Here is a 226,084-nt window from a genome sequence, read left to right on the forward strand (position 1 = left end):
AGCACGAAACCGATCGAGTTGAGGCAGCGATAGCCGAGCTGCACCCACCAGATACCGACGAGGCCGTGGTCGAGTACGACCCCCACCCACCAGGCGAGTGGCAGGAAGACCAGCCACTGTAGGAGCAGGGTCATGGCCATCACCGTACGATGGGCGCCGGCCCCCAGCAGGGCCTGCGCGAAGACCAGCGCGGCGGCATCCAGCACGATCATCAGCGCGGTGAGCTGGAGCGGCAACCGGCCGATGGCAACAAGGTCCGGGTCGTGAAGGAAGAGGGCCAACACGGTTTCGGGAAACAGCGCCATCGGCAGGGCCAGCAGCGCCAGGCAGGGCCAGGCCAGATGCACCACCTCCCAGCCCCAGCGGTGTGCCTCGTCACGTGCCTGACGCCCCAGGGCCTCACCGACCAGGCTCATGGCTGCCATGCCAAGGCCCACGCCGGGCAGGATCAGCAGTAGCGAGAGGTTGACCAGCACGTGGCCCACGGCAACGCTGGCGGTGCCGATCTGACCGAGAATCCAGAACAGCACGGCATAGCCGGTGGCAAACCAGATCTGCTGGAAGGAGTGAGGCGTGGCGAGGCGCAAGGTGGTGACCAGTGTCTCATGTCGCGGCCAGCCGACGAGAAAGCCGCTGGTGGTCGCATGGCGCACGCTCAACGTGGCCCAAATGACGAGCCCGACGAACAGCGACAGGCTGGTGCCGGCACCCGCGCCGGCCGCCCCCATGTGCGGCAGGCCCCAGAGACCGAAGATCAGGCCGAGACTCGCGATTACATTCACGGCGTGCATCACCAGGATAATGCGCAGGTAGAGGCCGGTCTGCTGGATGCCGTTCCAGTAGCCACGGAAGCAGAAGATCATTGCCACCGGGATCAGCGAGAGGATTCGCCAGCGAAAGTAGGCCACCGCCTCGCCCGTGACCGCCGGGTCCTGATTGATCAGCGCGAGCAGACGTGGCGCCTGCCAGAGGCAGAGCAGGGTCAGAGGCACGGCCACCGCAAATGCAATCATCAGCCCCGCGTTGAGCGCCATGGCGCGCTGTGTCCAGTCCTGTTCGCCGTGGCGTCGTGCCGTCTGAGCCTGGACGCCGGAAGAGAGCCCGAAGACCACGGCGGTGATCAGGAAGGCGGCATAGCCGCCGATGCCCACGCCGGCCAGCGGCACCTCGCCGAGCGAACCCACCAGGGCCGCGTCGATCAGGTTGAGCAGGCTCTGAGTGAGCATGCCGGCGATGATCGGCAGGGCGAGGCGCAGGATCGTCTGGCGGCGAGTGGGCTCGGGCAGCATCGTCTTCCGGGCACATGAGGAGAGGCGGCCCGCCGCAGTGGGCCGCAGGAATCAGGCAGCGTCGTAGGAGAGCACCGGCGCGAGCCAACGCTCGAGCTCCTCCAGCGTCATGCCCTTGCGAGTGGCCAGCACCTCGACCTGGTCCCGGCTAATCTTGCCGGTGGAGAAGTACTTCGAGCGCGGATGGGAGAAGTACCAGCCGGCGACCGCGGCAGCAGGCCACATGGCGAAGTTCTCGGTGAGCGCAAGGCCGGCATTGTCGGTGGCCTGGAGCAGGCGGAACAGGGTCGCCTTCTCGGTGTGATCGGGGCAGGCCGGATAGCCGGGCGCTGGGCGGATCCCCTGGTACTTCTCGGCGATCAGCGCGTCGTTGTCCAGCGTCTCCTCGGGCACGTAGCCCCAGAACTCCTTGCGCACCCGCTCGTGCAGGCGCTCGGCGAACGCCTCGGCGAGTCGGTCGGTGAGCGACTGGACGAGAATGGCATTGTAGTCGTCGCCGGCGGCCTTGTAGCGCTCGGCCAGAGCCTCCACGCCATGCCCGGTGGTCACCGCGAAGCCGCCGATCCAATCGGGCTTGCCGCTCTCCCTGGGCGCGATGAAATCTGCCAGGCTATGGCAGACGCCGTCGCGGTTCTTGGTGGTCTGCTGGCGGATATGGTGAAGCCGCTCGATCACCTCTCGGCGCGACTCGTCGGCATAGACCTCGATGACGTCGTCATCGACGCTATTCGCCGGCCACAGGCCGATCACGCCGCGGGCCTGGATGCGCTTCTCGTCGATCAGCTTGCGCAGCATTGCCTGGGCATCATCGAAGAGGTGGCGAGCCGCCTCTCCGACCTTGGCATCCTCGAGAATCCTCGGATACTTGCCGGCCAGCTGCCAGCTCATGAAGAAGGGGGTCCAGTCGATGCGCTCGACCAGCTCCTCGATGTCATAGTTGTCGAACACCTCGAGTCCAGTGATGGCCGGACGAGGCGGGGTGTAGCCCTCCCAGTCCATGGCCGGCTTGCGCTGACGAGCCTCGGCGTAGGAGAGGTCGGCGGCCTTGGGGCGACGCTTGGCGTTGCGCTCGCGCACCGTCTCGTACTCGCTGCGGATCTCGTCGACATAGGCCGGCTTGAGGGTCGGAGAGAGCAGCTTGCCGGCCACGCCCACCGCTCGCGAGGCATCGGTGACGTAGATCACCGGATGCTCATAGCCGGGCTCGATCTTGACCGCCGTATGGGCCTTGGAGGTGGTGGCGCCACCGATCAGCAGAGGCAGCTCGAACCCCTGGCGTTGCATCTCCTTGGCCACGTGAACCATCTCGTCCAGCGACGGCGTGATCAGGCCGGAGAGACCGATGATGTCGGCGTTCTCGTCGCGGGCGGTCTGCAGGATCTTCTCGGCGGGCACCATCACGCCGAGGTCGATGACCTCGTAGTTATTGCACTGGAGCACCACGCCGACGATATTCTTGCCGATGTCATGGACGTCACCCTTGACCGTGGCCATGACGATCTTGCCCTTGGCCTGGCTATCTTCCTCAGAGAGGGCGCTTTTCTCGGCCTCGATGTAGGGAATCAGGTAGGCCACCGCCTGCTTCATGACCCGGGCCGACTTCACCACCTGGGGCAGGAACATCTTGCCGGCGCCGAACAGATCGCCGACCACGTTCATGCCGTCCATCAGCGGCCCCTCGATGACCTCGATGGGGCGCCCGGCGCGCTGGCGGGCCTGCTCGGTGTCCTCCTCGATATACGCCGTGATGCCCTTGACCAGCGAGTGGGAGATACGCTTCTCGACCTCCCAGCTGCGCCACTCCAGGTCCTCCTTCTTGGCCGGGCCGCTGCCGTCCCCCTTGTACTTGTCAGCCAGTTCCAGCAGCCGCTCGGTGCTGTCGCTGCGCCGATTGAGCACCACGTCTTCTACGGCCTCGCGCAGCTCCGCCGGCAGGTCGTCGTAGACCGCCAGCTGACCGGCGTTGACGATGCCCATGGTCAGTCCGGCGCGGATGGCATGGTAGAGAAACACCGAGTGGATCGCCTCGCGCACCGGGTTGTTGCCGCGGAAGGAGAACGACACGTTGGAGACCCCGCCGGAGACCAGCGCATGGGGCAGATGTTCGCGGATCCAGCGGGTGGCTTCGATGAAGTCCACGGCGTAGTTGTCGTGCTCCTCGATGCCGGTGGCGATGGCGAAGATGTTGGGGTCAAAGATGATGTCTTCCGGCGGGAAGTCCAGTTCCTCGACCAGGATCCGGTAGGCGCGCTGGCAGATCTCGGTCTTGCGCGCGAAGGTGTCGGCCTGGCCAGCCTCGTCGAAGGCCATCACCACCACGGCCGCGCCATGGCGACGGCAGGTGGTGGCCTGCTCGCGGAAGGCGTCTTCGCCTTCCTTCATCGAGATGGAGTTGACGATCGCCTTGCCCTGTACGCACTTGAGGCCTGCCTCGATGATCTCCCACTTGGAGGAGTCGATCATGATCGGCACGCGGGCGATATCCGGCTCGCCGGCGATCAGGTTGAGGAAGCGCACCATCGCCTCCTCGGACTCCAGCATCCCCTCGTCCATGTTGACGTCGATGATCTGGGCGCCGTTTTCCACCTGCTCCAGGGCCACCTCGAGGGCGGTGGTGTAGTCCTCCTCGACGATCAACCGCTTGAAGCGCGCCGAGCCGGTGACGTTGGTGCGCTCGCCGACGTTGACGAACAGTGAATCGGTCTCGATGTTGAAGGGCTCGAGCCCGGCGAGACGACAGGCGCGCAGCCTCTCGGGCACCCGACGCGGGGAGAGTCCCTGAATGGCCTCGTGGATTGCCGCGATGTGCTCCGGCGTGGAGCCACAGCAGCCGCCGATAATGTTGACCAGCCCGCTCTCGGCGAACTCGGCGACGATGGCCGCCATCTCCTCCGGCGTCTGGTCATACTCGCCGAATTCGTTGGGCAGGCCGGCATTGGGGTGAGCCGAGACGAAGGTGTCGGCCTTGGTCGACAGCTCCTCGACATAGGGCCGAAGCTCTGCTGCCCCCAGGGCACAGTTGAGGCCGATGGAGAGCGGGCGGGCATGGCGGACCGAGTTCCAAAACGCCTCGGTGGTCTGGCCCGAGAGGGTGCGCCCCGAGGCGTCGGTGATGGTTCCGGAGATCATCACCGGGTGTCGCTCGCCGCGTGCCTCGAACAGCGCCTCCAGGGCATAGATCGCCGCCTTGGCGTTGAGGGTATCGAAGATGGTCTCGATCAGGATCAGATCACTGCCGCCTTCGATCAACGCCTCGGCCGCCTCTAGGTAGTTCTCGCGAAGCTCATCGAAGGTGACGTTGCGCTTGGCCGGGTCATTGACGTCCGGCGACAGCGACGCCGTCCGCGAGGTGGGCCCCAGCACGCCCGCCACGAAGCGCGGCACGCCGGTCTCTTCGGCCACGGCGTCACAGACGGCGCGGGCCAGGCGCGCCGACTCCCGGTTGAGTTCTGGCACCAGCGCTTGCATGCCGTAGTCGGCCTGGGAAAGGCGCGTGCTGTTGAAGGTGTTGGTCTCGACGATGTCGGCGCCGGCTTCCAGATACTGACGGTGGATGCGCGTCACCAGGTCGGGGCAGGTCAGGGCCAGCAGATCGTTATTGCCCTTGAGGTCGCTCGGCCAGTCGGTAAAGCGCTCACCACGGAACTCCTGCTCGGAGAGCCCGGCATTCTGCAGCATGGTCCCCATGCCACCGTCGAGCATCAGGATGCGTCGCGACAGGCTGTCATGGAGCGTGGCGGTCAGGGCGGTGGGAACGGCGGCCATGGGTCGAGGCAATCTCCAGCGTGAATACGAGTCGGGGTCGAACCGGCAGCGGGGCGCCTGAGGCGTCTTGTCGGGGGGATACGCTGCGGGCGCAGGGCGGTGCTGCTCAACCTCGGGATGTCGGGCAGGCCGCCGGGTAAGGCGCCCATCGTAACAAAAGCCTCGACGCCGGGGCAGGGGGCAGGCTAAAACCCAGCATTTCACTCGGGATTGTGTCGATCGCGCTGGTCGCTTACCATTGAGACATCACACTTTGCGTACCTGTCGCGCCTCAGCCCTTGGCGCGGCGCGTCACGATAGCGAGAGCACCATGAGCGACAGCATCCAGATCACCGACAGTGCCCAGGACTACCTTGCCGAACTGCTCGAGAAGCAGAATGTCGAGGGTATCGCGGTCCGTATCTTCATCACCCAGCCGGGCACCCCCTACGCCGAGACCTGCCTGGCCTACTGCCGGCCCGGCGAGGAAGAACCCAGCGACGAGCTGCTGGAGCTGGAGAAGATCCGTGTCTACCTGGACAAGAACAGCCTGCCGTTCCTCGAGGAGGCGGTGGTCGACTTCAATGCCGACCGCATGGGCGGCCAGCTGACCATCAAGGCCCCCAATGCCAAGATGCCCAAGGTCAATGCCGACAGCCCGCTGGAGGATCGCGTCAACTATATCCTCTACAGCGAGATCAACCCGGGGCTGGCCTCTCACGGTGGCGAAATCAAGCTGATCGAGCTCACCGATGACCAGGTTGCGGTGCTGGCCTTCGGTGGCGGCTGCCAGGGCTGTGCCGCGGTCGACCTGACACTCAAGGACGGCGTGGAGAGGACTCTGCTGGAGCGTATCCCGGAACTCGCCGGCATCCGCGACGTCACCGACCACACGGACACCACCAACGCCTACTATCGCTAGACGCTCAGGCTCCCCGGCGGGGTGAGAAACTCCCGCCGAGTCGCGTCGACAGGTTTTCTACCCTCACTTCGCGTCCGTTGACGAAGGCTCCGCACCCGCGGGGCCTTCGTCGTTTTCACCGGCCTCGTCTTCGCTCTGCGCCGCCACCGGTGCCTGCCAGAGGCAGCGGTGAAGCTGGGTCTCCAGATCCCGCAGCCGGCGCGTCTGCTCCTCCAGCAGCTGCTTCTGTTCATCGATGCGCGCCTGCATCAATGCCTGCTCGTGCCGCAGCGTCCGGGTTCGCTCCTCGGCCTGATGGCGCGCCCATTCGGTCTCGCGATGGCGTTTCTCCTCGTCGGCCAGGGCGCCACGCGCCTCCTGAACCAACTGCTGCGCGCGCTCCAGACGCGCCTCTAGCTGCTGCAACCGCTGGGCATGGCGTTTCTCGGCAGCCTGCCGCTCCTGTCGCGCTTCGTCCACCAGCCCCATCAGGCGCGCCTCGCTGGTCTCGTGACGCTTCTCCTCGCGGGCCAGGCGCTGCCGATGGCGGTCGGCCTGTTCCGTCAAGGCGTCCTGTTGCTCGCGCGTCTGGCGTTCATGTGCCTGCTGCAGGCTCGCCAGCTGCGATTCCAGGCGCGCCTGCCGCGCGGCGAGCTTCGCCTCGCGTTCGGCCAGGACGTCACGCTCCGATGCACGGCGCGCCAGCTCGCCGCTCTGCTCCTCCAAGCGCTGTTCGGTCCGCGCCAAGTGCGCCGCCAGTGCCGACTCTCGCTGCTCGGCATCCTCGGCCCGCCGCATGGCGTCGCCGGCATCCTCTCGCGCCGACGCCACCCGGCTCTCGGCCTCCTCGCGGTAATGGGCAAGCCCCTCGTTGGCTGACGACTGGGCCTTTTCCCATAGCGACTCCGCGAGCTCCTGCAGGGCCTCGGGCATGCCCCGGGGCGGGGGCAGGTCGCGATTCTCCTCACGCCGTGCGCGCCACTCCCTCAGGTGCTCGCTGATGGTCGTGAAGCTGCCGGTGCCCAGCACCTCGCGCACCTTGTGCACGCTGGGCGCCTCTCCTTTCTCCAGCAGGGCATCGATGGCCCGCTGGACATCCTCATACCGCACGCCGCTGCGCGCCATGGTCGTGTCCTCGTGGTTGTCTGCCGGGGCTGCCCTGGGTTTTCGAGAGCAGTGTACCCGTGGGTGGCCTGATATTGAAGATAATTACGTAATACGTTATATGTAATTTTATTTACGGCATTTGGAAAAAATCAAGATTACGCGGCTTATCTTGATTATTGCGCGCGTAAGGCCGGATACTGTCCCGCAAGGCGCAAGGAGAGAGGCGAGCATGGGCAGCGAGACTGGGCAGACAGCGCACGGTGAAGTGCTGAGCGTAACGTCGACGGCCCTCGAACGATTTTTGCTGCCTCCGGTCGAGGAGGGTCAGCCGGAAGGCCTTCATATCGCCGCCAGCACGGACGCCGAGGCCGTGGCCCGATGGCTCGAGGAATACCGGGCCAGCCCTCGGACGCAGAACGCCTACCGCCGGGAGGCCCAGCGCCTGCTGCTGTGGCTGGCGGAGCAGGGCAGGGGGCTCGATGCGCTGCGCCGGGAGGACCTGGACACCTTCGAGGCCTTCCTGGGCGACCCGCGTCCTGCCGAGCGCTGGATCGGACCGGTACGCCCTCGCCACGACGCGCGATGGCGCCCCTTCCGTGGCCCGCTGTCGCCCGCCAGCCGTCGGCAAAGCCTGGTGATCCTACAGGGCATGTTTGCCTGGCTGGTGGAGGCGGGCTGGGTCCGCCACAACCCGTTTCGCCTGATGCGCGACAAGCGCCGGCGCCTGGACAACCGTCAGGGCGGGATCGAGCGCTACCTGGAGCGTCCGCTATGGGACTGGCTATGGGGATGGCTGAACCGGCCGGCGGAGGAGGGCGCCTCGCACCGAGATCGCTACGAGCTGGCCCGGCGTCGGCTGGTGTTCGGCTTTGCCTACCTGCTGGCTCCGCGGATCAGCGAGATGAGCGCGACGCGTATGAACGACTTCCGGCGCCGCGAGGGGCGCTGGTGGTGGCACGTGGTGGGGAAGGGGGCCAAGGCAGGGCGCGTCCCGGTGCCGCCGGACATGATGGCGCTGCTCGGCGAGTGGCGCAGGACACTGGGCCTGGCAGAACACCCATCGCCGGATGATGCCTCACCCCTGCTGCGTGCCCTGGATGGTCGCCGAGGCCTGGGCGACAACCGCCTCTACCGCCTGATTCGCGACACTTTCGGCGAGGCCGCCGAAGCGCTCGAGCACGAAGCGGGCGAGGGGGCTCAGGCCGAGGTGCATCGCCTGCGTCAGGCCACGCCGCACTGGCTGCGTCATACCGCCCTGACCCATCAGGCGCAGGCGGGGGTGGAGCTGCGCTATCTGGCGGCAACGGCTCGCCACTCGCGTCTCGATACCACGGCGCACTACCTGCACAGCGAAGACGAGGAGTGGCACCGCCAGCAGGCACGGCACGGCCTGGCCGTCGAAGACAGAAGCCCGAACGACATCGACGATCGAGATGACGGCCGTGAGTCGTTATACTGATGGGAAGCGTTTTCAGGAGAGACCATGAGCACCGAGACCACCGCCGAACAGGCCCAGCAGGAGCTTCTCGACGAGTTCGAGATGTTCGACAACTGGATGGATCGCTACCAGTACATCATCGACATGGGCAAGCAGCTGCCGGCTTACCCCGACGAGTGGAAGGTCGACGAGCTGAAGATTCAGGGCTGTCAATCCAATGTCTGGATGCATCACCGTCGCGACGGCGAGACCCTGCATTTCGAAGCGGTCTCCGACGCGGCCATCGTCTCCGGGCTGATCGCCGTGCTGATGCGCATCTACAACGACCGTCGGCCGGCGGATATCCGCGCCACCAGCCCGCATTTCCTCAAGGACCTGGGCCTCGACAAGCACCTGTCGCCGACCCGCAGCAACGGTCTCAACGCCATGCTCGAGCGGATCTATCGGGTTGCCGAGGAGGAAGTCGCGGCCTGATCAACGCTCATCCGGTGCTGGCTCATCCGTCCGGCAGCGGAATTGCTCGTCGAGCTCCGGATCCTCCCGGCAGAGCTGCTCGCTGGGTCCGCCGGGAACCGGATCGATGCCTCCCTCGCAGCCCGGGTGGCAGCGCGAAATTCGCCGCAACGCCATGAGCCCACCCTTGAGCGGGCCATGCACCTGCAGCGCCTCGAGCGTATAGCTCGAGCAGCTCGGCCAGTAGCGACAACGCGGCCCGAGTAGCGGGCTGAGCGTCAGCTGATAGAGCCTTACCGCGGCGATCATCAGCGTGCCGAGGGCACGGCTCAGCAGACGCAACAGCCGCTGGATTCCGGCGGCCAGGCAGGGCACGTCTCAGCCCCTGCCGTAGAGCGTGTCGGGGTCGATCAGCGGCTCGCTGGCAATACGCGCCTCGTCACCCTCCAGCGCCACATAGAAGCAGCTGCGCCGCCCGCTGTGGCAGGCCGGCCCGGTCTGGTCCACCTGCAACAGCAGTGTGTCGCCATCGCAGTCCAGTGCCGCGCCCTTCAGGTGCTGTTGCTGGCCGGAGCTCTCGCCCTTGCGCCACGGCTTACCCCGCGAGCGCGACCAATAGCAGACCCGCCCGGTGCGCAACGTCTCCTCCAGGGTCTCGCGGTTCATCCAGGCCATCATCAGCACCTCGCCGCTGTCGTGCTGCTGGGCGATGGCCGGGATCAGACCGTCGGTGTTGAAACGGATGGCATCGAGAATCTCGGCAAGGGGGAAGCGGCTGTCTCGGGGGGCCCGTTCGAGGGCCTTGAAGGTGTCGGTCATGGAAGCTCCGCAGGGGCGGCAGGGCGCTCGGACGCCTGTCGGCAGACATCACAGACGCCCAGCAGCTCGATGGTCTGACGCTGGACCGCGAAGCCCAGCTCCCTGGCACGACTTGCCAATTGGTCGTTGATCTCGTCCAGATGCAGCTCCTCGACCCGCCCACAGAGGCGACAGATCAGCAGCTGAAAGCCATGGGCATGCTCGGGACAGGGGCAGGCCACATAGGCATTGAGCGACTCGATGCGGTGCACCAGCCCCTGGTCGATAAGAAATTCCAGCGCGCGATAGATGGTGGGCGGACGCGCTGCAGCGTGCTCCGTTGCCAGACGATCGAGCAGGTCGTAAGCCTTCAGGCTGCCCGGCGCATCGGCAATCATCTCCAGCACCCGTCGACGGATCGGCGTGAAGCGTGCACCACGCTGCTGGCACTGCCGTTCGGCCTGGCGAATCATGTCGTGGGGATCGGTCATGGCACCCGCGGGATGGCTGGAAGGAAGCGTTATTCTACGCGCCGGGCCGCCGAGGGGCCAGCCGCCGCCGGCGTCAGGCCGTTTCGCGAAGCTCGCTGGAGCGGGCGAAATAGTGCTGGGCAAAGGCGACTCGTTGCTCGGGTGAAACGCCCTCGGGCTGGCGTTCGATCAGGTCGAGTCGGGGGCGCAGCCCCTCGCCATTGGCCATCTGGATCGCCAGCCCCGGACGCGCGTTGAGCTCAAGCAGCATGGGGCCGTGATCACGGTCGAGCACCATGTCGGTGCCGAGATACCCAAGCCCGGTCATCTCGAAGCAGCCGGCCGCCAGGCGCAGCAGGGTGTCCCAGTCGCTGATGTGCAGACTGGCGAGCTCATGTCCGGTATCGGGGTGGTCGTGGCGGGTGCGATCGAACTGCACGCCGCGGATCGCCGCACCGCTGGCGATATCGATGCCCACCCCCACGGCGCCCTGATGCAGGTTCGCCTTGCCGTCCGACGCCGCGGTCGAGAGGCGCATCATGGCCATCACCGGATAGCCCTTGAAGACGATGACCCGGATATCCGGAACGCCCTCGTAGGTATACTCGGAGAAAGACGCGTCGAAGTTGATCAGGGCCTCGATCAGCGCCACGTCGGGGGAGCCGCCCAGGGAGTAGAGCCCGGAGAGGATATTGGAGACATGGCGTTCGACGTCGCCAAGGGTCAGTTGCACCCCACTGGGCTTGATGTAGCGGCCGCCTTCGATACGCTCGATGACCAGGATCCCCTTGCCGCCACTGCCCTTGGCGGGCTTGATCACGAACCCCTGATGGCCGATGAGCATGGTGCACAGCTGCTTGATGCCGAACTGCGTGGTCACCGTGCCAATCAACGCCGGGGTGGTGATGCCATACTGCTGTGCCAGCAGCTTGGTCTTGAGCTTGTCATCCACCAGCGGGTAGAGGCGGCGGCTATTGTAGCGGCCAATGTAGCGGATATTGCGCCGGTTCATGCCGACGATGCCTTTGGCATGCAGGCGGGAAGGGGTCGTCCACATGGTGTCAGTCCTCCGTGACCGGCTTGAAGCGGCGAAGTTCGAGCAGGCGATAGCCGGTGTAGTTGCCGAGCAGCAGAATCAGCGCCATCAATATCAGCTGGATGCCGAGGAAGTTGAAGGTGAGGTGGCGAATCAAGGGATTGTTCATCGCCAGGTAGGCGAGTACCGCGGTCAGCAGACTGCCACCGCCCTGGATCAGCACCTGTTTGGGGCCTTCTTCCTCCCAGAGGATCGACATCCGCTCGATGGTCCAGGAGAGGATGATCATCGGGAAGAAGGTGATGGTCAGACCCGCATTGAGCCCGAAGCGATAGGACAGCACCGAAAAGACCGAGATGATGGCGATGACCGTGATGATCACCGCCGTCACTCGCGCCACCAGCAGCAGGTTCAGATACGACAAGTAGTTGCGGATCACCAGGCCCACGGCCACCACCAGCAGAAAGCCGATCAACCCGGTGATCAGCGTGGTCTGGATAAAGGCCAGCGCGATCAGCACGGGCATGAAGGTGCCCGAGGTCTTGATGCCGACCAGCACGCGAAGGATCACCACCATCAGCGCGCCGATGGGGATCAGCAGGATGGTCTGGAAGAGCGCCTGATCCTCCAGCGGCAGGCTATGGATCGAGAAGTTGAGCAGGGTGTCATCGGCCAGCTCGCTGCGTACGGCTGCCGCGGCAGGCTGATTGCGAGAGAGCATCGAGAAGCCGACGCGCGAGTTACTGCCGCCCTCGACCTCGAGCACCGCATGGCCGGCGGATTCCCACAGCAGCAGGTTATCCGGCCGGCCGCGCTCCCCGGTGCGCGGGTCGAACAGCATCCACTCCGGATCGTCGAAGACCTGGATCCAGGGCGTCAGGCTCTGACGGCGGCGACCATGCTCGAGCAGCAGACCGCTGACCTCGCGGGCCGGCACGCCGGCCTGGTTGAGCAGGCGGACGAGCAGCGGAGACCTGTCGAACTGGGTCAGCAGCAGGCGGGCATTCTCGCCCTGGCGCGCCTCGGTGAAGTCAGTAATCAGCTCGCGTGCGAAGCTGAAGGGGTCGGCGCTGCGTGACCAGGCCCGCTCGATCACCTGACGGGCCGCGGTGTCATAGGGGCTTTCCCAGACGATGTCACGCCGCAGGGGAGGAGGCTCGATCAGCGGCTGGCGGGACGACGGGGCGACCAGCGCCTGCACGCTGTAATAGAGCTGCTGGTCGCCCGTGGCCTGGCGAGTGGTCCATTCGGCACGGCGGCCGCCGTTTTCCTCCAGGAAGGCCAATCCGTAACCGGGGGATGCCGTATGTTCGGTAAGGATTCGATAGCCCTGCTGGGTCGAGGGCAGCGCCAGGTTGACCTTGGCCGGCCCGCCATCGGCAATGAAATTGACCTGGGCCTCGATCTCCCAGACCTGGCGTTGCTCACCCGGTGTCCAGGGCACCTCGAACTGCACGTGGCGGTGGATGCTCATGGCAACCCCGGCCACCAGCAGCAAGCCGACGATCAGGTAGAAGGGCAGTCGTGACATGGGTCTTCCTTGAAAGGGCAAAAATCAGGCGACAAGGCGTGTTTCACGTCGACGCAGGCAAGCATCACTCGGCGGCGAGTTCATCGCGATCAGCGGCCTCATCGGCGCCGGCTTCGTCTGCCGGACGTCCGCCGGGATATTCGGGACGCTCATGCAGATACTGCTCGGCCACATCGATGACGGTGATATCCATCAGGAAACGACGCCCCAGAAGCACCGGATGGTCGAGGTGGGTGCGGTCATTGAGCGTGAACTGCACCGTCTCGCGTAGCGGCCCCAGCGTCATCAGCAGACTGATCACCGGACGCGACTCCTCGCCGGACGCCTGGATGATACGCACTCGTCGCTCCACCGGTGCCTCGATCCAATTGTCGCGGACGCTGTCGACCACGGCATCGTCGTCATTCAGCCCCAGCTTGAAGCGCAACCAGTTCTCGCCATCACGCTCGAAGCGGGTGATCTCGGTGGCCGACAGCGATGAGGTCGTGGCACCAGAATCGATACGCGCCTTGAGGTAGGTGCCGACCTCGGGTAAGCCGATCCACTCACTGCGCCCCAGGATCTCCTTGTTACCCAAGCGGGTCTGGCTGTCGCTGCATTGACGCGTCCCTTGCGGTTCGGCGTCATCGCGGTCACGTTGCGCCACCTCGCCACGCAATTGCCGCAACAGGCTGCCGACTTCACGGACGTCCGCCGACAGTGCCTGGTGCTGATGCAACTGCTGATCGAGGCGGGTCTGTAGACCAGTCACACAGCGCGACGTGACGGCATCCTCGAGCCGATCGATACGCGCCTGGAACGCCGCGCTGGTGACGGGCGGAGGCAGGGGCTCACGGTCGGGCAACAGGGTGCATCCGCTCAGCAGAGAGGCAACGATCAGGGTGCCGACAAGCGGCAAACATTGGCGCATGAAAAGGGCTCGAGCCTACTAGGTGGCAGATGATCATAAGGAGTTGGTTCCTGCCTTGTCCAACGTCGGCAGAAGACGACAACACGACTTAAGGGGGCAAGCCAAACTCATTGCCACCCCCGATTTAACATAATATACATTATGCGAACTTGTGTGATCTACCAATTGACCTTGGTCAAGGTGTCACCCGAATGCCCGCCTGGGGCTTCTGATGTGTCTTTAACACACTTGGGTATGCGCTACTCTGTTCTCGGGTCCGTCGTCCGCGCGATGACCGCCGCCGACGCATCGATATAACAAGCAAGGGGATCTTCATGCAGACAAGGAACCGGCCACCGGGATTCGTCCTGCTGCCACTGGTGCTTGCGGTGTCCGCGGCCAGCAACGCCCAGGCCCAGGCGATCGAAGGTAGCGGCAGCTGGACGCACAACGTCGGCGTGACGGTGGGCAACGAGTACGACGACAACATCTTCGCCGAACGCGAGAATCGCCAGGATGACACTATCACCGTGGTCTCGCCCTTCGCCGAACTCGTCGGCCAGGGGGAGCGCCACAAGGTGCGCCTCTACGGCAACGCCGAGCGTGGCAAGTATCACGCTTTCGAGAGCGAGAACTACACCGACTGGCGCGTGGGCACCGAGGGTCGGTTCGCCTACAGCGAGGCCGGCAGCGTCTTCGGCGGGCTCAACACCGGACACGGCCACGAGTCCCGCACCTCGCCCGATGCCGTCAACGGCAAGGAACCCACGGTCTATGACCGCATCGGCGCCTTTGCCGGCGTCAACCACCGCCTCGGCCGCGTGACCAGCCGCGTTGGCGGTACCTTCGAGTCCCTGGACTTCGAGGACGTGGACGCCCTGGATGGCCTGACCATCGAGAACGACGATCGCGACCGCGACCAGGTCACCTTCGGCGGGCGTTTCGGCTACCGACTCGACGCCTCCCTGGAACCCTTCGTTCAGCTATCAGCGGACCTGCGCGACTACGACCAGGCCGTGGATATCGACGGCTTCGATCGCGACTCCGAGGGGGGCAACGCCGCTGTGGGTCTCCTCCTAAAGCCGTCTCCGACGCTCGACGTCGAGCTGCTTGCCGGCTGGCTGGAGCAGGACTACGACGACCCGGCCCTGGAGGACGTCGCCACCTGGGACCTGGGGGGCGAGCTCTCCTGGCATCCCGCCGGTTCGCCGACGCGCGTCATTGCCAGGCTCGACCGCAGCGTGGAAGAGACCACCGTGCGCGGGGCCTCGGCCAACCTGCGCACCGGCGCAGGGGCCGAGCTGACCACCGCGATCCGCCCCGACCTGACGTTCAACGCCCGGGCCAGCTATAGCGACCATGACTATCAGGGCGTGGCGCGCAACGACAACCTGCTGGGCCTAGGTCTCGGACTACGCCATTACCTTAATCCTCACCTCTTCGTCGGCATGGACTACGACTTCCTCCAGCGCGACTCCAGCCTACCCGCCGAGGACTTCGACAATAACCGCCTGATGGTCAGCCTCGGCACCCAGCTCGCCAGGGGCTACGAGGATGCCGAACTGCTGGCCGCGGCCGGCGATGCCGACCTGCTCGTTGATGGCTACCTGGGCCTCCAGGCCGGCTACGGCGAGATCGGCACGGCCCAGGCCGGTTCGCGCGGCTCCGGCGGCACCCTGCGTGCCGACTTCCGCGACGGGGGCGGCAGCCTGGGGCTTTTCGGCGGCCCTGCCCTCACGCTCGGCGATTGGCGCCTGGCCCTCGAGCTCGAGGCCGAGGAGGCCGATGCCGAGTGGTCCCATGAGCGGTCCGGGGGGCGCGTCTTCTCGGTGGAAAAGCAGCGTGAGTATGGCGCCGGGCTGCGCGTCGGTCGCCTGCTGGCCGGCGACAACGAGGTGTACGCTCGCCTGGCGCTGGTGCGCGGCCGCTTCGACCTGACCTTCGCCGAGGGGGGCGAGAACGACGACCAGCGGGAGTGGTTGGATGGACGCCGCCTGGGCGGTGGCCTGGAGGTGCCGCTCTCCACCGCCCTGGGCCTGCGCATGGACTACAGCTATACCGGCTACGAGGACCTCGACATCGGGGTCGGCGGCGAGCGCGACGACTTCGCCCAGGAGGAGAGCCGGATGCGCCTGGGGCTGGCCTGGCACCCCGGCCGCCAGGGCAGCCAGCGGACCCCAGCCGCCCCCGAGGCGTATGACGGCCTCTATCTCGGCGGCCAGCTCGGCTACGGCAGCCTGATCACCGACCTCGAGGGGCCGCGCAGAGAACCCTCCGAGCTCGAGGCACCCTTCGGTGACTCCGGCGCCCTGGCGGGCCTGCATGTCGGCTATGGCCAGACCTTCCAGCGGTTCTATCTGGGGGGCGAGCTCGCCGCCGAGGTCAGCGACGTGACCTGGAACCACGAACGCCAGCCCACCGGCCGCACCTATTCGGTGGACCGCGAGTCAAGCCTGGGCCTGGCCCTGCGCGCCGGCTACGTGATCGACAGCGGTGCCCTGCTCTACCTGCGTGGCGGCCCGGCCTGGACGGCCTTCAAGATCCGCTACGCGCGTGGCGATCAGCGTGTCCACCTGGACGAGACCGAGCAGGGCTGGCAGTTCGGTGGCGGGATCGAGATACCCCTGCGCGAGCGCCTGCGCCTTCGCATGGACGTCAGCCATACCCGCTATGACGACATCGAGGTCGACTACGGCTCCGGCATCGACACCCTGGACAGCGAGGAGACCCTGACCCGCCTGGGCCTCAGCTACCGCTGGTAAGCCCTGCGGCAGGTTGTCGCAGCGTGAGGGTAAACCGCGCAGTTTGACGTACATCAAATATGCTTATAGCTGATGGGGCTAACTTGAAGTTACTGGTACCCGTCGAGGCGGCCCTGCCAGTCACATCCGACATGGCAGTATCTTTCTCCCGGAGGAGAAATTCCATGAGCACTCAATACAAGACAATCACCCGCCGTCGCCTCGCCACCCTGGCCGGCACCGCGCTGCTGCCCCTGGCGGCAGTCATCGGCCTGGCGCCGGTCTCGGCCGACGCCAGCTTCCTGATCGACAAGGCCGAGGCCCAGCAGGGCCAGGGCCATGGTGGCGGTCGCGACGACCTGCTCAACATTGGCCGCGGCAAGGGCAACGGCTTCGGCGCCGGCGGCCAGGGACGCTCGGCCGAATCCGACATCTTCCGCGATGACGCCGCCGGCGGCCCGCCCGAGGGCAAGGGCCAAAGCCAGGGCGGCAGTGGCAGCGACCGCGGCGGTCAGCCGGATGGTGCCGGCGGTGGCGGCGGCCCGGACAGCGGTAAGGGCGGCGATTACGGCGACATCGTCATCATCCTGCGCAACGACGACGGCACGCCCGTGCTCGACGACAACGGCAATGTCCAGCCCTGCCTGGATGCGGCCTGCGAGGAGGTCATCCAGCTGGTCCAGGCAGAGGACGGCAAGTACGAGATCCCGGCAGAGTATGCCGACCAGGTGATCCCGGTCGAGTTCGGCCGTCTCAACGTCGCCCGCTCCCCGTCGAGCGTCACTGACCACTCCCTGGCCGAACTGCTCAGCAAGATGGATGGCGTGGAAATCACCGCCGAGACCCTGGCCGAGATGACCGATACCTCCGGTCGCCTGATCACCCCGGACGGTGCCACCATCGACTCGCCGCTGGAGAACCTGGCCTTCTACATTGCCCTGCTCGAGGCGACCAACGAGGATCCCGTCGACGGGCTCTATACCCTCAGCATCTCCACCAATCCCCACGGTGACGAGCCGGCCGAGTCCTACTCGATGACTGTCGACGCGGATATCGTGCTGACCCTGGCTGCCTCGGCCCTTGCCGCCGGTTCCGACAAGTATGGTGACCTGACCATCGACGAGGTGATGGGCATCAGCAGCTTCCTGGGGGTCGCCGACGAGCTCGCCGCCCTGGTGTCGTCGGAGACCTACTCCTACAGCCCCGATGACCTCTATGGCGGGGTCACCGTCACGGTGCTCGAGGAGGTCGTGATCGACGGCACCACCTACTACCAGCAGACCGAGGTGAACCTGCTCGACGAGGTGGTGTTCAACACCGTCCCGACCATCGAGGACAACGGCTACGGCATCGATACCTTCACCCAGCAGGCCGACGATTCCGTCCAGGTGCTGGAGTATGTCCACGACTTCGGCCTGGAGTCCGAGTGACCCCGGCCGCGACATCACTACAGGAGTTGAAGCGGCCCCTCACGGGGCCGCTCCTGTCTCGACAGGAGGCACCCATGAAAGAATCGCACTCCCCTGCCCTGCGTCGGCGCCTGATGGCTGGCCTGCTGCCGCTGGTCCTGGCCTTCGGCCTGGCCCAGGCCGACACCTATGCCCAGGTGCCGAGCGAGACGCTGCTGCTGGCCCAGCACACCGACCATACCGATAGCCACGCCGATGGCGATGACCACGGCTCGGGCGGCAAGCAGGGTGGCGGCCAGGGCAACCGCGGCCAGCGCCAGGGCAAGGGCGCCGGCACCGGCGAGGGGCGCGGCGAGCAAGAGGACGGCGACGATCACGACCACGAGGATGGCGAGGAAGGCGGCGGCCCGCCCGAGGGACGTGGCGAGCATGAGGATGGCGAGGAGCACGACCACGAGGCCTGACGGATTGCCCCTCACCCGATGCCACGACACCGCCCGGAAGGCCTCGGCCCGCCGGGCGGCGTCGTTTGATGATGCCGCTTGCGGTTACGCCTCCGTCGGCGATGGCGTCGGCGTCGCTAATCCGCTAGTCTTCCTGTACAGACCCTTTTTACGGAAATTTTAATGTACAGGAAATGGCTTCTTCGCCTAGCCATGCTGGTGCTTCCCCTGGCGCTGCTGGCCGGGTGTGGCAGCGTCGACATTGAGCGCTATGCAGAAACGACACCGCGCCTTGACATCGGTGACTACTTCGATGGCCAGACCCGTGCCTGGGGCATGGTGCAGGACTACCGTGGCGAGGTGCAGCGCCGCTTCACGGTAGACATCGACGGTACCCTCGAGGGCGATACCCTGACCCTGGATGAGCGCTTCACCTACCAGAATGGTGAGACGGACCGCCGCGTCTGGACCTTCGAGCGACAGGGCGAGAATCGCTGGCTCGGCAGCGCCAATGATGTGGAGGGCCCCGTGGAGGCGCGCCAGGCCGGTCACGCCTTCACCATGCGCTACCGGCTGCCCGTCGAGGTCTCAGGACGCGAGATCACCTTCACCCTGGACGACTGGATGTACCTGCAGCCCGACGGGCGGCTGATCAACCGCACCGCCATGAGCAAGTTCGGGGTGACGCTGGCCGAGATCACCATCGTCTTCAGTCGTGTCTCACCCTGACGGCGGCCATCAACGACACGGCCCCGGGCCATAAGCCCGGGGCCGTGTCGTCGGAACGGCGTGACGTCCGATCAGATCGGGGTCTTGTCGTCGGGTTCGTTGGCCGGCGCATAGGAGCCATCTTCGCGATGGACTTCCTTGCCGGTCAGCCCTGGCGTGAACACGCACGCCAGGTGCATGGTCTTGCTGGCCCGCAGCAGGTGCTCGTCGTGCTGGTCGAGGATGTAGATATCACCCGGCTTGATCGGCCAGATCTTGCCGTCGGCCAGCGTCTCCACCTCGCCCTCGCCTTCCATGCAGAAGACGGCCTCGAAGTGATGCTTATAGTGGATATGGGTCTCGGTACCCTCGTAGATGCGCGTGATGTGGAACGAGCAGTTGCCGCCATCATCAGCCAGGCTCAGGCGAGTGCTGTCCCAGTTGCCATTCTCAGCACCGACCAGGCGGTCGCTGTTGCGGGCTTCCTCGAGATTGCGAACGATCATGGATGCTCTCCAGTATTGTCAGTGACAGACCGGCCCGGCTCCTGCCGACCGGTCGACGACCGCGCCGCCCGGTGGGCGACACTCCCAGACTATCAGCTAAGCGCCTGTTTGGTGCTGGTCTCGAGAATATCCAGGCCCTTTTTTAACTCCTCGTCGGTGATGGTCAGCGGACAGAGACACTTGACCACCTCGCCATCCTGGCCGCTGGTCTCGATGACCAAGCCGTTCTCGAACGCCTGGTGGGTAATCTTGTCGGCGATCTCGCCGCTGCCGACGTCGATGCCCCGCATCAGGCCGCGGCCGCGTTCCGAGGCCTCGATACCCAGTTCGCGAAGCATGCGGGCGATCTTCTGGAAGCGCTCGGCAACGACCTCACCTTTGCGCGCCACGTCCTGCGCCAGGCCGTCGTCGCTCCAGTACTGGCGCAGCGCGGCTGCCGCGGTGGTAAAAGCCAGCGCAAAGCCGCGGAAAGTGCCGTTGTACTGGCCCGGCTTCCAGACATCGAGCTCGGGACGTACCAGCACCTGAGAAAACGGCAGGCCCAGGCCGGAGAGCGACTTGGAGTTGGTGACGATGTCGGGAACGACGTCGGCATGCTCGAAGCTGAAGAACTTGCCGGTGCGGCCGCAGCCGGCCTGGATGTCATCGACGATCAGCAGGATGTCGTGGGCATGACAGATACCTTCGAGGCGCTTGAGCCAGTCGAGGCCGGCGACGTTGATACCGCCCTCGCCCTGCACGGTCTCGACGATCACCGCCGCCGGGATGTCCAGACCGCCAGACTTGTCACCGAGCAACTTCTCGAAGTAGTCCAGGGTATCGGCGCCCTCGCCCAGGTAGCCATCGAAGGGCATGAAGCTGCCGCCAACCGTGGGTACCCCGCCGGTGGCTTCGCGGAACTTGCGGTTGCCGGTGGTCGCCAGCGCGCCCATGGTCACGCCGTGAAAGCCATTGGTAAAGGTGACGATGTTGTGGCGGCCCTTGGCGTTGCGGGCCAGGCGAATGGCGGCCTCGACGGCATTGGTGCCGGTCGGCCCCGGGAACTGGACCTTGTAGTCCAGGCCACGCGGCTTAAGAATCACCTCCTCGAGGGCCTCGAGGTAGTCCCGCTTGGCGGCGGTCCAGAAGTCCAGGCCGTGAATGATGTTGTCCTCGGCCAGATAGTCGAGCAGCGCCTGCTTGATGTGTGGATTGTTGTGCCCGTAATTCAGGGTGCCGGCACCGGCCAGAAAATCGATGTACTCACGATCCGCTTCATCGGTCAGCCGGGCATTCTGGGCCTTGGTGAAGACCACCGGAAAGGAGCGGGAATAGGTCCGGACTTCGGACTCCATGCGTTCGAGTAGCTGGGTCTGCATGTGCGACCTCCTGTTAGGCAATAGCAAGGGGCAGCGCGCTAATGCGGCTGAAGTGACGTGGGGTTGCCTGCCACCCGAGAACGGCAGGCCAATGAAGCGGGGAGCTCAGATACGGTCGGTCTGGAAGGGGCCGATGCGCACGAGGTTTTCCGGGTCGTGCTCGCCACCGAGCTGGTCGGTGGAGAAATACTCGCGGCTGTTGAGCGGTGCCTGCCAGCGGGCGGCAAGCCGACGGAACAGGCCCCAGGAGGCCTGGTTATCCGGCGTAATGGTGGTCTCCAGATGATGAACGTCGGCCATCTCGGGACGCGTCATGACGGCTTCCACCAGGCGCCGGGCCAGCCCGGTGCCCCGTGCCTTTTCGCCGACCGCCACCTGCCACAGGAAGTAGGTGTCCGGCGCGTTGCTTTTCACGTAACCGGAAACGAAGCCGACGATTTCACCTTCCTCGTTGGTCGCCACGGCACAGCTGTCACGGAACTGGGTCGCCAGCAGCAGATAGGCATAGGCGGAGTTGACGTCCAGCGGGGGGCAGGATTTGACCAGCTCATAGACGCCCCAGCCATCGTCGGGATTGGGCTTGCGGATGAACAGCGGGTAGCTGTCGTGACCGACAACGGCGTCCGCCACGGTGGGACGGGCCAGGTCGGCAGAGGGCGTAAAAGGCTCGGTAGTTGCGTTCATTGTCATGGTTCGCTGTAGCGAATTTGGAAAGAAGTATAACAGCGGCTTATCGCCAGTTCAAAGCCATGGTTATTCTGCCGAGCTGGAACCATAATGGAAAATTATGCTGCAAGGGCCATTATTTCCAGTGGAGCCATTGCTTTGGATAATAGCTCACTCCCCTTGCGACGCTATGACAATCTGCAGCGGGTCTCCCCCTGGGCATGACCCGCTGCGCCCCCGACGTCGTGGATTTTTCAGCGCCGAGTCGGCACCCGCATGGTGACGAACTCCTCGGCGCCGGTGGGATGAATGCCCACGGTGGCGTCGAAGTCCGCCTTGGTGAGGCCGGCACGCACGGCCACGGCGATCCCCTGGATCACCTCGCCGGCCTCCTCACCCACCATGTGGGCCCCCACCACCACATCACTCACATCATCGACGATCAGCTTCATCAGGCAGCGTTCAGTGCTGCCGGACAGGGTGTGCTTCATCGGCCGGAAGTCGGCTGCATAGACGCGAATCTCGCCGCATGCCTCGCGCGCCTGCTCCTCGGAGAGCCCCACGGTGCCGATGTTGGGATGGCAGAACACCGCGGTGGGGATGTTGCGGTAGTCCAGCGGGGCCGGCTCGACCTCGTCGAAGTGGTGCCTGACCATCTGCATGGCTTCGGCCAGCGCCACCGGGGTCAGCTCGGGGCCACCGGAGACATCACCCAGCGCGAGGATCGACGGCTCGGAAGTCTCGAAGCGCTCGTTGACGCGCAGATGGCCGCTGTCGGTCAACGCGATGTCGAGGCGATCCAGGCCCAGGCCCTCGAGGTGGGGGCGGCGGCCGGTGGCGGCCAGGACCGCATCCACCTCCAACTGCTCACCATTGGTGAGGTTCACCCGCAGGCCCGAGGGGACCTTCTCGATGGAGGCAATATTGGCCTTGAAGTGCAGCTGGACACCCTTCTTGGCCATCTCGTCACGGGTGAACTCGCGCACCTGCTGATCGAAGCCGCGCAGGAACAGCTCGCCGCGGTAGACCAGGTGGGCCTCACTGCCCAGGCCATTGAAGATGCTGGCAAATTCCACGGCGATATAGCCGCCGCCGAGGACCAGAAAGCGCTCGGGAAAGCGCTCCAGGTCAAAGACCCGGTTGGAATCGACGACATGCTCGTTGCCCGGGAAATCGGGGACCCAGGGCCAGCCGCCCACCGCCACCAGGATCTTTTCCGCGCTGAATGTCTCGTCGTTGACGCTGACATGGTGCGCGTCCAGCACCTGGGCGCGGCCATTGATCAGGCGCACGCCAGCCGAATCGAGCAGGCGTCCGTAGATGCCGTTGAGCCGCTTGATCTCGCCGATCTTGTTGTCGCGCAGCGTGGTCCATTCGAAGCGCGGTGCCTCGGCCAGTTGCCAGCCGAACCCCCCGGCATCCTCGAAGGCCTCGTGGAAATGGGCGGCGTAGGAGTAGAGCTTCTTGGGCACACAGCCCACGTTGACGCAGGTGCCACCCAGGTAGCGGTCCTCCGCCACGGCGACCCGCGCGCCGGTGGCAGCCGCGGTGCGGGCGGCGCGTACCCCGCCGGATCCCGCCCCGATCACGAACAGGTCATAGTCGAAGTCTGACACGCATCTCTCCTGTCGAAGGGTCGAGCCACGTCGGCCCGTCTGTAAATCTCGGGGGGATCATACCAGCCGAGGCGAGGCCCCGGGAGAGCGGTTGACCGCCTCAGCGGGTGACGATACAAGGGTCCCCCCTTTAACCGCCGAGCGAGCCATCCGGAGCCTGACATGAGACACGAGATCGATAGACTGCTGGCCAACAACCGCAGCTGGGCGGAGAAGATGTGCCGGGACGATCCCGACTATTTCGCGCGTCTTGCCCGCCAGCAGAGCCCCGAGTACCTGTGGATCGGCTGTTCCGATTCTCGCGTGCCGGCCAACCAGATCATCGACCTGCCACCGGGCGAGGTCTTCGTCCATCGCAACGTCGCCAACCTGCTCCACCACAACGACATGAATGCTCTCTCGGTGGTGCAGTATGCCGTGGACGTGCTCAAGGTACGCCATATCATGGTGGTCGGCCACTACGGCTGCGGCGGTGTGCGGTCAGCCGTCGCCGGCGGCGAATGCGGCATGGTCGACTACTGGCTGCACTCGGTCCGCGAGCTCTACAGTGGTCATCGTGGCGCCCTGGAAGACCTGCCCCTCGAGGAACAGGTCGACCGCATGTGCGAGTTAAACGTCGAGGCTCAGGTCAACAATCTCTGCCGAACCAAGATCATCCAGCGGGCCTGGCAGCGCGGCCAGGCGCTCTCCGTTCACGGCTGGATCTACGGACTGAGCGATGGTCGGGTCAACGACCTCGACTGCAGCGCCCACGGCCTCGACCAGGTCGCCACCCTCTACCGCATCGATCGCCTCACCGCCAGCGGGGACTGAACAGGCCCGGCAAGCACGCTCATTCGCCGCGCGCATGGCCCCTCTCACAATTTCGATTGTGCGCCGGTGCCTGGGCTGACTATGTTGTTGCCTGGACCTTCGCGGTCATCACACCAACAACAAGTCACCCGGCACGGAACAACCTATGACTCTCAAGAAGACCCTGCTGGCAAGCGTGATCGGCGCTGCCATGACCACCGCGGTACTGCCCTCCATGGCCAGCGCCGAAACCACCCTGCGCATGGCCTATGACGCCGACCCGGTCTCGCTGGACATCCACGAGCAGCTCTCCGGCGGTATCCTCCAGCTCTCCCACATGACCTTCGACCCGCTGGTGCGCTGGAACAAGGACCTGAGCTTCGAGCCGCGCCTGGCCACCAGCTGGGAGCAGGTCGACGACACCACCATGCGCATGACCCTGCGTGACGACGTGGCATTTCACAGCGGCAACGCCTTCAGCGCCGAGGACGTGGTGTGGACCGTCGAGCGCCTCAAGCGCAGTCCGGACTTCAAGGCGATCTTCGAGCCCATCGAGACGGTGACCGCGCTCGACGAGACCACGGTGGAGTTCAAGACCGGCGAGCCCTACCCGCTGCTGCTCAATCTCGCCACTTATATCTTCCCGCTGGACAGCGAGTTCTACAGCGGTACCGCCGAGGACGGTGACCCCAAGGACGAGATCGTCAAGAACGGTAATTCCTTTGCGTCGGCCAACCTCTCCGGCACCGGCCCCTTCACCGTGGTCGAGCACCAGAAGGGCACCCGCATGGAGTTCGATCGCTTCGAGGGCTACTGGGACGAGGCGTCCCCCGGCAACGTCGATCAGATCGTGCTCACGCCGATCAGCGAGAACGCCACCCGGGTCGCCGCCCTGCTCTCCGGCGACGTGGACTTCATCGCGCCGGTGCCGCCCAATGATCTGGACCGCATTCGCGAGGACGAGGACGTCAAGCTGGTCACCATGTCCGGCACGCGGATCATCTTCTTCCATATGAACCAGGAGCGCGTCGAGGCCTTCCAGGACCCGCGTGTTCGTCAGGCCTTTGCCTATGCGGTCAATCAGGAAGGCATCGCCGATCGACTGATGAAGGGCTTCGCCACGCCGGCGGCGCAGTTCTCGCCGGAGGGCTATGCGGGTCATGTGGCCGACCTGGAGCCGCGCTACGACCTGGAAAAGGCCAAGCAGCTGATGGCGGATGCCGGCTACGCTGACGGCTTCGAGATCTCCATGATGGCGCCCAACAATCGCTACGTGAACGATGCCAAGATCGCCCAGGCGGTGGCCGCCATGCTGGCGCGCATCAATGTCACGGTGGACCTCAAGACGCTGCCCAAGGCCCAGTACTGGGGCGAGTATGACGACCGCGCGGCCGACATGATGCTGATCGGCTGGCACGCCGACACTGAGGACAGCGCCAACTTCCACGAGTACCTGACGGCTTGTCCGGACGCCGACACCGGTGCCGGCCAGTACAACGCCGGCAACTACTGCAATCCCGAGCTCGACAAGCTGGTGGCCGAGGCCAACCTGGAGGTCGACCTCGAGAAGCGGGCCGAGATGCTGCAGCAGGTCGAGCAGACCCTCCACGACGAGGCGGCCGTGGTGCCCCTGCACTGGCAGGACCTGGCCTGGGCCTCGGCGGACAACGTCATGATCGAACCGATCCTCAACGTGATGAACTTCCCCTACCTCGGGGACCTGGTCATCGAGGGCAAGTAAGCCTCCCTCGCCGGCCCTTGCGGGCCGGCCATCCAAAACCCTGACCTCTGCGACGCGCTCGCCCAGCGAGTGCGTCGCCGCGTGTTGCACACGGGACGCCAGCCATGATCGCTTTCCTGATCAAGCGCCTCTTCCATGCGTTGCTGGTGATGTTCATCATCAGCATCATCGCCTTCGCCATCCAGGACAACCTGGGCGACCCCATCCAGCAGATGGTCGGCCAGTCGGTCCCGGAGAGCGAGCGCGAGGCCCTGCGCGAGCAGCTGGGCCTCAACGACCCCTTCCTGGTCCAGTATCTGCGCTTTGCGGGCAATGCCCTGCAGCTGGACTTCGGCTACTCCTACATCTTCAACCAGCCGACCACCGAGGTTATCGCCCGCCACCTGCCGGCGACCCTCGAGCTGGTCTTCGCCACCACCCTGCTGATCGTGCTGCTCTCGGTGCCGATCGGCGTCTACAGCGCCATCCGACCGCGCGCCTGGCTGTCGCGGTTCTTCATGGGGGTGTCGATCATCGGCATCTCGATCCCCGTCTTCCTCACCGCCATCATGCTGATCCAGCTGTTCGCCATCGGCGTCAGCTGGTCGCCCTTCCCCGCCGATACCGGCTGGGGGGCCTGGCTCAACGACCTGGTGAGCACCGAGGGTGGCATGCCGGCCTACGGCCGCGGCAACCCGGTGCCGGTATTTGGCACCTGGGCGACCAACTTCGCCTCCCTGGAAGGCCTCACCTACCTGGTGCTGCCGGCCATCTCGCTGGCCTCGATCATGCTGCCGCTGTTCATCCGGCTAATCCGCGCTGAGATGCTCGAGGTGCTGCAGTCGGAGTACGTGAAGTTCGCCCGCGCCAAGGGCATCTCGTTGCGCCGCATCTATTTCGTGCACGCCCTGAAGAACACCATGTTGCCGGTGATCACCATGGGCGGGGTGCAGATCGGCACGCTGGTGGCCTACACCATCCTCACCGAGACGGTCTTCCAGTGGCCGGGCATGGGGCTGATGTTCCTCAACGCCATTCAGCGCTCCGACGTGCCGCTGATCATCACCTACCTGATGATCGTGGGGCTGATCTTCGTGATCACCAACACCCTGGTCGACCTGATCTATGGCCTGGTCAATCCCACCGTCAAGCTGACAGGTAAACCCGCATGACAACCACGACACCCCAGGTGGCGAGCCGCTGGTCACGCTTTCGCGGCTCCTACCTGCTCTACAGTTTCAAGCGTGACCTGATCGCACAGGTCAGCCTGGTGGTCTTCATCGCCCTGGTTGCCGTGGCCGTGCTGGCCCCGTGGCTGGCGCCCATGGACCCCTATGATCTGGCGCAGATCGATATCATGGCCTCGGAGCTGCCGCCCTTCTGGGTCGACGGCAGCGACCCGGCCTATCTGATGGGCACCGACTCCCAGGGCCGCGACCTGCTCTCCACCATTCTCTATGGTGCCCGAGTGTCGCTGATCATCGGCTTCGGCGCCGTGGCGCTCCAGGCCATGCTGGGGGTCAGCTTCGGGCTGCTGGCCGGCTACCTGGGTGGGCGCGTGGATGCCTTCCTGATGCGCCTGGCCGACATCCAGCTGTCGTTCTCCACCCTAATGGTGGCCATCGTGGTGGGCGCCCTGGTCAAGGCGGCGTTCGGCGGTGCCACCTTCAGCGCCTATGCGGTTCCGCTGCTGGTGCTGATCATCGGCCTGGCCGAATGGCCCCAGTATGCAAGAACGGTGCGCGCCTCGGTGCTGGCCGAACGCCACAAGGAGTATGTCGATGCCGCCCGGGTGATGGGCTTCACCAGCCGGCGCATCATGTTTCGCCATATCCTGCCCAACACCCTGTCGCCGATCTTCGTCATCTCCACGGTGCAGGTGGCCAACGCCATCATCTCCGAGGCCGCGCTCTCCTTCCTCGGCCTGGGCATGCCCGAGACACAGCCGTCGCTGGGGTCACTGATCAAGTCGGGCTTCGACTACCTGCAGTCAGGCTCGTGGTGGATCACCCTGGTCCCCGGCCTGGTGCTGGTGGTGCTGGTGCTGGTGATCAACCTGCTCGGCGACTGGCTGCGTGACGTTCTCAACCCGCGACTCTACAAGGGCTGACTCCATGGCACTTCTCGACGTAAACCAACTCGACGTGCGCTTCGCCCTTCGCCGCGGCGATGTCAAGGCGCTGCGCGATGTCAGCTTCAGCCTGGAGCGTGGCGAGCGCCTGGGGATCGTGGGCGAATCCGGCGCCGGCAAGTCGGTGGCGGCCTTCAGCCTGCTCAACCTGATCGCCAAGCCGGGCTATATCGCCGGTGGCAGCATCCATTTCGACGGCCGCGACCTGACCCAGATGAGCGACCGGGCACTGCGCCATGTGCGCGGCCACCGCATGTCGATGATCTTCCAGGATCCGATGATGACCCTGAACCCGGTGCTCTCGATCGGCGATCAGATGGTCGAATGCCTCAAGGCCCACCGGCGCATCTCGACTCGCGAGGCCAGGGCCATCGCGCTGCGCAAGCTGGAGCAGGTGCAGATCCCCTCTCCCTCGGCACGCCTGGACCAGTATCCCCACGAGCTCTCCGGCGGCATGCGCCAACGGGTGATCATCGCCATCGCGCTGCTGCTCGACCCCGACATCATCATCGCCGACGAGCCCACCACCGCGCTGGACGTGACCATCCAGGCCGAGATCATGGCGCTGCTGCTGGAGCTCTGCGAGAAGCACAACGTCGGCCTGATCCTGATCACCCACGACCTCGGCGTGGTCAGTCAGGTCACTCAGCGGATGCTGGTCATGTACGCCGGCCGGGTGATCGAACAGGGGCCGACCCGCGAGATCATCAACGACCCTCAGCACCCCTACACCCAGGGGCTGATCAACGCCTTGCCGCAGATGGCCACGCCGGGCAGTCGGCTGAACCAGATCCCCGGCAGCATGCCGTCGCTGGACAACCTGCCGAGCGGCTGCGCCTTCCACCCGCGCTGCGGCTTCGTCGAGCGTGCCGACGGCTCGACCCGCCGCGCCTGCATCGACGAGGTGCCCGACTTCGTCACCTCCGGCAACTGCCAGGCCGCCTGCCACATGGTCGCGGAGATGCTCGAACGTGAACGCATCCCGGCCGAGGAGATTCGCTGATGAGTGCCACCGCTCAAGCCTATAGCCAAGCCCAAGCCCCCGCTCCCGGCCAGGCCAGCGAGACGGCCAGTCCGTTGCTGGAGATCCGCGGCGTGGAGAAGCACTTCTCGCTCTCCGGGGATTTCCTCGAGCAGCTGAAGTTCAAGCGGGGGAAGATCGTCCGCGAACAGAAGTACGTGCACGCCATCAACGGCGTCGATCTGGATATTCAGCGCGGCGAAGCGCTCTGCGTGGTCGGTGAGTCCGGCTGTGGCAAGTCCACCGTGGCCCGCACCGTGATGGGCCTGCTGCATCCCAGTTCGGGTGAGATTCGCTACGACGGTCAACGTATCGACGATCTCTCGCACAAGGCGCTGATGCCCTATCGTCGCCGCATGCAGATGATCTTCCAGAACCCCTATGCCTCGCTCAATCCGCGCATGACCATCCAGCAGACGCTGGAGGAACCGATCCGCCTGCACCATCCGGACTGGTCGGCTCAGCGCGTCAAGCAGCAGGTCGCCGAGGTGATGGCCTCGGTGGGTATCGCCGCCGACTGGGGTGGCCGCTATGGCCACGAGTTCTCCGGTGGCCAGCGACAGCGTATTGCCATTGCGCGCGCGCTCGCCGTCGACCCGGAGTTCATCGTCGCCGACGAGCCGATCTCGGCGCTGGACGTGTCGATCCAGGCACAGGTGCTCAACCTGCTGATGGAGGCTCAGCAGCAGCGCAACCTGACCTACCTGTTCATCACCCACGACCTGGCGGTGGTCGAGCATTTCGGCACCCGGGTGGCGGTCATGTACCTGGGCCGGGTCTGCGAGGTGGCGCCGACGGCGACCCTCTTCGCCCGGCCGCGACACCCCTACACCCAGGCCCTGATGTCGGCAATCCCGCGCCTCGAGGACGACCGGCCGCAACACATCCGCCTGGAGGGCGAAGTGCCCACGCCGGTCAACCTGCCGTCGGGCTGCGTCTTCCACGGGCGCTGCCCGTATGCCAACGAGCGCTGTCGGCGAGAGATCCCGACGCTGATCGCCACCGATGACGGCGGGCAGGTGGCCTGCCACGCCGTCGAGGAAGGGCGCATCGCCTGAGGCCCGTCGCGGTATGGCACAATGCCGTGGCAACAAACGGACGCGGCACCCACGAGGATCGACATGGAACTGCGCTGGCTGGAAGACTTCATTGCCCTGTCCCGCACGCAGCATTTCTCGCGGGCGGCGGACGAGCAGAACGTCACCCAGCCGACCTTCTCGCGCCGCATCAAGCTGCTTGAGGAGGAGATGGGCACCACCCTGGTCAACCGCCAGACCCTGCCGCTCTCGCTGACGCCGGCCGGGGAGGAGTTCCTCGGCCTGTGCCAGGAAGTCACTCGTCGGGTGGCGGCCACCCGGCAGCGGCTGGCGCACCTGGCCGAGGAGCAGGCCGGTCAGCTGCGCCTGGCCGCGCCCCAGAGCCTGCTGGCGCATTTCCTGCCTGACTGGCTGGCCGACTGGCCTTCGCCGCCGCCGCTGACGCCCTACCTGCGCGCTACCGGCTGGCTTGCCAGCGATTTCTTCGAGGCGCTGGCCCGCGACGAATGCGACCTGGTGCTCTGCTACTGGCCGCAGGGTGCCGATCCCTTCATGCCGGAAACCGAGGGGCTCGTCCATCACTGTCTGGGCCACGAACGGATGATCCCCACCTCGCTGCCCGAGGCCGACGGTCGCCCTCGCTTCGCCTTGAAGGCCGGGGCGCGCTTCACCCTGCCGCTGATCGCCTATCATCCCCGCGGGCTGATCGACCTGGCCCTGCGCAGCCACCTGGAAGAAGTGCCCGGGACGCCAGGCTTTCGGGTGCTCCACGAGAGCATCCAGAGCGGCAACATCCGCGAGCTGGTCAGCCTCGGCTACGGCCTGGGCTGGCTGCCCGAACGCAGCATACGCGATGAGCTGGCCGCCGGTCGCCTGGTGCGAGCCGGCGATGCACGCTGGGAGGTCCCGCTGGAAATTCGCCTCTACCGCCGCCGCGACCCGGGCCCGGCTGCCCTGGAGGCGCTCTGGGCCTCCCTGCCCCGCCAGGCCGGCTCTCCCGCCCCCACGCCGACCCCTTCACCGGAGCCCCCATGACCCTGACCGACGCGCCCGCGACCCTCGACGCCCTGCAACAGCGCCACCTGGAGCGCCTGCAGCAGGCCTACGGCGACACACTCACACGCCTCGGCTTCGACGGCGTGCTGCTCTACAGCGGCCACCCCCGACGTCACTTCGCCGACGATCAGGAGGCGAGCTTTGCGGCCTTTGGCCACTTCATGCACTGGACCGGCCAGGCCGACCTGGCGCGCAGCTGGCTACTGATCCGCCCCGACCAGCGCCCGCGACTCAAGATCCACGCGCCGGACGACTTCTGGCACCTGCCGGCCCGGCTGCCCGACGAGGCCTGGGTGCAGGCCTTCGATATCGAGATGAGTCGCGACGACTCGCCGCCCGTGCTGCCGGCCGGGCGTTTCGCCGTGCTCGGCGAGGTGTCGGCGTCACTCGCCGACTCGCTGGGGGCGGCGTGCAACCCGGCGTCCCTGACGAGCGCCCTGGACGAGGGCCGCGTTCGCAAGAGTGACTACGAGATCACCTGCCTGCGCGGCGCCAACCGCCAGGCGATGGCCGGCCATGACGCGGCCCGACAGGCGTTCCTCGACGGAGGGGCCGAGCTCGATATCCAGCTCGCCTACCTGGGTGCCTCCCGTCAGCGCGAGACGGCCCTCCCGTACGCCAACATCGTCGGGCTCAATGCTCATGGCGGTATCTTGCACTACCAGCACTATGCCACCCGCCCGCCTGCCAGGCGGTGCAGCCTGCTGCTCGATGCCGGCCATCGCCACCGGGGCTACTGCGCCGATATCACCCGGACCTGGGCCGGCCCCGATGCCGACCCCGCCTTTGCGCCGCTGATCGAGGGGGTTAGCGCCCTGCAGCACGAGCTGATCGATGCCCTGGCGCCCGGCGTTGCCTATCCGACGCTCCATCGGCGCATGCATCAGGCCCTGGGAGAACTGCTCGTCGATCAGGGGCTACTTCACTGCTCGCCCGAGGCGGCCGTCGAGCAGGGCATGACCCGCGCCTTCTGTCCCCATGGCCTGGGCCACTCGCTGGGCCTGCAGGTGCATGACGTCGCCGGACGCGTGGACGGCCAGGGTCGGCCGCTGCCGCCGCCAGAGACGGACCCCGCCCTGCGCCTGACGCGAGAACTCGAGGCCGGCATGGTGGTCACCATGGAGCCGGGGCTCTATGTGATCCCCATGCTGCTGGCACCGCTCAAGGAGCGCGCGGCGGGCCGCGATATCGACTGGCCACGCGTCGAGCGACTCGCCGACCACGGCGGCATCCGCATCGAGGACAACGTGGCGATCACCGCCACCGGCCATGACAACCTGACGCCGCCGGAGTGACCGCCGATGGACGCGACCTGGCAAGTGGCCGATTTCCGCCCGCCCCCCGGGCTTTCCAACCGGCATGTCCAGACGCTGCTGCCCCGCTGCTTGCCGCGCCCTTCGGTCGCGGCCGACACCGAGATCCTCGAGCTGCCGGACGGCGATTTCGTCGAACTGGCCTGGTCGCACCCGTGTCCCGAGCGGGCCGATGCGCCCATCCTGGTGCTTTTCCACGGGCTCGAGGGCTCACTTGATTCGCCCTATGCGCGCCATCTGCTGCATACCGCTGGGGGTCTCGGCTGGCGCGCACTGCTGATGCACTTTCGGGGTTGCGGGGCCTCCCCCAATCGCCTGCCGCGGGCCTACCACAGCGGCGATACGGCGGATGCCTACTGGCTGATCGGCCAACTCGCCCACCGCTATCCGCGCGCCCTCAGGGTCGCCGCCGGCATCTCGCTGGGCGGCAACATGCTGGTCAAGCTGGTGGCGGAACAGGGTGGCGAGGGGCTCGCTCTCGACGCTGCCATCGTGGTCAGCGCGCCGCTGGACCTGTCGGCCTGCGCCGATACCCTTCGCCACGGCTTTGCCCGTGTCTACGAGCGCCACCTGCTCGGCTCGCTAAAGCGCAAGATGATCCCTCGCCTGGCCAGCGGCGAACTGCCCCTTTCTCTCACACCGCGAGACCTCGAGGCCCTGAGCAGCCTGCGGGATTACGACGAGGCCGTCACAGCGCCGCTGCACGGCTTCGCCGATGCGGAAGACTATTACCGTCGTGCCTCAGCCGGCCCGCTGCTGGGGCAGATCGAGCTGCCGATGCTCATCCTGCATGCCGATGACGACCCTTTCATGCCACCCGCCCTCTTCCAGCACTTCCCGGCTCCGCCGCCGTCCGTGCGCGTGGAAGTCGCTCGGCACGGCGGCCACGTCGGTTTCGTGGAGTGGCGGCAGGGGCGGCTCGGCAGTTGGCTGGCGCGGCGCGTCGGCCAACAACTGCAGGCGTGGCAAGCGACGATGTCGGCCCTGCACTCCACGCCAGGCTCGGTGAGCCATAAAAAAAGCGCGGGAGGTTAACCCAGGTTGGCAGACGCCGATGGCACCCTTGCCTAATATGCTTTTCAAACAGGGAGAGTCGGCTGTTATTCGGGACAATAACAATATCCTGCGCCATAAGAGGTGAAACCATCGTGAACACGCCAAGCGTCACCTATCTCAACAACCACTTCCTCCGGCAGACAGAGCGCCCGACCAGCGTCGTGACCATGATCGAGGACCTGCTGGCCTTGGCCGGTGGGCATGAACATAACGAATATCAGCGCTATTACTGGCTCTCCCTGCGCTTCTTGACCTACCACATCGGCATCAGCAAGCTTCTGCAAGCCTTGGCCGAGGAGAGCCAGCAGCGCATCCAGGCCCTGACCAAGGTTGCCGCCACGCTTCCGATCGCTCTGCCTCGGCTTGGTGAGCCAGTCGTGGGCCCATGGCCCGACCTGCATGGACAGGGCCATTTCTTCATCTATGACGATGCGATGGCCGCCCAGGAACTTAGTCGCGCCGAACTCGAGGAGTGGCGCTCGCGCCGCTTCTACGAGCGTCTGCAGGACTACAATGCCATCCCCGCTCTGGATGCCTGGCTGAATGAGTGCATTGGCCAGTGTCGGGCGCAGTTTCAGATTCTTCACGAAGCGCGATATCAATGTCCCGGCCTCACCCGGGTGAATGCGCATACGGCGTGATCGGCTTGTCACCCGGCCAACACGCAGGCAGCGCCATCAGGCCAGATACGCCTTGCTCAAACCAAGCGGCAAGGCGCCTGCCTGATGGCACCTCGTCATGGCAGGATGGATCTGCAACCTATACAGTGAAAAGACAGGATGCCTTGCTACCGCTCGGGTCCGATCTCAAGGAGTTTCATTATCACTACATCCCCCCCTTCTGCTAGCCAACACCTGCTTGCGCCCGCCAAGTGGGCATCTTGAGCCCCTTCCAGGCCTCTCTGGGCCGATACCTCGACCTGAGTGACCACGACCGCGCGCTGATGGCCAGTTTCGAGCAAGAGGCCAGACCGGCCGAGCGAAACCAACGGCTCTGGCGCCCACGCGACAAGGTGGGTGACCTTTATGTCCTGCACAGCGGCTGGGCCTGTACGACACGCAGCTCCAAGGATGGCGATCGGCAGATCATCGACCTGCTCCTGCCCGGTGAAATCATCGGCATCCAGGAGTTCACCTTCCTGCAACACAATACCGAAGCCAGCATGGTGACCCGGGGGCTGATTCAGCCATTTCCTCACGAAAACATCGTCGATATCGTTGCCGCCTCGACGCCTCTGGCGATTGCCCTGTTTGCCAAGATCAGCCGCCAGGAAGCCCTGCTGACCGAGCGGTTGCTCGTCACCCTTCACCGCAGCGCACGGTCGCAGGTGCTGCACTTCGTCATCGAAACCTTCCTGCGACTCCAGAAGGTGAAGAACGTCGATCTGGCATCCTTCGAGTTTCCCGTATCCCAGCGCCTGCTGGGAGACATTCTGGGGCTGTCACCGGTGCACATCAATCGAACGCTCAAGACGCTCGAGCAGGATAGCTTGCTGAAAAAATACCGCGACCATATCGAGGTCCATGACCCGGAGCGACTGTTCGAGGAAGCGGATTTCGATGATCAGTATCTGAGCGATGAAATGAATGGGTTGAGGACCCGACTGGCAAACATCTCGTCACCCTGATTCCAGCATGGCGACAGGGCCCTATCGGTAGGCCCTCTCCCCGCCCCAGGCAAGACGGCTCGCCTGGGCACTCACCCGACCGGGCAGCTGACGCCGGTGCCCTTCAACCCACAGTAGCCGCCGGGGTTCTTGGCCAGGTACTGCTGGTGGTACTCCTCCGCATAATAGAAGGCCTCGAGGGGCTCGATCTCGGTGGTCACGGGGCCCTTGCCGCTGCGCGACAGCGCCTCGCCGTAGGCCTCGCGACTGCGCTCGGCCACCTCGCGCTGGTGCGACGTGGTGGTAAGGATGATCGAGCGATACTGGCTGCCGATGTCATTGCCCTGACGGTTGCCCTGGGTCGGATCGTGCGACTCCCAGAACACCCGCAGCAGGGTTTCAAGGTCGATCTGGCCGGGGTCGAAGACCACCCGCACCACCTCGGCGTGGCCGGTTCGACCGCTGCAGGTTTCTTGGTAGGTGGGATTCGGCGTCACGCCGCCAGCGTAACCCACTGCGGTGACGTGCACCCCCGGCAGCTCCCAGAAGAGCCGCTCGGCCCCCCAGAAGCATCCCAGCCCGAACACGATCTCTTCCATGCCCTCGGGCCAGGGAGGCTGCATGGCGTGGCCGTTGACCAGGTGAGTCCCGCTGATCGAGATCGGGGTGTCGCGCCCCTCGGGCGCATGGTCTGGATGCAGTGGCATGTGACGTACTCCATTGGCTGCAAGAAAATTCGAGGTGCCACGCTTGGGCGTGCGCGTCACGGGTCCGGCGGATCACCCGGCAGGCTGAAACGATAGACCAGATCGACGGCCTGTGACGCCCCCGAGACCGCCTCGAGATAAAGGTTGCGCCACAGCTGATAGCGCAGGGTGAGTTCGGCGATCGGCGAGAAGACCCCGACCCCGTAACCGATACTCAGGCGATCGGTGAGGTTGCCGGAGACCACCACCTGGCTCTCCTCGCCGGCGCCTGCCGTCTCGACGCTCAGGTCGTCGATGCCGAAGGCCTCGCCGATGGCGCCCACGGCGCCGCCGGTCTGGCCCAGCGTCACGCCGATCAGCGCCGATGTCAGGGCCCCATCCGCGCCACCGCTGCTGTCCGGGGCACGGCCGCGCAGCAGGTAGGAGAGCGCACTGGCCTCCTCCATGGCAGGCTCGGAGAAGATCTCCAGGCTTGGCGAATCGGCCGAGCCGCTGACGCGCAGGCCGGCGACCACGTCGTCCTGCGTCACTCGAGGGTTGCGTATCGCCTCGAAGTCGAGCAGCGGCTGCCCCGGGGGACCACTGAAGAAGATGATCCCCTCACGGATCAGCAGGTCCTGACCGAACGCCTTGAAGCGGCCGTCGACCAGGCTGACGTCGCCGAACAGCTGAAGTGGCCCGTTCTGCTGGCGGACCTCGAGATTGCCAGCAAGGCCCGACTCCAGCCCGTAGGCCGCCAGCTGCATGTCCGGCCCTAGCGAGAGGGTGATCAGGATATCGATGGCCATGCCGGCCTCGGCCATGGCCTCGGCGGTCGATTCGCCGGGCCTGTCACCCGTCTCGGCGGCGGCCTGCGCGTCAGCTTCCGCGGCCGCGGCCCGACGGTCCTGCTCCTCGGTGATGATCATCTCATCCGGGCTCGGGGCCATGGCCGATTCGGGCACCTCCCCCACCTCGAGGCGGGCCCAGGGGATTTCGACCCTGCCGCGGACCCGCAGCCGTTCCGGCGTGGCGCGGATCCGTAGATCTGGCGCCAGGCGCAGGCGCCCGAACTCGGGCAGCACCGCCAGCAGGGGATCATTGACCGCCTGCAGGTCGAGGGCGGCTTGCCAGCTGTCGCCTTCTGGCCAGCGCGCATTGCCGCCGATCTCCAGTCGGCCCTCGTCGACGGCCAGGAAGCCGTCGATATCGGCCCGGTCGCCGGCCAGTTCCACGACCAGCTCGCCGTCGCGAACCTCCAGGGGCAGGTCCAGGCCACCGGCCTTGAGCCCCGCCAGGGCAAGCCGGCCGTCCAGTCGAGGCGTCTCGCGGGTGCCGCCGATGCGAATATCACCCTCGAGCCCTCCGGCCAGGGTCTCCAGCCCTGCGGCCAGCGGGCGATAAGGCGCCAGGCGCAGATCGTCGATGCGCAATCGGCCATCGAGCCTGCCCTGCCCCAGCGGCTCGTCGATGCCCAGGGCGAGACGCACCTCGCCGCTCTCGGCCAATCCCAGCACCACGGCGAGGTCCGCTCGCGCCTGCGTGGCATTCACCTCGAGGCCCAGGCGAGTGCCGGGGACCGACCAGGGACGGCCATAGGCGTCTTCGCCGGTGACCTCGGCGCGACTGTCGAGGTCGGCGTCCAATTGCCAGCGCGCCCCGCCGGCGGACCAGCCTGCCTCGAGGGTACCGCCGCTCTCGCCGCTGATGCGCCATCCCGGCGGCATGGCGGCATCGGCCAGGTCCATGGGCAGGCTGCGGATCTCGAGTGCCGCCCGGCCGGCCTCGGCCGAGGCGTCCAACGTCTCGGTCAGACACACCTCGCCGCCCTGTCGGCGGGCCAGGCAGAACGGCGACACCCGCGCCGACCCGGCGGGCAGGTTGGCCTCGAAGGTCAGCGCCTCGGCGAGGCGGATATCGCCGAACTCGGTGTCGACCTCCAGCGGTGACAGGGCGCCGCGATAGCGTTCACGGGCACCGTCAAGACCGCCCTCCAGCGCCAGGACCAGCCGCGACAGCGGCAGCTGGTCGCCGCCCTCGGCGGCCAGGCGCAGGACGTGTTCCGACAGGCGCCCGTCAAGGTCCAGGGTCAGGGACTCGAGGCGCTGCCCGCCGGCATCGAGACGGCTGACCTCCAGGGCCAGCGCCAGGTCGGGGTCCTCCAGGCCGGCGACCCGTGCCGTCAGATCGAGGGCTTCCACGCCATTATCGGCAAAGGCCAGGGAGCGGCCGGTCAGCGCGAGATCGAGCGCTGGTGCCTCCAGGCTGCCGCTCGTGCTGAAGCGCCCTGCCAGGGTGCCGTCGAGATCGGGATAGAGCGTGTTCAGTGCCGGCATGTCCAACTCGCCGGCCAGGTCCAGGGTCTCGGGCGTGACTCGCCCGGCCATGCTGACCCGGTTGGCGCCCTGCCGGAAGTCGAGCGTATCGATCGCCCAGCGCATCTCGCTGTTGCCGGCGAGAGCGGCCTCTAGGCTCAGCGGCCGGTCATCCAGCACGCCCTGAATGTCCAGCCCCGGCACCTCGAGCCGCCAGCCCGCATCGTCCTGGATGAAGGCCAGCTCGGCGCCGCCGCCCAGGCGCCCGTCGAGTCCCTCGACGAAACGACCGGGATTCAGGTTGTCCAGTGACAGCGTGGCCTCGACCTCGAGGCCATCGCGCCAGGCGGCCTGGCCGCGGCTGACCAGCACGGCCTGCTGATGGTTGACCGTCAGTGGCGCCCAGCGGAAGTGCTCCAGGTCACCGCTACCGTTGATCAGCAGGTCGGTGGTTGGCAGATCGGGGCCGCGGGCCGTGAGCGACACCCGGCTGCGATAGTCGACCAGACTGCCCTCCAGGTGCACGGCCAGGGCCTCGACCTGCCATGGCTCGGCGGGCGTATCGTTCGCCTCACCTCCGCCCTCGGCTTCCGCCGCGCTCCTCGTTTCGTCCGCCTGTGCGCTTTCTCGCCCTGTCTCGGCCAGCGCGTCTGCCGCCTCGTTGGCCGGTGTCTGTTCGGCCCCGGGCAACGGCCACTGGAGCGCATCGCTCTGGAGTGAGGCCGTGAAGGGCAGGGTCGGGTCGAGCGCGTCGAGTCGCGCCACCAGATGAGCCTCGACCGGGCCCTGAGTGAGCAGGTCGACCTCGAGATCGGCCAGGCTGCCGGCAAGCGCGAGCTCGATGCGCTCCCCCGCCAACGCCGGCATTCGCTCCGGCAGGTAGAGATCGGCAGCCAGCCGGGCCTCGAGAGGATAGTCGTCACGCAGCGTCACTCGCGCCATCAGCTCGGCATCCGCATCGCGGCTGGCGACTGACAGAGTCTCGATCTCGACCGTCTGCTGCCGAGCGCTGAGCCGCAGCAGCAGCTGCGCCACGCCGTACTCGACCGCGCCATCGATCGCGAAATCCTCGATGACCAGTTCCGGCACTTCCACGGACACGGGCAGCGTCACCTCGGGGAGCTCACGACGCGGCTGTTCGTCGAGCGGCAGGTCGGCAAGCCCTTCCGGCTCGGCGGCAGGCGGGGTCGGCAGCGGCGAGCGCACGGCGATGGCCGCATCGATGGCCGAAGCCGACAGCTGAACACCTGGTTGATCGGCGTCGCTCAGCGCCAGGCGCGCACCCGCCGTCAGCGGCAGGGTCAACCGCGTACCGGCCAGCCGGGTGGGCAGCAAGGTGATCGTACTCTCCTCGGCCCGAACACCGGTGGTGAAGGACGCCCAGCTGAGCCGTGTCCCGTCGGCGAGCTGCAGGTTGACGTCGGTCAGCGACAGCTCGCGCAGCTCCACCGGGAACGGCAGGCGGATCTCCTCGAGGGGCGCGCCGTCTTCCTGCTCCGCTGCTGCCTGCGGCGCGGGGTCGGCGTCTGCCAAGCGGATATCGGCCCCTTCAACGGCCAAGCGGTCGAGACACAGCCGACCCTGGAGGACACACTCCTCGGACCAGGCCAGTTCGAAACGGGTCAAGGCGATGCGCGCCGGGCCGGCGTCCAGGCGAAGGTCATGCAGTACCAGGCGATCCAGGGGCGCTCCCTCCACGGCGCCCAGCTCGTAGAACCCCCGCTTGGCCCCCTGCTCAAGCAGTACGCCGGTGCCCCAGGGCGAGAGCGCCAGGCCCAGTACCAGCAATACCAGGCCCAGTAGCCACAGCGGCAGGACGATCAGCAGTCGGGCCAGGGCCCAGGTCAATGCACGGGTTCTCAATAGGGGACTCTCAGAATTCGGGACCGATGGCGAAGTGGATGCGGAAGGCATCCTCCACGTCGAAGGGGTGGGCAATATCGAGGCGAATCGGGCCGACGGGAGAGATCCAGCGCACGCCGAGGCCGGCGCCGGTATTCAGGTCGCCCGGGCTCCAGTCGCTGAAGGCATCGCCGGTGTCGACGAAGCTTGCCAGCCACCACTTGCCGGTGATGCGGCGCTGGGCCTCCAGACTGGCGGTAAACAGCTGCTCGCCGCCCACCAGCCGGCCCTCGTCGTTCTCGGGGGCAAGGCTCTCGAAGGCGTAGCCGCGCACGCTGCGATCGCCGCCGGTGAAGAAACGCAGCGAGGGCGGCACATCCGCGAAGTCGCTGGTCGTGATGCTGCCGATACCGACCCGGCCGACGAAACGGTTATCGTCGCCAAGCATGCGAATCCATTCGCTGTCGCCGGTCAGACGCAGGAACTCGGCAGCCGAGCCCCACCAGTCGCTGGAATACTCCACGGAAAAGCGCTGGCGGTCGCCCCAGGTGGGAAAGGTAGGATTGCGGGTGCGGGTGCGCGACCAGCTGATACCCGGATAGAGCAGCACGACCTGGTTGGAGACGCCGGCCTGGGTAAAGTCCTCGTAGGTGCCGCGCAGATAGAGGGTCTGTTGCCAGTCATTGTCGAACGTCCAGCGACGGGCCGCCTCCACCGTGCTCTCGAGCGTCCGGGTGTCCTCGTTATCCTTGTTGCGCAGGCCGTACTGGAAGCGATAGCTATCACGCAAGGGGTCCGCCAGCGGCACGGTATAGACACCGGTAATCCGCTGTTCCGGCCCCGAGAGGTAGAGGTCGTGATTCAGGCCGTGGCCATAGCGGTTGATCCACGGCTGGTGCCAGGCGAGATGCAGCCGCGGCCCGACGTCGGTGGCATAGCCGACCCCGACCTCGAACTGGTGGCGGTCGGCGGGGGTCACGGTCACGTCGATCGGCACGTCGGGAGCCACGGGGCGCTGCAGGTCGGCGGCGGCTACCAGCGCCTCGGCGGCGATGCGCGGTTCGCGCTCGACGGGCGTCAGGCCCTCGACATCCAGTGACTGCCACCAGCCCGACGCGGCGTCCGGCAAGGCGAGTCGGGCCAGCTCGCGATTGAGGCGCGGGCGCACGTTCACCGAGGCAAACCACTCGGTCTGTCCCAGGCGCTGGTTGAAGCGGGCGACCTCACTCGCCAGATACGGTTCTCCGCTGGCGAAGGGCGCCAGGGCCTCCAGCCGCGAGGCCTCGATATGCTCGCCCTGGAAGGTCACGTCACCGAAACGGTGACGCCTGCCGCTGTCCATTGCCAGGTAGAGCCGCGCGCTGTTGGCGTAGGGCCTGACCTCCATGCGGCGATCGGCAAAGCGCCAATCGAAATAGCCACGCTCCAGGGCGAGGTTCGCCAGCCGACTGCGCAGGCTGTCGAAGGGCGCGTGCCGCAGGCGATCCCCTTCGGACAGCGGAAAGTCCTCGATGGCCTCGCGAAAGGGGGCGTCGTCGGCGGCGTCGCCGGTCACGGAAAGCGACAGGACCTCGATGCGCACCGGCTCGCCGGGGCTGATCGACAGCGTGACACTGGACGGCGCCTCGGGATCATCGAAGCGCGGCTCGATCGTCGGCGAGTAGTAGCCGAAGACCCGCAACGCTTCACTGCTGCGGCGCAGCACCTCGCTTTCCAGACGCGCCGGGCTGTACTGCTCGGCTTCCAGCCCATCGAGATAGAGGCGAACATTGTTCGCCAGCGGGTCCTCGATGCCCTCGATAGTGGCTTCCAGGGCCAGGGCATTGGGCACCAGGCCCAGGCAGAATGCCGCCGTACCCAGGCGTGTGAACACACGATTATCCATCGATAGCGTTTCCTGACTGGCGACATGTCACTGGCGCAGGACCTCGAGCTGGGCACTCATGGCGAGCTGCGCCTGGCGCAGCTCACGCAGCCCGGACTCGACCTCTCGCAGCCGATTGCCCAGCGACTCTATTCGTTGCTGCTCATCATCGCGTGATACCTCCAGGGCTTCAACGTCCGCCTGCAACGCCGACAGCTGCTCTTCCAGCGCGGTCCCTTGCGACTGCAGCGCCTCACCTTGGTCATCAAGGCGCTGTTCCAGTTCCGTCAGCGCCGTGTCCAGGATTTCGCGACGTTGGCTCTCTGCCTCGCGGGCCGCCTCAAGGGCCGCCAGGCGTTCGCGCAGCGCGGCGCGCCCTTGCTGACCTGCCCGCTCCAGTGAATCCAGCGAGTTGCGGGTCGCATCGACAATCGCCGCCAGATTGTCGTCCTCATCCGCCAGGCTGGCCAGGCGGGACTCCAGGGCTTCAATCGCCTCCTCCAGTGGGGCCAGCCGCTGCTCACGCTGTGTCTCGAGCGTGGCCAGACGCTGGTCGATGACCGCGTCGAGCTCGGCCTCCAGATTGGCCAGTTCATCCAGACGCGACTGCAAGGTGGCGAAGGCCTCCCCCTGGCCCTCATTCGCATCGAAGCGGGCATGCACGTTGGAAAGCTCACCGCTGACTCGGGCGAGCTCGGCCTGCAATCGTGCACGCTCTTGCCAACCGGCCCAGGCGAGCGCGGCGCCGGCCGCAAGGAGCAGCACCACCAGCAGCCACAGCGGCCATAACCGCGGCGGTGGAGGCTGACGCCAGCGGGGCGCCGACAGGCTGGCATCCGGGTCCGGTACGATCGGCCGGCTATACCGGGGGGCATCCGGGCGCTCTGCCATGATGGGCTCCTTACTCAGTAAAACGGGGGTGGCCGGTGGTGCCGGCCGTGGCGCGCTCGATTGGCGCCCCTCAAGCCGACTGCTATGATGCCGCCACAGCACCGGCACATCATCCTGATAGTGTAAGGTTTTTTGTCATCGGAAAGCACGGGGCGCGTCAACCTCAGGCGACGGGCCGGGTAACCGTACGTTCCGATGGCATACCGTGGTTTGCTGTATGGACACCGTTGACGACCAGGGAGAGACTGGATGGCATTCGAACTGCCCGCACTGCCTTACGAGAAGAACGCGCTGGAACCGCATATCTCCGCCGAGACCCTCGAGTATCATTACGGCAAGCACCACCAGACCTATGTGAACAAGCTCAACGAGCTGATCGACGGCACCGCTGACGCCGACAAGTCCCTCGAGGAGATCATCGAATCCTCCTCAGGCGGCCTGTTCAATCAGGCCGCCCAGGTCTGGAATCACACCTTCTACTGGCACTGCCTGTCACCCCAGGGTGGCGGTGAGCCGAGCGGCGCGCTGGCCGAGGCCATCAATGCCAAGTTTGGCTCCTTCGACAAATTCAAGGAGACCTTCAACGCCCAGGCCGCAGGCAACTTCGGTTCCGGCTGGACCTGGCTAATCAAGACCGATGACGGCGTCGACATCGTCAACACCAGCAACGCCGATACGCCCATCGCTCATGGCCAGACCCCGTTGCTGACCATCGATGTGTGGGAACACGCCTACTACATCGATTACCGCAATGCGCGTCCCAAGTACCTCGAGAACGTCTGGAACGTGCTCAACTGGGATTTTGTCGCCCAGAACTTCAGCTGATCGCCCGGCGCCTGGCGCCGGCCCGCTGAACGCAAGCGTCCCCGCCCATCGGCGGGGACGCTTGTGTGAGCTAGGGGTCGGCACGGCGCCCGATGCCCCGGTAGTGCATCCCGCAGGCAGCGACATGGGCGGGGTCATAGATATTGCGCCCGTCGAGCAGCAGCTTCTCGCCGAGCCGCTCGGCCAGCCGCGGCCAGTCGGGGTTCCAGTACGCCTTCCACTCGGTGACCAGCATCAGTGCCTCGGCGCCCTGGCAGGCCTCCAGGGGATCGTCGCGAAACACCTCGAGCAGGGGGTGTTCTCCCACCTCGGCCAGCACGGCCGGAATCGCCGCGGGATCATGCAGCCGAACCCGCACGCCCTGGGCCCATAGCGCCCGCAGCAGCGTGAGCACCGGGGCCTGGTCGATACGCGCCGTTCCAGGCTTGAAGGCCGCCCCCCAGATCGCCACGCAACGACCTTCCAGGCGACCGTGGAAATGCGCCCAGAGCTTGCGGAAAAGCGTCTCCTTCTTGTGCTCGTTGATATCGAGTACCTGGTCGAGCAGCGCCGAGTGGCGCCCGCTCGCCGACTGCACGTCGGCCAGCCGCATCAGGTCGCGGGAGAAGTTGGGGCCGCCGAAGCCACAGCCGGGGTAGAGATACTCGTAGCCAATCCGCGAGTCGGCGCCCATCCCCTGGCGAACATGCTCCACGTCGACGCCCAGGCTGTCGGCCAGGCCGGCGATATCGTTCATGTAGCTGATGCGCGTGGCGAGCATGCCGTTGATAGCCAGTTTGGTGAGCTCCGCGGCACGCCGTGGCATGCGCTGGAACACCTCGCGACGACGATTGAAGGCGCGCAGCAGTTCGCGCACCTGCCGCTCCGCCGCATCGTCGTCGCAGCCCAGCAGCCAGCGCGAGGGTCGGGTGAAGGTATCCCAGGCGCGTCCCTCCTCGAGCAGGTCGGCCAGGGCCACTGCCTGGCAGCCGTCGAGGCGCGACTCCAACTGCTCGGTCTCCCCCACCGGGAAAGTGGAATTGTTGACCAATACCGCCCCGGGGCAGAGGCCTGCCATCAGACGCTCGGCGCTGTCGGCCGCGCTCTGTCGCTGGTCCGGGGAAACGGCAAGCCAGAGCACGTCGAAGAGTCCACCATCGACAGCGTCCCGCTCATCGGCCACGACGTGCAGGCTGCCCTGGCCCAGCCCCTCTTCAAGCCGTTCCATCAATGCAGGCTCGCTGGTCAACCAGCCGCTGGTGGAAAGCGCCGACCAGCCGGCCGAGGCGTGGGGCAGCCAGGTCACCCGGTGGCCGACCCAGGAGAGTGCTGCCGCGGCGGTGGCAGCGGCCAGTTCGCTGCCGTGGATCAGGACCCGCATGGGCATCACTCCTCTCCGGCGTAGCGCGTCAGCAGCTCGCGGAACCCTTCGCCGTAACGCGCGTGGCGGCGTCCATAGGCGAGGATCGCCTCCAAGTAGCCCAGCTGATGGCCGCAGTCGTAGGTCTTGCCCCGCATCCGCCAGGCGTCCACGCCCTCCTCGCGACGCAGGGTCTCGATGGCGTCGGTGAGCTGGATCTCATTGCCGGCTCCCGGCGGGGTATTGGCGAGCAGCGCAAAGATCCGGCCCGGCAACACATAGCGGCCGATCACCGCCAGGTTGGAGGGCGCCTCATCGACGGGCGGCTTCTCCACCACGCCGGCGATCGGGCGCGATTCGCCAGGTCCGGGGAGCTCACCGCCGGTGTCGACGATGCCGTACTTGTGGACCATGTCATGGGGCACCTCCTCGACCATCAGCTGGCTGTGATGGCTGGCCTCGAAGGAGGCAATCATGCCGGCCAGATCGTTGCGCGCGAGACCCTCGTCGTCGACCAGCACGTCGGGCAGCAACACCGCGAAGGGCGCGTCGTCGCCCACCACCGGACGCGCGCAGAGCACAGCATGGCCCAGGCCCAGCGGCTCGGGCTGGCGCACGCTGATGATATTGACGTCGGCGGGCACGATGGAGCGAAGCTCCTCCAGCAGCTGCGTCTTGCCCTTGGCCTCAAGACTCGCCTCGAGCTCGAAATGCTTGTCGAAGTGGTTCTCGATGGCACTCTTGGTGCCATGGGTGACCAGCACGATGTCGCGAATACCGGCGGCCACGGCCTCCTGGACCACATACTGGATCACCGGTCGGTCGACGATGGTGATCATCTCCTTGGGAATGGCCTTGGAGGCCGGGAGACAGCGGGTGCCGAAGCCGGCGACGGGAAGAACGGCCTTGTTGATCATGGTGCGGTCCCTGTCACTGTTGACGAGATAGCGCCGGGGAAAGCGTGGGAATGCCATCCCGGGAGCGGGTACAATGCGCCATGATACCGGACCTAGCCTGACCTGCCAGACATGGAGAAAGCCGATGAGTGCAAGCCAACCGGAAGCGGGGAACGTCGACCAGGCGGAGATCGCCAAGTTCGAGGCCCTGGCCGAGCGCTGGTGGGATCCGCAGGGCGAATTCAAGCCGCTCCACGACATCAACCCGTTGCGCCTTGACTTCATCGATGCGCGAGCGGGATTGGCCGCGCGGCGGGTGCTGGACGTGGGCTGCGGCGGGGGCATCCTGGCCGAGGCGATGGCCCACCGCGGCGCCGAGGTCACCGGCATCGACCTGGGTGAGGCTCCGCTGGCGGTGGCCCGGCAGCACGCCAAGGAGAACGGCGTGGCGATCAGCTACCGCCACCTCAGCGTCGAGGAGATGGCCACGACGCACCCCGGCGAGTTCGACGTGGTGACCTGCCTCGAGATGCTCGAGCATGTGCCGAATCCCGCCTCGGTGGTGCATGCCTGTGCCACCCTGGTCAAGCCCGGTGGCCAGGTGTTCTTCTCGACGCTGAACCGAAACCCCAAGGCCTATGCCCTGGCAGTGGTGGGTGCCGAATACGTGTTAGGCATGTTGCCCCGTGGCACCCACGACTACCGCCGCTTCATTCGTCCGTCGGAGCTGGCCAGCTGGTGCCGTGACGCGGGCCTCGAGGTGCGCGAGCAGAACGGCCTGGTCTTCCATCCGCTGAGCCGTCGCTATGCCCTGTCGGCACATGACGTCTCGGTCAACTATCTGATGCACTGTCGCCGCGAGGCGGCCTGATGCCCGTACCACACCCCCGAGCTCTGCTCTTCGACCTGGATGGCACCCTGGTGGATACCGCGCCTGACCTGGCGCGCGCCACCAATGCCCTGCGTCACCACCATGGACTTCCCGCCCTGCCCTATGCGGTGATCCGTGCCCAGGTCTCCAACGGCGGCAGCGCCCTGGTGACCCTGGCACTGGGGCTCGCCAAGGAAGCCGACGGCCATGGCGAAGCGCGCACCTTCCTCCTCGAAGCCTATGGGCGGGCAGTGGCCGAAGAGAGCCGAGTCTTTACCCCGCTAGAGCACTTGCTGGCCGAGTGGGAGGCCAGCCATCGCCCCTGGGGCATCGTCACCAACAAGCCCCGCGCCTATGCCGCGCCGCTGGTCGAGGCACTGGGGCTGGCCCCCGATGCCCTGCTCTGCGCCGACGACCTGCCGGTCAAGAAACCCGATCCCGAGCCTCTGCGGGAGGCCGCGCGCCGCTTGAGGGCGACGCCTGACGACTGCTGGTATATCGGCGATCATCGGCGCGACATGCAGGCAGCACGCGCCGCCGGCATGGCCGCGGTGGCGGTCGGCTATGGCTATATCGAGGAAGGCGATGATTATCGAGGATGGCCGGCCGATCTGTGGTTCGATACCGCAGAGGCACTGACGGCCGCCTTGTGCGGACCGCATCAGCACAACTGAGCGATGATGCCCCGGGCGTTACCGGGGCACCGTCCTCAGCCGCGTTTCGGAGGCTGGGCGTCGAACTTCTCGCCGTTGTGGCTGCCGCTGTCGGGCCCCATCAGCCATAGGTAAGTGGGCATGATCTCTTCCGGCGTGCGCAGCGCCATCTCGTTCTCGCCGGGATAGGCGGCCTTGCGCATGGCCGTGCGCGTTGCCCCGGGGTTCAGGCTGTTGACGCGCAGGGTGCCCAGGTGCTCGACCTCGTCGGCCAGCACCTCGACGAAGCCTTCGGTGGCAAACTTGGACACCGCATAGGCGCCCCAGTAGGCCCGGCCCCGGCGCCCCACGCTCGACGAGGTGAACACCACCGACGCATCGGGTGAGCGCTTCAACAGCGGCAACAGCGCCTGAGTCATCCAGATCGGCCCGTTGATGTTGACCTGCATGACCTGATCCCAGAGTTCGGGATTGTACTGCTCGAAGGGCGTGATACGGCCCAGCAGGCCGGCATTATGCAGGATGCCGTCGAGGCGACCGAACTCCTTGTCCAGGGTCTCGGCCATGTCGTGGTAGTCCTTGAGCGTGGCGCCCTCGAAGTTGAGCGGGAAGATGGCCGGCTGGGGCCCCCCGGCAGCCTCTATCTCGTCGTAGACCGTCTCCAGCTTGGCAATGGTGCGTCCCAGCAGGATCACGGTGGCCCCATGGCCGGCGAAGGCCAGCGCCGCCGCCCGACCGATGCCATCGCCGGCACCGGTCACCAGGATGATGCGGCCATCAAGCAGGTCGGCCGCAGGCTGGTAGTCGATCTTGCAGGTCATCACGTCTCCTTTGTCCCTTAATTACCTGCCTGGCGCAGGAAGTCGTCGGCAAGTCCGGCGGCGCTGCTGTCGGGATGCGCCTCGCGGACGCGTTCGAGCAACACACGGCTCTCCTCGGGACGCCCCCGGCGTGCCTCCAGCAGTCCCAACTTATAGAGCGCATCGGGCACCTTGCTGCTCTCGGGGAAGTCTTCCAGTACCCGTCGAAAGGACGCGTCGGCGGCATCCAGGTCACCCTCGGCCGAGTAGAGTTCGCCGAGCCAGTAGTGGGCGTTGGCGGCCAGGCGGCTATCGGGATGCTGGGTAATGAAAGACTCGAAGGCCGAGATGGCCTGGCCGAACTCGCGAGCCTGAACGTGCGAGAAGGCAGCCTGATAGGCCGACTGCGCGGCAGGGTCGTCGGGTGCTGCCGCGGGGGGCTCGGCGACCTGGCGGGGGCTTTCCTCGTCCTCGTTCGAGGGACTCTGGTCGATACCGCTGTCCGCCGCCATCAGGCGATCCTCGATATCCAGATACTGCTGCCGGGTCTGGCGGCGTAGCTGCTCCAGCTGGTGGCGCAGCTCCTCGACCTGTCCGCGCAGTTGACGAATCTCTTCCTGATGCTTTTGCACCTGATTGAACATGACCAGGCTGCCCCCGGCTTCCTCGCGGGTGGCCGCCTGATCATAGAAACTCCCGCTGCCGGTTCGCCCGGTGAGGTCTTCGACGACCGGCTGCTGGGCCATCAGCGGTGTCGCGACGGCCAGCGAGAGCACGAAGACTCCCGTGCCGCACAGCTTCTTCAGACCGTCTCTCATCGTTGTCTCCCTCGTCGTGTCGGCCCGGCTCAGTAGGCGAAGACCACTCGACGGTTCTGGGCATAGGCTTGCTCGTTCTGGCCGCGTGCCGCCGGCCGCTCCTCGCCGTAGCTGACCACCTCGACCTGGGAGGGGGAGACCCCCTGCACGTTGAGATAGCGCTCAACGGCACCGGCGCGGCGTTCGCCGAGCGCAAGATTGTACTCACGGGTGCCGCGCTCGTCGGTGTGGCCTTGCAGGACCACGCTGGCCCCAGGGTTGGCACGCAGGAAACGCACATGGGCGGTCAGCATCGGCTCGAACTCGCTGCGGATGGTGTCGCTGTCGTACTCGAAGTAGATCGTGCGGGTCTCCGGAATGCGATCCTCGGCAGCGGCCATCTGACCGGCGCGCTGGCCGCTGACGCCACGGCCATCGGTGCCGCCCGTGGAGACGCCGCCGCGATCAGTTCCAGTGCCGGTGCCGGCACCTCGCGACAGGTCGCCATCCTGGCCACCTCCCGTGCTGGAACAGCCGGCCACGAAGGCCAGGGAAAGGGCAATGACCAGGGTTCTGGCAAGGGGCTTGAGCTGCATCGTGAGACTCCTTGAGGAATACATCAGTTAAGAAACGGTGACCACGCAGGCTCGCGGACATCACCCTGCGCTGCCGGCAGCCGGAAGGAGGCACGGCCATCGGCGGAAACCCCACCCAGCACGCCGTTGCCGCCCTGCTGGGTGGCGAAGATTACCATGGTGCCATTGGGCGCGACACTGGGGGATTCGGCATGCCCCGTATCGCTTAGCGTCACCAGGCGGCCACTTTCCAGGTCCTGGCGAGCCACCTGATAGCCGTTGCCGCCGCGGTGAATCAGGAAGATGGCCTCGCCGTCCGGCGCGAAGCGTGCTCGGGCATTGTAGTTGCCGGTGAAGGTGAGGCGTTCCTGCTCGCCGCTGCGCAGGTCATGGCGATAGATCTGTGGGCCACCGCTGCGATCCGAGGTGAACAGCAGGCTGCGACCCTCCGGCGACCAGGCCGGTTCGGTATCGATGCTGGAGTTGTTGGTGATGCGGCGGATGTCCCGCGAGCCGATGTCCATCACATAGATCTCTGGCTGGCCATCCTTGGACAGCGCCATTGCCAGGCGGCGGCCATCCGGTGACCAGGTCGGGGCGCTGTTCAGTCCCTCGAAGGAGGTGGCGCGCACACGCCGACCGGAGGCAATCTCCTGGATATAGATCGCCGGGCGCTCGGTCTCGAAGGAGACATAGGCCAGCTTGTCGCCATCCGGCGACCAGGCCGGCGACATGATCGGCTCGTCGGACGAGAGGATCTGCTGGCTGTTGCGGCCGTCGGCATCGGCGACGTGGAGCGCATACTGGGTGTTGTTACCCACACCGCTGGACGTCACGTAGGCGATTCGGGTCGAGAAGGCCCCGCGAATGTCGGTGATCTCCTCGAAGACCTGGTCGCTGATGTAGTGCGCGGCGTCACGCAGGCCCTGACGACCGGCGGTCACTGTCTCGCCGAGCAGGCGACGCTCACCGCTGATATCCATCAGCTCGTAACGGATGCGATACCCCTCGCCCTCGCGGCTGACCCGCCCCGCCACCAGGTAGCGCACGTCGAGGGCACGCCAGTCACCGTAGCGGACGTCATCGCTGGAGGTGGGACGCTCGAACATGGCGCTCCGCTCCAGCGGTTCAAAGTAGCCGCTGCGTTCCAGATCATCGGAGACAATCCGGGCAATGTCCTGTGGCAGCTCATCGCCGTCGGCGAAAGGCACGATCGCGATGGGCGTGGCACGATCGCTGCCACGGGTGATCTCGATGGTCAGGTCGGCGGCCTGCACCATGCTGGTCACGAGCATCAGTATTGCGGCCAGCCAGGTGGTCTTGAGTAGGTTCATCAGCGGATATCCCCCGGTCGGAATCGCAGGTTGAATTGACGGTAGTCGCGCTGGACCGACGCTGGCAACTGGCGCAGTTCGGCGAAGGGCGCGGCAGCCTCCACGGCCTGGACCGCCGAGCGGTCGAAGGCACTGTTGCCACTGCTCTGATCAATGGTAGCCGCGAACAGCTCCCCCGAGGGCCCCAAGCGTACCGAGATCATGGCGCTGGCCCCGTCGGGCACGTTGGGCGGAATCACCCAGGCCTGCTCCACCGCCCGGCGCACCAGGCTGATGAAGCTGTTGGCCGCCTCGCTGGCCTGTCGGGCGTTGGCGGCACGTTCTTCGGCCCCCTCGATCAGCCGCTGCATCTCGGCCTCGGCCTCCTCTCTTGCGCGTCGGGCTTCTGCCTCGGCCTGACGCTGGCGTTCGGCTTCTGCTTCGGCCTGACGCTGACGCTCGGCTTCCGCCTCGGCCTGACGCTGACGTTCGGCTTCCGCTTCGGCCTGGCGTTGGCGTTCGGCTTCTGCTTCGGCCTGACGTTGGCGTTCGGCTTCTGCTTCGGCCTGGCGACGACGTTCGGCCTCTGCTTCGGCCTGGCGTTGGCGTTCGGCTTCTGCTTCGGCCTGGCGACGACGCTCAGCCTCTGCTTCGGCCTGGCGTTGGCGTTCGGCTTCTGCTTCGGCCTGGCGACGGCGTTCGGCCTCTGCGTCGGCCTGCTCGGCGCGCCGGGCGGCCTCCTCCTCGGCGGCGCGGCGGGCCGCCTCGCGGGCCTCGGCGTCTTCCTGGCGCTGGCGTTCTGCCTGCTCGGCCCGGCGGACGGCCTCCTCCGCGGCCTCGCGAGCCGCCTGCTCCTCGGCACGCGCCGCGGCCTCCTCCTCGGCCTGGCGGGCCGCCGCCCGGCCGCGGGCTTCCTCGGCGCGCTGGGCCTGGTCGGTGGTGGTCTCGGTACTGACGAGCGTCGCCTGGACGATGCTGGTGCTCGGCGGTTCGACCTGCCGCTCGGGAAAGCGAATCACGCTGCCCACCAGCACCGCCAGATGCAGGGCAACGGCAAGCACCAGCGGCACGCCATAGCCCACGCGTCGGTCATGTCTGGCCATGTGGGCTCCTCAACGTTCCTCGGGGGGCGGTTCCGAGATCAGCCCGACATTGCTCACTCCCGCGGTCTGCAGGGTGCTCATAAGAGAAACCACCGCGCCATAGCCCACCTCTCGATGCCCCTTTACCAGCACTTGAGTCCCTGGGCGACGCTCCAGCAGGATGATCACACGATCAGCTATCTGCTCGAGCGATATCGGGTCCTGATCTTCGCCGCCGATAGAGAGATAGAAACGTCCCTCTTTATCGACAGTGGCGATGATGGGCTCCTGATTTTCAATGTCCTCGATGGGTTCGGAACTGACCTGCGGCAGGTCAACCTGCACCCCCTGGGTGAGCATGGGCGCAGTAATCATGAAGATCACCAGCAGCACCAACATGACGTCGATGAAGGGCACGACGTTGATCTCGCCCATGGGCTTGCGACGCCCGCCACGATTGAAGGGTCCTAGCATGACGGCCTCTCGCTCAGTCGCTACCGCGGTCGGTACGACCCTGCAGGTTGCGGTGCAGGATGGAGTGGAACTCCTCGGCGAAATCTTCGTACTTGCCCAGCATCCGTCCGGACTCGGCGGATAGTCGGTTGTAGAAGATCACCGCCGGAATCGCCGCGAACAGCCCCATGGCGGTGGCGATCAGCGCTTCAGCGATCCAGGGGGCCACCGTGGCCAGGGTCGCCTGTTGCGCCATGGAAAGCGACTGGAAGGAGCCCATGATGCCCCAGACCGTGCCGAACAGCCCGATGTAGGGGCTCGCCGAGGCGACGGTGGCCAGAAACACCAGGTGCAGGTTGAGACGGTCCTCCTCGCGGGACCAGGCCACGCGCATGCTGCGCTGAACGCCCTCGAGAATGGCCTGGGGGCTGCGGGTCTTGGCCAGCAGGCGGTTGAACTCGCGAAACCCGGCACGGAAGACGTGCTCGGCCCCCTGGGTCTCCTGCTCCGGGGGTGTTTCCCGATAGAGCTCATTGAGGTCGACGCCGGACCAGAAGCGGTCCTCGAAAGCGCGATGCGCCTTGCGCGCCCGGCGCATCACGAAGGTGCGTTGGAAGATCACCACCCAGGAGAGCAGGGAGCCGATCACCAGGATCAGCATCACCATCTGCACCACGCCGCTGGCGTTCATGATCAGGTGGGGTATGGACAGGGTGTCGTTCACGGGCATCCTCGTCGGTCTTGGTCAGTCGTCACGGGAGTGGAAGATTGCCTAGTCGGGGGCCCGCTCATGGGGCGCCAGGTCGAAGTGTTGCCAGGCCTGTCGGGTCACTATCCGGCCACGTGCAGTGCGCATCATCAGACCCTGCTGGATCAGGTAGGGTTCGATGACGTCCTCGATGGTGTCACGCTCCTCGCTGATCGCCGCGGCCAGCGAGTCGATGCCCACCGGGCCGCCGTCGAACTTCTCGATCATCGCCAGCAGCAGGCGCCGGTCCATGTGATCAAGACCGTGATGGTCAACGTGGAGCATGTTCAGGGCCAGGTCGGCGATTTCGGCATCCACACGACCCTGGGCGCGTACCTCGGCGAAGTCGCGGACCCGCCGCAGCAGCCGGTTGGCGATACGCGGCGTACCGCGGGAACGGCGCGCCACTTCCCGGGCGCCGTCCCGGTCGCTCTCGACGCCCAGCAGCCGGGCCGAACGGACGACGATCTCGGTGAGCTCGTCGATGCTGTAGAACTCCAGACGCTGGACGATCCCGAAGCGGTCGCGCAGCGGCGAGGTCAAAAGACCCGCCCGGGTGGTGGCGCCGACCAGCGTGAACGGGGGAAGGTCGAGCTTGATCGAGCGTGCCGCCGGCCCTTCGCCGATCACGATGTCGAGCTGGAAATCCTCCATGGCGGGATAGAGGATCTCTTCCACCACCGGCGACAGGCGGTGAATCTCGTCGATGAACAGCACGTCGCCGGGTTGCAGGTTGGTGAGCATGGCGGCGAGATCGCCGGCCCGCTCGAGCACCGGCCCCGAGGTCGACTTGAGTCCCACGCCCATCTCGGTGGCGACGATATTGGCAAGCGTGGTCTTGCCAAGCCCCGGCGGGCCGAACACCAGGGTATGGTCGAGGCTCTCATCGCGGCCGCGGGCGGCGCTGATGAAGATGTCGAGCTGCTCGCGAACCCGCGGCTGACCGATGTAATCGACAAGCCGTTTGGGCCGGATGGCATGGTCGGCGCCGCCCTCCCCGTCGCGGGGGTCGGCGGCGATCAGGCGATCAGTCTCGAGCATGGCGGTCATCCGGCATCGGAGAACGGCAGAGAGAGGTCATGGCGTCACCCCGCCAGGCGGCGCGTCAGCGCCGCCTTGATCATCGCCTCGGTGGACCCGGCCTCCTCGAGGCCGACCAGCATACGAGCCGCCTCGGCGGGCTTGTAGCCCAGGCTAACGAGCGCTGCCTCGGCATCGGCGACGGGGTCCGTGGCGCTGGACGAGGCGCCGCCCGCGAGATCCTGCGCACCGACCGCCAGTTCGCCCGGCTGCTCCCAGTGAGGAAAGCGGTCGCGCATCTCGATGATCAGCCGCTCGGCCGTCTTCTTGCCCACCCCCGGAAGCCGCGTCAGTGCCTTGACATCGTCGTCCATCACGCAGCGCACGAAGGCCTCCTCATCCATGCCGGAGAGAATCCCCAGGGCCAGCTTGGGGCCGATGCCATTGACCTTGATCAGCGCCCGAAAGAGCGAACGCTCCTGCTCTCGGGCAAAGCCGTAAAGCAGGTGGGCATCATCACGGATGGTCAGGTGGGTGAAGAGCGATACCGGCTCACCGCTGCCGGGCATGGCCACCAGGGTGGTCATGGAGGCTTCCAGCTCGTAGCCGACACCGGCCACGTCCACCACCATCCAGGGGGGGCGCTTCTCGAGCAGCGTGCCGGTCAGGCGTCCTATCATGGAAATTCACTGTCCCTTGGGTTGGAGTCCATTACGGCCCGCAGGACCGTTATCAGGCCACTATACTGCTCGCCCGTGCCGCATGCCAGCCCGCGAGAACAGCGTTCGACAATGTCGCCACCGTCGCTATTCGGCAACGGGATCACGGTCGGAAATCGCGCCACGAGGTTCCCTTGCGACGGCTGCGATGCCCGCCATAGCTGCCCTCGCGCAACAGCCCCAGGCGCGCATGAGCATGGGTCAGTGCGATGGCCAGCGCGTCGGCGGCGTCCGCCTGGGGGATGGCCGAAAGACCGAGGATCGCCGTGACCATATGCTGCACCTGGGCCTTGTCGGCGCTGCCGCTGCCGGCCACCGCCTGCTTGATCTGGCGAGGGCCGTACTCGCTGACCGGCAGGCCATGGTTGGCGGCACACACGATCGCCGTCCCGCGCGCCTGGCCAAGCTTGAGGGCGGAGTCGGCATTCTTCGACATGAACACCTGCTCGATGGCGAATTCGCCGGGGGCGTGAACCGCAATCAGTTCGCTGACCCCGGCATAGACCTGGGCCAGCCGCTGGGCCAGCTCATCGGCCTGGATACGGATACAGCCGCTGGCCACGTAGCGCGGCGTAAGCGCGGTGACGTCGAGCACGCCGTAGCCGGTGATACGCGAGCCGGGGTCGATGCCGAGAATCAGCATCGCCGCGGGTCACTCGAGCTGGTCGAGGACATCGTCGGCGAACTCCGCATTGGTGGTGACGTTCTGGACATCGTCCAGGTCCTCGAGCATGTCGAGCAGCCTGAGAATCCGCTGGGCGAGTTCCGGCTCGGCGATCGGCGTGGTGGATGCCGGATAGAGCCCCACGTCGCTATACTCGGGCTCGATGCCTGCCGCCGCCAGCGCATCCTTCACTCGGCCGTAGGCGTCGGGCGTGGTGACCACCTCGAGGCGGCCATCGTCACGCACCTCGATCTCCTCGGGTTCCGCCTCCAGGGTGGCCTCGATGGCGGTCTCTTCGCTCACGCCCTCGGGCAGCAGCAGGCGGCCCTGGCGGTGGAACATGAAGGCCACCGAGCCGGTCGTGCCGAGGTTGCCGCCATGCTTGTTGAACGCATGTCGCACCTCGGAGACCGTTCGATTGCGGTTATCGGTCAAACACTCGACCATTATCGCCACGCCCTCGGGCCCATAGCCCTCGTAAACGCACTCCTCCATGGCATCGCCGTCGGCGTTGCCGGCGCCCCGATCCACCGCCCGCTGGATGGTGTCCTTGGTCATGTTGTTTGCCAGGGCCTTGTCGATGGCGGTGCGCAGCCGAGGATTGTCGGCCGGCTCGCCGCCACCCTGGCGGGCGGCCACGCTCAGTTCGCGGATCAGCTTGTTGAAGATCTTGCCTCGCCGGGCGTCCTGGGCCGCCTTGCGGTGCTTGATATTGGCCCACTTGCTATGGCCTGCCATTCACCTCTCCTTGCCTTGAACATGACACCGGCGCCCTGGGGCGCCGGTGGGATGACATCGGGTCGGGGTCGCCGTCACTCGCCGGCGGTTTCCGCCTTGGCCTTCTGCCGCAGGCGAATGTTGAGCTCCTTGAGCTGTTCGGCATCGACCTCGCTGGGCGCATCGGTCATCAGGCAAGCCGCGCTCTGGGTCTTCGGGAAGGCGATCACCTCGCGGATGCTGCGCGCGCCGGTCATCAGCATCACCAGGCGGTCGAGGCCGAAGGCCAGGCCGCCATGGGGCGGAGCACCATACTGCAGGGCGTCGAGCAGGAAGCCGAACTTTTCCCGCGCTTCCTGCTCGCCGATGCCGAGAAGTTCCAGCACCGCACTCTGCATGCCGCGGTCGTGAATACGAATCGAACCACCACCCAGCTCGGTGCCGTTGAGCACCATGTCGTAGGCCCGGGACAGCGCCGCCACCGGATTGGCCTTGAGGGTTTCCACGTCGCAGGCGGGCGCGGTGAAGGGGTGGTGCAGGGCCTGCATGCGGGCGCTGCCGTCATCCTCGAACATCGGGAAGTCGACCACCCACAGCGGGGCCCAGTCGCGCGTGTACAGGTTGAGATCCTCGCCGAGCTTGACGCGCAAGGCACCGAGCGCCTCGTTGACGATGCGCGCATTGTCGGCCCCGAAGAACACCAGGTCGCCATCCTCGGCACCGATGCGGTCAAGCAGCTCCTCGACCACGTTCTCCATGAACTTGACGATCGGCGACTGCAGGCCCTCGAGCCCCTTGCTGCGATCGTTGACCTTAATCCAGGCCAGGCCCTTGGCGCCATAGATGCCGACGAAGCGGGTGTATTCATCGATCTCCTTGCGCGACAGGCCGGCCCCGTTGGGGACCTTGAGCGCGGCCACACGGCCATCCTCGGCATTGGCGGGGCCGGAGAACACCTTGAAGTCGACCTGCTTCATCAGGTCGTCGACATCGGTCAGCATCAGCGGAATGCGCAGGTCCGGCTTGTCGGAGCCGTAGCGGGTCATCGCCTCGTCCCAGCTCATGCGCGGGAAGACCGGCAGCTCGACGTCGAGCACGTCCTGGAACAGCTGGCGCACCATCGACTCGGTGATCGCCATGATGTCGTCCTCGTTGACGAAGGACGCCTCGAGGTCGATCTGGGTGAATTCCGGCTGTCGATCGGCGCGCAGGTCCTCGTCGCGGAAGCACTTGGCGATCTGGTAGTAGCGATCGAAACCGGACACCATCAACAGCTGCTTGAACAGCTGCGGCGACTGCGGCAGGGCAAAGAAACTGCCCGGGTGAGTGCGGCTGGGGACGAGATAGTCACGCGCCCCTTCGGGCGTGGCGCGGGTGAGAACCGGGGTCTCGATATCCAGGAAGCCCTGCCCCTCGAGAAACGCCCGTACGCTATGCGTGATGCGCGAACGCAGGCGCAGCTTGTCGACCATCTCGGGACGGCGCAGGTCGATATAGCGGTGCTTGAGGCGAACCTCCTCGCCCACCTTGCCATGCTCATCGAGCTGGAAGGGTGGCGTGACGGCGCTGTTCAGCACCTCGACCTCGCTGGCCAGCACCTCGATCAGCCCGGTAGGCATCTTGGCATTCTGCGTGCCTTCTGGACGCAGCCGGACGCGGCCGACGATGCGCAGCACGTACTCGTTACGGGCACTGTCCGCGTTGGCAAAGGCCTCGGCGGTATCGGGATCGACCACGACCTGGGCGATGCCATCGCGATCGCGCATGTCGAGGAAGATCACGCCCCCGTGGTCCCGGCGGCGGTGGACCCAGCCACAGAGGGTGACCGTCTGATCCACCTGGCTCTCGTTCAGCTGGCCGCAATAATGGCTGCGCATGTCAAATCCTGTTCCGTTACATGAAATGGTGAAAGGCAACGTCGAGCGGCTCAGGCCGCCGCCCCGTCCTTGCTCGGCGTCTTGTCGGGCTTGCCGCCCTCGCCGCCGGCCAGGTTCTTCTTGCCGCCGGTCTTGAAATCCGTCTCGTACCAGCCGCCGCCGGCCAGTCGGAAGCCGGCCGCGGAGACCAGGCGCTTGAGCGCTGCCGCCTCGCAGGTCGGGCAGTCTTTGAGCGGCTCTGCACTGATCTTCTGAAGCTTTTCCAGGCGATGGCCGCAGGCCTTGCACTCATATTCGTAGATGGGCATGGTTTGATCACTCCCGATGTAATGACATTCCCATGGGTCAAGCACAGGCGGTAGCCACCGCTTCGCGCTTCCGTGGTGCGATATAGGGCCGGGCTGCGGATAATCCAAGCCTGCCTTGAAAGCCGGTGATTATAGCCTGTCGCGCCGGGCAAGGCCCACCCCTGCAGCGGCCTGTTGCCTGGCCCGCCTGCGTCAAAAAGGAAAAAGCGCATGAAAGCCGTCATTCTCGATGCCGCCAGCCTGGGGCCCGACGTCGACCTGGACCCGATCCGCCAGCACCTCGACACCCTCGATGTGCATGACCATACTCCCCGCGATCGGGCCGCCGAACGCCTTGCCGGTGCCGAGGTGGCCATCGTCAACAAGGTGGTGCTCGATGCCCACACCCTGGAGGCACTGCCCGCACTGAAACTGATCTGCGTGCTGGCGACCGGTACCAACAACATCGACATGAGCGCGGCCGATCGCCTGGGCATCAGCGTGAAGAACGTCACGGCCTACGGCACGGCCAGCGTGGCCCAGCACACCCTGATGCTGATACTCGCCCTGGCCACCCGCTTGCCCCTCTATCAGCGCGACGTGGCGCGTGGACGCTGGAAGGAAAGTCCCTTCTTCTGTCTGATGGACCATACGACGCTGCAGCTCGAGGGCAAGCGGCTGGTCATCGTCGGTCAGGGCGAGCTGGGCTCGAAGGTGGCGCGTCTGGCCCAGGCCTTCGGCATGCACGTTGACTTCGCCGCACGCCCCGGCAACGAGGCCCATGACAGTCGTCCCGGCCTTCGCGACCTGGCGCCTGAGGCGGACGTGATCAGCCTGCACTGCCCGCTCACCGAGGCCACTCGCCATCTGGTCGACGCTGCCCTGCTGGCCAGCCTCAAGCCCGACGCCCTGCTGGTCAACTGCGCCCGGGGCGGGATCATCGACGAGCAGGCGGCGCTCGACGCCCTGCGTAAGGGACGCCTGGGTGGGCTCGGCGTCGACGTGCTGCCGGTGGAGCCACCCCGCGATGGACACCCGCTGCTCGACGCCCTGGATGAGTCGCTCAACCTGGTCGTGACGCCCCACAACGCCTGGATCACGCCCGAGGCCCGCCAGCGCATCGTGGCCCTTACCGCCGATAACCTGCGCGGCTGGCAGGAAGGCTAAGCGCGGAGGCTCGCATGCTGCACAACTTCGGATCCATCAACCTCGATCATTTCTATCGCGTTCCCCACCTGGTGCGTCCCGGCGAGACCCTGGCCAGCCACGACTACCGGGTCGGCCTGGGCGGCAAGGGGGCCAATCAGTCGCTTGCCATGGCGCGCGCCGGCGGCCGGGTGCGTCACTGGGGCCGTCTTTGCCAGCGGGACGCCTGGGCCCGCGAGCTGCTCGGCCATGCCGGGGTGGAGGTGGAGGCCATCAGCCTGGTCGATGAGCCCAGCGGTCACGCCATCATCCAGGTCGACGACCGGGGCGAGAACGCCATCCTGCTCTTTCCGGGCGCCAACCACGGCACCACGCAGCAGGCTCTGGACGCCTATTTTGCCTCGGCCTCAGCCGGCGACTGGCTGCTGATCCAGAACGAGTGTGACGCTCTGCCGCAGGTCATGGCGCGTGCCGCCGACGCCGGTCTGAACATCGCCTTCAACCCGGCCCCCATGAGCGATGCGGTGCAGGAACTGCCCCTGGAGCACTGCCGGCTGCTGTTCGTCAATCGCGGCGAGGCCGCCTGGCTGGCTGGCCTGGAGGAGGACTCACGGCCCGAGTCGCTGCTCGACGGCCTTGCCCGCCGCCTGCCCGGCTGCGAGGTCGTGCTGACCCTGGGCGGCGACGGTGCCTGGTATCAGTCCGGCGCCGAACGCCATTTCCAGCCTGCCTTGCCGGTCACGCCGAGGGACACCACCGCCGCCGGCGACACCTTCATCGGCTACTACCTGGCCGCCCTGCAGCACGGGCAGCCGGTGCGAGACTGCCTGAGGCGCGCCGCCACCGCGGCCGCCCTGGGCGTGCAGATCGCCGGCGCGGCCGACAGCATTCCCGAGGCGGCGGCCGTCGAGCGCGCCCTGCGCAACGGCATTTCCACTCTCCATCCCCACGACGAGGAGGCACCGTGAGCCATCCGATCATTTTCGATACCGATCCGGGCGTCGACGATGCCCAGGCCATCGCCATTGCCCTGCGCCACCCCGAGCTCGATCTGCTGGGTCTGACGACCACCTACGGCAATGTGGACGTCGAGACCGCCACCCATAACGCCCTGCTGCTCTCGGAGCTCGCCGGGAAAGACATCCCCGTCGCCCAGGGCGCCGCGGCACCCATGGTCAAGACGCGTCATCCGCCACCCGCCCACATCCATGGCGCCAACGGCCTGGGGGATATCGACCTGCCCCCGGTCGCGGGAAAGGCCGACCCCCGCAGTGCAGCGCAATTCATCGTCGACACGCTGAGCGCTCGTCCCGGCGAGGTTACTCTGGTCGCGGTGGGACCGGTGGGCAACCTGGCCGCCGCCCTGCAGCTCGACCCGACCATCACCGAGAAGGTCAAACGGGTGGTCATCATGGGCGGCTCGATCCGCGAGGGCGGTAACGTCACCCCGGTGGCCGAGGCCAACATGTTCAACGACCCGGACGCCGCGTCCCGGGTGCTTACCGCCGGTTGGCCATTGACCCTGGTGGGTCTCGACGTCACCCATCGGTGCGTGCTTACCGGCGAGCACATGACACGCATCGAGGCCGGCCAGGGCGAGCTAGGCAAGATACTGGCGGGGAGCTATGGCTTCTATCGGGACTTCTACCGGGAATTTCTGGGCATCGATGGCTGCTGTCCTCACGACAGCTGTGCGCTGGCCTGGCTGCTGCGTCCAGAGCTCTTTACCACCGCCCACGGCCACCTGACCGTGGCGACGTCCGGCGATGCTGAAGGCCAGACGATCTTCGCCCCCCAGGGGCGCGGCTTCATCGAGACGCGCTGGTCACGCACCCCGCTGGTGGAGGTCTGCCTCGGCGTCGACGGCCAGGCCGTCAGCGACTGGATTGCCGACACCCTGGACTGAGCACGACACGCCCGGTACGGCCCAGGCCTTGGGTCGTACCGATTCCGCCCCGGCACTAGCCGACGTGGAACTCGTCCGGTTCATGGGCCTCGATCACCTCGAATTCCACATGGGTGACCCGGGCCCCGTCGGGTCCCTTCCACAGCCATTCAGCGAGTTGCTTGACCGCCTCGCGCTCACCGCACATCAGCACCTCGACGCGCCCGTCCGGCAGGTTGACCGCATGCCCGGTGATACCGGCCTTGAGGGCCTGCTCCTGCGTCGCCCGGCGAAACCAGACACCCTGTACCTTGCCTGTAACCAGCGCTCTCGCGCAGCACTTGTCCATGGCTATCTCCTTTCGTCGTTGCGATCGATTCCGTGATCCTTTCTACCAGCCAGGCCGGCGGCTCGACCAGTCCTCGGGCCTTCCCGTCGCAGCGGCGATGTCCTAGTCTTGTCACTATCCTCCGACCCCACACGGCCACAAGCCCTCCGCGGCCGAGGATCGCCCTATCCGGGCCGACACAAGCACAATGATCATCCTCACGAGGGAGTTTCACCATGCCGGTCTTTGACCACCCCGAGTTCGACCACCACCAGCAGATCGTCTATGGCAGCGATGACGCCAGCGGCCTGCGCGCCATTATCGCCATTCACGACACTCACCTGGGCCCGGCCCTGGGCGGCCTGCGTATCTTCCCCTATGCCAGCGAGGAGGAAGCGCTGACCGATGTGCTGCGCCTCTCCCGCGGCATGACCTACAAGTCGGCGCTTGCCGACCTGCCGCTGGGCGGCGGCAAGGCGGTGATCATCGCCGATCCCCGCCGCGACAAGACACCCGAGCTGCTTCGCGCCATGGGCCGACTGGTCGACGGCCTGGGCGGCGCCTACATCACCGCCGAGGATTCGGGCAGCAGCGAAGCCGACATGCGGCTCATCGCCGAGGCGACCGAGCATGTCGGTGGCCTGCCGCGTCATGGCGCAGCCTCGGGCGACCCCTCGCCGTTTACCGCCTGGGGGGTGTTCAGCGCCCTGAAGAGCGCCGTCCGCCACGGCCTGGGGCGCGATGACCTCACAGGCGTCGGGGTAGCGGTACAAGGGGTCGGCAACGTCGGCGCCCATCTGGCGCGATATCTCCATGCGGCCGGCGCCCGACTGGTGCTGACCGACGTCGATGCCACTGCCTTGGCTCAGCTTGCCGATGAACTCGGAGCCGAGACGCTGACACCGGCGGCGATCGCCGATGCCGAGGTCGATGTCTTCGCCCCCTGCGCCATGGGGGCCGCCCTCTCCGAGGCCGTGGTCGACCGCCTCAAGGCCAAGGTGGTCTGCGGCGCCGCCAACAATCAACTGGCCTCCCCGGCGATCGCCGAGCGCCTGATGGCGCGCGGCATCCTCTACACACCGGACTATGTCGCCAACGCGGGCGGCGTGATCGAGATCGCCTGGCAGCGTCGCGATGACTATCGCCGCGAGGCCGTGATGGAACATATTGAGGGGATCGGCGCCACCATGGACGAGATCTTCTCGCGCGCCGGCCGTGAGGGCACAAGTCCCGCCACGGTGGCCGACCAACTGGCCCGGGAACGTTTCCGCCCTGCCGGTTGAGCCCCTTTCGCGGCGTCACTCCCCGTCGAAGGCCGGCCCTCGCCGGCCTTCGGCGCATCCTGCGCTCAGGACCTCGCTCACTCCTCCAGGAGTTCGTGGCGCACCAATACCGCGGAGTTGCGTGGCGTCACCGACTTGCCGGCGGCCAGCAGGTGGCATTTGGTAAAGGCGGCGCCGAACAGCAGGATAAGCGAGCTGTAGTAGACCCACAGCAGAATCATCACCACCGATCCCGCCGCACCGTAGGTGGAGGCGGTGGCCGTGTAGGCCAGATAGGTGGAAATGCCCGAACGGCCAACGGCGAACAGCACGGCGGTGACCAAGGCGCCAACCATAACGTCCTGCCAGCGCAGCACCACATCCGGCAGTACCTTGAAGATGGTGGCAAAGAGCGCGGCGATGAGGGCCAACGAGACCAGGAACTCGGCCCCGGTGGTCAGCAGCCCGACATAGGGCAGCAGGTCGTCGGCCGCCTGCAGCATGGCCCGAATCGCCACCCCAAGCACCAGAGATACCAGCAGGATGAAGCCGATGGCGAGCACCACGGTCAATGACAGCAGGCGGCTCTTGAGGAAGGTGAGAGCACTATTGCTGCTGGGTTTGGCCGTTACGCCCCAGAGCGTATTCAGCGAGAACTGCATCTGTGCGAAGACGGTAGTGGCACCGATCACCAGCGCGCCCACCCCGAGCAGGGTCGGCAGCAGGCCGGACTCCTGGATGCGCGACTGGGCGACGGCCTGCTCGATGGCGGCAGCAGCGTCGTGGCCCATGGTGCCCTGCAACTGGGCAACGATCTGGCCCTGGGCGGCGTCTTCACCGAGTACCACGCCGATCACGGTGACGGCGATGATCATGGTGGGCGCCAGGGAGAACAGGGTATAGAAAGCCAAGGAGCCGGCATAACTGAAGGCGTTGCGCTCCAGCCAGAGCTTCATTGCATCCCGGACGACGCGCCACCAGAACCGTACCGCGTCGCTGAGGGTCGTCATGGTCGATTTGATCATTGCGCTTTCCGCATCCCTGCCGTTTCGTTCAGCATACCCGAATGCAGCAGACCCCACGAGGTCAGCCCGAATTGCAGCAGTTCGCGGGCCTGACCATAATGGGCCCGCCCTTCACTGCCCCTCTTTGCCTGGAGCCCCCATGACCGCATTCCCGGACGGCGACACCCCTGCCGAGTTCGATTGTCTGGTGTTCATCGGCCGCTTCCAGCCCCCTCACCTGGGTCACCTGGCCGTGATACGCGAGGCCTTGCGCCACGCGGGACAGGTCATCGTGCTGGTGGGCTCCGCCTGGCAAGCCCGCTCGCTGCGCAATCCCTGGCGTTACGAGGAGCGCCTGCGCATGCTGCGCAGCGCCTTCGAGGAGGAAGAGAATGCCCGCCTTAAGGTCGTGCCGCTGCTCGATGCCTTGTACAACAACGACGTCTGGGTGCGTGACGTACAGCGCAAGGTGCGTGACATCGCCAGCCCCGCGCACGCTCGGTTGCCGCGCATCGGCCTGATCGGCGCCAGTCGCGGCCAGTCCAGCTACTACCTCGCCCTCTTCCCGCAGTGGGAGTCGGTCAGCGTGCCCCTGGTGGAAGGCATTTCGGCCAGCCGCATCCGCGAACGGCTGTTCCGCTCCGCCGCCTCGGCTGAGGACTACCTGAGCACCCACGCGGCCCATGACCTGCCGCCGGGAGTGGTGGCGCGCATTCGCGACTTCCTGGAGGAGGCCCCCTATGACCAGCTGGTCGAGGAGCAGCAGCTGCTGGATCAGTACCGTCAGGCCTGGTCCCAGGCCCCCTATCCGCCGATCTTCGTCACCGTGAATGCGGTGGTGGTGCAATCCGGCCACGTGCTGCTGGTCCGGCGCACGGCCGCCCCCGGCAAGGGGCTCTACGCCCTGCCGGGCGGCTTCATCAGCCCCCATGAACGACTGATGGACGCCTGCCTGAGAGAGCTTCGCGAGCGGGTTCGACTCAAGGTACCCGAGGCCGTCCTCAAGGGCTCGCTGCGCGGCCAGCGATTATTCGACGAACCCCATCGCAGCTGGCGGGGGCGCACCCTGGCCGAGGCGTTCTACTTTGCCCTGCGTCCCGAACAGCAGCTGCCCCAACTCAAGCCGGTGCGCGGCGGAGACCATGCGCGCTGGGTCCCCCTGGCCGACCTCGACCCCGAAGGCCTGTTCGAGGACCACTTCTTCATCATCCAGGACTTCCTGGGACTGCCTGCCGACTTCGACCGCGCCTGATGTGCCATGGCCACGCGCAAGAAGACGGCGCCATCAGGCCTGGAGGAAATCGCGGGGCAACTTCATCATCTGCCGCCACAGCTTCTCGACGCCCGGCTTGTGCACCAGCGAACAGCGATAGAGGCGGATCTCCAGCGGCACGTCCCACTGCTCGCCACCGGCGCGCACCAGCCGCCCCTCCTTGAGTTCCTGGCGGATGCAGAAGTCGGGGATCCAGGCCATGCCCATGCCCTGCATCACCATGCCTTTGAGCCCCTCGGCCATGGCCGTCTCATAGACGGTTCTCAGGCGCATGCGCAAGGGGTCGTTCTTGAGCAGCATGCGCACGCTGCGCCCCAGGAAGGCGCCCTGGGTGTAGGCCAGGTAGGGGATCGATGCCTGGCTGTCGAGCGGGAAGCGTGGCTCTCCCTGGGCATCGGGCAGACAGACCGGCAGCATATTGACCTGGCCGATGGAGAAGGAGGGAAAGACCTCGGCATCGAGCTGCATGCTGGCGTAGGGGTCGTAGTAGGCCAGCATCAGGTCGCAGTTGCCCTCGCGCAGCACGTGGATCGCGTCGCCCACGTTCATGGCCACCAGCCGGGTCGGCAGTTCGCCCAGGCCCTGCTGCAGCCGGGAAATCCACTGGGGGTAAAAACTCAGTGCCAGGGAGTGGGCGGCGACAATATCCAGCGCCTCATTGGCCATGGCCAGGCCGCGCAGGTGGCCGAGACTCTCGTTGAGCTGCTCGACGATATTGCGGGCGGTGACCAGAAACAGCTGCCCTTCGGGCGTCAGGTCCACCGGCGTGGTCGAGCGGTCGACCAGGGTCACGCCGACCGCCTGCTCCAGGGAGCGGATGCGCCGACTGAAGGCGGGCTGCGTCACATGCCGCTGACGGGCCGAGGCGGAAAAGCTGCGCGTACTGGCCAGCGTGACGAAGTCTTCCAGCCACTTGGTCTCGAGGTTCACGGGACTCCCCAGGATATCTGCATACAAGACTCCCCGACGGGGGGTCTTCGAAACCCGCTAATGTACCCCAGCGCAGGGCGCGACCCAAGCCGCCTTACTGGATCGGCGAGAGCAGATAGGCCGCCCGAGAGAGCAGCTTGCGCCACAGCGGGCGACGCGTCAGCGCCTCCAGGTCTTCACGACGGCACTGGCTAAAGTCATTCTCGAGCATCAGGCGCACTTCGGCGGCGAACTGCCGGTCAGGCACCACAGCGGTGATCTCGAAGTTGAGGCGAAAGGAGCGGTTGTCCAGGTTGATCGTGCCGACACTGGCGGCGACATCGTCGATCAGCATCACCTTCTGGTGCAGGAACCCCGGCTGGTAACGATAGACCCGAACCCCGGCCCGCAGCATGTCGGGCAGAAAGGAGAAGGCCGAGAGGAAGACCAGCAGGTGATCGGGGCGTTCGGGCATCATGATGCGCACGTCCACGCCGCGCATCGCCGCCAGGCGCAGGGCGTCCTGAACGCCCTGGTCGGGCACGAAGTAGGGGCTGGTGACCCAGAAGCGTTCATGGGCACTGTGGATCGCATGTTGCACCAGCAGACTCGCCGTCTCCTGCGGATCCGCTGGTCCGGAGGGCACGATCACCACGTGCTGGTTGGCCTCTTCGCTTGGCCGGGGCGTCCAGGTCAGCGAGATCATCTCCCCGGTCGCCCAGTGCCAATCCTCCCAGAAGGCTTCCTGCAGACCCAGCGCGCTGGGGCCGGTGAGCTTGAGATGGGTGTCACGCCAGTGGCCATGGCGCGGGTGCTGGCCAAGGTATTCGGTGCCGACGTTGAACCCCCCCAACCACCCTACCCGGCCATCGACGACCAGCACCTTGCGGTGGTTGCGGAAGTTGAGCTGAAAACGATGCTTGACCCCCCGCGAGGAGCGAAAAGCGCTGACTTCCACGCCCGTCTCGGCGAGGTCACGCAGGAAGCGGTCGCTCAGTCCTCGACTGCCGATCTCGTCATACAGGAAATAGATACGCACATCGCGCTCGGCGGCTCGCTGCAGACGATGCTTGAGTTCGATGCCCAGGGCATCATCGCGGACGATGAAGAACTGGATGAGCACGTACTCCTCGGCTGCCTCGATGCCGGCGAAGAGACTGTCGAAGGTTGCCTCACCGTCGATCAGCAGATCGGCACGATTACCGCGCGTCAATGGCATCATCGCCAGCTGTTCGACCGCGCGGATATCCGCGTTGCCGACCTCGGGTAGATAGGGGGTGAAGCGGTCTCGGTAGCGTTCGAGGAGGCGACGCAGCACGGTATCGCGCTCGCCGCGAGCCGAGACGTAGCCGTAGAAGCGAGGACGCCCGAAGATCCAGTAGGCCGGGACGGCCACGTAGGGCATGGTGATCAGCGAGATGATCCAGGCAATCGCCCCTTGGGAAGTGCGGCTGGACATCAGGGCCAGCACCGCCGAGATGAAGCCCAGCAGATAGATCAGGAAGATCGCCAGGCCGATCAGCCAGGAGGTCATGGTCGAATCCCTGTTCCGTGGAAGGACGGCGGCACCGTCCAGGAAAGCGGCCCTGCAGCATACCCCTGACGGCGACGACCCCGCCAGATAGCGGGGCCGTCGTCATCCAGGACGATCAGGCGCGCTCGGCGATGATCTCCTTCCACTTGGCGGGACCGGTCTGGTGCACCGAAGTGCCCTGGCTGTCCACGGCCACCGTGACCGGCATATCCTCCACCTCGAACTCGTAGATGGCTTCCATGCCCAGGTCCTCGAAACCCACCACGCGGGCTTTCTTGATCGCCTGGGCGACCAGGTAGGCGGAACCGCCCACGGCCATCAGATAGACCGCCTGGTTGTCGCGGATCGCCTCGATGGCGGCCTCGCCCCGCTCGGCCTTGCCGACCATGCCCAGCAAGCCGGTCTGCTCGAGCATGGTGCGGGTGAACTTGTCCATGCGGGTCGCCGTGGTGGGACCGGCCGGTCCGACGACCTCGTCACGCACCGGATCCACCGGGCCAACGTAGTAGATGAAGCGCCCCTTCATGTCCACCGGCAACGGCTCGCCCTTGGCGATCAAGTCGACCATCCGCTTGTGCGCCGCGTCACGACCGGTCAGCAGCTTGCCGTTGAGCAGCAGGGTGTCACCGGGTTGCCAGGTCCGCACCTCGTCCGGGGTCACGCTGTCGAGGTCGACGCGCTTGACGTTATCGCCGGCCTCGCGGGTGACCTCCGGCCAGTCCTCGAGTTTCGGCGCGGGCAATACTGCGGGACCGGAACCGTCGAGGGTGAAGTGGGCGTGACGGGTGGCAGCACAGTTGGGGATGATGGCCACCGGCTTGTTGGCGGCGTGGGTCGGGAAATCCTTGACCTTGATATCCAGCACCGTGGTCAGGCCGCCCAGCCCCTGGGCGCCGATGCCACTCCGGTTGACCTTGTCGAACAGCTCAAGGCGCAGCTCCTCGGCGCGATTGGCGGGGCCGCGGGCCTGGAGCTCCTGAATATCGATCGGATCGAGCAGCGCCTCCTTGGCGATCTCCATGGCCTTTTCGGCGGTACCGCCGATACCGATGCCAAGCATGCCCGGCGGGCACCAGCCAGCCCCCATCTTGGGTAGCTGCTCCATCACCCAGTCGACCACGCTGTCGGAGGGATTGAGCATGGCGAACTTTGACTTGGCCTCGCTGCCGCCGCCCTTGGCCGCCACATGCACCTCGACGGTGTCGCCGGGCACCAGCTTGTGGTGGATGACCGCCGGGGTGTTGTCGCCGGTGTTCTTGCGCGCGCCGTCCGGGTCGGCCAGCACCGAGGCGCGCAGCACGTTGTCGGGCAGCTGGTAGGCGCGCCGCACGCCCTCGTTGATCATGTCATCGAGGCTCATGTCGGCCTCGAAGCGCACGTTCATGCCAACGTGCACGAAGACGGTGACGATACCGGTGTCCTGGCAGATCGGCCGCTTGCCGAAGGCGCACATCCGTGAATTGATCAGGATCTGGGCGATGGCGTCCTTGGCCGCCGGGTTCTCCTCGCGCTCGTAGGCCGCCGCCATGGCGTCGATAAAATCCTTCGGGTGATAGTAGGAAATGTACTGCAGGGCATCGGCGACGCTCTGGATCAGGTCGTCCTGGCGAATCACGGTCATGGGCAAGGAGCTCCTAGGCGTTGTCGGCATCCCCGTGCCGGTGGCTGTAATGGCGTTTCGGCGGGGCTTGAACGGCGGGCATTATACCCCACCCCTCGGGTTGTCGACATTGATGTGGTCGAAGGTCTCAGATTGTGTAAGTGAATTACAGAATAGATAACGGTATAAACTATCCCCATGATCAACTCGCAGGCTGGCAGCGAGGACAGAAATAGAGCCGCCGGGACGTCACCATCACCCGCTCGATGGCCGTGCCGCAGGCGTGGCAGGGCAGGCCCTCGCGCTCGAATACGGCAAAGCGCCAGCGCCGCCGGCTGGCTCCCCGGGCACGCTCGGCGGCGGCCCAGTCGGTCCGATTGGTCACCCCGGCCTGGTCGTAGGCCTGACGTGTCACGGCCAGGATGCACGCCGCCAGGCGCGTCAGGGCGGTCTCCTCCAGGTCCCCCGGCCGAACCTTGAAGTGCAGCCCAGCGAAGAACAGGATCTCGGCACGCAGGTAGTTGCCGATCCCGGCGAACAGCGACTGGTCGAGCAGCAGGCTGCCCACGCCTCGCCGCCGGACGCTTCGCTGGAGAAGTCGCTCCACGGCCTGCTCCACCGTCACGCCATGGGTCAGCAGGTCGGGACCGAGCCGGGACAGGAAGGGATGCTCATCGAGCCTCTCCCTGGACCACAGCGAGACGTCCGAGGCGCTGTAGAGGCTTGCCGCCCTGCCCTGCGCCACCAGGCGGACACGCAGCGAACGGTGGGTGTCCGGCTCGCGGTCGGCGGCGTGCAGCTTCCAGACGCCGTAGAGCTGGTTATGGGAGTAGAGCACGCGACCGTCGTCGAAGCGGGTCAGCAGCGCCTTGCCCCAGCTGTCCACGGCCGTTACCTCGCGCCCGATCAGCGAAGCGGCCTCGCCGGCCAGGTCGGGAAAGGCGAACCAGGCGTCCTCGAGCCGCCTGCCGGCGATCTGGCGATGCACGCGGTCGGCGGCGCGACGGATCTCGGGGCCTTCGGGCATGGCGGGCGAGCGTCAGGCGGAACCCAGGAGCAACTGGCGCTCCTTGAGATCGTGAAGGCGGTCGCGCAGCCGCGCGGCTTCCTCGAACTCAAGGTTCTGCGCCGCCTCGTGCATCCCGTCCTCGGTTCGCGAGATCTCCTTGAGCAGCTCGCTCGGTGACAGCTCCGCGGGGTCGTAGAGGGCCTCACGTTCGGCCACCTTGCGTTCGCCCTTGCGCCCCTTCTTCTTCCCCGGGGCCTGGGCGGCTTCCATGATGTCGGCCACCGAGCGCGTTACCGTGGTCGGCGTGATGCCGTGGGCCGCGTTGTGGGCGATCTGTTTGTCGCGACGACGCTGGGTCTCGTCCATGGCGCGGCGCATTGAGTCGGTGATCCGGTCGGCATAGAGAATCGCCTTGCCGCGGGCGTTGCGTGCCGCACGCCCCATGGTCTGGATCAGCGAGCGCTCGTTGCGCAGGAAGCCCTCCTTGTCGGCATCGAGGATGGCCACCAGGGAGACCTCGGGGATATCCAGTCCCTCGCGCAGCAGGTTGATCCCCACCAGCACATCGAACTTGCCCAGCCGCAGGTCACGGATGATCTCCACCCGCTCGACGGTATCGATGTCCGAGTGCAGGTAGCGTACCCGCACGTCGTGCTCATCCAGGTACTCGGTGAGGTCCTCGGCCATGCGCTTGGTCAGGGTGGTGACCAGCACCCGCTCGCCCACCTCGCTGCGCAGGCGGATCTCCGAGAGCAGGTCGTCTACCTGGGTGGAGGCCGGGCGCACCTCGATCTCGGGGTCCAGCAGGCCGGTGGGGCGCACCACCTGCTCCACCACCTGGCCGGCGTGCTCGGCCTCGTAGGGCCCGGGCGTGGCCGAGACGAAGATGGTCTGCGGACAGATACGCTCCCACTCCTCAAACGTCATGGGGCGGTTGTCCAGCGCCGAGGGCAGCCGGAAGCCGTACTCCACCAGCGTCTCCTTGCGCGAACGGTCGCCCTTGTACATGCCGCCCACCTGGGGAACGCTGACGTGGCTCTCGTCGATGAACAGCAGGGCGTCACTGGGCAGGTAGTCGAAGAAGGTCGGCGGCGGCTCGCCCGGGTTGCGCCCGGAGAGGTAGCGCGAGTAGTTCTCGATGCCGTTGCAGTAGCCGAGCTCGAGCATCATCTCGATGTCGTAGAGGGTGCGCTGCTCCAGGCGCTGCGCCTCGACCAGCTTGTCATGCTTGCGCAGCCAGTCGAGTCGCTCCACCAGCTCCGCCTTGATCGCATCGATGGCGCCGAGGATGGTCTCCCGCGGCGTGACGTAGTGTGACTTGGGGTAGATGGTCATGCGCGGCACTCGGCCCCGCACTTCGCCGGTGAGCGGGTCGAAGAGGCTGATGGTGTCGATCTCGTCGTCGAAGAGCTCGACGCGTACCGCCTCGTCTTCGGCGTCGGCCGGGAAGATGTCGATGACGTCGCCGCGCACTCGGTAGGTACCGCGCTTGAAGTCCATGTCGTTGCGCGTGTACTGCAACTCCGCCAGGCGGCGCAGCAGCTGGCGCTGGTCGATCAGCTCGCCACGGGTGAAGTGCAGGCGCATCTTCAGGTACTGGTCGGGATCCCCCAGGCCGTAGATGGCCGACACCGAGACCACGATGATGGCGTCGCGGCGCTCCAGCAGCGCCTTGGTGGCCGAGAGCCGCATCTGCTCGATATGGTCGTTGATCGAGGCATCCTTCTCGATGAAGGTGTCCGACGAGGGCACGTAGGCCTCGGGCTGGTAGTAATCGTAGTAAGAGACGAAATACTCCACCGCGTTGTCGGGAAAGAATGCCTTGAACTCGCCATAGAGCTGCGCCGCCAGGGTCTTGTTAGGCGCCATGACGATGGTCGGACGCTGCAGGTTCTCGACCACGTTGGCCATGGTGAAGGTCTTGCCGGAGCCGGTCACGCCGAGCAGCGTCTGGTGCGCCAGTCCCGACTCCAGCCCCTCGACCAGGCCAATGATGGCAGAAGGTTGATCGCCGGCGGGCTGGAACTTGGACTGCAGGCGGAAGGACTTGCTCATGGCGGCTCCAATGACGGGGCGGGCGCCTGCAAGGCGCCCAGGGAGGCGGAGTCGGCCGGGGTCAGGCCTCGGCCGTGCGCTCGACGGTGCGGGTCGTCACCTCCACGGTAGAGGTAGTCATCAGCCGGTGAATCGGGCACTTGTGGCTGATTTCCTCCAGGCGGCTGCGTTGCTCGGGGTCCTCGATGCCGTGGAAGGTCATCGCCACGTCGAGCCGATAGGTGCCGTGACGCTCCTGGCTGTCGTCGCGGTTGACGGTAACGCTGATGCCGGTCAGCGGCCACTTCTTGCGCAGGGCGTACATCTGCGAGGTGATCGCCTTGCAGGCACCCAGCGAGAGATCGAAGTAGTCATGGGGATCCGGCGCAGTGCCCTCGCCGCCGTAGGCTTCGGGCACGTCGACAAACAGGTCGTCGAAGCCGTCCAATTCGACCCGCTGACGATAGATATGGTTGCGTTCACTGACGACCTCAATCGTCTTCTTCATCACGTTACCTCGATACCCAGTTTGAGAGAGTGTACCGCCTGGATCAGCGCGTCACGCCTGGCGCGCCCCTCCACCTCGGCCCCGTGGCGGCCGACCTCGACACTGTCGACGTCGTCCAGCATCATCAGGGCAGTGGTGATGCGGTTGACCTGATCGGCGTTCGCGACGCCCTGAAAGCTCAGAGACTGATGGGCCATGGGTGCTCCTGACGCGGTATGAACGAGCGAGATGGGCCGAGTCTAGCATGCCACTCCCGGCACCGGGCAGCGCTTGCAATATCGCCTCCCCGCCCGCACATCGGTCGCATGAAAATGCCTGACGCCAAACCAAAAGGAGCCCGGACATGAGGGATTGGATCACTGCTACCGGCGGTCGGCAGGAAGCCGGATACCGGGTAACCTTCAACACGCCCGATGCGCCGCGGGTCGCGCTGGACGCCAGCGCGATAACGCCCCTCGCTCACCTGGGGGTACTGGACGTCGAGGGCCCCGATGCTGAGACCTTCCTGCAGGGCCAGACCAGTGCCCAGGTCTCACTGGCCGACGGCGACCTCGCCCCGCTGACCTGCTTCTGCACGCCCAAGGGGCGGATGTTGGCCAATGCCCAGCTGCTGCGCGTCGCCCCGGCACACTACCGTCTGATCATGCATGCCAGCCTGGTGGCCTCGCTGGCCGAGCACCTTAAGAAGTTCGCCCCCTTCTACAAGGTCGAGCTGCGCGAACGCGACGACCTGGCACTATTGGGGTTGATCGGCCACGAAGCCGCGGCGCTGGCCGAGGTGCGCTTCGATGTCGTGCCGCCCCGTCCCTGGCACCAGGCGAGCAACGACACGTATCAGGTGCTCGCTCACCCGGGGCCCCGCCCGCGCCTGCTGATCTGCCTGCCCGCCGATCAGGTCGAGGTCGATTGGGCGTGGCTGAAAGAGCACACCACGCCGGTCGGCAACGCCGTATGGCGGTTGCACGACATCCAGGCGGGACTGGCCTGGCTCGATGCCGACCAGCGCGATAGCTACCTGCCGCAGATGATCAACTGGGAGGCCCTCGGCGGCATCAGCTTCAAGAAGGGCTGCTATACCGGCCAGGAAGTCGTGGCGCGCGCCCATTTCCGCGGGCAGGTCAAGAAAAGGCTGTTCCGTGCCCAACTGGAAGGCGACAGTCTCCCGGCGCCAGGCGCCTCCATCACCGATGCCAACGACAAGCCCAAGGGCGAGGTGCTCGCCGCTGAACTTGACGCGTACGGCCAGGCAGAGCTTCTCGCCGTGCTCAGCACCAAGGAGGACATCGGCCCGCTAAGCGTGAATGGCCAGGCGGTGAAGCTGCTGAAGCTGCCCTACCCCATCGAGCGTGTCGACCCGGAGGCGCTGGCATCCAGCTAGGACCTCCGACTAGGGCGGCAGGTCGAACAGTCGGCGGACAGTAGCGGTGCTGTCCGTCCCTACCTTGTCGAAATCTTCCCCTCGCAGGCTGGCCACCGCCCGACACACCTCGGCAACACATGCCGGCTCGTTGCGCTGCCCTTGATGGCCGGCCAACGGCATATCGGGGCTGTCGGTCTCCAGTACATAGCCGCCATCGGGCAAGCTCTCCACCGCCCGATGCAGGCGTTTTGCCCGATCAAAGGTCACCGCCCCGCCAAGCCCCAGCATGAAGCCCAGGTCAAGAAAATTCTTCGCCTGCTCGGGCGAGCCGGCGAAGGCGTGGATCAACCCGCCCGCGGGAAGCGCCAGCTGCCGAAGCCGCTTGGCTACCTTGTCGTTGGCATGCACGCAGTGGATCACCACCGGCATGTCGCGCGTCTTGGCCATCTTGAGCTGGGCATCGAAGAGACGCCACTGGGCATCGAGGGTCCCGGTGAAGCGAGCATCGATGCCGCACTCGCCTATAGCGACCGCCTCAGGGTGGTCGTCGAGGGCCTGCGCCAGCGCCTCGATGTCCCCCTCGCCGTGTTCCTCCATGAAGTAGGGATGCAGCCCCAGGCAGACGCTGACGTCATCGCGCTCGCCCAGCGCCAGCACATTGGGCCAGCGGGCCCGGGTGGTTCCCGGCACCACGAAATGGCGGACGTCCACTGCCCTGGCCCGATCGAACACCGCCTCGCGGTCGGCATCGAAGTCGGGGAAGTCCAGATGGCAGTGAGCATCAATCAGCATGGACACAAGCTACAAGAAGCAAGAAGCAAGGAGCAAGGGGTCCTCGTGGCTTGCTCCTTGTCGCTTGAGGCTGGCCGAAGGCCGGTGTTTCAATGCTCCCGCGTATGCTGGAAGCGGATCTCCGGCCAGCGCTCCTGGGTCATCTGCAGGTTCACGCGTGTGGGAGCGATGTAGGTCAGGTAGCCGCCACCGTCGATGGCCAGGTTGGTGCTCGCCTTGCGCTTGAACTCCTCGAGCTTCTTGGCATCGTCGCAGTAGACCCAACGGGCCGTGTTGACGTTGACTCCCTCGTAGATACAGTCGACCTTGTACTCTTCCTTGAGGCGGTGGGCGACCACGTCGAACTGCAGTGTCCCGACGGCGCCGAGAATCAGGTCGTTATTATCGAGCGGCATGAACACCTGGGTCGCGCCCTCCTCGGAGAGCTGCTGCAGGCCCTTCTGCAGCGCTTTCATCTTCAGCGGATCCTTGAGGCGCACGCGCTTGAAGAGTTCCGGGGCGAAGTGCGGAATGCCGGTGAAGCGCATGTCCTCGCCCTGAGTAAAGGTGTCACCGATCTGGATGGTGCCGTGGTTGTGCAAGCCGATAATATCGCCGGGCCAGGCCTCCTCCACATGGGAGCGGTCTGATGCCATGAAGGTCAGGGCGTCGGCGATCTTGACGTCCTTGCCGATGCGCACGTGGCGCATCTTCATGTTCTTGTCGTACTTGCCCGAGCAGACCCGCAGAAAGGCGATACGGTCGCGGTGGTTGGGATCCATATTGGCCTGGATCTTGAACACGAAGCCCGTGAAGCGCTCATCCTCGGCCTCCACCGTGCGGGTATCGGTCTCTCGCGGCTGGGGCGGCGGCGCATACTCGACGAAGCCGTCGAGCATTTCGCGCACCCCGAAATTGCCCATGGCGGTGCCGAAATATACCGGCGACAGCTCGCCCCGCAGGTAGGCCGCATGGTCGAACTCGTGGGAAGCGCCACGCACCAGTTCCACCTCCATGCGCAATTCCTCGGCCTGTTCCTCGCCGAGCACCGCGTCAACCTCGGGGTTATCGAGCCCTTCGATGCGGCGGTCATCGGGGATCTGGCTGCCCTGCCCCTGGGTATAGAGGTGGATCACGTCATTGTAGAGGTGATAGACGCCCTTGAAGTGACGACCCATGCCGATCGGCCAGGTCATGGGGGCACACTGAATGTTCAGCACTTCCTCGACCTCGTCCATCACCTCCACAGGGTCGCGGACGTCGCGGTCCATCTTGTTGATGAAGGTGAGGATCGGCGTGGTGCGCAGGCGACATACCTCCATCAGCTTGATGGTTCGTGACTCGACGCCCTTGGCGCCGTCGATCACCATCAGCGCCGAGTCCACCGCGGTGAGGGTGCGGTAGGTATCCTCGGAGAAGTCCTCGTGGCCGGGCGTATCGAGCAGATTGACGATGCGCCCGCCGTAGGGGAACTGCATCACCGAGGTGGTCACCGAGATGCCGCGCTCCTGCTCCATCTTCATCCAGTCGGAGGTGGCGTGGCGGTCGTTGCGCTTACTCTTCACCGAACCAGCCATCTGGATGGCGTTGCCGAACAGCAGCATCTTCTCGGTGATGGTGGTCTTGCCGGCGTCGGGGTGCGAGATGATCGCGAAGGTGCGTCGAAGCCCGACTTCACGGGCCAGGGTGGGGTTTGACATCAATGCGGTGCCTGGTCAGGACTCGAATGGGATCTCGAAAGGCCGCCATGATACCGCGGCAGGCCGGTGGCCTGCATCCTGCAACGCCGCGTGGCCCGTCGGCTCACTTTATGGGCGCCGGCTAGCGGGTGCTGCGCTCGATGATCTGCAGGGTCTTCTCGTCGATGCCCAAGGCACCCCAGGGGTCGTCGACTCCCGCCTCGTCCAGCCAGCGCAGCTGCAGCCGATAGGCCTCCCCCTCCAGAGGCCCCCGGTCACGGGGACCGATGTTATCAAGGTTGTGGACCTGGAAGTGGTGCACCAACTCGTGGAGCAGGTAGCTATGTCCGACGGGTGACGCGAAGTCGAAGTCGATGTCCAGGTATATGTTGCCCTCCGCGGGATCGTAGGCCCCGCTCACCCGGACGTCCAGCCTGTCGGGGAAGGCCGGGAAGCAGCGCTGTTGGAGCGCGGCCTGGCTCTCGAAGCGAACCCCCGGCAGGTCGGGTTCGCGGTACTCAGTGCTCGCCGCGAGCCAGGCGCTCTGCCCCCGGACGATCCCCGCCAGTTGCGCGGCCATGTCGTCATCGGGAGGCGACGAGACCACCGGGGCCACGGGCAGGATCAGCAACAGCGCCACCAGCCAAGGCAAGAGCGGGCGATGCCGGCAGGACGACACCCGCCACGAGGGCCTGCCCATGGCCAACTCAATGGCGTTGAGCAGGTGTGACATCTTCCACCTCTCAACCATGGGGAAAGCGGTAGCCGGTGACGGAACGTCACCGGGCAGCACCTCGTCAGTCTAGCTGTCGGGAACGGCCAGTGCCCGATGTGACGTCAGTTCATGCAACAGAAGCGTTGCGGGCCCATCGACACTCTCTGGCGCTGATCACCGCTGGGTCTGGCGGGGCAGGTGATCGAGGCGCCTCTCCGAGGTTCTTTACCGGGGCCCGTTACCAGGGCAGCGACTCGCCGTTGCTGTGCCAGAAGCCGCCGCTGGTCGACAGCGTAAGGGCCGCGATGCGCTCGGCGATGCCCTCGGCGGCCTCCTCCGGGCTGATCAGGCCGCCGAAATTGACCATGCGCGTCTGCACGTAGCCCGGATGCAACTGGGCCACGGCGATGCCCCGGGACGCAAGGTCCACCGCCAGCGACTTGCCGAAGGCGTTCAGCGCCGCCTTGGAGGCGCGGTAGCCGTAGCGACCGCCGGAGTCGTTGTCGGCAATGGAGCCCATGCGGCTGGTGATGTTGGCGACCTTGGCACCCTCGCCCAGGCAAGGTAGCAATGCCTCGGTCACCCGCAGCGGGGCATAGGCGTTGGTCTCCATCTGCGCCCGGATGGCGTCAAAGTCGAGCTCGCCCAGCGACTCGTCATGCAACATGCCGGCATTGTTGATCAGCAGGTCAAGCGACTGGTCGGCGAGCTCATCGGCAAGGCGGGCAACATCCGCCTCCCCGGTGACGTCGATACCGTCGATGACCCGGTCGGCCACCTCGGCGAGCTCATCGGAGTCGCCGCGGCAGACGCCGATCACCTTCCAGCCTGCCTGATGGTAATGGCGCGACAGCGCCAACCCGACGCCGCGATTAGCCCCGGTAATCAGTACGGTGTTAGCCATGGTCGACTCCTTCATTATGCTGGGACAAGAAAAGGGACGCTCGTGACATCTTCATGTCATGGCGTGGTAGGCAAGCAACCCCTATGGTATGCGGTGAAATATGCCCACTTTCAAGGGGCTGCACAGCCGGGCGGCCTGAGCCTGGCGCACGTGACCTACACTGCAACAAGAGCATTCTCGTCCGATGTCTCCACTACGCAAGCAACGCCACACCCCGAGACATCAGTGAGGCAGCACCGACAATGCTGTATCGCTGCCGCTGATACAGCTTGGTCCAGGAGGAAAAGCATGCAAGACATCAAACAGCGCGATGCTAGCCCAGTCGCAGAGGAAAAACCCGCCCCCGCCAGGCCCATGGCCCCCCAGCCGGACACGCCAGCATCGCCACGCTTGCCGCATCGGCACGCCTGTAGCGGGGGTGAGCGGGAGGCTCGGGGAGAGGCTGATCTCTATGCCACCACTGACCGCATCGCCCACGCCAGCCTTGGCAAACTCACCGGCGGAGTATCGCCGGTCGCCATCATGCAGGCGTTCAGCGACTGGGCCTGGCACCTGAGTCTCTCACCGGGCAAGCAGGCGGAACTGGTCGCGGCGATGGGTCGCGAGATGGGGCAGCTATGGGGATTCCTGCCGGGCTCGACGAAAGACGCGAATTGCACGCCTTGCATCGAGCCGCTCCCCGATGACGACCGCTTCGATGAGGAAGCGTGGCAGAAGTGGCCCTACAACGTCTTTTCCCAGTCCTTCTTGCTCACCCAGCGGTGGTGGAACAACGCCGCCGTAGGGGTCAATGGCGTTAACCCTCACCACGAAGACGTGGTGGCGTTCACGATTCGCCAGGTTCTCGATGCCATGGCACCCACCAACTCGCCAATCACCAACCCCCATGTCACTCAGCGCGCCCTCGAGACCGGGGGGATGAACTTCATCGACGGGTACCGGCACTTCCTCGAGGACGCTCGCCGGATGATGTCTAATGAGCCACCGGTGGGGGCCGAGAAGTTCCTCCCCGGCGAGACGGTGGCCGTGACCTCTGGCAAGGTCATCTATCGCAACCGGCTGATGGAACTCATCCAGTATTCGCCAGCCACCGACAAGGTAAAAAACGAGCCGCTGCTGATCATCCCCGCCTGGATCATGAAGTACTACATCCTGGATCTCTCGCCGCACAACTCCCTCGTGCGCTGGCTGGTGGAACAGGGCTACACCGTCTTCATGGTGTCGTGGAAGAACCCTGACGCCGAGGATCGCGACCTGGGTATGGAAGACTATCGCCGGTTGGGCATCATGGAAGCGCTCGACGTTGTCAATGCCGTCGTGCCGGACCGCAAGATTCACGGTGTGGGCTACTGCCTGGGCGGCACACTCCTGTCGATTGCGGCCGCGGCGATGGCGCGCGATGGGGACGAGCGGCTCGCCTCGCTGACGCTGTTTGCCTCGGAGACCGATTTCGAGGAGGCCGGGGAGCTTGAACTGTTCATCGACGAAAGCCAGGTAAGCTTTCTTCAGGACCTGATGTGGCACCAGGGATACCTGGACAAGTGGCAGATGCGCGGCACCTTCGTCTTTCTGCGCTCCAACGATCTTGTTTGGTCAGCCTTCGTCAAGTCCTACCTGATGGGCGAATCCCTGCCGATGTTCGACCTGATGGCCTGGAGCACTGATGCGACGCGCATGACCTTCCGCATGCACTCAGAGTATCTCGAGCGCCTCTACCTCGAGAATGCGCTGGCCGAAGGAGACTATTGCGTGGACGACTATGCCGTGACGCTACGCGATATCCAGGTGCCGGTCTTCGCAGTGGGCACGCGCAAGGATCATATCGCACCGTGGAAATCCGTTTATAAGGTTTCCCTGCTGACCAAGACCGACGTCACCTTCACTCTCACCTCCGGGGGCCACAACGCCGGGGTGGTCAGTGAGCCGGGCAAGAGCAAGCATGTCTACCAGATTGCCGACAAGGCGGCCGACGCTTCCTATGTCGCCCCCGAGACCTGGAGAGAGATGGTCCCCGAACGCCAGGGCTCATGGTGGCCGGAATGGCACCGGTGGCTGCTCGAATCGACCAGCGGCGAGACAGCGCCACCGACAATGGGTGCCCCCGCCTCCGGCTATGCGCCCCTGGAGAACGCACCGGGCCACTATGTGCTCCAGAAATAAGGAAGCGCTTTTACTGAATATCTAGGCAGGCAACGATCGTTGCCTGCCTTTTTCGGTGGCGCACAGCGGGAGATCCCGTACGCACCAGGCTGGAAGCACAAGCGGCGTTGGAGGGCAAGTGTCGTTTCGTCTTTGCTGTTCGAGACACTATCAACGACCTTGTCAAATAAAGCCGATGCTACCGAACCGGAGAATGCTATGAGCCGCTTGTATTTCTTGACCCCTGACCTCGATATCACCATCAAGATCACCAATGAGCTCGAAGAGCTCGGATTGCGAAACGATCAGGTCCACGTGACGGCCAATAACTGGAAACAGCTGGAGAAGAGTGGATTACACAGCGCCACCCTGCGCGAGACCAGCGATGTCGCCAACGCGGCGAAACGCGGCCTGATATTTGGTCTGCCACTGGGGTTGGTCCTGGGGGTCGCCGCCTACATGGCGCTCGAGAACATGATCGGCGGCATGAACTTCTGGATGATTGTCATCGGCATGACGGTATTCGGCGGCCTGTTCGGCATCTGGAGCAGCACCATGATCGGTGTGTCGGTGCCCGACGTGAAAGTCGAGAAATACAAGAATGACCTCGAGAAGGGCGCCTTGCTGATGATGGTGGATGTCCCGGACGGCCAGGAGACGGACATCAACGCGGTGATCCACCGACACCACCCCGACGTGGTCATCGACAAGGTCACCCAGGAGGAAAAGAAGCAACACGCCGGGGTCGGACACTGACGGTGATGCGACTTGTCCCTCAGACCCCGAAGGGATAGGTATCGGGGATGGCTTCAGGCTGCCAGCTCGATCCAGGTGCCAGCGGTTCGACGGCCGTGGTCTCGTCCAGGTGATAGAGCGCATCGAACTGCTCTGACAGGCAGGCCTGGAAGTAGTGGCTGCCGCGTTCCGTTTCAGGCCGATAGATCACCCCGATCGCCCGCTCCAGCAGAGGTTCCTTGAGCGGTTCGGTTCGCGCCGGCGAGAGCGGCAGATAGAAACGGTCGAGGCCGCTTCGATGAAAGAGCCGCTCGATGCTGCCCTCGAGCGAAGGACGGACCCAGCGATGCTCGGCGGGTCCCTCCCAGTCGCGAGCAGCCGTGACATGACCGGTATGGGTGGTGAATCCTACGAGCATCACCCGCTCGGCACCGAAGCGCTTTCGCGCCAGCTGACCGACGTTGTGTTGTCCCTGGCGCCAGCCCATCTCGGTGGCACGAGCGTCACCCAGGTGGGAATTATGGGCCCACACCACCACCTTGCCACTTCCCCCCTGACGCCGCAGGTGATCATGCAGTTCGGCCAGGGTCTCGGTCATATGCGCGTCGCGCAGGTTCCAGGTATCCACCCGAGCCCCGAACATGGCGCGATAATACGCTTCGGCATTGACCACCACCCGGGCATTCTGCTCGGCAAAGAACTGCTCGTCGACGGCCCGACGCCCATCCGCCTTGAGATATTCGGAGGCCCGCTCCATCAGCCGGACCTGCAAGCCTACGGCCGTGCGCTCGCAGGAAGGGCTCAAGCCGAAAGCCACGTTACGTCCATAGTGGAAGGGATCACCGCGGTGATCGAGACAGGCGTAGCCTCGGCGGGCGATCTCGGCCTGCGCGGGGTCGACGCGCTCAAGGTAATCGATCACCGCCTCGGCCGAGCGGTGCAGGCTATAGAGATCCATACCGTGGAAGCCAACCGTGTTCGCCAGAGGCTGGCCGGCGTTGTGCTGACGCAGCCAGGCGATGAAATCGCGCACCTCATGGTTGCACCACATCCAGTGGGGGAAACGCTCAAAATCCTCGAAGGCGACGTCCAGAGCATCTTCGCTCCCGCCACGCACGTAGCGGTCGAGACGTAACGCATCGGGCCAGTCAGCCTCGACCAGCACTGCCTCGAAGCCCTTCTCCTCGATCAGTCGCCGGCTGATCTCGGCTCGCAGCCGGTAGAATTCGGCCGTTCCATGCGAGGCCTCGCCGAGCAGCACGAAGGAACGCTCGGCCACCTGCTCCAGCAGCGCATCATGATCGCTTTCGCGACCGTCCAGCCGCAGACCAAACTGACGAACACAGCCCAGCGGCGTCGTCATCAGGCACCTCCTCTTCGAAAATGTCGCAACCTACTCCGAAAGGTTAGTCCCCGTGTCGCCCGATGACACGGGCTGTGCCTGAGGGGAATGCCCCAGACGCTCACGAAGTCGCTCAAGGTAGCTGAGCAGCACCGGGATCACGGCAAGCACCAACAGGGTCGAGAACGCCAGGCCGAAGGCAATGGAGACCGCCATGGGAATCAGGAACTGCGCCTGCAACGAGGTCTCGAAGAGCAGCGGCATGAGTCCTCCGATAGTGGTTAGCGACGTCAGCAGCACGGCGCGCACGCGTTGCACCACCGCCTCGTTGAGCGCAGCCTCGATGACCAGCCCCTTGCGACGCTGCTGGCGGTAGAAGGCCACCAGAATGATGGCGTTGTTGACTACGATGCCGGAGAGCCCGAACAGACCGAAGAGCGACAGCATGGTCAGGTCGAGACCCAGCAGCCAATGCCCGAGCAGGGCTCCGACCAGCGCCAGAGGAATGATCGCCATGACGATCAGCGGCAGGCTCCAGGAGGCGAAGACCCAGGCGAGCACCACGTACATCAGCCCCAGGCCGATCATCAGCCCGGTGCGCATGTCGGCAAAGGTCTCGCGCTGGTCGGCAGCCCGCCCCTCAAAGCTGTAGCGAAGACGATAGGTACTGGCCAGGCTTGGCAACACCTCGGCGGAGACGGCATCCAGGACGCGGTCGGCGGAGGTTATCTCGGTATCGAGCTCGGCGGTGACTTCCACGGCCAGACGGCCGTCGGCGTGGCGCAACGCCTCGAAACCCTGGCGATGGTCCAGGGTCATCACCTGGTCGAGGGGGACGAAGCGTCCGTCCGGAACACGCACGGTGAACTGCGAGAGAGTCGAAAGCCTCTCGCGCTGCGTCCGCGGCAGTAGGACTCTGACCTCGATTTCGTCGGCGCCATCCTGGTAGATCTGCACCAGCCGGCCGTCGAAGGCATCCCTGAGCTGGCGACCGAGATCTGCGGTAGTCAGTCCCAGCGCCTTTCCCTGCGCGTTGACCTCGTAGATCAGCTGCTCACGCCCCCATGGCATGTCATCCTCGGTATCCAGCACGCCCGGCAACTCGCGAAGCGAGCGGGACAGCGATTCGGCGGCAGCCTTGAGGGCACCCGCCTGCTCACCGGTCAGACGGACATTGACGTCCTTGCCCGGTGGGCCGGCGGTACGCTCGTTGATGGTGAGGTTCTCCAGCCCTGCGGGCTCGGCGATGCGCGAACGCCAGGCGCGAATGAATTCGACGTTACGCACGTCGCGGTCGTCGGACGCGGTCAGCTCCACCATGATCGAACCGACGTTGTCACCGCTGCGTGACTGCCGGCCGCTGGCCAGCGTCGCCCCGTGGCGAGTCACGGCGTGCTGCACCAGCTCGCCGCCCAGGGCCTGCTCGGTCTCGTCCAGTGCCACCTGCATGCGCGCCAGCAACTCATCGACACGCTCGCGATTGGTGCCCGCCACGAAGCTGGCATTGGCATAGAGCACATTGGGCTCAGGGGTGGGGAAGAAGTTGAAGGCCAGGCGTCCGCCGGCCAGCAGGCCCACGGTAAACAGCACCACCGCCGCGGCCGATGCCAGGGTGGCGGCTCGGTGGCGCAGGGTCAGCGCCGAGAAGCGCCGAAAGGGACCCTCGCGGAAGCGCTCGAAGGCCTCCTCGAAACGCTCACGCGGTCGCGACAGCGGATGACGCCGCGTGACTCGAGCCGGTACGAAGGCATTGCGCAGATGGGCCGGCAGCACCACGAAGCACTCCAGTAGCGAGGCGATAAGCACGCAGATCATGATCACCGGAATGTCGCCGAGGATGTTGCCGATCACCCCGCCAACCAGCAGCAACGGCATGAAGGCGGCCACCGTGGTCAACGACGAGGCCAGCACCGGCCAGATCATGCGCTGGGCCGCTCCTTGAGAGGCATGACGGGCCGGCTCCCCCATGCGGAAGTGAGCATCGGCGTCCTCACCCACCACGATGGCGTCGTCGACGATCACCCCCAGCGCCATGATCAGCGCGAACAGCGACATCATGTTGATCGATCCACCGATGCCCCAGAACACTGCCATGGCGGCCATGAAGGCGGTGGGAATCCCGATGGCCACCCAGAGCGCCACCCTGGCGGGCAGGAAAAAATACAGCAGCAGCAACACCAGCAGCAGGCCACCGAGGCCGTTGCTGATCAACAGCCAGATACGGTCAGCGATCAGCTGCCAGGTCTCGTCATGGACCTCCAGCGCCACGCTGGGCGGCAGCTGGGGACGGGTCTCCGCCAGCCAGCGTTCCAGGACCTCGGCGGCGACCAGCGAGTGGCCGTTCTCACTCCGCTGCAGCATCAACTCCACTGCCGGATTGTTGCCACGGCTGAGGGTAACCTGCTGCTCACGGGACTCCTGGCGGATGGTGGCGATGTCGCCCAGCCGCAGCTGCACCCGTTCGCCACTGATCACCGGCAGGTCGGCGAACGCCTGCTCGTCGCGGCGCTGCTCCACGGCACGTAGCTCACGCGTGCTGTCCTGCTGACCGAGAAGCCCCGCCGGCAGATCCCGGGACATGCCCTGGATGCGCTCGGCGATCTCCGCGAGACTCAGCTGCAGCCCCTGGAGTCGCTCCGCGGGTACCTCGATGCTGATCTGCTGCTCGGGCAAGCCGCTGATCTCCACCCGGTCGATGCCGCGTTGCAGCAGCTCGTCCTCGAAGCGGTGAGCCAGATGTCGCAGTTCCTCGTGGCTCACCTCACCATGCACCAGCAAGCGGGCGACCGGTTCGTAGCGGGCGGCTCGGGCAACGCGAGGCACCTCGGCATCGGCCGGCAAGTTGGTGAACTCGTCGACCTGCTGACGGACATCGTCGAGTACCAGAATGGGATCACTGCCCTCGGTGAATTCCAGGGTGATGCTGGAGACACCCTGTGCCGAGGTGGAGGTCATGCGCTTGAGACCGTCGATGCTGCGCAGACGCTGCTCGAGGGGTATGGTGATGCCCTGCTCGATGTCCTCCGCCGAGGCGCCGCTCCATACCGTACGCACGCTCACCACGTCCAGGTCGAAGGTGGGGAAGAATTGGATGTTCATGCGTGACAGCCCCAGTACCCCGCCGAGCAGCATCATCAGCATGACCAGGTTGGCCGCGACCCGGTGATGGACGAAAAAGCCGATCACGCCACGACCCGAGCTCACGGCCGCCCTCGCGTGTCGTCATCGTCGTCGCCGGCGTCAACGCTTTCGACCAGCAGGCCCTGAATGGCATTGGGCAGGTGCGTGGTGATCACCCGGTCGCCCTCGCCGATCGACGCGTTGCTGACCAGCGTCCAACGCTCCCCATCGGCACGGACCACCTCGCCGTGACGGGTCACCGTCAGGCCACGCATCCGTCCCGCCTCATCCTTCAGGTAGAGCGTATCATTGCCATACAGGGCGCTGTCGGGCACCGGCAGGCTGTCGGGTACTGCAGGCCGAGCCAGCGAGACAGCCAGCAGACTGCCGGGACGCAGCCCAGACTCGCTGGTCTCGAGGTCAAAGATCGCCTCTGTCCCAGCGGGGTCGCTTTGCCCCGCCAGCCCCACCAGCACGAAACGGGCTCCCTGCTCAGCGGTGGCTTCGAGCCGCCTGCCCTCGGCCAAGGCATCGAGCAGTTCGTCCTGGTATCGCTGAGGGATGCGCGCCCGCAGTTCCAGGCCCTCCTGCGGGTAGACGCTGAGCAGTTCGCTACGGGCGGCCACCTGATCGCCCGGGGCAACCCGTATGCGCGTTACGATGCCGTCGAAAGGCGCCTCGACGCGGCTACGCTCGGCATCGCGTTGCGCGGCCGCCAGGCCGGCCTGGGCACGCGACAGGCCAGCTTGCAGGCGCTCGAGGCGGGCCGGGTGCTCGGCGATGGCACGTTCGCGTGAGGCAACCGTGACCCGCGCCCGGGCCAGCTCATTGCGGGCCGCATCCAGATCAGCCTGGGAGGCCAGGTTGCGCTCTTCCAGAGCGCGCGTGCGCTCCCACTGGCGGCGGGCGGTAGCGAGCAGTTCGCGCTCGCGCGCCAGCGTGGCGAGATCGCTTTCATGGCGTATCTGCTCGTTCTTGAGCTGAGCGCGACGATCCGCCACGTCGGCTTCTGCCTGCCGCAACGGCGGGCGCACATCCGCCTCGTCCAGCGCCACCAGCAGGTCGCCGCGAGCGACCCGCTGTCCGTCGCGCACCGGTCGCTCGGCAATCCGCCCGGCCAGCGGCGCGACCACAGTCAGCATCTCGGGCGCCGTTATCTCACCGTAGAGCGGCAGTGTGGGGGCATGGCGACCGGGGTCGGCCACCAGCGTCTCGACACGCCAGCTGCGCTCCTCCGGCGTGACGCTCGCGCTCTCCGGCCGGGTCGCGCGCAGCCACACAAAGGCCACCACGCCGAGGGCCAGGATCAGCAGGGGAAGCAGACGTTTGAGCATCAGGCTGGGGTCCACCGGTCATATCAACAGGACCCAATATACCGCCATCGACAGGCGATTGTCGGCGCCCGTGGCCGATGGGCGACACTGTGCCTCAGGGGCAGGCGCACCCGGGCATAGTGTCCCCCGTATCGGGTATCATCGGGCCAACGCCTAGTCCGGAGACGCCATGCCAGCCGCCCTGCCCCTGCCGCTGTCCACGCCCAATCGCAACCTGGTGCGCCTGACCATCGTGCGTGGCATCACCTGGACCGGCTTTTTGGCCGCGATCATCATCGGCATCGAGTTGCTGGGCTTCTCGCTGGAGGTGCCGGCCGTGATCGCGGTGATCGTTGCCATGGGGATGATCAACATCGCCACCTGGTGGCGCATGGGCCGACCCCGGGCGGTGACACACGGCGAATATCTGCTCCATCTGCTGATCGACGTGACGGGCCTGACACTGCTGTTCTACTTTACCGGCGGCTCCCACAACCCCTTCATCAACTACTACCTGGTGCCGGTCACCATCGCCGCGGCCACGCTTCCCTGGCGGCATGCCTGGGTGATCGCTGCGGCTTCCATGGCGGCCTACAGCGCTCTGATGGTGGTATATCAACCGGTGCCGCAATTTGCCCAGGGACATGGCGGGGCAACCCTCAGCCTTCACGTGCTGGGTATGTGGCTCAACTTCGCCCTCTCGGCAGGGCTGGTCACCTTCTTCATCTACAAGATGGCGCGCGCCCTGCGCAGTCGCGACCAGGCCCTTTCACGCACCCGTGAGGCGGCCCTGCGCAACGAGCAGGTGCTGGCCGTGGCCACCCAGGCGGCGGGCACCGCCCATGAGCTTGGCACCCCGCTGTCCACCATGGCGGTGCTGCTCAGCGAAATGCGCGAGGAGGCCAAGGACCACCCGGGCTTGATGCAGGATATCGAGCTGCTGCGCCAGCAGGTCGATACCTGCAAGTCGCGGCTTCGCCATCTGGTGGAGAATGCCGACCGGCGACGCATGGCCAAGCCGGAGGTCCGCGACGCCCAGCTCTGGCTGGCCGGGGTGGTGCAACGCTGGCTGGTGCTGCGCCCCGATGTCAGTCACCGCCTGGAGGTCGCCGAGCGGCGCGGACATCCCTGGCTGGCCGTGGATGCCACCCTCGACCAGGCACTCACCAACCTGCTCAACAACGCCGCCGATGCCAATCCGGACGAGGTCACCATCCGCCTCGACTGGAACAGCGACGAGGTCATTATCGACATACGCGACCACGGCCCCGGTGTCGCGATGTCGATCGCCGACCAGCTCGGCGAGACCTTCGTCTCCACCAAGAGCAAGGGGCTGGGCATCGGCCTGTTCCTGACGCATGCCACCATCAATCGCTTCGGGGGTGGAGTGAGCCTGTACAATCACCCGGAGGGCGGCACCCTGACCGAGGTGACCCTGCCGCGCAGCCAGCCTGGCCCCTGACAACCAAGGGCCGCATGACGTCATGACCCGCCGAGAGGACAACATGCAAGAGACCGCCGAACGCCTGCTGATCATCGACGACGACGAGATGTTCTGCCATGTCCTTGACCGCGCCCTGAGCCGACGAGGCTTCAAGGTGCTGGTCGCCCATGATGCCGCCCAGGCCCTCTTCCTGGCGCGCCGACACCAGCCGCAGCTGGCCACCCTGGACCTCAAGCTGGAACACGAGTCGGGGCTGAAGCTGCTCCCGGAACTGCTGGAGATCGTGCCGGCATGCCGCGTGGTGGTGCTGACCGGCTACTCGAGTATCGCCACCGCCGTGGAGGCGATCAAGCTGGGGGCGGTCAACTACCTCTGCAAGCCGGCGGATGCCGATGAGGTGCTAGGGGCGCTGTCACGCGCGGAGGGCGACCCGGAGACCGTAGTCGCCGACAATCCGCCGTCGATCAACCGCATCACCTGGGAGCACATCCAGAAGGTGCTGCAGGAGCATGACGGCAACATCTCCGCGACCGCCCGTGCCCTGGGGATGCACCGTCGCACCCTACAGCGCAAGCTGCAGAAGCGGCCGGTGAGACGCTAACGCTGCAAGCGGCCAAGCCGAGGCTCAAGCTGCAGGAAAACATCCCAACAGGATTCCTTGGCGGCTTGGCGCTTGTGGCTCGGCGCTTATTGGGCCGTCCAACCCAGGTCGATATTCCAGCTGGCCCCGGTAACGGCGCCGGCGAGATCGGAGGCCAGGTAACCCACCAGTTCGGCCACCTCAGCGGGCTCAATAAGGCGCTTCACGGCGGCATTCTTGAGCATGATCTGCTCGATCACTTCCTGCTCCTGCATGCCGTGCATCTTCGCCTGGTCGGCAATCTGGTTGTCGACCAGCGGCGTCTTGACGTAGGCCGGACAGATGGCGTTAGCGGTAATCCCCTGGCTGCCGCCCTCCAGCGCGGCGGTCTTGGTCAGCCCGATCATGCCGTGCTTGGCGCTGATATAGGCCGACTTGCCCGGCGACGCCACCTGGGCATGGACCGAGGCGATATTGACGATGCGCCCCCAGCCGTTCTCGCGCATGGACGGCCAGGCAGCCTGGGTGAGCAGGAAGGGCGCGGTGAGCATCAGGTCAATGATCTGACGCCACTTGGTTTCCGGGAACTCTTCGATGGGCGAGACGTGCTGGACGCCGGCGTTGTTGACCAGGATGTCGACACGCCCGAAGCGCTTGACCGCATCGGCCACCGCCGCCTTGCAGGCCTCGCCATCGGTCAGATCGGCCTGAAAGAAGGCGGCCCCTGCCCGCTCGGCAACCTCCTTGCCTGCCGGATTGAAGTCCACGGCCAGCACCTGGTGACCCTGTTCGCAGAAATGGCGAACCACGGCCTCGCCGATGCCGCTGCTGGTGCCGGTGACCAGGGCGACGCGGGGGGTGGAAGCGTTGGCGGTCATGCATGACTCCTCTGTGCGGTGAACCGGGCCAGAACGGCGCCGGTAAGGCCCGTACACGGGCCGCGGATTTGGCGTTATCGGTCCTGGTCACCAGCATAAGGCGAATGACGCAGCGCGTCATCCGCTCATGGGGTTTCGGTCGCCGGGGTCATGACGCGCTCCATGAGTTGCTGGGCGAGACGGCTGCCCGCCTGGAGAGACCCGACATCAGAGAGATCGTCGAGCAGTTCGCAGCGCCACCACCCGTTCGCCTCGCTCACAAATTCGCGCACGAAGGGATACGCGCCGGAGGGCAGTGACAGGATCAACTGCTCCGCCGAGCGCAGCACATCCGGCTCGTCGGGGACCAGCACCAACGACAGCGAGACGGGAGTGACGAGGGCACCGAGCAGCCCTTGGCGATCTTCCTCATACGCGTGGGGCTGAAAGCACAGGGCATCCACACCTAGCCGCGGGTTGAAGTGGGGCTCGCGCTTGGCGGCCTTCAGGTGGCAGTCACGCCAGGCCTCGGCGAGCTGTCGCAAGCGGGCATACTGGTCGGCGGTCAGGGCCTGCATGAGGGTCTCCGGGGTAGTGAGGGCGCCAGTATAGTCGCCACGCGATGGTCTTCGCACCAGGCCTTCGCCTCCGAACGTCGGCAGGCTGATGGCGAGCTGCTAGCATGGAACGTCGACCCCTTGCCGAGGAGCTACCATGACCCCCGCCCAGCGACTGGAGATCGCCGTCGACATCGCCCACGAGGCCGGCCGAATGATCATCGAGGCCCGCAAGCGTCAGGTCTTCGGCCATCGTTACAAGCACGGTCATGAGCTGGTCACCGATACCGACGTGGAAGTGGATACGTGCATCGGCGAACGCCTCGAGCAGCATTTTGCCGGGGAGGCTCGTCTAAGTGAGGAGCTGGCTCCGGATCGCGAGGTGTTGGCCAGTCCCCATGCCCTGTGGGTGGTTGACCCCATCGACGGGACGGTCAACTTCGCCCATGGCCTGCGCCATGTGGCGGTATCCATCGGCTGGGCCCGACAGGGCCGCACCCGCCTGGGGGTGGTGCATGCCCCCTTTCTGGGCGAGACCTTCACCGCGCTTGACGGCCAGGGAGCCTGGTGCAACGGCGAGACGATCCATGCCAGTCGCACGGGCGAGCTGGCCCATGCCCTGGTAGGGACGGGGTTCCCCTATCGTCGTGACAGCCGGCCGCCGCTGATGCGCCGGCTCAGCGCCGTGCTGGCCCACTGCCAGGACGTGCGCCGTAACGGCTCGGCGGCCCTGGACCTGTGCGACGTGGCCTGTGGCCGACTGGATGCCTACTACGAGAGTGTCTCTCCCTGGGATTGTGCCGCCGGCTGGCTGATCGCCCGGGAAGCAGGCGCTCGCACCGGGCATCTCTATCCCGGCCCGGCGGGAATCCCGGAGGATCTCTACGGCGAGAACCTGCTGGTGACAAGCCCCCGCCTGCATGGCGCACTTGGCGACCTGCTGCGCCGGGCGGATGCCGGCGAGGTCGACCTGTGAATGGCGCGATAGACGGGCGTCATCATCCCGCAAGGGGGTAACTATTGGCGAAAGATCGCCCGCTCCGTCACAATAGCCAGCCAACTTTTCCCGATCCCTCTTCACGCACCTTACCGTGCAAGGAGTCGCCGCATGTTCGTTGTCATCTTCGGTCGCCCCGCCTGTCCGTTCTGCGACCGGGCCAAGGCCCTCGCCGCCCAGCTCGAGCGTAGCGGTGCCATCGAGGGCCATCGCTATGTCGATATCCACGCCGAAGGCATCACCAAGGCCGACATGGAAAAGACCATCGGCAAGCCGGTTCATACCGTGCCGCAAATCTTCCTCGACCAGACCCATGTCGGCGGCTTCACCGAGTTCGACCGCTACGTGCGTGACGAGGCCCTGCTGGAAGCCTGAAGCGCGTTCCTGTCCCCCCTTGTCCACGGTCAAGATCGCACCATAACGAGCGTCCTCCCCGCGTTGAATGCCGCTGCGCACCTGCTGCCTATACTGGCGGCGTGCAGGAGCGCAACGGGCATCACGACAGAGGGACAACGGCACGATGCAACGGGAAGAGTTCGTCCAGCAGCTATGGCTGGACTATATCCACCAGCATCCGGACGTAGGCGGCCTGCGGCTATGGCCCGTGGAAGCACCGGCAGAGTATCTGGCCCTGCTGACGCTCAACCATGGCCCCTGGGCCATGGAGGCCATCTTGCCGACCCTCGTGCGCTATGGCTATCGACCGCAGCAGCGCTACGCCATGGCCGATCGCGGCCTGTTGGCCACCCTGCTCACCGCACCGGACGACGGCGCCTGGATACTGCTCACTGAACTCCAGCTCGGGACCCTGTCGCGCAGGCCGCGAGAACGCCTCCAGCGGCTGGTCGGCAACGCGGATCCCCGCGACGCCCGCAGCCAGGCGCTGCTGTGCCACGGCCGCCCTTGGCCAATGCCTGACTGGGACACCTACCAGGCACTGCACCAGGCTCACCCGTTGGCCGGCTGGCTCTCGGTGATGGGACCGCGAATGCATCACGTCGGCTTCGACTGCCAGCGCCTGGGGCACGATATCGTCGAACTCGACCGCCAACTGCAGCAGACCGGCCTCACCGGCAGCGGCGATCGGCATCACGGTCTGTTCCCAGTCTCACCGCTGCTCGACTACCGCTTCTATGCCACCAGTTCTCGACGCCTGGCCTTCGCCGAGGGCGACGAGCATCGCGTCGCCCTCGGGGGGCTCGCCCTCGTCCAGAAGCAGGTCAGCGCCAACCAGGAGCGTGCTGCCGAGTTGCTGCTGCCTCACCACACTCGCTGCGAACTCTCCTGATTGCCGGTCGTCCACAGAATCTGTGGATAACGCTGTGCATCATCGCCGGACAGGAGGACGGACGCGTGATGTCAGGGGGGCTGATGCGAAATGGTCAGTTTTTCGACAACGACGTCGAGGCCTGAAATGACAGCGGCCCGGACGGAAGTCCGGGCCGCACGCCTTGCCAACGACAGGCCGATCAGGCCTCGAAGGTCATCTCCGGCACATGGTCGGGGACAACCAGCTTGCCGGCCGTCAACGCCTTGATCTCGTCGACGGTGACGCCGGGCGCGCGCTCCTTGAGGTGGAAGGCGCCATCCTTGATCTCCAGGTAGGCGAGATCGGTCAGCACCCGATTGATGCAGCCGGCGCCGGTCAGCGGCAGGTTGCAGGACTCGAGGAGCTTGGATTCGCCATGCTTGGAGGCGTGGGTCATGGTACAGATGATGTTCTCGGCACCTGCCACCAGGTCCATGGCACCCCCCATGCCCTTGATCAGCTTGCCCGGCACCATCCAGGAGGCAATGTTGCCGTTCTGGTCGACTTCGAAGGCGCCCAGCACGGTCAGGTCCACGTGACCGCCACGGATCATGGCGAAGGATTCCGCCGAGGAGAAGATTGCCGCGCCCGGGCGTGCCGTGACGGTCTGCTTGCCGGCATTGATCATGTCCGGGTCGACTTCCTCCTCGGTGGGAAAGCGCCCCATGCCCAGCAGGCCGTTCTCGGACTGCAGCATGACATCGATGCCCTCAGGAATGTAGTTGGCCACCAGTGTCGGGATGCCGATGCCCAGGTTCACGTAGAAACCGTCTTCCAGTTCGCGCGCCACGCGCATTGCCATCTGTTCGCGAGTCAGTGCCATCTTGTTGCCTCTATGTGTTCGGTGGAGAAGCCCCGGCCCCCTCGGAGCCGGCTATCGGAGTCACGTGCCGCCGTCAGCCCTGGTGAACGGTGCGCTTCTCGATACGCTTCTCGAAGCTACCCTGGATGATGCGATCGACATAGATACCCGGGGTGTGGATCTGGTCAGGCGCAAGTTCGCCTGGCTCGACGATCTCCTCGACCTCGACCACGGTGATCTTGCCGGCGGTGGCGGCCATCGGGTTGAAGTTCTGAGCGGTGCTGCGGTACATGACGTTGCCGTAGCGATCGGCCTTCCAGCCCTTGACGATCGCAAAGTCGCCGACCACGGACTCCTCGAGGATGTAGTGGCGATCATTGAACACGCGCACCTCCTTGCCCTCGCCGATTGGCGTACCGTAGCCGGTGGCGGTATAGAAGGCGGGAATCCCCGCGCCGCCGGCGCGCATCTTCTCTGCCAGCGTGCCCTGGGGAGTGAGCACAACCTCGATCTCCTCGTTGAGCATCTGCTGTTCGAAGAGCGCGTTCTCACCGACGTAGGAGGCATAGAACTTCTTGATCTGCTTGTCCTCGAGCAGCAGGCCCAGGCCGAAGCCGTCAACGCCGCAATTGTTGGACCATACCGTCAGGTCCTTGACACCGCGACGCTTGATCTCGGCGATCAGGTTCTCGGGGATGCCGCAGAGACCGAAGCCGCCCGCGATCACGGTCATGCCGCTTTCGATGCCGTCCATTGCCTCTTCGTAGGAAGTCACACGCTTGTCGAATCCGGCCATAATGGCGCCTCGCGTTGTTGTGGAGTGAGTGGTGGAATGAGTGGTGGAGTGGGTTACAGAATGAGTGCGCAGAATGTCAGGCCAGTGTTGCCGCTGCCAATATATTTGTTAAGTTTGTTTTATTTATCGATTGATCTGTTTTGCCAATAAATTGGACCTTGGTAGCATGCCATGACCGTCAAGCAACTGCGCGCCTTCCTCGCCGTGGCCAGAACCCTGAGCTTTACTCAAGCCTGCGAGCACCTCCACCTCTCTCAGCCGGCCCTGAGCCTGGCAATCAAGGGGCTGGAGGAAAGCCTGGGCGGTCGCCTGCTGATCCGCAGCACCCGCAGCGTGAGGCTCACCCCGGAAGGCGAGTCGCTGGTCCCTCTGGCCAAGCGCTTGATTGCCGAGTGGGACAACACCGAGGAGCTGCTACGCCAGCGCTTCACCCTTCAGCTCGGCCGTCTGGCGGTGGCCACCATGCCCTCCTTTGCCAGCAACCTGCTGCCTCCCGCGCTGCGTGTGTTCCGACAGCGCCATCCGCGGGTCAACGTCACGGTGCATGATGTGATCAACGAGCAGGTGATCGAGATGGTGCGCGCGCGCCAGGTGGAACTGGGGCTGGTGCTGGAGCCGGAGGCCACCGGCAGCCTCTCCTTCACCCCGCTGTTTCGCGACCGCTTCGTTGCCGTGGTGCCGGCCGATTCGCGCCTCGCCGGACGGGAGAGGCTCGACTGGCCAACCCTGATGACGCGCGACTTCATCGCCCTTCAGCGCCCCTCGATGGTGCGTCGACTGCTGGAACAGGCGTTGGTGAGTCGCGGGCTCACCTTGCCTGCCACCTTCGAGTGCCATCAGCTGGCGACCGTGGGACGCATGGTCGCCAGCGGCCTGGGCGTCAGCGCGGTTCCGTCGCTGTGCATCGACCAGATGCAGGAACTCGGTGCCGTCTGCGTGCCCCTCGAGGAACCGGTGATCGAGCGTGACGTCGGTGTGCTGACCTGGAACACCCATGAGCTGTCGGTGGCCGCTTTGGCGCTGCAGCAGGTGCTTGCCGAGACCATCCGAACCCCCGGGCTCGCCACGCGACGTTGACCCCGACCGCTGGGCAGCTCGTGGCCGATCCATTAGCATGGAGAGATCGTCAATCCGGCCGAGGAGACAGGCATGTCGACCCTCAGGGGGCTCGTCAGCATCCTGCTGCTGACTCTCACCACCCTCGCCTGGGGGGTACCGCTGATCCTGCTCACCCTGGTCAAACTGGTGACCCCGGGGCGTCGTCTGCGTCGCCGGGTGCTGACGGCCCTCAACCGGGTCGCGCTCAACTGGGTGGGCAGCAACCTCTGGTGGATGCGTGGCTGGCTGAAACCTCAACTCGACATGTCGCTGCCCAAGGAACTCTCCCGCGACCAGTGGTGGCTGGTGCTCTCGAACCATCGCAGCTGGACCGACATCTTCCTGCTGTTCTTCGCTCTGCACCGGCGCATTCCCATGCCCCACTTCTTCGTCAAGCGCCAGCTGATCTGGATTCCCATCGTCGGCCTGGCCTTCTGGGCCATGGAGTTCCCCATGCTGCGCCGCCTGACCCGCGAACAGCGCGAGCGCAACCCTCAGCTGGCGCGTCGCGACCGCGAGGCCACCGAGCGCATGTGCCGCCACGCCCGGGAAAGGCCCATCGCGATCTATAATTTCGTCGAGGGTACCCGCTTCACCCCCGCCAAGCAGGCCGCCCAGGACGCTCCCTATCGCCACCTGCTGAGGCCCCGCGCCGGCGGTATCGCCCAGGTCGTCAGCCTGCTCGGCGACCGCCTCGGCGGCATTCTGGATGTCACCCTGCATTACGAGAACCCCGACCCCAGCTTCTGGGGCTTCCTCTGCGGTCGCGAGGGTCGGGTGCGCCTGGAGGCCCGCCGCCTGGCGGTCCCGGCCTGGATGCTCGAGGGCGACTATCACGACGACACGGACTACAAGGAACGCTTCCAGTCATGGCTCAACGCCCTGTGGCAGGACAAGGATCGTCGCCTAGACGCATTGCCCTGACGCTGCTGATAGTCGGCCTGGCACTGCTGATGGTCGGCTGCGCAGGGCAGGACGTCGTCAGCCGCGCCGGCGACGAGATCGCCGGCGAATGGATCACCATCCAGCGCGGCGATACCCTGGGTGAGATCGCCCGTCGCGCCGAGGTGCCCCTGGTGCGCCTGCAGCGCTTCAACCCCGGCGTCGATGCTCGGCGCCTGGTGGTTGGCCAGCGCTTGCTGGTACCCGGTCACGATGAGCGAGCGCCTTCCGGCGGCCCCTACCGCTACCGGGTCCGCCCGGGGGACACCTACAGCGCCATCGCCCGGCGCCTGGGCGCTCGCGCCGGGCGGATCCAGGCGGCGAACCCCGGCATTGCGCCCACCAATCTAAGCGTCGGTCAGCTGATCGAGGTTCCGCTGGGCGGCCGGCAAGCAGCCTCCTCGGGCAGCGGCAACTCTGCCGCCGGGAACAGTGCAGCAGCCCGTACGCAGAAAAACACCCCAGCGGCGAGCAAGCGACTGCCGGACCCGGGCGAGATGCCGGCGTCCGCGCGAGGCTGGCCGTGGCCGCTGGAGGATTACCGGGTCGAGCGTCCCTTCGGCGCCGACGGGCGTGGCACCCTACAGCCCATGCTGCTCGGCACCCGCCGGGGCAGTCGCGCGCGGGCCGTGGCCGATGGCGAGGTGCGTTTCGCCGACAGCATGCGGCAGCTCGGCCAGGTGGTGATCGTTCACCATGCCGATAACCTGCAAAGCGTCTATGCCCTCTGCGCGAGGCCGCTGGTGGCCAGTGGGGATACCGTCACGCGTGGCACCCCGGTCTGCGAGGTCGGCCAGCAGGAGGGGACCCCGCGGCTGCTCTTTGACATGCGCCATGGCGGCAAGCCCATCGACCCGGCCCGCGTATTGCGCTGAGCCGGCGAAGGCGCTGGATCACACTGGGCGCTAAAGACGTCGCAAGGCCACCCTCGACAACCGCCACCTGCCGTCATGACGCCGTCATCGTCGCGTCGCCTGACTGTCATGGCAACCGGGCATCCTCACTGATGTCAGCCCCTTCAGGGCCTGTCACCATGAGAGGAGCCCCATGCGCATCTGCCTGGTCAGTGAAACCTGGTCCCCCGAGATCAACGGCGTCGCCCATACCCTGGGCCAGCTGAGCAGGGAGATGCGCCGGCGTGGCGTGGCCCTGCAGCTGATCCGTCCCCGGCCGGCGCATGGCACCACCCCTCGAGCCGAAGGCATGGAAGCGGAGCTGCGGGTACGCGGACTGGGCCTGCCGGGCTATCGCCAGGTGCGCATTGGCCTGCCGGCCACGGCGGCGATCCAGCGCCTGTGGCAGCAGCAGCGCCCGACGGCCGTCTACCTAGCCACGCAGGGACCGCTAGGCTGGTCGGCCCTGCGTGCCGCCGAGCGGCTGGGCATCCCGGTGATCAGCGGCTGGCACACCAACTTCGATCACTACTGTCGAGACTATGGCCTGCCCTGGTTGGCGCCCTTGGTCATGCGTCGCCTGCGTCACTTCCACAACCGCACGGCCACCACCCTGGTGCCGACCCAGGCTCAGGCCGAGGCGCTGGTCGGCCAGGGCATCCCCCGGGTGCGGGTCATGGCCCGCGGTATCGATGGCGAATGCTTCTCGCCGGCGCATCGCTCCACCGCCCTGCGCCGCTCCTGGGGCTGCGATGACCACCAGCCCGTGGCGCTCCACGTGGGGCGCCTGGCCGCGGAAAAGAATCTCGATCTGCTGCGTGACACCTTTGCGGCAATGCAAGCCGCCCGCCCCGATCTCAGCCTGGTGGTGGTCGGCGATGGCCCGGGGCGGGCCGTGCTGCAACGCGCCCTGCCCCAGGCCCGCTTCACCGGTTTCATCGACCGGGACGAGCTGGTGCGCTACTACGCCAGCGCCGATCTTTTCGTCTTCCCCTCGATCTCGGAGACATGGGGCAATGTGGTGCTCGAGGCCATGGCCAGCGGCCTGGCCGTGGTGACCTTCCGCCATGCCGCGGGGGCCGAGCTGATCGACGATGATCACAACGGTGTCAGACTGGCGGTGGGTGACGAGGCCGGTTTCCAGGAGGCCGCCACGGCCCTCTGCCAGCAGCCGGCCCGCTATGCCCGCCTGGGTCGCGCCGCCAGGGAGCGCGCCCTGACGTATCGCTGGTCGGCGATCGCCGACACATTCCTCGACACCCTGATCCAACCCCGGGAGCATCGCGATGAAGCCGCATCCGCCTGCCGTATTTGATCGCCTTGACCTCATCGAGTGGCAGCTCTGCCGGCGCCTGGCCGGGTTCAACGTCCACCCGCCCTGGCTGGCCCTGCTGCGGCTGTCCAGCAAGCTCGGGGACTGGCCGCTGTGGGTGGGCCTGATTCTCGCCCAGCCGCTGCTCCAGCCCGCCGGCAGTGGTCATCGAATGGCGCAGTACATCGTCACGGCGCTGGTGGCCATCGGCCTCTACCGGCTGCTCAAGACCCGACTGTGCCGCGAGCGGCCCTTCATCACCTTCAACGGCATCATCCGCTGCAGCGAGCCCGCCCGCGACCGCTACAGCTTTCCCAGCGGCCATACCATGCATGCCGTGCTGTTCTGCGTGCTGACCGCCGCCCATACCCCCTGGCTGCTGCCCTGGCTGATTCCCGCCGCGCTACTGATCGCGGTATCGCGAGTGGGCCTGGGGCTGCACTACATAAGTGACGTGGCCGCCGGCGCCCTGCTTGGCCTGGGCTTTGCCGTCGCCAGCCTGCAGCTGGCTGGTTGATGGGAGCGCTCTGGCGACCAACCTCAGGGGGTGGCATCCTGTTGGCATGACACCCGCAAGCGCCCTGCCGGGAGCATCCCTACTCGACGCGCCGACCCTCACCCTGCTGCCCAGCCTACTCGGTGAGCCCGCCGCTAGCGAAACGCTGGCACGGCTCGACTGCGAGCTGGCGTGGCAGCGTCCGACCCTGCGGCTCTATGGTCGCGAGCATCCGATCCCGCGCCGCCAGCTGTGGATGGGAGACCCCGACGCCCGTTACCGCTACTCGGGCCGGGACTTCCTGCCCGAGCCCTGGCACCCGGCCGTGGCAGCACTGCGCGACCGAGTGATCGACGTCCTGGCGGACGCCGGCACCCCGGCCCGCTTCAACAGCGTGCTGCTCAATCGCTATGCCGGCGGCGATGAGCGCATGGGCTGGCACAGCGATGACGAGCCAGAACTGGGGGCAGACCCCCTGATCGCGGCGCTCAGCCTGGGCGCCGAGCGGCCACTGCGCTTTCGCTGGAAGGACCGTTCGCATGAGCCCTTCAACGTCTGGCTGCCTCACGACAGCCTGCTGGTAATGGGCGCCGGCGTGCAGCACAGGCTGCAACATGCCCTGTTGCCTCGCCGGCTGCCAGGGCTGCGTATCAGCCTGACCTTCCGCCTGGTCATACCCGCAGTTGATAGCTGATTCGCCGCTTACCAGACCAACGCGAGACGCTGATTTTACTCAGAAGAGAGATTGTTTGGCAGAGAGTTAAGATAACGGTATAAAAATACCGGGTCAGGCAGTGAGTGGTGCTTAACCCCGATGGTAGCCGGGCGTGACAAAGGGCATCTTGCTCACCGTCATCGGCAGCTGCTTGCGCCGCACCTCGGCATAGACGGTCGTGCCGATCTCACTGGCCTCGATAGACACATAGCCCATCGCCACCGGCTGACCAACGCTGGGACCGAAACCGCCTGAGGTCACACGGCCCAGATACTTGCCCGCGGTGTCGAAGAGTTCGGCGCCTTCACGCACTGGCGCACGACCCTCGCCAAGCAGGCCCACCCGCTTGCGCCGATGGTCCTTCGCCTCGACCTGGTGCAGGATCAGGTCGGCACCGGGGAAGCCGCCGGCACGCTCGCCGCCGCGACGGCGGGGCTTGCCGATCGCCCAGATCAGGCCTGCCTCCACGGGAGTGGTATCGGTATTGATGTCGTGGCCATAGAGACACAGCCCCGCCTCGAGGCGCAGCGAATCACGCGCGCCCAGGCCGATCGCCTCGACCTCCTCTTCGGCCAGCAGCCGGCGCGCCAGGGTATCGGCATCCTCGGCGGCCACCGAGATCTCGAAGCCATCCTCGCCGGTGTAGCCGCTGCGGCTGACCCAGACATCGATGCCGTCGATGGTAAAGCGGCCGTGCTGCATGAACACCATCTCGCAGGCATCCGGGCAAAGCCGCTGCATCACGCCCGCTGCCGCCGGCCCTTGAAGCGCCAGCAGGCCACGCTCGAGCACCTCTACCTCGTGATCGAGCAGGCCCCGGCGCAGGTGCGCGATATCCTGTTCACGACAGGCGGCATTGACAACCAGGTAGAGATGGTCGCCGGCATTGACCACCATCAGATCATCGAGAATGCCGCCCTCCTCGGCGGTGAACAGCGCATAGCGCTGCATGCCCTCGGCCAGCCCGACAATATCGGCCGGCACCAGGGTTTCCAGCGCCTCGGCCGGATTCGGGCCGCGCAGCAGAATCTGCCCCATATGGGAGACATCGAAGAGTCCGCAGGCCTGACGGGTATGCTCGTGCTCGCGCTTGACGCCCAGCGGATACTGTACCGGCATGTCGTAGCCGGCGAAGGGCACCATCTTGGCCCCCAGTTCCTCGTGCAGGGCGTGCAGGGGGGTATGCTTAAGTTCATTCATGGCGTCATCACTCATGGCTTGGGAGGCAACGCAAGAGAGGTGCCCCCACGGGCACCTCTCCAGCGCGGCTCACCGTCAGGATTTATCGTGGTCCAGCTCCTCGCCCGGCAGGATATCCTTGCCGTCGAAGTAGGCGCGGGCCAGCTTGAAGACCACCGGCGACAGCAGCGCCAGGGCGATCAGATTGGGAATGGCCATCATGGCGTTGAACACGCTCGCCAGCACCCAGACAAGATTCAGGTTGGCCATGGCCCCGAGCGGGATCGCGATGATGAACAGCACCCGGTAGAGGGTGATCGAACGGGTCCCGAACAGGAACTGGAAACACTTCTCGCCATAGAAGGACCACCCCAGGATGGTGGTAAAGGCAAACACCGCCAGGGCGAACGTCACTATGTACTCGCCTACGCCCGGCAGCGCCAGGTCGAAGGATACCGCGGTCAAGCGCGCACCGGTCTCGCCTGCGCTCCACTCAACGCTGGTGAGAATGACCAGGGCGGTGATGGAGCAGACGATGATGGTGTCGATAAAGGTGCCCAGCATGGCGATCAAGCCCTGACGGATCGGGTTCTTGGTCTGCGCCGCGGCGTGGGCGATGGGGGCACTGCCCAGCCCAGCCTCGTTGGAGAAGATGCCGCGCGCCACGCCGAACTGAATCGCCATGGCCACTCCCGCACCGGCAAAGCCGCCTGCTGCCGCGATGGGATTGAAAGCGTGATAGAAGATCATGCCGAACGCTTCGCCGATCTGGTCGGCGTTGAGAATCAGCACCAGGATACCCGCCAGCACATAGGCGATCCCCATGATCGGCACCAGCTTTCCGGCGACCTTGGCGATACGCTTGATCCCCCCCAGGATCACGGCGCCGGCCAGCACCATCAGAATCAAGCCCGTCAGCCAGTGCGGCATGCCCAGCGACTCACTCAAGCCTTCCGCCACCGAGTTGGACTGCACGGTGTTGCCGATACCAAACGCCGCCACGGCGCCGAAGAAGGCAAAGGCGCCACCCAGCCACAGCCACTTCTTGCCCAGGCCGTTCTTGATGTAGAACATCGGGCCGCCGATGTGGTAGCCGGTGCTGTCGGTTTCGCGGTAGCGCACCGCCAACACCGCCTCGGCGAATTTCGTCGCCATGCCCACCAGCGCCGTGATCCACATCCAGAACACGGCGCCCGGGCCACCCAGGAAGATGGCGGTCGCCACACCGGCGATGTTACCGGTGCCGATGGTGGCGGACAGCGCCGTCATCAGGGCATTGAACGGCGAGATTTCCCCCTCGTCCTCCTTGGTCTTTTTCTCCCCGGGCGCCGGCTTGCGGTCGCGCCCCTGCCACATCAGCTTGAAGCCTTCACCGAGCTTGCGGATCGGCATCAGCCTCAGGCCGGCCTGCAGATAGATGCCGACACCCAGCAGCAGGATCAGCATGGGAACGCCCCATACGATGCCTTCCACCGAGCTCAAGAATGTCATTAATGCTTCCACGAGAGTCTCCCCAATTGACGCTTGTTGTTGTGACCCGCATGCATCCCCGCTCTCCCGACCGTCGGGAAGATGAAATGGCATGGACGGGCCAGGCTTCGACGAAAAAACGATAGGACGAACGCCTTCACGATAGCGGATCCTGCCACTGATGCACCAGCCCGCTGAAAAGGGGAGGCACCATGGCAGCACCGCCGACGGGAAGATCGCCTGTTTCCGATCGGAAACGCGGCAAGCCTACGTTCCACACCAAGCGCCGGCAAGAGCCGCGGTGCCGGGTGCGATCGCCCCCAACGCTGCGGCACGGAGCGTGCGCAAGATGCCGGTCTCACCGGCGGGATGCCGCCGTGCCCCCGGGCAGCCGGCCCGGCACCGGGCAGGCACTGGACGAACCGTCGCCGGCGGACCACCCTATCAACGGGTCGACGAGCGCCAGCCGCCTATCGGACCCACCGGGAGGACTCGCCAAATGCCGACAATGGCGTTAGCATTCGCGAATCCGAAAACCTTTTTCGTATAGGAAATCACGATGAGCTCTATCCCCGCCAACCTGCGCTATGCCGAAAGCCATGAATGGGTCCTCGATAATGGCGACGGCAGCGTGACCATCGGCATTACCGACCATGCCCAGGAGGCGCTGGGCGATGTGGTCTTCGTCGAGCTGCCCGAAGTGGGCCGTACCCTGGCCGTGGGCGACGAGTTCGGCGTCATCGAGTCGGTCAAGGCCGCCTCCGACCTCTATGCGCCGGTCGCCGGTGAGATCCTCGAGGTCAACGAGGCCCTTGAAGATAGCCCCGAAACCGTCAACGAGTCGCCCTACGCGGATGGCTGGCTCATGAAGGTGCGTCTCGAGGATGCCAGCAACCTCGACGACCTGCTCGATGCCGGCGCCTACCAGGCCGTGGCCGCCGCCGAGGAGTGAGTCTCCTCTCGGGCGCCGTGTCAGGACCGTCCCGTTCGGAGCAACCCTGACAAGAGGTGGCGCCCATCCCGGCCTCGCCCCTGGCGAGGCCGGCCCGTTTCGATGATCCCCGGGGCGAGTCCCCACCACGCACACAGGGTGTTCCATGGCTTTCGACAACCGCCGTCTGGCCGATCTGGCCGCTCACGATGCCTTCCTTCAGCGCCACAACGGACCGGCCGGCGCCGACGTGGACGGCATGCTCTCGATCCTGGACATGGAGAGCCTGCCCTCACTGATCGAGGCCACCGTCCCCGCCGGCATCCGCCTGGGGCGCGAGCTGGACCTGGACCCGCCGAAGGGCGAGGCCGAGGCCCTGGACTACCTGCAGCGCCTGGCCCGCCAGAACCGGGTCGTCAAGAGCTACATCGGCCAAGGCTATTACGACACCCATCTGCCGACCGTGATCCAGCGCAACGTGCTGGAGAACCCGGGCTGGTACACCGCCTACACGCCCTACCAGCCGGAGATCTCCCAGGGTCGCCTGGAAGGCCTGCTCAACTTCCAGCAGATGGTCATGGACCTGACCGGCATGGAGCTGGCCAACGCCTCGCTGCTTGACGAGGCTACCGCCGCCGCCGAGGCCATGGCGCTGTGCAAGCGCGCCAACAAGAAGGCCAAAAGCGACACCTTCTTCGTCGCCGAGGATGTCTTCCCCCAGACCCTCGACGTGGTGCGCACCCGCGCCGCCTGGTTCGGGTTCGAGCTGGTCGTGGCCCCCGCCGAGGAACTCGCCGAGCACCAGGTATTCGGCGCCCTGCTGCAGTACCCGGGCGACAGCGGCGAGGTTCGCGACCTGGCCCCGCTGATCGAGACGGCCCGTGAGCGGGGCGTGATGACCTGCGTGGTGGCTGACATCATGGGCCTGGTGCTGCTCAAGGAGCCGGGCGCGCTGGGCGCCGACATGGTGGTGGGCTCATCGCAGCGCTTTGGCGTGCCGATGGGCTATGGCGGCCCGCATGCCGCCTTCTTCGCCACCACCGACAAGCTCAAGCGCTCGATCCCGGGGCGCATCATCGGCGTGTCGAAGGATAGCCGCGGCAACACCGCGTTGCGCATGGCGATGCAGACCCGTGAGCAACACATCCGCCGCGAGAAGGCCACCTCCAACATCTGCACCGCCCAGGCGCTGCTGGCCAACATCGCCGGCTTCTATGCCGTCTACCACGGCGCCGACGGACTGCGCACCATCGCGGCGCGCATTCACCGCCTGACCACCATCCTGGCGATGGGCCTGCAGGAAAAGGGCGTGACCCTGGCCCACGACAGCTGGTTCGATACCCTGCGCTTGACCGGCGTCGATGCCGGCAAGCTCCATGGCCGGGCCATGACCCACGACCTCAACCTGCGCTACTTCGCGGGGGGCGACGTCGGCCTGAGCCTCGACGAGACCACCACCGCCCACGACCTGGACGTGCTGTTTGACGTGCTGCTTGGCGAGGAGCACGGCCTCTCGGTGCGTGAGCTCGACAGCCGCGTGGTCGAGGCCGGCACCAGCGGCATACCGGCGGCCTGTCAGCGCGAGTCCGACTTCCTGACCCATCCCACCTTCCTCCGTTACCACAGCGAGACGGAGATGCTGCGCTACCTCAAGCGCCTGGAGAACAAGGACCTGTCGCTGGCCCATGCGATGATCCCATTGGGCTCCTGCACCATGAAGCTCAACGCCACCAGCGAGATGATTCCTATCTCCTGGCCGGAGTTCGCGCGCATCCATCCCTTTGCGCCCCGCGACCAGGTGGCCGGCTACCGGCAGATGATCGACGAGCTGGCCGCCTTCCTGGTGGAGGTCACCGGCTACGACCACATCTCCATGCAGCCCAACTCCGGGGCCCAGGGCGAGTACGCCGGCCTGGTGGCCATCCGCCGCTACCAGGCCGCCGAGGGCGAGGGGCACCGCGACGTCTGCCTGATCCCGAGCTCCGCCCACGGCACCAATCCGGCCTCCGCCGCCATGGCGCGGATGAAGGTGGTGGTGGTGGAGTGCGACGGTGACGGCAACATCGATCTCGACGACTTGCGCGCCAAGGCCGAGCAACACCGCGATGCCCTCTCGGCGATCATGATCACCTACCCCTCCACCCACGGGGTGTTCGAGGAGAGCGTGCGCGAGGTGTGCGAGATCGTGCATGGGCACGGCGGCCAGGTGTACATCGACGGGGCCAACATGAACGCCCAGGTGGGCCTGACCCGCCCCGGCGACTTCGGTGGCGACGTCAGCCACCTCAACCTGCACAAGACCTTCTGCATCCCTCACGGCGGCGGCGGGCCGGGCATGGGCCCGATCGGCGTAAAGGCCCATCTGGCGCCCTTCGTGGCCAACCATGTGGTCACCCCGCTGGCGGGCGTCGAGGCAAGCTGTGGTGCGGTTTCGGCGGCGCCCTACGGCTCGGCCTCGATCCTGCCGATCTCCTGGGCCTACATCAAGATGATGGGCGCGCGCGGTCTACGCGAAGCCACCGAGCTGGCCATCCTCAACGCCAACTACATCGCCCGGCGACTCGAGGACCACTACCCGGTACTCTACAAGGGCGAGAACGGCACCGTGGCCCACGAGTGCATCATCGATATCCGCCCGCTCAAGGCCGAATCCGGCATCAGCGAGGAGGACATTGCCAAGCGCCTGATGGACTACGGCTTCCACGCCCCGACCATGTCCTTTCCGGTGCCCGGCACGCTGATGATCGAGCCTACCGAGTCGGAGTCGCGCTACGAGATCGACCGCTTCTGTGACGCCATGATCAGTATCCGCGAGGAGGTCACCGCCGTGCAGCGAGGCGACTGGCCGGCGGACAACAACCCCCTGGTCAATGCCCCGCACACCATGGCCGACCTGATGGACGCGCACTGGGAGCGCCCCTACGCCCGGGAACTCGGCGCCTTTCCCAGCGAGGCGGTCAAGGCCGCCAAATACTGGCCGGCCGTCAACCGCGTCGACAACGTCTTCGGCGACCGGCAGCTGATCTGCTCCTGCCCGAGCATCGACGAGTATCGTGATTGACGGAGCGGCGGGAGCCGCGCCGTCAGGCCTGGTGGCGCTCCGCCACCTCGCCGAAACCGAAACGTTCGTGACGGCGCTGCTCGCGATAGCCTTCGAGCAGCCGCACGTAGCGACGCGGCATCTGTTCGCCGGCACGCATGACCAGGTGCAGTGTCTCGTGGACCGGTTGGAGCAGGGAGAGCTCCTTGACCTGACGCTGCCAGGGCGAGGTCTCCAGCACCACCCGTGAGACCACGGTGAACCCCAGGCCTCGCGCCACGGCGTCGAGCACCATGCTCACCTCATTGGTAAAGCCCTGACGCGGGAAGTGGCTCATGGTGCGGAAGTCGGGAAAGTTGGCTCGCAGCAGGGCACCGGCATGCCCGTCACCGCCCGAGTAGCTGATGAAACCGATCGCCATCAGGTCGGCCAGACCACTGCCGGCGAAGTCCGCCGGCACCACCAGGCAGAGCGGCTCCTGGTGCCAGACCTTGCAGCATAGTTCGGGATGGCTAACGGGCTCGGTGACGATCCCCAGGTCATGGCGACCGCTCAGCACGTCGGTGACGATCTCGGCGTTGAAGGCGAAGCTGTAGCTCACCGTGAGACCGGACTGCATCTGCTGCTGGCCGAGGATGAACGGATAGAGCATCAGGCCGACGCTGCCCGGCGAGGCAAGGCGACACTCGCCGCTGTCCAGGCTGTCGTCATCCAGCGAATGACGAAAGTGCTCGTGTTCGGCGAACAGCTTGAGCGCGTAGTCGTAGGCGCGCCGCCCGCTCTCGGTGAGCACGAAACGTCGCCCCTGGCGATCCAGCAGCGGCTTGCCGAGGTAGGCCTCGAGCTTGCGCAGATGCTGGCTGACCCCGGGCTGAGTCATCTCCAGGCGGCGTGCGGTATGGGTGAAGCTGCCGGTCTCGACCAGAGTGATGAAGGTACGGAAGTATCGGGCGTTGAACATGGGCGTCACGTCGCGGGCAATGGCCGGGCAGCAGGAATTCTACCAGCTCGCCGCCCGGGTCGCAGCGATGCCCGGTTGGGGTCGGGCGTGATAGCATCGCGGGACGAGCAATGCCGCCATGACGACAGGGAACGCCAAGGATGCCCGACACCATTTCCACTACCATCTCGCCGGAAGGCAGCCTCGAGATCCTCTCCCAGCAGGAGGTCGAGCGCCTCCACGATACCTCGAGGAGCGGCCTGCACGATCTGCTGCGCAGCTGCTCGCTGGCAGTGCTCAACTGCGGCAACCTCACCGATGATGGCCTGGCCCTGCTCGAGACCTATCGAGACTTCGACATCGAGGTGCTGCAGCAGGACCGCGGCGTGCGCCTCAAGATCTCCAATGCCCCGGCCGAGGCCTTCGTCGACGGCAAGATGATCCGTGGCATTCGCGAGCACCTCTCTGCCGTGCTGCGTGACATCGTCTATGTCTACAACGAAATCCAGACTCGCCAGCGCTTCGACCTGGAGACCGCCGAGGGCACCACCAACGCCGTCTTTCACATCCTGCGCAAGGCCGGCACCCTCAAGCCGGGACGCGACCCCAGCCTGGTCGTCTGCTGGGGCGGCCACTCGATCTCTCGCGAGGAGTACGACTACACCAAGTCCGTCGGCTACCACCTGGGGCTTCGCGAGCTGGACATCTGCACCGGGTGCGGGCCCGGCGCCATGAAGGGCCCCATGAAGGGCGCCAATGTCGCTCACGCCAAGCAGCGTCGCAGCCAGGGACGCTATCTGGGGGTCTCGGAGCCCGGCATCATCGCGGCCGAGGCACCCAACCCGATCGTCAACGAGCTGGTGGTAATGCCCGACATCGAGAAGCGCCTGGAGGCGTTCGTGCGGCTCGGGCACGGCATCATCGTCTTCCCGGGGGGCGTGGGCACTGCCGAGGAGATCCTCTATCTGCTGGGCATCCTGCTGCACCCGGACAACGCGGACATGGAATTGCCGCTGATCCTCACCGGCCCCGCCAACTCTGCCGACTACTTCAGGCGCATCGACGAGTTCCTGGTCTACACCCTGGGCGAGGAGGTACGGCGCCTCTATCGCATCGTCGTCGACGACGCCGTCGAGGTCGCCCGCACCATGCGCAAGAACATCGACGCGGTGACGGAGTATCGCCGCAGCCGCCAGGACGCCTTCTACTACAACTGGCGCCTCACCGTGGCCCGGGACTTCCAGGAACCCTTCGAGCCGACCCATGACGCCATGGCCGCCCTGGCGCTCCACCGCGACCAGCCGGTCCACGAGTTGGCTGCCAATCTGCGCCGCGCCTTCTCGGGCATCGTCGCGGGCAACGTCAAGGAGAAGGGCATCCGGGCGATTGAAGCGCATGGCCCCTTCCGCCTGCACGCCGAACCGGCACTGATGGCCCGCCTCGACGAGCTGCTGGCCTCCTTCGTCGTCCAGGGGCGCATGAAGCTCGCCGGCGACTACGTGCCCTGCTATACGCTGGGATAAGGGCAAGGGGCAAGCACTGTGTGCCCACACCTTGACAGGCCATAAGACTGTCCTGGCAGGGTCTCCTTGTGACTTGCCCCTTGAACCTCGTAGCTGGGGCCGAGCTCAGCGAGACACCCTGGCCCATAGCCAGAGTGCATGCAGCAGCAGCCCCAGAGTGGCACCGTGGGACACCAGTAGCTCCCAACCGAAGAAGTCGCTGGTCAGGGCATGCCAGAGGGTCATCACGGCAACGCCCACTCCCAGACAGAGCCCGAGCCGGCGCAACAAGGCGGGAAGACGCGAGCGCGCCTCGCTGGAAAGCTGTCGCCATTGCAGCACGCTGGCCACGGCCACCACCGCCAGCGCCATCAGGATCAGCGACTGGTGGGTCTCATGCCCGCCAACCAGGTAGCGCGGCAGGGTCGCCAGCATCAGTATCCCGAGCCCCAGCAGCAGGCTGAGGCGCTCTGCCGTGGACGTCATGCCCACGTCAGGCCACCTTCAGCTGCTGCGCGTCGATCCATTGCTCGACCCAGGGCAATGCCTCGTCATCCGCCATGAAGGTCTCCATGGCATCCACTTCCAAGCGCTCACCGAGGCGCTGAGCGCCCTGCCCCTCGAGCAGCTCGTCGAGCTGGCGGCCGGCGCCGCAGAAGGTGTCGCCATAGGAGCTGTCGCCCAGGGCGATGAGGCCATAGCGAAGGCCGCCGAGGCCGGGACTCTTCGATTCGAGGTCGCTAGCAAGCGGCATGATGTTGCCGGGCAGATCGCCGCTGCCAGTGGTCGAGACGCAGAACAGCGCCAGGTCTGTGGGCGTGCCGATGAGGTCGTCGAGGGTCGGCTGGTCGAAGATTGCCACTTCGTAACCGGCCTCCTCGAACAGCGGCTTGACCTGTTCAGCGACGTCCAGAGCGCCGCCATACATGGTACCTACGAAGATCTTTAGCATGGGCATGTCATGGATTTACCTGAGAATTTCACTCGGATATTAACATGGGGGTGCGTCATGAGGCCACGCTTCGACACCTGCAGCGGCGATAATACCTGAGTATAATGGTCGGAATTTCCCCTGAGGCGCGCACGGAGGCATCATGCAGCAAACCTTCGAAACCTGGATCACCCCGATGATGATCGGCGGGCTGATCATTTTCATGTGTTTCATCATCTGGGACCTCGCGAAGAAGTCCCAGGCCGGCCGTTTCGGCACCATCATGCTGTTTGTGGTTCTGGGTGCCGGCATGCTGGGCTATGTCCTCAAGGTGGTCATCACCTGGGTGCTGGAGAATGGCGGCGGCGTGTAACGCCATATCGAGTCTCGACCAAAAAGAACGCCACTCCGTTGGAGTGGCGTTCTTGTTAAACGGTACGAGACATCACGGCGCGTCACCCTGGTAGCCCTCGACCTGACTCTTGAGCTTCTGGCCGGGCCGAAAGGTAACGACCCGCCGAGCGGAGATCGGGATCTCCTCGCCGGTCTTGGGATTTCGCCCGGGGCGTTCACGCTTGTCTCGCAGGTCGAAATTACCAAACCCCGAGAGCTTGACCTGCTCGTTCTCGCGCAGGCAGCCGCGAATCTCTTCGAAGAAGGCCTCCACCATGGACTTGGCCTCGCGCTTGGAAAGGCCAAGCTCGGCGTGCAGATGTTCGGCCAGTTCCGCCTTGGTCAACGCACCCATGTTGTCGTCCTCGTGGCGCTGGTCCTGCCGATCGACGAGACGCTCTGGCCTCATGCGCGCAATTCCGCCCCCAGATGCTGACGAGACTCGGCGACGATGGCATCAACCAACTGATTGATTTCATCGTCATTAAGCGTGCGTGATGGATGCTGCCAGGTCAAGCCCAGCGCCACGCTCTTGCGGCCTGCCGGCACCCCCTTGCCCTGGTAGACATCGAAGAGGTGAGACTCCACCAGCCACTCGCCAGCCTGAGCGCGGATGGTGTCCAGCAGCGACTGAACCGGCAGCCCCTCGTCGACCACGAAGGCCAGGTCACGGCGCACCTCGGGATGGCGGGACAGCGGTGTGAAGGCCGGCACCCGCCCTTGCGTCAGCGCATCGAGGCGCACCTCGAAGAGCAGCGCATCGACCTTGAGACCCAGGCTGGCGCGCACCGCCGGGTGCAGCGTACCGATCCAACCGGCCTCCTCGCCGCGATGCAGAATGCGAGCGCACTGGCCGGGGTGCAGAGCCGGGTGCTCGCCGGGCTCGAAGCGCCAGGCATGGGGCTCACCGAGCGACAGCAGGCTCTCGAGGTCGCCCTTGAGATCGAAGAAGTCGACCGGCTCTCTGCCGCTATTCCATCCCTCCGGCTCGCGTGGGCCACAGACCAGCGCCCCGAGCATCGGGGTCTGGTGGAGATGGTCGAGCTCGCCGCGGAAGGTCAGGCCGGTCTCGAATAGCCGCACGCGGCTCTGCTGGCGGTTGAGGTTGTGCTGCAGGGCGCGCACCAGCCCGGGAAAGAGACTCGCCCGCATCACCGAGAGATCGCTGGAGATGGGGTTGGCCAGTACCGGCGATACCACCTCGGGATGCAGCGCCTGCTGCAGCTCGGGGGCGACAAAGCTATAGGTCACCGCCTCCTGGTAGCCGCGCGCGACCATCTGGCGCCGCAGCCGGGCCAGCGGCGTGTGCGCCTCATGGTCCGGGCGCAGGGCCAGGCGAACCTGGGGACGCCGGACCGGCAGGCGATTGTAGCCATGGATGCGCGCCACCTCCTCGATCAGGTCTTCCTCGATGGCGATATCGAAGCGCCAGCTGGGTACCGTCACGTTCCAGCCTTGAGGGGAAACCGTTACCCCGAGGCCGAGGCGCTCGAGAATGTCGCTCACCTCCTCACCCGGCAATGACTTGCCCAGTGCCTGCTCGAGACGCGCCGCGCGTAGCGTCGCCTCGCGCCCGTCAGGCAGGTGCGACTCATTGGCCACCTCGACCAGGGGCCCCGGCTCACCGCCGGTGATCGCCAGCAGCAGGGCGGTGGCCCGCTCGGTGGCCTCGCGAGGCAGGCGCGGGTCGACGCCGCGCTCGAAGCGGTGCGAGGCGTCGGTATGCAGCCCATAGGCACGTGCCTGACCGGCGACCGCCAGCGGGGAAAAGAAGGCAGCCTCGAGAAAGATGTCGCGGGTTGCCGGGCTCACGCCGGAGTGCTCGCCGCCCATCACGCCGGCGATGGCCAACGGCCCACGCTCATCGGCGATCACCAGCGTGGAGGCGTCAAGAGTGATCGCCTGGCCATCGAGCAGCACCAGACGCTCGCCTTCCCGGGCCAGCCGCACCACCACGCTGCCGTGCAGGTTGGCGCGGTCGAAGGCATGCAGCGGCTGGCCAAGCTCGAGCATCACGTAGTTGGTGACGTCCACCACCGGGTCGATGGAGCGGATACCGCTGCGGCGCAGCCGCTCGACCATCCATACCGGCGTCTCGGCGGTGACGTCGACGCCCTTGATCAGGCGGCCGATGTAGCGTGGACAGCGCTCATCATCCTCGACGCGCAGCGGGAAGGTTTCATCATGGGTAGCCACCACGGCGGACAGCTCGGGGCCCTCGATGGCCAGCCGATTGAGCACCCCGACCTCGCGGGCCAGCCCCTTGAGGCTCAGGCAGTCGCCGCGATTGGGGGTCAGGTCGACCTCGATGGCATGGTCGTCGAGCCCCATGAACTCGCGGAATCCCTCGCCGACTGGCGCGCTGGCCGGCAGCACGAGGATCCCGGCAGAGGTTTCCTCCTCGAGGCCCAGTTCGGAGGCGGAGCAGATCATGCCGCGAGACTCGACGCCGCGCAGCTTGGCCTGCTTGATCGTGAAGTCGCCCGGCAGCACCGCCCCGACTCGCGCGAAGGGCACCTTCTGCCCCGCCGCTACATTGGGCGCCCCGCATACCACCTGGACAGTCTCGCCACTGCCGTCATCGACCCGGCAGACGTTGAGCTTATCGGCATCGGGATGGGGCCCCATGCCGACGACCTCGGCGACCACCACATCACTGAAAGCGGCGGCGACCGGCTCCACGGCATCGACCTCCAGGCCCGCCATGGTGATCTGGTCGGCCAGCGCCTGAGTCGAGAGCGCCGGCGATACCCATTCACGCAGCCACTGTTCGGAAAATTTCATGTCAGATCCTATTGCTGTGTTCTGCTTATCCGCGGGGCGATCAGGCGAACTGCCGGAGGAAACGCAGGTCGTTGTCGAAGAACAGCCGCAGATCGTTGACGCCATAGCGCAGCATGGCCAGGCGCTCGGCGCCCATGCCGAAGGCAAAGCCGGTGTAGCGCTCGGCGTCGATGCCCGAGTGGCGGAACACCTCAGGATGCACCATCCCGCAGCCCATCACTTCCAGCCAGCCGCTATGCGAGCAGACCCGGCAGCCATCACCGCTGCACATGACGCACTGGATATCGACCTCTGCCGAGGGCTCGGTGAAGGGGAAGTAGGATGGCCGGAAGCGCACCGACAGATCATCCCGTTCGAAGAAGGCGTGCAGGAAATCCTCGATGGTGCCCTTGAGGTCGGCGAAGCTGACATCTTCATCGACCAGCAACCCCTCGACCTGATGGAACATCGGGGTATGGGTCAGATCGGAGTCGCTCCGGTAGACGCGTCCGGGGCAGACGATACGGATCGGCGGCTCGCCCTCCTTCATGGTCCTGACCTGCACCGGCGAGGTATGGGTCCTCAGCAGCCGGCTGGCATCAAAGTAGAAGGTATCCGCCATCCCCCGCGCCGGATGATGGGCGGGAATATTGAGCGCCTCGAAATTGTGGTAGTCATCCTCGATCTCGGGACCGACCGCCACGTCATAGCCGATGCGCGTGAAAAGGCCTTCGATGCGTTCGAGGGTCAGCGTCACCGGGTGCAGGCCCCCGTTCGGCTGGCCGCGCCCCGGCAGCGTCACATCGAGCCGCTCGGCGGCCAGGCGCGCTTCGAGGGCCGCCTTCTCCAGCGCCTGACGTTGCTCATCAAGCTCCTGAGCCAGCGACTGCTTGGCCTGGTTGATGCGCTCGCCCGCGGCCGGGCGCTCCTCGGCAGGCAGCTTGCCAAGCCCCTTGAGCAGCGCGGTGATCTCGCCTTTCTTGCCGAGATAGCGAACGCGCAGCTCGTCCAGCGCGGCCAGGCTGTCGGCGGCATGGATGGCGTCGCGTGCCTCGTCAACCAGAGTGGGAAGGTGGTCCATCCGTTGAGCTCCGAAGTCTTTCAAAAAAGCGGTCGTAAAAAAACAGGGGAAGAGCGGCTGCTCTTCCCCTGCGACGATCATGGTCTGGCGTCACGACAACTGCCGCGGCCGACCAAGGGTCGACGTCCCTTACTGGGCAGCCTTGGCCTTCTCGACGATAGCGGCAAAGGCAGCCTTCTCGTGAACGGCCAGATCGGCCAGCACCTTGCGGTCGATCTCGATACCGGCCTTCTTCAGGCCACCGACGAAGCGGCTGTAGGAGAGGCCGTGCTGACGGGCACCGGCGTTGATGCGCTGGATCCACAGGGCGCGGAACTGGCGCTTGCGCTGGCGACGGTCACGATAGGCGTACTGACCGGCCTTGATGACAGCCTGCTTGGCCACGCGGAAAACGCGCGAACGGGCACCGTAGTAACCCTTGGCCTGCTTGAGAATCTTCTTGTGACGACGACGGGCGACAACGCCCCGCTTGACACGAGTCATGGCTTACTCCTGACGTAAAGTGTGTGCACCCAAGGGGTTACAGGTTCGGCAACATCCGCTGGATAAGCGGCTTGTCGGCATCGTGGACCTGCTTCATCCCGCGCAGCTGACGCTTACGCTTGGTGGACTTCTTGGTCAGGATGTGGCTACGGAACGACTGCTTGTGCTTGAAGCCGTTGGCCGTCTTCTTGAAGCGCTTGGCCGCGCCACTGTTGCTCTTGATTTTCGGCATGAGGTTAACTCCGCTCGAGGTTTCTTAAGAAAACCCGCGGCCGACGCGAGGCATTGACACCTCCCGCCCGTTGAACTGGCCATCGGATCACTTCTTCTGGTACCGCTGGTACCGCTTACTGCTTCTTCTTGGGGGCAATGATCATGGTCATCTGGCGCCCTTCCATCTTGGGGAAGGATTCCACGGTCCCGATGTCTTCGAGATCGGCAGCGATCCGCTCCATCAGCTTGCGACCGATGTCCTGGTGTGCCATCTCGCGCCCACGGAAGCGCAGCGTGACCTTGCCCTTGTCACCGGCTTCGAGGAAACGGATCAGGTTCTTCATCTTGACCTGATAGTCCCCCTCGTCGGTACCAGGCCGGAACTTTACTTCCTTGACCTGAATCTGCTTCGTCTTCTTCTTCTGAGCAGCTTTCTGCTTCTTCTGCTCGAAGACGAACTTGCCATAATCCATGATCTTGCAGACGATCGGATCGGCGTTGGAAATCTGCACGAGGTCCATACCGGCCGCTTCGGCTCGCTCCAGCGCTTCGCTGGTAGGCACGATGCCCAGCTGTTCGCCGTCACTGTCGATCAGGCGTACCTGATCCTCGGTAATCCGCTCGTTCATGGGGGGGCGCTTATCCTGAACACGCCCTCTTGGGTTGCTTCGCTTGATGGTTCCGTCTCCACTTCAGCTTTGGGAAGATGTCGCTATTGCCGCTCGGCCTGAACATGGTCGATGAAGGCATCCACGCCCATCGTACCAAGATTCTCGCCACTGCGCGTACGCACGGCCACCGAGTCGGACTCGACTTCCTTATCTCCCACCACCAGGAGATAGGGGACCTTCTGCAACGTATGCTCGCGAATTTTAAAGCCGATTTTCTCGTTCCTCAAGTCCGACTTGACGCGCAGACCGACTTTCTGCAAACGCTCCACCACTGACATGGCATGGTCGTGCTGCGCATCGGTGATGGTCATGACCACGGCCTGCTGGGGTGACAGCCAGAGTGGCATGGCGCCGGCATAGTGCTCGATGAGGATACCCAGGAAGCGCTCGAAGGAGCCGAGGATCGCCCGATGCAGCATCACCGGCATCTTGCGCGCACCGTCCTCGTCGACAAACTGAGCGCCCAACCGGCCCGGCAGGTTGAAGTCCAGCTGCAAGGTACCGCACTGCCAGACCCGGTTGAGGCAGTCGCGCAGCGAAAACTCGATCTTGGGTCCGTAGAAGGCACCCTCGCCCGGCTGCAGCTCCCAGTCGAGCCCGGTCGCGTCGAGCGCGGCCTCGAGACCGGCTTCGGCGCGATCCCAGAGCTCTGGCTCACCCAGGAAGTCGTCTTCGGGTCGCGTGGAGAGCTTGAGCTCCACATCATCGAAGCCCAGCTCCCGGTAGACCTTCATGGTCAAGGCGATAAAGGCCTCGGCCTCGGACTGGATCTGACCCTCGGTGCAGAAGATATGCGCATCGTCCTGGGTGAAGCCGCGAACCCGCATCAGGCCGTGCAGCGCACCGGAGGGCTCGTTGCGGTGACAGCTGCCGAACTCCGCCAGGCGCAACGGCAGGTCACGGTAGCTCTTCAGCCCCTGGTTGAATACCTGGACATGACACGGACAGTTCATCGGCTTGACCGCGTAGTCGCGCTTCTCCGACTCGGTGGTGAACATCATGTCACTGTAGTGGCCCCAGTGTCCGGAGGCCTTCCACAGCGAAAGATCGACGATCTGCGGTGTCTTGATCTCCTGGTAGCCGTTCTCGACCTGCACCCGGCGCATGTACTGCTCCAGGGCCTGGTAGATGGTCCAGCCGTTGGGGTGCCAGAAGACCATGCCCGGGGCCTCTTCCTGAAGGTGGAACAGGTCCATCTTCTTCGCCAGCTTGCGGTGGTCGCGCTTCTCGGCTTCCTCGAGCCGCTTGAGATAGGCCTTGAGCTGCTTTTTGTCGGGCCAGGCCGTGCCGTAGATGCGCGTCAACATCGGGTTATCGGCGTTGCCCCGCCAATAGGCACCGGCCAGCTTGGTCAGCTTGAACGCCTTGAGGTGCCGGGTATTGGGCACATGGGGGCCCCGGCACATGTCCACGTATTCCTCGTGATGGTAGAGACGAATGGTCTCCCCTTCGGGAATCTCGCGCACGATCTCCTGCTTGTAGGGCTCCTCGCGATGCAGGAAGGTCAGCATCGCCTGGTCGCGGTCGACGTACTCGCGCACCACGTCGTACTCGTGATCGATCAGCGCCTTCATGCGGGCCTCGATTTTCTCGAGGTCACCGGGTGTCACCGAACGCCCGAAGTCGACGTCGTAGTAGAAACCGTCATCGATCACCGGGCCGATCGCCATCTTGGCCTCGGGATAAAGCTGCTTGACGGCATGGCCGATCAGGTGGGCGCAGGAGTGGCGGATGACCTCCAGGCCCGCGGCGTCACGCGCGGTAAGGATCGCCACCTCGGCGTCGCGGTCAATGACATCGGCGGTATCCACCGGGGTGCCATCAATCTTGCCGGCCACACAGGCCTTGGCCAGACCGGGCCCGATGCTCTCGGCCAATTGCATCACAGTGAGGGGAGTATCGAAGGATCTCTGACTGCCGTCGGGCAGGGTCACGATGGGCATGAAGGGGTTCCTTGTGCGCAGTGGTGATCCATACCAGGGATCACGTGTCGCCAGAAGAATGGTCGTGGAAAAAACGCCGCCCAGAGTAGCAGATACGTACCCCGTGGCGCCATGGGCGAGCACCGCGGCCCACACGTAGAGAAGGCGCCCGTAGGCGCCTTCTCTCGATCACGCATGGATCCCGAGGCAAGCCCCGGGATCAGGCGTCGAATCAGAGCAGGATCACTCCCACTCGCCAAGCTCCACGCGACGGTTCATCGCACGGCCTGCATCCGTATCGTTGGTGGCCACCGGCTGAGACTCGCCGTAACCGATGGTGCGCATGCGCTCCATGTCGACACCCTGGCCGGCCAGGTAATCGGCCACGGAGTCGGCGCGGGCCTGGGACAGATCCTGGTTGTAAGACTCGCTACCCACGGCGTCGGTGTGGCCCTCGATCCGCACGCGAACGTTCGGGTTGGCACGCAGCTTCTGGGCAACCCCGTCGAGGATCTGCTCGGCACCCATGGTCAGGGTCGCGGAGTCAAATTCGAAGTTGACGTCGCGCAGCACCAGGTCTTCGACGCAACCCAGCGCATTGACCTCGGCGCCGGCCGGCGTACCCGGGCACTGATCCTGGTAGTCCGGCACACCGTCACCGTCGGAATCCAGCGGGCAACCCACTGCGTCGACCGCGACCCCGGCCGGAGTTCCCGGGCACTGGTCATCGGCATCGATGACGCCGTCACCGTCGGTATCGCGCGGCGGCTCCATCGCCGGGGAAGTATCGGCGCACAGCATGGCGCCGATGGTGGCACCAGCGGTCGTACCAATGGCAGCACCGGTATCCTCGTCGGAATCACTGCCGGCCGCATAGCCGAGACCACCGCCAATCAGACCACCGGCCAGACCACAAACGGTCGGATGCTCGTACCAGGCCCGGTCGGACGATGCGGAAGCGCCGCTGGATTGAGAAGCGGAGCTGGCACAGCCGGACAAGCCGACCACCAGCGCGGAACCGAGCAACAAGCCAGTCGTGGATTTCTTCATGTAAGACTCCTTCTTCTTGACTACATCCCGTAGAGACGGGTCAATGACCTCGTCCTTCGGGGTTCCGATGAATGACCCGAGGAAAGCGGTCCCCGACACGCTTCCTGCATCTTCCAAGAAAGCACGGAAGTGCCTTCTCGGCCAACTCGATCTTTCGACGGCAGTGGCACTTGACCGTATATCAGCCATCAACGAGGCATTGTCAGCTTGAAGCACAGACCTTGAAGATGCAATCCAAGGATAGCGAGCGATCGCATGATACATGGGGCAGATCGCGACCCGGCGGCAAATGACAAGACCCGCTCAGTGCAGGCTCTCCGGCCAACCTCGGCGGAACTCCACCACGGCCGCAGCGGCCTTGAGCACCGGCTCCCGGAACTCCTTCTCTACGGCCAGCCTCTCGCTGTCCTCGCGCATGCGATCGCGGGGGCTGAGCGCTTGACGGGCAGAGTGGGTATGCAAGTGGCGAGTGCGCCGGTGCACCTCGTCGAATGCCTGAAAATCGGGGCGCTCGGTCAGGTTCTGATCGAGTATCTCCAGCAGCACCTTGCAGCGCCAGCTACCTTCAGTAATGTCGACCTGCTCCTGCGCCAGCGCCGAGGCGACCATCTCGAGGTTTTCCAGACAGTTGCGGTGAGCACGCTGTCGCTCTTCCTCATGAAAGGCCTTGCGCCGCTGCACCTCCTTCCAGAGAGTGTAGGCGTAAGCCCCCAGGCCGGCGATGATGGCCAGGGCCAGGCCGAGAAGCACGAGTGCCAGGGTATTGGTCATTGGCGTATCCCAGTCCGTTCTAGGCATGTACAAACACTATACACGGAATGGGTACTTCTCCAAAACAGCGAAGGTACGCCAACAACGAAGGTAGTCGACGCGGCCAAGAGGAAACCGCCAGGTCAGACACATTGGCCGGCTCGCGACGTGCAACGTACGCAGTATCAGCTCTTCTCCCGCCCGGCAAGGAGCGATGATGCCCACCACTGAGTCCTCCCACGAGACACCCTCGGCGCCACCCCTCTCCGCTCGCATCGGCCTGTGGCTGGGCCCGCTGTGGGTACTGATAACCCTGCTCCTGCCCGCCCCGGCCGGCATGGCCGAACCGGCCTGGGCCTGCGTGGGGCTTGCGCTGCTGATGGCCACCTGGTGGTCCACCGAGGCGATCCCGATCCCCGCCACCGCACTGCTGCCGCTGGCCCTGGTGCCGGCGCTGGGAATCGGCGGCATGAGCGAGACGGCCGCCAGCTATGCCAACCCGATCATCTACTTGTTCCTCGGGGGCTTCCTGCTCGGCATCGCCATGCAGCGCTGGAATCTGCACAAACGTATCGCCCTTCACGTGCTGCGCCTGGTCGGCCACCAGCCGCGCCAGCAGATCGGCGGTTTCATGCTGGCCACGGGCTTTCTCAGCATGTGGGTCTCCAACACGGCCACGGCCATCATGATGCTGCCGATCGGCATGTCGGTGGTCAGCCTGCTGGACAGCAGCGACCCCGAGGAACTGCGCCGCTACGCAACCGCGCTGCTGCTGGCCATCGCTTACTCCGCCAGCATCGGTGGCGTGGCCACCCTAATCGGTACGCCGCCCAATGCCCTGCTGGCCGGCTACCTAGCCGAGGATCGCGGCATCGACATCGGCTTCGCCCAGTGGATGATGATTGGCCTACCGATCAGTGTCGTCATGATGGTCAGCGCTTGGTGGTGGCTGACCCGCCGCGGCTTCACGCTGAACGCCGGCGAAGACAGTGCCGGCATGGTCCGCGACGAGCTGGCCAAGCTCGGCCGGACCCGCCCCGCCGAGCGACGGGTGGGTAGTGTCTTCCTCCTCGCCGCGACGAGCTGGATGCTGCGCCCGCTGCTCAATGACGCGGGGCTCGACTGGCTCTCCGACACGGGCATCGCCATCATTGCCGGCATCGCGCTGTTCCTGGTGCCGGCCGGCCGCGAGCCCGGGGTGCGCCTGATGGACTGGCAATCGGCGCGCGAGCTGCCCTGGGGCATCCTGCTGCTGTTCGGTGGCGGCCTGGCCCTGGCCGGCGCCATCAGCCGCTCGGGACTGGCGGAGTGGATCGCCCAGCAACTCGAGGTGTTTGGCACCTTCCCGCTGCTGGCGATGGTCGGCGTAGTAGTGCTGGTGATTATCTTCCTCACCGAGCTGACCTCCAACACCGCCACCGCCGCCGCTTTCCTGCCGCTGCTGGGTGCCCTGGCACTGTCGCTGGAGATCTCGCCGCTGCTGATCACAGTGCCAGCCGCCATCGCCGCCAGCTGCGCCTTCATGATGCCGGTCGCCACGCCTCCCAACGCGATCGTCTTCGCCACCGGGCACATGAGGATCCAGTCGATGATCCATGCCGGTTTCGTGCTGAACCTGATCAGCACGGTGCTGGTGACCCTAATGGCCTATTTCCTGATTATCATGCTCTGGTAGGCGCACCTCGGCGCCCAGGACGTGACGAGCCCGGCCATATGACCGGGCTCGCTGCCTCCAGGGACGACGCTCTGCGGTTCCGACAGGTCTCAGACGCCCAGCATCCAGGCGGCGGCGTAGTGGTCCAGCAGCAGTACACCGAAGACACCCAGGATATAGCGGATGGAGAACCAGAAGGCCGCCAGGGGGGCCTTCGGATCATGGCCGCGCCACACCCGCCAGTTCCACACCATGAAGCGCAGATTGAGCGCCATCACCCCCACCAGGTAGAGCGCCCCGCTCATGCCGATGGTGAACGGCAGCAGGGTCACCGCCACGGTCAGCCAGCCATAGAGCCACACCTGCAGTCGTGTGAAGGCCTCGCCGTGGGTGACCGGCAGCATCGGTACCCCGGCACGGGCATACTCGTCGCGCTTGTGGATCGCCAGCGCCCAGAAGTGCGGCGGGGTCCAGGCGAAGATGATCAGCATCAGCAGCAGCGGCTCCGGGCCCAGCTGACCGGTCACCGCGGTCCAGCCCAGCAGCGGCGGCGCGGCGCCCGCCACGCCGCCGATGACGATGTTCTGCGGCGTGGCATGCTTGAGGAAGGCGGTGTAGATGAGGGCATAACCGATCAGCGAGCCGAGGGTGAGCCAGGCGGTCAACAGGTTGACCTGCCAGGCCAGCAGCCCGATGCCACTGACCGACAGCAGCGTCGCCCATGACAGCGCCAGCGGCGTGGGCATGCGCTGGGTGGCCAGAGGCCGGCGAGCGGTTCGCAGCATCAGCGCATCCAGGCGGCGGTCAACCACATGGTTGAAGGCCGCGGCTCCCCCCGCCGCCAGACCGATGCCGATCAGCCCGAAGACCACGGCCCCGGGATCCGGCAGCGGCGCTGCCAGTAGCATGCCGACCAGGGCACAGACCAGCATGACCGCCACCACCCGGGGTTTGCAAAGGGTGTAGAAGTCTCGCCAGTTCCAGCCGGCGAGAGGGCCGACCGTCGCACGCTCCATCATGACCTCAGACATGGGCCAACTCCTCCTTCTTCGCCAGTTCATCGGCACCCGCCGGTGCGACGGCGGCCGGAACCGTCGACCAGCGCCAGTGCCACAGGGACAGGGTCATCGTTACCACCAGCAATACGGCGCCGGCGGTGTGCAGCAGGGCCAGCCAGAGCGGTAGCCAGGCCAGCACGTTGGCGATACCGATCACCACCTGCACGACATAGGCGCCACCCAGCAATGCCAGCCAGGCACGCATGCCCGCCACCCGCCGATACCCCATGATCAGCAGCAACAGGCTCAGGCCCAGGGCCACCGCGCCGAGACGATGCCCCACCTGGATGGCACTGCGCGCCTCGGCATGCAGCTGACCGTGCAGGTAGTTGGGGCCCACCGTCTGCGTCAGGTGGAAGCCCTCGCTCCAGTCCAGCGCCGGCCACCATTGGCCGTTGCAGGTGGGAAAGCCCTGACAGGCAATCCCGGCATAGTTGCTCGAGGTCCAGCCACCCAGCGCCAGCTGACCCACCAGCAATACCACGGCCAGTCCCCATAGCGGCGTCAGGCGCCGGCCCGGCACCATGCCGACCGTGCCGGATGCGAAGCGCCGCAGGCGCAGATGCAGCCACAGGAACAGCACCATGACCGTCAAGCCACCCAATAGATGCAGGGTGACGACCTGCGGCCACAGTTTGAGAGTTACCGTGAAGGCTCCGAACGCACCCTGCAGCAGGATTACCGCCAGCAGCGCCAGGCTGGTCGCCCAGGGATAGCCCGCTTCCCGGCGCCACCGCATGCCCAGCCCCACCAGGGCAATGACCACAAGCCCCAGGGCCGAGGCCAGATAGCGGTGCACCATTTCTACCCAGGCCTTGGCAGACTCTAGGGGCACCTCCGGAGAGTGCGCCAACGCTCGCTCGGCATCCGGCACCACCAGGGCACCGTAGCACCCTGGCCAGTCGGGGCAGCCCAGGCCCGCGTCGACCAAGCGTGTCCAGGCCCCCACCAGCACCACCACGGCGGTGAACACGACACCGGCCAGACTCAGCCCCAGCAGCCAACGACAGCGAGGGTCGTCTCCCGCTGCGCCTACGCTACTGGCCATTGGCGCCGCCCCCTACCACGCTCGAGGTGGCATCGAACCGCGCCAAGGGAGGCTCGGGATTCATGCGTAGCAGGCGGCGCAGATCGTCGAGCACGTCGGCAGTCGCGACCGTCGGGCCATAGCCAAGCACCGGCCGGCCATCGGGATCGAGCACCCATAGGCGATGGGGGCTGCGCCAGTCGGCCTCTCCGGTCCAGCGTGCCACGGCTGCGCCGGGAAGCGGCTCGCCGCCACCGCCGATGCGCAGGCGACTGACCCGGTCGGCCTCCCGACCCAGCGCGCGGTGCAGCCGCCACCAGCGGTCGGCGTTGTCGTCACACGCCTCTGGGCAGTCGAAGGCCAGCAGCCAGTCGCGCTCCCCCTGCTTCTCCACGGACGACAACGGCCACTGCGCCAGAAGGGGCAACGAAGGTTGCAGCTCACCATGGGCCGTGCGCTCCTCGGGGATGCCGATGCGCCACTCCACCATGCCCCAGGCCACGGCCACCGGCAGGGCGAAGATCGCAAAGAAGGCCAACAGTTTGAGGCGCTGACGTGCCACGTGAGTCATCGGGGAGTCTCCTTGCTCGGTGCGGGCGGCGAGCCGGGACGGCGTGCCTGGCGCCGCGCGCCCACCAGCATGAATATCAGGGCAGCCAGGGCCAGCCCCCACCACTGCACGGCATAGCCCAGGTGGCGCTCTGGCGGCACCACGCTGGGCTGCCACCAGGAGGCGAGATGGCCCGGCCCCTGCTCGAGATGCAGCCAGCCTGCATAGGCAAACTCGGTGTCCAGCTGCCAGGCCGAGAGGTCGATGCGCTGCACACGGCTGCCCTCCCGGTTGGGGCCGAACAATGGCGCTGACGCGCCGGCCTTCTGCCAGCGGCCGGCCAGGGTCACCACCCCGGTAGGGGTCTCGACAGCAGGGGGCTCGCGACTCGGGCCGGTCGGCAGAAACCCACGCTGGATCAGCCAGAGGCGGCCCTCGGCGTCACGCAGCGGCGTCAGGGGCGCCACGCCGAGGCGCCCGTCATGGATGCGGTTATCGAGAAACAGGGTCTGCTCGGCGAGGTATTCGCCTGTCAAGACCAGCTGCGCGCCGGCCGGCGGAGCGGCGATTGGCGACTCGATCCGCGGTGCAGCCGCCAGGCGGGCCAGGTAGTCTCGCTTGTCGGCGGCACGCTCCCACTGCCATAGTCCGAGAGCAAGGCCCAGCGCCACCAGGCAGGACCAGAACCCCCACCAGCCCATCCGTCGCGCTGCCGATAAACCGCCATGCCGGTCGGACAGCGATGTTTTCCTGGAGCCGTGAATGATACTCAAGATAGTGATTGCCCTTGTCTTTCTCGCCATGGTCACGAGCCTTGCCATGGGTGCCGGCTTCCTGTTCCGGGACGACAGCCGCTCGAGGCGCGTGCTGGTTTCCCTCAAGATTCGCGTCGCACTGGCTGCCCTGCTGCTGGTCCTGCTCGGTTATGGCTTCACCCTGGGCGGTCTTGGCAGCTGACGGGAGTGCCAAGCCGCCTCGCGATCAGAATACATAGACGAACAGAAAAAGCCCGATCCATACCACATCAACGAAATGCCAATACCAGGCAGCCGCCTCGAAGCCGAAGTGGCTGTCGGCCGTGAAGTGCCCGCGGAACACCCGAACCAGCATCACCGCCAGGATGATGGTGCCGATAATCACATGCAGCCCGTGAAAGCCGGTAAGCAGGAAGAAGGTGGCGCCATAGATACCCGCCTGCAAGGTGATGCCGTAGTGGGCATAGGCCTCGTAGTACTCCACCCCCTGGATGGTGATGAAGCACAGGCCCAGCAGTACCGTTACCGTCAGCCAGAAGCGCGTACTCGCACGCACGCCCTCCTTGAGGCCCTCATGGGCGATGGTCAGGGTGATACTGGAGGAGACCAGGATCAGCGTATTGACCAGCGGCAGATGCCAGGGACTGAAGGTCTCCCGCGGCCCCGAGATCGAGGGGTCCGGCGGGTTGAGCAGCGGCCAGCTGGCCGTGAAATCCGGCCACAGCAGCGCCGCGACCCCCTTGGCGCCCTCGCCGTCGAGCCACGGCAGCGCAAAGGTCCGCACATAGAACAGCGCGCCAAAGAAAGCAGCGAAGAACATCACCTCCGAGAAGATGAACCAGCCCATCCCCCAGCGGAAGGAGCGGTCCATCTGATCATCGTAAAGCCCGCCACGCGATTCGATGACCACATCACGGAACCACAGCGCCATTACTGCCAGCACGCCGAGCAGGCCAAGCGCCATGACCGGCATGCCGGAGGCACCGTACACTAGCACCATGCCGGTGCCGATCATCATTAGTCCCAGTGCCAGCGACGCCAGGATGGGCCACTTGCTGGACTCGGGAACATAGTAGCTGCCACCACTCATGCGCTGTCTCCTTCTTTGATCGGCCCGCGGCGCGACACCGCTGCCTGAGCCGGCTGCACGGGATAGAGGGTGTAGACCAGGGTCACCGTCTTGATGTCGGCCGGCAGCTCCCGGGTCAGCTGGAAGACCAGCGGTGCCTCCAGCCGCTCGCCGCCTTCCAGGCGCTGCTCCTGAAAGCAGAAGCAGGTTAGCTTGCGCAGATGCACCGAAGCCTCCGAGGGCGAAACGCTGGGCACCGCCTTCGCCCGGCTGGCATCGCCCCCGCGGTTGCGGAACGTGAAGAACACCTCGTTACTCTGGCCAGGATGAACCCGGACCTGGCGCGTCTGTACATCGAGCTCCCAGGGCAAGCCGGCGCTGGCGCGGGTAATGAACTGCACCGTGACCATTCGCGAGGTGTCCACCTCCTCATGCACCAGCACCTGGGCGGTGTTGCTGGTCTTGCCGTTGAGGCCGGTGACCTCACAGAAGACGTCGTAAAGCGGAACCAGCGCGAAGGCGAAAGCGAACATACCAGCCAGCACCACCAGGGTGCGCGTCACGGTCCGACGCACGCCGTCGCGGTTCGTTGCCTGCTCATCAAGGCGCGTCATGGCGGCCTCCCGCGTCGCTGCCGACGCCGCTCAGTGTTGGTGTGGGTGAAACTCCGGGGGCGTCTCGAAGGTATGCAGCGGTGCCGGGCTGGGCACGCTCCACTCGAGATCCTCGGCGCCCTCCCAGGCCCTGGCCGGGGCCTTCTCGCCACCGCGCACGCACTTGATGATCACCAGCACGAAGAGCAGCTGTGAGGCGCCGAACAGAATGGCGCCCAGGCTCGAGGCCAGGTTGAAGTCGGCGAACTGCAGGGCGTAGTCGGGAATACGCCGTGGCATGCCGGCAAGTCCCGCGAAGTGCATCGGAAAGAACGTCAGGTTCACGCCGATCACCGATAGCCAGAAGTGCCACTGGGAGAGCCGCAGGTGGGGATAGTGGCCGGTCCACTTGGGTAGCCAGTAGTAGGCGCCGGCCAGGATCGCGAACAGCGCGCCGGGCACCAGCACATAATGGAAGTGCGCCACCACGAAATAGGTATCGTGGTACTGGAAGTCTGCCGGCGAGATGGCCAGCATCAGGCCCGAGAAACCGCCCACGGTGAACTGCACCACGAAGGCCAGGGCAAACAGCATCGGCGGCTCGAAGCTGATCGAACCACGGAACATCGTCGCCACCCAGTTGAAGACCTTCACCCCGGTGGGCACGGCAATCAGCATGGTGGTGTACATGAAGAACAGCTCAGCCACCAGCGGCAACCCGACCACGAACATGTGGTGGGCCCAGACCAGGAAAGACAGGATAGCGATGGCCGCCGTGGCATAGACCATGGAGGCATAGCCAAACAGCCGCTTGCGACAGAAGGTCGGGATGATCGCCGAGACGATGCCGAAGGCCGGCAGGATCATGATGTAGACCTCGGGATGCCCGAAGAACCAGAACAGGTGCTGGAAGAGCACCGGGTCCCCGCCACCAGCGGCATTGAAGAAGCTGGTGCCGAAGTTGATGTCCATCAGCATCATCGTGATCACCCCGGCCAGCACCGGCATGACCGCGATCAGCAGGAAAGCGGTGATCAGCCAGGTCCAGACGAACAGCGGCATGTCCATCATGCGCATGCCGGGGGCACGCAGGTTGAGGATCGTGGCGATGATGTTGATGGCACCGAGGATCGAACTGATGCCCGCGATATGCAGCGAGAGGATGAAAAAGGTCGTGGACGGCGGTGCATAGGTGGTGGAGAGCGGCGCGTAGAAAGTCCAGCCGAAGTTGGGCCCGCCGCCCGGCATCAGCAGAGTGCTCAGCAGCAGCGTGAAGGCGACCGGCAGCAGCCAGAAGCTGAAGTTGTTCAAGCGCGGCAGGGCCATGTCCGGCGCACCGATCTGCAGGGGGACCATCCAGTTCGCCAGCCCCACGAAGGCCGGCATGATCGCCCCGAACACCATGATCAGGCCATGCATGGTGGTCATCTGGTTGAAGAACTCGGGCCGAACCAGCTGCAGACCCGGCTGGAACAGCTCGGCGCGCACCACCAGAGCGAAGATCCCGCCGATGAAGAACATGGTCAGCGAGAAGATCAGATAGAGGCTACCGATCTCTTTGTGGTTGGTGGTCAGCAGCCAGCGCATCAGCCCACTAGGCCGGGGATGCTCGGCTTCGGCCATGCCACCGGCAGTGGCCGTGCTGTGCTGCGGAGTGGGCTTGGGGGGCAGGTGGGAAGCCATCGGAAATCTCCTTGTTGGCCATCAGAGAAACGGAAAGGCCGGTCACTCGCTCTGGTCAGCGAGACGCTCGGCAATTTCCGACGGTTGCACGCTATCGCCGGACTCATTGCCCCAGGCATTGCGCTCATAGGTGACCACCGCGGCGATCTCCACCGCATTCAATGTGCTACGGAAAGCCGGCATCGCCGCACCCGACACGCCATTGACCACGGTATCGACATGCCAGTCGAGGTCATCCAGCATCGGCTGATTGCCCGCCAGCGCGGGGAAGACCGGCGGATTGCCGCTGCCGTCCGGCTGGTGGCAGGAGGCGCACACCGCGCCATAGACCTGCTCACCGCGCTCCATCAGCTCCTCCATGCTCCACTCGCGATCGACACCGGCGGCCGCTTGCGCGGCGGCCTGCTTGCGCTCGACCAACCACTCGTCGAAGCGCTCCTGCTCGACGGCCTCGACCACTACCGGCATGAAGGCGTGATCCTTGCCGCACAGCTCGGCGCACTGGCCACGGTAGATACCCGGCTCCTCGATGCGCACCCAGTTCTCGTTGACGAAACCGGGAATGGCGTCCTGCTTGACGGCCAGGTCGGGAACCCACCAGGAGTGGATGACGTCATCGGAGGTCAGCAGCAGGCGAACCTTCTGCCCCACCGGCAGCACCAGGGGTTCATCCACCTCGAGCAGATAATGCTCGCCTTTCTCGTCGGCGCCACTGATCTGCTCGCGGGAGGTGCCCAGGTTGGAGGTGAAGGCGACATCCTCACCCAGGTACTCGTAGCGCCAGCGCCACTGCTGGCCGGTCACCATGATGTCGAGGTCGGCCTCGGAGGTGTCGTACATGTTCTTGAGCGTAGCGGTGGCAGGCACCGCCATGCCCACCAGGATCAGCAATGGAATCGCCGTCCAGATGACTTCCACGCTGGTGTGCTCATGAAACGTGGCCGCCTTGGCACCACGGGAGTGGCGATAGCGAAACAGCGAGTAGAACATCGCGCCGAAGACAATGACCCCGATAACCACACAGATCCAGAAGATGATCATGTGCAGGGAGTAGATGTCTCGACTGAGTGCGGTGACACCGACCGGCATGTTCCAGCCATTGGCCAGCGCGACAGGGGTCAGGGCCGCGGAGGTCAGCCCCCCCGCCATCCACACGAGCAAGGTGCGCATCGGCGCCTCCTCAGGGTCATTGTTGTATTAGTGAGCGCTCGAAGCATTATAGAAGAGCGCAACCGTTCGTCACGCCCACCTCCTGGCGCCAGGTAAACGGCAACATCAACGCTGTACCGCTCAACGCGCTGCCATCACCGCCACGAGTGCTACCAGCACCACGAACACCAGGCCCACCAGCAGTCCTGCCACGATAAAGATGCCAGGGCGTTCGGAGGCAAAATCCTCACGCCGACGTGAATCCTTCTGCACGCCCAGGAAAGCCGCCAGCACCGACTTGATCGCTTGCCACATCCCGTTTCTCCCTTACTTGATCGACGCCGAGCACAGCGTCACTTTTTGGTCATGCTGCCAGGACGACGCCGTAAGCGCAGCCCACGCCTGAGCCGGAAAATGGCAAACTCTCCTTTCGTTGCAACGCACAAAGCCACGGTCTTCTTCTACACTGAAAGTGAAAGCATAACGCGATCCAGAGCCTCATCCGGGGCCCCCGAAGGAGACCGATCATGACCAAGCAGAAAGACACCAGCGCCAATCCTGCCTTCTCCGCAGCGGAGCCGATGATGGAGTGGTGGCAGAAGCAGTTCAGCCAGGGGACGCCACCCATGGCGCGAATGCAGCTCGCCTGGATGTACAGCATGGCAGAAGCCATGCAGTTCGAGGCGCAATTCCTCCAGGCACTCGCCGAAAGTGGCCAGAAGATTTCCCAGTCCTTCAGTGGCGACACCCCGTTGACACCGGCTGAGATGCAGGAGCGTTACCAGCAGCTCATCACCGAGGTGACCGAAGCCCAGATGGAGCGGATGGAGAAGGCAGCTGAACTCTCACATGAGTTCCGGCGCCGCGTCTGGGAAGAGATCTGAGCCTCCCTCGAGGCACACGACTACACGCCAGAACGCTCAAAGCTAGCATGCTCAAGACAGTGGAGGCACGGCAGGACGCACCTGCCGTGCAGTGATAAGGATAGTGATGAAGCCGCTTGGCCTGAAAGAGAGGCTCAGCAGATCTCTTCCCAGAGACGCTGGCGGAACTCTTCAGGCAGCTGGGACGCCCGATCCAAGCGCTCGCTATGGGCATCCGCCACCTCTTTGGCGGCGTCCTGATAGCATTGACTCAAGGCAGCCGGATTGTGAAGCACGCGGGGATCGGAGAAGCTTCTCACGATACCGCTACCCGCCTTGAAACAGACGGACAGAAACTCTGCCTCCAGTTGGACCGCTTCGATCAGCGAGGTTGACCAGGCCTGCTGCAGCCTGATCGCCGGATGGGTGGCATCCAGCCAGTGGCGGTACCACCAATCGTAAACCGGCATCGACACCTCGACGACCGACATTGTCGGAGAACCAGAGCTGGCGGAGGATACAGGCACAGGTGCAAGCGGGGCGGGCTCGGCCTGTTCAATCGCGACGTTGCTAGCAGTTGACATCTTCTAGTCCCTCGGGTGGGGGATATGCTGCAAGAAAGAAGTGTAGTGCCTGCGCGCCTCGCTGGTTTAAAAGATTTGTTACGTGATTGTGCTGTAGCGCCCTCTTCTCGAGAGCCGACGAGGGGGCGATTCAGCCGAAGCCGAAGAGCCGGGTGATCAGCGGCAGCAGGAAAGCCGTCAGCAAGCCTGTCAGCCCCATGGCCAGGCCCGAAAACGCACCGGCCACGGCCCCGAGACGCGCGAAGGCGTGGGCGGTGCCGAAACCATGAGCCGCCAGTCCCAGAGTGAAACCCTGCACCACCGGGTCCTTGATCCGCAGCAGGCGAAAGATCCAGGGCCCCAGGGCGCAGCCGACGGACCCGGTGAGCAACACCAGGCCCGCGGCAAGAGAGGGAATCCCACCGATCTGCTCGGCGATCCCCATGGCGATCGGCGAGGTGACCGAGCGCGGCGCCAGCGAGAGCAGCGTCTCGGTGCGTGCGCCGAGCAGCATGGCGACCCCGAGGGTGGATGCCACCGCCGTGACGATGCCTGCCCCGCAAGCCAGCAGCAGTGGCCACAGCAGGCGACGTACCCGCTCGCGATGATCATACAGAGGGATGGCCAGGGCTACCGTGGCAGGTCCCAGCAGGAAGTGAATGAACTGGGCCCCCTCGAAGTAGGTCGGGTAATCCATATCCACCACCAGCAACAGGGCGATCAGCATGGCGATGGAGAGCGTGACCGGGTGCAGCAAGGGGGTGCCGCCCACGGCACGGTTGATTCGTACCGCCAGCACGAAGACCAACAGGGTCACCAGCAGCGAGAGCAGCGGATTCCCCGAGAGGTAGACCCACAGCTGGTCCAGGGTGGCGACATTCATGCCTTGCCCCCCGGTCGGCCACTGCGTCGGGCATGACCCGCCTGCAGGCGCGCCAGCACCCAGGCCGTCACGCCCAGGGTCACCGCTGTGGACGCCACCAGGGTCACCACGATCGGCCAGAGGTCGGCACCGATCAGCTCGAAGTGCACCATCAACCCCACCCCGGCGGGCACGAACAGCAGTGTCAGATAGCGCAACAGCCCTTCCCCGGTCATGCGCAGACTCGATGGCACCTTGCCCAGTGTCATCAATGCCACCAGCAGGATCACCATGCCGATCACCGGCCCCGGTATCGGCAGCGTAAGCCCCCTCGCTACCAGCTCACCGGCAAACTGGCACGCCAGCAGCACGCTCATTCCCATGATCAACGGCATATCCGCCCTCCTCTCGGCTGCTCCACGGCAGCAGGTTCACGTCCCCCACATTGTGACAGAAGCGACAGGAGCCGGGGCTTCGCAGAGGCGACCCGCCAAGCAACTGATACGGAAGCGCAAAAGGGACTTTTCATTTGCCCCGCGACGCGCTAGTATACGCCTCGTTCTCGGGGGCCAGGTGCCGCATACCAGCCAACCCGAAAACAGTGTCGGAGCGTGGCGCAGCTTGGTAGCGCGTTGCAATGGGGTTGCAAAGGTCGCAGGTTCGAATCCTGTCGCTCCGACCAGAAATATCAAGAGAAACCGCCACTTACGGGTCATGCCGGGTGGCGGTTTTTTGTTGTCGCTCCCGTGGGTTCCATATGGGTTCCATGAGAGAGCAACAACAAAACACGATGGTCTAGCCAAGGTGTTGGCAATTGCCGAACCGGCGCACTCAAACCCAGCGACCGGACGACTCGGAGGCCGAAGCATACCAAAGCACATCCGGCTGCCGGACGTGTGCCGCAGCATAAAGCCTATTTTACGACTGGCGCAGTCCATGGCCAGCGCTCCCATCAACCGGGCGTCCAGCGACACTCTCCAGCGCCAGCCCATGAATAACACAGCACAATGGCGCCGCGTCGCAGTTTAGCCGAGCGGGGTTATCGCTTGGCATCCTCACGGGTTAGCTGCTGCGGTGTATATTCCAATGCCGTGTCCATACTCGCCGCTTTGTCCTACCCTTAATTGCGACAACAGTGGCAGACCTTCAGCCGCGGGGCGTCGCTATAGTCGGTCAGGCTGCACATAGGTAGGTGCAGCGACGTATACGTTCGAAGCACTGCCGTTCCAAGTTCAGTGGCACTGTCGTTATACCTCGCAAGCGCTGCCCGGCAACCTGTTCCCACTCCTGATCTCGGGGTTTTGATGAAACGACCGTTAGCTTCTCTCGTACTTGCCATTGGTTTGTCAGGCACTGCTCAGGCCGAGACCCCGGAAATCACCGAGGAACATTGCGTGGCACTACACCGGTACGCCGAGAACGTCATGCGCGTTCGACAGTTTGAATTTCCCCTTCCGAGGGTCATAGAGCTCGCGGAAGGAAACTTGCTCAGGGAACTGATAGCCCGTGCGGCGTACCAGCGACCTCGCTACACCAGTACGGAGTCTCAGGAGCTCGCGATCCAGGAGTTCGCCAACGAGGCATATATGGATTGCATCGACCGAATGTAACCTCCCGAACCAGTCCCCCTGCAGCCAGAGGGTACTCGCCTCGATTCATGCTTGGATGAAGCCCAGCCAGGCTATGAAAAACACCGCTTCACCAGCAGGGTAAATCGCTTAGCCAGGCGGGGTCATCCAATGAAAAAGGCCCCGAAGGGCCTTGAGTGCTGGCGCCCCGCGGAGGGAGCCAAACGGGTTGCCAGCGGCGGGCGTTTTGCTACGGGTCCCCTTGGCACTTGGCCCGCGATACCAGGGGTGGAGGCACCGTTAGACCCTGAGGGGCCAACGCAGCTTGTGATGCTTCAACAGCGGCCCGGTAATCTCGAGCTGATCCGTACCGAGGATATCGGGGGCGTACCCGTAGGCGTTCCGGTGCGCCCGGCGGAAAGCGCTCCGCGAGTGGCGCAGCCGGTCCATAAGGCCGGCCAGCTCGTCCCCTTCCAGCAGCTCTACCAGCCGGCGCTCGGCTTCCGACCACTCGGCGTGGCAGACATCGGCCTCGACTTCGCACCTAGCCTGTTCGAGGTGGTCGATACATGCGGCCAGCACTTCCGCTTTTCGCTCCAGCCCACGACGGGCTGCATCGCCCAGCTTGAGCAACTCCCCGGGACCTGCCGCCTGCTGGCGGGCCTTGGCCAGGCCGGTGGCGGCTGCCCGCTGTTCGGCTTCATCGACCTGCCCTAGGGCCTCAGCGGCGGCCAGCTCGTCGACCCGATGCTGGGCGGCCTCCAGCTCGGCAGCGGCGGCCTCGGTGTCGGTGTCGCTCGCCTCCAGCTCGGCAAGGGCCTGATTGACGCGATCCAACTCGGCACGCTGCCCGACAATGGCATCCCCCAGGGCGGCTAGCCCCTTCCGGGTAGTCGGCACCCCGTGGCCCGCGGCATTGATCTCCGCCAGCTCCTCCTCCAGGGCGGCATTTTCTTCCAACTCCGACTGCCACTCCTCCGACAGCTCCGCAACGTTGGCGGTGGCACTCTCCAGGCTGTCCCGGCAGCCGTTGAAATAGGCATCCCGGTCGACCCCCAGGGTATCGCGGCTTCGAGGCGTGCGGCGTTCGGCAGATGCGCGGACCTCCTCCACCCCGGGGACGGTGCCCCATTGCTCGGAGGGTGCGAAGGCCCGCCACAGCCTCTCGGCGGCGTCGCGCTCCACGTCTTCAGCGCGTACCAGCCGGTCGCGGGTGTTGGAGTCTCGCAACATAGCCAGGCGGTTGGTGACGGCTTCGCGTCGTGCGACCTGACGAGTTATCGTCGCGGCCAAGTTGGCGGCGTTGGTGGTGGTCATGCGGTGTCCCCTTTCAGGTTTCGGATCTCTCGCAGCATCAACAGCAGCCCGGCAGCGTGGGCGTCGCCGTGGTCTGCCAAGTCGCGCAATAAGAGCCAGTATTCGGCTTCATCTCGGCGGGTTGGACGCTGCTGTCTGCCTCGGCGGCGATGCTCTGACATAGCTGATTCCCCCTGATTTAGCCTTATCGTATCCGCGCGCGGTGACGTGCGCGTAAGAGGTCGGCAATGGCTCGGCGCCGGTTAGGTGGTCTCGCCTAGCGGAGGAGTCCATAGCCCGGCGGGGTGTAGCCTGTGTGCTGGGGTCATCCGGTTTGCGGGATCTCCAGGGGGCAAACTACGTTTGAATGACCACTAAGGGACTCGAGGGGGCGGGAATGAAAATAACGGCGGCTGCTGTCTTATCGGTGACGCTGGGGCTGGCCACAGCTTCGGCTATCGCTCAGGACGTCAGACACATGAAAAACGACTTCATCGGATGCAAGACGAAGGGCCTCTATGGCGACTCACTCCAGATGATGAAACAGCGCGATTGGGTGGCCGTGTCACGGTTGATCCTTTCCGGTCAGTGCGTTGAGCTCAGCAAAGGAGCTCCGGTATATCGGACAGGCGCCAGTATCACCGGGCTGGTCAAGATCCGCGCCCGTGGTCAGACCTCGGAATGGTGGACGGGGGCGGAACAAGTGACCAACTAGCCCGACATCCGGGGCACGGGTGCCCCAATGTCATCGGCCGGGGTGATCCTCACCCCAGCCACCATCTCTGGTTTGCCCAGCGCCAGCCAGGTAGCCCGCGGCAGGGTGACAGCCTCCAGACGGCGGCCGTGCTCACGCTCGTATCGCTCGGCATAGCCCGCCAGGGTTTGTATCAAGTCGGCAGCCTCGATGGAGGCGGTTGTGCTGTGGCGGTCGGTCATCGGGTATTCCTCCGGTCAGGTCATGACGAATATCGCTCGTCTTCGCCAGGTATCGCACAACCGCGAAGCCCGGGGAACCCCTGCACTTCGAAAGACGCGGGGCAACCGCTGGTTGACCGGGTAAGACATTGAGTCCCGGGTTTTCCACGATTCGGAGCGTGTCAGAGTCAACCGTCGGTTGACTGCTGAATCCCGGAAAAACCAAGATTCGGCACCTAGCGCTGTAAACTTAAGGACGATCTCGGAGTAAACTCCGAAAAAATCCCAAACTCTCGAGCACCGCGCTCAGCGCCACTCTCGGTACCTTTGTAGTCTAGAAAGGACCCGCGACATAGGGCAAGGTTCGGAAAAAGCTGGGTACATGCTCTATGTCATGGCTAGAAGAAAGTACTTAGCTAGTCTGTTAAAATGGATCAAATGCTAATTATTACGCTTCATGAAGGAAAACAACATAATGAAGAATTTTATCCACAGGGAGACAGCTATGCCATTCGGAGCTCACACTACAGGTAGGTCAGAACAGGAAGTGTTCAATGAACTCCAACAATTATGCTCATCAAGTGGCTATATATATGCAATATGTCATATAGCAATCAGGGATTCCTTCTTTGCTCATGATTCAAAAATATTGTCTGAACAGCTTTCCCAAAGAGATCCTCAAAATAACCTAATCCGGACAGAGATCTCCACTCTTATAGGCTTGGCCATTAAGACTGATTTAAATTTAACCCCCCCGGGACAGGGATTAACCAAACACTACGTAGAAGAATCCGAAAGACTACTAAAAGAGCTCCACCAAACATTATCCTACGCTTTCTTTGAATCCCTTAGCACTGATGGTAACAAAACAAATCCTTTCACCAAAGCTGAAGTAATGAGGGAGCCGATATTCTACGGCCCCGAGTCCGCCTATATCTTCCAGTACAGAGAACTAGCCCCATTAAAATATTCGAATGATAATGGATGGCTAGTCAGCAACAAAGGCTTTTCAATAAACGAGGCAAAATCCGTTATTGATGGCGTAATTCAGATACAAAACCACAAAGTTTCCGAGGCTAAAGCCAAGGATAAATATACTGAGCTAGATTCACTTAATGCTCTTTGTGTTAATACGCACGAAATATCAGCACTTGTAGACCTACCACTATCTAGAGTAGAAAACGTATTGGAGTGCTTCTCAACTACGGAGAAGGAAAACAATAACAACTTTAACTCATTAAATGATTTCAACATCTACAATGCCAAGCCTGCTATAAAGATTTCTGACGATAACTATCTCATCCCCCAGCAGTATAGCCTAGCCGAAGCTTTGTATGAGTCTCCTTTTTTCTGGATGGCTGAGGACTCGAGTTACTGCGGGAAGGCATCAAAAAACAGAGGCGAATTCACAGAAAAATTTTGCTCAGATCGATTAAAGAGGGTTTTCGGATCAAATAGCGTAAAAGAAAATATTGACTTATTCAAAGGAAACAAAAAGGTCGGTGAAATCGATGTATTAGCCACATTTGGTGACAGAGCAATAATAGTACAGGCAAAATCAAAAAGGTTAACTATAGAGTCAAGAAAGGGTAACGATGGCCAGCTAAGAGAAGACTTCAAAAAAAGCATTCAAGGTGCTTATGACCAAGGCTTAATTTGTGCAACGCAGATCCAAGATCCTGACACGAAACTAAAAGACTCAACGGGTCGTGAGATAAAAGCACAGAAACACTACAAAGAAATTTACATCTTATGCTTGGTTTCAGACCATTACCCAGCACTGACATTTCAGTCCAGAAACTTTCTTAATTATCAAACAACAAACAACATTCTTCCGCCTATTGCATCTGACATATTCTTGCTGGACACATTAACTGAGTTCCTTAATACGCCGCTATATTTTCTCAGCTACTTAAACAGAAGGACTTACTATTCAGAAAAGTTCTTAGCCACTCATGAGATTACTATTCTGGCGGCACATATTAAAAGAAACCTATGGATTGACGAGGGAGTTAACTTAGTTAGTTTCGACGACTCGGTTTCATTTGACCTTGATATTGCCATGGCTGTTAGGCGCGATGGATTACCCGGAAAACCCACACCTGAAGGCATTCTTACAAGACTCAGGGACACATATATAGGAAAAATAATAAAACAGATAGAAGACTCTAGATCCCCTAGCACTTTGGACTTTGGCTTTCTTCTTCTTCAACTAAGTGAAAGCACGGTAACTCAGCTCAGCAGAAACCTTATAGTTCTACTTGAGAAAAGCAGGCGCGACCATAAGCCTCATGATTTAACAATGCTCTTCAATGATGGGAACGATGGATTAACCATTCACGTAACTCAAAAAAATCCAACAGAATCCACTGGAAAACTAAAGGACCACTGCGTAAGCAGAAAATACATACACCGCGCAAAGAGATGGTACGGGATCTGTATAGACCCAGCGTCTCAAGAAGTTAAATATGGGATCACACTAGATTTTCCTTGGGAACACAATCCAGATCTTGAAGATTTAACATCTGACATGTCAGAAGCTATCCCTATTAACCAGGCCTACCAGAAAATTAAAAAGATCAAGAAAACCGGCAGAAATGAACCATGCCCTTGTGGCAGTGGAAAGAAATATAAAAAATGCTGCCTTAAATAATAATTGCTATGGCAAAGGGGCGGCCTCTATGCTGAGCAGCATGAGTTAGCTGAGCTTAGTTGCCGAGCCGATTACCCGGCGGATTTCGCCGGGTATCCGCCGCCTATCGTCCGAGAAACGTCCGACTATCGTCCGAGTTGTCCGGGATACGCTGTCTGCCGGGTTTGCCGCCCTCCCTATAGAGGGCGGCAACCCGGCGGCACCTCGGACGGCATAACGGCAGGTCAGGGGGAGTGCAGCAAGTTCACCATTTCGCCGTCGTCTTCAACGAAGATCCACCCCAGCTTGGCTAAACTGTCCAAAGCCTCCGATACTCGGCGGCGGTCTACGCCTGCCTTGTCCAGTTCACGGCGCACCCCCTCCAATGCAATCCGGCAACCGCCCTCCCCGCTCTCACCGGCATCCGGGAAGGAGGCCAGACTCTCGAGGATATCCAACACGCGGCGGGGGTGCTTCCCCTTCGGCCGTTTCGGTGCCCCGGCCCGTGCTTCGGTCGGTACGGGTGCGCAGGACCATACCGGGTTCCCGTCATCGTCCGTCAAAGGCAGCTCGACAGGGGCCAGCCGGAAGGCCCGGCGGCCGGGCGTATCGGCATCCTTCATCTTAGTGGCCTCCAGGGTCACCGTGCCGCTGGGGTCCTTGGTTACCCGATATTCCGCATCCACGGCACCACGCAGCGCCGTCGATCCACGGGCGCCCCGTGCGGCGTCCTTGCCGCTGTGGTGGACCACCAGCACGGTTGCGTTCCAGCGGTGCCGCAAGGCGTCCAGGTTGGTGACGAAAGCCCCGATATCCGTGGCGCTGTTCTCGTCACCGCCAAAACAACGCGCCAGGGTGTCCACCACGATAAGGGCGGGGGTCTGCCCGGTCTCCGTAGCCAGGTCATCCACGACCCGTAACACCTCGGCGGCGCTTTCCTTGTCATCCAACGGGGCGGCCCGCTTCGATGCGTACAAGGGCACCCCCACCGTCAGGCTAGCCCCGCGGTGGAGCTCCCACGCCTTGAAGCGGCGGGAAAGCCCGTTGTGCCCCTCCCCGGCGATATAGAACACGGCCCCCGGATTGGTCTCCGCCCCGTGCCAGGGCGTCCCCGTGGCGATACTGGCAGCCAGGTCGATAGCCAGGAACGATTTTCCGTGCCCGGGCTCCCCGTAAACCAGCGCCAGGGAATCGGCCTCAAGATAACCCCGGACCAGCCAGGACACCGGGCGAAGGTCGGCGACCAGGTCCCCGACAGGTACAAAACCGAAGGCCCGGCTCTGGCGCTTGCGACCATCCTCTAGGACCGCCCCCTCCTCCGGGTCGCCCAGATCATCGAATGCCTCCAGGGTTTCCGCCCGCTGACTTTCCCGGTAGCGATCCTGATTGAACTCGGTCAGGGTGCGCCCGTCCTCCGTGGTCATCATGGCCCCCACGGCCCGCAGGGCGGCACCCGGGTCTCCGTTGTGTTCCCAGAACTTCAGCAGGTCGAAGGCGTCCCCCCACTCGGGCAGGCCGGCGGCCAGGTCGCTTTCGTGGGCGGTATGCCAGCGGGTGCCGTCCTTGGTGATGGTCACGCCCGGGGTGCCTGACTCGGAAAGCGGCGACAGCCAGCGGGTACCGTGCTGCCGGTAGCCGTGGGCTTCCAGCACCAGCGGCAGCGGGTGAGCGTCGTTATAAGCAACAATGGGGCTAACCTGCCCGGTTTTCAGCCGCTCTCGCGTCTTAGCCCGGGCCTCTGACTGCCGACGCTCCAGTTCCTCCCACCGCTCGGCTTCAGCCTTGTCGTGGGCTGCCAACTCAGCGGCGAAGGTGTCCCGCCATTCGAACCCGCCCATCGCCAGCACATCCTCCTCGACGGTGGCCGCATAGAACTGGCCAGCGTTGGGCAGGTAACAGACCTGATTCGCGCGCTCAGTAGCCCGATCCGGGGTGATCCCCAGGGCCTTTAGCCGGTCATTCAGGATGCGCTGGCACGCCTCGAAGCGCTCTCCAGGGCAGGTAGCGGCCAGCGGCACCAGCAACCGGGCCTTCGGGTTGTCCTTCGTGGCGCTGGCGCTGGTATAGGCCAGCACAGTAGCGCCCAGCCTATCCGCCAGCCGGTCGGCGGCGTCCTGTAACTCCGGCGGGGTGTTGTCCAAGTCCGCCCACAAGGCGTAGAACCGCCCATGCTGGCGCTGCTCTTCCGCCCGGCGACTCGGGTAGTCGGAGAAGATAGCCCAACGTGCATGGGCCTTGTCGACCCGCTGGGGGGCTCCCAACATGGCGACAATCGAGGCGCCCGTGATGGTCTCCAGAGCACGCGGGTTGCGCTTGGCGTCGGGACTGTGAAACTGGCCTTCCCCGCTACAGAAACGCGCCTCCAGAAAGGCACGGGGCAACCCCAAGGCCCCGGCGTCGATGGCAGGCGAAGGGTGAAGGGGGACCACGCTCGCGGTCATGCGACGTCCTCCGTGTTGAAGGCGGACAGGATGCGCGCGATGCTCCGGCGATCCGCAGCCGTGGGGACGTACAGACCACACCACGACGGGTCGCCGTCGATAGTCGTGCAGGGGATACGCTCACAAGGCAGCGCCAGCCGATAGGCCCGGCGAAGCGTGCCGATGAAGTGGGGCCCGTTAATAGCCGGGGCGGTGCGGTCGGCATCTTCACGGCTCACCGGACCGAGTGCCAGGGCCTCCAGCAGACGACGCTGCCGGGGCGTCGGGGGTGCAATGGTGGGCATTGCTGGTCCTCCAGGTTCGAAGGCACCAGCACGGCTAGGGGGAACATTTGCCCCGGCCGACAAGGTTTCAACTCCCGGTTGAACGGCTGCCGGCCATGGGTTAGGCTTCAGTCATCCCGTGACCAGTGCTGGCGCGGGTTGTGGAAGGTTCAAGGCTTACGGTTTGCCGGCCACGCCTCGAACACATCCAGGAAAGAACACGCGCAAGCGCTCGGACCTAGCCCCTCGGGTTGGTGCCGGGCGTTTTTGCTTTCCGGCGACGGATCAACCGGGCCAGGTAGCGGCGCTGGGCGCGGGGGAGGTCTTCCCGCTGGGCGTCAGCCTCCAATTCGTGCAACGGGGTGTTGTCCTTCCTTTCGCGGATGGTTCCGCTCCTCCTCGCTAAGCGGCAGGTCTGATCAAAACTGCCCGCCTGACTCTTGCCACTTTTCATGCAACACCCTCCCGCCCCCGACTGGCTTCGGTGGTGCTGGTGAAGGTCTCCCCGTCGGCCAGCCACTCCAGCACGTCCTTGAGCCGATAACGGACGCTTCGGCCACGCTTGACGAACCGCGGCGCCGGCCGCCCCAGCAGGTTGCCGGTAACGCGTGCCTTCCGGGCGGTGGTCGGCTGGGCGGGAATCAAGCCGGGGAATACGGCGGCCTCGGGGAGTTCGATAAGGGCAGGGTCGAAGCCGTCGTGGTATCGGGTCAGGGCATCCCGAAGGATAGCGCCGTGATCTTGCTTCTTGATGGGCATAGCGTGGGCCTCATGTTGCCGGGGTTAGCTTGACGTTTCGGCTTCATATTGGCGGCCCGTGGCGGGAAGGTCTTTTTCAAGTTTTGTCGTCTCGGCGGAAACCAGCTTCTATCCGCTCTATCTCCTTCCATAGCTCTTTGATCTCATCGGCGTAATATGCACGTCGTGTCGCACCCTCAGACAGCGCATAGTGTTCGCCCACGCGCTCAAAAAGCCCCGTGCCTGTGGGGTTTTCTGTCGGATCATGCTGGTGACGGCTGCGCGCGTCATGGGCGGCCATCTCGCGGACAGCACCCCGGGGGTCAACTTGCCGCACGCCACCGCAACGCTTGGGGGTCAACTCGAGTCCTAGGTTCTCCCCGATAAACTGGCATTGCTTACTCGACCACGCATCAACCGCCCGGGCCATCGCGGCCGCGTGTTTATCCTCCAGGGGGAAGCGATGCCACTGCCATTCCCATATCGCGCGCATGGCTTCCACCAGGGGGGCTAGCCCCTCAGGGTGGTCGCTGTCTGCCAGCTCTCCCAGCCTCGACGTGGGGGTGATCTTCGGCCCCTGCCAGCGGCCGCGCGCAACGTCACGAGCGGTGCAGACAGACGCCTCGAGCGACCGCCCCTCCCGGGCATAGTGCAGCACGACGCGGGCGGCGTCTTCGCGCCCCGGGCTCGGCTCGGCGTCATGCTCCAGGTGTGCGGAGAGCCGGTCCAGCAGGCTATCCAACTCCGCTTGAATCGCTTTCAGCTCGTCAGCCATTGGCGCTTTCCTCCAGGGGCTCGGAACCGCCCTCCTTTACCGCCTCACCGCCCACGGCCCGGGCGAACAAGTCGACAGCACTCCGCTTGTGGTCCGGGGCCAGGTGGGCATAGAACGTGATCGTCGTTTCGATGCTGCTGTGTGCCATCAGCTTGGAAACCGTCAGGATGTCGACGCCGGCCATCACGAGCTGACTGGCGAAGTTGTGTCGCAGCGTGTAGAGCTGCAACCCCTCCGGCAGCCCGCCCAGCTTGCGGACGGTCGCCCACGGCCGTTGCATGGCGGTCTGAGCCATGCGCTTACCGTTGACAATCGAGGGGAACACCAGTCCGGCGCTCGGCTCCCCCTGCTGCTGGTGCCAAGTCCTTAGGATCTCCACCAGTGGCCGACAGACCGGGAAGGTCATTGGCTCCGACTGGTGGTGGGCGGTCTTCTCTATAACCTTGCGGATCGTCCCGAAGGTTAGGTTGACGTGTTCCCACCGCAGTCCGAACAGGTCGCCCGGCCGAAAACCGGTGTAGAACATGGCCAGCAACCACGGTTTGACGTGATCCACATAGGCGACGTGATCCAGGTCAGGGAGGTAGGCTTTCCCGTGGGCGCGGCTGCTGCGTCGCTGTGCTCGCCTCTCCTCTTGATACGCCTCCAGGCCGGCGAACAGCGCCGTCACCTCCTCCGGCTCGAGGAATCGTCGTTCTGCTCCTTGCTCCGCCAGCTCCTCCTCAGTCAATGCCGGCTTTTGGAGCTTGACGCCTTTCAGGGGGTGGGCGGGGATCACGTTGCGCTCCACCGCATGGGCTAGCAGGGCTTGTAGGGCATCATAGGACCGTTTGAGCGTCTGGAAGGACCGCGGCTTCGGGGTGGCCTCCTCTTTCCCCTGCCGCGGCTTCGGGGTGGCCTCCTCCTTAGCCTGCCACCGCTCCACGTCGGCACGGGTTAGCTTCCCCATAGGCTTATCGAGCCAGTCGGGGAAGTCGCGGGCGATGCGTCGAATGGTCCCCTTCCCATCCTTGCGACGATTCTGAAAAGCGGTATAGGGCCCCTCGAGGTAGGCCCGCAGGGTTTGCTGCTGCTGGCGCTCGGCTTCGGCCCGGTCTTCCTCGAGCACGGCCCGTGGGTCACCCCCTTGCGCGACAATGGCCAGGGCCTGCCGGGCATCCTCTCGAGCTTGCGCGGCCGTCCGGGTTCCGTAACGGCCAAGGGTCAGAACGCGCCGCTGACGGGCGTTGTTGTAATAGCTGACGCGGAGCGCCAGCCACCCCCGACGACCGCGGACGTGGTAGCCGGGCAGGTCGGTGTCCCAGACTTCATCCCCCTCGGGGAGCTCGTTGGCGAGGCGATCCAGGGCCTTTTTCGTCAGCTTCTCTTTCTTCTTCATCGCTCCCCCGTGGGTTCCATATGGGTTCCAAGGGAAGGATATACCAGGCTCAAAGCGGCAACAACGAGCAACACTAGGAACACGGCAAGTCTTTGTTTTTATTGGGTATAATCGTGCTTTTTCGTTTCCTGTTGTTTGTGCTTATATATGGCAATTAAGGAATGGGGTTGCAAAGGTCGCAGGTTCGAATCCTGTCGCTCCGACCAGAAACATCATTAAAAACGGTCACTTAGCTCAAAGAGCAGGTGGCCGTTTTTCGTTGCGCCTGGCACTAGATGTCTAGTCCCGTCACGACACGCACGTCATACCCCGTGAGTCACATGGAGAGAACATCGTGCGTATCTCGCGGCTTTCTCTATTTTGTCCGTGGCATGCCAGCCTCCTTCTGACATGGTGTCAGCCATGTAGCCATGTGGGTTGCCCCGGCGCGTCAGCGCAGGGGCTCAGGCCTTGGTGACCTTCACGGCCGTACCGGTGGCTACCAGAAAAAGCATCGACTTGCCGCCGCCGGAGATCTCGCTGTAGTCAAGGTCGATGGCGATCACCGCGTTGGCTCCCATCTCCCTCGCCTCCCGACGAAGCTCGTCTAGGCAGGCCACTCTCGCATCACGCAACGCATCCTGAGAGGATTTGTTGCGGCCGCCGAAGAAGTCACGGAAGCCGGCAAACATGTCCTTGAGGATATTCATCCCGAACACGCACTCCGCCGAGACAATGTCGATGTGCTCGGTGACGCGGTAGCCCTCGAGGTGGGAAGAGGTGGTAAGGATCACACGGTCCGACATGAGGGAGCTCCTTCTGACGTTGTGGCAACAGTGCCTAGATCTTGGCTTTGATCTTGCCCAGCCCAACGGGCGAATTCCACACCCACGGTGAAGAGCCCTCGAACAGGCGCTGCAACTGACGCAAGGAGACGCCGCTCCGCCAGATCCAGCTTCCCCCGCGTCGGCAGCGCCTGCTAATGGTGCTCCTTCAGGGGAGATCCCCCCACCAAGCGGTGGTGATGGATATTGGAAGGCAGACAGCGGCCGCGACTAGAATGAACGCAGGCTTATCTACCGGAGCGCTCCCCGTGTCTGACACAGAGAAAACCATCCTGGCCTTCGACCAGGCCGGCAACGAGTATTTCATCGACATGTTCCACAGCAGCCGTGATCTCAGTGACCTGCAGCATGCTGGCGCGACCCACGACAGCCTCCCTGCCTTCCGCACCCGGGAGGGGCATTCGGTCACGCATCTCGGCGGAGGCGAGTTCGCGGTGATGGTGCCCGGTGAGGAGGAAGTCACCGTCCGGACCGAGGATCCCGGCTTCGCCTGACTCCCGCTCCTGTGCCAACGGCGTTGCCCAACGCCGACCAACGTCGCCATGGCATGACTTAGGTCATCTCATGCGGTGAAAAGCTCTCGGCACTCGGCGTGACCGCTACACTGAATGGTGTGCCATCCCGGCATCGTTCACCGCACAGGAGGGGCGACGACCATGAACCGGTCGAAGCACCATGTCATCCCCAATGCCAAAGGAGGCTGGAGCGTAAAGAGAGGCAGCTCTCAGCGAGCCAATCGCCATTTCGCCACCAAGAAGGCGGCCGAGACCTACGGTCGACAGGTTAGTTTCAACCAGAAGACTCGACTCGTGGTCCACCGCCAGCACAAGACGCCCCCCGCCTCCAGCAGCGACCAAGAATAGTTTTCCGGCCTCGCTGGTCGAGGCCGGAGGTTGTTCGCTCCTTCACCACCCTGATGCGCCATACGCGCTTTGAGGGGACTCCTCTGATCGTTGACTCGACCCTTCGGAGCGCCGAGAGCGACGGTGTGCGTGCCAAGCTGGCCTGCCGCAGCGGCCGCCGAAGCAATTGACCGTCCCTCATGGCACGGTGCATGATCTAGCGGCTATATAACGCAACACGCTGACACAAAAAAGGAAACCTGGAATGAACGGTTTTGCACGCAGCACGCTGGCACTCGCCGTCTCGCTCACCGTGGCCGCCGGCGCCAACGCATCCGAATTCGCCGACATGGAGCCGGTCACCTTGCGCCTGGCCCACGTGGTCAACGAGCAGGACGGCTTCCATATCGCCGCCATGAAGTTCGAGGAACTGGTGGAAGAGCGCACCGAGGGCAAGGTGGACATCGAGCTCTACCCCAACGCCAGCCTCGGCGACGAGCGCACCCTGCTCGAAGGCATGCAGATCGGCACCGTCGACATGGGCGTGATCACCAACGGCCCGGTGGCCAACTTCGTCGAGGAGATGGCGGTGTTCGAGCTGCCCTTCCTCTTCCCCTCCCCGGAGGCTGCCTACGGGGTACTCGATGGCCCGATCGGCCAGGAGCTGCTCGACCGCCTCGCCGAGGTCAATCTCAAGGGTCTGGCCTATGCCGAGCGCGGCTTTCGTAACCTGACCAACAGCGAGCGTCCGGTGGAGACGCCAGCGGACATCGACGGACTGCGCATCCGCGTGATGGAGAACCCGGTCTACGTCGATACCTTTCGCGAGCTGGGCGCCAATGCCGTGCCGATGGCCTGGACCGAGGCACTGACCGCCATGCAGCAGGGCACCATTGACGGCCAGGAAAATCCGATCAACGTCATCCACTCCTTCAAGCTCTACGAGACCCAGGACCACATGACGCTGTCGCGCCATACCTATGCACCGGCGATCTTCGTGATGGGCATGCCGGTGTGGAAACAGCTGCCGGAGGCCGCGCAGACGGTGCTGGAACAGGCCGCCCAGGAGGCCGCCGAACACGAGCGCCGGATGAACGCCGAGATGCAGGCCGAACAGCTGGCCGAGCTCCGCGAGGCGGGCATGCAGATCGTCGAGGAACCCGACATCGCCGCCTTCCAGGAGGCCGTGGCCCCGGTCTACGAGAAGTACGGTGAGCAGTTCGGCGACACCCTGCCGCGTATCCAGAAGGCGCTCGAGTAAGTGCACCCCCACGCCTCATCGCTGCTGGGCCTGCTGCGACGGAGTGAGCGCGTCGTCGACGCCGCCATTGCCCCCGTGGTCTTCACGGCGATGGCGGCGTTGATCGCCGTGATCACCCTGCAGGTGGTCTCGCGGGTCTTCTTCACCGCGGTGGGCTGGACCGAGGAGGTGGCCCGCTTCCTGCTGGTGTGGATCACCTTCCTCGCCGCCACCCTGGCCTTTCGGCGCGGCCGGCATATCGCCGTGACCTTCGTGGTCGACGCACTTCCCGGTCTACCCCGACGCTTGGTGCACCTTGCCGCCCTGCTGGTCATGGTGGGTTTCCTCGCGGCTCTGGTGGTCATCGGCTATGAGTACATGCAGGTGCAGAGCTTCCAGAAATCCGCCTCGATGCGCCTCTCCATGACCTGGGTTTATGCGGTCATGCCGCTGGCCGCAGCGATCATGGCCTGGTTCGCGCTGGTGGACATCATCGCCCTGGTGCTGGGCGAATCTCCCTCGAGGGCCGAGGAACCCGCCGCATGACCGCCCTGCTCTTCGTGCTGTTCCTGCTCTTCATGCTGCTCGGGGTACCCATTGCCCTGGCCATCGGCGCCAGCGCGCTGGTGGCCCTGCATGCCCAGGGCGTGCCGTTGATGGTGCTGCCACAGCAAATGTTCCAGGGCATCAACTCCTTCGCCCTGGTGGCGGTGCCGATGTTCATCCTCGCCGGCGACCTGATGGCCCAGGGCAAGGTGAGCGAGAAGCTGGTGGCCTTCGCCGATTCGCTGTTCGGCTTCCTCAAGGGGGGCCTGTCCATCGTCTCGGTGGGCGCCGGTATGTTCTTTGCCGCCATCTCCGGCTCCGGCGCCGCCACCACCGCGGCGGTGGGCTCGAGCCTGGTGCCGGAGCTTCGCAAGAAGGGCTACGACCCCGCCTCGGCGGCCAGCCTGATTGCCGCCAGCGGTACCATCGGCGTGGTGATCCCGCCCTCGGTGCCGATGATCATCTACGCGGTGATCGCTCAGCAGTCGGTCTCCCAGCTGTTCCTGAGTGGCATCCTGCCCGGCATCGCCATGGGCCTGGGGCTCGCCACCATCGCCATCGTCCAGGCCTATCGGCGCCACTACCCTCGCGGCACGGCCTTCTCGCCGGCCACCATCTGGCGCACCTTCAGGAGCGCGAGCTGGGGCCTGATGACACCGGTGATCATCCTCGGGGGTATCTTCTCGGGCGTGTTCACGCCCAGCGAGGCGGCCGTGGTGGCGGTCAACTATGCCCTGCTGGTGTCGCTTTTCGTCTACCGTGACCTGGGCCTCGCCGACGTCTACCGCATCCTGATCCGCTCGGCGATCACCACCTCGGTGATCATGCTGGTGATCGCCACCTCGGCGGTGCTCAGCTGGACGCTCTCCAGCTGGCAGGTGCCGGGTGCCATCGCCCAGGCGGTGCTGTCGCTCTCCACCGATCCCTACGTGATCATGCTGCTGGTGGTTGCGGTGATCCTGCTCACCGGGGTGTTCATCGAGACGGCCAGCGCGCTGATCATCCTCACCCCGGTGCTGCTGCCGCTGGTCACCCAGCTGGGTATCGATCCCATTCACTTCGGGCTGATCATCGTGGTGGGGCTCGCCATCGGCATGATCACTCCGCCGGTGGCGATCAACCTCTATGTGGCCTCCTCGGTCACCCAGCTACCGCTGGAGCGCATCACTCGCGCCATCATTCCCTATCTGCTGGGACTGATCGCCGTGCTGCTGCTGGTAGTCTACGTGCCGATCCTGCTGGGCCTCTCCGGCTAGCCTCCCCAGGCAGCCAGCTCACCCAACAACGAGGAGTCTCCGATGCATCGATCGATACCGCCTGTCGTCGGCCTGCTTGTCATGGCCCTGCTGGCCGGCTGCACCACCTACACCTGGCAGGATGGTCGCCGGGAAACCGTGTGGGGCGTACCCGCGGAAGACGAGACCAAGACCCGCGAAGAGCGCCAGGCCGAGGGCATCGAGTACCGGGAGCCCGGCGAGATCCCGGACTGACGCCGGCACAAGAGACCTTCACTAGGCGCGGCGAAATACGGCGCTGAGGTTGTTGGCCGGCATGGTCACCACCCGGTCGAGCACCAGTCCATGACGCTCGGCCTCGGCCCTGACGGTATCCAGGTCACGAATCCCCCAGCGCGGGTCCCGGGCACGCAGGTCGGCATCGAAGGCCGCATTGCTGGGAGAGGTATGGCGCCCGCTGCGCTGGAACGGACCGTAGAGAAACAACACGCCGCCAGGCGCCAGCTGCTTTCCGGCCCCCGCCATCAGCACCTCGGTGACTGTCCAGGGCGAGATATGCAGCAGGTTGATGGCCACCACGGCATCGAAATGTTGCGACGGCCACTCGCCGGTCACGTCCAGTTGCAGGGGCTCGAGCAGATTGTCCACGCCCGCGGCCTCACGCCAGGCGGCGACAGAGGCCAGCGCGTGCGGGTTGGGGTCGCTGGGCTGCCAGCTCCATCCCGCGGCGGCAGCGGCAAAATGCAGGGCGTGTTCGCCACTGCCGCTGGCCACCTCCAGTACGCTCGCCGTGGCGGGGAGCACCTCGAGCAGGACCTCGAGGATCGGCTGGCGATTGCGCGCCACGGCGGGACTCTTCAGGCGTGGATCGTGCATGGTGCACCTCATGGCCGGTGGGTCGGGAAGCCGTTACTTCCTGCCCCGAGGCTTGCGAGAGGAGCCAGCGGCCTTGGGGCGACTGCCCTTTGCTGGCTTGGCCTTGGACGTTCCGGGCTTGGAATGTCCAGGCTTTGGCTTTGCAGGCTTGGTCGTCTTACCCGCAGGGGACGCGCCAGCACCCGCCTTGTCAGGCCGGCCCTTGCCGCCCGCCCGGGGTTTCGTGGCCTTGCCTTTAGCGGATTTGCCGCTTTCGCCGCGGCCCCTGACACCGGGCTTGCCGGCTGCTTGCTTGCCATCCGTGGCCCTGGAACGCTTGCTTCCCTGGCGGCGAACTGAACGACGGCCAGTGGTCTGGGCCTCGGAGGAGGAGTGCTCGGTCATGGCGAGAATGGTCGCCACCTCCTGGGGCGTCAGGTCACGCCACTCCCCCGGCGCCAGCCCCTTGAGCGTGACATTCATGATGCGGATCCGCTCGAGCTTCACCACCTCATAGTCGAACACCTCGCACATTCGGCGAATCTGTCGGTTGAGCCCCTGCACGAGAGTAATATTGAAGACGAAACGCGACTCTCGGACCACGCGACACTTGCGCGTCACCTCGCCGAGGATCGGCACCCCCGCGCCCATGCCGGCAATAAACTCCTCGGTGATGGGCTTGTTGACGGTAACCCGATACTCCTTCTCGTGCTGGTTGCTCGCCCGCAGGATGCGGTTGACCAGATCGCCATTGTTGGTCAGGAAGATCAGCCCCTGGGAGTCCTTGTCCAGTCGTCCGATGGGAAAGATCCGTGCGCCGTGCCCGACAAAGTCGGCGATATTGGCTTTCTCGCCGGGATCAGTAGTGCTGACGATGCCCACCGGCTTGTTGAGCGCAATGAACACCCGGTCTTCTTCCTCGAGTGCCAGCGGCTCGACGACCTGGCCGTTGACCTTGACCACGCTGCCCGGATAGACCTGGTCACCGGGCGTGGCACGCCGACCGTCGATATGCACATTGCCCTGCTCGATGTAGCGGTCGGCTTCCCGCCTCGAGCATATCCCGCTCTCGCTGATGTACTTGTTGATGCGTTTCGAGGAGGTCTGGGCCATGGGGACGCGTCCGGGACAAGGAAACAGGGGGCCGAGCTGGCACGGCAGGTAACCGCGCAGTGTAAGGAATGCACCGCCGGACGACCAGCGAGACGGGGAATGGCTAGCCCAGGCCGCGACAGCTCGTGACCGTGCGGCCGCAGGGGGCAGGGATCAGCGGCCAGCAGCATGACAAGTCCTGTACACATCGCGATAGAATGACAGCTCATGTCCAACTTCGGATACTCCCCATGATACCCCTGGATGCGCCTGCCCTGCCCGATCGCCTGACCCTGGAAACGCTCGCCGAACGGCTGGACCCGACCACGCCTCCCGTCGTGGAGGTACAATCGCTGGATATGGGCTACTACCTGGTGCGGCTGCACCATACCGGTGGCGAGAGCCTGCTGGTGGATGACGAAGGTGACACCCGACGCTTTACCGGCACCCAGTGGATCAGTCGGGCACTCTCTCCGCTGGGCTTGACCCATGGCACCCTGACCTGGGCCGACGTCACCGACGAGATGATCGGCTTGCCCGCAGTGCCTCCTCTGGAGGCGGCGGCGCGTCTCGCCCACGGCACCCGCATCGCCTTCATGACACGCGGGTAACGGGCACTTATGGGCGTATCCTTGCGCCGAAATACTGCACTGCAACATTCTTTATGGTACACGTGGAGGGACCCGCTAGCGGCCGGAGGAACCTCATGACCGATCGCCCGAAGAATGAGCCTGTCGACTGGCACGCCCTTTCGACCGATGAGGCGCTCGAGCGTCTCGAGAGTCACGCCGACGGCATCGGCAGCACGGAAGCCAAGTGTCGGCTGGACGAGTATGGCCCCAACCAACTCGAACAAGCCGCGGCGCGCCCCTGGTGGAAGCGACTGCTGGATCAATTCAACAACATCCTGATGCTGATCCTCATCGTCGCCGCGGTGGCGAGCCAGTTCCTGGGCCACAGCCTGGATGCCGCCGTTATCCTCGCGGTGGTGGTGATCATCGCGTTGATCGGCTTCTTCCAGGAAGGCAAGGCCGAGCGGGCACTGGACAGCATACGCACCATGCTTTCACCGAAGGCCACCGTGCTGCGTGACGGCAAACGCGCCACGCTGGATGCCAAAGCGCTTGTCCCCGGCGATATCGTGCTGATCGAGAGCGGTGCCCGAGTGCCCGCCGACCTGCGCCTGATCAAGAGCCAACGCCTTCGCACCCAGGAAGCGCCACTTACCGGAGAATCCGAGCCGGTCGAGAAGTCGACCGACGCCGTGGATAAAGATGCGGCTCTGGCCGAGCGAAGCGCCATGGCCCATGCCGGCACGCTGGTGGTTCAGGGCAACGCGCGAGGTCTGGTGGTCGAAACCGGGGGCAGCACGCAGATCGGCCGTATTTCCGAGATGCTGCAAGGCGTCGAGAAGTTGAAGACACCGCTTCTCGCCCAGTTGGACCGCGCCGGCAATGTGCTGGCGGCTTTCATTGTCGGCCTCGCCACCTTCTCCGCCGCCTTCGGCATCTTCGTACACGGCAAGGCCGCCAGCGAAATGTTCATGGCGGCCGTGGCGCTAGCCGTGGCGGCCATTCCCCAGGGCCTGCCGGCCATTGTCACCATCGGGCTTGCCATCGGTGTCCAGGCCATGGCCCATCGCAACGCCATCATCCGTCGTCTCCCGGCCGTCGAGACGCTGGGCTCGATTTCCACCATCTTCACCGACAAGACCGGCACCCTGACGCGCAACGAGATGACCGCGCGGGCTATTCGCCTCGAGGCCAGAGAAGTGCGTCTCTCCGGGGTGGGCTTCTCGCCCGAGGGTAGCCTGCACGAGGCCTGTGAAGAGGCCGAGGGCGAGGCGGAACACGAGGCACGAGAAGAAAAGGGCGACGCGCTTGATCTTGCCGAGTATCCAGATCTCGAACGGCTGCTCGTGGCCGGGGTGTTGTGCAATGAAGCAGAACTCAGCCGTGAGGACGATCACTGGCACATCGAGGGTGATCCGACCGAGGGGGCGCTGGTGGTGGCAGCCGCCAAGGCCGGCCTCGAGGCCTCGACCCTGCGCGACTCACACCGCTGCCTGGACACCCTCCCGTTCGAGTCGGAATACCGCTACATGGCCACCCTGCATGAGGTGGATGGCGAGACGCGGGTGCTGGTCAAGGGCGCGCCAGACCGGCTGCTGGAGATGTGCGACCGGGTACGCCGTAACGGTGAGGAGGTAGCGCTCGATACAGAGGCATGGGAGGCCCACATCAAGGAGCTCTCGGCCCGGGGGCTGCGCGTGCTGGCCATCGCCGAGAAGTCTGCTGGCAAGGGCCAGCAGCTCGACCGTGACGACGTCGAGCAGGGTCTGGTGCTGCTGGGCATGACAGGGCTTCTCGATCCGCCTCGGGAAGCGGCCATCGAGGCGGTCAAGCAGTGCCTCGATGCCGGCATTCGCCCGGTCATGATCACCGGCGACCACCCCGAGACAGCCCGGGCCATTGCCGAGAAGCTGGGGTTCTCGCATACCGAAAAGGCGCTGACCGGCCGCGATATCGAGGATATGTCGGACGAGGAGCTCCAGGCGTGCGTGCGTGATGTGGATGTCTTTGCCCGCGCCGCGCCGGAACACAAGCTACGCCTGGTCAAGGCCATGCAGGCCCAAGGCGGCATCTGCGCCATGACCGGCGACGGTGTCAATGACGGCCCGGCCCTCAAGCGCGCCGACGTCGGGGTCGCCATGGGCATTCAGGGCACCGAGGCCGCTAAAGAAGCCGCGGAAATGGTACTTGCCGATGACAACTTCGCCACTATCGAGAAGGCCATCGAGGAAGGTCGCAAGGTCTATGACAATATCCGCAAGACCATCACCTTCCTGCTGCCCACCAATGGGGCGGAAAGCCTGGCCGTGCTGCTGGCCATGTTGGGCGGCATGACGCTGCCGATCACCGGGCTGCAGATCCTGTGGGTCAATATGGTCACGGCGGTGACGCTGGGCATGGCGCTAGTGTTCGAGTCCCCCGAGGCCGATCTGATGCAGCGCAAGCCGCGGGCCCCCGATGCGCCGCTGCTCAATCTCTTCATGCTGTGGCGAGTGATCTTCGTCTCTGTGGTCCTGGTGGCCGCAGTCAGCGGCATCTTCTTCTGGATCCTTGACCAGGGTGGGAGTCTCGAGCTCGCCCGCGCCGGCGCCGTGAACATGCTGGTGATGGGTGAAATCGCCTATCTGCTCAATAGCCGCTTCCTGGTGGGCCGCTCCTTGAGTCGCCTGGGACTCTTCGGGAGCCGCCCGGTGTTGATCGCCATCGGCCTGGTCGTCCTGATTCAGCTCGCCTGGACCTACCTGCCCTTCACGCAGGCGCTGTTCGAGGCTGAAGGCCTGGGCCTTCTCCACTGGGGGCTGATCCTGGGCGCGGGGCTTGGCCTCTTCCTGGCAGTGGAGCTGGAAAAGTGGCTGCTGCGCCGCTTCCATCTCGTTGCCGATGAACGGGCCGCGAGCAATGCGTCTGCCGAACACCAGCAGGCTTGATACCGCACTGCGGCCCGCGGGACGCGTAGCGATGCCTTGCCGGAGAAGCCCCATGCCCCAGACCCACCGCCCACACGACACGTTTTCCGCCTGGCATGCCGTGTCGCCCGAACAAGCCCTTGCAAAGCTCGAGAGTCGCGCCGAGGGCCTTTCGCACACTCAAGCCGAGCGGCGGCTCGAGGAGCACGGCCCCAACCAGCTGAAACAGGCGGAATCGCGCCCCGGCTGGAAACGCCTGCTGGAGCAGTTCAACAACATCCTGATGCTGGTGCTGATCGTCGCTGCCATCGCCAGCCTGGGGCTTGGCCACACCCTGGACGCGGCAGCCATCCTCGGCGTGGTGCTGATCATCGCCCTGATCGGCTTCGTGCAGGAAGGCAAGGCGGAGCAGGCCCTGGAGAGCATCCGCCAGATGCTCTCGCCCCAGGCGCAGGTGCTGCGTGATGGCAAGCGCGAGACCATCCCCGCCGAGCACCTGGTGCCCGGTGATATCGTGCTGGTCGAGAGCGGTGATCGGGTGCCGGCCGATCTGCGGCTGCTCGAGGCACGACGCTTTCGCACCGAAGAAGCCTCGCTGACCGGGGAATCCACCCCGGTCGACAAGACCACCGCGGCGGTGGCAGACGACGCGGAACTGGGCGACCGCATCAGCATGGCCTATGCCAGCACCATCGTGGTCCAGGGCAATGCCCGCGGCCTGGTGGTGGAAACCGGCGCTCATACCCAGATCGGCCGTATCTCCGAGATGCTGCGCGAGGTCGAGCAGTTAAAGACCCCGCTACTGCGACAGATCGACCGCGCCGGCCAGGTGCTGGCCGTCTTCATCCTCGCCGCCGCGGCGTTCACCGGTGCCTTCGGGGCCCTGGTACACGACCAGCCACTGGGTGATATGTTCATGGCCGCCGTGGGCCTGGCAGTGGCTGCCATTCCCGAGGGCCTGCCCGCGATCGTCACCATCGGGCTGGCGCTGGGCGTGCAGGCCATGGCGCAGCGCAATGCCATCATCCGCCGGCTGCCTGCCGTGGAGACGCTGGGCTCCATCTCGACCATCTTTTCCGACAAGACCGGCACCCTGACCCGCAACGAGATGACCGCCCAGGCGATCTGGCTACCCGATGGAGAGATCCGCGTCGACGGCGTGGGTTTCTCGCCGGAAGGGCGTTTCCATGCCGTCCATGACGGCGAGCGCGACGATGCCGTACTGGCACTGAACGAGCATCATGCCCTGCGCCATTTCCTCAAGGTCGGCGTGCTGTGCAACGACGCCGAACTGGCGGAAGAGGATGGCCGCTGGCGGATTCATGGCGACCCGACCGAAGGTGCCCTGGTGGTCGCCGCCGCCAAGGCCGGGCTGACCACCCATAAGCTGCGCGGCGACCACGGCCGCCACGACGCCATCCCCTTCGAGTCCGAACGCAAGTATATGGCAACCCTGAACCGGGTCGACGGCAAGCAGCGTCTGCTGGTCAAGGGCGCCCCAGATCGTCTGCTGGAGATGTGCCATCGCGTCCGCGATAACGGTGACGAGCGCGAGCTGGATGCCGAGCTCTGGGAGCAGCGCATCCATGCGCTCTCCGAGCGTGGCCTGCGGGTACTGGCGCTGGCCGAGAAGCCGGTGCAGGATATCCACGAGCTCAGCGACGAACATGTCGAGGAGGGGCTGGTGCTGCTGGGACTGGTGGGCCTGCTCGACCCGCCCCGGGACGAGGCCATCGCGGCGGTCAAGGACTGCCTGGCCGCCGGCATTCGCCCGGTGATGATCACCGGTGATCATGCGGTCACCGCCCTGGCCATCGCCAGGCAGCTGGGCTTCGCCCACACCGAACGCGCCATCAGCGGCCGCGAGATCGAGGCAATGTCGGACGCCGAGCTCGAGGCGATCATCCTCGAGATAGACGTCTTCGCCCGCGCCGCGCCGGAGCACAAGCTGCGCCTGGTGCAAGCCATGCAGGCCAGGGGCGGCATCTGTGCCATGACCGGTGACGGGGTCAACGACGGCCCGGCCCTCAAGCGCGCCGATGTCGGCGTGGCCATGGGCATCCAGGGCACCGAAGCCGCCAAGGAGGCCGCCGAGATGGTGCTGGCCGACGATAACTTCGCGACCATCGTCGGGGCCATTCGCGAAGGCCGCAAGGTCTATGACAACATCCGCAAGACCATCACCTTCATTCTGCCCACCAATGGCGGCCAGGGCATGGCGATCATGCTCGCCGTGCTGGCTGGCTCCACCCTGCCGGTGACGCCACTGCAGGCGCTGTGGGTCAACATGGTGGTGGCGGTGACCCTCGGCCTGGCGCTGGCCTTCGAGCATGCCGAGCAAGACATCATGACCCGCCAGCCCCGCGACCCCGACGCCTCGCTGCTCGATCTGTTCCTGCTGTGGCGGGTGGTCTTCGTCTCGGTGCTATTGCTGGTCGGGGTCTTCGGCATGTTCCTCTGGATCCAGAATCAGGGGGGCAGCATCGAGCTGGCCCGCACCGGCGCGGTCAACATGCTGGTGATGGGCAGCGCGGCCTACCTGATCAATAGCCGCTACCTGCTGCGCAGCACTCTCTCCCTGGCCGGTCTCTTCGGCAGCCGTCCGGTATGGGGCTCCATCGGTATCATCGTGATGCTCCAGCTGGGCTGGACCTACCTGCCCTTCATGCAGCTGGTCTTCGGCAGCGAGGGGCTGGGCATCGGTCACTGGGGGGTGATCGTCGTCGGTAGCCTGATCATCTACCTGGTCGTCGAACTCGAGAAACGCGTGTTGCGTGCCCGCGGGATCACCAGCCATGCCGCTGACGCCCTCGGCGGCGATGCCCCCTCCGGGCGTGAATCCCCATGAAGGACCAGGCGGCTGGCCACGATGGTCGAGCGAGCAGCCTCGGCGCCGGGGATCATCGCCGTTTGGTGCGGGCGGTGGCCTCAGCCGTGGTGGGGTCCTCGGGCCAGGGGTGCTTGGGGTAGCGACCGCGCATCTCGCGACGCACCCCCGCATAGCCATTGGCCCAGAAGCTCGCCAGGTCGGCGGTAACCTGCAGCGGGCGGCGCGCCGGCGAGAGGAGATGCAGCAGCACTGCTTCGCGGCCGTCGGCAAGGCGCGGCGAAGCCTGCCAGCCGAAGCACTCCTGCAGTTTCACCGCCAGCACCGGCGGCTTGCCCTCGAGACAGGGGGTATAGTCCAGCCGGTGGGTCGCGCCGCTGGGCACCGCCATCCGACTCGGCGCCAGGGCATCGAGCCGCGAGCGCAGCGGCCAGTCGAGGCTGTCGAGCAGGATGCGCGCCAGCGGCAAGCGCTCCACGGCGTCGAGACGCGTCATGCCGTCGAGATGCGGGCCCAGCCAGTCATCCAGGGTCTCGTGCAAGGCCGCCTGCGACCAGTCGGGCCACGCGTCTCCAAGGGTTCGACGCAGCAGCGCCACGCGTCCGCGCAGCTGTTCGGCCTCATCCTCCAGCGGCAGCCCTCGGCGACGCAGCGCCTCGAGCAGCGCGCGGCGCACCGCCTCCGGCGGCAGTGCCTTGAGCGGCCGGCGCGCCAGCACCACCGCGCCCAGGCCACGCACCTGCTCACCTACCAGGCGCCCCTGGTCGTCGGACCACGCGAGGCGGGTGCACCACTCGGCCGTTTCGGGATACAGCGCCTCCAGACGCTCGCGCCCCAGCGCCACGGCGCGAAAGATCCGGGCCCCGCTGGCCTGGCCATCCAGTTCCACCGCCACCAGCAGCTCGGCGTGCGCCAGGGGGTGGCTGTCGGGCAGGGTCGCCAGCCCTCCGCCGGCCAGACGGAAGCGGCCCGGCTCGAGCCGCTGAGCCACCCGCTCGGGATAGGCCAGCGCCAGCAGCTCACCTAGGGGGGCCAGACTTACCACTTCAAGGTTCACCCCGGCGAGGCGCGCCAGGCGCTCGGCGTCCCGCTGCCACTGGCGATGCGCCTGGGGCGTCTTGAGCCTCGCCTGCAGTGCCCGCTCCAGGTCCTTTTCCCCGTCGAGGTCGCGCCCTTCCAGCAGCGCCACCAGGGCACAGGCCAGGGGGCAAGCCTCGAGTTCGCGGGAACGCTCCAGCATGGCCGCCAGGCGGGGATGGGTGGGCCATCGGGTGGCAGCGCGGCCCAAAGCCGTCAGATGATGCGCCGCATCCAGCAACCTCAGCCGACGCAGCAGATCGCGCCCGGCAGCCAGGGCCGCGGCGGGCGGTGGCGTAACCCAGGCCAACTGGTTCGGCTCACTGATGCCCCAGCGCGCCAGTTCGAAGGCCAACGAGGCAAGATCCGCCTGACGGACCTCGGGTTCGCCATGGGGGACCAGCGGTTGCTCCTCCGCCCACAGCCGAACGCAGAGGCCCGGTGCCTGGCGACCGGCCCGTCCGCGACGCTGGTCGGCACTGGCCCGATTGACCCGACGTGTCTCGAGCCGGGTCAGCCCGGTACGCGGCTGGAACACCGGCACCCGTTCCTGGCCGGCATCGACCACCAGACTCACGCCGTCCACCGTGACGCTGGATTCGGCGATTGCCGTGGCCAGCACCACCCGCCGTTGCCCCTCGGGGTCCGGGCGCAGGGCGCGCCGCTGGGCCTCGAGGGGCAGACGGCCGTGCAGCTCGCTGACGGCAAGCGCTGGCGCACGCTCGCCAAGCGCCCGGGCCAGGCGACGGATCTCCGCCACCCCGGGCAGGATCGCCAGGGCATCGCCGGCCTGCTGCTCAAGGCTCTCCAGCAGCACACGGGCCTGCTGGGCCGCGGTGTCCTTCCTGGCGTTAAGCGCCCGGTAACGGGTCTCGACGGGATAGCTCCGCCCCGGACAGTCGATTACCGGGGTCGCGTCGCCCAACACGCCGAGCAGGGCCTCGACATCGAGGGTCGCCGACATCACCAGCAGGCGCAGATCATCGCGAAGGCCGTGCTGGGCATCCAGCGTCAGTGCCAGCCCCAGGTCCGCCTCCAGGCTGCGCTCATGAAACTCATCGAAGATCACCCCCGCTACGCCCTCGAGCATGGGATCCGCCTGGAGCATGCGCGTCAGCACGCCCTGGGTGACCACCTCGAGCCGGGTCGAAGGCCCGACACGACTCTCGCCGCGCATCCGATAGCCGACGGTCTCCCCCACCCGCTCGCCGAGCTGTTCGGCCATGAAGCCGGCGGCCAGGCGTGCCGCCACCCGCCGCGGCTCCAGCAGCAACAGCCTGCCTCCCACGCACCAGGCAGCCTCGAGCAGCGCCAGCGGCACCCGGGTGGTCTTGCCGGCACCGGGCTCGGCGACCAGCAGCGCACGCGGATGCCTGTCGAGGGCAGCAAGGATGGCGTCGAGGCGGGCATCGATGGGCAACGGCATGGGCGGCTCAGCGGGCAGGGACGGCATCCCGGGAGCGCACGCCGGCCCCCTTGAGGATCACTCGGGTGAGGAAAGTGGTGATCTCCTCGACGTCGCTATCGCTGAGGGCATCTCGACCGGTGATGCCCAGCACCTGGGCCTCGAAGTCGGCGTAGTGCTGGGTTGCCGACCAGATCAGGAAGATCAACCACACCGGGTCAACAGGGTCCATCAGGCCTCGCTCGGCCCACTGTTCGAGAATCCTCGCCCGAGCCTGGACCCAGTCGCGCAGCTCGCCACGCAGGTACTCCTGCAGAAAGGGGGCACCGCCCAGGATCTCGGCGGCGAACAACCGCGAGCCCTCCGGATGACGGCGTGACAGCTGCATCTTGCTGCGGATGAAGGCCTCCAGTACCTCGGCGGGATCATCCTCCACCGAGATATCATCGAGCAGCGCGTTCCAGCGCTCCATCATTCGCTCCAGCAGCCGCACGTAGAGCCCACGCTTGCTGCCCATGTAGTAGAGGACGTTGGACTTGGGCAGGCCGGCCTGCTCGGCAATCGCCTGCAGGCTGGCTCCCCGGTAGCCGTGCCGGGCGAAGACCCGTTCGGCCGCGGCCAGGATCTCGCGCTCATTGCGCTGGCGAGTCACGCCGTTGGCCTCGCCCGGTTCTCTCGCCCCCCGCTCGGCGGGCGCGCTCCCCTCTATCATCGGCCCTGTCATCGGCCACCTCACTGCCCCATGGCGGATCAAAGCCATGGATAGTGCCCCAGCCCCGTGCCAGGTGCAAACGGGCTTGCAAAGCGGATAAATCTGGACCAAGCTGAAATTAACCTGACCAAACGGTCAAGAACTGAGTTTCCAGATCCCGGGCGTTCACGCGCCCAGGCTTCCACGCCAACAATAGAGACAAGGCGATGATCGACTTCCTGCTTAACGGGCAGCCCCGCCACTGCGCGGCTTCGCCCGATACCAGCGTGCTCGAGCTGTTGCGCGACTCGCTCGGCCAGACCGGCACCAAGGAGGGCTGCGCCTCCGGCGACTGTGGTGCCTGCACAGTGGCCATCGGTGAGGCCGGCCCCGACGGCACTGTCCGCTTCCACAGCGCCAACGCCTGCATCACCCCGGCCCATCAGCTCCAGGGACGCGTGCTGGCCACCGTGGAGGGCCTGGCGCGGGGCGAGAGCCTCCATCCCGCCCAGGCGGCCATGGTCGAGTGCCACGGCAGCCAGTGCGGCTTCTGCACCCCGGGCATCGTGATGTCGCTGTTCACGCTCTATGAGGACCAGCACGCGGACGGTACTACGCCCCCGGCGCTGCTGACCCCACAGCGCCTGGAGGCAGCGCTGGGCGGCAACCTCTGCCGCTGCACCGGCTACCGGCCGATCCGCGACGCGGCACTCTCCATGGGCGACTACCCCCATGCGCGTCCGGCATGGCTGGAGCAGTGCACCGACGCTGCGGCAACGTCGCCGTCATCCCCCGTCGAACACCATGGCGATAGCGCCTTCGTCCAGCCGGAAAGTCTGGCGGAGCTGGTCGACGAGCGCACCTACCACCCCGAGGCACCCATCGTCGCCGGCGGCACCGACCTCTGGCTCGAGGTGACCCAGCGGCTGGCGCGCTTCGCACGGGTGGTGGACGTCACGCGCGTCACCGAGCTCAACGCCATCGAGGAGGCGACCCTGGAGGATGGCCGCGAGGGATGGTGGATCGGCGGTGCCGTGACCTACTCGCGCCTGGAGCCGCTGCTGGCCGACCACTACCCGGCCTTTGCCCATCTGCTGCATCGCCTGGGCTCGGCCCAGGTGCGCAACCGCGGCACCCTGGGCGGCAACATCGCCAATGCCTCGCCGATCGGCGACACCCCGCCGGTGCTGCTGGCGCTGGGCTCCCGGCTGTGGCTGACCGGCCCGGAGGGCGAGCGGGAACTGCCGCTCGACGACTTCTTCCTCGGCTACAAGAAAACCGACCTGCGCGAGGGCGAGGTGATCCGGGCGACCTTCCTGCCCCGCCACGAGCCGAGCCGACACCTCAGGGTGTGGAAGCTGTCCAAGCGTCGTGAGGACGACATTTCCGCGGTGCTTGGCGCCTTCGGCTGGCGCCTGGAGGATGGCCTGCTGCACGATGTCCGCCTGGCCTTCGGCGGCATGGCGGCGACGCCGAAACGGGCCACCGCGGCCGAGGCCGCCCTCGAGGGCCAGGCGCCCTCCGCCGCCGCCTTCCAGGCCGCCCGGCTGGCGCTGGCAGAGGACTTCCAGCCGATGAGTGACGTGCGCGGCAGTGCCGACTATCGCCGGCTCTCCGCCGCCAACCTGCTCGAACGCCTGCGCCTGGTCATGGCACAGGAGACGACCGACGCTCCCCGGGAGGTGATGCTCCATGCGTACGCTCACTAAGCTGGACGCTCCGTCCAGGGCGACGAACGACCTCGATGACGCCACGACACGCGTGCGCGAGGAACAGCAGGGTCGCATCAAGGGCGATGGCCCGCTGGCACGGGGAACCGAGCCCCAAGAAACACCGCCCGCCGTCTCACGCGGCGGTGCCGGCAGCGCTAGCGCCCACGAGAGCGCGGTCAAGCACGTCACCGGGCGCGCCGCCTATATCGACGATATCGCCGCCCCCGCCGATGCCCTCCACCTGGCCCTGGGACTCTCGCCGGTGGCCCATGGTCGCCTGACCCGCCTCGACCTCGAGGCAGTGCGCGCCCGACCCGGCGTGGTGGACGTGGTCGCCTTTTCCGACGTGCCGGGGCACACCGATATCGGCCCGGTCTTCCCCGGCGACCCGATCTTCGTCGAGGACGAGATAAGCTATGCCGGCCAGGTGCTCTTCGCGGTGGCGGCCGAGACCCATCGCGCCGCCCGGGAAGCAGTCAAGGCGGCGATCGTGGAGGTCGACGAGCAGCCAGCCAGCCTCGACCCGGTGGGCGCCGCCGGGCGCGGCGAGGCCGTGCGCCCCCCCCATGTCCAGCAGAGCGGCGACTGGCAGCGCTCGCTGGCAGACGCGGCCCATGTCATCGAGGGCGAGCAGTTCGTCGGTGGCCAGGAACACTTCTACCTGGAGGGGCAGGCCTGCCTGGTCCAGCCCACCGAGGACGAGGGGGTGATCGTCCATACCTCCAACCAGCACCCCAGCGAGACCCAGAAGTTGGTTGCCGAGGTGCTGGGCATTCCCTTCCACGCGGTGACCGTGGAGGTGCGCCGCATGGGCGGCGGCTTCGGCGGCAAGGAGACCCAGGCCTCGCCCTGGGCCTGCATCGCCGCACTGGTGGCCCGGCGCACCGGGCGCACCACCCGCCTGCGGCTGCCACGCGCCGAGGACATGCGCGTCACCGGCAAGCGCCATCCCTTCCACAACCGCTACCGGCTGGGCGTGGACGCGGCGGGCGTGATCCAGGGCGGCGAGCTGACCCTGATCGGCGACTGCGGCTACTCCCCGGATCTCTCGGACGCCATCGTCGACCGGGCCATGTTCCACGCCGACAACGCCTACTTCCTGGGCGAGGCGCGGGTCACCGGTCACCGGGCGCGCACCCATACTGCCTCCAACACCGCCTTCCGCGGCTTCGGCGGCCCCCAGGGCATGATGGTGATCGAGGCGGCGATGGATGACATCGCCAGACGCCTCGGCGAGGACCCGCTGACGATCCGCAAGCGCAACCTCTATCGCCCCGGACGCGAGACCACTCACTACGGCCAGACCGTGGAGCAGGTCGCCCTGCTGCACCATGTCGTCGAGCGGCTCGAGGCGAGCAGCGACTACTGGGCGCGGCGCGAGGCGATCACCGCCTTCAACGCCGAGAGTCCCGTGATCAAGCGTGGCATGGCCCTGACCCCGGTGAAGTTCGGCATCTCCTTCACCGCCAAGCACCTCAACCAGGCCGGTGCCCTGCTGCACGTCTATACCGATGGCAGCGTGCAGATCAATCACGGCGGCACCGAGATGGGCCAGGGCCTGCACACCAAGATCTGCCAGGTGGTGGCCCGCGAACTGGCGCTGGACCTGGAGACGGTACGCATCACCGCCACCCGCACCGACAAGGTGCCCAACACCTCGCCCACCGCCGCCTCCAGCGGCGCCGACCTCAACGGCATGGCCGCCCGCGACGCCTGCCTCAGCCTCAAGGCGCGGCTGTTCGACTTCGCCAGCGAGCACTACGCGCTAGACCGCGAGGGCATGCGCCTGGAGGCCGGTGCCCTGGTGACCGGTGCCGGCGAAAGCGAACGGCGCATTCCCTGGGGCGAGCTGGTGCAGGCCGCCTACCTCGGGCGGGTGTCCCTCTCCGAGAAGGGCTTCTACGCTACCCCGCTGATCCACTACGACCGCATGACCGGCCAGGGGCGCCCCTTCTACTACTTCGCCCATGGCGCGGCCGTCGCTGAGGTCAGCGTCGACACCCTGACCGGCGAGTACCAGGTCGACCGGGTCGACATCCTGCATGACGTGGGCGACTCCCTGAACCCGGCCATCGACATCGGCCAGGTGGAGGGCGGCTTCATCCAGGGCATGGGCTGGCTGACCAGCGAGGAGCTCAGGTGGAACGACGGCGGCCAACTGATCTCCGACGGCCCAGCCACCTACAAGATCCCCACCTACGGCGACCTGCCCCCGAGCTTCAACGTCGAGCTGCTCCAGGGCCACCCCAACTCCATGGCCAGCATCTATCGCTCGAAGGCGGTGGGCGAGCCGCCCTTCATGCTCGGCATCTCGGTATGGGCGGCGCTGCGCGATGCCCTCTCGAGCATCAATGACTACCGCGAGGCGCCGCGGCTCGACACCCCGGCCACGCCGGAGCGGGTCCTGCTGGCTGCCGAGACGCTGCGACACCGTGGGGAGTCGACGCCATGAGCGCGCAGGCGGAGAGCTGGCACGCCGCGCTGCACCGGCTGCAGCGCGAGGGGGTGCCCCATGCCCTGGCCACCCAGGTGACCAGCGCCGGCTCAACGCCACGCGAGCCCGGGGCGCGCATGGTGATCACCGCCGATGCGGTATACGACACCCTGGGCGGCGGCACCTTCGAGTGGCAGACCATCGCGGCGGCGCGCCAACGCCTGGCCGATGGCAGGGCCGGGATGAGCCTGGAAGCCTTCAGCCTGGGCGGGCGCAGCGGCCAGTGCTGCGGCGGCTTCGTCAACGTGCTGCTCGAGGTCTTTCCCGGCAGCACCACCACGCTGGCGGTCTTCGGCGCCGGCCATGTGGGCCGGGAGCTGGTGCGCCTGGCCGCGCCGCTGCCCTGGCGGGTGCGCTGGCACGACAGCCGTGTTGACGCCTTCCCCGACTGGGCGTCGGACCAGCCGCGCCTGGCCTGTCACCAAGTTTCCGACCCGACGGCCGCGGTGGCCACCCTGCCACCCGGCGTCCACGCCCTGGTGCTGACCCACGACCACGCCGAGGACCGCGCCCTGGTGGATGCCCTGCTCGCCCGCGGCGACACGGCCTCACTGGGCCTGATCGGCTCGAAGAGCAAGTGGGCAAGCTTCCGCCGCAAACTGCACGACGCCGGTCACGGCGAGGAGGCCCTGGCCGGCGTGCGCTGCCCCATCGGCACCGCGGCGGGTGGGACCGGGGGCGACAAGACGCCCTACGCCATCGCCCTGGCCACCCTCGCCGAGCTGCTACCGCGGGTCGAGTCGCCCGCGCGAGGCGATCAGCGCGGCCTGGACCCGGCCAAGCTGCGCAGCATGCTCACCGATGAGCCCCACAAATAGGTAAAGGACCAGGGGCACCGGGGAGAGGCCGAAGAGGAGGTCCTACGCCATGGATGGCGTCGGTAGCGTACAGGGAGGTATTCACAGCGCCTCCTCGCAGGCTTCCCCCCGGGTCAGCCCCGGTGTGACGAATAACGATGAGCCCTGACGAGATGACCAACAACGATTCGCGCGTGCTGCGCGCCGAACTGCTGAGCTTCGATGCCGACCCCGGCGAGGCCGATACGCCCGCCGAGGGCAGCGTGCGCCACCACCCCGACGGTGCGCTATGGATCGAGAACGGCCGCATCCGCGCGGTGGACGACCATGCGCGCCTGGCCCCTCAACTGCCCGAGGGCATCGAGGTGATCGACCACCGCGGCAAGCTGATCGTGCCCGGCTTCATCGACAGCCACGTGCACTACGTGCAGCTGGAGATCATGGCCTCCTACGGCCGACAGCTGCTCGACTGGCTGGGTGACTATACCTTCCCCGAGGAGTGTCGCTTCGCGGGACGCGAGCATGCGGAGCTGCTCTCGGAGGCCTTCCTCGATGAGATGCTGAGAGTCGGCACCACCACCGCCCAGGTGTTCTGCTCGAGCCACCCGGTGTCCGTCGATGCCTTCTTCTCGGCCAGCCGCCGGCGCGACCTGCGCATGCTGGCCGGAAAGGTGCTGATGGACCGCCACGCGCCGGAGGCGCTCTGCGACGACACCCTGGGCGGCATCCGCGACAGCGAGCGGTTGATCGGCGACTGGCACGGCAAGGGGCGGCTGGGCTACAGCCTGACCCCGCGTTTCGCCCCTACCTCCAGCCGCGCCCAGCTCGACGCCACCGGCGGGCTGATGCGCAACGATCCGAGCCTGTGGCTGCAGACCCACCTGGCCGAGAACACCGGTGAGCTCGACTGGGTCGCGGAGCTCTTCCCCGACAGCCGCGACTACCTTGAGGTCTACGAACAGTCCGACCTGGTCGGCCCACGCAGCACCTTCGCCCACGGCATCCACCTGGACCAGGCGATGCGCGGGCGGCTCGCCGAGCGCGGCGCCAACCTCGCCTTCTGCCCGAGCTCCAACCTGTTCCTCGGCAGCGGTCTCTTCGACCGCCTGGCAGCTCGCGAGATGGGCCTCAACATCACCTACGCCAGCGACGTGGGCGGCGGCACCGACCTCTCGGGACTGGCCACCCTGAAGGCCGCCTACCAGGTGGGTCAGCTGCGCGGCCAGCCGCTCACCGCCTGGCAGGGCTTCTACGGGCTGACGCTGGGCAACGCCCGGGCGCTGTCGCTGGACGGCCAGGTCGGCCGGCTGGCACCCGGCATGGAGGCCGACCTGGTGGTGCTCGACCCGGCCGCCACGCCGCTGCTGGCACGGCGCACGTCGCGCAGCCGCGGTCTTTCCGAGACGCTTTTCGCGCTGATGATGCTGGGCGACGATCGCAGCGTGGCCGAGACCTGGGCGGGGGGGCGCCTGCAGCACCGCCGCTAGCGGCGATGGATGGCGGCGTCCACCAGCCGGAAGAGCAGCAGGCCGGCGAGTATCGCCGCGGCCAGGGTCGGCAGCCGGTAGTCGGCGCGTGTCAACATCCAGAAGTGAACGACGCCGAGTGCCGCGGCCACGTAGACCAGCCGGTGCAGCCAGTGCCAGGCGCGATAGCCCATGGCCTGCTGCGCCCGCCGAAAGGAGGTCAACGCCAGCGGTACCAGCAGCAGCAGTGCCGCAACACCGTAGCGAACATACGGAAGATCAACCATGTCGTGACGGATCCAGCGCCAGTCCCAGTACTGCTCGAGGCCCATCCAGGCCAGCATGTGAGCCACCAGCCAGGCGAAGGCCCACAGCCCGATCTGGCGACGGGCGATCATGATGCCTACCCAGCCGGTCAGCCGGAAGGCGGGGCTGAAGGCGATAGTGGCCAGCAGCAGAATCAGCCCCATGCGCCCGGTGGCATGCACCACGGTCTCCTCGGGCACCACGCCCAGATCCCCCCACCACCACTGCCAGGCCAGCCAGAGCGCCGGCAGGCTGCCGGCGGCCAGCACCAGCAGGCGAAAGACGAGAATGCGACCCGCGGGTGTCAGCATGCCGTCGCTCCCGGAATCAGAGATGCTGCTGCAGATCCATGCCGGCGTAGAGCTCGGCGACCTCGTCGGCATAGCCGTTGAACATCAGCGTCTCGCGCTTGCCGCGCTCGCCGATGCGCCGCTCGCGGGCCTGGCTCCAGCGCGGGTGGTCTTTCTCGGGGTTGACGTTGGCGAAGAAGCCATACTCCTCGGGATTCTGCGCCACCCATGAACTGACGGGCCGCTCCTCCGTCAGCGTAATCCGCACCACCGACTTGATGCTCTTGAAGCCATACTTCCAGGGCACCACCAGGCGGATGGGAGCCCCATTCTGGTTGGGCATCACCTCGCCGTACATGCCCACCGCCATCAGCGTCAGCGGATGCATGGCCTCGTCGATGCGCAGCGCCTCGCGGTAGGGCCAGTCGAGAATCGAACTCCGCTGGCCGCGCAGGTTGTCAGGATCAAGGATCGATTCGAACTGCACGTACCTGGCGCGCGAAGTGGGCGCATGCCGCTTGAGCAGGTCGGCGAGCGGAAAGCCGATCCAGGGAATCACCATCGACCACGCCTCGACGCAGCGCAGCCGATAGATACGCTCCTCCAGGGACTCGCGCGACAGCACGTCCTCGAACGCCAGGGTCCCGGGCTTGTCGACCTCGCCGTCGATGGTCAGCGACCAGGGGTCGGTGACCAGCTTGTGGGCATAGACCTCGGGATCACTCTTGCGCGTGCCGAGCTCGTAGAAGTTGTTGTAGGAGGTGGCATCGTCGCGCGGCGTGAGCGTCTCGTTACCGGCCAGCTCGCGGCGTGGCAGCTCTCCATCAAGGCGTTCGCTCAATGACGCTCGCCAGGCGCGGGCGGTGTCGCTCAACAGCAGGCCACCGGGGAGCATCGCGGCGGCCGAGAGAGCCGTACCGCGCTTGAGAAAGCGGCGACGCTGGCGAAACAGTTCGCGGGGCGTGACCGCGGATTCGGGAATCGACGGGAAGCGATAGCGGGCCATGGCAGTTCATCGGCAGGCAGGAATGTTTCCCCATATTCAGCCAGAAAGGCCGAGGTGGTCCAGAACGCCAGGGCGATCGGCTCGATTGCTTGATGCAGGTCAATAGACCCCCTTACCCGACTACAGCGCTGGGTTGATTGACGGCAAGCCTCCTGTCTATCTTGCTGATAAAAGAGCAAGTACCGGCCAATGCCGCCTTGGAACACCACATCGGGATCATCACGAAGGGGAACACTCATGCACCACAAGCGCCTGCTGGCCTCGGCCATTGCCCTGGGCTCCGCCATGGCCATCGCACCCGCCATGGCCGACGACGGCCTGGGGGATTACCGCGACCGCTTCGAGCCGCTGCCTCACCTGCCGCCCATCCCGGCCGACAACTCCCTCTCCCCGGCGAAGGTCGAACTCGGCAAATTCCTGTTCTTCGAGCCGCGCATCTCGTCGAGCGGCGTGATCAGCTGCGCCACCTGCCATAACCCGGCCCTGGGCTGGACCGACCGTATCCCGCGCGCCACCGGCCATGATGGCCAGATCGGCGAGCGCAACACCCCCACGGTGCTGAACTCGGGCTTTCTGGGCTCGCAGTTCTGGGACGGCCGCGAGCCGGATCTGGAAGGCCAGGCCCTCGGTCCGATCGAGGCCGACGTCGAAATGGCCATGGACCTCGAGCAGGCCCTCGAGCGCCTCGACGGTTTCGATGTCTATCAGCAGAAGTTCGCCGCGGCCTACCCCGACGACGAGAACCCGATCAACGCCAACAACCTGGCCATGGCCATCGCCAGCTTCGAGCGCACGTTGAACACCCCCAATTCGCCCTTCGACCGCTACCTGCGCGGCGACATGAATGCCCTGGACCAGCAGGAGAAGGACGGCATGGTGGCCTTCGTCGACAACGGCTGCATCGCCTGCCACCGTGGCCCGGCGCTGACCGACAGCCAGTTCCACCGCATTCAGGTCCCGGGCTCCACCGATGTGGGTCGTTACGACGTCACCGGCGAGGAGAGCGACCGTCACAAGTTCCGCACCCCCACCCTGCGCAACGTGGCGGTCACCTACCCCTACATGAACAACGGCGCCACCGAAAGCCTCGAGGAGGCGGTGGCCATCATGGGCCAGGAGATGCTGGGCCAGGACTTCGAGGAGGCCACCATCGACGACATCACCGCCTTCCTGCACACTCTGACCGGGCAGATGCCCGACTTCGAGGTCCCTGCCCTGCCCTGACGCAGCGCACCCTTCGGACGTCACGAGCCCCGGCCATGCCGGGGCTCTCTGATTCCGATTGCGGTTTCTGTCCTCTCAGCGACTAGACGGCCAGCCGGGCCCGGTTGCGCCCTTCGGCCTTGGCCTGGTAGAGCGCTTCGTCGGCCCGCTTCAAGAGGCTGTCGAGGTCTTCACCGGGAACGGCCAGACAGGCGCCCACGCTGATGGTGACCGTTGTCCCCTCGACCTCGATCGCTGCGACCGCCTGGCGTAGGCGCTCGGCCACACGAGTCAGCGTCTGCGTGTCGCAGGGCGAGAGCACCACCAGGAACTCGTCGCCACCCCAGCGCGAGGCACGGTCGTAGGGACGCAGTCCGTCGGCCAGCGCCTCAGCGACGCGCACCAGGGCCTGGTCACCCGCCGCATGACCGAGGCCATCGTTGAGTTCCTTGAAGCGGTCGAGGTCCAGCCAGACCAGTCCGAAGTGCGTGCTCTCGCGGGATGCCCGCAGAATCTGCTCCTCCAACCACTGCTGCATCCCGCGACGATTCATGAGGCCGGTCAGCACATCACGAGTCGCCACCGCCTCGAGTTCCTCGGTGCGTTCGCGAACCCGCGCCTCAAGCTCTCGCGTGTGGCGCTGAATGGCCCCGGCCATGGACTGGAAGTGTTGCATCAGCCGCCCCATCTCGCCCCGCCCCTGGGGCAACTCGGAGGGCGACATATCCCCCTCCTTGACCCGTTGCATGGCGCCCTCCAGGGCCACGAGGGGCGCCAGCAGCTGGCGGCGCAGCACCAGGTGGAAGACCAGCAGCGTGACCAGCAGCGTCAGCACGAACACCACCGCCACCGGCATGAAACCGTCGATGGGCATCAGGGTTTCCAGATCAAGCAGCGTGACCTCGAACCAGCCGAGCGCCGGGAGAAAGGCCACACCGGCAAGATGGCGCTTGCCCTCCACCGTCACGAACTCGGTGCGCACGCTCTGCTGCTGATCCGGCGCATCACGCAGGTCACGCATCATGGCGGAGAGCGCCTCGGCATCACGGGGTAGATCCACCAGCAGGTCCAGCGTGCGCTTCTGTCCCTCCGGCTTGACGAAGCTGGCGTAGTCGATGAGGCGACGGTCGCGATACAGCTGGATCGCGCCGTTGTAGTCGACGAACAGGGTCGTGATGCCAGGCTGCTGGATGTCCACGACTTCCCGGAGAAAAGGCTCGAGCTCCATACCGGTGCCCACCACGCCGAGAATCTCGCCGTCATCATCCCGCATCAGGACATCGATCCACAGCTTGGTCACGCCGAGTTCCACGTCGGGATTGACGTTGAGGTGAAAGTCCCGCCCCTCCTCGATCAGGCGATAGAACCAGGCATCTGCGGGTCGATCCGGCCTGAGCCGATAGCGGAGGCGCGCCTCGCCGTAGTCGTTGGCCGCATTGTTATGGTAGTAACCGCCACTGCCCTGCAAGGCAACAAAGTAGCTGTTGTCGCGGAAGTTACGACGAAAGCTCTCCATCTCGGCGAATGCCTGAGCGGTAAGCCCCGTGTCGTCGGGGTCACGCGCCCAGCGCTGCAGCACGATGGAGTCGGCCATCTGGCGCGCCAAGGCGATCTCGCGCTCCAGAGGCTGCAGCAGGCGACCGCTGTCGTACTGTACCTGAATGGCCGCGACGCGCTCGCCCCACTGCTCGATGATACCTTCGGTGATGCGGTGGAAGACGGTCCAGGCGGCCACCGACGCCACGAGCACCAGGCAGGTCGCCAGCAGCAGAAAACGGGTCTTGAGACTCAAGCAAGGCTCTCCCGTATCGGTCCTGATAGGAGGGTAGGGCCCTACTTTTACAGGATATTACAGGCCGTTGCACACTGGCACCTCAACGCTGGCGACGGCGTGTCCCGTCTTCGCCCCTGACGGCCCGATCCGGCGTTGCAGCCTAGTGGCATGCTGCCAGCTGGCGATGCAGCTCGAGGCGGCGCGCCTCGCTGATGAAGGCGGCGTCGATGGCGGTCTCGGCCAACTGGATGAAGATCTCCTTCGACCAGCCGAAGGCCTCGTGACATGCTGTGAAGTTGGCCAGCATGCCGCCGCCGAAGTAGGCCGGGTCATCGGAGTTGAGGGTCAGACGCAGGCCGGCGTCGAGCAGTTGCGGCAGGGGGTGATCGGTCATGCGCTCGACGACCCGCAAGCGGACGTTGGAGAGCGGACAGACGGTGAGCACCACACCCTCGTCACGCAGCCGGGCGACCAGGTCCGGATCTTCCAGGCAGCGCACACCGTGGTCGATACGCGATACGTCCAGCAGGTCCAGAGCCTCACGGATATACGCGGGCGGTCCCTCTTCGCCGGCATGGGCCACCCGCGCAATACCCAGCTGCCGCGCCCGCTCGAACACCTCGACGAACTTCGCCGGGGGATTGCCGCGCTCGGCGCTGTCCAGTCCCACGGCATCCAGCATTTCCCAGTAGGGCGCCGCACTCTCCATCACCGCTATCGCCTCCTCGGCCGGGCGGTCGCGCAGAAAGGCCATGATCAGTGCCGTTGACATGCCCAGCTCGCGCTGAGCCCGGCGTCGCGCCAGGGAAAGCCCCTCCATCACCACCGGCAACTCGACGCCGCGTGCCAGGTGAGCCTGGGGATCGACGTGCATCTCGACATGCACGACGCCCTCGTCGCTGGCGCGACGGAAGTAGTCCATGGCCAGGTCGTGGAAGTCCTCGGCGGTGCGCAGCACGCTCATGCCCTGGAAGTAGAGATCGAGGAAGGACTGCAGGTCGGTAAAATCATAGGCTGATCGGACCTCCTCCACCGAGGCGTAGGGCAGGCTGACGCCGTTGCGCTCGGCCAGGGCGAACATCAGCTCGGGCTCCAGCGAACCCTCGATGTGCAGATGGAGTTCCGCCTTGGGCAGGCGCTTGAGAAAATCATGCATGGCACACCTCAACCGGATCGTCATGGGCTCATCCTGCGACATCCTGACCGTTCGTGCAAAGTCGCCCGTCCTGCAGGGTCAGACGGCGATCGATGCCGGGCGGGTCGACGGCATCACCAAGCTGATGGACAAGATAGATAACGGTGCGCCCCGCCAGCCACGAATCGAGACGGGTGGCGAGCTGTTTGGCGGTCTCGATGTCGAGCCCGGCGAAGGGCTCGTCGAGTATCACCAAGTCCGGTTCGCGCAGCAGCAGCCGGGCCAGGGCCATGCGCCGGGCCTGGCCCCCGGACAGCTGCCGGCCACCCTCGCCCACCCGGGTCTCGAGCCCGCGGGGCAGCGCCTCGGCCCATTCGTCGAGCGCCACCATTGCCAGTACTCGCCAAAGCTGGGCCTCGCTCGCCTTGGGGTCACCCAGGCGCAGGTTGGCCGCCAGGGAGTCATCAAACAGGTCGCTCTGCTGAGTCAGCAGGGCCAGGCGGGACGTCAACGCCGCCTCCGGCCACGCTTCCACCGCCACGCCCCCCAGGCGAACCCCGCCCGCCGCGGGCCTGAGCTGTCGTGTCAGCAGCCCGGCGACGCTGGACTTGCCCGCCCCCGATGCCCCACAGAGGGCCAACCGCTCAGCGGGCCTTACTTCAAGGTTGACCTCGGCCAGGGCCGGCACCAGGGCGTCCGCATGGATTAGGGTGACATCCGTAAGGGCCACCGAGAGAGCCCCCACGGGCGGCCGGCCGGAAAAGCTCGCCGTGGCCGGACGCTGCTGCTGGGCTTCCAGCGCGTTGAGTCGCTCGGCGGCGCCCCGCGTGGCGCCCAGCCAGGTAAAGGCGGCCGGCAACGGGGCCAGCGCCTCGCTGATGCCCAGCACCGCCAGCGGCATCATCACCATCAGCGGTCCGGACAGCAGCCCGGCATGCCAGGCCTCGGCCGCCAGCCACAGGGCCAGGAGCATCGCCAGGCCAACGACCAGCGCCGCCAGGGCATTGCCCAGCGCCACCTGCTTTCCCAGCCGACGCTGATCCCGGTAGAGCCGCGCTTCGATGACGGCCAATCGGGCGCGGTGATCCGCCAGACTGCCATACGCCTCCAGCTCCGCCAGGCCCTGGAGCTGCTCGATGAGCCGCCCCCTGAGCCCCTCCAGATCCCCCACCTGCCGGTAGCTGGCGGCCATGCCCCGCCGCGCCTGGCCCACCGTCAACCCGAGCCAGCCCAGCACCAGCAACGCTCCCGTCGGCAAGGCCACCCGCGGCGCCCACAGGGCCAGGAAGCCGCTCAAGGCGAGGATCGCCAGCAGTGCCACCAGCGCCGGCGCCAGCAGGCGCAGGTAGAGGCTGTCCAGGGTATCGATATCCGCCGTCAGTCGGTTGAGCCAGTCGCTGGCACGCCGGCGTGACAGGGCATGGGCATCGAGGCCGGAAAGCACGGCAAACATCCGCGCACGCAGATCGGCGAGCAGCCGCAGCACGGTATCGTGGTTGTAGAGGCGCTCCACATAGCGCGACACCGTGCGGGTCACCGCGAAGAAGCGGATCCCGCCCCCGGGGACATAGACATCCAGGCTCGCGGCGATGCCCGCCGCCAGCAGCATCCCGGTCAGCGCCGTGGCGGTGATGAACCAGCCCGAGAGCGCCAGCAGGCCGATCGCCGACGCCAGGGTCAGCGCCATCAGCAGGGCGCCCAGGATAAGCCGGTGGCGACGCTCTCCGAGCAGGGAAAGCCAGGGGCGCAGGGCGCGCCAAAGCGAGGCGTCACGCCCAGGCATCATGGCCCACCCCCCTTCACCGTTGCCTGGGCTTCGAGCGCCAGGCGCCGCCCGGCCAGGGCCATCACGGCGGGATGATGGGTCGCGATGACCAGCGCCCGCCCCTCCTCGGCCAGCGCCTGCAGCGCCTCGATGAGATAGCCCTCGGTCTCGGCGTCCAGGCTGGCCGTGGGCTCGTCGAGCAGCACCAGCGACGCCCCAGAAAGGAAGACCCTGGCCAACGCCAGCCGCTGCGCTTGCCCCCCGGAGAGGCCGGCGCCACGCTCGCCGAGAGGCGTATCGAGGCCCTGCGAAAGCGCCGAAACAAGCTCGCCGAGGCCGGCCCGGGCCAGTGCCTCGCGCATGTCATCCCTGCTGGCATCAGGCGCTGCCAGGCGCAGATTGTCCGCCAGGCTGCCCTGAATCAGCAGCGGACGCTGGTCCATCCAGGCGAGGCTGAGCCCCTCGACCCTGCGGATGCTGCCGTCGGCGGGCGCGACGAAGCCCGCCAGCAGCTGCAGGAGACTGGACTTGCCGACGCCCGACGGCCCGGTGACCGCCACCACGTCGCCCGCAGCCAGCGTCAAGTCAACCGGCCCCAGCACACGGCCACGCCCCGCATAGGTTACGCTGACGGCCTCGAGCTCGATCAGCGCATCACACGAGGGCGGTGGGACGGCGGCACCCGGCAGGCGCCCGGCATCCGGGGTCTCGTTGAGCAGGGCCACCAGCCCCTCGGCCGCGCCCAGCGCCGCTGCCCGGTCGTGATAATGCTGAGAGAGGCTGCGCAACGGCTGGAAGAACTCCGGTGCCAGCAGCAGCACCAGCAGGCCGCTGAACAGGGTCAGCTCGTCGGCGGGGCCATACTCGATGTAGCCCAGCAGACCGAAGCCCACGTAGATCGCCACCACGGCAATCGCCACCGAGGCGAAGAACTCCAGCACCGCCGAGGAGAGAAAGGCCAGGCGCAGGGTGCGCATGCTGCGTTGCCGATAGTCATCGGCGGCAGCATGCACCTCGTGGGTGGCGTGAGACGTGCGACCGAACAGCTGGAGCGTGGTGATGCCTCGCACGCGGTCGATGAAGTGCCCCGAGAGCCGAGCCACCGCCGCGAACTGCTCGCGGTTGAGCCGCTCGGCGCCCATCCCTACCAGGGCCATGAACAGCGGAATCAACGGAGCCGACACCAGCAGGAACGTGGCCGCCAGCCAGTCCAGCAACAGCACCACCAGCAGGATCGGCAGCGGCACCAGCACCGCCAGCCAAAGCTGCGGCTGAAAGCGAGCGAAGTAGCCATCCAGCGCCTCGACCTGCTCCACCAGCTGGCTGGCTAGCGACGCACTGTGCCGCGACGTCAGCTTGACCGGCCCCAGGCGCGCCAGGTGATCAAGCAGTGAGCGTCGCGCGCGCTGGCGAATGCGCAGGCTCGCCGCCTGCGCCAGGGTTTCCTGGAGATAGAGCATCAGGGCGCGCAGCGCCAGCAGAACCAGCAGTCCCGCCATCAGCGGCACAAGCTCAGCTAGCGACGCCTGCTCGACAAGCAGGCGGCTGATGAACCGGGCCAGCAACACCAGCTGCGCGATGGTCAGCAGACCCACCGAGGTGCCGGCCAGGATGGCAAGACGCAGCCGCCGGCGTTCGCCGGCGGCCAGGTCGATCAGATAGCGGCGTGCCGTCAGCGCGTCTGACGCCGCGTCGGGGACTTCCATCGCCTCAGTGGTATCCCTCGCCGGGCCGCACCTTGCCGCGGAACACCCAGTAGGTCCAGGCGGTGTACACCAGCACGATGGGAATCACGAACAGCACTCCGATCAGCAGGAAGAGCTGCGAGCCAGGATCCGAGGCGGCATCCCAGATCGTATAGTCGGGCGGCACGATCACCGGCCACTTGCTCACCAGCAGCCCCAGGTACGTGAAGACGAACAGGCCCAGGGTAGCGATGAAGGGCTGCCCCTCGCGGCGCTGGTGGACGGCTCGCCACAGCAGCGCCGCACAGGCCAGCGCCAGCACCGGGAAGACCCAGATCAGGTGCAGATGGCCAAACCAGCGCTCGCGAACCTCGGCATCGACGAACGGGGTCCAGACGCTGATGATGGCGAAAACGGCCAGCACCGCCAACAGCAGGCGCGGTGCCACACGGTAGGCCCAGGCCTGCACCGCTCCTTCGGTCTTCATGATCAGCCAGGTGGCACCGAGCAGCGCATAGCCCGCCATCAGCCCCAGGCCGGTGAGCACACTGAAGGGCGTCAGCCAGTCAAGCGGTCCGCCCACATAGACGAAGTCCTCGACGGCGAAGCCCTGGATGTAAGCCCCCACCACCACGCCTTGGGCGAAGGACGCCACGGCGGACCCCCAGCAAAAGGCACGGTTCCACCAGCGCCGGTTGCGATGCGACTTGAAGCGGAACTCGAAGGCGATGCCGCGGAAGATCAGCCCGGCCAGCATCAGGAAGACGCCGATGTAGAGCGCTGGCAGGAACACCGAATAGACCAACGGGAAGGCCCCCAACAGGCCGGCCCCACCCAGCACCAGCCAGGTCTCGTTGCCGTCCCATACCGGTGCCACCGAGTTCATCATCAGGTCACGGGATTCCTCGTCCGGGGCGAACGGGAAGAGAATGCCCACGCCCAGGTCGAAGCCATCCATCAGCACGTACATGATCACCCCGAAACCGATGATCAGGGCCCAGATCAGCGTCAGATCGAACATTGCCATGGCTCAGCTCCTTCCCGGTTGGCGAGAGGCGTCATCGAAGGGCACATGCGCGGCCGAGAGCGGACGCTTGGGGCGTTCGACCTCATGGTCATGGGGCGCGTCGGGCAGCATGCCCTGACGCACCACCCGCGTCAGGTAATAGACGCCGGCCCAGAACACCACCGCATAGACGCCGATGTAGCCGATCAGGGTAAACAAGGCCATGCCGCCGGTGAGCGACGGCGTCAGCCCCTCGGCATGGGTCATCATGCCGTAGACCAGCCACGGCGCACGGCCGGTTTCGGTGACGAACCAACCCGCGAGCACCGCAATGAAGGGCGTCACCGTCATCACCCGCATCAGCTGCAGGAAGCCGCGATGCTCATAGAGCCGCCCACCGCGGCGCAGCCAGAGCCCTGCCAGGGAAACGGCGATCATGGCAAGGCCGATGCCCACCATCACCCGGAAGGACCAGAACACCAGCCAGACCGGCGGTTGCTCCTCGGGCGGCACCTCGCTGACCCCGGGCACCTCGCCGTCGGCGTGGTGGGTGAGGATCAGGCTGGCAAGGTTCGGAATACCGACCTCGAAGCGATTCTCCTGAGCCTCCTGGTCAGGCAAGGCGAAGAGCAGCAGCGGCACGTTGCTGCTGCGTTCCCAGTTGCCTTCCATGGCGGCCACCTTGGTCGGCTGGTGCTCCAGGGTGTTGAGACCGTGGAAGTCCCCCAGCACGGCCTGGGCAGGCGTCAGCACCAGCAGCAGCCACAGGCACATGGAGAGGGCCTTGCGATTGGCCTCGACGTCGCGGCGGATGAGCAGGTACCAGGCGCTGACCCCGGCCACCACGAAGCCGCCCGTCAGGAAGGAGGCCAGCACCATGTGCCAGAAGCGATACCAGAAGGAGGGATTGAAGATCGCCTCGCTCCAGTCGGTGACGTGGAAGCGACCATCGATCAACTCGACGCCGGCCGGGGTCTGCATCCAGCTATTGGCCGAGAGAATCCAGAACGAGGAAATGAAGGTCCCGGTGGCCACCATGATGGCGGCGAAGAGATGCACCCCCTGGGGAACCTTGCCACGCCCGAACAGCAGCACCCCGAGGAAGGCCGCTTCGAGGAAGAAGGCCGTGACCACCTCGTAGCTCAGCACCGGGCCGAGGAAGTTCGATGCGGCGTGCGAGAAGTTGCTCCAGTTGGTGCCGAACTGGAAGGACATGACAATGCCCGATACCACGCCCATGCCGAACACCACGGCAAAGACCTTGGTCCAGAACAGCGCCAGGCGGTCCCAGGCCGGGTTCTCGGTCTTGAAGAAAAGGCCGTTGAGCAGGGCGATATAGGAGGCCAGACCGATGGTAAACACCGGAAAGATGGCGTGAAAGGCGACCACGAAGGCGAACTGCAGTCGCGACAGCAGCAGGGGATCCAGTTCCATAACGCACTCCTGATGGCGGCGGAGGCATGGCTCCGCGGAACAGCGTCGTCAAGGGATGCGCTCGGCACTCGTCGGTGCTCTTGTGCTTGGGGCAGCCATGCTCATGGCGCCTTGCCGCATTTCTCCTCACCCATGCCCAGCCTAGACCAGTCTGATGGCAATGCCGTCGTGATGTTTCATAACGTCAGGCCAAATCGATCTACTCCGGGCACGGTTTCCATCTTGCATCCGGGAGATGACCAAGGCCACCTCGTGCGCTGTGTCGCAGTGTCGCAGCGCCATGAGCGGACGCGCGCTCAGCCGCCCATGCCGGCCCGCACGACCATGCTCACCATATAGGTGGTATAGCCCAGGAACATCGCCAAAAGCGCTGCCCCCTCGACCCGGTTGATGCGACCCTCGCGGCCCCGCCAGCCCATGGCAAAGACCGCCATCATCACCGTCATGGCCATCATCAGGCTCCAGTCACGCAGCAGCACCTCGCGACCCGCCTCGATCGGCGCGATCACCGCGGCCAGACCCACCACGCCCAGGGTGTTGAAGAGATTGGAGCCCACCACGTTGCCCAGCACCAGGTCGTGCTCGCGGCGCCGCAGGGCACTGATCGAGGAAGCCAGCTCCGGCAACGACGTCCCCACCGCCACCACCGTCAAGCCGATGACCAGGTCGCTGACGCCAAAGCTCTGGGCAATGGCTACCGCGCCCCACACCAGAAGGCGTGAACTCACCACCAGCAACACCAGGCCAATACCCGTCCAGACGAGGCCCGCCTTGAGCGACATCGCATGAATGGCCAGACTCTCCTCGGTATCGCTGGAAAGGGGATCACTGCCGTTGCGGAGTGCCATGTAGATGGAGCCGCCAATGAAGACGGCCAGCAGCCCCAGCAGCAGCAGCGCCTCGAGGCGACTGACCACCCCGCCCCAGAGCAGCAGCGCGGAGAGCAGCGTGACGCCGCCCAGCACCGGCAACTCGCGACGCACGACCCCGGAGTTCACCGCCAGTGGTGAGATGAGTGCCACCAGCCCCAGGATCAGGCCCATATTGGCAATGTTGGAGCCATAGGCATTGCCCAGTGCCAGGCCGGGGTTGCCCTGCCCGGCGGCCAGGGCGGAGACCACCAGCTCCGGCGCCGAGGTGCCGAAACCGATGACCAGCATGCCGATCAGCAGCGGTGAAAGCCCTAGCCGAGCGGACGTTGCCGCGGCCCCATCAACGAAGCGCTCGGCGCTCCACACCAGCAGGACAAGGCCTGCCAGAACCGCCAAGGCGGGAAGTAACATGTCGTTTCCTCGGGAATATTCAGGACCGCATGCTTGTATATGGTGTCGCTTTCGTCAACGTGCCACACTGACTTTTCGCCATGTTTCGGCTCGAGGAGACCCCATCGCGGTGCCCAGGCTCACCATTCGCGCCCCCACCCTGCCTCGGGGAGAACCCTTGGTGGATCGCTTGCCACCGGAGACGCGTACCTCACGCCGACGGCTGCGAGCCTGTCATGAGTGCGACTGGCTGGTAGCGCTGCCGCCGCTGCACGCCGGAGAGAAGGCCGAATGTCCGCGCTGCGGTCATACCCTGGCCAGCCGCCATCACCGGCCGGCGCAGCGCAGCATGGCGCTGGCCGTAGCCGCCCTGGTGGCCATGGCACTGGCGGTCTCCTTCCCGTTCGTCAGCTTCACCGTCAGCGGTATCGGCAACCGCATCGAGCTTTCCCAGACCGCCACCACCCTGATCGGCTTCGACCAGCCGCTGGTGGCCATCGCCGTCCTGCTGACCATCGCCGTGCTGCCCGCCGTCTACCTGGCCGGGGTGATCTGGCTGCAACTCGGCCTGCTGCGCCAGGAACCGCTGCCGGCCAGCCGCAGCATCGCCCGTTCACTATCCCACCTTCACCCCTGGATGATGGCCGACGTCTTTATAGTCGGAGCCCTGGTGAGCCTGATCAAGGTCGCCGGCATGGCTCAGATCGAGCTGGGTATCGCCTTCTGGGCCTTCTGTGCCTTCGCCCTGCTGCTGCTGTTCACCACCCAGTCACTGGACGCCGACTGGATGTGGTTTTCGCTGGCCGGCGAACCCCTCGCCCCGGAAGGAGCCCGCACCGGCGCGCCCGCCGCGCCCCAGGGGCTGGCCGGGTGCGCCACCTGCGGGCTGGTCAACCGCCTGGACGGCGACGGCCACGGTCGCTGCCGACGCTGCAGCGAGCCCCTGCATGCCCGCCTGCCTCACAGCCTGCAGCGCACCTGGGCGCTGCTCGCTGCCGCCGCGGTGATGTACCTGCCAGCCAACCTCTATCCGATCATGACCACCACCAGCCTGGGCGATGCCAGCCCCTCCACCATCATCGGCGGGGTCGTGGAGCTGATCCAGATGGGCTCCTGGCCGATCGCGGTGGTGATCTTCGTGGCCAGCGTGATCGTCCCGGTGGGCAAGCTGGTCGCCCTGGCGTGGCTGTGCCTGGTGGCCAAGCGCAGCGATGAGCTCAGCGCCGTGACCCGAACCCGTCTCTACCGCCTGACTGAATTCATCGGCCGCTGGTCGATGGTCGATGTCTTCGTGGTGGCCATCCTGGTGGCCTTGATCCGCGCCGGCGCGCTGATGTCGATCACCCCGGGACCCGCCGCCCTGGCCTTCGGCGCCGTGGTGGTCAGCACCATGCTCGCCGCCATGACCTTCGACCCGAGACTGCTCTGGGACCCACCCCTGCCACGTGAGTCACACTCCGCACAAGGAAGCCCGCGATGACCGAGACCCACGACGCGCCCGCCAGGGACAGCCACCGCGCCCGTGCCACCCCCCAGGCACGGCTCTCGCCGATCTGGATCGTCCCCGTGGTGGCCATCCTGATCGGCGCCTGGCTGGTCTACGACAACTACCGCAGTCGTGGCCCGCAGATCACCCTGGTGATGAACAGTGCCGAGGGCATCGAGGCCGGCAGCACCCTGATCAAGACACGCAACGTCGAGGTCGGCCGGGTCGAGCAGGTCCAACTCTCAGACGACCTTTCCCAGGCGGTGATCACCGCGCGCATGCGCCCCGATACCGACGCCATGCTGGCCGAGGACAGTCGCTTCTGGGTGGTCAAGCCGCGCATCGGGCGCGAGGGCATCAGCGGCCTGAATACGGTGCTCTCCGGCGCCTATATCCAGCTAGAGCCGGGCCAGAGCGGGGTCGACGCCCGCGAATTCGAGGTCAGCGACCAGCCGCCGGTCTCGCCGGCCGGCGCGGAGGGCCTGCGCGTCAACCTGGTCAGCCAACTGGGTAACTCGCTGAACGTGGGCGACCCGGTCACCTACCAGGGGCTTATTGTCGGCCGGGTCGAGGAGGCCAATTTCGATGTCGAGACGCGTCGCATGGATCACCGCATCTTCATCGAGAGCCCCTACCACACCCTGGTGACCGACAACACCCGCTTCTGGACCGCCAGCGGCTTCGACCTGCGCCTGGACTCGGAGGGCTTTCGCGCCAACCTGGAATCCCTGGAGGTGTTACTCGGTGGCGGCGTAACCTTCGGCGTGCCCGAGGATCTGATGCAGGGCCAACCCGTCGCGGCGAACACCACCTTCGAGCTCTATTCGGATGAAGACAGCGCGCGCCAGGGAACCTTCAACCGTTACCTGGAGTACGTATTGCTGGTGGAGGACTCCGTGCGCGACCTGAACCGAGGGGCACCGGTGGAGTTCCGCGGTGTGCGCATCGGCACCGTCGCCGCCGTCCCCTGGAACTTTACCGCTCCCCAGCCAGGTTCGCGTACAAGCTTCGCCATTCCGGTGCTGATTCGCATCGAGCCCCAGCGCCTGGGCATCGACGCCCAGACACTCGATATCGAGGAGTGGCGCAAGCGCTTCGAACGCCTCTTCAACCTGGGCCTGCGCGCCTCCCTCAAGACCGGCAATCTGATCACCGGCATGATGTTCGTCGATCTCAACTTCCAGCGCGACCAGGCCGGCGAGTATGTCGAGGAGACCTTTGCCGAGCGTGCCGTCTTCCCCACCACCTCGGGCGGCTTCGCCCAGATCGAGGCCCAGGTCACGGCGCTGCTCGACAAGCTCAACGGCCTGCAGGTCGAGCCGCTGCTGGACGGACTCGAGCGCAATCTGGCGACGTCCGAAGCCATGCTTGCCGAAGTTCGCGCACTCACCGCCAGCGTGCGCAGCCTGGTCGACGACCCCGGCACCCAGGAGCGCCCCGGCAACCTCAACCAGACGCTGAAGGAGCTGCGTACCACCCTCGAGGGGGTCTCACCGAATTCCGCCGCCTATGCCGACTTCACTCGCACGCTGCAGCAGCTCGAGCGGCTATTGCGAGACCTGCAACCCACCGCCCGCACCCTGCGCGAGAACCCCAGCGCCCTGCTCTTCGACAGCTTGGACGCCGAGGACCCGCTGCCCAGGGCACCGCAACGCCCATCCGGAGGGAGCACGCCATGACGTCAATCAAGGCCTCGATCGCCGTCGTTCTGCTGCTGTGGCTGAGCGGCTGCGCGAGCGGCGGTCCCGCGCCGAGCCAGTACACCCTGCCCGCGGACGCCGACCGTCAGCCTGCTGATATCGCCGGAGCCGACGCCTCGCATCGGCTGGTCATCGTCCAGCCCCGGCTGGCTCGCTTTCTGGACGTCGACGGCCTGGTGCTGCAGCTCGACGATATCACCCTCAACGAGGCCAACCGCCACCAGTGGGCGGAACCGCTCGGCCTGCAACTCGAGCGCGGTCTGCGTGCTCGACTGGCCGCCCGCCTGCCCGATACCCGGGTCATGCGCGACGATACCGACAGCCGCAGGAATGCAACCGCGATACTGCACCTGGAGGTGGATCACTTCCACGGCCGCTTCGACGGTCGGGCCCTGGCCGCAGGCCAGTGGCAGCTGCGTGACGGGGAAGGTGAGCTGTTGGGCATGGCCCCCTTCGCGGCAGAGGTCGAACTGGCGCAGGACGGCTATCCCGCCCTGGTACGTGCCCTGGGCCGCAGCTGGGACCGGGTGGCCGACGAGATCGCCACGCAAATCAGACGGCTGCGTTAAGCCGCGCGCTATGGCATAATCCGCACACGCGGCGATCGCTGGTCCCTCCTGCCGCGCCAGATTCCTTTTACACGCCTTGGCCCGGGACTGACCACGTCGACCATCGACGCGGCGCGAGCAAGGCGTCTCTGCGGAGACCGCATGACCTTTTCCGACCTCGGCCTGCGTGCCGAACTGCTGCGTGCCGTCGAGGCACAAGGCTACACCACCCCGACCCCGATCCAGCTCAAGGCCATTCCTGCCGTGCTCAAGGGCGGTGACCTGCTGGCCAGTGCCCAGACCGGTACCGGCAAGACCGCCGGCTTCACCCTGCCCATGCTCCAGCGTCTGGCCGGCGGCCCGCTTCCTGCCAAGCGCCAGGTCCGTGCCTTGGTGCTGACCCCGACCCGCGAGCTCGCCGCCCAGGTAGGCGAGAGCGTGGCGGATTACGGCCGCCACCTGACCCTGCGCTCCCACGTGATCTTCGGCGGCGTCGGCCAGCAGCCGCAGGTCGATGCCCTGCGCGGCGGTCTCGACGTGCTGATCGCCACCCCCGGTCGCCTGCTGGACCTTCATCAGCAGCAGCACGTTGACCTTTCGAAGGTCGAGATCCTGGTACTCGACGAAGCCGACCGCATGCTCGACATGGGCTTCATCCACGACATCAAGAAGATCCTGCGCGTTCTGCCCGACAAGCGCCAGAACCTGCTGTTCTCGGCGACCTTCTCGAACGAGATCCAGGCACTGGCCGGCAAGCTGCTCGATGACCCGGTGATGATCGAGGTCGCGCGCCGCAATACTACCGCCGAACTGGTCGACCAGGCGATCTACCGCGTCGACCGCGAGAAGAAACGTGACTTGCTGGCCCATCTGATCACCGCCCACGACTGGCAGCAGGTGCTGGTCTTCACGCGCACCAAGCACGGCGCCAACCGTCTTGCCGAGCAGCTCTCCAAGCAGGACATTCCGGCCATGGCGATCCATGGCAACAAGAGCCAGTCGGCCCGCACCAAGGCGTTGGCCGCCTTCAAGACCGGCGACTTGCAGGTACTGGTGGCCACCGATATCGCGGCCCGCGGCCTCGATATCGAAGAGCTGCCCCACGTGGTCAACTTCGAGTTGCCCAACGTCGCCGAGGACTATGTCCACCGTATCGGCCGCACCGGCCGGGCCGGCAGCGAGGGCCAGGCCGTTTCGCTGGTCTGCGTCGACGAGCATGGCCTGCTCAAGGGTATCGAGCGGTTGATCAAGCGTGACCTCGAGAAGCGCATCGAGCCTGGCTTCGAGCCCGATCCCAATGCCAAGCCCGAGCCTATCGAGAACGGCCGCGGCAAGCGTTCGGGCGGCGGTGGCCGCAACGGCGGTCAAGGCCAACGACGCCAGAGTCAGACGGCCGGCCAGCGTCGCGGCAGCGACGAGGCTCGCGCGCCGCGTCGTCGGCGCGGCGGTCGCTCGGGCTCTCAGCAGGCCTGACGCCCCGACTGGCGAGCTGCATCGGAATGTGCGAATGTAGCTCGCTGGTGGCCACATCCCCTTCACTATCCTCCTTTCACCATCCAAGGCAGGACGCTTCCATGGATGACAAGAATCTCGTCAGTAGCTATCGGCGCTGGCTGACCTTCCAGCAGCAGGCCCGGCTGGACCGTGAACACCACGCTGCCCGCCAACGACTTGAAGAATCGAAGGTCTCGGCGACGCGCATGACCGAGGCCTACCGCAGCATGGCCGCCAAGGGCGCCAGTGATGGCGCCAGCTATCGCACCCTTTTTCTGCGCGACCACGGCGATACGGCGCTGGCCTGCGAGGGCTGGCTGTTCGTGCGCCGCGTATTGGCGGAGGGCGGCTCCACGCGCGTGCGCGCCACTCTATTGACGACCTTCACCCTCGAGGAAGGCCGCATCGAACCCGGCAGCCAGCCGGCCGAGAAGGTCACGCTGGAGATCTTCGACCAGCTGAATATCGACCGTGGCATGAGCAGTGTCGTACGGGTCGACCGCATCGACGCCGATCACGACACCCGCTTCATCACCCTGCTCGATACGGTCCGCGGCGACCTGCGTCGCCACATGCGATGACCGCGGCATGCTGAAGAAACTGTTCGGCAAGCCCCCCGTCGACGTTTGGGTCGTCAAGCAGGTCGACGAGAACCTGATCCACCTCTGCGGCCACGGCACCCTCGAGAGCCAGGACAAGCGCAAGACCATGCTCGAGGCCCTGGCACGGGGGGAGTTCCGGGGAGCAGTGCGCTTGGCCGGCGGCGGACTGGTGCTCAACGCGCGGCTGTTCGCCGCGCTGGTGCCGCTGAACGAACTGACGCTGACCGACGATGATCAGGCCTACTGGCAGGGCCGTCTTTGGCGTGTCTCCCAGGTACCCCAGCGCTGCTGGAGCTTCGACGGCAGACTGGTCGCCCAGCAGGTCATCAGCCCTGGCGGGCCAGGCCTGGTCAGCAGCGAGGATGTCTCGGGCATACGCGGGCGCGCCGGTGCGGTGACCCCGCCACCGACCGGCGAGGTGACGTTTCGCCCGGACAACGAACTCGAACCCCAGCCCGCGATCACCCAGCAGCACGACCCGGCGCATCCTCCCAAGCCGGCGACCCGACGCGAGCCGCGAGATGACGACAATCGGCACTGAGGCCTCTCGGCCCGACGCCCAGCGGTTGGCGCTGTTCATCGGCCTGATGGTGCTGGTGGGTCTCAACCTGCGCCCGGCTCTCTCCAGCCTGGCGCCGGTGCTCACCCGCATCCAGCAGGATACCGGGCTCTCGGCACTGGCCATCGGCGCCCTGACCACCCTGCCGGTGCTCTGCCTGGGGATCTTCGCCCCGCTGGCCCCCTGGCTGGCCAAACGCTTCGGCCCCGAGAACACCCTGGCCGCTGCGCTGCTATTGCTGGCGAGCGGCCTGCTGGTGCGTGGCGTGCCGGCCGTCATCGCCCTGTTCGGCGGCACCCTGATGGTGGGGGCCGCCATTGGCGTGGCCGGCACCCTGCTGCCGGCCCTGGTCAAGCGCGAACTACCGGCGGGGGCCGATCTGATGACCGGCGTCTATACCATGGCCCTGTGCCTCGGCGGCGCGCTGGGCGCGGGCCTCAGCATTCCCCTGGCCGACCACTTGGGCGGCTGGCCGGCCGGGCTGGCCAGCTGGTCGCTGGTGGCACTGGTGGCGCTGGTCGCCTGGCAGATCCTGATGCCCCGCCATGACGCCACCGCGGCCCTGCCTGGCGGTGGCGGGTCCACTCGCGAGCTGCTGAGCCAGCCGCTGGCCTGGCAGGTCATGCTGTTCATGGGTAGCCAGTCGTCGCTGGCCTACATCGTCTTCGGCTGGCTGCCCACGCTGCTGGTGGCCCGCGGCTTCAGCGAGGCCGAGGCCGGCTGGCTGATGGGCACCTCGGTGATGGTGCAGCTGCTCTCGGCCCTCTCGGCGCCCTGGCTGGCTCGCCTGGGCAGTGACCAGCGTCCCGCCCTGCTGATCGTGCTGGGCCTGGTCGCCGCCGGCTTCTGGCTGCTGTTGCAGGCGCCGGCGATCTGGCGCTGGCCCGGCGTGGTGCTGCTGGGTCTCGGCCAGGGCGGCGGCTTCAGCCTTGCCCTGACGCTGATCGTACTGCGCACCGCCACCTCTCGTCTGGCCGGCAAACTCTCGGGGCTGGTCCAGGGCGGTGGCTACACCCTGGCCGCCATGGGACCGCTGGCCGTTGGCGTAATGCTGCAGTTGGAGGTGGGCCTGACGACCCTGACATGGGTCCTGCTGGGCATCATCGCCTTCAGCATGGGCTTCGCCCTGCTCGCCGGCCGCAACCGACGCCTGGAGGTCGACGACGCGGGACGTCTGGTCACCCGCTAGACTCCAGTCGAGAGACGGTGGGAGCGAGGCGGATGGAGAACGACAGGGACGTAGTGCTGGCGACCCGGGGACTGACCCGACACTATCGCATGGGCGAGGTCACCATCCAGGCGCTGCGCGGCGTCGACCTGGAGCTGCATCGCAGCGAGCTCATCGTGATGCTCGGTGCCTCGGGTTCCGGCAAGTCGACCCTGCTCAATATTCTCGGCGGCCTGGACCGCGCCTCATCCGGCACCGTCCACTACGGCGACAGTGACCTGACCCACGCCTCACAGCGCCAGTTGACGACCTACCGGCGCCATCACGTGGGTTTCGTGTTCCAATTCTACAACCTGATCGCCAGCCTCACCGCCCGGGAGAACGTGGCTATGGTCACCGACATCAGCCGCGACCCGCTAACGCCCGAAGCGGCCCTTTCCCGGGTCGGCCTCGAGGGCCGGCTCGACCACTTTCCCTCCCAGCTCTCCGGCGGCGAACAGCAGCGGGTGGCCATCGCCCGGGCCATCGCCAAGCGCCCCTCGCTGCTGCTCTGCGACGAGCCGACCGGCGCGCTGGACTCGCACACCGGCATTCGGGTACTGGAGGTGATCGAGACCCTCAATCGTGAGTCGGACACCACTATGGCGATCATCACCCACAATGCGGTGATCGGCGAGATGGCCGACCGGGTGATACACCTGCGCGACGGCCGCGTGGAGGGGATCACGGTACCGACGCGGCGTCGACGCGCCAGCGAGCTTCAGTGGTGAGCCCCTGAGAGCCCTGCGGCGCAAGCAGCTACGCGACCTCGGGCGACTGAAGGGGCAGGCGCTGGCCATCGCCGTGGTGATCGGCGGCGGGGTGATGACCCTGATCCTCGCGGTGACGATGCTCGACGCGCTGACCCGGGCCCAAGCCCGCTTCTATGCCAGCCACCACTTCGCCGAGGTGTTCGCCGACATCACCCGCGCTCCCCTGAGCCTCGTCGGGCGCCTGCAGCGCCTGCCCGGGGTCAACCTCATCGAGGCGCGCGTGGGGGGCCCGGTGCGACTGACGGTATCGGACTTCACCGACCCGGTACGTGGCCAGCTGGTGTCGATTCCCGACGGTCGCCAGCCGACCCTCAACCGCCTGCACCTGCTGGCTGGCCAGTTGCCAATGGCCGGGCGCGAGGATCAGGTGGTAGCCAGCGACGCCTTCGCCGCGGCCCACGGGCTCGTTCCGGGCGACCACGTCGAGGCAATCATCGATGGCCGCCGCACCCGCCTGACGCTGAGCGGCATCGCCCTGAGCCCCGAATTTCTCTACCAGGCCGGCCCTACCGACCTGGTCCCCGACTACCGGCGCTACGCCATCCTCTGGATGAACCAGACGTCCTTGGCCGACGCCTACGGCATGGAAGGCGCCTTCAACCAGCTCTCGCTGACCCTTCAGGCGGGGGCCGACCGGGAAGGCGTCATCGACGCCCTGGACGTGGCTCTCGCCCGCTACGGCGGCACCGGTGCCCGCACCCGACACGACCAGCCGTCGCATCGCTTCCTCGAGGAGGAGCTCGATCAACAGCGCGCCCAGGCCACGATCCTGCCAACGGTCTTCCTGCTGGTCTCGGTCTTCCTGCTTCATGTGGTGATGACGCGCCTGATCGGCACCCAGCGCCGGCAGATCGCACTGCTCAAGGCCTTCGGCTATCGCGACAGCGAGCTGGCGCGCCACTATGCCGGGCTCGCCCTACTGATCGTGCTGCTGGGCTGGGCCCTGGGCGTGGGTCTCGGTGCCTGGAGTGCACGGTGGATGGCCGGCCTCTACGCCGAGTATTTTCGCTTCCCCGAGATGCGCTTCCCGATCCCGCTCTGGGCGCTTGGCCTCTCGCTGCTGCTGGCCGGCTTGTCGGCGCTGGCCGGCGCCGGGCGGGCGGTCTGGCAGGCGGTCAGCGCGCCGCCCGCCGAGGCAATGCGCCCGCCGGCACCACGGCGCTTCCGACGCACCTGGCTCGAGCGCTCGCCGCTCCGCCATGCACTTGGCAGCGAAGGGCGTATCGTGCTGCGCCATCTTGGCCGGCAGCCGGCCAAGACGGCCCTGTCGGTGACCGGCATCGCCCTCTCGGCGGGTCTGCTGATGATGGGCGCCTGGCAGATCGAGGCACTCGACCGCATGCTCGACCGCCAGTACCGGGAGATATTGCGCATGGACATCGAGCTGACCTTCAACAACCCGACCCCACAACGGGCCCTGGGTGAGCTTCGCCACCTGCCCGGCGTGCTGGTCGTGGAGCCCTGGCGCCGCGTTCCCGCCACGCTGATTCACGGCCACCGACAGTATCGCACTGCCCTGCTGGGACTCGAGGCCATACCGCGCCTGCGCCCGATCGTCGACGCGGCGGGCACCGCGCGACCGCTGCCCGCCGAGGGCCTGGTGCTAACCCGCTACCTCGGCGAGTGGCTGGGAGTCGAGGTCGGCGATCTCTTGGAAGTGGCGATCATGGAGGGCCATCGCCGCCACGCATCGCTGCCCGTGGCTGCCCTGGTCGACGAGCCGGTCGGGGTCGGCGCCTACCTGCGTCGCGAACGGCTCAATCGCCTGATGCGTGAGGGCCCCGCCATCGGCGGGGCCTGGCTGCTGATTGACGCGGACCATCGCGAGGCACTGATCACCGCCCTGGACGAACTGCCGGCAGTGGCAAGCATCGGAGTGATGGACGAGGCCGAGCGCGGCGTGCGCCGCTACCTGGACGAAACCCTGCAGGTCTTCGCCCTGGTGTTCGTCAGCCTGGCCGGCTCGATCGCCTTCGGAGTGATATACAACAATGCCCGGATCAGCTTCGCCGAGCGCGCCCGGGAACTGGCCACCCTGCTGGTGCTGGGCTACACCCGCGCCGAGGTCTCGCGAATACTGCTGGGGGAGATTGCCCTGTTGGGGGCGCTGGCCATCCTGCCCGGCTGGGCCTTCGGCGCGGGTTTCTGCGCCCTGCTCAGCGAGGGCTTCAGCAGCGACCTGTTTCGTATTCCGCTGCTCTTCACGCCGCGCATCTTCGGCCTCTCGGCCCTCGGCGTGATCTTGGCCTCAGGACTGGTGGGACTGCTGATGCTCCGCCGCCTCTGGCGCCTGGATCAGGTCGCCGTGCTCAAGGCACCGGAATGAGCCCGCCCGACATCATTGCTTGCCCTGGAGTCCGTCATGCCTCGCGCCTCGCTCTTCAAAATCTTCACCCCGCGCCGCCTGCTGTGGGGCCTGGCCGCTCTCGCCGCGCTGAGCCTGCTGATCTGGGCCCTGCGGCCGGCCCCAATCAGCGTAACCACCGCCACGGTGGCGCGCGCGCCTTTCGAGGATGCGATCAACGAGGAGGGGCGAACCCGCCTTCGCGACACCTGGCACGTCACAGCGCCAATCACCGGCTACCTGCGTCGCGTGATGCTGGAGGTGGGCGACCAGGTCGACCAGGGCCAGGTGCTGTTTCGTCTCGAGCCAAGCCCGGCCCCCGCCCTGGATGCCCGCAGCCGCGAGCAGGCCGAGGATGCCCTGCAGGCCGCCCGGGCCCGCCTCCAAGCCGCCGAGGCCAACCTGGAAACCGCCCGGGCCGAGCGGCGCTTCGCCGAGGCCGAGTACCAGCGCTATCGTCGGCTTCACGAGCGCAACCTGGTCTCGACCGCCGACCTGGAGCATCGCGAGAGCCTGCGCGATCGCCAACGCGCCCTGGAACGCGCGGCCGCCTCGAGCGTCGAGGCGGCACGCTTCGAGGTGGAGAGCGCACAGGCGGTGCTGGCGGTGACCAGCGGCCAGCGCAGCCCCGCGGATCAGCCGACGCTCGAGCTCGCCGCCCCGGTGGCCGGCGTGGTGCTCGAGCGCTTCCGCTGCTGCGAGGGGACGGTGGACGCGGGCCAGCCGATACTGGAGATCGGCCGCCTGGCGGACATGGAGATCCGCGTCGACCTGCTCTCCATGGACGCGGTGCGCCTGCGCCCGGGCATGGCGGTGCGTATCACCGGCTGGGGCGGTCCTGTGCTCGACGGCAGAGTGCGACGCATCGAGCCCGCCGGCTTCACCCGCACCTCGGCGCTGGGCGTCGACGAGCAGCGAGTGCCGGTGATCGTCGATTTCGCCCCCGATACCGATCCCGCCGCCCTGGGGCTCGGCAGCGGCTTCCGGGTCGAGGTGGAATTCCTGATCTGGCAGGACGACGACGTGCTGCAGGTGCCCACCAGCGCGTTGTTCCGCCACGATGGCCGCTGGGCGGCCTTCGTGACCGAGGCGGGCCACGCCCGACTTCGCCACCTGAAGATCGGCCGCCAGAGCGGGCTTGCAAGCCAGGTCCTCGACGGGCTCGACGCCGGGGAGCGCATCGTGACCCATCCGAGCGAGGCTCTCGTCGATGGCGCGCCGGTTCGTGACGACACCTGACCTTAACGCCTCACACCGAGGCTTGCCTGGCGCCGCGCCGGCCGTATCATAGGCCCCCGACCGCCCGACCCGCCAGGAGCCCCCATGACCGCCGGACCCGACCTCGATGCTACCATGCTGGTGATCTACACCGGCGGAACCCTCGGCATGGTGCCAGGTCCCCAGGGACTAGTGCCGGGCCATGATATCGAGGTCCGCCTGCGTCAAGCACTGGCCACCCTGCCCCCGGCCCGCCAGGCGAGTCTGCCCGCCTTCACGGTGCTTGAGACCGACCGGCCCATCGACTCCAGCAGTGCCACGCCCGGCGACTGGCAGCGACTCGCCGCCCTGGTGGCAAGCCACCACCGGCAGTATGCCGGAATCATCATCTTGCATGGCACCGATACCCTCGCCTGGACGGCCTCGAGCCTGGCCTTCCAGTTACAGGGGATCGATCGCCCGGTCATCCTCACCGGGGCCATGCGCCCTCTCGAGGCCGACGGCAGTGATGCCGCCGGCAACATCGAGGACGCTCTGCGCTTCGCCGCCACGCCCCACCTCCAGGAAGTGGCGATCTGCTTCGGCGGGCGGCTGCTGCGTGGCTGTCGCACCCGCAAATGGCAGACCCAAGAGGCCGCGGCCTTCGAAAGCCCCAACCAGCCGCTGCTCGGCGAGCGCCTCGACGACACGGTGGTACTTTATCCGGGACGTGGCCTGGCGGATTCCCAACGCGGGGCGCCGCGCTTCGAGCTGCCGGACTATGCCCCGCTGGCAGCCGGTGGCGTGGTCCGCCTGGCGCTGTGGCCGGGCATCCAGGCCTGGCAGCTGGAAGCCTGGTTACGCGACGACCGGGTCAAGGGGGCGGTGCTGGAGGTATGGGGTGGCGGCAACCTGCCCGACAGTCCGGCACTGGCCGGGGCGCTGGCCCGCGCCAGCGGCGAGGGCAAGCTTGTCGCAGCGCTCAGCCAGTGTCCCCACGGCCCGGTGGCCTTCGCTAGCTACGCCGCCGGACAGGGCCTGGCCGATGCAGGGGTGCTCGCGGCCGATGACATGACGCCAGAGGCGACCTTCACCAAGCTGCTCCACCTGCTCGCCCTGCCGCTTGCGGAGAGCGAGCGGCGCGAGCGCTTTCTGACACCGCTCGCCGGCGAGCGGTGAGGCGTCGGAAGCAGCGTTGACGAACATCAAGCGAGACACGCCTGAAATCGCTAAGGTGGGGGTACTTCGACAGGACAGCAGGAGATACGCCATGGAACACCCCGACCATCCCTTCACCGAACTCTTCGAGCAGTTGGGGCTCGCTTCTGATCCCGCCTCGATCAAGCGCTTTATCGAGCGCCATGCCCCCCTTCCCGAGGATATCCCTCTGCACGAGGCGCCCTGCTGGAATGAGGGCCAGGCGGAGTTCCTGCGCGAAGCCCTCGATGAAGATGCCGACTGGGCCGAGGTGGTCGACCACCTCGACACCTCGCTGCGCAAGAGCTAGCGTCGACCGTCGCACCCGCCAAGCTGGCGGGTGCGAACGGCGTATGATCCAAGCGATCCTGGTTCCAAGATGTTATAGCCGAGCTTCGACCCGCTCCAGGATCTGCTGGCTGACCTTGCCGACCAGGGGTCGCGCCGCCCGGTTGACGGCCTTCTCCAGCAGTCGATTACGAATGACATAGGTCAGGGTCAGCGCCACCTTCGTCCCCTCGGGCACCGGCGTAAGACGATAACACCCCTGGTTGTGCACTCCGTCCAACGACTCCCAGGCCAGCACCTCCGGCGGCCTCGACTCAGTGATCGCCACGTCGAACGTCCAGTCCATACCCACCGCGTGGACATGCCAGCGATAGCGATCCTTGCCCAGCGGCTCGATGGCCTTGATCAGATCGGAGTAGTCGGCAAAGTCCTCGACCCGCTCGAGCAGGGCAAAGACCCGTTCAGGCGGTGCATTGAGAATCGCGCTGTGTTCGATGGTGGCCATGCCGCTCCCTGTTCGACAGTCAATCGATGTCCACAATGTCGCCGGCAACCCTGGATGTCCAGCCGGCCTGTGCTCATAGATCGCGCATCAGCAGCGCGAACTCGACCCGCTCCGGCGCGATGGCCTCCCCCGGCACCGGGATGCGCACCACGTGGCCCGACCCCGGGGCTGCGCCAACGGACTCGCCGCGCCGGTTCTCGATATGCTCGAGCACGAAGCGTCGGTTGCCACCGGGCAGCATCAGCTCCATGGAGTCGTTCACCTCGAAGCGGTTCTTGACGTCGACTTCCAGCACGCCGCGGTCCGGGTCGTAGCCGATGACTTCGCCGACGAACTGCTGGTGCACGCCCACGGAATTGCCCTGCTCGTAGTTCTGGTACTCATCATGGACGTGACGGCGATAGAACCCCTCCGTATAGCCGCGGTTGGCCAGATTATCGAGCTCGTCCATCAGGCGCATGTCAAAGGGCCGGCCGGCCACGGCATCGTCGATCGCCCGGCGGTAGACCTGGGCGGTGCGCGCCACGTAGTAGTGCGACTTGGTACGCCCCTCGATTTTCAGCGAGGTGACGCCCATCTCGGTGAGCCGCGGGACATGCTGCACGGCGCGCAGGTCCTTGGAGTTCATGATGTAGGTGCCGTGCTCGTCCTCGAACACCGGCATCAGCTCGCCGGGGCGGGTACGATCCTCGATCAGCGCCGAGAGCTCGTCCTGGCCCTCCACGCCACCCGCAGTGGCAGTGCTCGCCACCGGTTCTACGGGCTGGGCGCTGCCGCCGCCGGAGGCGATCAGCCCCGGCTGTCCATCGTCACCGGGGGTCCAGATACCGCTCCCCGCATGGGCGCGGGCCGAGTTGGCCGGCATCAGGTCGCCGGTCTCGTCCCGAGCGGCCGCCACGGTGTTGTACTTCCAGCGGCAGGCGTTGGTACAGGTGCCCTGGTTGGGGTCGCGGTGATTGAAGTAGCCGGAGAGCAGGCAACGCCCCGAATAGGCGATGCACAGCGCGCCGTGCACGAACGTCTCTATCTCGAGATCGGGACACTCGGCGCGGATCTCGGCGATCTCGGCAAGCGACAGCTCACGCGACAGGATAATGCGGCTGATGCCCTGCTGCTGCCAGAATCGGGCCGCCGCCCAGTTGACCACGTTGGACTGCACCGACAGGTGGATCGGCTGATTCGGCCAGCGCTCGCGGATCATCATGATCAGGCCCGGGTCGGACATGATCAGCGCATCCGGCCCGGCCTCGATCACCGGCTCCATGTCGCGCAGGTAGGTCTTCAGCTTGCTGTTATGCGGCGCGATATTCGACGCCACATAGAACTGCTTGCCCCGCTCGTGGGCATAGGCGATGCCCCGGTGCAGGTTGTCGATCTTGAAGTCGTTGTTGCGAACGCGCAGCGAGTAGCGCGGCTGGCCGGCATAGACCGCATCCGCGCCATAGGCGAAGGCGTAGCGCATGTTCTTGAACGTTCCCGCGGGGGAGAGCAGTTCTGGGGCTTGCATAGGAGGTCACCGTTGTCAGGACGATGGCGCACGACGGCGCAGGGTGTGAGGGGGGCGCGATTATAGCAGGACAAGGGCCGAGCGCCGAGCGCCGAGCGCCGAGCGCCGGAGACTGGAGTTCCCCCGGGGCCGGCAGGTCACGTAGACTGTGGCCGTTTCCGGACCGGACCCCGGATCGCCGCGCAAGCGGCCCGACAAATTCTCCGACCAGAGCTCACGCCATGAACGACGCTTCTACGCCTGCCACCGTGGTGATCTACTCCGGCGGCATGGACTCCTATACCGTGCTGCACCGGGCCCTGCGCGAGCGGCGCGAGGTCCACGCCCTCTCCTTCGACTACGGCCAGCGCCACGCCCGCGAGCTCGAGGTGGCCGCGCGCGTCTGCCGCAAGCTCGGCGTTCCCCACCAGGTGGTGGACATCCGCGCGATCCATGGGCTGATCAACGCCTCGGCGCTCACCGACGCCCGCCGCGAGCTGCCCGAGGGCGACTACGCGGAGGGCACCCTCACGGCCACCGTGGTGCCCAACCGCAACATGATCCTGCTCTCGCTGGCCATCGCCAAGGCGGTCAACATCGGCGCCGGACGGGTCGACTACGGCGCCCACGGCGGCGACCACGTGCTCTATCCGGACTGCCGCCCCGCGTTCGTCGAGGCGATGAACGCCGTGGCCGGTATCGCCAACTTCCAGGCCGTCGAGATCCACACGCCCTACCTCCACGCCGGCAAGGCGGAGATCCTCGCGGAGGGGCTGGCCATGGGGCTCGACTACGCCGACACCTGGACCTGCTACCGGGGGGAGGAACTTGCCTGCGGACGCTGCGGCAGCTGTCGCGAGCGCCTGGCCGCGTTCGCTGCCAACGACACTACCGATCCCCTCGATTATCTGCAGCGGCCCACTGACTCGATTGACTCGCTCGCCGGAGAACACTGATGCATCACCGCAAGCAGACGTCCGGGAACAATGACAAGGGCGTCGCCGCCAAGGCCTGCCCATGACCGACAGGAACGCACCCTCAGAGGACAGCTGCCGTCCCGGGTGTGGCGCCTGCTGCATTGCGCCCTCTATCAGCTCGCCGATTCCCGGCATGCCCGACGGCAAGCCGGCGGGGGTGCGCTGCGTGCAGCTCGATGAGGGCAATCTCTGCCGGCTGTTCGGGGACCCGCGTCGCCCCGCGGTGTGCGCGCGCTTCGACTACGACCCCGAGCTGTGCGGCACGCAACGCGACGAGGCCCTCAGGCGCATCGAGGCCCTGGAAGTGGCCACCTGACCCCCTCCCCCGACGGCAACGGCGCCTCGAAGAGGCGCCGTTGTTCGCTGCGGTTCATGGTTTCCCGCGGGCAATCGTGTCGGGATTCAGGAGGAGAGATCCGCGGCATGGGAAAGGCGCCGGTCGAGCAGCGTCCGCCAGCGCATCAGCACCGGCGCATCGCTGTGACTCACCTCGCCCAGCAAGGTGCGAAACTCCGACCGTAACCCCTCGTCGCGGGCGTCGATCAGGGTCAGCCAGAGCTCGAGCGCCGCCAGCTGCTGGTGGAGGTTGCCATCGTCTCGGGCCTGCACCAGCGCCTGCTCGGCAAGACTCCTGACTTCGTCGCGAGAGTGTCCCAGGCGCTGGCGAACGCGCGCCAGCTGCACGGCCAGCTCCGGAACGAAGAGGGTGGTCCGCTCGCGGGCGATCATTAGGCACTGGTCAAGGTAGTTCTCGGCGCGGGAAAGCTCTCCCAGGGCCAGGCAGGCATCGACGTACCACAGCGCCGGGCGCTGATAGGGATCCCGACCAGTCACCTCGGCCAGTTCCTCCTGGGCCGACTCGATCTGGGACAGGCCGGCGCGGTCGCCGGCCAGCGCCCGCTGCCAGCCCAGCACGCTGCGCGAGGCCACCTGCCAGAGGTGCAGGTCGGGCGTACCGGTCAGCTCGAACGCCCGCTCGGCGCGCATGGTGGCCAGATGCACATGCCCCAGCTGGCGATAGAGGGCCGCCGCGTACATCAGCGCCATGGCCAGGCTGCCGGGATGTCCGATCCGCTCGGCCAGACGGATGGCCGACTCCACCTGACGCTCGGCGCGCTGGTAGTCGCCACGCAGGCAGAGCGTCCAGCCCTGGAAGCAGGCGGCCGCGACCTGGGGATGGTCGGAGAACGGCAGCCATTCGATCATCATTGGCGCCGTCAGCGGATCGATCTCCTCGAGGTGGTCATACGCCTGGGAGATGCGCCCGGCCCAGTACTCGCAGCTGGCCCGAGCGAAGTCGGCCAGCCGCCGGTAGCGCGGATCCTCGAGGCGGTCGGCGAGACCGGCCAGGCGCGAGGCCAGCGAGAACGCATCGGCATGCGCATGGCGCTGGCTGCAGCCCACCCAGAGTCCCCACTGAACCAGGAACGCCTGCTCCAGGTCCCCGCCATCGTCCATGAATGCCTCCTCCTGGGCGAGAAGCTCTCGCGCTCGCACGAAGCTCTCATGGGCAGTAGGCGAGCCGTGCCCCTCCAGGGCGAAGGCGGCCTGGCCACGCACGGTGAGCAGGCTGATCTCGCGCTCGGCCTGGCCCTCGACATGGCGTAGGCTGGCCAGGCCGAAGTCGGCCATCTTTAGCGCCGTGCGATTGGCACTGACCTTGAGGGCTTCCCGGGCGGCCAGCTCAAAGTAGCGCGCGCCGCGCGCATAGTGGCCGCTGCGCCGCAGGTGGGTAGCGAAGTCGCCGGGATGGCGGCTGATCCACATGGGGAAGTGTTCCTCGATCAGGCTGACCACCTGACGATGGATGCTCACCCTCACATCCCGCGGGCAAGAGAGATAGGCGGCTTCCTGCAGCAGCTGATGGGTGAACTGGTACTCGCGCTCTCCCTCTTCGCCCTCGGCCGGTTCGATGATCTCCAGCCGGCGCATCTGCTCCAGGGCCGGCATCAGGCGGCCCATCTCCCAGCCACTACATTCGGCCAGGAAGTCGAGGCGGAAACGCCGGCCGAGAACGGCTGCCACGTGGGCCACCTCGCGGTCGGTGTCGAGCTGGTCGATGCGGCTGGCCAGCAGCCCCAGCAGCCCACGCGGTAGTTCGTCGAGCTGCACAGTGCGGCCTTCGCGCCGATCCATGTCCACTCGGCGGCATATCTCCTGGAGATACAGCGGGACGCCGTCGCAGCGCTCGATGATCTGGCCGCGCAGCCGCGGGCTCAGATGGATGCGGTAGCGGCGTGCCAGCTGGGAGAGCAGGCGGGAGGACTGCATGGCGTCAAGTCGCCCCAGGGAAATCTGCTGGTCCCAGTGGAGCTTTGCCGGCAAGGCCTCGCGACCATGGTGACTGGCCACCAGCAGGAAGGGGGTGTTGATCGGCAGCCGCGCCTGGAGGCCGGCCAGCACCTTGAAGGAGGGCTCATCCAGCCATTGCAAGTCATCGATCATCAACACCAGGGTCCGCTCGCGGGAAAGCTCACGGATCAAGCGATGGACAAGCCCAACGACCAGTTCGACGGCCTCCCCGCTCTGCGCCAGCGCGGCAATTTCGCGAGGCTCGCGTACGCCGAGCGCCTCTTCCAGCAGCAGACGGTGGTCGGCATCGGGGGCCGAGGCATCGTCGCTGGCAAACAACTGCAATAGCGCCTCGACATCGATGCGCCCTCCCTGGTGCCAGCGCAGCAGCTGGCGGGCCACCCCGTAGGGCTCCTGGACCGAGAGCCGAGTCGTCGGCTGCCAGCAGATCGCCGCCTCGCGGCTCTGCTCGAGCTGGCGAAAGCCCACCAGCAACGCCGACTTGCCGAGCCCCGAGGGCCCCCGCACCAGCACGCTCTGCCGCAGGCCAATGCCAGCCCGGGCCAGGGCATCGCGCAGCGTGCGCAGGGAGGCCTCGCGTCCCACCAGGCTGGGCGGAGGCGCCTCGCGACCGCCCTCGTTCGCGCCGAGAACCAGTGCCCGCAAGCGCACACGACCGTCACTGGCCACCAGCCGCGTGGAGAGCCGCGGCTGGAGGTCGAGGGCCGGGGGCATGTGCTGGCTGGCATCCTGTGAGATGACCAGCTCGCTGCCCTCGGCAGCGCTCATCAGGTCGAGGGAGCCTTGTGTCACCTGGCCCAGCGGGTCGACCAGGTGGCGCTCGGGCAGGTAGACCACCCGACCACTGTCCAGCCCGGCGGCCAGCTCGATGCGCGGCGGATCGCCTTCGCCACTCCAGTGGCGCTGGGACTCGTCGGGCAGCACGCGGCGACAGTGCTCGTAGAGCGCTACCAGCTCGGCCAGCTGGTGTGCCGGCCCATGAGTGCCGAAACAGGCCAGGCCCAGGCCGCCGGTTGCTCCAGGCAGCCAGAAGCCGCCGAGGTGGTGGCATTGCTGCTCGAGCCAGCGCATCAGTTCAACCTGCAATGCCAGGCTGGCGCGGGCATCGGCGCGAGCCGAGAGGTCGGCCTTGAGCCGCAGGCGAATGGCCATCACAGAAAGCTGGCGCTGTTCGATCTCGTCCTCGCGCAGCGGGGCACTGTCCAAGGCCAGGGTACGCGAGAAGGCCCCGCTCGGGCCGAGGTGTGCCGCCTCGGCCTGGGAGTCGGACCAGTAGCGGGCCAGTTGCAGGAAGGAAGGCTCGGGCTGCTGGCCAGAAAGCGCCAGCAGCTGCAGGTAGGCGTTGTACTGCTCGTGGGCGGCCGCCAGCTGCCCTTGCTCGGCCAGCTGGCGCACCAGGCGCTCATGAAAGGGGCCATAGCCGGAAAAGCGACTGACCAGTGACTCAAGCACGCCAGCCGGCAGCGGCTCATGATGCTCCAGCACGCTCTCGGCGAAGCGGATCACCCGTTGGCGCCACTCGTTGCGCACCTGAACCAGCCAGCGCTGGTACTCGGCACAGCTCGAGAGATGCAGCTCCTCGGCGAGATCGCCGCGGTAACAGGCCAGCACCGACTCGAGCGTCGCCACGTCGGCGGGGGCATCGAGCAGTGCCTGCAGGCGATGCATGTCGAAGTGCCAGTGCTCCGGCAGCCGGAAGGCAATGGTCTGACGCGACACCGACAGCACTCGCTCGGCTTCGTCACCCAGTGACTGTCGCAGGCAGTGCAAGGCGTGACGCAGGTTGGTGCGCCCGGACGACAGGCCCTGATCGGGCCACAGCAGTTCGGCCAGGGTGGCGCGGCTGACCGGCTGCTCGTGGAGCAGCAGGTAGACCAGCAACGCCTTGACCTTGTCGTAACTGAACTGGGTCAGGACATCGTCGCCCAGACTCAATGAAAAGTGGCCGAAGAGTGCCAGGTGGTCCCGGTCATTATCGTGTAGATCGTCGGCAGCATCCCGCATGGTGATCATTCCTGCGTGGCGGAAGTGATGGCCTCAGGCCGGCACGCCGCTGTGAAAACGAAAGGCCGTGTCCGGCATGGTGACCAGCTCGGCCTCGCGATCTGAGAAAAAGGCGATACGCGCATCGATGGGCACCGGGGCCAGGCGGCGCGCCAGCATCAGGTAATCCTCGAAATGGCGACCTTCCGACTTAACCAGACTGCGATAGAACTTGGCAAGTTCATCATCCAGATGGGGGATCAGGCGGGCAAAGCGCTCGCAGCTACGGGCCTCGATCAGCGCGCCGATGATCAGGATGTCGACCAGCCGCTCCGGCTCCTGTCCCCGCACATGGCGGCGCAGCCCCTCGGCATAGCGCGAGGCACTGATGTGGCGATAGACGATGCCCCGCGCCTCCATCAGCTTGACGACCTGTTCGAAGTGCAGCAGCTCTTCCCGGGCCAGCTGCGACATCTTGGTGAGCAGCAGCGGCTGGTCCACATAGCGGTAGAGCAGGCTCATGGCGGTAGAGGCGGCCTTCTTCTCGCACTGGGCATGGTCGATCAGCAATAGTTCGTGGTTGGCCAGCGCCCAGTCCACCCAGGCATCCGGCGTGGTACAGGGCAGGAAGGCGAGCAGCTCGGCCGGCAGCAGGTCCTGGCAATCGGTCGTCTCGAGGGTCGGTGTGACGGGCATCATGAATCCAGTGTGATCAGGTCGATGAATCGTGGAGCCGTGTCTGTCGCCGCTCAGCGGCGAGCAGCAGGTCGGCGCTGATGCGTGCATGGAGCGTTGCGGCATCTTCGCCGTCACGACCGGCCAGTCCGTAGCACGCCAGGTCGCGGATGCGACCACGGCCCACCCGCAACAGCTCCACGGCGCGGGAGAGCGGCGGCTGTTCGTCACGGAAGCGGATCCGGTGACGGCGCAGCTGTGCCTCAAGGCTCTCGGGATCCGTGACCACCAAAAAGCGCCCGGCGACTTCGGCCCGCAGACGGTCCAGCTCGGTCATGCGCGCGCCCCGCTGAGCGCCTGACAGACCCGGCCAGTCGCGAATCTCGCTGTCGATTCGCTGGCAGCCACGGCACACCCGGTCGCCCAGGGTGGTCGAGCAGAGACCGACGCACGGCGAGGTGATGCGTTCCCCCATGTCATCTCCCGTTGACGTTAACGTGCGTTGATAGAGCGTCATGGTAACGCGGGGAACGCCAGACTGGCAGCCCGAGGTTGCCGGCGACCAAAGTTCAAGGCCGCAACCACGGGCTCAACTTAACATTGTCGACAGTTTCCTCTATGATCTCGACACCGCTGACCCGCTGATAACAGGCAGGATCTGCCCCCTATTTTCCGCGCCGAAGCATGCCTTTCGTCGACGCTCGACAAGGTCTGCCGGCTTCGGCCACCACCACCGATGAGGGCCCTAACGTGCTTGAAGCCTATCGCCAACATGTCGAGGAGCGCGCCGCCGAGGGCGTGCCGCCGAAGCCGCTGAACGCCGAGCAAGTCGCCGCACTGGTCGAACTGCTGAAGAACCCGCCTGCCGGCGAGGAAGAAGCTATCCTCGACCTGCTCACCAACCGCGTTCCTCCCGGCGTCGACGAGGCTGCCTACGTCAAGGCTGGCTTCCTCACGGCCATCGCCAAGGGGGAAACCGAATCGCCGCTAATCGACAAGGTACACGCGGTGAAGCTGCTGGGCACCATGCAGGGCGGCTACAACATCGTCTCCCTGGTGGAGCTTCTCGACGATGACGCCCTGGCCAAGGAAGTCGGCGAGCAGCTCAAGCATACCCTGCTGATGTTCGACGCCTTCCACGACGTCGAAGAGCGCGCCAAGGCGGGCAACGCCGTGGCCAAGGACGTCATCCAGTCCTGGGCCGACGCCGAGTGGTTCCTCTCCAAGCCTGCCCTGGAAGAGAAGATCACCCTTAGCGTCTTCAAGGTGCCGGGCGAGACCAATACCGATGACCTCTCCCCCGCCCCGGATGCCTGGTCACGCCCCGACATTCCGGTGCACGCCAACGCCATGCTCAAGAACGAGCGTGACGGCATCGAGCCCGAAGAGCCGGGCGTGAAAGGGCCGCTGGCGCAGATCGAGGCGGTGAAGGCCAAGGGCTTCCCGGTCGCCTACGTCGGCGACGTGGTCGGTACCGGTTCCTCGCGCAAGTCGGCCACCAACTCCGTGCTGTGGTTCTTCGGCGACGATATCTCCCACGTGCCCAACAAGCGCGCCGGTGGCTTCTGTTTCGGCGGCAAGATCGCCCCGATCTTCTTCAACACCATGGAAGATTCCGGTGCGCTGCCCGTGGAAATGGACGTCTCCAAGCTCGAGATGGGCGACGTCATCGACGTCTACCCCTACGCGGGTAAGGTGTGCAAGCACGGCACCGACGAGGTGCTGACCACCTTCGAGCTCAAGACCCAGCTGATCCTCGATGAGGTGCGTGCCGGTGGCCGCATCCCGCTGATCATCGGCCGTGGCCTGACCACCAAGGCCCGCGAATCCCTGGGCCTGGCGCCCTCCGATGTCTTCCGTCTGCCCGAGCAGCCCGTCGACACCGGCAAGGGCTACACCCTGGCCCAGAAGATGGTCGGCAAGGCCTGCGGCATGGAAGGCGTGCGCCCGGGCATGTACTGCGAGCCGAAGATGGCCACCGTGGGCTCCCAGGACACCACCGGCCCGATGACCCGTGACGAGCTCAAGGACCTGGCCTGCCTGGGCTTCCAGGCCGACCTGGTGATGCAGTCGTTCTGCCACACCGCGGCCTACCCGAAGCCGGTCGACGTGGACACTCACCACACCCTGCCCGACTTCATCATGAACCGCGGCGGCGTCTCGCTGCGCCCGGGCGACGGCATCATCCACAGCTGGCTGAACCGCATGCTGCTGCCCGACACCGTGGGCACCGGCGGCGACTCGCACACCCGCTTCCCGATGGGCATCTCCTTCCCGGCCGGCTCCGGCCTGGTGGCTTTCGCCGCGGCTACCGGCGTGATGCCGCTGGACATGCCGGAATCGGTGCTGGTGCGCTTCAAGGGCAAGCGTCAGCCCGGCGTCACCCTGCGTGACCTGGTCCACGCCATCCCCTACTACGGCATCCAGCAGGGCCTGCTGACCGTAGAGAAGTCCGGCAAGAAGAACGCCTTCTCCGGTCGCGTGCTGGAGATCGAGGGCCTCGAGGACCTCACCGTGGAGCAGGCCTTCGAGCTCTCCGACGCCTCCGCCGAGCGCAGCGCCGCAGGCTGCACCATCACCCTCGGGGAAGACAGCGTCGCCGAGTACCTGAAATCCAACATCACCCTGCTCAAGTGGATGATCGCCAACGGCTACGGCGACCGCCGTACCATCGAGCGCCGTATCCAGGGCATGGAAGAGTGGCTGGACAATCCGAGCCTGATGCGCGCCGACCAGGACGCCGAGTACGCCGAGGTCATCGAGATCGACCTCGAGGAGCTCAAGGAGCCGGTACTCTGTGCGCCGAACGACCCGGACGACGCCCGCCTGCTGTCTGACGTGGCCGGCGAGAAGATCGACGAGGTCTTCATCGGCTCATGCATGACCAACATCGGCCACTTCCGCGCCGCCGGCAAGCTGCTCGAGAAGCAGCCGGCCGGCAGCCTGAAGACCCGCCTGTGGCTGGCGCCGCCGACCAAGATGGACCAGCACCAGCTGACCGAGGAAGGCTACTACGGCATCTACGGCCGCGCCGGGGCGCGCATGGAGATGCCGGGCTGCTCGCTGTGCATGGGTAACCAGGCGCGCGTGGCCGCCAAGAGCACCGTGGTCTCCACGTCGACCCGCAACTTCCCCAATCGCCTGGGCGACGGTGCCAACGTCTACCTCGCCTCCGCGGAGCTGGCGGCCGTGGCCGCCGTGGAAGGTCGTCTGCCCAGCGTCGAGGAGTATCGCCGCTACATGGGCGAGTTCGACGCCATGGCCGGCGAGATCTACCGTTACATGAACTTCCACGAGATCGAGGAGTATCAGAACGCGGCCTCCAACGTGATTCCCGTCGCGCAGGAAGCCTGATACCCCGGATTCTGATAGAATCAGGTTCGACTCCGATGCTCGCAACATCGAAGGCTGCCGTCCGCGGCGGCCGGAGCCGATGAACGAAGCGCCCCATTCGGGGCGCTTTTTTTTGCGCCCGCCCCTGCCAACGCCCCGTCCCACCAAAGGGGACTTCCGTTCTGCACCGGGCGTGGCATCATCACCGGAGCGCCCATGTCATAAGGAGCCTCATCGTGATCCATATTGTCACGCCGGACATCTGCGACGCCTATCCCGAGGTGCAGGTGCTCGACCCGATCTTCGTCAACGTCGGCGGCCACGAGGCGTTTGCCGGCCCGGTCCGCACCGTGAAGTGCTTCGAGGACAATTCACTGGTCAAGCAGGCGGTCGCCGAACCCGGCGACGGCGCCGTGCTGGTCGTCGATGCCGGCGGCTCGACACGCTGCGCCATGCTCGGTGACATGCTTGCCGAGCAGGCGGCCGGCCACGGCTGGGCCGGCATCGTGATGTATGGCTGCGTGCGTGACGTCGACGTGCTGGCCGAGACCGAACTCGGCATCCAGGCCCTGGGGGCCCACCCCCGCAAGAGCGAGAAGCGCGGCGAGGGACAGCGCGATATCCCGGTCAGCTTCGCCGGCGCCACCCTGACGCCAGGCCAGTGGCTGTATGCGGACAACAACGGCATCCTGGTCGCCGACGAGCAGCTGGATCTGGAGCGGTGAACCGCCAAGAGTCCTGCGCTGACAGGCCAGGGCTATCGCAGATGGAAGTAACGCTTGCGGCACTTCCGGCGACAGCTCTGCGGGGAGGCGCTGTAAACCCCTCCTTGGGCGCTACCGATGCCATCCCTGGCATAGGACCTCCCCTTCGACCTGTCCCCGGCGCCTCTCGCTTCGGGTAACTGCGATTGCCCTGGCTGCAGGCCGTTGCCGGTGGCGGGCAGGCGATGTCATGCTGATGTCACGCTCCCGTCATACGCCTGCCCATGCGCCACCTGTCACGACTGAGCGGCGACGTACTGCGCACCTTGCGTGAGCACTTGCGGCCGCTCATCGCCTACCATCTGTTCTTCACGCTGCTGGCCTCGAGCCTGCTGCTGCCTGCCATCGGCTGGACACTCTCGAGCCTGCTTGCCCAGTTCGGCCGGCCGGTAATCACCAACAGTGAACTGATTTCCCTGCTGATGAGCCCCGGGGGGCTGCTGTGGCTGTTGGCCGCGGTGGGCCTGACCTTCCTGGTGCTCTACTTGCAGCAAGCGGGCATGATTCTGGTCGCGGTGCGGCCTCGGGATCATCACATGCGCCTGGCGTTCGAGGCGCTGTGGGCCACGCTGCGCCGACTGCCCGCGCTTTCTGGCCTGGTGGTACTTCAGGTCGGGGCCCAACTGCTGCTTCTCGTCCCACTGGCCTTCAGCCTGGCCTGGCTGCATGACTTCTTCCTGGGGGAACTGGACGCCTACTTCGTGCAGAACGTGCGTCCCCCCGCCTTCTGGGCCTTCCTCGCCAGCGCTCTGGTGCCACTACTGGCATGGGGGATGATCGCCGGTCATCTGTATGTTCGCTGGCACCTCGCCCTGCCGGCCATGACCCTGGAGCGGCTTTCGCCGCCCGCGGCGCTGACGCGCAGCATGCAGCTGACGCGTGGCAGCAGACGCCACATCGCCATGGCGGTGATGCTGTTGCTGTTGGCGATCATCGCCCTGCCGCTGCTGGCCACGGCGCTGTTCGGCCATGTCGTCACGCCCTTGCTATGGTGGCTGCCCGAGCGCAATGCGGTGCTGGTGCCGGCCATGCTTGCCTACCTGACCGCCTACCTGCTGATCGCCCTAGCTATCACCTTCAGCGGCATCGCCGCTAACGCCCTGCAGGCCACCTGCCTCTATCTACGCTTGGCGCACCGCGAGCCGAGGCCCGAACCACCGCCACCCGGCACTCACCCCGGGCGCCTGGCCTGGGCAGTCGAGCTCGCCGTTGTGCTGTTCGCCATCAGCCAAGCATGGCTGATCGTCAATCGCTTCGAGATCCGCGACGAAGTTGCCATCATCGCCCACCGCGGCAGCTCACTACAGGCGCCGGAGAATACCTCGGCGGCGGTGGAGCAGGCGATCCGGGACGGGGCCGATGGTATCGAAATCGACGTTCGCCTCACCGCCGACAGCGAGGTCGTGCTCTACCATGACCAGAGCCTCAGACGTCTGGCCGGCGACGAGCGACGCGTCGGGGAGCTATCGCGATCGGAGCTCGATGAAGTCGATGTGGGCAGCTGGTTCGGCGACCCCTTCATCGGCGAGCGGATTCCGGGACTGGACGAAGTCCTGTCCCAGGTCCGCGGACGCGCCAACCTGATGATCGAGCTCAAGCCCGACCCGGGCCGCGAACTCGAGCTGGTCGATGCCGTCATCGATACCCTGGAGAGAGAGAGGAAGCGGCGCCTGGCATGCCGAGACCGCGCCGAGGACCGGATAACCGCCCTGGCCTGCGGCAACCCCGATGTCATGGGCGAGATGCGCGTCGCTGCCATGTCGCCCTGGCTGCTGCGCGAGTTCTTGCTGCGCGCACCTCGGCTGCGCACCACTCTGCTGGCCCAGTTGGTGGTGTCGGGCAGCCTCGAGCGGCGAGGCTTCGACGCCCTGGCCCTGCGCCACAACCGCATCGATGAGGAAGAGGTCCGCCTCGCGGAATATTATGGCTACGAGCTGCACGCCTGGACCATCAACGATCGCGCCCAGATGTCCCGACTGATCGACCTGGGGGTGGACGGCATCATCACCGACCGCCCTGCCATGCTCGCTGAACTGATCGCCGAGCGCCGCCGGCTCGGCGACGGCGCCCTGCTGCTGGTCAAGCTACGCAACTGGCTACGGAACTAGGCCTGGGCTCGCGAGTCGTCACTCCGGCACGCCACCCCGCGTCAGGGCGGCGGGGTCGAGCAGGCGCTCGAGCTCCGCGCGGGACAGGCCGCTCTGCTCCTCCGCCACTTCGATGATCGGCCGTCCCGCCTGATAGGCCTGCTTGGCAATGGCCGACGCAGCGTCGTAGCCGATTACCGAGTTCAGCGCCGTGACCAGGATGGGGTTGCGCGCCAGCGGTGCCTCGAGGTTGTCGTGGCGCACCTTGAAGGTGGCGATGGCTCGATCGGCCAGCAGCCGCGTCGTGTTGGTCATCAGGCTGATCGAGGTAAGCAGGTTGTTGGCGACCAGCGGCAGCATGACGTTGAGCTGGAAGTTGCCACTCTGCCCGGCCACCGTCACTGCCGTGTCGAGCCCGATCACCTGGGCAGCCGCCTGCGCGGCCGACTCGGGAATCACCGGATTGACCTTGCCGGGCATGATCGAACTGCCCGGCTGGAGGGCCTCGAGCTCGATCTCGCCGAGGCCGGCCAATGGGCCAGAGTTCATCCAGCGCAGGTCGTTGGCGATCTTCATCACCACACAGGCCAGGCCCCGGAGCTGTCCCGAGAGCTCCACTGCCGCATCCTGGGAGGCAAGGCTGGCGAAGAAGCTGTCGTTGGGCGAGAACGCCAGCCCCGTCTGCTCGCTCAGGTCACGCGCCATGCGCTCGGCGAACTCGGGGTGGGCATTGATGCCGGTACCCACGGCCGTGCCACCCTGGGCCAGGCGGCAGAGCCGCACCAAGGCGCTGTCCAGGCGCTCGATGGCCTGCCCCACCTGGCTCGACCAGCCGCCCAGTTCCTGGCTCATGCGCAGCGGCATGGCGTCCATCAGGTGGGTACGCCCGGTCTTGACCACGTCGTCGAGTTCCGCGGCCCGCGCGTCGATGGTGTCGCGCAGATGCTCAAGCGCCGGGCGCAGCTGGTGGGTCACTGAAAGCGCGGCGGACACGTGGATCGCCGTGGGTATCACGTCATTGCTCGACTGCCCCATGTTGACATGGTCGTTGGCGCCAACCTCGACGCCGTCACCGCTGGCCTGCCTGGCGATCACCTCGTTGACGTTCATGTTGCTGGAGGTGCCCGAGCCGGTCTGAAAGACATCCACGGGAAACTGGTCGTCATGATGCCCCGCAAGGATCGCCTCGGCGGCGGCAACGATCTTGCGCGACCGAGCCTCGTCGAGGTGGCCAAGTTCGCGATTGACCCGAGCCGCCGCAAGCTTGATATGCGCGATGGCGTGGATGAAGGCCGCCGGCATCGGCTGGCCGGAGACCGGGAAGTTGTTGAGGGCACGCTGGGTCTGGGCACCGTAGAGGGCCTCACTCGGCACCTCCAGCTCGCCCATGCTGTCGCGTTCAATGCGATGGTCGCCCATGTCCGGCTCCTTCTGTTGGGGATGGATAGCGCTCTCCTCAACATGGCGCCAAGCACACGGGCTTGCAAGGGACCTCCCCGTCGCCCTGCTCCCGGCGGCCCTCGCGCGGGACCACTTCGATTAGAGACGACATGGCAAGAAAGAATGTTGCACTGCACAAACCGCTCTGCTATTGTGCATCGCAACAGAGACGCAGAAGGCATCGGCAGACCGCCACGGCCTTCGAATTGATCCGAAATCCCCGGGAGGGACTCACGATGCAAAACTTCGACACCAAGCAGTTCACCAACCAGTTCGAATCCATGTTCTTCGGTCCGGCTCGCGCCTATGCCGCGCTGTCCGTGGACTACACCGAGAAGCTGGTCAACGCCCAGCTGGACGCCGGCAAGGCCTACACCGACACGGGTCTGGCGCAGCTGCGCAGCCTGCTGAACGTCAAGGATGCCGAAGGCCTCAAGAGCTACATGGAAGGCCAGCAGAAGGTCGCCAAGGACCTGACCGAGCGCCTGAAGGACGACGCCGAGAAGGTTGTCTCCCTGCAGCAGGACTTCGTCCAGCAGAGCCAGAAGCTGACCGAAGACAACGTCAAGCAGGCCACCGACACTGCCACCAAGGCAGCCAAGTAAGTCGGAGGCGCCGGTACCACCGGCGCCTGCCTGAAGACGCGAAAGGGTCGCCGATCACTGATCGGCGGCTCTTTTGCGTTACGCTCTCCAGCAACGAGGCATCATCCACCCGTCGGGAGAGTGACCATGACACGCTGGATCCCTGTCGCCCTGCTGGGCCTCACACTGGCCGGCTGCCAGATCATCGAGCCACGCTATCCTGCCGGCGAGCGCCAGCGCGTCGAGGTCATCGAGCGGGGTGCACAGGCACCGCGCGAGGCCGAACGCGCCGACCGCCCTTCCGTTACCGGACGCGTCGCCCGCCAGGTGGCCTTTCCCGCCGAGCAGTACGCCGCCCTGGACAAGCACGGCACTGCCGTGATCAGCGGGCAGCTGACGATCGGAGGACGCCCCGTGCCCCATGCCGGGGTATCGGTTGCGCCGGTGACCACCTACTCGGCCGAGGCGGCGGAGCAGGCCCTGGCGGGCCGCGCCGTGGAGCCCGCCGACCCCCGTGCCCGCGCCTACACTCACACTACCCGCACCGACGCCAACGGCAACTTCCGCCTCGGCGGACTGCCTGCCGGCGAGTTCTATGTCTCGGGCAGCGGTCAGGACCCCGCCACCGGCGAGGCCCGCGTGGTCATCCGCCAGGTGAGCCTGGGCAACGGCCAGTCGCGAAGTGTCGAGCTCAGACGTTGAGCCACCTGTCACTGGCATCATGAAACACATTCGTTGCGTGTAAGACATCGCCGACACCGCTTGTCAGTCATCAGCCAGGTAACCTTCGACGGCCTCGCGCTCCATCAACGCCACTTCTACGCTAAATGAACTGCCATCGGGTGATGGCAGGCACGCATTAGATGGCGACAAAACGGAAATGCCATTGATGGCGAGATACCACTCATTGCTCTGCCCGACCCGCTTGGGCGTTACGGCCGACACCCCGGTGTGACCGGCGACCCCTCGCGTGCCGGGTCGTTATATATCGCGAGGCTGATAAAAATGATAACCCAATCTCTTTTCCGCACGGGACCACCCCTGATGGCCGGCATCGTCGCCTTCCTGCTGGCCATTCCCGGGCTGCAGGCTGACACCCTGGAGGATATTCAGCAGCGCGGCGTGATCCGCATTGCCGTCGCCAATGAGCGGCCCTATGGCTACCTTAACGAGGAGGGTGAAGCGCTAGGTGCGGGTCCCGAGGTCGCCCGCCGCATCCTCGACGATCTCGGCATCGAGACGATCGAATGGGTGGCGACCGAATTCAAGAACCTCATTCCAGGGCTGGAAGTCGGTCGTTTCGACATGGCCGCGGCAGAAATGGCCATCATGCCCGAGCGCTGCAGCCGTGTGCTCTTCTCGGACCCCAACACCTCCTATGGCGAGGGGCTGCTGGTCCTGGCCTCCAACCCCAATCGGATTCGCGCCTACGAGGACTTCGTGGAACGCCCCGACACCATCCGTGTCGCTGTCCAGGAGGGTACGGTGACCCAGGACATGTTCGCCGCGCTAGGCGTTCATCCGGACCGGGTGGTGACGGTAGAGCGCCTCTCGGAGGCCATCGAGGCCATCGAAAGTGGCCGAGCCGACGCCTTCGCCGCTACCGGGATGACGGTCGCATCTCTGGAGAACATGAGCCCTCAGGTGGAGGCAGAATTCAACTTCAAAGATCCCATCATCGACGGTCGCCAAGTCCGCTACTATGGCGGCTTTGCCTTTCCCCTGGATGCCGAGGACCTGCGCGATGCCTTCAACGACGCCTTGGAGCAAGAGAAGCGCTACGGCGACTGGCAGCAGACCTTGGCGCGCTACGGCTTCCTGACCAAGGACATCATCTACTCCTACCGCTTCAGTGGCGATCAGCTCTGCGAAGGTTCCAGCTAGGACCTCGGCGCCCATAGCCGGGCTTAGAGGAGTCGGCAGCTCGGGAAGGAGTGCGTCCGGCCCCTCGATCTCTCACCAGCCCAGCGCCTGCTTGACGAAGGGAATGGTCAGCTTGCGCTGGGCGGAGAGTGAGGCGCGATCCAGGGCCTCCAGGGTCTCGAAGAGCGCATCCAGCCGGCGCGGCCCGCGATGCAGGATGTAGCGGGCCACCTCGTCGGACATCTGCATGCCGCGCCCCCGCGCTCGAAGCTGAAGGGCCGCCAGGCGCCCGGCGTCATCCAGCCCCTGCAGATGGAAGGTCATCCCCCAGGTGAGCCGCGAGGCCAGGTCGGGCAGTTTCACCGGCAACTGACGCGGCGGCGCCTCGGCGGCGATCACCAAGCGTTTGCCGGCATCCCGCAGGCGGTTGAACGCATGAAACAACGCTTCCTCCCACCGCTTGCGCCCCATCACGCGCTCGAGGTCATCGATCGCGACCAGGTCCAGGCGCTCGATCTCCTCGAGCATCAGCGGCGGAAAATGACCGAGTTCCGCCAGGGGCAGATACAGCGCGCGACAATCACGATCGGAGGCCCCGTGGCAAGCCGCCTGCAACAGATGGCTACGCCCGGTACCGGAGGCGCCCCAGAGATAAAGGAAGAGCTCACCGTTGTCGTCGAGTTGATGCGCCAGCCGGTCGACCAGAGCCGCGTTGGGCCCGGGGTGAAAGCTGGCGAAGGTAGCGTCGTCACGCAGCCCCACGCCCAGCGGCAACTGCGCGGGTGCTCGACTCATGGCGACTCCTCGTCGTGGGTGCGATGACGTTCGGCGTCGTACAGGCTGCTGTTTTTATAGTGCTCATGGAGATAACGCAACACCACCATCACGACCGCAGCCATGGGCAGTGCCAGCAGAACGCCGGTGAAGCCGAACAGTTGTCCCCCGGCCAGCACGGCGAAGATCACCGCCACCGGGTGCAGGCCGATCTTGTCGCCGAGCAACTTGGGTTGGAGCACCACACTCTCGACCAACTGGCCGAAACCGAAAACCGCCGCGACGCCGAGCAGGATCAGCCAATCGCCGAACTGGAAGAAGGCCACCACGCCTGCCACGGAAATGCCCACGATCACCCCCAGATAGGGCACGATGCTGGCAAGCCCCGCGAGCAGACCGATCAGCAGACCGAAGCGCACGCCGAGCAGGGTCAGCCCCACGGCATAGATCACCCCCAGGCAAAGCATGACAATCAGTTGGCCACGCAGGAAGGCCGACAGCACCTCGTCGCATTCGCCGGCGAGGCGAACGGTGGCGGGCTCCCAGCTACGCGGCAGCGAACCACGCACCTTGGCGACCAGGAGGTCCCAGTCCAGCAGCAGGTAGAACGTCACCACCGGAATCAGCGCCAGGTTACCGATCCAGGCGACCAGCGCCAGGCCAGAGCGTGAGGCCTGGGCCAGCAGGCTGGCCGCAAAGGTCCCGGTCTCCTTCCAGTTGTCGACGATCGCCTGGCGCATCTGATCGATATCGGTGGATAGATCCATGCCGGTCAGCGACTGGATACGTGGCACCACCGTCTGCTGCACCCAGTTGAGCACCGCCGGCAACGACTCGATCAGCTGACCAAGCTGTCGGCCCAGAATCGGCACGACCAGCAAAAGGGTGAGCACGATGATCAGCGCCAGCAGCAGGAAAACCAGCGAGACCGCCAGGCGACGCGAGAGGCCGCGAGCCTCGAGACGGTCGGCCAGGGGATCCCCCAGGTAGGCCAGAATCATGCTGACGAAAAAGGGCATCAGCACCGGCTCGATACTGACCATGAACCAGATCCCCAGCGCGGCCACCGCGGCCACTACCCACCACTGCCTGTGCATCGCTCCCTCCCTGTGTCGGCGGGCCGGCAGGCTGCCAGCCGCGCGCCGTGATGCTACAATCTCGTCCTCTAACCTGATCGTTGCGTCGCCCTGCGACAGGCCTCGCAACCGCCATTCTCATACAGGAAGCGTCATGACCGATTCCACCAACCGCCCGACCGGGACCTCGCTGAGTTACAAGGACGCCGGCGTCGACATCGATGCCGGCAATGCCTTGGTCGAACGCATCAAGGGCGTCGCCAAACGCACCACCCGCCCTGAGGTCATGGGCGGCCTGGGCGGTTTTGGCGCCCTGTGCGAGCTCCCCAAGGGCTACCAGGAGCCGGTGCTGGTCTCTGGCACCGACGGCGTAGGCACCAAGCTGCGCTTGGCCATGGACATCGGCCGCCATGACACCATCGGTATCGACCTGGTGGCCATGTGCGTCAACGACCTGGTCGTTGCCGGCGCGGAACCGCTGCTCTTCCTCGACTACTATGCCACGGGCAAGCTCGACGTGGATATCGCCGCCGACGTGGTAACCGGCATTGGCGAGGGCTGCGAGCAGGCGGGCTGCGCCCTGGTGGGTGGCGAGACCGCCGAGATGCCCGGCATGTACGAGGGCAGCGACTACGACCTCGCCGGCTTCTGCGTGGGCGTGGTGGAGAAGTCCAAGATCCTCGATGGCAGCAAGGTCGGTGAAGGCGACGTGCTGCTGGGCCTGGCCTCCTCCGGCCCCCACTCCAACGGCTACTCGCTGATCCGCAAGATCCTCGAGGTGTCGGGGGCCGCCCTGGACACCGCCGTCGATGGCAAGCCCCTGGGCGATGCCCTGCTCGCGCCCACCCGCATCTACGTCAAGCCGCTGCTGTCGCTGCTCAGGGAGACCGACATCCCGGTGCACGCCCTGTCGCACATCACCGGCGGCGGCCTCACCGAGAACATCCCCCGCGTGCTGCCCGAGACGCTGGGCGCGCGCATCGATGCCGCGAGCTGGACCCGCCCGGCGATCTTCGACTGGCTGAAGGAGCAGGGCAACGTCGACGAACACGAGATGCACCGAGTGCTCAACTGCGGCATCGGCATGGTGATCGTGGTCCCGGCGGAGAAGGCCGACCAGGCCCGCGCCCACCTGCAGGCCCTGGGCGAGACGGCCCATCGCATCGGGGTGATCACCGCTCGGGGCGAGGGTGACGAGCCGGTCCAGCTGGAGAATCTCAAGGCATGAGCGGGACCGACTATCAGAGCGATACCCTGAACGCCTTCACCCCTGAGCCCAGCGAGGCGCGACGAGTAGTGGTGCTGATCTCCGGCAGCGGCAGCAACCTCCAGGCGCTGATCGACGCCCAGAGCCACGACGCGCTGGGCGGAGAGATCGTCGCAGTGATCTCCAACCAGCCGGACGCCTACGGCCTGAAGCGCGCCCGGGACGCCGGCATCGACGCCGTGGCGCTGCCCCATCGCGAATACGACAGCCGCGATGCCTACGACGGCGCCCTGATCAAGGTCATCGAGCGCCACGAGCCCGACCTGATCGTGCTGGCCGGCTTCATGCGTATTCTCACGCCGCGCTTCGTCAATCGCTTCCTGGGCCGGATGCTCAACATCCACCCCTCGCTGCTGCCCGCCTACCAGGGCTTGCATACCCATAGCCGCGCGCTGGCCGACGGCGTAGCTACGCACGGCTGCAGCGTGCACTTCGTCACCGAGGAGCTGGATGGCGGGCCGGTCGCCCTGCAGGCCGAGGTAGCGGTCGCCGAGGACGACACGGAAGAGAGCCTGCAGACCAAGGTGCAAACACGCGAGCATCTGATCTACCCAATCGCCGTGCGTTGGTTCCTGGAGGGGCGGCTGCAGCTCAAGGGCGACAGCGCCAGCATGGACGGCGTTGCCCTGCCGCCGAGCGGTATGCGGCTCTCACATGCCGATGCCGCCGAGGAACTGGACGAGGACGGCGAGGAGTAAGCTGCCAAGCTGCCAAGCTGCCAAGCTGCCAAGCTGCCAAGCTGCCAAGCTGCTAGCAGTGTCTGATGATCTCGTGCAAAAGCAAACCCCGAAGGTCTCGGCCTTCGGGGTTTACTTGTAGCTCGGCGCTTTCAGTTCGGCGCTATCACGTCCGCGGCAGGGTCACACCCCGCTGCCCCATGTACTTGCCGCCGCGGTCCTTGTAGGAGGTCTCGCAGACCTCGTCGGACTCCAGGAACAGCATCTGCGCCACGCCTTCATTGGCATAGATGCGCGCCGGCAGGTTGGTGGTGTTGGAGAACTCCAGGGTCACGTGTCCTTCCCACTCGGGTTCCAGCGGGGTGACGTTGACGATGATGCCGCAACGGGCATAGGTCGACTTGCCCAGGCAGATGGTCAGCACGCTGCGCGGGATGCGGAAGTACTCCACGGTGCGGGCCAGGGCGAAGGAGTTGGGGGGGATCACGCAGACATCGCCCTTGATGTCGACGAAACTCTTCTCGTCGAACCCCTTGGGATCCACCACCGCGGAGTGGATATTGGTGAACACCTTGAACTCGTCGGCGCAGCGCACGTCGTAGCCGTAACTGGACGTCCCGTAGGAGATCACCCGCCGCTCATTCTGGTAGCGAACCTGGTCGGGCTCGAAGGGCTCGATCATGCCTTCCCGCTCGGCCATGCGGCGTATCCATTTATCGGATTTGATGCTCATCGAAACGTCCTGAACGGTGTCTGGGAAATGAAAAAACCGGGGCCACATCATAGCGGCCCCGGCGGGGAAGGTCACGGCAGGCGTCCTCTCACTCGCTGAACGAGATCTCCGGACCCTCGGCGCCCTGCCCGCGGATCTGGTCCGCGACCTGGCGCGCCATATCACGGAACGTGGCAGTCACGTCACTCTCGGGTTCGGCCACCACGGTGGGCCGCCCGCCATCTACCTGCTCGCGGATCGACAGGGTCAGCGGCAGGCGGCCGAGCACTTGGGTCTCGTACTCGTGGGCAATGCGCTCGCCTCCACCCTCGCCGAAGATCGGCTCGCTGTGACCGCAGTGGGAGCAGATGTGCAGGCTCATGTTCTCCACCACCCCCAGCACCGGTACGTTGACCTTGCGGAACATCTCGATGCCCTTGCGCGCATCCAGCAGCGCAATGTCCTGGGGCGTGGTGACGATCACTGCGCCATCCACCGGCACCTTCTGGGCAAGCGTCAACTGGATGTCCCCGGTCCCCGGCGGCATGTCGATGAACAGATAGTCCAGGTCGTCCCAGACGGTCTGGGTGAGCATCTGCTGAAAGGCCCCGGCGACCATCGGGCCGCGCCAGACCATGGGCTCGCGGATGTCGACCAGGAAGGCCATCGACATCGCCTGGATGCCATGGGCCTCGAGCGGCTTGAAGCGGTTCTCGCCGGCGGACTGGGGACGCACGCCCTCGCCCACTCCGAGCATCTGTGCCTGGCTGGGACCATAGATGTCGGCATCCAGGATGCCCACCCGATAGCCTTCGGCAGCCATAGCCAGTGCCAGGTTGACGGTGACGGTGGACTTGCCCACCCCGCCCTTGCCGGACGCCACAGCGACAATATGCTTGACCCCTTCGATCACGGACTCGCTCCTTTATGCAGTTGGGGTTGCCACGCAAGCGGCATTGAGACTCAGTATACCCGGCGGGCCGCCCCGCCGTGCAATGCCTGGCAAAGCACGACGGCGAGCCATTGGCTCGCCGTCGTGTAAGTTACAACCGAAGCGTGTAGGGCTCAGTTATTCTCATCGCCTTCCAGGACTTCGGCCTGTTGCTCAGCAGCACCGCCCATGTCGCCCTGCTCAGCCTGGGTATCCTGCTCGGCGGCGTCATCACCGCTGCCCTGCTGAGCCTGGGCATCTTGCGCGGCGGCTTCACCATCGCCGCCTTGCTGAGCCTGAGTGTCCTGCTCGGCGGCTTCACCACTGCCGTCAGCCTGCTGGTCAGCAGCACTCTCTTCGGCAGCCGCGTCGTCAGCCTGCACGCTCTGCTCCAGGCGAGACAGCTCGTTGCGCCAGGTCTCGAGCTGACCTTCCAGCCGCTCGAGCTGGGACTGGCGAGATTCCACCTGAGACTCGATCTCGGCTACCTCTTCGCGACCGAGCTTGATGGCGAGTTCGAGATCCTTGAACATTTCGCGAGCCTGGACGACCTCGGACCGGGCCTCCTCCAGTTCACCGCGAGTCGACTCCAGCGCCTCATTCGCCTCGTTGCGGCTGGCCTCGAGCTCGCTGATCTCCTGCTGGAGCGCATCGCGCTGCTCCTGCATGGTCGCGATCTCGTCGTTGATGCCGGCCAGAGTCTCTTCGGCTGATGCAATTTCTTCCTGCAGGCCCTGGAGTTCGGCCCGCGCCTCGTCGCGCTCGGCCATCGCGTCACTGCGCTTTTGCTCGGCCTGCTGGCGGGCTTCTTCGGCCTGCTGGCGTTCCTCTTCAGCGGCCTGACGAGCCTCATCGGCCTCCTGACGCGACGCTTGAGCCTCATCGCGGGCCTGGGCAGCCTGCTGCTGCTGCTCCTGGAGGTTGGCGAGCGCCTCTTCGGCCTCGGCAATGCCGGCCTGACGGGTATTCAGCTCACCCTGGGCGGCCTCTACCGCGGCTTGGACCTCCTCCAGTTCCGCGCGGGCTTCGGACTCCTGCTGCTGAGTCGTCGCGAGTTCAGACTCGGCGGTCTGAAGCTGCTGATCGAGCTCGCTGCGCTGCTCTGCCAGTTCATCGATATTCCCGGCGGCACTCCGCAACTCCTCAGCGCGACCTGTCAAGGCTTCATTCTCGGCCTCAAGGTTCTCGAGTTGTGCCTGCAGCGATTCGCGGGCCTCGTTGCTGGAACTGACGCTGGACTGGGCAATTAACGCCCAGATGATCGCAACCACCGCCACGGCAGCCAGGCCCTTGACGCGGTTGTCCTTGAATAGCTCACTCATCGACGAATCGGCCATCGGCGGATCCCCCTCGTGGTTGAATGTCGCCGGCCATCATCGGCCGGCCGTCATGGTCACGACTTCCAGCATACACGCCCAGTGAGACGTCGCCACCCGCAGCGTTGACGCGACAGTCAACGACTGTCCTCGACCTTGCCACGTAACGCCTTGTGGCGGCCGCGCTGCTTCTTGCTGTCCAGGCGACGCTGCTTGGCGCCCTTGCTGGGACGGGTCGCGACCCGCTTCTTGGGCGCATACATCACACTCTTGATCAGCGCTTTGAGCCGCGCCATGGCTTCGGCACGATTACGCTCCTGAGTGCGATGGCTCTGCGCCTTGATGATCACCACCCCGTCTCGGCTGATGCGTTGATCACCCAGCGCCAGCAGCTTCTCCTTGAAGCCCTCGGGCAGGCTGGAAGCGCGAATATCGAAGCGCAGGTGGATGGCCGTGGCAACCTTGTTGACGTTCTGTCCGCCGGCGCCCTGAGCGCGCACGGCCTGCATCTCGATCTCGTGGTCGGGAATTTTCACCTGGCGAGAAAGTTCCAGCATGCGTTGACCTTTCGATAAGAAGAGTGAGTGATACATCGAGAGTGGTGAAGGTATCACCTCAGTATGCCAGCCAGATCCGGTGCTTGGCGCCCTTGCCGGCGCGATGGGCCCGCACCGTGACTTCCTCGACCAGCAGCCCGACACGACGCAGCCGTTCGGTGAACGCCGGGTCAGGACCGGCCGACCAGACCGCCAGCACCCCATCGGGCCGCAGTGCCTGCTGGGCGGCGGCAAGCCCGCGGGGGGAGTAGAGCCAGTCGTTCTCGCGCTGCGTCAGCCCTTCCGGTCCATTGTCGACATCGAGCATGATGGCGTCGAAGCCGCCCGGCTCTCGGCGCAGCAACTCGCCGACGTCTCCCAGGCTGACGCGGCTGCGCGGATCCTCCAGAGGGCGCCCGGCCGCATCACCCAGCGGGCCATGGTTCCATTCCACCACCCCCGGGACCAGCTCGGCGACGACCACCTCGGCATCCTCGCCCAGTGTCTTCAGCGCCGCCGCCAGGGTAAACCCCATCCCCAGCCCGCCGACCAGCACACGGGCTCCAGAGCGGTCGGCGACACGCTCACAGGCCAGTTCCGCCAGGGCATCTTCGGAGCCGTGCAGGCGAGTGTTCATCAGCTCACCCGTCTTGCCGGCAATACGGATCGAGAATTCGTCGTTACGCTGCAACAGCCTCAGCTCACCACCCGACCCGGGAATGCTCGCCGTGCCGATCTCTTCGAATTTTGCCATGGTGTCTCGTCGTGGAGGGGGGAATTCGGGGAGCGCATTATGCGTCGGGCGATAGCGACATGCCATCCGATGGCTGCCATGGATGCCATGACGCGCCGCGCAAAAAGCTGCCCGAATTACTCCTGCTTGTGCGCCAGCGCCATCAGGTAGAGGGCGAGGGCCAGGGCCAGCACCGATAGCGCCAGATAGATGGCATCGAGCGGAGTCTCGAAGCTGATACCCACCACGGCTCGGAAGAATTCGATGATCACGGCCAGGATAACCACTCGCGCGATCTTGTCCTTGAGCTGGTCGAGGGAGCTGACGTTGAAGGGGTGCTGGGGGTCGCGCCCCTCGGCGGGCTCGATGCGCGAAACGAAAAGCTTGTAGACCCCGAGACCGAAGATCATCAGCACCAGGGCGATCAGGTAGATATCCACGGCGACGATGATATCGGTGACCACGCTCTTGTGGATGTCGGCTCCCCCGCCCAGGTAATGGCGCCAGGTATCGGCCAGTACCGCGAGAATATCCAGGCTGGCAATGATAAACAGCACCAGGGCCCCCAGCAGCGCCGGCACCACGGCCATAAGCACCATCAGGCGTGAGTGCCAGAGAAAGGCCTCGAAGCGCCGCTCAAGCTGGCCACGTCGGGTCTTGCGTGCGGGCCGGGAATCCGGATCCATGACTCTCTCCTTGTGAATTCAATCATTTCGAACGAAAACGTCATCGGGCACGGTTTGACCCGACGACGCTGGATGCGCCTATGATGACGCAAGTCCTTTGGCATGGCAGCTCCGATGGCTTCACCGACCGTTCGCACACGACGTCTGATCTTCACCCTGCTGCCACGCATCCTGCGTTTCCTGTGGCGCGTGCTGTGTGCCTTCCTGCGCAACCGCGGCATTCTGCTGGCCGGGGGCGTAGGCTACAATATTCTGCTCTCGATCGTGCCACTGTTCGCCCTGATGGTGGTGCTGCTGGCCGGCGTGGTCGACGAGGCACGGCTGCTCGAGGTGCTTTCGATTCAGGCCCGCCACCTGGCGCCCGCCCACGCCGAGATCCTGCTCGATGCGGTCCGGACCCTGCTCGATTCCCGCGACGTGATCGGCATCCTGGGCTTTCCTGTGCTCCTGCTTTTCAGCTCCTTCGCCTTTCGCATGCTCGAGGATGCCCTGGCGATCATCTTCCATGCCCCGGACGCTCAACACCCGGGGCGCAGTGTCTGGGTGTCGGTGCTGCTGCCCTATGCCTTCATGCTGGTGCTGGGCGCCGGCCTGCTGGCCCTGACCCTGCTGGTGACCCTGGCCAGTTCGCTCAACGCCCTGTGGCTGGCGCTATTCGAACGCGAATTGCCGCTCGCCGGCCTCTCGGGGCCGATGCTCAACCTGACCAGTTTCCTCGGCGTTTTCCTGCTGTTCAGCGCCATCTACAAGTTCCTGCCGGTCGTGCAGGTCGCCCTGCGCCGGGCGGTGGTAGGCGGACTGGTCGCCGCCCTGCTGTGGGAAGGAGTGCGGCTGATGCTGGTCTACTACTTCGCCAATATCTCCTTCGTCAACGCCGTCTACGGCTCCCTGGCCACCCTGATCGTGGTGCTGCTGAGCCTGGAGGTGGGCGCCATCATCCTGCTGCTCGGGGCTCAGGTGATCGCCGAGCTCGAGCGTAATGCCCGCCTCGGCCTGCCCTGGCACATCGACCCGCGCCATCAGGTCGTGACGCATGTCGAATAGGCCCTTCATGTTCGTCGAGCGGCCAACCATCGGTCTTCAGAAGGTGGAAAGCCCCGTCGCTTCCATGAACCGATAGCGCACTCGCTGCCAGGCCGTGGCGTCATCGAAGGCTTCGAAGGGCTGACTGGTGATGCGCTGCGGCGACGAGTGCCAGCGTCGCTCGAAGAAGGCCATGCCATCACGCAGGGCCGACGTCTCCACGGGGCCCACCAGGCGCACGCTGGTCTCCAGATTGAGGTCATCCAGATTGCGTCGTGTGAAGTTAGCCGAACCGAGGAGCATCTCGGCCTCGCCGTCGGGTTCGGCCGGGCGGCGCAGCAGCAGTTTACTGTGGCACTGCTCGCCACGGCTGACGCACCAGCGCACGTCAATGCCGGCGTCATGAAGTTCGCGGGCCACGGGACGGTTGGGGATCCCGCCCTTATCCAGCCCGAAGGCATCGCGGTTGGGGTCAAGCAGCACGCGCAGCGACACCCCGCGGCCCTTGGCAGCCACCAGGGCGTCGATCACCTCGCGATGCGCCAGATAGAAGACGGCGATATCCAGCCGATCGCTCTCGCCGCTGGTCTCGATGGCCGCCAGCAAGGCATCGCGGATGGCGCCCTCGGTCAGCACCTGCAGCCTGGCTTTCTCGGGTAGCTCGCTCCGGTTATCGACCGGCATCGGCCCCGCCAGGCTCACCCCCGACCAGTTCGCCACAGGACGTTCGGAGGCGAGCAGATCGAGTACCGCCGCGCCTTCGAAGCGCAACGCCACGTTGCCGTGCAGGCTGCTGGCATCGTGGGGGTTGGCGGAGGTGACCAATCCCGCCCAGCTATCGCCGTGGTCCACCACCAGGGTCTTGCGGTGGTTGGCATTGAAGTTGAGCAGCGCCAGGTAACTTCGCAAGGACACCCGCCCCGGCCCCAGGACATTGGGCAGCCAGCCCCCTTGGCTGCCGTTGCCGAGCCAGCGTGGGCCCAGGTGCCACCCCCCGGACCAGAGCGGGTTGGAGGCCCTCAGCCGATTCAGGTCGGTGATCACTACCCGGACACCGGCTTCGCGCAGGGCCTGGAGATGATCAAGCTCGAGACCCCCGTAGAAGGTGTTGAGCGGGTCGGTGATCACCACCGCCACCAGATCAGGGTAACGGCGCTTCTGCTCGATCAGCGCATCGGTCACCTCCGCCGACAGCGGCCTGAATGCCTGGCCGTCGGCGGCCCCAGCGAAGTCGTTGAAGAGGAACATGTCCAGCACCACCAGGCGCCGAGCCTGGCCGATCATCGCCAGCACCTCGTCGAAGATCTGCCGCCGGGTGTGACGCTCGCCTGACGGGCCATACCAGGTCTCATCGGCAAGAAAACGCACCTCGGCAGCGAGGCGTTCCGGAAAGGCATGAGACACGCCCTCGGGTAACGGCTTGTAGCGCTGCCAGGCGCCCATGCCGGCCCAGGCCACCAGCAACGCCATCACGATCCATGGCCACATTCGTCGCCTCCCCTGCCCTGCTGTCTGTCTGCCGTCCATGACGCCCTCGTACTTCATGCCACCTCAGGGGTGACGTCGACGGCCAGCATAGCGACAAGCCTTCCAAAAAGCAGTGCACCCGGCCGAAGCCGGGTGCAGAGGAGCGCGTGCCGGGAAGGCTCAGTCCTGACGGCGCAGTCGGCGGCGTCGCAGGATCAGCCGTGCCAGCCCCGCCAGAGAGGCCACGCCGAGGGCGACGATCCCCAGCACGACCAGCATCGAGGGGCTGCCGGTATGGGCATGCACCGGCGGGGCACCATGTCCCGAGTGCGCCAGGGCTGCCGTGGTCGGCAGCATGGCGGCTGCCGAGAGTCCGGCACCGGTGAGGGAAGAGAAGCGAAGGTTCATGGAGGGGTCTCCCGGATCAGGTGAAGGGATGAGGTCAGGCGGTGGCAGACGCTGTCAGTTGCTCGGGCGGCCGGCGCTCCGGCAGCATGCCCCGATCGAGGATAAAGCGGATGATCTCCTCCAACCCGACGCCGTCATAGAGGTTGGTGAAGACGAAGGGACGCTGGCCGCGCATCTTGCGGGAATCGCGGTCCATCACCTCCAGCGAGGCGTGGACCTGCTCGGCGATATCGATCTTGTTGATGATCAGCAGATCCGACTTGGTAATGCCTGGGCCGCCCTTGCGCGGGATCTTGTCGCCGGCGGAGACATCGATCACGTAGAGGGTCAGGTCGGAAAGCTCTGGGCTGAAGGTAGCCGAGAGGTTGTCCCCGCCGGATTCCACCAGCACCAGCTCCAGGTCCGGATGGCGCTCCTGCAGCTCGTCGATGGCCGCCAGGTTCATGGAGGCGTCCTCGCGGATGGCGGTGTGAGGACAGCCGCCGGTCTCCACGCCGAGAATGCGATCTGCGGGGAGCGCCTCGTGCTTGAGCAGGAAGTCGGCGTCCTCTCGGGTATAGATGTCGTTAGTGACCACGGCGATATCATAGTGATCGCGCAGTGCCCGGCAGAGCTGCTTGAGCAGGGCCGTCTTGCCGGAGCCCACCGGGCCGCCGACGCCGATACGCAGGCAATGTGTCATGTCGTTTCTCCTCATGCACTCTTTCGTCGTTATCCTGTCGGCGCGGCCGACTCACTGGACTCACCACGCCACACGTCCGAAACCCTGGCGCTCCGGCCGGACTCCCGCGGTCGGAAAGACGGCACATCCCTGTGTCGGCTTTCCCCGGACGGGTCGTCTCGATCTTCTTCCCTGAAGATCGACCACGTCGCTTCGGCCGGAGTGCCAGCGGCCGCGCGAGGTGGATTCGCCAGTGATCGCCCGGCCTTTTCAGGTGCTAGCTTCTGAACAACCGCGAATATTGTGTCTCGTGCAGCGCGCTGGCTAGCGCCAGGCCGGGAAGCGCCGGGCCCAGTGCGTCATCCTCGAGCATCAGCGCCTCGTCCACGGCGGACACCAGCGCCGGTCGCAGCCGTTCCACCAGACGCTGCGCGGCGGTATGGCCGAGCGGCAACGCCTTGCAGGCAACGGCCAGCTGGTTTTCCAGCCAGGCCCAGGCGAAACCAAGCAATGTCTGGCGAGTGGAAACGCCTCGGGCGTATGCCGTCCAGGCGAAGACGGTCACATAGCCGGCGTTCGCCGGCAGCGCCGAGGCGACGGGCAAGAGGCCGAGACTCCCCAACAGTCGCGACAGCGAGGCGCCCAGCCGGCTGTCCTCCGCGGCCAGCTCCGCGGTCTCGCGGTTGGCGGCGAGCCAGGTATCCCACTCGTCCAGCGCGGCGACATCGCTCTTGCCCCAGGCGACGTGAAGGCGCGCCAGCGCCGGCAGTTCGCAGCGGGTCAGGCCATCCTCCAGCACCCCCTCGAGCCACTCGCCCAGGGTGGCCTCATCGGTCACCCAGCCCAGCTCGAAGGCACTCTCCAGCCCTTGGGAAAACGCAAAGGCGCCGATGGGCAGGGCCGGGCTGACCAGCTGCAAGAGCCCCAGAAGCGCCAGATCGTCGCCCAGCTCCACGCTTGCCGGTTCAGTGGGCATGGGAATGTCCATGATGCTGATGGGCGTGGGCATGATGGTGCTCATGAGAATGGCCTTGGCCCGGCTGGGTATAGGCACCGGGCTCGGGATCGAAAGGCGCGTCATGGTGCTCGAGGTTGGCCCCCAGGCGTTCGGCCAGCTCCTCGAGCACATGATCCGGCGGGAAACGCACATACCCGCCTTGCGCATCATCGCCTAGCGCCAGCTGCACATGCCGATTGCCCAGGTGGTAGGCCAGTCGTGCCAGTGGCAGCCCGGCGGCAATGCGGGCGGTGACCACCGGCTCGACGGCAGCACGAATGCGCACCACCTCGCCGCTTTCCGCGCGCAATCCCTCTCCATCCCGCAGCACCGGTCCACGGTCCAGGAACAGTCCGAGTTCGCGCCCACTATCGCTCGTCGCCTTGAGGCGGCCCAGCACACGCCGCTCGTAGGGCAGCGTCAGGCTATCGGTGGTCTGGTCCGCCGCGATGGGGCCCAGGCGTTCTGTCAGTTTCAGCATCATTCTCTTGGCTCCTCGGACATTCCGGCTGGGGGCCGTCTGATTTTTTCTTCCAGCTTCCCGCTTTCGGCTTACAGCTTGCGCCGGAGGCGCGCTAGAACAGGTGGTAGCGCTGCGCCAACGGCAGCTCGGTGGCCGGCTCGCAGGTCAGCAGCTCACCGTCGGCATGTACTTCATAGGTCTGGGGGTCCACGGAGAGCTCGGGACAGGCCGCGTTGAGCTTCATGTCGCCCTTCCTGACCTGCCTGACATCGCGGCAGGCGCTGAGCGAGCTGCGCAGCCCAAGCCGTTCCCCGATCCCCGCGTCGAGCGCCGCCCGGCTGACGAAGGTCAGTCGTGTCTGACTCGCTGCACGGCCGAAGGCGCCGAACATGGGGCGGTAGTGGACCGGCTGGGGTGTCGGGATCGAAGCGTTGGGGTCGCCCATGGGCGCAGCGGCGATCATGCCTCCCTTGAGGATCAGCGCCGGCTTGGTGCCAAAGAAGGCCGGCTTCCAGAGCACCAGGTCGGCCAGCTTGCCCACCTCGATGGACCCGACCTCATGGCTGATGCCGTGGGTGATGGCGGGGTTGATGGTGTACTTGGCGATATAGCGCCTGGCCCGGACATTGTCGGCCCCCAGGGCCTCGTCCTCGGATAGCAGACCACGCTGCACCTTCATCTTGTGGGCGGTCTGCCAGGTGCGGCACACCACCTCGCCGACGCGGCCCATGGCCTGGGAGTCCGAGGCGATCATCGAAATCACCCCTAAATCGTGGAGGATATCCTCGGCGGCGATGGTCTCGCGGCGGATGCGCGAATCGGCGAAGGCGACGTCCTCGGGAATCCTCGGATCCAGGTGATGACAGACCATTAACATGTCGAGGTGTTCATCGATGGTGTTAACGGTATAAGGCCGCGTCGGGTTGGTCGACGAGGGCAGCACGTAATCCTTGGCGCACGCCGTGATGATGTCCGGCGCATGCCCTCCTCCGGCGCCCTCGGTGTGGTAGGTATGGATGCAGCGCTCCTTGAAGGCCGCCAGGGTATCCTCGACGAAGCCCGACTCGTTGAGGGTATCGGTGTGGATCGCCACCTGGACGTCGTAGGCGTTGGCAACGGTAAGGCAGTTGTCGATGGAGGCCGGCGTGGTCCCCCAGTCCTCATGGAGCTTGAGGCCCATGGCCCCGGCCTCGAGCTGGGCCTCCAGCGCCTCGGGCAGGCTGGCATTACCCTTGCCGAGAAAGCCGATGTTCATCGGCAGGTCGTCGACGGCCTGAAGCATCTTGCCCAGGTGCCACGCGCCGGGCGTGCAGGTGGTGGCATTCGACCCCGTGGCCGGACCGGTCCCGCCGCCCAGCATGGTGGTAATGCCGCTCATTAGCGCCTCCTCCACCTGCTGGGGGCAGATGAAGTGGATATGCGCATCGATGCCTCCCGCGGTGAGAATCTTGCCCTCCCCGGCAATGATTTCGGTGCCGGGTCCGATCACGATCTCCACATCGGGCTGGGTATCGGGGTTGCCGGCCTTGCCGATGGCGGCGATGCGGCCCCCCTTGAGCCCTACGTCGGCCTTGACGATTCCCCACCAGTCGAGGATCAGGGCATTGGTGATCACGGTATCCATGACCGCCGCGTCGTGGCGCTGGCTCTGTCCCATGCCATCGCGAATCACCTTGCCACCGCCGAATTTCACCTCATCGCCATAGTGGGTGGCGTCGCGCTCCACCTCGATCCACAGCTCGGTGTCGCCGAGGCGCACCCGGTCGCCCACGGTGGGGCCATACATGTCGGCATAGGCCTGACGGCTGATCTTCATGAGGGCTCTCCCTGATCCAAGTCACCGGGTTGCGGGGGTCGCACGTCTTGCGTGGCCTCGGGCGCATTAGAAGGCGGCGCGGTAGACAGCGAGCCCATGACGGCACCACGAAAGCCGTAGATGTGGCGGCGGCCCACATAGGGAATCAGCGTGACCTCGCGACTCTGGCCAGGCTCGAAACGGATCGCGGTGCCGGCGGCCACATCGAGCCGATAGCCCAGCGCCCGCTCGCGCTCGAAGGTCAGGGCGGGATTGGCTTCGGCGAAATGGTAGTGGGAGCCGACTTGGATCGGCCTGTCGCCGGTATTGGCGACCGTGACGGTAATCCGCTCGCGACCCGCGCACAGTTCGATCTCACCGTCCTGTAATTGGTATTCGCCGGGAATCATGGCGCACTCCTCACACTATGGGCTCGTGGACGGTGACCAGCTTGGTGCCATCGGGAAAGGTCGCCTCGACCTGCACCTCGTCGACCATCTCGGCCACGCCCGCCATGACGTCATCACGGGTCAGGATCTCGCGGCCAAAGCTCATTAGGTCGGCGACGCTGCGCCCGTCTCGGGCGCCTTCCAGTATCTCGAAGCTGATCAGTGCCACCGCCTCGGGATAGTTGAGCTTGAGGCCCCGCGCGCGACGTCGCTCAGCCAGTTGGGCTGCCGAGAAGAGCAGCAGCTTGTCCTTGTCTCTGGGGGTCAGTTCCATGGCGTCCTCACGTCTTTGAATATTTGCGCCGCAGTCAGTACGCGGCTTGTAGGAGCCGTCGGTTCGACGCTTCGACCCACACGGCGATTTCCTGACTAAGCCATCGCTTGTAGGAGCCGTGCTTGCACGGCGATTGCAACTCCCCGCCATCGCTCTGCAAGCAGGGTTCCTGCACGGCCTCCTAAGTCAGCCATATCCGCGGCGTATGCGCCGGCAAGCCAATCAACCGTGGCCGCAGGATTTCCCAGGCACGGCGACACAGGTCCCAGGCCTCGTTGCGCTCCTGGCCCAGGTAGCGCAGCAGCAGCACCCCCTGGCGTGTGGTAACTGCCCAGCAGATCGAGACACCAAGCGTCTCGCGAAGGGCCTCGACGGCCTCGTGTTCGTCCGCTAGCCCCA

Annotated in this window: 207 protein-coding genes, 1 tRNA gene and 1 pseudogene (2 of these 209 running past the window's edge); 87 read left to right on the forward strand and 122 right to left on the reverse strand. The window is 65.8% G+C overall.

All coding sequences use genetic code 11. The features are described 5' to 3' along the window. Positions 1 to 1,289, reverse strand: the 5' portion of a protein-coding gene (locus tag FHR95_RS00570) for an MATE family efflux transporter (RefSeq protein WP_183312973.1). It extends 40 nt beyond the left edge of the window; 1,289 of the gene's 1,329 nt are visible here — the first part of the coding sequence; it begins with the start codon at positions 1,287 to 1,289; its stop codon lies beyond the left edge, outside the window. Between the two features lie 51 nt (positions 1,290 to 1,340). Next, positions 1,341 to 5,054: a methionine synthase gene (metH, locus tag FHR95_RS00575; protein ID WP_183312974.1), complete on the reverse strand. Its 3,714-nt coding sequence runs from the start codon at positions 5,052 to 5,054 to the stop codon at positions 1,341 to 1,343. 310 nt (positions 5,055 to 5,364) lie between these two features. On the opposite strand from metH, the gene nfuA reads away from it, so the two are divergent. After that, positions 5,365 to 5,955: a Fe-S biogenesis protein NfuA gene (nfuA, locus tag FHR95_RS00580; protein ID WP_040186789.1), complete on the forward strand. Its 591-nt coding sequence runs from the start codon at positions 5,365 to 5,367 to the stop codon at positions 5,953 to 5,955. A gap of 63 nt (positions 5,956 to 6,018) precedes the next feature. Here the strand turns inward: nfuA and FHR95_RS00585 are convergent, their stop codons facing one another. Continuing rightward, positions 6,019 to 7,059 (reverse strand): DNA-binding protein, encoded by a 1,041-nt coding sequence (locus tag FHR95_RS00585; protein ID WP_183312975.1) that lies wholly within the window; start codon positions 7,057 to 7,059, stop codon positions 6,019 to 6,021. 211 nt (positions 7,060 to 7,270) lie between these two features. Here FHR95_RS00585 and FHR95_RS00590 point away from each other — a divergent pair, with 211 nt between their 5' ends. Next, positions 7,271 to 8,500, forward strand: coding sequence for a tyrosine-type recombinase/integrase (locus FHR95_RS00590; RefSeq protein ID WP_183312976.1), 1,230 nt, complete (start codon positions 7,271 to 7,273; stop codon positions 8,498 to 8,500). A 24-nt stretch (positions 8,501 to 8,524) separates the two neighbouring features. Next, a complete protein-coding gene (locus FHR95_RS00595) occupies positions 8,525 to 8,953 on the forward strand; it encodes a SufE family protein (RefSeq protein WP_040186788.1) in 429 nt (142 codons plus the stop codon). Here the strand turns inward: FHR95_RS00595 and yidD are convergent, their stop codons facing one another. The 6 genes from yidD to FHR95_RS00625 all read right to left on the reverse strand — a co-directional run bounded on the left by yidD (position 8,954) and on the right by FHR95_RS00625 (position 13,677). After that, positions 8,954 to 9,241 (reverse strand): membrane protein insertion efficiency factor YidD, encoded by a 288-nt coding sequence (gene yidD, locus FHR95_RS00600; RefSeq protein WP_221199182.1) that lies wholly within the window; start codon positions 9,239 to 9,241, stop codon positions 8,954 to 8,956. 69 nt (positions 9,242 to 9,310) lie between these two features. Then, positions 9,311 to 9,751 (reverse strand): phosphoribosyl-AMP cyclohydrolase, encoded by a 441-nt coding sequence (gene hisI, locus FHR95_RS00605; RefSeq protein WP_183312977.1) that lies wholly within the window; start codon positions 9,749 to 9,751, stop codon positions 9,311 to 9,313. Next, on the reverse strand, positions 9,748 to 10,221 hold the full coding sequence (locus FHR95_RS00610; protein WP_040186891.1) for a transcriptional repressor: 474 nt from the start codon (positions 10,219 to 10,221) through the stop codon (positions 9,748 to 9,750). Before FHR95_RS00610 ends, hisI begins: the two co-directional genes overlap by 4 nt. 73 nt (positions 10,222 to 10,294) lie before the next feature. Next, positions 10,295 to 11,257: an alpha-L-glutamate ligase-like protein gene (locus FHR95_RS00615; protein ID WP_183312978.1), complete on the reverse strand. Its 963-nt coding sequence runs from the start codon at positions 11,255 to 11,257 to the stop codon at positions 10,295 to 10,297. A 4-nt stretch (positions 11,258 to 11,261) separates the two neighbouring features. Continuing rightward, on the reverse strand, positions 11,262 to 12,767 hold the full coding sequence (locus FHR95_RS00620) for a UUP1 family membrane protein (RefSeq protein ID WP_183312979.1): 1,506 nt from the start codon (positions 12,765 to 12,767) through the stop codon (positions 11,262 to 11,264). Between the two features lie 64 nt (positions 12,768 to 12,831). Further along, positions 12,832 to 13,677 carry an ATP-dependent zinc protease family protein gene (locus FHR95_RS00625; protein WP_183312980.1) on the reverse strand — a complete coding sequence of 282 codons (846 nt, stop codon included), beginning with the start codon at positions 13,675 to 13,677 and terminating at the stop codon, positions 12,832 to 12,834. Positions 13,678 to 13,991: 314 nt separating this feature from the next. Between FHR95_RS00625 and FHR95_RS00630 the strand changes: the two genes are divergently transcribed. From FHR95_RS00630 to FHR95_RS00645, 4 genes are all read left to right on the forward strand, one after another. Beyond that, entirely contained in the window at positions 13,992 to 16,418 is a 2,427-nt protein-coding gene (locus tag FHR95_RS00630; protein WP_183312981.1) for an outer membrane beta-barrel protein, read from the forward strand. A 164-nt stretch (positions 16,419 to 16,582) separates the two neighbouring features. Then, positions 16,583 to 17,827, forward strand: a complete 1,245-nt coding sequence (locus tag FHR95_RS00635) for a hypothetical protein (RefSeq protein ID WP_183312982.1) — start codon at positions 16,583 to 16,585, stop codon at positions 17,825 to 17,827. 74 nt (positions 17,828 to 17,901) lie between these two features. Beyond that, positions 17,902 to 18,270, forward strand: a complete 369-nt coding sequence (locus FHR95_RS00640) for a hypothetical protein (protein ID WP_183312983.1) — start codon at positions 17,902 to 17,904, stop codon at positions 18,268 to 18,270. A 162-nt stretch (positions 18,271 to 18,432) separates the two neighbouring features. Then, on the forward strand, positions 18,433 to 18,978 hold the full coding sequence (locus tag FHR95_RS00645; protein WP_040186768.1) for a DUF3833 domain-containing protein: 546 nt from the start codon (positions 18,433 to 18,435) through the stop codon (positions 18,976 to 18,978). Between the two features lie 71 nt (positions 18,979 to 19,049). Here FHR95_RS00645 and FHR95_RS00650 read toward each other — a convergent pair whose 3' ends face one another. The 4 genes from FHR95_RS00650 to gorA all read right to left on the reverse strand — a co-directional run bounded on the left by FHR95_RS00650 (position 19,050) and on the right by gorA (position 23,103). Continuing rightward, a complete protein-coding gene (locus FHR95_RS00650) occupies positions 19,050 to 19,463 on the reverse strand; it encodes an ectoine synthase (protein WP_040186766.1) in 414 nt (137 codons plus the stop codon). A 92-nt stretch (positions 19,464 to 19,555) separates the two neighbouring features. Continuing rightward, positions 19,556 to 20,821, reverse strand: coding sequence for a diaminobutyrate--2-oxoglutarate transaminase (gene ectB / locus FHR95_RS00655; protein ID WP_183312984.1), 1,266 nt, complete (start codon positions 20,819 to 20,821; stop codon positions 19,556 to 19,558). A gap of 105 nt (positions 20,822 to 20,926) precedes the next feature. Further along, on the reverse strand, positions 20,927 to 21,505 hold the full coding sequence (gene ectA / locus FHR95_RS00660) for a diaminobutyrate acetyltransferase (RefSeq protein WP_040186762.1): 579 nt from the start codon (positions 21,503 to 21,505) through the stop codon (positions 20,927 to 20,929). Between the two features lie 236 nt (positions 21,506 to 21,741). Next, complete coding sequence (gene gorA / locus FHR95_RS00665) at positions 21,742 to 23,103, reverse strand: glutathione-disulfide reductase (protein WP_183312985.1); 1,362 nt, start codon at positions 23,101 to 23,103, stop codon at positions 21,742 to 21,744. A 162-nt stretch (positions 23,104 to 23,265) separates the two neighbouring features. On the opposite strand from gorA, the gene can reads away from it, so the two are divergent. The 11 genes from can (at position 23,266) to FHR95_RS00720 (ending at position 34,856) form a co-directional block, all read left to right on the forward strand. Continuing rightward, positions 23,266 to 23,916 carry a carbonate dehydratase gene (gene can, locus FHR95_RS00670; RefSeq protein ID WP_183312986.1) on the forward strand — a complete coding sequence of 217 codons (651 nt, stop codon included), beginning with the start codon at positions 23,266 to 23,268 and terminating at the stop codon, positions 23,914 to 23,916. A gap of 145 nt (positions 23,917 to 24,061) precedes the next feature. Next, positions 24,062 to 25,636, forward strand: a complete 1,575-nt coding sequence (locus FHR95_RS00675) for an ABC transporter substrate-binding protein (RefSeq protein WP_183312987.1) — start codon at positions 24,062 to 24,064, stop codon at positions 25,634 to 25,636. A 104-nt stretch (positions 25,637 to 25,740) separates the two neighbouring features. Further along, a complete protein-coding gene (locus FHR95_RS00680; RefSeq protein ID WP_183312988.1) occupies positions 25,741 to 26,787 on the forward strand; it encodes an ABC transporter permease in 1,047 nt (348 codons plus the stop codon). Next, on the forward strand, positions 26,784 to 27,725 hold the full coding sequence (locus FHR95_RS00685) for an ABC transporter permease (protein ID WP_040186753.1): 942 nt from the start codon (positions 26,784 to 26,786) through the stop codon (positions 27,723 to 27,725). The genes FHR95_RS00680 and FHR95_RS00685 overlap by 4 nt, the downstream gene beginning before the upstream one ends. 4 nt (positions 27,726 to 27,729) lie before the next feature. Then, a complete protein-coding gene (locus FHR95_RS00690) occupies positions 27,730 to 28,749 on the forward strand; it encodes an ABC transporter ATP-binding protein (RefSeq protein ID WP_040186752.1) in 1,020 nt (339 codons plus the stop codon). Then, entirely contained in the window at positions 28,749 to 29,825 is a 1,077-nt protein-coding gene (locus FHR95_RS00695; protein ID WP_040186749.1) for an ABC transporter ATP-binding protein, read from the forward strand. The genes FHR95_RS00690 and FHR95_RS00695 overlap by 1 nt, the downstream gene beginning before the upstream one ends. A gap of 63 nt (positions 29,826 to 29,888) precedes the next feature. Then, entirely contained in the window at positions 29,889 to 30,839 is a 951-nt protein-coding gene (locus FHR95_RS00700) for a LysR family transcriptional regulator (RefSeq protein WP_183312989.1), read from the forward strand. Next, entirely contained in the window at positions 30,836 to 32,155 is a 1,320-nt protein-coding gene (gene pepQ / locus FHR95_RS00705; protein ID WP_183312990.1) for a Xaa-Pro dipeptidase, read from the forward strand. Before FHR95_RS00700 ends, pepQ begins: the two co-directional genes overlap by 4 nt. 6 nt (positions 32,156 to 32,161) lie before the next feature. Then, the gene (locus tag FHR95_RS00710; protein WP_183312991.1) at positions 32,162 to 33,208 is read left to right on the forward strand and encodes a hydrolase; all 1,047 of its coding nucleotides are present in this window, start codon (positions 32,162 to 32,164) and stop codon (positions 33,206 to 33,208) included. A gap of 113 nt (positions 33,209 to 33,321) precedes the next feature. Continuing rightward, positions 33,322 to 33,870, forward strand: coding sequence for a hypothetical protein (locus tag FHR95_RS00715; protein WP_183312992.1), 549 nt, complete (start codon positions 33,322 to 33,324; stop codon positions 33,868 to 33,870). 302 nt (positions 33,871 to 34,172) lie between these two features. Next, complete coding sequence (locus FHR95_RS00720) at positions 34,173 to 34,856, forward strand: Crp/Fnr family transcriptional regulator (protein ID WP_183312993.1); 684 nt, start codon at positions 34,173 to 34,175, stop codon at positions 34,854 to 34,856. A gap of 71 nt (positions 34,857 to 34,927) precedes the next feature. Here FHR95_RS00720 and msrA read toward each other — a convergent pair whose 3' ends face one another. The 4 genes from msrA to FHR95_RS00740 are packed head-to-tail and all read right to left on the reverse strand — an operon-like array spanning position 34,928 to position 42,433. After that, entirely contained in the window at positions 34,928 to 35,542 is a 615-nt protein-coding gene (gene msrA / locus FHR95_RS00725) for a peptide-methionine (S)-S-oxide reductase MsrA (RefSeq protein ID WP_183312994.1), read from the reverse strand. Positions 35,543 to 35,598: 56 nt separating this feature from the next. After that, the gene (gene tamB / locus FHR95_RS00730) at positions 35,599 to 39,699 is read right to left on the reverse strand and encodes an autotransporter assembly complex protein TamB (RefSeq protein WP_343065148.1); all 4,101 of its coding nucleotides are present in this window, start codon (positions 39,697 to 39,699) and stop codon (positions 35,599 to 35,601) included. A gap of 10 nt (positions 39,700 to 39,709) precedes the next feature. Continuing rightward, positions 39,710 to 41,563 (reverse strand): autotransporter assembly complex protein TamA, encoded by a 1,854-nt coding sequence (tamA, locus tag FHR95_RS00735; protein WP_183312996.1) that lies wholly within the window; start codon positions 41,561 to 41,563, stop codon positions 39,710 to 39,712. A gap of 27 nt (positions 41,564 to 41,590) precedes the next feature. After that, complete coding sequence (locus tag FHR95_RS00740; protein WP_183312997.1) at positions 41,591 to 42,433, reverse strand: hypothetical protein; 843 nt, start codon at positions 42,431 to 42,433, stop codon at positions 41,591 to 41,593. A gap of 249 nt (positions 42,434 to 42,682) precedes the next feature. Between FHR95_RS00740 and FHR95_RS00745 the strand changes: the two genes are divergently transcribed. Then, positions 42,683 to 43,258, forward strand: coding sequence for a superoxide dismutase (locus FHR95_RS00745; protein ID WP_040186737.1), 576 nt, complete (start codon positions 42,683 to 42,685; stop codon positions 43,256 to 43,258). Between the two features lie 70 nt (positions 43,259 to 43,328). Here FHR95_RS00745 and FHR95_RS00750 read toward each other — a convergent pair whose 3' ends face one another. Then, complete coding sequence (locus FHR95_RS00750; protein ID WP_183312998.1) at positions 43,329 to 44,618, reverse strand: nucleotide sugar dehydrogenase; 1,290 nt, start codon at positions 44,616 to 44,618, stop codon at positions 43,329 to 43,331. Positions 44,619 to 44,623: 5 nt separating this feature from the next. Continuing rightward, positions 44,624 to 45,514, reverse strand: coding sequence for a UTP--glucose-1-phosphate uridylyltransferase GalU (gene galU, locus FHR95_RS00755; protein ID WP_040186734.1), 891 nt, complete (start codon positions 45,512 to 45,514; stop codon positions 44,624 to 44,626). Positions 45,515 to 45,638: 124 nt separating this feature from the next. On the opposite strand from galU, the gene ubiG reads away from it, so the two are divergent. Both ubiG and FHR95_RS00765 read left to right on the forward strand, forming a co-directional pair. Continuing rightward, the gene (ubiG, locus tag FHR95_RS00760) at positions 45,639 to 46,364 is read left to right on the forward strand and encodes a bifunctional 2-polyprenyl-6-hydroxyphenol methylase/3-demethylubiquinol 3-O-methyltransferase UbiG (RefSeq protein WP_040186732.1); all 726 of its coding nucleotides are present in this window, start codon (positions 45,639 to 45,641) and stop codon (positions 46,362 to 46,364) included. Further along, the gene (locus tag FHR95_RS00765; RefSeq protein WP_183312999.1) at positions 46,364 to 47,038 is read left to right on the forward strand and encodes an HAD-IA family hydrolase; all 675 of its coding nucleotides are present in this window, start codon (positions 46,364 to 46,366) and stop codon (positions 47,036 to 47,038) included. The genes ubiG and FHR95_RS00765 overlap by 1 nt, the downstream gene beginning before the upstream one ends. A gap of 35 nt (positions 47,039 to 47,073) precedes the next feature. On the opposite strand, the gene FHR95_RS00770 is transcribed toward FHR95_RS00765, so the two are convergent. The 13 genes from FHR95_RS00770 to FHR95_RS00830 all read right to left on the reverse strand — a co-directional run bounded on the left by FHR95_RS00770 (position 47,074) and on the right by FHR95_RS00830 (position 58,090). Continuing rightward, entirely contained in the window at positions 47,074 to 47,838 is a 765-nt protein-coding gene (locus FHR95_RS00770) for a YciK family oxidoreductase (protein ID WP_040186730.1), read from the reverse strand. Between the two features lie 17 nt (positions 47,839 to 47,855). Beyond that, on the reverse strand, positions 47,856 to 48,635 hold the full coding sequence (gene ybgF, locus FHR95_RS00775; protein ID WP_183313000.1) for a tol-pal system protein YbgF: 780 nt from the start codon (positions 48,633 to 48,635) through the stop codon (positions 47,856 to 47,858). 29 nt (positions 48,636 to 48,664) lie between these two features. After that, a complete protein-coding gene (pal, locus tag FHR95_RS00780) occupies positions 48,665 to 49,210 on the reverse strand; it encodes a peptidoglycan-associated lipoprotein Pal (protein ID WP_183313001.1) in 546 nt (181 codons plus the stop codon). A gap of 23 nt (positions 49,211 to 49,233) precedes the next feature. Further along, the gene (gene tolB, locus FHR95_RS00785) at positions 49,234 to 50,523 is read right to left on the reverse strand and encodes a Tol-Pal system beta propeller repeat protein TolB (RefSeq protein WP_183313002.1); all 1,290 of its coding nucleotides are present in this window, start codon (positions 50,521 to 50,523) and stop codon (positions 49,234 to 49,236) included. Further along, the gene (gene tolA / locus FHR95_RS00790) at positions 50,523 to 51,605 is read right to left on the reverse strand and encodes a cell envelope integrity protein TolA (RefSeq protein ID WP_183313003.1); all 1,083 of its coding nucleotides are present in this window, start codon (positions 51,603 to 51,605) and stop codon (positions 50,523 to 50,525) included. The genes tolB and tolA overlap by 1 nt, the downstream gene beginning before the upstream one ends. Positions 51,606 to 51,614: 9 nt before the next feature. After that, positions 51,615 to 52,058: a protein TolR gene (gene tolR / locus FHR95_RS00795; RefSeq protein WP_183313004.1), complete on the reverse strand. Its 444-nt coding sequence runs from the start codon at positions 52,056 to 52,058 to the stop codon at positions 51,615 to 51,617. 13 nt (positions 52,059 to 52,071) lie between these two features. After that, positions 52,072 to 52,761, reverse strand: a complete 690-nt coding sequence (gene tolQ, locus FHR95_RS00800; RefSeq protein WP_040186703.1) for a protein TolQ — start codon at positions 52,759 to 52,761, stop codon at positions 52,072 to 52,074. A 48-nt stretch (positions 52,762 to 52,809) separates the two neighbouring features. Further along, a complete protein-coding gene (ruvB, locus tag FHR95_RS00805; protein WP_183313005.1) occupies positions 52,810 to 53,826 on the reverse strand; it encodes a Holliday junction branch migration DNA helicase RuvB in 1,017 nt (338 codons plus the stop codon). Positions 53,827 to 53,870: 44 nt separating this feature from the next. Continuing rightward, positions 53,871 to 54,485 carry a Holliday junction branch migration protein RuvA gene (gene ruvA / locus FHR95_RS00810; protein WP_040186701.1) on the reverse strand — a complete coding sequence of 205 codons (615 nt, stop codon included), beginning with the start codon at positions 54,483 to 54,485 and terminating at the stop codon, positions 53,871 to 53,873. Between the two features lie 142 nt (positions 54,486 to 54,627). Then, positions 54,628 to 55,167: a crossover junction endodeoxyribonuclease RuvC gene (gene ruvC, locus FHR95_RS00815; RefSeq protein ID WP_040186700.1), complete on the reverse strand. Its 540-nt coding sequence runs from the start codon at positions 55,165 to 55,167 to the stop codon at positions 54,628 to 54,630. A 9-nt stretch (positions 55,168 to 55,176) separates the two neighbouring features. After that, entirely contained in the window at positions 55,177 to 55,926 is a 750-nt protein-coding gene (locus FHR95_RS00820; RefSeq protein ID WP_040186699.1) for a YebC/PmpR family DNA-binding transcriptional regulator, read from the reverse strand. 74 nt (positions 55,927 to 56,000) lie between these two features. Beyond that, positions 56,001 to 57,782 carry an aspartate--tRNA ligase gene (gene aspS / locus FHR95_RS00825; RefSeq protein WP_183313006.1) on the reverse strand — a complete coding sequence of 594 codons (1,782 nt, stop codon included), beginning with the start codon at positions 57,780 to 57,782 and terminating at the stop codon, positions 56,001 to 56,003. Between the two features lie 50 nt (positions 57,783 to 57,832). Next, positions 57,833 to 58,090 (reverse strand): FmdB family zinc ribbon protein, encoded by a 258-nt coding sequence (locus tag FHR95_RS00830; RefSeq protein ID WP_183313007.1) that lies wholly within the window; start codon positions 58,088 to 58,090, stop codon positions 57,833 to 57,835. Positions 58,091 to 58,300: 210 nt separating this feature from the next. On the opposite strand from FHR95_RS00830, the gene FHR95_RS00835 reads away from it, so the two are divergent. From FHR95_RS00835 to FHR95_RS00845, 3 genes are read left to right on the forward strand one after another with little or no spacing between them, the layout of a single operon-like run. After that, positions 58,301 to 59,236, forward strand: coding sequence for a D-2-hydroxyacid dehydrogenase (locus FHR95_RS00835; protein WP_183313008.1), 936 nt, complete (start codon positions 58,301 to 58,303; stop codon positions 59,234 to 59,236). Between the two features lie 14 nt (positions 59,237 to 59,250). After that, positions 59,251 to 60,183, forward strand: a complete 933-nt coding sequence (locus tag FHR95_RS00840) for a ribokinase (protein WP_183313009.1) — start codon at positions 59,251 to 59,253, stop codon at positions 60,181 to 60,183. After that, complete coding sequence (locus FHR95_RS00845) at positions 60,180 to 61,121, forward strand: nucleoside hydrolase (protein WP_183313010.1); 942 nt, start codon at positions 60,180 to 60,182, stop codon at positions 61,119 to 61,121. The genes FHR95_RS00840 and FHR95_RS00845 overlap by 4 nt, the downstream gene beginning before the upstream one ends. A gap of 55 nt (positions 61,122 to 61,176) precedes the next feature. Here the strand turns inward: FHR95_RS00845 and yccX are convergent, their stop codons facing one another. After that, positions 61,177 to 61,449, reverse strand: a complete 273-nt coding sequence (gene yccX / locus FHR95_RS00850; RefSeq protein WP_040186692.1) for an acylphosphatase — start codon at positions 61,447 to 61,449, stop codon at positions 61,177 to 61,179. A 215-nt stretch (positions 61,450 to 61,664) separates the two neighbouring features. Between yccX and FHR95_RS00855 the strand changes: the two genes are divergently transcribed. After that, a complete protein-coding gene (locus FHR95_RS00855) occupies positions 61,665 to 62,711 on the forward strand; it encodes a Glu/Leu/Phe/Val family dehydrogenase (RefSeq protein WP_183313011.1) in 1,047 nt (348 codons plus the stop codon). 77 nt (positions 62,712 to 62,788) lie between these two features. On the opposite strand, the gene FHR95_RS00860 is transcribed toward FHR95_RS00855, so the two are convergent. Continuing rightward, complete coding sequence (locus FHR95_RS00860) at positions 62,789 to 63,715, reverse strand: YihY/virulence factor BrkB family protein (protein WP_040186690.1); 927 nt, start codon at positions 63,713 to 63,715, stop codon at positions 62,789 to 62,791. Between the two features lie 139 nt (positions 63,716 to 63,854). On the opposite strand from FHR95_RS00860, the gene FHR95_RS00865 reads away from it, so the two are divergent. Next, positions 63,855 to 64,946 (forward strand): bifunctional nicotinamide-nucleotide adenylyltransferase/Nudix hydroxylase, encoded by a 1,092-nt coding sequence (locus FHR95_RS00865; protein WP_183313012.1) that lies wholly within the window; start codon positions 63,855 to 63,857, stop codon positions 64,944 to 64,946. A gap of 33 nt (positions 64,947 to 64,979) precedes the next feature. Here the strand turns inward: FHR95_RS00865 and FHR95_RS00870 are convergent, their stop codons facing one another. The 7 genes from FHR95_RS00870 to FHR95_RS00900 all read right to left on the reverse strand — a co-directional run bounded on the left by FHR95_RS00870 (position 64,980) and on the right by FHR95_RS00900 (position 72,758). Next, on the reverse strand, positions 64,980 to 65,897 hold the full coding sequence (locus FHR95_RS00870) for a LysR substrate-binding domain-containing protein (RefSeq protein WP_040186687.1): 918 nt from the start codon (positions 65,895 to 65,897) through the stop codon (positions 64,980 to 64,982). 94 nt (positions 65,898 to 65,991) lie between these two features. Then, positions 65,992 to 67,410, reverse strand: coding sequence for a cardiolipin synthase (gene cls, locus FHR95_RS00875; RefSeq protein ID WP_040186686.1), 1,419 nt, complete (start codon positions 67,408 to 67,410; stop codon positions 65,992 to 65,994). A 115-nt stretch (positions 67,411 to 67,525) separates the two neighbouring features. Then, positions 67,526 to 69,031 (reverse strand): fumarate hydratase, encoded by a 1,506-nt coding sequence (locus FHR95_RS00880; protein ID WP_040186685.1) that lies wholly within the window; start codon positions 69,029 to 69,031, stop codon positions 67,526 to 67,528. Positions 69,032 to 69,212: 181 nt separating this feature from the next. After that, complete coding sequence (nei, locus tag FHR95_RS00885) at positions 69,213 to 70,037, reverse strand: endonuclease VIII (protein WP_183313013.1); 825 nt, start codon at positions 70,035 to 70,037, stop codon at positions 69,213 to 69,215. A gap of 12 nt (positions 70,038 to 70,049) precedes the next feature. Further along, entirely contained in the window at positions 70,050 to 72,074 is a 2,025-nt protein-coding gene (gene uvrB, locus FHR95_RS00890; protein WP_183313014.1) for an excinuclease ABC subunit UvrB, read from the reverse strand. 61 nt (positions 72,075 to 72,135) lie between these two features. Continuing rightward, positions 72,136 to 72,561, reverse strand: a complete 426-nt coding sequence (locus tag FHR95_RS00895) for an OsmC family protein (protein WP_183313015.1) — start codon at positions 72,559 to 72,561, stop codon at positions 72,136 to 72,138. After that, positions 72,561 to 72,758 (reverse strand): hypothetical protein, encoded by a 198-nt coding sequence (locus FHR95_RS00900; protein WP_040186678.1) that lies wholly within the window; start codon positions 72,756 to 72,758, stop codon positions 72,561 to 72,563. The genes FHR95_RS00895 and FHR95_RS00900 overlap by 1 nt, the downstream gene beginning before the upstream one ends. A 146-nt stretch (positions 72,759 to 72,904) precedes the next feature. Between FHR95_RS00900 and ygfZ the strand changes: the two genes are divergently transcribed. Then, on the forward strand, positions 72,905 to 73,939 hold the full coding sequence (gene ygfZ / locus FHR95_RS00905; RefSeq protein WP_183313016.1) for a CAF17-like 4Fe-4S cluster assembly/insertion protein YgfZ: 1,035 nt from the start codon (positions 72,905 to 72,907) through the stop codon (positions 73,937 to 73,939). 9 nt (positions 73,940 to 73,948) lie between these two features. Here ygfZ and FHR95_RS00910 read toward each other — a convergent pair whose 3' ends face one another. The 4 genes from FHR95_RS00910 to FHR95_RS00925 form a co-directional block, all read right to left on the reverse strand. Then, positions 73,949 to 74,713 carry a TatD family hydrolase gene (locus FHR95_RS00910; RefSeq protein WP_183313017.1) on the reverse strand — a complete coding sequence of 255 codons (765 nt, stop codon included), beginning with the start codon at positions 74,711 to 74,713 and terminating at the stop codon, positions 73,949 to 73,951. 89 nt (positions 74,714 to 74,802) lie between these two features. Further along, complete coding sequence (gene prfC, locus FHR95_RS00915) at positions 74,803 to 76,392, reverse strand: peptide chain release factor 3 (protein ID WP_183313018.1); 1,590 nt, start codon at positions 76,390 to 76,392, stop codon at positions 74,803 to 74,805. A 121-nt stretch (positions 76,393 to 76,513) separates the two neighbouring features. Next, positions 76,514 to 77,104 carry a DUF6647 family protein gene (locus tag FHR95_RS00920; protein WP_183313019.1) on the reverse strand — a complete coding sequence of 197 codons (591 nt, stop codon included), beginning with the start codon at positions 77,102 to 77,104 and terminating at the stop codon, positions 76,514 to 76,516. A gap of 220 nt (positions 77,105 to 77,324) precedes the next feature. Beyond that, on the reverse strand, positions 77,325 to 77,990 hold the full coding sequence (locus FHR95_RS00925; protein ID WP_183313020.1) for an SDR family oxidoreductase: 666 nt from the start codon (positions 77,988 to 77,990) through the stop codon (positions 77,325 to 77,327). Positions 77,991 to 78,278: 288 nt separating this feature from the next. Here FHR95_RS00925 and FHR95_RS00930 point away from each other — a divergent pair, with 288 nt between their 5' ends. After that, positions 78,279 to 80,150: a PHA/PHB synthase family protein gene (locus FHR95_RS00930; RefSeq protein ID WP_183313021.1), complete on the forward strand. Its 1,872-nt coding sequence runs from the start codon at positions 78,279 to 78,281 to the stop codon at positions 80,148 to 80,150. 198 nt (positions 80,151 to 80,348) lie between these two features. After that, entirely contained in the window at positions 80,349 to 80,885 is a 537-nt protein-coding gene (locus FHR95_RS00935) for a cytidylyltransferase family protein (protein ID WP_183313022.1), read from the forward strand. Between the two features lie 19 nt (positions 80,886 to 80,904). Here the strand turns inward: FHR95_RS00935 and FHR95_RS00940 are convergent, their stop codons facing one another. From FHR95_RS00940 to FHR95_RS00950, 3 genes are read right to left on the reverse strand one after another with little or no spacing between them, the layout of a single operon-like run. Continuing rightward, positions 80,905 to 82,227: an erythromycin esterase family protein gene (locus FHR95_RS00940; protein WP_183313023.1), complete on the reverse strand. Its 1,323-nt coding sequence runs from the start codon at positions 82,225 to 82,227 to the stop codon at positions 80,905 to 80,907. A 30-nt stretch (positions 82,228 to 82,257) separates the two neighbouring features. Continuing rightward, on the reverse strand, positions 82,258 to 85,410 hold the full coding sequence (locus FHR95_RS00945) for an efflux RND transporter permease subunit (protein WP_183313024.1): 3,153 nt from the start codon (positions 85,408 to 85,410) through the stop codon (positions 82,258 to 82,260). After that, the gene (locus FHR95_RS00950) at positions 85,407 to 86,660 is read right to left on the reverse strand and encodes an efflux RND transporter periplasmic adaptor subunit (RefSeq protein WP_183313025.1); all 1,254 of its coding nucleotides are present in this window, start codon (positions 86,658 to 86,660) and stop codon (positions 85,407 to 85,409) included. The genes FHR95_RS00945 and FHR95_RS00950 overlap by 4 nt, the downstream gene beginning before the upstream one ends. A 169-nt stretch (positions 86,661 to 86,829) precedes the next feature. Here FHR95_RS00950 and FHR95_RS00955 point away from each other — a divergent pair, with 169 nt between their 5' ends. Together FHR95_RS00955 and FHR95_RS00960 are read left to right on the forward strand one after the other, a co-directional pair. Beyond that, the gene (locus FHR95_RS00955; RefSeq protein WP_183313026.1) at positions 86,830 to 88,101 is read left to right on the forward strand and encodes an ATP-binding protein; all 1,272 of its coding nucleotides are present in this window, start codon (positions 86,830 to 86,832) and stop codon (positions 88,099 to 88,101) included. A gap of 43 nt (positions 88,102 to 88,144) precedes the next feature. Further along, the gene (locus FHR95_RS00960) at positions 88,145 to 88,684 is read left to right on the forward strand and encodes a response regulator transcription factor (RefSeq protein WP_183313027.1); all 540 of its coding nucleotides are present in this window, start codon (positions 88,145 to 88,147) and stop codon (positions 88,682 to 88,684) included. A gap of 86 nt (positions 88,685 to 88,770) precedes the next feature. Here FHR95_RS00960 and FHR95_RS00965 read toward each other — a convergent pair whose 3' ends face one another. Then, a complete protein-coding gene (locus FHR95_RS00965) occupies positions 88,771 to 89,541 on the reverse strand; it encodes a 3-hydroxybutyrate dehydrogenase (RefSeq protein ID WP_040186637.1) in 771 nt (256 codons plus the stop codon). A gap of 125 nt (positions 89,542 to 89,666) precedes the next feature. Beyond that, complete coding sequence (hybE, locus tag FHR95_RS00970) at positions 89,667 to 90,098, reverse strand: [NiFe]-hydrogenase assembly chaperone HybE (RefSeq protein WP_183313028.1); 432 nt, start codon at positions 90,096 to 90,098, stop codon at positions 89,667 to 89,669. Positions 90,099 to 90,234: 136 nt separating this feature from the next. On the opposite strand from hybE, the gene FHR95_RS00975 reads away from it, so the two are divergent. From FHR95_RS00975 to FHR95_RS00985, 3 genes are all read left to right on the forward strand, one after another. After that, positions 90,235 to 91,053: an inositol monophosphatase family protein gene (locus FHR95_RS00975; RefSeq protein ID WP_040186633.1), complete on the forward strand. Its 819-nt coding sequence runs from the start codon at positions 90,235 to 90,237 to the stop codon at positions 91,051 to 91,053. Positions 91,054 to 91,185: 132 nt separating this feature from the next. Then, positions 91,186 to 91,449 carry a GrxA family glutaredoxin gene (locus FHR95_RS00980; protein ID WP_040186631.1) on the forward strand — a complete coding sequence of 88 codons (264 nt, stop codon included), beginning with the start codon at positions 91,186 to 91,188 and terminating at the stop codon, positions 91,447 to 91,449. 145 nt (positions 91,450 to 91,594) lie between these two features. After that, a complete protein-coding gene (locus FHR95_RS00985) occupies positions 91,595 to 92,362 on the forward strand; it encodes a VOC family protein (RefSeq protein ID WP_040186630.1) in 768 nt (255 codons plus the stop codon). A gap of 181 nt (positions 92,363 to 92,543) precedes the next feature. On the opposite strand, the gene FHR95_RS00990 is transcribed toward FHR95_RS00985, so the two are convergent. Next, complete coding sequence (locus FHR95_RS00990; RefSeq protein WP_040186629.1) at positions 92,544 to 93,206, reverse strand: CoA transferase subunit B; 663 nt, start codon at positions 93,204 to 93,206, stop codon at positions 92,544 to 92,546. A gap of 73 nt (positions 93,207 to 93,279) precedes the next feature. Continuing rightward, the gene (locus tag FHR95_RS00995; RefSeq protein ID WP_040186628.1) at positions 93,280 to 93,981 is read right to left on the reverse strand and encodes a CoA transferase subunit A; all 702 of its coding nucleotides are present in this window, start codon (positions 93,979 to 93,981) and stop codon (positions 93,280 to 93,282) included. Positions 93,982 to 94,152: 171 nt separating this feature from the next. Between FHR95_RS00995 and FHR95_RS01000 the strand changes: the two genes are divergently transcribed. The 6 genes from FHR95_RS01000 to FHR95_RS01025 all read left to right on the forward strand — a co-directional run bounded on the left by FHR95_RS01000 (position 94,153) and on the right by FHR95_RS01025 (position 99,416). Beyond that, positions 94,153 to 95,058 carry a LysR family transcriptional regulator gene (locus tag FHR95_RS01000; RefSeq protein ID WP_183313029.1) on the forward strand — a complete coding sequence of 302 codons (906 nt, stop codon included), beginning with the start codon at positions 94,153 to 94,155 and terminating at the stop codon, positions 95,056 to 95,058. A 72-nt stretch (positions 95,059 to 95,130) separates the two neighbouring features. After that, positions 95,131 to 96,003, forward strand: coding sequence for an acyltransferase (locus FHR95_RS01005; RefSeq protein ID WP_183313030.1), 873 nt, complete (start codon positions 95,131 to 95,133; stop codon positions 96,001 to 96,003). After that, entirely contained in the window at positions 95,949 to 96,896 is a 948-nt protein-coding gene (locus FHR95_RS01010; protein WP_183313031.1) for a M23 family metallopeptidase, read from the forward strand. The genes FHR95_RS01005 and FHR95_RS01010 overlap by 55 nt, the downstream gene beginning before the upstream one ends. A 172-nt stretch (positions 96,897 to 97,068) precedes the next feature. Then, complete coding sequence (locus tag FHR95_RS01015) at positions 97,069 to 98,229, forward strand: glycosyltransferase family 4 protein (protein WP_183313032.1); 1,161 nt, start codon at positions 97,069 to 97,071, stop codon at positions 98,227 to 98,229. Continuing rightward, positions 98,201 to 98,743, forward strand: coding sequence for a phosphatase PAP2 family protein (locus FHR95_RS01020; protein ID WP_040186624.1), 543 nt, complete (start codon positions 98,201 to 98,203; stop codon positions 98,741 to 98,743). Before FHR95_RS01015 ends, FHR95_RS01020 begins: the two co-directional genes overlap by 29 nt. 46 nt (positions 98,744 to 98,789) lie before the next feature. Further along, the gene (locus FHR95_RS01025) at positions 98,790 to 99,416 is read left to right on the forward strand and encodes an alpha-ketoglutarate-dependent dioxygenase AlkB family protein (protein WP_183313033.1); all 627 of its coding nucleotides are present in this window, start codon (positions 98,790 to 98,792) and stop codon (positions 99,414 to 99,416) included. Between the two features lie 111 nt (positions 99,417 to 99,527). Here FHR95_RS01025 and gcvT read toward each other — a convergent pair whose 3' ends face one another. Together gcvT and FHR95_RS01035 are read right to left on the reverse strand one after the other, a co-directional pair. Further along, the gene (gene gcvT, locus FHR95_RS01030; protein ID WP_183313034.1) at positions 99,528 to 100,637 is read right to left on the reverse strand and encodes a glycine cleavage system aminomethyltransferase GcvT; all 1,110 of its coding nucleotides are present in this window, start codon (positions 100,635 to 100,637) and stop codon (positions 99,528 to 99,530) included. Positions 100,638 to 100,712: 75 nt separating this feature from the next. After that, on the reverse strand, positions 100,713 to 102,107 hold the full coding sequence (locus FHR95_RS01035) for an alanine/glycine:cation symporter family protein (protein ID WP_221199168.1): 1,395 nt from the start codon (positions 102,105 to 102,107) through the stop codon (positions 100,713 to 100,715). A 538-nt stretch (positions 102,108 to 102,645) separates the two neighbouring features. On the opposite strand from FHR95_RS01035, the gene gcvH reads away from it, so the two are divergent. Then, entirely contained in the window at positions 102,646 to 103,038 is a 393-nt protein-coding gene (gene gcvH / locus FHR95_RS01040; protein ID WP_183313035.1) for a glycine cleavage system protein GcvH, read from the forward strand. Positions 103,039 to 103,183: 145 nt separating this feature from the next. Continuing rightward, a complete protein-coding gene (gcvP, locus tag FHR95_RS01045) occupies positions 103,184 to 106,078 on the forward strand; it encodes an aminomethyl-transferring glycine dehydrogenase (RefSeq protein WP_183313036.1) in 2,895 nt (964 codons plus the stop codon). Between the two features lie 22 nt (positions 106,079 to 106,100). Here gcvP and FHR95_RS01050 read toward each other — a convergent pair whose 3' ends face one another. Continuing rightward, positions 106,101 to 107,018 (reverse strand): LysR family transcriptional regulator, encoded by a 918-nt coding sequence (locus FHR95_RS01050; RefSeq protein WP_040186617.1) that lies wholly within the window; start codon positions 107,016 to 107,018, stop codon positions 106,101 to 106,103. A gap of 140 nt (positions 107,019 to 107,158) precedes the next feature. Between FHR95_RS01050 and ppnN the strand changes: the two genes are divergently transcribed. Next, positions 107,159 to 108,520, forward strand: a complete 1,362-nt coding sequence (gene ppnN / locus FHR95_RS01055; RefSeq protein ID WP_040186616.1) for a nucleotide 5'-monophosphate nucleosidase PpnN — start codon at positions 107,159 to 107,161, stop codon at positions 108,518 to 108,520. Between the two features lie 105 nt (positions 108,521 to 108,625). On the opposite strand, the gene FHR95_RS01060 is transcribed toward ppnN, so the two are convergent. Both FHR95_RS01060 and FHR95_RS01065 read right to left on the reverse strand, forming a co-directional pair. After that, complete coding sequence (locus tag FHR95_RS01060) at positions 108,626 to 108,985, reverse strand: hypothetical protein (protein WP_183313037.1); 360 nt, start codon at positions 108,983 to 108,985, stop codon at positions 108,626 to 108,628. A 7-nt stretch (positions 108,986 to 108,992) separates the two neighbouring features. Next, positions 108,993 to 109,457 carry a flavodoxin gene (locus tag FHR95_RS01065; protein ID WP_040186615.1) on the reverse strand — a complete coding sequence of 155 codons (465 nt, stop codon included), beginning with the start codon at positions 109,455 to 109,457 and terminating at the stop codon, positions 108,993 to 108,995. Between the two features lie 136 nt (positions 109,458 to 109,593). Between FHR95_RS01065 and FHR95_RS01070 the strand changes: the two genes are divergently transcribed. Further along, positions 109,594 to 109,803: a DUF2788 domain-containing protein gene (locus FHR95_RS01070; RefSeq protein ID WP_183313038.1), complete on the forward strand. Its 210-nt coding sequence runs from the start codon at positions 109,594 to 109,596 to the stop codon at positions 109,801 to 109,803. A 72-nt stretch (positions 109,804 to 109,875) separates the two neighbouring features. Here the strand turns inward: FHR95_RS01070 and ihfA are convergent, their stop codons facing one another. The 9 genes from ihfA to FHR95_RS01115 all read right to left on the reverse strand — a co-directional run bounded on the left by ihfA (position 109,876) and on the right by FHR95_RS01115 (position 118,777). Further along, positions 109,876 to 110,178 carry an integration host factor subunit alpha gene (gene ihfA / locus FHR95_RS01075; protein ID WP_040186668.1) on the reverse strand — a complete coding sequence of 101 codons (303 nt, stop codon included), beginning with the start codon at positions 110,176 to 110,178 and terminating at the stop codon, positions 109,876 to 109,878. 50 nt (positions 110,179 to 110,228) lie between these two features. Then, a complete protein-coding gene (pheT, locus tag FHR95_RS01080; RefSeq protein ID WP_183313039.1) occupies positions 110,229 to 112,607 on the reverse strand; it encodes a phenylalanine--tRNA ligase subunit beta in 2,379 nt (792 codons plus the stop codon). A gap of 40 nt (positions 112,608 to 112,647) precedes the next feature. Then, positions 112,648 to 113,667 (reverse strand): phenylalanine--tRNA ligase subunit alpha, encoded by a 1,020-nt coding sequence (pheS, locus tag FHR95_RS01085; RefSeq protein ID WP_183313040.1) that lies wholly within the window; start codon positions 113,665 to 113,667, stop codon positions 112,648 to 112,650. A gap of 129 nt (positions 113,668 to 113,796) precedes the next feature. Next, complete coding sequence (gene rplT, locus FHR95_RS01090; RefSeq protein ID WP_021817421.1) at positions 113,797 to 114,150, reverse strand: 50S ribosomal protein L20; 354 nt, start codon at positions 114,148 to 114,150, stop codon at positions 113,797 to 113,799. 37 nt (positions 114,151 to 114,187) lie between these two features. Beyond that, on the reverse strand, positions 114,188 to 114,382 hold the full coding sequence (rpmI, locus tag FHR95_RS01095; RefSeq protein WP_040186610.1) for a 50S ribosomal protein L35: 195 nt from the start codon (positions 114,380 to 114,382) through the stop codon (positions 114,188 to 114,190). Positions 114,383 to 114,497: 115 nt separating this feature from the next. After that, complete coding sequence (gene infC, locus FHR95_RS01100; protein ID WP_082042677.1) at positions 114,498 to 115,040, reverse strand: translation initiation factor IF-3; 543 nt, start codon at positions 115,038 to 115,040, stop codon at positions 114,498 to 114,500. A 35-nt stretch (positions 115,041 to 115,075) separates the two neighbouring features. Continuing rightward, complete coding sequence (gene thrS, locus FHR95_RS01105; protein ID WP_183313041.1) at positions 115,076 to 116,977, reverse strand: threonine--tRNA ligase; 1,902 nt, start codon at positions 116,975 to 116,977, stop codon at positions 115,076 to 115,078. 222 nt (positions 116,978 to 117,199) lie between these two features. Next, positions 117,200 to 118,006, reverse strand: coding sequence for an OmpA family protein (locus tag FHR95_RS01110; RefSeq protein ID WP_183313042.1), 807 nt, complete (start codon positions 118,004 to 118,006; stop codon positions 117,200 to 117,202). Between the two features lie 303 nt (positions 118,007 to 118,309). Further along, positions 118,310 to 118,777, reverse strand: a complete 468-nt coding sequence (locus FHR95_RS01115) for a DUF2489 domain-containing protein (protein ID WP_040186606.1) — start codon at positions 118,775 to 118,777, stop codon at positions 118,310 to 118,312. Between the two features lie 196 nt (positions 118,778 to 118,973). Between FHR95_RS01115 and FHR95_RS01120 the strand changes: the two genes are divergently transcribed. Continuing rightward, a complete protein-coding gene (locus FHR95_RS01120; RefSeq protein ID WP_221199169.1) occupies positions 118,974 to 120,431 on the forward strand; it encodes an SLC13 family permease in 1,458 nt (485 codons plus the stop codon). Between the two features lie 89 nt (positions 120,432 to 120,520). On the opposite strand, the gene cyoE is transcribed toward FHR95_RS01120, so the two are convergent. Genes cyoE through FHR95_RS01140 form a run of 4 tightly spaced genes read right to left on the reverse strand, consistent with a single transcriptional unit; the run spans position 120,521 to position 123,818 of the window. Next, positions 120,521 to 121,441, reverse strand: coding sequence for a heme o synthase (cyoE, locus tag FHR95_RS01125; RefSeq protein ID WP_246378291.1), 921 nt, complete (start codon positions 121,439 to 121,441; stop codon positions 120,521 to 120,523). Continuing rightward, complete coding sequence (locus FHR95_RS01130) at positions 121,434 to 122,516, reverse strand: COX15/CtaA family protein (RefSeq protein ID WP_183313044.1); 1,083 nt, start codon at positions 122,514 to 122,516, stop codon at positions 121,434 to 121,436. The genes cyoE and FHR95_RS01130 overlap by 8 nt, the downstream gene beginning before the upstream one ends. Beyond that, positions 122,506 to 123,066 carry a hypothetical protein gene (locus tag FHR95_RS01135; RefSeq protein ID WP_052448817.1) on the reverse strand — a complete coding sequence of 187 codons (561 nt, stop codon included), beginning with the start codon at positions 123,064 to 123,066 and terminating at the stop codon, positions 122,506 to 122,508. Before FHR95_RS01135 ends, FHR95_RS01130 begins: the two co-directional genes overlap by 11 nt. After that, positions 123,063 to 123,818 carry an SURF1 family protein gene (locus FHR95_RS01140; RefSeq protein WP_343065149.1) on the reverse strand — a complete coding sequence of 252 codons (756 nt, stop codon included), beginning with the start codon at positions 123,816 to 123,818 and terminating at the stop codon, positions 123,063 to 123,065. The genes FHR95_RS01135 and FHR95_RS01140 overlap by 4 nt, the downstream gene beginning before the upstream one ends. On the opposite strand from FHR95_RS01140, the gene FHR95_RS01145 reads away from it, so the two are divergent. Then, positions 123,808 to 124,002, forward strand: a complete 195-nt coding sequence (locus FHR95_RS01145; RefSeq protein WP_183313045.1) for a DUF2909 family protein — start codon at positions 123,808 to 123,810, stop codon at positions 124,000 to 124,002. The two genes, FHR95_RS01140 and FHR95_RS01145, sit on opposite strands and share 11 nt — an antisense overlap. Positions 124,003 to 124,026: 24 nt before the next feature. Here FHR95_RS01145 and FHR95_RS01150 read toward each other — a convergent pair whose 3' ends face one another. From FHR95_RS01150 to FHR95_RS01170, 5 genes are all read right to left on the reverse strand, one after another. Then, on the reverse strand, positions 124,027 to 124,890 hold the full coding sequence (locus tag FHR95_RS01150) for a cytochrome c oxidase subunit 3 (RefSeq protein ID WP_183313046.1): 864 nt from the start codon (positions 124,888 to 124,890) through the stop codon (positions 124,027 to 124,029). Then, positions 124,887 to 125,483 (reverse strand): cytochrome c oxidase assembly protein, encoded by a 597-nt coding sequence (locus FHR95_RS01155; RefSeq protein ID WP_183313047.1) that lies wholly within the window; start codon positions 125,481 to 125,483, stop codon positions 124,887 to 124,889. The genes FHR95_RS01150 and FHR95_RS01155 overlap by 4 nt, the downstream gene beginning before the upstream one ends. Before the next feature lie 30 nt (positions 125,484 to 125,513). Then, on the reverse strand, positions 125,514 to 127,145 hold the full coding sequence (gene ctaD, locus FHR95_RS01160) for a cytochrome c oxidase subunit I (protein WP_040186599.1): 1,632 nt from the start codon (positions 127,143 to 127,145) through the stop codon (positions 125,514 to 125,516). Positions 127,146 to 127,187: 42 nt separating this feature from the next. Continuing rightward, complete coding sequence (gene coxB, locus FHR95_RS01165; RefSeq protein WP_040186598.1) at positions 127,188 to 128,315, reverse strand: cytochrome c oxidase subunit II; 1,128 nt, start codon at positions 128,313 to 128,315, stop codon at positions 127,188 to 127,190. A gap of 120 nt (positions 128,316 to 128,435) precedes the next feature. Continuing rightward, complete coding sequence (locus tag FHR95_RS01170) at positions 128,436 to 128,609, reverse strand: DUF2970 domain-containing protein (protein WP_082042676.1); 174 nt, start codon at positions 128,607 to 128,609, stop codon at positions 128,436 to 128,438. A 212-nt stretch (positions 128,610 to 128,821) separates the two neighbouring features. Here FHR95_RS01170 and FHR95_RS01175 point away from each other — a divergent pair, with 212 nt between their 5' ends. Next, positions 128,822 to 129,178, forward strand: a complete 357-nt coding sequence (locus tag FHR95_RS01175) for a hypothetical protein (protein ID WP_183313048.1) — start codon at positions 128,822 to 128,824, stop codon at positions 129,176 to 129,178. 134 nt (positions 129,179 to 129,312) lie between these two features. Here the strand turns inward: FHR95_RS01175 and FHR95_RS01180 are convergent, their stop codons facing one another. The 3 genes from FHR95_RS01180 to FHR95_RS01190 form a co-directional block, all read right to left on the reverse strand. Beyond that, complete coding sequence (locus tag FHR95_RS01180; protein ID WP_040186597.1) at positions 129,313 to 129,648, reverse strand: hypothetical protein; 336 nt, start codon at positions 129,646 to 129,648, stop codon at positions 129,313 to 129,315. A 223-nt stretch (positions 129,649 to 129,871) separates the two neighbouring features. Continuing rightward, entirely contained in the window at positions 129,872 to 130,603 is a 732-nt protein-coding gene (locus FHR95_RS01185) for an LrgB family protein (protein ID WP_040186595.1), read from the reverse strand. Beyond that, entirely contained in the window at positions 130,600 to 130,977 is a 378-nt protein-coding gene (locus FHR95_RS01190) for a CidA/LrgA family protein (RefSeq protein ID WP_040186593.1), read from the reverse strand. Before FHR95_RS01190 ends, FHR95_RS01185 begins: the two co-directional genes overlap by 4 nt. A gap of 210 nt (positions 130,978 to 131,187) precedes the next feature. On the opposite strand from FHR95_RS01190, the gene FHR95_RS01195 reads away from it, so the two are divergent. Continuing rightward, positions 131,188 to 131,264 (forward strand) — tRNA-Pro (locus tag FHR95_RS01195). Between the two features lie 1,186 nt (positions 131,265 to 132,450). On the opposite strand, the gene FHR95_RS01200 is transcribed toward FHR95_RS01195, so the two are convergent. Continuing rightward, a complete protein-coding gene (locus FHR95_RS01200; protein WP_183313049.1) occupies positions 132,451 to 133,467 on the reverse strand; it encodes a hypothetical protein in 1,017 nt (338 codons plus the stop codon). Positions 133,468 to 133,924: 457 nt separating this feature from the next. Here FHR95_RS01200 and FHR95_RS01205 point away from each other — a divergent pair, with 457 nt between their 5' ends. Beyond that, positions 133,925 to 134,161 carry a hypothetical protein gene (locus FHR95_RS01205; protein ID WP_183313050.1) on the forward strand — a complete coding sequence of 79 codons (237 nt, stop codon included), beginning with the start codon at positions 133,925 to 133,927 and terminating at the stop codon, positions 134,159 to 134,161. On the opposite strand, the gene FHR95_RS01210 is transcribed toward FHR95_RS01205, so the two are convergent. Further along, a complete protein-coding gene (locus FHR95_RS01210) occupies positions 134,158 to 134,382 on the reverse strand; it encodes a hypothetical protein (protein WP_183313051.1) in 225 nt (74 codons plus the stop codon). The genes FHR95_RS01205 and FHR95_RS01210 overlap by 4 nt on opposite strands. Positions 134,383 to 134,836: 454 nt before the next feature. On the opposite strand from FHR95_RS01210, the gene FHR95_RS17230 reads away from it, so the two are divergent. Further along, a complete protein-coding gene (locus FHR95_RS17230) occupies positions 134,837 to 137,014 on the forward strand; it encodes a YecA family protein (protein WP_281380718.1) in 2,178 nt (725 codons plus the stop codon). Positions 137,015 to 137,238: 224 nt separating this feature from the next. Here FHR95_RS17230 and FHR95_RS01220 read toward each other — a convergent pair whose 3' ends face one another. The 6 genes from FHR95_RS01220 to FHR95_RS01245 form a co-directional block, all read right to left on the reverse strand. Further along, the gene (locus tag FHR95_RS01220) at positions 137,239 to 139,434 is read right to left on the reverse strand and encodes a helicase RepA family protein (RefSeq protein ID WP_183313052.1); all 2,196 of its coding nucleotides are present in this window, start codon (positions 139,432 to 139,434) and stop codon (positions 137,239 to 137,241) included. Then, positions 139,431 to 139,718, reverse strand: coding sequence for a hypothetical protein (locus tag FHR95_RS01225; protein WP_183313053.1), 288 nt, complete (start codon positions 139,716 to 139,718; stop codon positions 139,431 to 139,433). The genes FHR95_RS01220 and FHR95_RS01225 overlap by 4 nt, the downstream gene beginning before the upstream one ends. Before the next feature lie 429 nt (positions 139,719 to 140,147). Then, positions 140,148 to 140,456: a hypothetical protein gene (locus tag FHR95_RS01230; protein WP_183313054.1), complete on the reverse strand. Its 309-nt coding sequence runs from the start codon at positions 140,454 to 140,456 to the stop codon at positions 140,148 to 140,150. Positions 140,457 to 140,532: 76 nt separating this feature from the next. Further along, a complete protein-coding gene (locus FHR95_RS01235; RefSeq protein ID WP_183313055.1) occupies positions 140,533 to 141,210 on the reverse strand; it encodes a hypothetical protein in 678 nt (225 codons plus the stop codon). Beyond that, the gene (locus tag FHR95_RS01240; RefSeq protein ID WP_183313056.1) at positions 141,203 to 142,588 is read right to left on the reverse strand and encodes a site-specific integrase; all 1,386 of its coding nucleotides are present in this window, start codon (positions 142,586 to 142,588) and stop codon (positions 141,203 to 141,205) included. Before FHR95_RS01240 ends, FHR95_RS01235 begins: the two co-directional genes overlap by 8 nt. Positions 142,589 to 143,031: 443 nt before the next feature. Beyond that, positions 143,032 to 143,373, reverse strand: a complete 342-nt coding sequence (locus tag FHR95_RS01245; protein ID WP_183313057.1) for a YbjQ family protein — start codon at positions 143,371 to 143,373, stop codon at positions 143,032 to 143,034. Between the two features lie 287 nt (positions 143,374 to 143,660). Between FHR95_RS01245 and FHR95_RS01250 the strand changes: the two genes are divergently transcribed. The 6 genes from FHR95_RS01250 (at position 143,661) to FHR95_RS01275 (ending at position 147,530) form a co-directional block, all read left to right on the forward strand. Beyond that, positions 143,661 to 143,906, forward strand: coding sequence for a hypothetical protein (locus FHR95_RS01250; RefSeq protein WP_040186532.1), 246 nt, complete (start codon positions 143,661 to 143,663; stop codon positions 143,904 to 143,906). A 162-nt stretch (positions 143,907 to 144,068) separates the two neighbouring features. Next, positions 144,069 to 144,275, forward strand: a complete 207-nt coding sequence (locus FHR95_RS17390; protein ID WP_040186526.1) for a DUF2188 domain-containing protein — start codon at positions 144,069 to 144,071, stop codon at positions 144,273 to 144,275. A gap of 244 nt (positions 144,276 to 144,519) precedes the next feature. After that, complete coding sequence (locus FHR95_RS01260) at positions 144,520 to 145,515, forward strand: TRAP transporter substrate-binding protein (protein ID WP_183313058.1); 996 nt, start codon at positions 144,520 to 144,522, stop codon at positions 145,513 to 145,515. Continuing rightward, entirely contained in the window at positions 145,516 to 146,040 is a 525-nt protein-coding gene (locus FHR95_RS01265) for a TRAP transporter small permease (protein ID WP_343065151.1), read from the forward strand. Continuing rightward, entirely contained in the window at positions 146,037 to 147,296 is a 1,260-nt protein-coding gene (locus tag FHR95_RS01270) for a TRAP transporter large permease (RefSeq protein ID WP_183313059.1), read from the forward strand. Before FHR95_RS01265 ends, FHR95_RS01270 begins: the two co-directional genes overlap by 4 nt. Before the next feature lie 42 nt (positions 147,297 to 147,338). Then, positions 147,339 to 147,530 carry a hypothetical protein gene (locus tag FHR95_RS01275; RefSeq protein WP_040186523.1) on the forward strand — a complete coding sequence of 64 codons (192 nt, stop codon included), beginning with the start codon at positions 147,339 to 147,341 and terminating at the stop codon, positions 147,528 to 147,530. Between the two features lie 21 nt (positions 147,531 to 147,551). On the opposite strand, the gene FHR95_RS01280 is transcribed toward FHR95_RS01275, so the two are convergent. Together FHR95_RS01280 and rluF are read right to left on the reverse strand one after the other, a co-directional pair. After that, complete coding sequence (locus FHR95_RS01280) at positions 147,552 to 148,151, reverse strand: DUF938 domain-containing protein (RefSeq protein ID WP_183313060.1); 600 nt, start codon at positions 148,149 to 148,151, stop codon at positions 147,552 to 147,554. A 33-nt stretch (positions 148,152 to 148,184) separates the two neighbouring features. Further along, positions 148,185 to 149,243 (reverse strand): 23S rRNA pseudouridine(2604) synthase RluF, encoded by a 1,059-nt coding sequence (gene rluF / locus FHR95_RS01285; protein WP_183313061.1) that lies wholly within the window; start codon positions 149,241 to 149,243, stop codon positions 148,185 to 148,187. 230 nt (positions 149,244 to 149,473) lie between these two features. Here rluF and FHR95_RS01290 point away from each other — a divergent pair, with 230 nt between their 5' ends. The 3 genes from FHR95_RS01290 (at position 149,474) to FHR95_RS01300 (ending at position 155,548) form a co-directional block, all read left to right on the forward strand. Further along, on the forward strand, positions 149,474 to 149,833 hold the full coding sequence (locus FHR95_RS01290; RefSeq protein ID WP_040186520.1) for a DUF6482 family protein: 360 nt from the start codon (positions 149,474 to 149,476) through the stop codon (positions 149,831 to 149,833). Between the two features lie 95 nt (positions 149,834 to 149,928). Then, positions 149,929 to 152,721 (forward strand): cation-translocating P-type ATPase, encoded by a 2,793-nt coding sequence (locus FHR95_RS01295; protein WP_183313062.1) that lies wholly within the window; start codon positions 149,929 to 149,931, stop codon positions 152,719 to 152,721. Positions 152,722 to 152,773: 52 nt separating this feature from the next. Further along, positions 152,774 to 155,548: a cation-translocating P-type ATPase gene (locus FHR95_RS01300; protein ID WP_183313063.1), complete on the forward strand. Its 2,775-nt coding sequence runs from the start codon at positions 152,774 to 152,776 to the stop codon at positions 155,546 to 155,548. 52 nt (positions 155,549 to 155,600) lie between these two features. On the opposite strand, the gene hrpB is transcribed toward FHR95_RS01300, so the two are convergent. Both hrpB and FHR95_RS01310 read right to left on the reverse strand, forming a co-directional pair. Next, positions 155,601 to 158,030, reverse strand: coding sequence for an ATP-dependent helicase HrpB (gene hrpB / locus FHR95_RS01305; protein ID WP_183313064.1), 2,430 nt, complete (start codon positions 158,028 to 158,030; stop codon positions 155,601 to 155,603). Positions 158,031 to 158,037: 7 nt separating this feature from the next. Further along, the gene (locus tag FHR95_RS01310) at positions 158,038 to 158,721 is read right to left on the reverse strand and encodes a TetR/AcrR family transcriptional regulator (RefSeq protein WP_183313065.1); all 684 of its coding nucleotides are present in this window, start codon (positions 158,719 to 158,721) and stop codon (positions 158,038 to 158,040) included. Between the two features lie 206 nt (positions 158,722 to 158,927). Between FHR95_RS01310 and xdhA the strand changes: the two genes are divergently transcribed. The 4 genes from xdhA to guaD all read left to right on the forward strand — a co-directional run bounded on the left by xdhA (position 158,928) and on the right by guaD (position 165,190). Further along, positions 158,928 to 160,409, forward strand: coding sequence for a xanthine dehydrogenase small subunit (gene xdhA, locus FHR95_RS01315; RefSeq protein WP_183313066.1), 1,482 nt, complete (start codon positions 158,928 to 158,930; stop codon positions 160,407 to 160,409). Beyond that, positions 160,393 to 162,864 (forward strand): xanthine dehydrogenase molybdopterin binding subunit, encoded by a 2,472-nt coding sequence (gene xdhB / locus FHR95_RS01320; protein ID WP_183313067.1) that lies wholly within the window; start codon positions 160,393 to 160,395, stop codon positions 162,862 to 162,864. Before xdhA ends, xdhB begins: the two co-directional genes overlap by 17 nt. Continuing rightward, positions 162,861 to 163,724, forward strand: a complete 864-nt coding sequence (gene xdhC / locus FHR95_RS01325) for a xanthine dehydrogenase accessory protein XdhC (RefSeq protein ID WP_183313068.1) — start codon at positions 162,861 to 162,863, stop codon at positions 163,722 to 163,724. Before xdhB ends, xdhC begins: the two co-directional genes overlap by 4 nt. Before the next feature lie 152 nt (positions 163,725 to 163,876). Then, entirely contained in the window at positions 163,877 to 165,190 is a 1,314-nt protein-coding gene (gene guaD / locus FHR95_RS01330) for a guanine deaminase (RefSeq protein WP_183313361.1), read from the forward strand. Here the strand turns inward: guaD and FHR95_RS01335 are convergent. Together FHR95_RS01335 and msrP are read right to left on the reverse strand one after the other, a co-directional pair. After that, positions 165,187 to 165,786: a protein-methionine-sulfoxide reductase heme-binding subunit MsrQ gene (locus tag FHR95_RS01335; RefSeq protein ID WP_183313069.1), complete on the reverse strand. Its 600-nt coding sequence runs from the start codon at positions 165,784 to 165,786 to the stop codon at positions 165,187 to 165,189. The two genes, guaD and FHR95_RS01335, sit on opposite strands and share 4 nt — an antisense overlap. Before the next feature lie 16 nt (positions 165,787 to 165,802). Next, on the reverse strand, positions 165,803 to 166,771 hold the full coding sequence (gene msrP, locus FHR95_RS01340) for a protein-methionine-sulfoxide reductase catalytic subunit MsrP (RefSeq protein ID WP_183313070.1): 969 nt from the start codon (positions 166,769 to 166,771) through the stop codon (positions 165,803 to 165,805). Between the two features lie 285 nt (positions 166,772 to 167,056). Between msrP and FHR95_RS01345 the strand changes: the two genes are divergently transcribed. Then, positions 167,057 to 167,995 (forward strand): cytochrome-c peroxidase, encoded by a 939-nt coding sequence (locus tag FHR95_RS01345; RefSeq protein ID WP_425485257.1) that lies wholly within the window; start codon positions 167,057 to 167,059, stop codon positions 167,993 to 167,995. Between the two features lie 82 nt (positions 167,996 to 168,077). Here the strand turns inward: FHR95_RS01345 and FHR95_RS01350 are convergent, their stop codons facing one another. The 7 genes from FHR95_RS01350 to FHR95_RS01380 all read right to left on the reverse strand — a co-directional run bounded on the left by FHR95_RS01350 (position 168,078) and on the right by FHR95_RS01380 (position 178,056). After that, positions 168,078 to 169,766, reverse strand: a complete 1,689-nt coding sequence (locus FHR95_RS01350) for a GGDEF domain-containing protein (protein ID WP_183313072.1) — start codon at positions 169,764 to 169,766, stop codon at positions 168,078 to 168,080. A 142-nt stretch (positions 169,767 to 169,908) separates the two neighbouring features. Continuing rightward, positions 169,909 to 170,904 (reverse strand): adenosine deaminase, encoded by a 996-nt coding sequence (locus FHR95_RS01355; RefSeq protein ID WP_183313073.1) that lies wholly within the window; start codon positions 170,902 to 170,904, stop codon positions 169,909 to 169,911. A 28-nt stretch (positions 170,905 to 170,932) separates the two neighbouring features. Beyond that, positions 170,933 to 172,669 (reverse strand): thiol reductant ABC exporter subunit CydC, encoded by a 1,737-nt coding sequence (gene cydC / locus FHR95_RS01360; RefSeq protein ID WP_343065152.1) that lies wholly within the window; start codon positions 172,667 to 172,669, stop codon positions 170,933 to 170,935. Next, on the reverse strand, positions 172,666 to 174,354 hold the full coding sequence (gene cydD, locus FHR95_RS01365) for a thiol reductant ABC exporter subunit CydD (protein ID WP_183313074.1): 1,689 nt from the start codon (positions 174,352 to 174,354) through the stop codon (positions 172,666 to 172,668). Before cydD ends, cydC begins: the two co-directional genes overlap by 4 nt. A gap of 4 nt (positions 174,355 to 174,358) precedes the next feature. Next, a complete protein-coding gene (gene cydB / locus FHR95_RS01370; protein WP_183313075.1) occupies positions 174,359 to 175,360 on the reverse strand; it encodes a cytochrome d ubiquinol oxidase subunit II in 1,002 nt (333 codons plus the stop codon). Positions 175,361 to 175,363: 3 nt separating this feature from the next. Continuing rightward, positions 175,364 to 176,773, reverse strand: coding sequence for a cytochrome ubiquinol oxidase subunit I (locus tag FHR95_RS01375; protein WP_183313076.1), 1,410 nt, complete (start codon positions 176,771 to 176,773; stop codon positions 175,364 to 175,366). Positions 176,774 to 177,069: 296 nt separating this feature from the next. After that, the gene (locus tag FHR95_RS01380) at positions 177,070 to 178,056 is read right to left on the reverse strand and encodes a calcium/sodium antiporter (RefSeq protein ID WP_183313077.1); all 987 of its coding nucleotides are present in this window, start codon (positions 178,054 to 178,056) and stop codon (positions 177,070 to 177,072) included. Positions 178,057 to 178,165: 109 nt separating this feature from the next. Here FHR95_RS01380 and FHR95_RS01385 point away from each other — a divergent pair, with 109 nt between their 5' ends. From FHR95_RS01385 to FHR95_RS01440, 12 genes are all read left to right on the forward strand, one after another. Beyond that, positions 178,166 to 179,515 carry a PqiA/YebS family transporter subunit gene (locus tag FHR95_RS01385; RefSeq protein ID WP_343065153.1) on the forward strand — a complete coding sequence of 450 codons (1,350 nt, stop codon included), beginning with the start codon at positions 178,166 to 178,168 and terminating at the stop codon, positions 179,513 to 179,515. Then, a complete protein-coding gene (gene pqiB, locus FHR95_RS01390; protein ID WP_183313079.1) occupies positions 179,512 to 181,200 on the forward strand; it encodes an intermembrane transport protein PqiB in 1,689 nt (562 codons plus the stop codon). The genes FHR95_RS01385 and pqiB overlap by 4 nt, the downstream gene beginning before the upstream one ends. After that, positions 181,197 to 181,790 (forward strand): PqiC family protein, encoded by a 594-nt coding sequence (locus FHR95_RS01395; protein WP_040186488.1) that lies wholly within the window; start codon positions 181,197 to 181,199, stop codon positions 181,788 to 181,790. The genes pqiB and FHR95_RS01395 overlap by 4 nt, the downstream gene beginning before the upstream one ends. Before the next feature lie 141 nt (positions 181,791 to 181,931). After that, positions 181,932 to 183,242 (forward strand): DEAD/DEAH box helicase, encoded by a 1,311-nt coding sequence (locus FHR95_RS01400; RefSeq protein WP_183313080.1) that lies wholly within the window; start codon positions 181,932 to 181,934, stop codon positions 183,240 to 183,242. A 101-nt stretch (positions 183,243 to 183,343) separates the two neighbouring features. Continuing rightward, positions 183,344 to 183,844, forward strand: coding sequence for a hypothetical protein (locus FHR95_RS01405; RefSeq protein ID WP_040186486.1), 501 nt, complete (start codon positions 183,344 to 183,346; stop codon positions 183,842 to 183,844). Positions 183,845 to 183,851: 7 nt separating this feature from the next. Then, positions 183,852 to 184,406 (forward strand): hypothetical protein, encoded by a 555-nt coding sequence (locus FHR95_RS01410; RefSeq protein ID WP_183313081.1) that lies wholly within the window; start codon positions 183,852 to 183,854, stop codon positions 184,404 to 184,406. Then, complete coding sequence (locus FHR95_RS01415; protein WP_246378292.1) at positions 184,387 to 185,613, forward strand: MFS transporter; 1,227 nt, start codon at positions 184,387 to 184,389, stop codon at positions 185,611 to 185,613. The genes FHR95_RS01410 and FHR95_RS01415 overlap by 20 nt, the downstream gene beginning before the upstream one ends. 32 nt (positions 185,614 to 185,645) lie before the next feature. Continuing rightward, on the forward strand, positions 185,646 to 186,362 hold the full coding sequence (locus FHR95_RS01420; protein WP_183313082.1) for an ABC transporter ATP-binding protein: 717 nt from the start codon (positions 185,646 to 185,648) through the stop codon (positions 186,360 to 186,362). 94 nt (positions 186,363 to 186,456) lie between these two features. Beyond that, positions 186,457 to 188,730: an ABC transporter permease gene (locus tag FHR95_RS01425; protein WP_246378293.1), complete on the forward strand. Its 2,274-nt coding sequence runs from the start codon at positions 186,457 to 186,459 to the stop codon at positions 188,728 to 188,730. 36 nt (positions 188,731 to 188,766) lie between these two features. Beyond that, the gene (locus FHR95_RS01430; protein ID WP_052448788.1) at positions 188,767 to 189,987 is read left to right on the forward strand and encodes an efflux RND transporter periplasmic adaptor subunit; all 1,221 of its coding nucleotides are present in this window, start codon (positions 188,767 to 188,769) and stop codon (positions 189,985 to 189,987) included. Between the two features lie 84 nt (positions 189,988 to 190,071). Further along, the gene (locus FHR95_RS01435) at positions 190,072 to 191,124 is read left to right on the forward strand and encodes an asparaginase (RefSeq protein ID WP_183313083.1); all 1,053 of its coding nucleotides are present in this window, start codon (positions 190,072 to 190,074) and stop codon (positions 191,122 to 191,124) included. Between the two features lie 91 nt (positions 191,125 to 191,215). Next, the gene (locus FHR95_RS01440; protein WP_040186424.1) at positions 191,216 to 191,452 is read left to right on the forward strand and encodes a DUF2789 domain-containing protein; all 237 of its coding nucleotides are present in this window, start codon (positions 191,216 to 191,218) and stop codon (positions 191,450 to 191,452) included. A gap of 72 nt (positions 191,453 to 191,524) precedes the next feature. On the opposite strand, the gene FHR95_RS01445 is transcribed toward FHR95_RS01440, so the two are convergent. Further along, complete coding sequence (locus FHR95_RS01445) at positions 191,525 to 191,935, reverse strand: SRPBCC family protein (RefSeq protein ID WP_040186421.1); 411 nt, start codon at positions 191,933 to 191,935, stop codon at positions 191,525 to 191,527. 73 nt (positions 191,936 to 192,008) lie between these two features. After that, positions 192,009 to 193,442, reverse strand: a complete 1,434-nt coding sequence (trhP, locus tag FHR95_RS01450; protein ID WP_183313084.1) for a prephenate-dependent tRNA uridine(34) hydroxylase TrhP — start codon at positions 193,440 to 193,442, stop codon at positions 192,009 to 192,011. 221 nt (positions 193,443 to 193,663) lie between these two features. On the opposite strand from trhP, the gene queC reads away from it, so the two are divergent. Beyond that, complete coding sequence (gene queC, locus FHR95_RS01455) at positions 193,664 to 194,377, forward strand: 7-cyano-7-deazaguanine synthase QueC (RefSeq protein WP_183313085.1); 714 nt, start codon at positions 193,664 to 193,666, stop codon at positions 194,375 to 194,377. Between the two features lie 61 nt (positions 194,378 to 194,438). Next, complete coding sequence (locus tag FHR95_RS01460; protein ID WP_183313086.1) at positions 194,439 to 194,714, forward strand: YkgJ family cysteine cluster protein; 276 nt, start codon at positions 194,439 to 194,441, stop codon at positions 194,712 to 194,714. Positions 194,715 to 194,800: 86 nt separating this feature from the next. Here FHR95_RS01460 and FHR95_RS01465 read toward each other — a convergent pair whose 3' ends face one another. From FHR95_RS01465 to FHR95_RS01475, 3 genes are read right to left on the reverse strand one after another with little or no spacing between them, the layout of a single operon-like run. Further along, positions 194,801 to 198,715 carry an ATP-binding protein gene (locus FHR95_RS01465; RefSeq protein WP_183313087.1) on the reverse strand — a complete coding sequence of 1,305 codons (3,915 nt, stop codon included), beginning with the start codon at positions 198,713 to 198,715 and terminating at the stop codon, positions 194,801 to 194,803. 33 nt (positions 198,716 to 198,748) lie between these two features. Next, complete coding sequence (locus tag FHR95_RS01470) at positions 198,749 to 199,390, reverse strand: MiaE family protein (protein ID WP_183313088.1); 642 nt, start codon at positions 199,388 to 199,390, stop codon at positions 198,749 to 198,751. A gap of 16 nt (positions 199,391 to 199,406) precedes the next feature. Then, positions 199,407 to 199,844, reverse strand: a complete 438-nt coding sequence (locus tag FHR95_RS01475; protein ID WP_183313089.1) for a DUF1289 domain-containing protein — start codon at positions 199,842 to 199,844, stop codon at positions 199,407 to 199,409. A 275-nt stretch (positions 199,845 to 200,119) separates the two neighbouring features. On the opposite strand from FHR95_RS01475, the gene acnB reads away from it, so the two are divergent. The 3 genes from acnB (at position 200,120) to FHR95_RS01490 (ending at position 205,574) form a co-directional block, all read left to right on the forward strand. After that, complete coding sequence (acnB, locus tag FHR95_RS01480) at positions 200,120 to 202,723, forward strand: bifunctional aconitate hydratase 2/2-methylisocitrate dehydratase (RefSeq protein WP_183313090.1); 2,604 nt, start codon at positions 200,120 to 200,122, stop codon at positions 202,721 to 202,723. Positions 202,724 to 202,938: 215 nt separating this feature from the next. Beyond that, positions 202,939 to 203,427, forward strand: coding sequence for a ribonuclease E activity regulator RraA (gene rraA / locus FHR95_RS01485; RefSeq protein WP_040186412.1), 489 nt, complete (start codon positions 202,939 to 202,941; stop codon positions 203,425 to 203,427). 263 nt (positions 203,428 to 203,690) lie between these two features. Beyond that, positions 203,691 to 205,574 (forward strand): glycerophosphodiester phosphodiesterase family protein, encoded by a 1,884-nt coding sequence (locus tag FHR95_RS01490; RefSeq protein WP_183313091.1) that lies wholly within the window; start codon positions 203,691 to 203,693, stop codon positions 205,572 to 205,574. Between the two features lie 18 nt (positions 205,575 to 205,592). On the opposite strand, the gene FHR95_RS01495 is transcribed toward FHR95_RS01490, so the two are convergent. After that, positions 205,593 to 206,972 (reverse strand): class II fumarate hydratase, encoded by a 1,380-nt coding sequence (locus FHR95_RS01495; RefSeq protein ID WP_183313092.1) that lies wholly within the window; start codon positions 206,970 to 206,972, stop codon positions 205,593 to 205,595. A gap of 257 nt (positions 206,973 to 207,229) precedes the next feature. Here FHR95_RS01495 and FHR95_RS01500 point away from each other — a divergent pair, with 257 nt between their 5' ends. The 3 genes from FHR95_RS01500 to ehuB all read left to right on the forward strand — a co-directional run bounded on the left by FHR95_RS01500 (position 207,230) and on the right by ehuB (position 209,461). After that, complete coding sequence (locus FHR95_RS01500; RefSeq protein WP_040186409.1) at positions 207,230 to 207,598, forward strand: phasin family protein; 369 nt, start codon at positions 207,230 to 207,232, stop codon at positions 207,596 to 207,598. A gap of 126 nt (positions 207,599 to 207,724) precedes the next feature. After that, positions 207,725 to 208,279, forward strand: coding sequence for a carboxypeptidase-like regulatory domain-containing protein (locus tag FHR95_RS01505; protein WP_183313093.1), 555 nt, complete (start codon positions 207,725 to 207,727; stop codon positions 208,277 to 208,279). Positions 208,280 to 208,582: 303 nt separating this feature from the next. Further along, on the forward strand, positions 208,583 to 209,461 hold the full coding sequence (gene ehuB / locus FHR95_RS01510; protein ID WP_183313094.1) for an ectoine/hydroxyectoine ABC transporter substrate-binding protein EhuB: 879 nt from the start codon (positions 208,583 to 208,585) through the stop codon (positions 209,459 to 209,461). Between the two features lie 72 nt (positions 209,462 to 209,533). Here ehuB and hda read toward each other — a convergent pair whose 3' ends face one another. After that, positions 209,534 to 210,235, reverse strand: a complete 702-nt coding sequence (gene hda, locus FHR95_RS01515) for a DnaA regulatory inactivator Hda (protein ID WP_183313095.1) — start codon at positions 210,233 to 210,235, stop codon at positions 209,534 to 209,536. Next, positions 210,232 to 211,311: an AI-2E family transporter gene (locus FHR95_RS01520; protein ID WP_040186406.1), complete on the reverse strand. Its 1,080-nt coding sequence runs from the start codon at positions 211,309 to 211,311 to the stop codon at positions 210,232 to 210,234. Before FHR95_RS01520 ends, hda begins: the two co-directional genes overlap by 4 nt. Positions 211,312 to 211,444: 133 nt before the next feature. Here FHR95_RS01520 and purM point away from each other — a divergent pair, with 133 nt between their 5' ends. Then, positions 211,445 to 212,518, forward strand: coding sequence for a phosphoribosylformylglycinamidine cyclo-ligase (gene purM / locus FHR95_RS01525; protein WP_183313096.1), 1,074 nt, complete (start codon positions 211,445 to 211,447; stop codon positions 212,516 to 212,518). Continuing rightward, positions 212,515 to 213,255, forward strand: coding sequence for a phosphoribosylglycinamide formyltransferase (purN, locus tag FHR95_RS01530; RefSeq protein WP_040186404.1), 741 nt, complete (start codon positions 212,515 to 212,517; stop codon positions 213,253 to 213,255). Before purM ends, purN begins: the two co-directional genes overlap by 4 nt. Positions 213,256 to 213,400: 145 nt before the next feature. On the opposite strand, the gene dcd is transcribed toward purN, so the two are convergent. From dcd to FHR95_RS01560, 6 genes are all read right to left on the reverse strand, one after another. Further along, positions 213,401 to 213,967, reverse strand: a complete 567-nt coding sequence (gene dcd, locus FHR95_RS01535) for a dCTP deaminase (RefSeq protein WP_040186402.1) — start codon at positions 213,965 to 213,967, stop codon at positions 213,401 to 213,403. Positions 213,968 to 214,055: 88 nt separating this feature from the next. Then, a complete protein-coding gene (gene apbC, locus FHR95_RS01540) occupies positions 214,056 to 214,856 on the reverse strand; it encodes an iron-sulfur cluster carrier protein ApbC (RefSeq protein WP_179862071.1) in 801 nt (266 codons plus the stop codon). Between the two features lie 155 nt (positions 214,857 to 215,011). After that, entirely contained in the window at positions 215,012 to 216,199 is a 1,188-nt protein-coding gene (locus FHR95_RS01545) for a coiled-coil domain-containing protein (protein ID WP_183313097.1), read from the reverse strand. Between the two features lie 131 nt (positions 216,200 to 216,330). Next, on the reverse strand, positions 216,331 to 216,750 hold the full coding sequence (gene arfB, locus FHR95_RS01550; protein ID WP_040186401.1) for an alternative ribosome rescue aminoacyl-tRNA hydrolase ArfB: 420 nt from the start codon (positions 216,748 to 216,750) through the stop codon (positions 216,331 to 216,333). A gap of 58 nt (positions 216,751 to 216,808) precedes the next feature. After that, positions 216,809 to 217,483: a spermidine synthase gene (locus FHR95_RS01555; protein ID WP_183313098.1), complete on the reverse strand. Its 675-nt coding sequence runs from the start codon at positions 217,481 to 217,483 to the stop codon at positions 216,809 to 216,811. A gap of 116 nt (positions 217,484 to 217,599) precedes the next feature. Beyond that, positions 217,600 to 218,148, reverse strand: a complete 549-nt coding sequence (locus tag FHR95_RS01560) for a YqhA family protein (RefSeq protein WP_040186399.1) — start codon at positions 218,146 to 218,148, stop codon at positions 217,600 to 217,602. 114 nt (positions 218,149 to 218,262) lie between these two features. On the opposite strand from FHR95_RS01560, the gene FHR95_RS01565 reads away from it, so the two are divergent. Beyond that, entirely contained in the window at positions 218,263 to 219,192 is a 930-nt protein-coding gene (locus tag FHR95_RS01565; RefSeq protein WP_246378294.1) for a YihY/virulence factor BrkB family protein, read from the forward strand. Between the two features lie 36 nt (positions 219,193 to 219,228). Here the strand turns inward: FHR95_RS01565 and FHR95_RS01570 are convergent, their stop codons facing one another. The 9 genes and pseudogenes from FHR95_RS01570 to FHR95_RS01610 form a co-directional block, all read right to left on the reverse strand. Continuing rightward, on the reverse strand, positions 219,229 to 220,659 hold the full coding sequence (locus FHR95_RS01570; protein ID WP_183313100.1) for a phospholipase D family protein: 1,431 nt from the start codon (positions 220,657 to 220,659) through the stop codon (positions 219,229 to 219,231). 159 nt (positions 220,660 to 220,818) lie between these two features. Further along, positions 220,819 to 221,046 carry a hypothetical protein gene (locus tag FHR95_RS01575; protein ID WP_183313101.1) on the reverse strand — a complete coding sequence of 76 codons (228 nt, stop codon included), beginning with the start codon at positions 221,044 to 221,046 and terminating at the stop codon, positions 220,819 to 220,821. Positions 221,047 to 221,080: 34 nt separating this feature from the next. Next, a complete protein-coding gene (ureG, locus tag FHR95_RS01580; protein ID WP_183313102.1) occupies positions 221,081 to 221,728 on the reverse strand; it encodes an urease accessory protein UreG in 648 nt (215 codons plus the stop codon). A gap of 256 nt (positions 221,729 to 221,984) precedes the next feature. After that, positions 221,985 to 222,683, reverse strand: a complete 699-nt coding sequence (locus tag FHR95_RS01585) for an urease accessory protein UreF (RefSeq protein WP_183313367.1) — start codon at positions 222,681 to 222,683, stop codon at positions 221,985 to 221,987. Then, positions 222,673 to 223,185, reverse strand: a complete 513-nt coding sequence (gene ureE / locus FHR95_RS01590) for an urease accessory protein UreE (protein WP_183313366.1) — start codon at positions 223,183 to 223,185, stop codon at positions 222,673 to 222,675. Before ureE ends, FHR95_RS01585 begins: the two co-directional genes overlap by 11 nt. A gap of 94 nt (positions 223,186 to 223,279) precedes the next feature. Then, complete coding sequence (gene ureC / locus FHR95_RS01595) at positions 223,280 to 224,983, reverse strand: urease subunit alpha (RefSeq protein WP_183313103.1); 1,704 nt, start codon at positions 224,981 to 224,983, stop codon at positions 223,280 to 223,282. A gap of 86 nt (positions 224,984 to 225,069) precedes the next feature. Then, a pseudogene (locus FHR95_RS01600) lies at positions 225,070 to 225,372 on the reverse strand (urease subunit beta); the annotation flags it as partial. A gap of 10 nt (positions 225,373 to 225,382) precedes the next feature. Next, positions 225,383 to 225,685, reverse strand: a complete 303-nt coding sequence (locus tag FHR95_RS01605; RefSeq protein ID WP_040186392.1) for an urease subunit gamma — start codon at positions 225,683 to 225,685, stop codon at positions 225,383 to 225,385. Positions 225,686 to 225,866: 181 nt separating this feature from the next. Then, on the reverse strand, positions 225,867 to 226,084 hold the end of the coding sequence (locus tag FHR95_RS01610) for an urease accessory protein UreD (RefSeq protein ID WP_183313105.1). 691 nt of this gene lie beyond the right edge of the window; the window shows 218 of its 909 coding nt (coding positions 692-909); its start codon lies beyond the right edge, outside the window; it ends in the stop codon at positions 225,867 to 225,869.

The sequence above is a fragment of the Halomonas fontilapidosi genome (assembly GCF_014192285.1).
Taxonomy (GTDB): Bacteria; Pseudomonadota; Gammaproteobacteria; order Pseudomonadales; family Halomonadaceae; genus Halomonas; species Halomonas fontilapidosi.

Excerpts from the sequence above, each read along its gene's own strand:
- metH (WP_183312974.1), bottom strand. The coding sequence starts at position 5,054 with ATGGCCGCCGTTCCCACCGCCCTGACCGCCACGCTCCATGACAGCCTG.
- nfuA (WP_040186789.1), top strand. The coding sequence starts at position 5,365 with ATGAGCGACAGCATCCAGATCACCGACAGTGCCCAGGACTACCTTGCC.
- FHR95_RS00585 (WP_183312975.1), bottom strand. The coding sequence starts at position 7,059 with ATGGCGCGCAGCGGCGTGCGGTATGAGGATGTCCAGCGGGCCATCGAT.
- FHR95_RS00590 (WP_183312976.1), top strand. The coding sequence starts at position 7,271 with ATGGGCAGCGAGACTGGGCAGACAGCGCACGGTGAAGTGCTGAGCGTA.
- FHR95_RS00595 (WP_040186788.1), top strand. The coding sequence starts at position 8,525 with ATGAGCACCGAGACCACCGCCGAACAGGCCCAGCAGGAGCTTCTCGAC.
- yidD (WP_221199182.1), bottom strand. The coding sequence starts at position 9,241 with ATGATCGCCGCGGTAAGGCTCTATCAGCTGACGCTCAGCCCGCTACTC.
- hisI (WP_183312977.1), bottom strand. The coding sequence starts at position 9,751 with ATGACCGACACCTTCAAGGCCCTCGAACGGGCCCCCCGAGACAGCCGC.
- FHR95_RS00610 (WP_040186891.1), bottom strand. The coding sequence starts at position 10,221 with ATGACCGATCCCCACGACATGATTCGCCAGGCCGAACGGCAGTGCCAG.
- FHR95_RS00615 (WP_183312978.1), bottom strand. The coding sequence starts at position 11,257 with ATGTGGACGACCCCTTCCCGCCTGCATGCCAAAGGCATCGTCGGCATG.
- FHR95_RS00620 (WP_183312979.1), bottom strand. The coding sequence starts at position 12,767 with ATGTCACGACTGCCCTTCTACCTGATCGTCGGCTTGCTGCTGGTGGCC.
- FHR95_RS00625 (WP_183312980.1), bottom strand. The coding sequence starts at position 13,677 with ATGCGCCAATGTTTGCCGCTTGTCGGCACCCTGATCGTTGCCTCTCTG.
- FHR95_RS00630 (WP_183312981.1), top strand. The coding sequence starts at position 13,992 with ATGCAGACAAGGAACCGGCCACCGGGATTCGTCCTGCTGCCACTGGTG.
- FHR95_RS00635 (WP_183312982.1), top strand. The coding sequence starts at position 16,583 with ATGAGCACTCAATACAAGACAATCACCCGCCGTCGCCTCGCCACCCTG.
- FHR95_RS00640 (WP_183312983.1), top strand. The coding sequence starts at position 17,902 with ATGAAAGAATCGCACTCCCCTGCCCTGCGTCGGCGCCTGATGGCTGGC.
- FHR95_RS00645 (WP_040186768.1), top strand. The coding sequence starts at position 18,433 with ATGTACAGGAAATGGCTTCTTCGCCTAGCCATGCTGGTGCTTCCCCTG.
- FHR95_RS00650 (WP_040186766.1), bottom strand. The coding sequence starts at position 19,463 with ATGATCGTTCGCAATCTCGAGGAAGCCCGCAACAGCGACCGCCTGGTC.
- ectB (WP_183312984.1), bottom strand. The coding sequence starts at position 20,821 with ATGCAGACCCAGCTACTCGAACGCATGGAGTCCGAAGTCCGGACCTAT.
- ectA (WP_040186762.1), bottom strand. The coding sequence starts at position 21,505 with ATGAACGCAACTACCGAGCCTTTTACGCCCTCTGCCGACCTGGCCCGT.
- can (WP_183312986.1), top strand. The coding sequence starts at position 23,266 with ATGAGACACGAGATCGATAGACTGCTGGCCAACAACCGCAGCTGGGCG.
- FHR95_RS00675 (WP_183312987.1), top strand. The coding sequence starts at position 24,062 with ATGACTCTCAAGAAGACCCTGCTGGCAAGCGTGATCGGCGCTGCCATG.
- FHR95_RS00680 (WP_183312988.1), top strand. The coding sequence starts at position 25,741 with ATGATCGCTTTCCTGATCAAGCGCCTCTTCCATGCGTTGCTGGTGATG.
- FHR95_RS00685 (WP_040186753.1), top strand. The coding sequence starts at position 26,784 with ATGACAACCACGACACCCCAGGTGGCGAGCCGCTGGTCACGCTTTCGC.
- FHR95_RS00690 (WP_040186752.1), top strand. The coding sequence starts at position 27,730 with ATGGCACTTCTCGACGTAAACCAACTCGACGTGCGCTTCGCCCTTCGC.
- FHR95_RS00695 (WP_040186749.1), top strand. The coding sequence starts at position 28,749 with ATGAGTGCCACCGCTCAAGCCTATAGCCAAGCCCAAGCCCCCGCTCCC.
- FHR95_RS00700 (WP_183312989.1), top strand. The coding sequence starts at position 29,889 with ATGGAACTGCGCTGGCTGGAAGACTTCATTGCCCTGTCCCGCACGCAG.
- pepQ (WP_183312990.1), top strand. The coding sequence starts at position 30,836 with ATGACCCTGACCGACGCGCCCGCGACCCTCGACGCCCTGCAACAGCGC.
- FHR95_RS00710 (WP_183312991.1), top strand. The coding sequence starts at position 32,162 with ATGGACGCGACCTGGCAAGTGGCCGATTTCCGCCCGCCCCCCGGGCTT.
- FHR95_RS00720 (WP_183312993.1), top strand. The coding sequence starts at position 34,173 with ATGGCCAGTTTCGAGCAAGAGGCCAGACCGGCCGAGCGAAACCAACGG.
- msrA (WP_183312994.1), bottom strand. The coding sequence starts at position 35,542 with ATGCCACTGCATCCAGACCATGCGCCCGAGGGGCGCGACACCCCGATC.
- tamA (WP_183312996.1), bottom strand. The coding sequence starts at position 41,563 with ATGGATAATCGTGTGTTCACACGCCTGGGTACGGCGGCATTCTGCCTG.
- FHR95_RS00740 (WP_183312997.1), bottom strand. The coding sequence starts at position 42,433 with ATGGCAGAGCGCCCGGATGCCCCCCGGTATAGCCGGCCGATCGTACCG.
- FHR95_RS00745 (WP_040186737.1), top strand. The coding sequence starts at position 42,683 with ATGGCATTCGAACTGCCCGCACTGCCTTACGAGAAGAACGCGCTGGAA.
- FHR95_RS00750 (WP_183312998.1), bottom strand. The coding sequence starts at position 44,618 with ATGCGGGTCCTGATCCACGGCAGCGAACTGGCCGCTGCCACCGCCGCG.
- galU (WP_040186734.1), bottom strand. The coding sequence starts at position 45,514 with ATGATCAACAAGGCCGTTCTTCCCGTCGCCGGCTTCGGCACCCGCTGT.
- ubiG (WP_040186732.1), top strand. The coding sequence starts at position 45,639 with ATGAGTGCAAGCCAACCGGAAGCGGGGAACGTCGACCAGGCGGAGATC.
- FHR95_RS00765 (WP_183312999.1), top strand. The coding sequence starts at position 46,364 with ATGCCCGTACCACACCCCCGAGCTCTGCTCTTCGACCTGGATGGCACC.
- FHR95_RS00770 (WP_040186730.1), bottom strand. The coding sequence starts at position 47,838 with ATGACCTGCAAGATCGACTACCAGCCTGCGGCCGACCTGCTTGATGGC.
- ybgF (WP_183313000.1), bottom strand. The coding sequence starts at position 48,635 with ATGAGAGACGGTCTGAAGAAGCTGTGCGGCACGGGAGTCTTCGTGCTC.
- pal (WP_183313001.1), bottom strand. The coding sequence starts at position 49,210 with ATGCAGCTCAAGCCCCTTGCCAGAACCCTGGTCATTGCCCTTTCCCTG.
- tolB (WP_183313002.1), bottom strand. The coding sequence starts at position 50,523 with ATGAACCTACTCAAGACCACCTGGCTGGCCGCAATACTGATGCTCGTG.
- tolA (WP_183313003.1), bottom strand. The coding sequence starts at position 51,605 with ATGGCCAGACATGACCGACGCGTGGGCTATGGCGTGCCGCTGGTGCTT.
- tolR (WP_183313004.1), bottom strand. The coding sequence starts at position 52,058 with ATGCTAGGACCCTTCAATCGTGGCGGGCGTCGCAAGCCCATGGGCGAG.
- ruvB (WP_183313005.1), bottom strand. The coding sequence starts at position 53,826 with ATGCTCGAGACTGATCGCCTGATCGCCGCCGACCCCCGCGACGGGGAG.
- ruvA (WP_040186701.1), bottom strand. The coding sequence starts at position 54,485 with ATGATAGGACGCCTGACCGGCACGCTGCTCGAGAAGCGCCCCCCCTGG.
- ruvC (WP_040186700.1), bottom strand. The coding sequence starts at position 55,167 with ATGCTGATTCTCGGCATCGACCCCGGCTCGCGTATCACCGGCTACGGC.
- FHR95_RS00820 (WP_040186699.1), bottom strand. The coding sequence starts at position 55,926 with ATGGCAGGCCATAGCAAGTGGGCCAATATCAAGCACCGCAAGGCGGCC.
- aspS (WP_183313006.1), bottom strand. The coding sequence starts at position 57,782 with ATGCGCAGCCATTATTGCGGCCAGCTGAACGAGAGCCAGGTGGATCAG.
- FHR95_RS00830 (WP_183313007.1), bottom strand. The coding sequence starts at position 58,090 with ATGCCCATCTACGAATATGAGTGCAAGGCCTGCGGCCATCGCCTGGAA.
- FHR95_RS00835 (WP_183313008.1), top strand. The coding sequence starts at position 58,301 with ATGAAAGCCGTCATTCTCGATGCCGCCAGCCTGGGGCCCGACGTCGAC.
- FHR95_RS00840 (WP_183313009.1), top strand. The coding sequence starts at position 59,251 with ATGCTGCACAACTTCGGATCCATCAACCTCGATCATTTCTATCGCGTT.
- yccX (WP_040186692.1), bottom strand. The coding sequence starts at position 61,449 with ATGGACAAGTGCTGCGCGAGAGCGCTGGTTACAGGCAAGGTACAGGGT.
- FHR95_RS00855 (WP_183313011.1), top strand. The coding sequence starts at position 61,665 with ATGCCGGTCTTTGACCACCCCGAGTTCGACCACCACCAGCAGATCGTC.
- FHR95_RS00860 (WP_040186690.1), bottom strand. The coding sequence starts at position 63,715 with ATGATCAAATCGACCATGACGACCCTCAGCGACGCGGTACGGTTCTGG.
- FHR95_RS00865 (WP_183313012.1), top strand. The coding sequence starts at position 63,855 with ATGACCGCATTCCCGGACGGCGACACCCCTGCCGAGTTCGATTGTCTG.
- cls (WP_040186686.1), bottom strand. The coding sequence starts at position 67,410 with ATGACCTCCTGGCTGATCGGCCTGGCGATCTTCCTGATCTATCTGCTG.
- FHR95_RS00880 (WP_040186685.1), bottom strand. The coding sequence starts at position 69,031 with ATGACCGTGATTCGCCAGGACGACCTGATCCAGAGCGTCGCCGATGCC.
- nei (WP_183313013.1), bottom strand. The coding sequence starts at position 70,037 with ATGCCCGAAGGCCCCGAGATCCGTCGCGCCGCCGACCGCGTGCATCGC.
- uvrB (WP_183313014.1), bottom strand. The coding sequence starts at position 72,074 with ATGAGCAAGTCCTTCCGCCTGCAGTCCAAGTTCCAGCCCGCCGGCGAT.
- FHR95_RS00895 (WP_183313015.1), bottom strand. The coding sequence starts at position 72,561 with ATGAAGAAGACGATTGAGGTCGTCAGTGAACGCAACCATATCTATCGT.
- FHR95_RS00900 (WP_040186678.1), bottom strand. The coding sequence starts at position 72,758 with ATGGCCCATCAGTCTCTGAGCTTTCAGGGCGTCGCGAACGCCGATCAG.
- ygfZ (WP_183313016.1), top strand. The coding sequence starts at position 72,905 with ATGAGGGATTGGATCACTGCTACCGGCGGTCGGCAGGAAGCCGGATAC.
- FHR95_RS00910 (WP_183313017.1), bottom strand. The coding sequence starts at position 74,713 with ATGCTGATTGATGCTCACTGCCATCTGGACTTCCCCGACTTCGATGCC.
- prfC (WP_183313018.1), bottom strand. The coding sequence starts at position 76,392 with ATGTCAAACCCCACCCTGGCCCGTGAAGTCGGGCTTCGACGCACCTTC.
- FHR95_RS00920 (WP_183313019.1), bottom strand. The coding sequence starts at position 77,104 with ATGTCACACCTGCTCAACGCCATTGAGTTGGCCATGGGCAGGCCCTCG.
- FHR95_RS00925 (WP_183313020.1), bottom strand. The coding sequence starts at position 77,990 with ATGGCTAACACCGTACTGATTACCGGGGCTAATCGCGGCGTCGGGTTG.
- FHR95_RS00930 (WP_183313021.1), top strand. The coding sequence starts at position 78,279 with ATGCAAGACATCAAACAGCGCGATGCTAGCCCAGTCGCAGAGGAAAAA.
- FHR95_RS00935 (WP_183313022.1), top strand. The coding sequence starts at position 80,349 with ATGAGCCGCTTGTATTTCTTGACCCCTGACCTCGATATCACCATCAAG.
- FHR95_RS00940 (WP_183313023.1), bottom strand. The coding sequence starts at position 82,227 with ATGACGACGCCGCTGGGCTGTGTTCGTCAGTTTGGTCTGCGGCTGGAC.
- FHR95_RS00950 (WP_183313025.1), bottom strand. The coding sequence starts at position 86,660 with ATGCTCAAACGTCTGCTTCCCCTGCTGATCCTGGCCCTCGGCGTGGTG.
- FHR95_RS00955 (WP_183313026.1), top strand. The coding sequence starts at position 86,830 with ATGCCAGCCGCCCTGCCCCTGCCGCTGTCCACGCCCAATCGCAACCTG.
- FHR95_RS00960 (WP_183313027.1), top strand. The coding sequence starts at position 88,145 with ATGCAAGAGACCGCCGAACGCCTGCTGATCATCGACGACGACGAGATG.
- FHR95_RS00965 (WP_040186637.1), bottom strand. The coding sequence starts at position 89,541 with ATGACCGCCAACGCTTCCACCCCCCGCGTCGCCCTGGTCACCGGCACC.
- hybE (WP_183313028.1), bottom strand. The coding sequence starts at position 90,098 with ATGCAGGCCCTGACCGCCGACCAGTATGCCCGCTTGCGACAGCTCGCC.
- FHR95_RS00975 (WP_040186633.1), top strand. The coding sequence starts at position 90,235 with ATGACCCCCGCCCAGCGACTGGAGATCGCCGTCGACATCGCCCACGAG.
- FHR95_RS00980 (WP_040186631.1), top strand. The coding sequence starts at position 91,186 with ATGTTCGTTGTCATCTTCGGTCGCCCCGCCTGTCCGTTCTGCGACCGG.
- FHR95_RS00985 (WP_040186630.1), top strand. The coding sequence starts at position 91,595 with ATGCAACGGGAAGAGTTCGTCCAGCAGCTATGGCTGGACTATATCCAC.
- FHR95_RS00990 (WP_040186629.1), bottom strand. The coding sequence starts at position 93,206 with ATGGCACTGACTCGCGAACAGATGGCAATGCGCGTGGCGCGCGAACTG.
- FHR95_RS00995 (WP_040186628.1), bottom strand. The coding sequence starts at position 93,981 with ATGGCCGGATTCGACAAGCGTGTGACTTCCTACGAAGAGGCAATGGAC.
- FHR95_RS01000 (WP_183313029.1), top strand. The coding sequence starts at position 94,153 with ATGACCGTCAAGCAACTGCGCGCCTTCCTCGCCGTGGCCAGAACCCTG.
- FHR95_RS01005 (WP_183313030.1), top strand. The coding sequence starts at position 95,131 with ATGTCGACCCTCAGGGGGCTCGTCAGCATCCTGCTGCTGACTCTCACC.
- FHR95_RS01010 (WP_183313031.1), top strand. The coding sequence starts at position 95,949 with ATGGCTCAACGCCCTGTGGCAGGACAAGGATCGTCGCCTAGACGCATT.
- FHR95_RS01015 (WP_183313032.1), top strand. The coding sequence starts at position 97,069 with ATGCGCATCTGCCTGGTCAGTGAAACCTGGTCCCCCGAGATCAACGGC.
- FHR95_RS01020 (WP_040186624.1), top strand. The coding sequence starts at position 98,201 with ATGAAGCCGCATCCGCCTGCCGTATTTGATCGCCTTGACCTCATCGAG.
- FHR95_RS01025 (WP_183313033.1), top strand. The coding sequence starts at position 98,790 with ATGACACCCGCAAGCGCCCTGCCGGGAGCATCCCTACTCGACGCGCCG.
- gcvT (WP_183313034.1), bottom strand. The coding sequence starts at position 100,637 with ATGAATGAACTTAAGCATACCCCCCTGCACGCCCTGCACGAGGAACTG.
- FHR95_RS01035 (WP_221199168.1), bottom strand. The coding sequence starts at position 102,107 with ATGACATTCTTGAGCTCGGTGGAAGGCATCGTATGGGGCGTTCCCATG.
- gcvH (WP_183313035.1), top strand. The coding sequence starts at position 102,646 with ATGAGCTCTATCCCCGCCAACCTGCGCTATGCCGAAAGCCATGAATGG.
- gcvP (WP_183313036.1), top strand. The coding sequence starts at position 103,184 with ATGGCTTTCGACAACCGCCGTCTGGCCGATCTGGCCGCTCACGATGCC.
- FHR95_RS01050 (WP_040186617.1), bottom strand. The coding sequence starts at position 107,018 with ATGTTCAACGCCCGATACTTCCGTACCTTCATCACTCTGGTCGAGACC.
- ppnN (WP_040186616.1), top strand. The coding sequence starts at position 107,159 with ATGCCCGACACCATTTCCACTACCATCTCGCCGGAAGGCAGCCTCGAG.
- FHR95_RS01060 (WP_183313037.1), bottom strand. The coding sequence starts at position 108,985 with ATGACGTCCACGGCAGAGCGCCTCAGCCTGCTGCTGGGGCTCGGGATA.
- FHR95_RS01065 (WP_040186615.1), bottom strand. The coding sequence starts at position 109,457 with ATGCCCATGCTAAAGATCTTCGTAGGTACCATGTATGGCGGCGCTCTG.
- FHR95_RS01070 (WP_183313038.1), top strand. The coding sequence starts at position 109,594 with ATGCAGCAAACCTTCGAAACCTGGATCACCCCGATGATGATCGGCGGG.
- ihfA (WP_040186668.1), bottom strand. The coding sequence starts at position 110,178 with ATGGGTGCGTTGACCAAGGCGGAACTGGCCGAACATCTGCACGCCGAG.
- pheT (WP_183313039.1), bottom strand. The coding sequence starts at position 112,607 with ATGAAATTTTCCGAACAGTGGCTGCGTGAATGGGTATCGCCGGCGCTC.
- pheS (WP_183313040.1), bottom strand. The coding sequence starts at position 113,667 with ATGGACCACCTTCCCACTCTGGTTGACGAGGCACGCGACGCCATCCAT.
- rplT (WP_021817421.1), bottom strand. The coding sequence starts at position 114,150 with ATGACTCGTGTCAAGCGGGGCGTTGTCGCCCGTCGTCGTCACAAGAAG.
- rpmI (WP_040186610.1), bottom strand. The coding sequence starts at position 114,382 with ATGCCGAAAATCAAGAGCAACAGTGGCGCGGCCAAGCGCTTCAAGAAG.
- thrS (WP_183313041.1), bottom strand. The coding sequence starts at position 116,977 with ATGCCCATCGTGACCCTGCCCGACGGCAGTCAGAGATCCTTCGATACT.
- FHR95_RS01110 (WP_183313042.1), bottom strand. The coding sequence starts at position 118,006 with ATGAAGAAATCCACGACTGGCTTGTTGCTCGGTTCCGCGCTGGTGGTC.
- FHR95_RS01115 (WP_040186606.1), bottom strand. The coding sequence starts at position 118,777 with ATGACCAATACCCTGGCACTCGTGCTTCTCGGCCTGGCCCTGGCCATC.
- FHR95_RS01120 (WP_221199169.1), top strand. The coding sequence starts at position 118,974 with ATGCCCACCACTGAGTCCTCCCACGAGACACCCTCGGCGCCACCCCTC.
- cyoE (WP_246378291.1), bottom strand. The coding sequence starts at position 121,441 with ATGTCTGAGGTCATGATGGAGCGTGCGACGGTCGGCCCTCTCGCCGGC.
- FHR95_RS01130 (WP_183313044.1), bottom strand. The coding sequence starts at position 122,516 with ATGGCCAGTAGCGTAGGCGCAGCGGGAGACGACCCTCGCTGTCGTTGG.
- FHR95_RS01135 (WP_052448817.1), bottom strand. The coding sequence starts at position 123,066 with ATGACTCACGTGGCACGTCAGCGCCTCAAACTGTTGGCCTTCTTTGCG.
- FHR95_RS01145 (WP_183313045.1), top strand. The coding sequence starts at position 123,808 with ATGATACTCAAGATAGTGATTGCCCTTGTCTTTCTCGCCATGGTCACG.
- FHR95_RS01150 (WP_183313046.1), bottom strand. The coding sequence starts at position 124,890 with ATGAGTGGTGGCAGCTACTATGTTCCCGAGTCCAGCAAGTGGCCCATC.
- FHR95_RS01155 (WP_183313047.1), bottom strand. The coding sequence starts at position 125,483 with ATGACGCGCCTTGATGAGCAGGCAACGAACCGCGACGGCGTGCGTCGG.
- ctaD (WP_040186599.1), bottom strand. The coding sequence starts at position 127,145 with ATGGCTTCCCACCTGCCCCCCAAGCCCACTCCGCAGCACAGCACGGCC.
- coxB (WP_040186598.1), bottom strand. The coding sequence starts at position 128,315 with ATGCGCACCTTGCTCGTGTGGATGGCGGGGGGGCTGACCTCCGCGGCC.
- FHR95_RS01170 (WP_082042676.1), bottom strand. The coding sequence starts at position 128,609 with ATGTGGCAAGCGATCAAGTCGGTGCTGGCGGCTTTCCTGGGCGTGCAG.
- FHR95_RS01175 (WP_183313048.1), top strand. The coding sequence starts at position 128,822 with ATGACCAAGCAGAAAGACACCAGCGCCAATCCTGCCTTCTCCGCAGCG.
- FHR95_RS01180 (WP_040186597.1), bottom strand. The coding sequence starts at position 129,648 with ATGTCGGTCGTCGAGGTGTCGATGCCGGTTTACGATTGGTGGTACCGC.
- FHR95_RS01185 (WP_040186595.1), bottom strand. The coding sequence starts at position 130,603 with ATGAATGTCGCCACCCTGGACCAGCTGTGGGTCTACCTCTCGGGGAAT.
- FHR95_RS01190 (WP_040186593.1), bottom strand. The coding sequence starts at position 130,977 with ATGCCGTTGATCATGGGAATGAGCGTGCTGCTGGCGTGCCAGTTTGCC.
- FHR95_RS01200 (WP_183313049.1), bottom strand. The coding sequence starts at position 133,467 with ATGACCACCACCAACGCCGCCAACTTGGCCGCGACGATAACTCGTCAG.
- FHR95_RS01205 (WP_183313050.1), top strand. The coding sequence starts at position 133,925 with ATGAAAAACGACTTCATCGGATGCAAGACGAAGGGCCTCTATGGCGAC.
- FHR95_RS01210 (WP_183313051.1), bottom strand. The coding sequence starts at position 134,382 with ATGACCGACCGCCACAGCACAACCGCCTCCATCGAGGCTGCCGACTTG.
- FHR95_RS17230 (WP_281380718.1), top strand. The coding sequence starts at position 134,837 with ATGAAGAATTTTATCCACAGGGAGACAGCTATGCCATTCGGAGCTCAC.
- FHR95_RS01220 (WP_183313052.1), bottom strand. The coding sequence starts at position 139,434 with ATGACCGCGAGCGTGGTCCCCCTTCACCCTTCGCCTGCCATCGACGCC.
- FHR95_RS01225 (WP_183313053.1), bottom strand. The coding sequence starts at position 139,718 with ATGCCCACCATTGCACCCCCGACGCCCCGGCAGCGTCGTCTGCTGGAG.
- FHR95_RS01230 (WP_183313054.1), bottom strand. The coding sequence starts at position 140,456 with ATGCCCATCAAGAAGCAAGATCACGGCGCTATCCTTCGGGATGCCCTG.
- FHR95_RS01235 (WP_183313055.1), bottom strand. The coding sequence starts at position 141,210 with ATGGCTGACGAGCTGAAAGCGATTCAAGCGGAGTTGGATAGCCTGCTG.
- FHR95_RS01240 (WP_183313056.1), bottom strand. The coding sequence starts at position 142,588 with ATGAAGAAGAAAGAGAAGCTGACGAAAAAGGCCCTGGATCGCCTCGCC.
- FHR95_RS01245 (WP_183313057.1), bottom strand. The coding sequence starts at position 143,373 with ATGTCGGACCGTGTGATCCTTACCACCTCTTCCCACCTCGAGGGCTAC.
- FHR95_RS17390 (WP_040186526.1), top strand. The coding sequence starts at position 144,069 with ATGAACCGGTCGAAGCACCATGTCATCCCCAATGCCAAAGGAGGCTGG.
- FHR95_RS01260 (WP_183313058.1), top strand. The coding sequence starts at position 144,520 with ATGAACGGTTTTGCACGCAGCACGCTGGCACTCGCCGTCTCGCTCACC.
- FHR95_RS01270 (WP_183313059.1), top strand. The coding sequence starts at position 146,037 with ATGACCGCCCTGCTCTTCGTGCTGTTCCTGCTCTTCATGCTGCTCGGG.
- FHR95_RS01275 (WP_040186523.1), top strand. The coding sequence starts at position 147,339 with ATGCATCGATCGATACCGCCTGTCGTCGGCCTGCTTGTCATGGCCCTG.
- FHR95_RS01280 (WP_183313060.1), bottom strand. The coding sequence starts at position 148,151 with ATGCACGATCCACGCCTGAAGAGTCCCGCCGTGGCGCGCAATCGCCAG.
- rluF (WP_183313061.1), bottom strand. The coding sequence starts at position 149,243 with ATGGCCCAGACCTCCTCGAAACGCATCAACAAGTACATCAGCGAGAGC.
- FHR95_RS01290 (WP_040186520.1), top strand. The coding sequence starts at position 149,474 with ATGATACCCCTGGATGCGCCTGCCCTGCCCGATCGCCTGACCCTGGAA.
- FHR95_RS01295 (WP_183313062.1), top strand. The coding sequence starts at position 149,929 with ATGACCGATCGCCCGAAGAATGAGCCTGTCGACTGGCACGCCCTTTCG.
- FHR95_RS01300 (WP_183313063.1), top strand. The coding sequence starts at position 152,774 with ATGCCCCAGACCCACCGCCCACACGACACGTTTTCCGCCTGGCATGCC.
- hrpB (WP_183313064.1), bottom strand. The coding sequence starts at position 158,030 with ATGCCGTTGCCCATCGATGCCCGCCTCGACGCCATCCTTGCTGCCCTC.
- FHR95_RS01310 (WP_183313065.1), bottom strand. The coding sequence starts at position 158,721 with ATGATAGAGGGGAGCGCGCCCGCCGAGCGGGGGGCGAGAGAACCGGGC.
- xdhA (WP_183313066.1), top strand. The coding sequence starts at position 158,928 with ATGATCGACTTCCTGCTTAACGGGCAGCCCCGCCACTGCGCGGCTTCG.
- xdhB (WP_183313067.1), top strand. The coding sequence starts at position 160,393 with ATGCGTACGCTCACTAAGCTGGACGCTCCGTCCAGGGCGACGAACGAC.
- xdhC (WP_183313068.1), top strand. The coding sequence starts at position 162,861 with ATGAGCGCGCAGGCGGAGAGCTGGCACGCCGCGCTGCACCGGCTGCAG.
- guaD (WP_183313361.1), top strand. The coding sequence starts at position 163,877 with ATGACCAACAACGATTCGCGCGTGCTGCGCGCCGAACTGCTGAGCTTC.
- FHR95_RS01335 (WP_183313069.1), bottom strand. The coding sequence starts at position 165,786 with ATGCTGACACCCGCGGGTCGCATTCTCGTCTTTCGCCTGCTGGTGCTG.
- msrP (WP_183313070.1), bottom strand. The coding sequence starts at position 166,771 with ATGGCCCGCTATCGCTTCCCGTCGATTCCCGAATCCGCGGTCACGCCC.
- FHR95_RS01345 (WP_425485257.1), top strand. The coding sequence starts at position 167,057 with ATGGCCATCGCACCCGCCATGGCCGACGACGGCCTGGGGGATTACCGC.
- FHR95_RS01355 (WP_183313073.1), bottom strand. The coding sequence starts at position 170,904 with ATGCATGATTTTCTCAAGCGCCTGCCCAAGGCGGAACTCCATCTGCAC.
- cydC (WP_343065152.1), bottom strand. The coding sequence starts at position 172,669 with ATGATGCCTGGGCGTGACGCCTCGCTTTGGCGCGCCCTGCGCCCCTGG.
- cydD (WP_183313074.1), bottom strand. The coding sequence starts at position 174,354 with ATGGAAGTCCCCGACGCGGCGTCAGACGCGCTGACGGCACGCCGCTAT.
- cydB (WP_183313075.1), bottom strand. The coding sequence starts at position 175,360 with ATGGCAATGTTCGATCTGACGCTGATCTGGGCCCTGATCATCGGTTTC.
- FHR95_RS01375 (WP_183313076.1), bottom strand. The coding sequence starts at position 176,773 with ATGGAACTGGATCCCCTGCTGCTGTCGCGACTGCAGTTCGCCTTCGTG.
- FHR95_RS01380 (WP_183313077.1), bottom strand. The coding sequence starts at position 178,056 with ATGTTACTTCCCGCCTTGGCGGTTCTGGCAGGCCTTGTCCTGCTGGTG.
- pqiB (WP_183313079.1), top strand. The coding sequence starts at position 179,512 with ATGACCGAGACCCACGACGCGCCCGCCAGGGACAGCCACCGCGCCCGT.
- FHR95_RS01395 (WP_040186488.1), top strand. The coding sequence starts at position 181,197 with ATGACGTCAATCAAGGCCTCGATCGCCGTCGTTCTGCTGCTGTGGCTG.
- FHR95_RS01400 (WP_183313080.1), top strand. The coding sequence starts at position 181,932 with ATGACCTTTTCCGACCTCGGCCTGCGTGCCGAACTGCTGCGTGCCGTC.
- FHR95_RS01405 (WP_040186486.1), top strand. The coding sequence starts at position 183,344 with ATGGATGACAAGAATCTCGTCAGTAGCTATCGGCGCTGGCTGACCTTC.
- FHR95_RS01410 (WP_183313081.1), top strand. The coding sequence starts at position 183,852 with ATGCTGAAGAAACTGTTCGGCAAGCCCCCCGTCGACGTTTGGGTCGTC.
- FHR95_RS01415 (WP_246378292.1), top strand. The coding sequence starts at position 184,387 with ATGACGACAATCGGCACTGAGGCCTCTCGGCCCGACGCCCAGCGGTTG.
- FHR95_RS01420 (WP_183313082.1), top strand. The coding sequence starts at position 185,646 with ATGGAGAACGACAGGGACGTAGTGCTGGCGACCCGGGGACTGACCCGA.
- FHR95_RS01425 (WP_246378293.1), top strand. The coding sequence starts at position 186,457 with ATGACCCTGATCCTCGCGGTGACGATGCTCGACGCGCTGACCCGGGCC.
- FHR95_RS01430 (WP_052448788.1), top strand. The coding sequence starts at position 188,767 with ATGCCTCGCGCCTCGCTCTTCAAAATCTTCACCCCGCGCCGCCTGCTG.
- FHR95_RS01435 (WP_183313083.1), top strand. The coding sequence starts at position 190,072 with ATGACCGCCGGACCCGACCTCGATGCTACCATGCTGGTGATCTACACC.
- FHR95_RS01440 (WP_040186424.1), top strand. The coding sequence starts at position 191,216 with ATGGAACACCCCGACCATCCCTTCACCGAACTCTTCGAGCAGTTGGGG.
- FHR95_RS01445 (WP_040186421.1), bottom strand. The coding sequence starts at position 191,935 with ATGGCCACCATCGAACACAGCGCGATTCTCAATGCACCGCCTGAACGG.
- trhP (WP_183313084.1), bottom strand. The coding sequence starts at position 193,442 with ATGCAAGCCCCAGAACTGCTCTCCCCCGCGGGAACGTTCAAGAACATG.
- queC (WP_183313085.1), top strand. The coding sequence starts at position 193,664 with ATGAACGACGCTTCTACGCCTGCCACCGTGGTGATCTACTCCGGCGGC.
- FHR95_RS01460 (WP_183313086.1), top strand. The coding sequence starts at position 194,439 with ATGACCGACAGGAACGCACCCTCAGAGGACAGCTGCCGTCCCGGGTGT.
- FHR95_RS01465 (WP_183313087.1), bottom strand. The coding sequence starts at position 198,715 with ATGCGGGATGCTGCCGACGATCTACACGATAATGACCGGGACCACCTG.
- FHR95_RS01470 (WP_183313088.1), bottom strand. The coding sequence starts at position 199,390 with ATGCCCGTCACACCGACCCTCGAGACGACCGATTGCCAGGACCTGCTG.
- FHR95_RS01475 (WP_183313089.1), bottom strand. The coding sequence starts at position 199,844 with ATGGGGGAACGCATCACCTCGCCGTGCGTCGGTCTCTGCTCGACCACC.
- FHR95_RS01490 (WP_183313091.1), top strand. The coding sequence starts at position 203,691 with ATGCGCCACCTGTCACGACTGAGCGGCGACGTACTGCGCACCTTGCGT.
- FHR95_RS01495 (WP_183313092.1), bottom strand. The coding sequence starts at position 206,972 with ATGGGCGACCATCGCATTGAACGCGACAGCATGGGCGAGCTGGAGGTG.
- FHR95_RS01500 (WP_040186409.1), top strand. The coding sequence starts at position 207,230 with ATGCAAAACTTCGACACCAAGCAGTTCACCAACCAGTTCGAATCCATG.
- FHR95_RS01505 (WP_183313093.1), top strand. The coding sequence starts at position 207,725 with ATGACACGCTGGATCCCTGTCGCCCTGCTGGGCCTCACACTGGCCGGC.
- ehuB (WP_183313094.1), top strand. The coding sequence starts at position 208,583 with ATGATAACCCAATCTCTTTTCCGCACGGGACCACCCCTGATGGCCGGC.
- hda (WP_183313095.1), bottom strand. The coding sequence starts at position 210,235 with ATGAGTCGAGCACCCGCGCAGTTGCCGCTGGGCGTGGGGCTGCGTGAC.
- FHR95_RS01520 (WP_040186406.1), bottom strand. The coding sequence starts at position 211,311 with ATGCACAGGCAGTGGTGGGTAGTGGCCGCGGTGGCCGCGCTGGGGATC.
- purM (WP_183313096.1), top strand. The coding sequence starts at position 211,445 with ATGACCGATTCCACCAACCGCCCGACCGGGACCTCGCTGAGTTACAAG.
- purN (WP_040186404.1), top strand. The coding sequence starts at position 212,515 with ATGAGCGGGACCGACTATCAGAGCGATACCCTGAACGCCTTCACCCCT.
- dcd (WP_040186402.1), bottom strand. The coding sequence starts at position 213,967 with ATGAGCATCAAATCCGATAAATGGATACGCCGCATGGCCGAGCGGGAA.
- FHR95_RS01545 (WP_183313097.1), bottom strand. The coding sequence starts at position 216,199 with ATGAGTGAGCTATTCAAGGACAACCGCGTCAAGGGCCTGGCTGCCGTG.
- arfB (WP_040186401.1), bottom strand. The coding sequence starts at position 216,750 with ATGCTGGAACTTTCTCGCCAGGTGAAAATTCCCGACCACGAGATCGAG.
- FHR95_RS01555 (WP_183313098.1), bottom strand. The coding sequence starts at position 217,483 with ATGGCAAAATTCGAAGAGATCGGCACGGCGAGCATTCCCGGGTCGGGT.
- FHR95_RS01560 (WP_040186399.1), bottom strand. The coding sequence starts at position 218,148 with ATGGATCCGGATTCCCGGCCCGCACGCAAGACCCGACGTGGCCAGCTT.
- FHR95_RS01565 (WP_246378294.1), top strand. The coding sequence starts at position 218,263 with ATGGCTTCACCGACCGTTCGCACACGACGTCTGATCTTCACCCTGCTG.
- FHR95_RS01570 (WP_183313100.1), bottom strand. The coding sequence starts at position 220,659 with ATGTGGCCATGGATCGTGATGGCGTTGCTGGTGGCCTGGGCCGGCATG.
- FHR95_RS01575 (WP_183313101.1), bottom strand. The coding sequence starts at position 221,046 with ATGAACCTTCGCTTCTCTTCCCTCACCGGTGCCGGACTCTCGGCAGCC.
- ureG (WP_183313102.1), bottom strand. The coding sequence starts at position 221,728 with ATGACACATTGCCTGCGTATCGGCGTCGGCGGCCCGGTGGGCTCCGGC.
- FHR95_RS01585 (WP_183313367.1), bottom strand. The coding sequence starts at position 222,683 with ATGCCCACTGAACCGGCAAGCGTGGAGCTGGGCGACGATCTGGCGCTT.
- ureE (WP_183313366.1), bottom strand. The coding sequence starts at position 223,185 with ATGCTGAAACTGACAGAACGCCTGGGCCCCATCGCGGCGGACCAGACC.
- ureC (WP_183313103.1), bottom strand. The coding sequence starts at position 224,983 with ATGAAGATCAGCCGTCAGGCCTATGCCGACATGTATGGCCCCACCGTG.
- FHR95_RS01605 (WP_040186392.1), bottom strand. The coding sequence starts at position 225,685 with ATGGAACTGACCCCCAGAGACAAGGACAAGCTGCTGCTCTTCTCGGCA.